Consider the following 227,596-nt stretch of genomic DNA (forward strand, 5'->3'; position numbering starts at 1 on the left):
CCTAACTCTTCTGGGTTTAATTCCGCACGCCGACAACTGTTATCCGTTGTTCGGTTGGCCTCAACCTACAGAGCAGCAATTTCCAACCACTTAAAAAAAGCGATTAACGAAAGGTAAACGACTGTTTGAATTTCGTGTGGTAAACAAAAGAACAAAGTATTGAGCAACTTTTTATCTTTGTCGGGAAAGGCATATATTTCACCGTTTCATAAGTCGACATAATTCGGTGGTGATGTAATTCATTGAGACATTTCGGTGTGCAGTTTTGACGCGATTGCTTGCGGTCGCGACGGCTGGAAAATGCTAATGGTTACTGGATATTTTGCCGATTTCGGCGATTTAACGCTTCGTTCACTAAAAGCGATCATTTTGGGACGATATCAGATGCGTGTCGTGAACAAGGGCTCAAACGCATGTCTTCCCCTACATTGATGAAAATCGCTCTCGGCTTGTCCGTGCTTCTTTCCGGATCGGCGCAGTCGGTTTTTGCCCAGGAAGACATGCTGCGCGTGTCGATGAATCATGCCCGCGTGCTTAGGCTGGATCGCCCGGTCAGCAAGGTGATCGTTGGCAATTCCAAGGTGGCCGACGCAACCGTGGCGGATGCCACCACGATCGTTCTGACAGGCAGAAGCTTCGGTACGACAAATCTTGTGCTTCTCGACGCAGATGGCAATCCTATCGTCGATGAGCGTATCCTCGTCTCCATCGATGAGGGCAATACGGTACGTGTGTTCCGCCAGACGGAACGCACCGTTCTTTCCTGTACGCCGAATTGCGAACAGCACGCGGAAAACAGCGGAACTGACGCTGAACAGCCCTGACTGGCCTGAAATTCGAGTGATTGAGCGGCGCCTTTGCGCGACATGACGCATTGCGTCCGCGTGCGTTCTGGATCGTCGTTTTTTACATGGACTTTTTGAGGCTCAACCACCCTGAAACCGGGTGGCCGAAGCCACCGCGCAGGACACCTCCTATGAGGCGTCCTTCAGGTTTTTCTGCTTTTTGGGAAAGCTAAGTGTTTGATCTGGCTAAGATCAAAAATGGAATGGTGCCCAGAAGAGGACTCGAACCTCCACACCCTTTCGAGTACCAGCACCTGAAGCTGGCGCGTCTACCAATTCCGCCATCTGGGCGACGAGGAGCCATGTACGGGGGCAGCCGCCCGGTGTCAACAGACTTTTTGAACTTTTATGACGATCATTGATTTTAAAGGGAAAAAACTTGCATTCCACTGTTGAAAGGTGAGTCTCAGGTCAGGTGTCGAGTCCTTCGTGCCTGCTTCGGTCTACATGACCAAGGTCACGATCGGGGTCGATGACGTCACGGATTCGCTGTTTAAGCTCCTTGGGGCCTGGAAAGCCGCCGTCTTGCTTGCGTTCCCATATGATATTTCCATCAACGGCGATTTCGAAACGCCCCCCCGTGGAGGGAATCAGGCTGACTTCGCCAACTTCGGAGGAAAACGTCTGGAGAATCTCCTGTGCCATCCATCCGGAGCGTAAGAGCCAGTTGCATTGCGTGCAGTAGGTGATTGTGATGCATGGTTTGCGGTCTTGCATTGCCGTTTCTCCTCAATGTGAAATCACGAAAATATCAACTTTTATGCTCATGTTTTTACCGCGGTGATCTATCTCCCGATACGTCTTTTTTGCAAACAGATAAGTCATCAAAGGCTTAGACATGGAGATCATATGGCCCAGTTCGACCATAGCCGCGGACGTCTGTTCGTTCCCGCGGTTGCACCCGTTTACAACTCAACCCACGACCTTGTGGAGACGATCCTGCGTGTCGCAGCCGGTCTTCTGCTCGTGACCCACGGCTTCGGCAAGATAATGAACCCCTTTGGTGCCGTTGGCATGGTGGAAGGCCTCGGCTTTTATCCCGGCGTATTCTGGTCGCCCCTGCTGGCGGCAACCGAGTTCTTTGGAGGCATTCTGATCGCCATTGGACTGTTTACACGTCCGGCGTCCTTTGCGGCGATGATCGTTCTGCTCGTCACGGTCTACTTCCATGGCATCGTGAAGGCTGAAGGGCTTGGCGGGGCGGAGAAGTCCATCCTGTGGGCTGCCATCTTCCTGTTCTTTGCCGTTCGTGGCGGGAACCGGCATTCCGTCGACGCAAAAATGCGCAAGGAATTCTAGAACATTCCAGATTGATCGAGATGGTGCCTCCCGCCTCTTGAAAATCAGGGTTTCTCGTGATGAAGCTGGCTTTGACGGTACCACCCCGAACAAAGCCGGCTTTATTATTTTTCCGAAGAGACATCATGCGCGTTGCAATCATCGAGAACATGGCGGGAACTCCGCATGGTCAACTGGGCGTAGCCCTTAAAGAGGCGAATGCGGAACTGGACGTCATCCGCGCCTATGCCGGAGATCCGCTTCCCGCAGATGCGGAAAGCCACGATGCGCTTGTGGTTCTGGGTGGGGAGCAGAACGCGCTCGATGACGCTGCTTATCCTTACCTGCCCGATCTTGCCCGGCTGATGAAGACCTTTGGAGATGCCGACAAGGCTGTGATGGGAGTGTGTCTGGGAAGCCAGTTGCTGGCCCGCGCCTATGATGGTCGAAACATCCTGAACGGCACGCTGGAATTCGGTTGGGAGAAAGTCGCCTTGACGGATGAGGGACGGTCCGACCCGGTGATGACGGCGGTGGGCGATACGTTTCCCATTTTTCAATGGCACCGCGATACATACACCTTGCCGGACGGCGCAATTCTTCTGGCAAGCAATCCCGCCACGAAAAATCAGGCGTTTCGCATCGGCAGGGCAGCCTATGGGACGCAGTTCCACTTCGAGGCAGCGACGGGTGTCGTCGACGAGTGGTGCACTGGCTTTTCCAGCTCGATCGAGAAAATGTCGCCCGGTTGGCTCGAGGATTACCGAAGCCACCGTGATGGGAGCGGAGAGGCGGCTGACGCTGCAGGCCTTGCGATAGCGCGGGCCTGGGTTCAGCTCGTGTGATATTGCGATGGTGTCGTGCTAGTGACTGAATATTGAAACGAACCGCAAGGCGTTGCGATGCGGTTCGTTTTCTCGCTCTGGCTTAGCCGATTTTGTTTGTGGAGCCGACGGGAGTCTCTTCCGTTCTTCCAGAGAAGAAGTTTGCAAGCAGCGCGCCCGAAATATTGTGCCACACGCTGAAAATGGCGCTGGGCACGGCCGCAACCGGCGAGAAATAGGTGTTGGCCAAAGCCGCGCCGAGGCCACTATTTTGCATGCCGACCTCGATGGCAATGGCCTTGCGCTTTGCAAGTGAAAGGCCGAATGCCTTGCTGGCAAAGAAACCTAGCGCATATCCCAGACCATTGTGCAGGACGACGATTGCGAAGATCAGCAGACCTGACTGTGCAATGGCACCCTTGCTGGCGCCAACGACTGCGGCAACAATCAGCACGATCCCGGTAACGCTGACCAGCGGCAAGGCCGGAACGGCGTTGTGCACGATCGACGGTGCAAGCTTCTGTAGTGCGAAACCCAGCGCCAGTGGCACCAGTACGACCTTGACGATGCTGACGAACATCGCGGCTGCGTCGACTGGCAGATACTGGCTGGCGAAAAGCCAGACGAGGAACGGAGTAACGATCGGCGCAGCCAGCGTTGTTACACTCGTGCAGGCCACGGAAAGTGCAACATCGCCCTTGCTGAGATAGGTCATGACGTTGGACGATGTACCGCCGGGGCAGCAGCCGACCAGAATGACACCCGCTGCAACTTCTGGAGACATTGGAATGATCTTCGTCAGCGCAACCGCAAGCAGCGGCATGATGAGGAACTGCGATAAAACGCCGATGCCGACATCGAACGGCCGTTTTGCAACCTCGCGGAAATCGTCAACCGATATCGTCAGGCCCATGCCGAACATGATGATAGCAAGCAGGGTAACGATCCATGGCGCGATCTGTTTGAACGTATCCGGGAACACGTAGCCCAGCGCGGCGAATAAAATGACCCATATGGCAAATGTCTTGCCGATAAAGTTTGAAAAAGTTGCGATTGCTTTCAACTATACCTCCCTGTCCTGGCGCAAATCGAATTAGGAAACAGTGTCCGATCTGACGCCACGAAATCCGTGAAATCGGGCAAGTGGCCCGTCAGGCTGTTTTAATGCTGTCCAGCTTGGATCCGCGATTTATCGTTAACACCCTGTCTGTCAAGGTGTAGGCAGGCCCGAATGGTTCCCGGTTTGACGAGGGTTGGCCTGGCGCTATCAGAATTGATGGGTGGGGGCAGGGGGGCTCCGCGTAAAGATAAGATTCAGTCTTTTTTGATAATCTTCCGTTAGCAATTGTATTTTCGAGGTCTCGGGTCGGCGTGAGAGCGCCTCCCCAATGTTTTGCGTAACGGGTCCCCATGCGTTCATCGGCTGTGTCAGCACTTTTCTTCAGTTGCCTTATTCTCGGCGGCTGCACGTCCAGTTCGGGACCGGAAAGCCTGATGGCAGGGATTCCCTCAAAGGAGACGACCAGTTCGGTAACGCCATCATCGCCGGTGCCGCAGGCGAATGTGGGCTCGGAACCGATCAAGGCGCAGCCCCGCCAGGAGGTTCTGGCCTGGGGCGGACCCGTGCCGGACGAGCCGAGAGCCTTTTCTGCCATAACGCCGCAGGCGACCTTGCCACAGGCCGCGCCGGAAATTGCTCATCCAGCCATGCCGGATGTGGGAATGGCGCGCCCGGCGGAGCGTCCGGTTCAGCTCGCTATGGCTGCCTCTCCCGCCGCCGCAGCCGGGGCACAGGCTCGCTCGCGTGTCTTCCGGTCCAGTTTCAGCGACGCAAAGCCGATCAATTTCGGTAAGGTCCAGCCGCGTCATTTCCAGGTGCATGGCGTCGACGTCTCTCGCTGGCAGGGCAATATCGACTGGCCTATGCTGAGAACGCGCGGCGCGAACTTTGCGTTCATCAAGGCGACGGATGGTGGAGATCATCTCGATCCGATGTTCCGCACCAACTGGCAGCGTGCGAAGCAGGCCGGCATACGTCGCGGCGCTTACCATTTCTTCTACTGGTGCCGCCCGGCAAGCCATCAGGCGGAATGGTTCATTCGCAACGTGCCGCGTGATCCCGATGCGCTGCCGCCGGTGATCGACGTGGAATATAACGGCGAGTCGAGCTGCAAGATGCGCCTGCCACGCGCCAAGGTGCTGGAAAAGATGCAGGTCTTCATGGACATGCTGGAACGCCATTACGGCCAGCGTCCCATCATTTATACTGCACCTGACTTCTACAAGGATCACCTGTCCGGCGAGTTCCAGAACTATCCATTCTGGTTGCGCGCCGTGGCCCAGCACCCATCCAAGGTCTATCCGGATCGCAAGTGGCTGTTCTGGCAGTATTCCGGTTCCGGACTTTCACACGGCGTCGAAGGCAAAATCGACCTGAATGTCTTCAACGGCAGCGAGGACGCCTGGCACCGTTGGCTCGGCCGCAGCGCAAGCTAAAGATAAGTTTTCCTGCTCAGCGGGCGAATTTTCTGGCGCCCGCGACACAGGCGACTACCGCGAAGGTAACCGCGATCATGGTGATGCTGACGGTTTCACCAAGCAGGGTGGCCGCCAGCACCAGCCCGAAGAATGGTTGCAGGAGTTGCAGCTGCCCGACTGCGGCAATGCCGCCAAGCGCCAGCCCGCGATACCAGAACACGAAGCCGATGAGCATGCTGAACAGCGAGACATAGGCAAGTCCACCCCAAGCCGATGCCCCGATGCCGTGCAACGAGTACGGCATGGTCAGCATGGAGAGGATCAGCATTACCGGTAGCGAGAGCACCAGCGCCCATGAAATGACCTGCCAACCGCCCAGCGTTCGGGAAAGTACGGCCCCTTCGGCGTAACCAAGCCCGCAGACGAGAATGGCTGCCAGCATCAGAAGATCGCCGTAGAACGACGTCTCAAGCCCGGTTGCGATGGAGTTCGACAGGGAAAATCCTGCAACCAGCAAGCTTCCCAGGCATGAAAATACCCAGAAAGCCGGGCGAGGGCGCTCTCCACCACGCAGCACTGCGAAAATGGCAGTTGCCAGCGGCAGCAGCCCGACGAACACGATGGAATGCGCCGCCGTGACATGGCGGAGCGCAAGTGCGGTGAGGAGAGGAAATCCGACCACGACACCGAGCGAAACGACGGCAAGAGAAATCATGTTGCTGCGCGACGGGCGTTTTTCCCGAAACATCAGAAGTAGAGCCAGAGCCAGAACGCCCGCAATGCTTGCGCGGACAACGGTCAGGAAGACGGGATCGAAATCCATGATCGCCAGTCGTGTGGCGGGTAGGGAACCGCTGAAAATCACCACGCCGATAAAGCCGCTCAACCAACCGCTTGTTATTCTGCTCATAACCCGTCTCCTGTCTCTTTACCTCCTTGCTACGGAACAGGTGGAACAGACAGTGACAGTGGTATACAGTTTGAAGAAACTGTTATGGTGTATTGGGCAATACAGATGGACAAGAGCGTTGAGGGAGCGGCAGTCTCCGGTACGTTGATAGAAACTGTCATGACGAGCATCCATCAACGCATTGCCGCGCGAAGCCTCGTCCCCGGCGCCAGACTGCCCTCCGTCAGGCTGCTGGCGAAATCCATGCGGGTGTCAACCTCGACCGTTGTCGAGGCCTATGATCGCCTTGTCGCAGATGGCACGCTACGTTCGCGGCCGGGATCCGGCTTTTATGTGGCGGGTCCGCTTGCACCGCTGTCGCTTGCCAAGATGGCGCCACGGATGGAGAGAGCAGTGGATCCTTTGTGGGTTTCGCGGCAGGCGCTTGATGATGCTCCCGGTTTTGCCAAGCCTGGTTGTGGCTGGCTGCCGCCGTCCTGGTTGCCGGAGGCGGCGTTGAGGCGTGCCGCAAGGGGCATTGCTCGTGCCGATACCGCCTTGCTGACGGAATATGCAAGCCCGATGGGCCTTCTGCCGTTGCGCCAGCTCCTGTCGCGCAGGCTCGACCATACCGGCATTCAGGCTGGTGCGCATCAGATCGTGCTGACGGAATCCGGGACACAGGCAATCGATCTTCTCTGCCGTTTCCTGCTGCAACCCGGTGATACGGTGATCGTCGACGACCCCTGTTACTTCAACTTTCATGCCTTGCTGAGGGCGCACCGCGTGAATACCGTTGGTGTTCCCTATACGCCGACGGGACCGGATCTGGCGCTTTTCGAGCAGGCATTGCTGGAACACCAGCCACGCCTCTACATCACCAATTCTGCTGTGCATAATCCAACCGGTGCCTCGCTGTCCCCCGTCACCGCTCATCGTGTTCTGCTTCTGGCTGAGCGGGCCGGGCTGACGATCATCGAGGACGACATTTTCGCGGATTTCGAAACGCGGCCATCACCGCGTCTGGCGGCCTTTGATGGGCTGAATCGTGTGGTCCAGATCGGCAGCTTCTCGAAAACTCTTTCTGCATCCGTGCGGTGCGGATTTATCGCCGCGCCGGAGGCCTGGGTGGAGCCGTTGATCGACCTGAAGATAGCCACATCTTTCGGTGGAGGCCATTTTTCCGAGGCCCTGGTTCTGTCCCTCCTGAAGGACGGCAGTTACCGCAAGCATATGGAAGCCCTGAGACATCGGCTGCGTCTTGCCATGGTGGATGTATCGACACGTTTGAAAGCCTTGGGCTGCATGCCATGGATCGAGCCGGACGCAGGAATTTTCTTGTGGTGCCGTCTGCCGGATGGTGCAGATGCGGCGGCGGTTGCGAAACGGGCGCTTGCGCACAATGTCGTGCTGGCTCCCGGCAATGTCTTCAGCCTGTCGCAGGGCGCCGCCCGTTTCATGCGGTTCAACGTTGCCCAGATGTCCGATCCGAGGCTGACGACGGTTTTGCAGCAGTCGCTTCAGGGTTAACCGATTGCGTGGGCCTTTTCCGCTTTTTGTGAGTACGCGGAAACGAAATGGAACAAAATCTTGTGAACGCCGTTTTCCCCTCAGAGTGAAGAGGAGGAAATGCAATGACATTTGATCCCGGCAACCCACGTCCGGAACGAGATCTTCGCCCGGAAGTCAATATTACCAATGAACCGCGTGACCGCATGTCGTGGACGCCATGGCTTGCGGTGATTGTTGTTGTGCTGGTTGGCATCTTCGCCTGGTCGCAGATGAGCGGCCCGACGACCGATCCGGCCACCACGTCTTCAACAACGCCGCCGGCCGTGACCGATCAGGCTCCGGCCCCGGCTCCCATGACGCCGACAGCACCAGCCACGCCGCCGGCCAACGATGCCGCACCAGCCCCTGCAACGCCTGGCACTGGCGGCACCCAGACACAGCCTTAAAGGGCTTCTAAGTATGACCAGAATAACCGCTTGCCTTCGGGCAGGCGGTTATTTTTATGGAGCGCTCCTGTCGTCAGAGAATGAAAGCGCTCAGTGTGAGGTGAGACTGAGCCAGCGCCCCGGTGTTATCCCGAAAGCACCTTTGAAATGGCGGGTAAAATGTGCCTGATCCGCAAAGCCGCAGGCGAATGCGGTTTCGGCCAGACCGGCACCCGTCGCCATGATGGCCTTGCTCTTCTCAAGACGTCGCATGATGAGATAGCGGTGCGGGCTGGTCGAGAGTATCGCGCGGAACTGGCGCGAAAGCGTAAAGCGGTCCAGACCGCTGATCATTTCGAGGTCGTCGGAACTGACGACGCGGTGGCTGTTTTCACACAGATAATCACGGCAGCGTAACACGGCCGCCCGGTCAATCTGTCTGGTTCTCCGAGCCTTTCCGTCCGAATGTTTCCAGAGAAGGTCGGCCAGCCGCGATTGCCAGTCGGCGAGCTGGAGGTCGGTCGGCTTCTGATCCAGATTGCCGAGAGCTTCCACAAGACATCGCCTGAACGCCTCATCTTCTATGACCGGGCTTTTTGCGAAGGGCAGCGCATCGTGATGATCGGCGGCGGCGATCATCCATTCCGGCGGCAGGTATAGCATCCTGTAATGCAGTCCTTCGTCCGTACCTGCACCGCCATCGTGAACCTCGTCTGGATGCAGCACAATGATGTTGCCCGGCGCGCTGTAACGGGATTGTCCGCGGTAGGAAAATGTCTGTATGCCGGAAATCGTCACCCCCAGCGCATAGGTGTCGTGACGATGCGGAGAATAGGCGTTGCCGTGAAACCGGGCATCGATGCGCTCGATCCCTCCGCTCGCTGGCGCACGCACAATGCCCTCAAAGCTGCACGAACGTTCAAGATCGTCGGCGCCGCGCGGGTCTAGGATTGGCTCTTTCATAAACGCAACCGGATTGAGTTCGCATGTTCGATACCAAGATCGCCATTGTCCTTCGGGATGACCTTGCCACATGGCAAAAACTGAATGTTACCGCATTCCTCATGTCCGGAATTGTCGCCCAGACACCTGATGTCATCGGTGAACCATACCGCGATGGCGCGGGTAACGTCTATAACCCTTTGTCCGTCCAGCCGGTTGTGGTGACGGCTGCGGATCAGGAAACCCTGCGGAAAATCCACGGCCGCTCGCTTGAGCGTGACGTCGTGACCTCACTCTACATCGAGGAGATGTTCTCCACCGGCCACGACGCTGCCAACCGGCAGGTGTTTTCAGAGTTTTCGCCTGACAACGCCAGGGTCGTTGGCATCGGCGTCCGCGCCGATAAAAAGATCGTCGACAAGATCACCAAGGGCGCGAAACTGCACGCCTGAGACAAAGCCGGAAACGAAAAGGGGAGGCAAAGCCTCCCCTGTCGATATTCCGATGAAAGTTTTTCTCTCACTCGTCGTTCATCTTCAAAGCGGCGATAAAGGCTTCCTGCGGTATTTCCACCTTGCCGAACTGGCGCATGCGCTTTTTGCCTTCCTTCTGCTTGTCCAGAAGTTTGCGCTTGCGGGTGGCGTCGCCGCCGTAGCACTTGGCTGTCACGTCCTTGCGCAGCGCGCGCACGGTTTCGCGTGCGATCACCTTGCCGCCGATGGCTGCCTGGATCGGGATCTGGAACATGTGCGGCGGAATGAGTTCCTTCAACTTTTCGCACATGCCGCGGCCACGGCGGTCCGCCGCAGAGCGGTGAACCAGCATGGAGAGCGCATCGACCGGATCGCCGTTGACGAGGATCGACATCTTGACCAGATCACCTGCGCGATAGTCGATGATGTTGTAGTCGAAAGAGGCGTAACCCTTGGAGATGGATTTCAGGCGATCGTAGAAGTCGAACACCACTTCGTTGAGCGGCAGTTCGTAGGTGATCATGGCACGGTTGCCGACATAGGTCAGTTCCGTCTGAAGGCCGCGACGGTCCTGACAGAGCTTCAGAATGCCGCCGAGATATTCGTCCGGCGTCATGATCGTCGCCTTGATCCACGGCTCGCGGATTTCCTTGATCTTCACCACGTCCGGCATGTCGGCCGGGTTGTGAAGTTCCTTTTCCGTGCCGTCCGTCAGCGTCATCTCATAGACAACGGAAGGGGCGGTTGCGACCAGATCGAGATTGAACTCGCGCTCGAGGCGTTCCTGAATGATCTCGAGGTGCAGCAGGCCAAGGAAGCCGCAACGGAAACCGAAGCCCAGAGCAGCGGACGATTCCATTTCGTAGGAGAAGGAGGCGTCGTTCAGTCGAAGCTTGCCCACCGCGGCGCGCAAATCTTCGAAGTCCGCAGCATCGACCGGGAAGAGGCCGCAGAACACCACGGGCTGGGCGGGTTTGAAGCCGGGAAGAGCCTGCGCCGTCGGGCGCTTGTCGTCGGTGATCGTATCGCCGACACGCGTATCGGCAACTTCCTTGATCGAGGCGGTGATGAAGCCGATCTCGCCAGGGCCGAGGCTATCGACAGTGACCATCTTCGGCGTCAGTACGCCGACGCGTTCCACACCGTACTTGGCCCCGGTGTCCATCATGCGGATCTGCTGGCCCTTGCTCAGCACGCCGTCGATGACGCGCACGAGAACCATGACACCGAGATAGGTATCGTACCAGCTGTCGACCAGCAGGGCCTTCAACGGCGCGCTCTCGCCACCTTCGCTCTTCGGTGGCGGCAGCTTGTGGACGATGGCTTCGAGAACATCGGGAATGCCAAGACCCGTCTTGGCCGAAATCAACACAGCTTCGGATGCGTCGATGCCGATCACTTCCTCGATCTGTTCCTTGATGCGGTCCGGTTCTGCCGCAGGCAGGTCCACCTTGTTGAGCACGGTGACGAGTTCATGATTGTTGTCGATCGCCTGATAGACGTTCGCAAGCGTCTGAGCTTCCACACCCTGCGATGCGTCGACCACCAGCAGAGAGCCTTCGCAGGCCGAAAGCGAGCGGGACACTTCGTAGGCGAAGTCGACGTGACCGGGCGTGTCGATAAGGTTCAGCACATAGGTTTCGCCGTTGTTCGCCTTGTAATGCAGGCGCACGGTCTGTGCCTTGATGGTGATGCCACGCTCGCGCTCGATATCCATCGAATCGAGAACCTGTTCCGACATGTCGCGTTCGGCAAGGCCGCCCGTCGACTGGATCAACCGGTCGGCCAGCGTCGATTTGCCATGATCGATGTGGGCAACGATCGAGAAGTTGCGGATATGGTCCAGGGGCGTGCGGGTCGAATTTGTGCTCATGTTCCGCGCTATAGCAGGGGCCAATGAAGCCGCAAAGCGGGAATTTGGTTAAAAGCCCTTTAAATTGGGCTTTTCATCCTTCGAACTGCTCCGGCCAGTCGCGGCGGGTGGCGACCTGACCCTCGGTCCTGAGTTTTGCCACGGCGGCAAGATCGATATCGACGATGAGCAATGAACTTTGCGTCACCGCGTCGCTCTCGCTTTCCGCCACGATGCCGGAGGGCGGCATGCCGTAGTCCGAGGGGACATAAAGGGCAGCACGTCCGCGATTTTCATCGACGGCGGGCGACCACGGCGCTTCCCCGGCGGTGGGCGCGGACAAGACGGCATATTGGTTTTCCAGTGCACGCGCCTGTGCGCCGATGCGTACGCGGTAGGCGCCCGCCAGCGTATCGGTGCAGCTTGGCGCCAGAACGAGCTCCACGCCGAGTTCGGCCAGCTTGCGACCGAGCATCGGGAATTCGTTATCATAGCATATCAGGATACCGAGCTTGCCGAGGTCAGTGTCGAAAGCTTTCAGCCCTTCCACGCCGGCATGGATATTCCATTGTTCCCGCTCGAAACGGGTCATGATCTGCTTGTCCTGATAGCCGATCAGTCCATCCGGCCCGAACAGCCAGGCGCGGTTGCGGAATTTTCCATCCGCATCCTTCACCGGCGCGCTGCCGGGCTGGAACAGGATCTGGTGTTGCCGGGCCAGTTCCTCGCAAAGCTCAACCCAGGAGGGGATCAGCGGCTGTATCTCTTCGATGGAGCGGTGCAGATCGGAATGTGCATCGGTGGGCAATTGCCCCGTCAGCGTCATCGCGGAATATTCCGGCAGCAGCAGAAGCTCCGCGCCCTTTTCCTTCGCCTCCCGCACGACCGCCGAAAGATGCGCCGCATAGGCGTCCCACGTCTCGATCAGTTCGATGGCATATTGGCTGGCGGCAAGTCTGGTCATGGAACGACCCTTTTCATCCAGAAGGACAGCGGCTTTGCGCTTTTGGAGTTCTCGTCCAGATCCTGCCACGTAAAGGTCGTGTGCAGTTCGGGGTGATGGCGATAGCCCCGCTTCTCCCAGAAGGCATTCAGCGGCACATAGTCGACCGGGCGTCGCGGATGATCGGCCGGGCGTTCCACCGCGCAGAACGTGCACCATTCCACGCCGCCGAGCCGTTTTGCGTGGGCTTCCCGCTCCTCGAAGAAACGCACGCCGACGCCTCGTCCGCGATAATCGTCCAGAAGCACGCTTTCGCCGAAGTAGAAGATGCGGTCAGGGTCGTATCCGGCCTTCAGGAATGGTGCCTTCACCTCGTCGGTTTCAACCGCCATCGGCATGCCGGTCGACATGCCCACGACCTTGCCTCCGTCCAGCGCCAGCACGAAAACCGCGCCTTCCGCCTTGGCGTAGGTCGCCAGATACTCCCGCTCATGGTCCAGCGTCCCGTCATACAGATACGGGAAGTCTCGGAAAACCGTTATGCGCAGATGCGCGAGGTCATCAAAATACGGAACGGCATCAATGCCGGAAAGGGACTTGATTTCGACGGTCATGGGCATTTTCACTTTCGTTTCCGCTGGTTATACCGTCATGGAAAACCTGCGCAAGCATTGAACGGAGAAGATGATGACAGCTACCGAGACCATTCGCGCCTATTACGATGCCTTCAACCGTCAGGATATGGATGCCTTTCTGGCGCTGCTCAGCGACGACGTGGTGCATGACATCAATCAGGGAGAGCGTCAGGCTGGCAAGGCCGCTTTCGCGTCTTTCATGAATCACATGAACCGCTGCTACAGGGAAACGCTGACGGATATGGTCATCATGGCAAGCGAGGATGGAAAGCGCGCCTCCGCGGAGTTTGTGGTCAACGGCGAATATCTGGCAACAGATGAAGGCTTGCCGGAAGCCAATGGCCAGAAATACGTGCTGCCAGCCGGTGCCTTCTTCGATCTGAAGGATGGCAAGGTTGCCCGTGTGACGAACTATTATAACCTCAACGACTGGATTGCTCAGGTCGGTGCATAAGGCGACCAGCGCATGCATCATCTTTCCATTATGATGGATATTGACTCCAGTATATGAGAGTGCAATTCTCTTATGATGGAAAATGAAGATGCCATTCTTGAACGATCGATCGGTGAGCGCATCAAAACGCTGCGCTCACGCAATGCCCTGACGCTGGATCAGCTTGCGTCCGCCTCCGGCGTCAGCCGTGCCATGATCTCGCGCATCGAGCGCGGCGAGGCCAGCCCTACGGCATCGCTTCTCGCCCGCATCTGTTCGGCTCTGGGTCTCTCCCTTTCGGGTTTCTTCGCGCAAGACGAGGATGTCGTTTCGCCATTGGTGCGTCGGGATCAGCAGCAGCTCTGGAAAGATCCTGACACGGGCTATGTGCGCCGCGCCATTTCCCCGCCGCGTGTCGGTTCCGATGTCGATATCGTTGAAGTCGAGTTTCCGGCAGTTGCGCGCGTCAGCTTTCCCCCGCACGCCGCAAGCAGCGGCATGACGCAATATGTCTGGCTGTTCGAAGGTGCTCTGGAAATGACGACGGGCGGCGAAACGCATCGTCTGGCGCCGGGTGATTGCCTGTTCATGCCGGTGGGAGAGGGACACACCTTTTACAATCCGTCCGATAGGCCAGCACGCTACGCGGTCGTGCTGGATCGCAGATCACGCTGATATTTTGCCAGGAGTTTTTATGACCAGCATTCGTGTGTTGAACCGTCAGGAGACGATCGATGCGTTGCCCGATCTCTGCGAGGTTCTTTCTGACTGTGTGAATGGCGGTGCGTCCGTCGGTTTCATGCTGCCTTTCACGCCTGCCGATGCCGAGCCGTTCTGGCGCTCCGTGGCTGATACGGTAGGTGAAGGCGGCACCATCCATGCCGTGGCGGAAGTGGAAGGCAAAGTGGTTGGAACCGTGCAGATCGGCCTTGCATCGAAGCCGAACCAGCCGCATCGCGGTGATCTGATGAAACTGCTCGTGCATCGCTCCGCACGCGGACTGGGCCTGTCGCGTCTGCTCATGACGGCAGTCGAGGAAGAAGCGGCAAGGCGTGGCCGCACTCTTCTGGTGCTTGATACCGCGACGGGCAGCGATGCCGAAGCGATTTATCCTCGCTTCGGCTGGGAACGTGTTGGCGTCATTCCCGATTATGCGCTGTTTCCGGACGGCAGCTACTGTGGCACCACTCTGTTCTACAAGCGGATCGGCGAGAGCCTGTGAAGCAAAGGTATCTCCGGTTTTCCGTGCAGATATGCGGCAATACGACGGCCCGTCTTACTGGCCGGGTTTCAGCGTGCGGTTGAAGGCAGAAACGATCATCGTTTCCAGTTCTTTGTGAATATCACTGCGCTCGCGGGTTCCTGCAGGTTCGCAGATCGGATCACGCTCACCGACGGATTTGAGGAACGCCGCCGCACCCGGCTTGCAAACCGGCAGGAAGCTGAAGTGATCGGCCTCGTTCACCTGAGCATAGGTTGAATTCTGAACATCCTTTGCCAGCTGGTCCGACAAGACGGAGATCGGAATCTTGCCAACGCTGCCAAGATTGATGAAGGCCAGCGGAATGTCGATTTTCCTCAGACTTTCCGACGTGAACGCCACTTCCAGACCCGGATCGACAAGAACCGCCGAGCGAATGCGCTGATCGCGGTTCGATTGCTCGAAGCGTACCTTGTCGACGGTGCGCAGATCGAATTTCGGAACGCTGACCGCTTCGCCGTTCATGTAGGCTCGGCCTCCCGAAAACCACTCGCAATCCATGGAGCTGGCGTAATCCTCGCAATATTGCACATAGGCGTCCAGATCGGCGCGCGCACCGGAAATTTCCATGGCCGCACTTGCGCCGAGGGAAAAGCCGAGAACGCCGATCTTGTCGGCATCGATTGCATTCGCCCAATCCTTGTTCGATGTCAGGGCGGTCACAAGGGTAGAAAGATCGTCTGTGCGCTCCCAGATTTTCGGGGTGTCGGCGGGCGTGGAATCACCGCTTGTCGTGCCGGGATGGTTGGTACCCGCAACGATGAAACCTTCGCTTGCGAGTTTGGTCGCGATCCATGCCATGCCTTCTGCCCGCGAACCGGAGCCGTGTGAGATCAGGACAAGCGGAAATCGCCCGCGTTTGACCTCGGCATCTTCAAGAGCCGGTGCACCTTCAAAAATCCGGTTGTCACCGGACATGACTGGCGTGCCGTTCTGTCCGGTGGACGGGTACCATATGGTTACGGCCAGATCTTTTGCCCGCGCCTGCGACGACACGGTGGTGGTCTTCAGGCCGACGGCATCGGCTGCGAAAGCAGGGTTGCAGAATAGAGAACCGGCCAAAAGGGCGGCAAGGGTGATGTTCGGTGTCATGAGAGCCTCTCTGTTTGACAAATCGATGGCTCCGTTTTCTCTTATCGGCGGATAAATGCGTCCTTGATCGCGTTACAGGTCGTGCTCGAACGCGATCTGGTTCATGAAGGAAGCCATAGTCTCGTTTGCGGATACCGATGTGCTTTTCATTCCTTTGCCCTTCGTCGTTGCGCTGCTGCTGTGCCTCATGTTCATTGTCTTCGTTCGAAGCCGAAGTGAGCTGCGAGCCAACAGGGCATTTCTTGCGTTGATCGCGCTTTGCGCCGTGCAGTCCATTCTGGTCGGTTTGCGATGGGGGTATGGCGTTGAAACGATGCGGTATGTTCTGCCGGTACTGGCGGCATGCCTGCCGCCGCTGACCTATGCGGCGTTTCACAGCCTGATCGGGATGACTCCCGCCAGCCGAAGGGCAATGCTGGCGGTTTTTGTTTCCTCGCCGCTGATCGTGCTTCTGCTGCTTCTGGTCTTTCCCCTTCTCATCGATCTCGCCCTCATCGTCATCTTTGTCGGCTACGCGGTGGCGTTGCTGCTTCTGGCAAGAAAGGGGCCGGACGGGTTGGATGAGGCGCAGTTTGCCAGTGCCGCTTCCGCACATCGTGCGCTGGTGATTGCAGCGTTTGCCTTGTGTGCTTCAGCTGTGTTCGACCTCCTGGTGTTTCTGGATTTTGAGTGGACACGCGGTGCAAACGCGGCGGCCCTGGTCAGCAATGCCAACCTTCTGGGTCTGCTTCTGATCGGCCTGATGGCGCTGGTGGCTGGCAACAGCAAGCCGTCTCAGCTCGTTGTTGAGTCGATGGCGGAAGCGCCGGTCCACGCAGCACCTTCAGAGGAAGACCGGGAAATCCTCGAAAGGCTGGCGAGCCTGATGGAGGAGCAGAGGTTTTACCGCGACGAAAATCTCAATCTTTCCAGATTATCCCGTCGGCTGGGTTTACCCGTCCGGCAGATTTCGGGGGCGATCAATCGTTCTCTGGGCATCAACGTATCGCAATATGTCAACCAGCTGCGTATCAGGGAAGCATGCCGTCTGCTCGAGGAAACGGATCAGTCCGTGACGGCGATCATGCTGTCTTCCGGGTTTCAGACAAAATCCAACTTCAATCGCGAGTTCCGCCGCATCACGGGCATGAGTCCGGTCGCCTGGCGCGAACGCGAGGTGTGGAAGCTGGTGTCGCCAAACAGAAACGGCCATCCGGCGCAAACCGGATGGCCGTTCTGATGAGGCATGAAATGACCGATTACAGCGTGCCGTTGCGCTGCTGGATCATCATGTAGGTGTCGTAGGTGTATTCAGCGATCTGCGCCCAGAGATAGGCGTCTTTCTTGAAGGCCTGCTGGCTTTCATAGATCTTCTTGAAGCTTTCGTTCTTGGCGGAAATCTCGGCGTAGGTTTCCTGCGCTGCCTTGTGGCACACGTCGAGAATTTCCTGGCTGAACGGACGCAGGATCGCGCCCTGCGCCACCAGTTCCTTCAGAGCCTTCGGGTTGTGTGTGTCATAGCGCTCCAGCATGGAGGCGCTTCCCACTGCGCAGGCATCCTTGAGGATACGCTTGTAGTTTTCCGGCAGCTCGTTGAACTTCTGCAGGTTCACGAAGGCATGCACGGCCGGGCCACCTTCCCACCATGCCGGATAGTAGTAGTACTTTGCGACCTTGTAGAACCCGAGCTTCTGGTCGTCATATGGACCGACGAACTCGGTAGCGTCGATCGTGCCTTTTTCCAGAGCCGCATAAACATCGCCACCGGCAATCTGCTGCGGCGTGACGCCAACCTTCTGCATAACCTGGCCGGTCAGGCCGGCAATGCGCATCTTCAGACCCTTTAGGTCATCGATGGTGTTGATTTCCTTGCGGAACCAGCCGCCCATCTGCGCACCGGTATTTCCAAGCAGGATGGAATAGATGTTGTGCTGCGCGAGGAACTCGTTGAGCAACTCGTTGCCGCCACCCTGATTGAACCAGGCGTTGGTCTGGCGTGCATTGAGGCCGAAAGGAACGGATGTGCCAAGCGCGAAGGTCGGATCCTTGCCGACATAGTAGTAGGCGCAAGTGTGCGCCATTTCGACCGTACCTGCCGTTACCGCATCGGCTGCCTGAAGCGCCGGAACGATTTCGCCGCCGGCGAAATGCTGGATGACGAAGTTGCCGCCGGAGGCTTCCTTGACGTGATCGGCAACGATCTGACCAGCACCGAAAAGAATATCGAGCCCCTTGGTAAAAGAGGATGTCATGCGCCAGGTGATCTTGGGGTTTTCCTGCGCGATGGCCGGAGCGGCGAGGGCGGTTGCGGTCACACCGGCGCCAACGGCGCCTGCCTTGCGGATAAATGATCTGCGATCCATGTCGATAAGCCTTGTACGTCTGCTATTTACAGGCGAACCGCACGGTACGCCTCCCAACGGCTACTAATCATTTATCCTTGCGGCCTTCAAGAGGATATTTTTGGAAAATTGCGCCGAAAGCATGTCGCGGGTGAAGAATGTTGCGGCATCGCTGGCTCAGGGCGCCTTTCCGTTTACGGCGCAGTTTTTTTCAGCGCTGGATCATCCAGTGCGGGATTGTAGAAAAGCGAAAGCGTGAGACTTCTGGCAATCCTCTGCGCGGTTTCCATGAACCACGCATGCGCCTCTGCGCTGGGTGCGATGTCCGTCAGGGTGGCGGAAAACAGATCGAGCCATTGCGGAAAGAGGTCTGCGGCCATGCCGTCGACGCCGACATGGGCCTGAACCGGCTTGCCGGCGTAGCCGCCGTTCTTGAAGGCGACGGCGGACCAGAACCGCTTCATTTTTTCCATATGCTCTGGCCAGCGCCCGGCAAGGCGGGCGTTGAACACGGGGCCGAGCGAAGGATGTTGCAAAACGCGAGCGTAAAAGCTTTCAACGAGCAGATCGATAAAAGCAGCATCGATGCCGATGGCCGCCATGGTTTCTTCGGCCCTGCGTTGCATCTGCGCACTATGCGCCGCTTTTCCATCCAGCTGCTCTTGCATCGCTTTCTCCTTTGCCCGGAATCTTATGATGAACCGCACATCACTACAATGCGACCTTTAGCCATATTAGAATTATTCTAAAGAATCTTGATCATGCGGTTCCGGAGTTGTATTTAGAGTTATTCTAAAAAGGTTGTTCCCATGTTCCGCAGTTTTTTTTCGCTGTCCAAGCGACCGTTCTCTTCTCTGAGCGAACAGGAAATCCTGGCGCTTGCCATATCCTCGGAGGAGGATGATGCCCGGATCTACCGTTCCTACGCAGACCATCTGCGCGGTCAGTATCCGCAATCAGCCAAAGTGTTTGACGATATGGCAGAGGTCGAGCAACGGCATCGCAATGTGCTGATCGACATGCACCGTGAACGTTTCGGGGAGACGATTCCGCTCATCCGGCGGGACCATGTCCGTGGCTTTTACGAGCGAGCACCGGACTGGCTGGTGAAGAACCTTTCACTGGACAAGATTCGCGCGCAGGCGGAGTTGATGGAAGCGCAGGCGATACGTTTCTACGACGAGGCGGTGAAACGGACGACGGATGCTTCAACACGCAAGCTGCTAGGTGATCTCGCCGAAGCGGAACGTGGCCACGAAGATATTGCGCGAATGCTGGAGGACAGACATCTCGGTGAGGGCGAACGCTCCGAAGAAGAGGCAACTGCCAGACGCCAGTTCCTGATGACCTATGTTCAGCCCGGTCTCGCCGGATTGATGGATGGTTCCGTTTCCACGCTGGCGCCGATCTTTGCTGCCGCTTTCGCCACGCAGGATACCTGGCAGACGTTCCTGATCGGCCTGTCGGCCTCTGTCGGCGCCGGTATCTCCATGGGCTTCACCGAAGCGGCGCACGATGACGGCAAGCTGTCCGGGCGGGGTTCTCCGTTGAAGCGCGGTCTTGCCTCCGGCATCATGACGGCCGTCGGAGGTCTGGGGCACGCACTTCCTTATCTCATTCCGCATTTCTGGACGGCTACGGCCATCGCCGCCATCGTCGTTTTCGTGGAGCTTTGGGCGATTGCCTTTATCCAGAACCGTTTCATGGAAACGCCTTTTCTGCGGGCGGTATTCCAGGTGGTGCTGGGTGGGTCACTGGTGCTTGCCGCAGGCATCATCATCGGTCACGGCTGAGATTGCAGGTTGTACAGGGTGAAATAAAAAAGCCCGCAAAGATGCGGGCTTTTTTGGGATTTGAGATTTTTTATCGCAATGCGCCAACCAGAACGTCGCGGCCATCCTCGATGGACACCCAGCGACCGGTGTTGAAAGAAGCCTGGCGCTTCAGATAGGTGTAGTTCGTATCGGTCCAGAGCTTCACGTCGTCCGAGAGGTTGTCCAGAATGAAGTCGCCATCGGTGGTGCGAAGCGTGAGAACGGCATGACCTTCGCCATCCGGCTTGCGAACGACGGTAATCAGCAGGTCGGAAACCGCAAAGCCCTTTTCGATCAGCTTCTTGCGCTTCAGAAGCACAAAATCTTCGCAATCGCCGGCCGTCGTCGGATATTCCCAGACTTCGTCCTTGCCGTAGATTTCCTGATCCGTCATGGCGACGATGGTCGTGTTCACGGTGGCGTTGATATCGCGGATAACGCCCCAGCCGTAATCGGTCACGCGTGGCGGCGGCGTCACCTTGCTGCGAATATTGCATTCGTCGGCGTATTTCTGACAGAACTCGTAATGTCCGATTGGTTGGGAGGTAACGCCCCCCGTCACCATGGAAGGGCTTCCCTTATTTTCCGCAGAAGCGGAGGCAGCAGTCAAAAACCCGGCGGCAACTGCGAACAGCAGCGCACGCGCCAGTCGTGCGTTCATCATGAAACCCGTCCCTAAATTCTTAACGAAAGGTTAAGAGGCTTCAGGGGCGGGAGTCAATCATTAGCGATCATTCAACAACGGGACTCGTCTATTATGGTTAAGATCGTTGCTGAAATGCCTGTCATGCAAGGGCTTTGACGGCGGCTAGCATCCGCTCGATATCTTGCGGACGCGAAAGCCTGTGATCGCCATCACGGATCAGCGTCAGGACGATGTCGTCGGCTGGCAGATGCTCAAGCAGTTTCAGGGCATGGCTGTAGGGCACATCCGGATCCTCCATACCCTGCAGGATATGGACCGGACAGCCGGTGGTGATGATGCCCTTCAGGACGAGGTTTTTCCGCCCGTCTTCGATCAATGCGCGCGTGAAGATATTCGGCTCAGGGCTGTATTCCGAATGTTCCTCGAAATAGCCGCGTTCCGCGAGCGAGGTTTTTTCCGCTTCCGACAGATGCGGTTCCATCAGTTCGGCGGTGAAATCCGGCGCTGGCGCAATAAGAACGATACCCGCAACTGAAGGAGCGCCGTCGACCTTGCGCAGTTCCTCGATCATCCGCAGCGCGATCCAGCCCCCCATCGAGGAGCCGATCAGCACGACACGCTCCGGCGAAAAATGACGAACGACACCAAGAGCTTCTTCCAGCCAACGCGAGATCGTCCCTTTGTTGAAATCGCCGCCGGATGCGCCGTGGCCGGAATAGTCCAGCCGCAGGCAGGCCATGCCGTTTTCAGCCGCGAAGCGGTCAAGCTCGATCGCCTTGGTTCCGGACATGTCGGAACGGTAGCCGCCAAGCCAGACCAGGGTTGGAGCCTGCGGGTTCGATGTCGCAGGACGATGGATGAAAGCGATATTCCGGGCATCCTCGCCGTTACCAATCGTGATGAATTCGGCAGCTTGTTCGGCCATGGAAATGTAATTCTCCTGATTTTGGTGCATCAACGGCGGCAGATTTGCAAAAACCGTAACAACAGGTGATCTTTCCGGGCAGATATGCTATTGACTTCGCCGCGGCAATAACGACATTTCCGCCGCTTGTACCAAACAAGCTGTTTTTTGCCGACGTGATCCAGAAACAGATCAGGAGAATACGACCATTCGCAGACCTTTCAAAGCCGATGCCCCCGTCAAGGAGGGCCCGCGCTCCAACCGGGAAATTCGGGTTCCCAGAGTTCAGCTTATTGATGAAGAGGGCCAGAACCTCGGCGCGATGCCGACGGATCAGGCTTTGAAGTTGGCAGAAGAGGCCGGTTTGGATCTCGTCGAGATTTCGCCGAACGCCGAGCCGCCTGTCGTGAAGATCCTCGATCTCGGCAAGCTTAAATACTCGACCCAGAAAAAGGCCGCTGAAGCGCGCAAAAAGCAGAAGATCGTTGAGGTCAAGGAAATCAAGATGCGCCCCAACATCGACACCCATGACTATGAGGTGAAGATGAAGGCGATGACCCGTTTCTTTGATGATGGCGACAAGGTTAAGGTGACGCTGAAGTTCCGTGGCCGCGAAATGGCGCACCAGGAACTCGGCATGAAGCTTCTCCTTCAGGTGAAGGAAGACACCCAGGCAATCGCCAAGGTGGAAGCCGAGCCGAAACTCGAAGGCCGCCAGATGATGATGGTGCTCGCACCGAAGTGATGCGACACCGTTACGGGGAAGTTTTTATTCCCCGTTGCGCTTTTTCATAACTGCGGTTATAAGCGCGCGTTCCGAACGGTCCGGCAGGGCATGCCGAGGCCGTTCTTAATGCTTGAAATCAGGCCTCGTCTGCCTGGTTCATACAAAAATGGAGTAGCAAAATGCCCAAGATGAAGACGAAGTCCGCTGCGAAGAAGCGGTTCAAGATCACCGCAACCGGCAAGGTTGTTGCAGCCGCCGCCGGCAAGCGCCACGGCATGATCAAGCGTACCAACAAGTTCATTCGCGACGCGCGCGGAACCATGGTTCTCGCCGAAGCTGACGGCAAGAAGGTCGTCAAGAACTACCTGCCGAACGGTCTCTAAGACTTTTCCGCATTTTTGGACACTTTAAGGAGATCATGACATGGCACGCGTAAAACGTGGCGTAACTTCCCGCGCCAAGCACACCAAGACACTCAAGGCAGCCAAGGGCTTCTACGGCCGCCGCAAGAACACCATCCGCGCAGCAAAGGCTGCCGTGGATCGTTCCAAGCAGTACGCTTACCGCGACCGCAAGGTTAACAAGCGCAACTTCCGCGCTCTGTGGATCCAGCGTATCAACGCTGCTGTTCGCGAATTCGGCCTGACCTACGGCCGCTTCATCGACGGCCTGAACAAGGCTGGCATCGAAGTTGACCGCAAGGTTCTGTCCGACATGGCAATCCATGAGCCGGCAGCATTCGGCGCGCTCGTTGAAGCAGCGAAGAAGGCTCTTGAGTACCTCAAGGATGCTGGTACGGCCAACGAGTTTGAATCCGCTGTAAAGTAATTACGGCGCGGACAATCCGTTGTTCATTTGAAACCCGCGCCGGGATACTGGCGCGGGTTTTCTTGTTTTTGGTGTGGGCGGGGCGATTGAAATGTTGGGTGCCGCAAGCGAAACGGAAAAAGCAAAAGGTTTTCACGTCCATCTGGGCGACGCTGACATTGCGGCCCTGATGCAGGTTCTGCTGCAGAGCAAGGGCCGCATCCAGAGGCTTGAGCTGTCGGAAACGACGGTGTGGATCAAACGTCAGGGTACTGAAAAGCCATCCGCGTGGATGAAGCTGCAGGGTATTCTGGCAAAGCTGCTCCCTTATGCCTTCATGCGACCCTCGCCACCGCTCGACGGAGCGGGCCTGATGCGCCGCGAACTCGAAACGCTTTTCGCCTTCAGGGCGAAGGGCTTCCCGGTGCCGCCCGTCATCTATTCATCTAAGACCGCCGTTGTGCTCGGGGATGTGGGGCAGACCGTCATCGAGCGGATGAATACTCTCAAGAGCAGCGATCCGCAGCAGCATGACACGCTTCTGATCAAATCAGCCGCCGCACTGGGAGAGCTTCATGCGGCCGGTCTGTGTCACGGTCGCCCGCATGTCCGCGACTTTTTCCTCCAAGGCAATCGCATCGGTTTCATGGATTTCGAGGAACGTCCGCAGGATGTCATGCCCCTCCAGACCGCCCAAGCCCGTGATGTCTGGCTGCTCTTTCTGCAGGTTGCATCGCGCGCCTGCAACACTTCGGTTACCTGCGATGCGGCCTTTGCCGGTTGGCACAGAAACGCCCCACCCGGCGTCGTTGATGAATTGCGCCGTCTGGTCGGCGTTCTCGGGCGATTTTTACCGCTTGCCCGGTTGATTGGGCGCGTACGGATGGGTAGTGATCTGCGACGCTTTATCATGGCGACCGACTTTCTGATGAATGCTGTGAAACCCGAAGCCGCCGGGAAGATCCCCGGCGAGGCAGGAAAAGATGACTGAACTTGATACCTTGAAATCGCAATTGATGTCGGAGATCGCCGCTGCGGCCGATGAGGCCGCCATCGAGGCCGTACGCGTATCCGCGCTCGGCAAGAAAGGCTCGGTTTCGGAGCTTCTCAAGACCCTTGGCGCGATGACGCCGGAAGAACGCCAGACGCGCGGCGCGGCCATCAACCAGCTCAAGAACGAAATCACCGACCTGATCGGCGAGCGCAAGACTGCGCTGAAGGATGCTGCCATCGAAGCGCGCCTGAAAGCGGAAACGGTTGATGTCAGCCTGCCGGTTCGGCAGTCTCCGGCCGAGCGCGGTCGTATTCATCCGATCAGCCAGATCGTCGATGAGATCACCGCCATTTTCGCCGATATGGGTTTCTCCATTGCCGAAGGTCCGGATATCGAAACGGATTACTACAACTTCACGGCCCTGAACTTCCCGGAAGGGCATCCTGCCCGCGAAATGCACGACACCTTCTTCTTCCAGCCGGATGAAAAAGGTGAGCGCAAGGTGCTGCGTACGCACACCTCGCCCGTGCAGGTGCGCACCATGGAAAGCCAGAAGCCGCCGATCCGTATCGTCATTCCGGGTAAGACCTATCGTCAGGATTCGGATGCCACCCACTCGCCGATGTTCCATCAGGTCGAAGGTCTGGTGATCGACAAGAAGGCGCATGTCGGTAACCTGCGCTGGATTCTGGAAGAATTCTGCAAGACGTTCTTTGAGGTCGACAGCGTTGTCATGCGCTTCCGCCCGTCCTTCTTCCCCTTCACGGAACCGTCCTTCGAGGTCGATATCCAGTGCGACCGTTCGGGGCCCATCGTGAAGTTCGGCGAAGGCAACGACTGGATGGAAATCCTCGGCTGCGGCATGGTCCACCCCAACGTGCTGCGTGCTGGAGGTCTTGATCCGGACGAGTATCAGGGTTTTGCCTGGGGCATGGGCCTCGACCGCATCGCCATGCTGAAATACGGCATGCCGGATCTACGCGATTTCTTCAACGCCGATGTTCGCTGGATGAACCACTACGGTTTCCGCCCGCTCGACATGCCGACCTTGTTCGGCGGTTTGAGCAGTTAAGGAGAAAAGACCATGAAATTCACACTCTCCTGGCTGAAAGAGCATCTGGAAACCGATGCTTCCCTGGAACAGATCTGCGAGCGCCTCACGGCTATCGGTCTTGAGGTTGAGGACGTGGATGACAAGGCGGCGTACAAGCCTTTTGTCATCGCCAAGGTTCTGACCGCCGAAAAGCATCCCGAAGCTGACCGCCTCAAGGTTCTGTCCGTCGATGCCGGTGACGGCAAGCCGGTGCAGATCGTCTGCGGTGCGCCGAATGCACGCGCTGGCCTCGTTGGCGCGCTGGCGCGTCCAGGTACGTATGTTCCGGGTATCGATGTCACGCTGTCGGTCGGCAAGATCCGCGGCGTCGAAAGCCATGGCATGATGTGTTCGGAAAAAGAGCTCAACATTTCCGAGGATCACAACGGCATCATCGATCTTCCGGAAGACGCTCCGGTCGGCACGTCCTTTGCGACCTATGCCGGTCTTGACGATCCTGTCATCGAGATCAACCTGACGCCGAACCGCCCGGATTGCACGTCGATCTACGGCATAGCCCGCGATCTCGCGGCGTCGGGCCTGGGCACGCTGAAGACGAAGCCAGCGCCATCTTTCAAAGTGGAAGGCAATACCCCGGTCGACGTGAAACTCGATCTGGACGATGCCGCCCTTTGCCCCGGCTTTTCGCTGCGTATCGTACGCGGTGTGAAGAATGGCCCGAGCCCCAAGTGGATGCAGCAGCGACTTTCCGCCATCGGCCTGCGCCCGATCAACGCGCTGGTGGACATCACCAACTACATGACCTTCGATCAGGGCCGTCCGATGCACGTCTTCGACGCTGCGAAGGTCAAGGGTGATCTGGTTGTTCGTCGTGCGAAAGAGGGCGAAACCATCCTCGCGCTCGACCAGCGTGAGTACAAGCTCGGTCCTAACAATGTGGTTATCGCCGATGACAACGGCCTTGAGTCCATTGGTGGCGTCATGGGCGGCGAACACTCCGGCTGCGATGAAAACACCGTCGATGTGCTGATCGAATCCGCTCTATGGGATCCCATCAACATCGCCAAGACAGGCCGTTCGCTCGGTATCATCACCGATGCACGGTATCGTTTCGAGCGCGGTGTCGATCCGGAATATATGGTTCCGGGTCTGGAGCGGACGACGGAACTAGTGCTGGAGTTGTGCGGCGGCGTCGCCGGTGAAGCAAAGGTCGTCGGTTATAAGGGCTATCAGCCCAAGGTAGTTGACTTCCCCTTGTCCGAAGTGAAGCGTTTGACGGGTCTTGAAGTGTCGACGCAAGAAAGCCTGACAATTCTCAACGGGCTTGGCTTTGAAATTGAAGGCTCCGGCGAGCGGGTTAAGGTTTCGGTCCCATCCTGGCGTCCGGACGTGGATGGCAAGGCCGATCTGGTGGAAGAGGTTATGCGCATCCATGGCGTCGATAACATCAAGCCGGAGCCGCTTGAAAGCTTTGGCGCCGTCAATGGCCGTATCCTGACAACATTGCAGATCCGCACCCGTACGGCGCGCCGCGCGCTTGCCAGCCGCGGCATGCTGGAAGCCGTGACCTGGTCGTTCATTCCGGAAGCGCAGGCCAAACTGTTCGGTGGCGGTTCGCCCGCGCTGAAGCTTGCCAACCCGATTGCTGCCGACATGTCCGACATGCGGCCTTCGTTGCTGCCCGGTCTGCTGACGGCAGCACAGCGCAATGCCGACAAGGGCTATGGCGACGTGGCGATCTTTGAAGTCTCCGGAACCTACGAAGGCGACACGCCGGAAACCCAGCGCCGTGTGGCCGGTGGTATTCGTCGTGGCACGGCTTCGCTGGCCGGTGCTGGTCGCATGTGGTCAAATGCCGCGAAAGGCGGCGGCAAGCCGGTCGATGTTTACGATGCCAAGGCGGATGCACTGGCGGTGATCGAAGCTTGCGGTCTGCCGATGGCCAACGTGCAGATCGAAGCGGGTGCTCCGGGCTGGTATCATCCGGGCCGTTCCGGCACCATCAAGATGGGGCCGAAGGTTATTCTGGGTTATTTCGGCGAGTTCCATCCGAAGACGCTCGGCGAGCTGGATGTTTCCGGTGTCTATGCCGGTTTCGAGATCTATCTCGATGCCATGGCCGAGCCGAAGAAGAAGGCGACCCGCACCAAGCCGGCACTGGAGCTTTCACCGTTCCAGGCGGTCAAGCGCGACTTTGCTTTCGTCGTCGACAAGTCGGTGGAAGCGGGCGCCATCATCAAGGCTGCTACCAGCGCTGACCGCAAGCTGGTGACCGGCGTGAACGTCTTCGACGTCTTCGAGGGCGCATCGCTGGGCGAAAACAAGAAGTCCATCGCCATCGAGGTGCAGATCCAGCCCGTCGACAAGACCCTGACGGACGAGGACTTCGAAGCTCTCACCGCCAAGATCGTCGGCAATGTCGAAAAGACGACAGGCGGCGTACTGCGCGCCTGAGCTTTTACCGACTACGCATGAAAAAGCCGCGGAACGAGATTTCCGCGGCTTTTGTTTTTACCGGCTTGTCATCCGGGAAAGCTGTTCTGGATAGCGTCCGCCCGCCACTTTTGACGGTGAAAGCAGATCGCCTAGTTTTTGGATCTCGTCTTCACTCAGCGTGATGTTGGCCGCAGCGACGTTGGTTTCCAGATTGGCGATCTTGGTGGTGCCGGGGATGGGGACGATGAAATCGCCTTGCGCCATCACCCATGCCAAGGCCAGTTGCCCTGCGGTGACGCCTTTTTCCGCCGCCATGTCTTCCAGCAGCGAGACGAGCGCCAGGTTGGCCTCAAAGTTCTCTGCCTGAAAACGTGGGAGTGAGCGGCGGAAATCATTGTCGGACAGACCCTCGAGTTTCTTCAATGCCCCAGTCAGAACGCCGCGTCCCAGCGGGCTGAAGGGTACGAAGCCGATGCCGAGCTCGCGGCAGGTATCCAGAACGCCATTTTCTTCCACATCACGGGTCCACAGGGAATATTCGCTCTGGATCGCCGCGATAGGGTGGACGGAGTGCGCCTTGCGAAGGGTCTCGGCGCTTGCTTCCGAAAGGCCGAGATGTTTGACCTTGCCCTCTTTCACCAGATCGGCCATCGCGCCCACCGTATCCTCGATCGGAACGTTGGGATCGACACGGTGCTGGTAGAACAGGTCGATGGCGTCGACGCCGAGCCGTTTGAGTGAGGCTTCCGCCACGGCGCGCACGTTTTCAGGGCGGCTGTCGGTGCCCACCATCATTTGGCCGGCTGGCTTGCTGGTGTCGATCTTGAAACCGAACTTGGTGGCGATGACCACATTGTCGCGATAGGGCTTTAGTCCTTTGCCGACGAGGATTTCGTTGTTGTAGGGACCATAAACCTCCGCCGTATCGAAAAACGTGACGCCGAGTTCGACGGCGCGATGCAGCGTTGCAATCGCGCTGCTCTCATCGCCGGTCGGGCCGTAGGCATGGGTCATTCCCATGCAACCGAGGCCGAGAGCAGAAACCGAGAGGTTGTTTCCGAGGGTTCTTTTTTGCATCTGTTCGTCCTTCCATAAAGGAGAGCCCGTTTAACGGGCGCGAATGGAACATAGCGCCTCAAGCGAACAAAAATAATCGCTGCAAATCCGGGCAGGTTATTCTAAATAATAGAACAATGAACCGCATACAGCTGTCACAACTGGCCGTTCTGGCCGCCGTAGCCGAGGGTCGAAGCTTCCGAAAGGCGGCGCAGGAGCTGGGTATCGCACCGTCTGCCGTCAGTCATGCCGTATCGGCGCTTGAGGAAAGTCTTGGTCTGCGCCTGCTTCATCGTACCACGCGCAGCGTATCTCCCACTGAGGAGGGCAGGCGGCTCCTGGAAACGCTGGCGCCTGCGCTGGCCGATATCGATGCGGTGATCAGCACGCTTGCCGAACATGGTGGACGCCCGGCCGGTCCGTTACGGGTCACGCTGCCACGTCTTGCGGCGGAAGACCTGCTCATGCCGCGCCTTAGCGAATTCCTTTGCCGTTATCCGGATATTTCGATGGAAATATCCACCGATGACCGTTTCGAGGATATCGTCGCCAAAGGCTTCGACGCGGGTTTGCGGCTGGGCGAAAATCTGGAAGCGGATATGATTGCCGTGCGCGCCAGTGGGCCATGGCGAGGTGCGATTGTTGCGTCGCCCGCCTATTTCGAGACACATCCCATACCCCTTCATCCGCGTGATCTGATGCAGCACCATTGCATCCGTCGCCGGTTTTCAAGCGGGCTGATCTATCGCTGGGAATTGGAAAGGGATGGCAGGCCGCTGGTGGTGGACGTGCAGGGACCGCTGATCCTGTCCGACCAGAGCCTCATACGTCGTGCTGCCATCGACGGGGCGGGCCTTGCTTTCGTTTTTGAACAGCGGATCGAGGAAGATATCGTGGCGGGCAGGCTGATCCGCGTGCTGGAAGACTGGTGCGCGCCTTTCGATGGCTTTTATATCTATTACCCCTCGCGCCGGCAGATGCGTCCGGCGCTGAGGGCTTTCGTGGATTTCTTCCGTTACAAAGCGTAGGTCAAAGCTTGATCCTGTACCGGATGTGACCGTCGCTTTCGACATAGCTGTCGTAAAGCTTGCGGGCACGATGGTTATCCTCGTCGGTGTGCCAGTAGAGGCGTGACCAGCCCTTGTCCTCGCAGATGGCAATCAGGTCGTCGATCAGCGCCCGGCCGATGCCCTTGCCGCGGATCGTCTCGTCTATGAACAGATCCTCAAGATAACAATCAGGCGTCTTCACCCAGGTCGAATCATGGAAATGGTGGATCGCGAACCCGACCGGTTTGTCGTCCAGAAGTGCAAGGCGCATGGAAACCCTGGAACCGGGGTCGATGATCCGCTCCCACGTGTGCTCTGTCACGTCGTCCGCTAGCTCCACCCCGTAAAAGGCGAGATAGTCCTGCCACAGCCGCAGCCAATCCGCCCGGTCAGCCGGGCGGGCATCGCGAATGGTCAGGTCCATATTATGCGCCGGCCTTGTCCAGTAGCGTCACCATCTCGTCGGTCAGCTTGAGGTTCACGGCACGCTTGAAGCTCTCGAGCTGCGAAAGGCTGGTGGCGCTGGCAATCGGTGCAGTGACTGCCTTTTTGCGCAGCAGCCAGGCCAGTGCGATATCGGCGAGTTTTGCGCCGGTTTCTGCGGCAATCGTGTCCATGGCGCCAAGGATCGCCAGACCGCGCGCGTTGACGTAATCGCCGACACGATAGGAGCGGGCGACGCCTTCCGTATCGGCCTTGCTGCGATACTTCCCGGTCAGGAAACCTGCTGCAAGGCTGTAATAGTTGATGACGCCGATATCCTCTTTCCCACACAGATCGGCCAGCGGGCCTTCGAATTTTTCGCGGGTGTAGAGATTGTATTCCGGCTGCACCACATCATATCGCCCGAGCCCTGTCTTTGCCGCGACGTCGAGAGAGGCCTGAAGCTGGGCCGCATCGTAATTGGAGCAGCCGATGGCGCGCACCTTCCCCTGTTCCTTCAATTTGGCGAAGGCGGCAAGCGTTTCTTCCAGTGGCACGTCTGCATCGGGTTTGTGTGCCAGGTAAAGATCGATGTAATCCGTCTGCAGGCGACGAAGAGAGTCTTCAACGGCCTGTGCGATCCATTCGGCGCTGAGGCCAGTCTTTCGACCGTTGTTGTCGAAGCCGACCTTGGTGACGATCACGGCATCTTCGCGCTTGACGGAACTCTGTTTCAGCCACTTGCCGATGATCGCTTCCGACTCGCCACCCTCATGGCCGTCGACCCATGCCGAATAGACATCGGCCGTATCGATGGCGTTGAAGCCGGAATCGAAGAAGGCGTCGAGAAGCTGGAAGGACGTCTTTTCGTCTGCCGTCCAGCCGAAGACGTTGCCGCCGAATACGATCGGGGCGATGGAAAGACCAGTACGGCCAAGTGCGCGTTTCTCCACGGTGACTACTCCATTTTTCCTGAATCGCCGCGAAACTAGCAATAGCGGCCGGGGATAACCATTCAATTCCGCTGATGGTTTCCATCAGGCAGCCTGTCGTGGAGTTCAAGATCAGCCGTTAGCGCTGCGAAAATGGCTGGGAGACAGGGCATTGTGCTGTTGCCAGACCCGTCTGAAATGTCGCGCAGAGGAAAAGCCGGTTTTCTCCGCGATCGCCTCCATGCCAAGCCGCGTGTGGCTGAGAATTTCCCGTGCGAGGTTGACCCGCATCAGATTGACGTAATCGATGACGCCCACCCCGGTATGCTCGCGAAACAGGCGGGAAAGATGCCGCTCGCTCAATGCAGCGATGTCGGCCAGCTGCTCCAGCGTCCAGTCGTTCGCCGGTTCGGCCATCACCCGGTCCTGAACCCGGTGGATGGCGGGGTGGATATGATTGCGGCCGGTAAACCACGGCGAAATCTGCGGGTCGTTGCCGCTGCGCCTGAGATAGACCACCATGGTTTTGGCGATGCGTGCCGCGACGGCAGGCGATGTCATTCGCGCAACGATATGAAGCAGCAGGTCGGTGCCTGTCGAAATGCCGGCGCTGGAGAAGCGCTTGCCGTCTTCAACGAACAGCCGGTTTTCGACGACCTGGGAAAGCGGTGCGACCCGCCGCAATTGATCGATGCAATCGGCATGGGTCGTGCAGCTTCGGCGGTCAAAAAGTCCAGCTTCGCCAGCCAGAAGTGCACCTGAACAGATGGAAACGACAGTTGTGTCCTCTCGTGTAACACGCCGAAGCCAATCCGACAGAAGACGGCGCTCCCTCACGGTTGCGGGATCGCCATCGAAGCCGGATCTACCGCCAGAAATCAGCACGAAGGCATCGTCTGGAAGCATGCCCGGTAAGGGTTCCAGCCCGGACAGGCCAAGACCGATGGAGGTGGATTGGGTCGGTTGCGCTGCGACATAGTGGCACTCGAAACGGATGTCGGTCTGCTCTTCGTTGGCGTAGCGGATAACCTCCAGCGGTCCGGCAATATCGAGCAGAAGGGCATGCGGCGGCACGACGGTGTAAAACGGAATGATACGTGTGCCGCCCTGATCCATCAGGCTGCCTTTCGCATGGTTTCCAGGGCGCCTTCGACAGTCGTTATCCTTGCGAAACGTCCGGCCAGAACGAGTTCAGTTCGTGTACGGATATCGGCCGCGCTGAAAAACGCGCCAGACGTATGGGTCATCGGAAAGGTCAGCGTGGCTTCCGTCACATAGTCCACGGTGTAGCCGAGATCGGACCCGTGCCTCGTGGTGGTTTCGCAGCATTGTTCGGTGCGGATGCCGGAGACGATCAGCCTGTTGATGCCGTTCTTCGTCAGCCAGATATCCAGCCCCGTGCCGGCGAAGGCGGAATGGCGGTTCTTGTGAAAGACAACGGCTGGGGTGATGCGTAGACCTTCCAGTGCGCGCACGTACCCGCTTTCCGTCGAGAAGGCCGTGTCGCCATCGACATGGAATATCTGCACCACCGGAATGCCCGCGGCCCGGGCGCCGTCGATCAGTGCCTGCTGTCTCTCAAGGTAAGCGGAAAGTTCGCTGTCATCGAAATACGGTGCGTGCCTAAATGACTCCTGCGCGTCTATGACGAGAAGGGCAGTGTTCGAAGAGGACATTTTATGATCTCCATGGTCTTGATGAATAGCATAATGTTCGATGAAAAACATGCGCGAAAGCATCGAGTCTGCCGAAGATAGGACAAATTCAGACACGCATTCATGACTGCCTGCTTTGCCCAGCCTTGCCAGCCTCATATGGAATGATAAGGTCTACCGCTAGCTTGAATGGGGGAAGCCAATGCTGCGGTTTGGGATAATTTCGACGGCGAAGATCGCACAGGATCACGTTATTCCGGCGATACAGGACGCGCGGGACTGCGTTGTGACAGCAATCTCCAGCCGTGATCTCGCCAAGGCCCGCAGCGTTGCTGATCGCTTTTCGGTGCCGCATGCTTTGGGCTCCTATGAAGAGATGCTGGCATCTGACGTCATTGATGCCGTGTATATTCCGCTTCCCACCTCCCAGCATGTTGAATGGACAATCAAGGCGGCGGATGCAGGCAAGCACGTGCTCTGCGAAAAGCCGATTGCCCTGAAGGCTGCGGAGATAGACAGCCTCATTGCAGCCCGTGACCGAAACGGCGTCGTGATCTCGGAAGCCTTCATGGTGACCTATGCACCGGTCTGGCAGAAGGTGAAGGAGCTGCTGGCGCAAGGTGCCATCGGGACGTTGAAGCACGTCCAGGGGGCTTTCAGCTACTTCAATCGCGATCCCGGCAACATGCGCAATATTCCTGAACTCGGTGGTGGTGCTCTGCCTGATATCGGGGTCTACCCGACGATCGTCACACGGTTTGCAACGGGCGCGGAACCACGGCGCGTCCAGGCGAGCGTGGAACGAGACAAGGAATTCGGAACGGACATCTATTCGAGCGTCAGGGCTGATTTCGGCGGTTTCGAACTGAGTTTCTATCTGGCGACCCAGCTCGCCGCCCGACAGGTCATGGTGTTCCACGGGACGGAGGGTTATATCGAGGTAAAATCCCCGTTCAACGCCAATCGCTGGGGCGCGGAAGAGATCGAACTGACCAATCAGGCCCATAACCAGTCGCAGATCTTCCGTTTTCAGGATAGCCGTCAGTACAAGCTGGAGGCGGAAGCCTTTGCCGCAGCGGTTCGGGGCGACGGCGCTGTCGTCCCACTGGAAAGCTCCAGAAATAACCAGCTTTTCATCGACGCCATCTACAGGGCCGGTGAAAAGGAGGGATGGGAGAACGTCTAGCTGCGGAGGCCGTTTTTTTGCTGAGCCTTACGTAGCCGATAAGGGCCAGAGCCAACGCTGCGGCCGCAGAAAACACCAGCGGGATGATTGGTTGTAGCAGCGGGTTGCGCACCAGAAGAAGCGTAAACAGACCGACGCCCACGATGCGGGATAGTATCGTTATGGCGTTTCTCAGAAAGCGGCTTAATCCAGACGGGGGGAAGCTGACCTGATTGTTGAGGCTGCAACTGACCGCAAGACCTGCAAGCGCACCCGGCAGGCGCGCCATTAATGGGTCATAAGTGGTGGAAAGAAACAACAGGCAGGTGATGATGAGGTCGACGGCAAGCCCGCAGCACTCCGTAAGTGCGAAACGTGAAGACTTCACGAACGCCAGCCCTCACACCGCATTATAGCGTCGGTTCGCTGATACGCGGGCGCTGTAAAACAAGCAGGCTGATGATGACGCTGATAACGCCGAAATTGTAGCCAGCCAGCGCGAGCAGCAGTGATATCACCGGTACGGCTGCTACGGATGTCGCCATCGCGGCAAGATAGGTGCCGACAAGCATCAGGCAGATGAAAACGATGCTGAACACGGAGCGCGACGCAACGGCGGCCACGCCCAGGATTGTGGCAATAAGAAAGATCATGGTGCCGCCTCCTCTCTGGTTGTCGGGCTCAATGAGAAATAACTAGCCCCTCATTCCCTAAAGAACCCTTGTCTTCTCCTCCATCCTTGCTTTGTGAACGTTTTGGTTGAGAATATGGTTTCATCGCCGTTAAAACACGCACCGCATCCGGCGGCATTTCCGAATCGTCCGGTTTTGGTTACAAACGGGCATGAGCGATATCTTCAGCAACGCCTCCCTCAGCAATCTCACCGAGTTCTCGGTTTCGGAATTGTCCGGCTCCATCAAGCGGACGGTCGAAACGGCTTTCGATCAGGTGCGGGTGCGCGGTGAAATCTCCGGTTATCGTGGCCCGCACTCGTCCGGTCATGCCTATTTCTCACTGAAGGATGATCGCGCCCGTATCGATGCGGTTATCTGGAAGGGCACCTTTTCCCGGCTGAAGTTCCGGCCGGAAGAGGGCATGGAGGTGATTGCCACTGGCAAGGTCACGACCTTCCCCGGTTCCTCCAAATATCAGATCGTCATCGAAAGTCTGGAGCCGGCGGGTGCCGGTGCGCTGATGGCGCTGCTTGAGGATCGTCGGCGCAGGCTGGCCGCCGAAGGCCTGTTCGATGCTGCGCGCAAGCGCCGCCTGCCTTTCATGCCGCATGTCATCGGTGTCGTTACCTCGCCGACGGGTGCCGTTATTCGCGATATCCTGCATCGTATTTCGGATCGTTTCCCGGTCCACGTCATCGTCTGGCCGGTCAAGGTACAGGGTGAAGGCTCCGGCGAAGAGGTGGCGAATGCCATTCGCGGCTTCAACGCCCTGGAACCGGGAGGCGATATTCCGCGCCCCGATGTGCTGATCGTGGCGCGTGGTGGCGGCAGTCTTGAAGATCTTTGGAGTTTCAATGACGAGATCGTTGTCAGGGCGGCTGCGGAAAGCGAAATCCCGCTGATCTCCGCTGTCGGCCACGAGACGGATACGACGCTGATCGATTACGCCGCCGACGTTCGCGCGCCGACACCGACAGGTGCGGCGGAAATGGCCGTGCCGGTGCGTGCCGAACTGGAAGCACAGCTTTCCGGCCTTGCGGCACGGCTTTCCGGTTCCGTATCGCGACAGATGGACAACCGCCGTCAGGGCGTGCGTGCACTTGTGCGTGCCCTGCCATCGCTCGATCAGCTGCTTGCCTTGCCGCGCCGTCGTTTCGATGAGGCGGCCAGCGGTCTGGGTCGGGGGCTGGAAATGACCACCCTCAACAAGCGTCGTGCGTTCGAACGTCACGCTTCGGGTCTGCGGCCGGAAACTTTGTTGAATGGCCTCAGACAGCACCGTCAGCGTGTTATGGAGCGTATGCAACGTGCCGAGGGTCTGGTGGAGCGTCGCTTGTTACAGGGACAGGCCCGTATTTCTGCGTCGGACTCATCCTTGCGTTCCTTGCCCGCCCGACTGCTTGGACAACTGGAGCGTCAGAAGGAGCGGATTGCGACCGCGACACGCCGGGCGGATACCGCCATTGTGCATCGTATGGCGCAGAACCGCTCGGGCCTCGCCGCTCATGAGCGCATCCTGCAGTCGCTGTCTTACAAGAATGTTCTGAAACGCGGCTATGCGGTGATCCGTGATGAAGAGAACCGGCCGCTGACCCGTGCCGCCGCTGTTGCATCCGGTGCGATCGTATCGATCCAATTCGCCGATGGCGATGTGTCTGCCATCGCGACCGGCGAGGCTGCGCCGTCTCCAGAGGGAGCAGCGCCCGTCGCGTCCAAAAAGAAGCCGGCGAAACCGGCTCCTTCGGGATCGGGCAACCAGGGCAGTCTATTCTAGGCTGCTTTAGCTTTCAGATCGATGACGCGTCGGAAAAACGGCGGCTGACGGTAAATGCCTTCTCGATATCGGGATGCAGCTCCATGCCAAGGCCAGCGCCCGGTGGCACGGTAATCATGCCGTTCTTCACTTCCGGCAAGGCGGTCACGAGATCGCGGTACCAGGTCTTGTAAAAGGCGCGCACGCTCTCCTGCACCAGCGCGTTCGGCGCATTGAGCGACAGATGGGTGGATGCGCACAGCACGACCGGGCCCGTGCAATCATGCGGTGCCACCGGCAGGTGCCAGGCTTCCGCCATCGAGGCGATCTTGCGTGCCTCGGAAATACCGCCGCACCAGCTGATGTCCAGCATCATCACGCCGGCAGCCCCCGTTTCCAGAAGATCGCGGAAGGCCCAGCGGGATCCCAGCGTTTCCGAGGCTGAGATCGGCGCTGGCGAAGCATCGGCATAGCGCTTGAGGCTGGACAGGCTGTCCATCTTGATCGGGTCTTCGTGCCAGAACGTGTTGTAAGGCTCCAGCGCCTTAGCGATCTGCATGGCGGGCAGAAGCTGCCACATGGAGTGGAACTCCACCATGATGTCCATCTTGTCGCCAACCGCCTTGCGGATTTTCTCGAAAGGCACCAGCGCGCTCTTCAGGTCCGGCATGGAAATGTACTGGCCGCGCGTTTTCTCCGCAGCGGCGTCGAAAGGCCAGATCTTCATGGCGGTGATGCCTTCTTCCAGCAGCGAATGCGCCAGTTCGTCGGCATTGTGCAGGAAGCCGTTCAGATCGTCATATTCCTTGCCGCCGGAAAGACCGTAGTTGCCGGTCTGCTGGCCGGTTGCCTTCTTGATGTATTCGGTCCCCGCACAGGTGTTATAGGTGCGAATTTCCTTGCGGCTGAAGCCGCCCAGAAGCTGGGCGATTGGCTGATTGGTTGCCTTGCCGAAAATGTCCCACAACGCGATATCAAAGGCCGAGTTGCCACGCACTTCGGCACCGGAAGAACGGAAGCCCAGATAACCGACGAGATCCTGTGCCAGAAGGTCGATCTGCAGGGGATCGCGGCCGATCACACGCGGCGCGATGTATTCATGCACATAGGCCTCGACGGTTTCCGCACCGTAGAAGGTTTCGCCGAGACCGGTGATGCCCTCGTCGGTGTGGACCAGAACCCAGAGCAGGTTCGCCCGTTCCGCCACGCGGACGGTCTCTAGTTTGGTGATTTTCATCTCTCTCTCCCGGAGTGTTATGCGATGCCTGCTGCCAGAAGGGCGTGCACGCTTTCGTCGAAATGCCGCGCCATCAGTGTTGCAGCTGTCTGTGGGTCGCCAGCGGCAATTGCCTGACCGATGGCGATGTGAAGCTGTCCCGCCGCATGGCGTTGTGCATCGGAGGTTCGGCTTTTCCAGCCGATAGGCCAGGTCTGCCGCGTCACGTTCTGGAATGCGCCAAGGATCAGTTCGAAGACCGGGTTCTTGGAGGCGCGGGCAATGGCAAGATGAAAGGCAAGGTCATGCTCCATCACCCTGTCGTTGTTGCCGAAGTCGCTTTCCATCGCATTGGCGTGGCCGAGGATGACCAGAGCTTCCTCATCCGTCCGCCGCAGGGCCGCCAGCGTGACAGTCCGGACTTCGATGGTCCGGCGGACATCGTAAATCTGCTGGATATTGATCTGCTCGGTATGGATACCGTGTTCGAACATCAGTGACATCGCGCCGTGATCGAGTGTCGCAACGGTTGCCCGCTTGCCGGGGCTGACATCGATGAGGCGCATCGCGGCCAGCGAGCGGAAGGCTTCACGGACAACGGTGCGCGAAACGCCGAGCTGGTGCGAAAGAGACAGCTCGCTTGGCAGTTTTGCGCCAGGCGCCAGTTCGTTTTCGCGGATGTGGCGTGTGATGGCGCCGATGGCGCTGCTGACCAGACCTGTATCATGCGGGATAGCGTTATACATTTTTCCTCCAACCTGTACGACAGGTTTATGGAAAATTGCGTATAGGATTTTTCGCGCAAGCACAAGCCATCAAAGCCGCAATTTGAGCAGGTGCGACTGCGAGTTTTGGCGGTGTGTGTGGGGGGCGTTACTCGAATTCTCTCAGGAACCGCTTCAGCAGCATGTCGAGAGTGGCCCGTTCTGTTGCATCGAGCGGCGCTATCAGGCGGTGCTGGTTTTCGACATGCGCATTCACCGCTTCTTCAACTGCGGCGAACCCCTTGTCGGTCAGCGATATCAGCACGCTGCGGCGATCCTGTGGGTTGTGGATGCGCTCCACAAGGCCGGCTTTCTCAAGCTGGTCGATCCGGTTCGTCATGGTGCCGGAGCTGACCATCGTCATCGCCAGCAGATCGCCGGGCGATAGCTGGTAGGGTGCTCCGGCACGACGCAGCGTTGCCAGAACGTCGAAGGCGGAGGAGGAGAGCCCATGCTTCAGAAGAACGGCCTCTACCTCGCGGCCAAGGTGAATGCTCAGCCGACGCAGCCGTCCCAGCAGGCCCATCGGGCCAACGTCGAGGTCTGGCCGCTCCTGTTGCCATTGGCGTAAAATCTGGTCGACGTGATCCTGCGGCTCTTCGGTCATGCTCAAGGCATAACGAATGGTGTCTTGACGTCAAGATAAAATCGGCGATACTGATTTTATCTTGATATAGAGAATCTTGAAATGAAGAATAATTCGACGCACATATCCGACATTCTCATCACCGCCGTCGCTCCCGCAGTCTGGGGAAGCACCTATTTCGTAACGACTGAGTTTCTGCCGCACGGATATCCGCTGCATGTGGCGATGCTGCGAGCCTTGCCCGCTGGCCTGCTGTTGCTGCTGCTCGTCAGAACGTTGCCACACGGCGTGTGGTGGGGACGAAGCCTCATCCTCGGCGCGCTGAACTTCTCGTTTTTCTGGGCAATGCTGTTTGTCTCGGCTTATCGCCTGCCGGGTGGCGTTGCAGCCACTGTCGGCGCTGTGCAGCCGTTGATCGTCATCGCGCTTTCCCGCATTTGCCTTGACACGCCGATCAGGAGGATGGCCGTTCTTGCTGGCGTGCTGGGTATTGCAGGCGTCGGTCTACTGGTTCTGACCCCGAACGCGAAGCTGGATACGATCGGTATTCTCGCAGGTCTGGCCGGAGCCGTATCCATGGCCTTTGGAACCGTTCTGACGCGAAAATGGAAGCCGCCGGTCTCGAGCCTTACCTTCACAGCCTGGCAATTGACGGCCGGTGGAATCCTGCTCGTTCCGGTCGCGGTGCTCATGGAGCCTGCCCTGCCGTCGCTGACTGCTGCCAATATCTCGGGCATGGCCTATCTTGGCCTGATCGGCGCCGCGTTGACCTATCTGCTGTGGTTTCGCGGGCTTGCCCGTATCGAGCCGTCTGCTGCGGCATCGCTCGGTTTTCTAAGCCCGCTCGTGGCGATGCTGCTTGGCTGGCTGGCGCTTGACCAAGGCCTCGCGCCAGCACAGTTTGCCGGTTTCCTCATGGTGCTGGTCAGCGTCTGGCTCAGTCAGAGAAGCCAGATGCCAGCCAGGCCCGCGACAGTGGTTACGCCCACTCGCCCTTGCGCATGACAGGAACTTTCGAACCGTCCGGCTTGATACCGTCGATATCCACCTTGTCGGAACCGATCATCCAGTCGATGTGGATGAGGCTGGAATTGCCGCCCTGCGCCTTGATCTGTTCAGGCGTCAGCGATGCACCATCGAGGAAGCACTTGGAATAGCACTGACCGAGCGCGATGTGGCACGAGGCATTCTCGTCAAACAGCGTGTTGTAGAAGAGAATGCCGCTGGCGGAGATCGGCGAGGAGTGCGGCACCAGCGCCACTTCGCCGAGGCGCCGCGCGCCCTCATCCGTGTCCAGAACCTTGTTCAGAACGGCCTCGCCCTTGGAAGCCTTGGCTTCGACGATACGGCCACCCTCGAACTTGACCTGAATGTCGTCAATCAGCGTGCCCTGATGCGACAGCGGCTTGGTGGAGGAAACATGACCATCGACCCGCAACGCGTGCGGCGTGGTAAAGACCTCTTCGGTTGGAATGTTCGGGTTGCAGGTCACGCCGTTCTTGGCGGTGGAAGCGCCGCCATGCCATTCGTGACCATCCGCTAGACCGATCGTGACATCCGTGCCGGGTCCGGTGAAGTGCAGCGATGCGAAACGTTCGCCGTTCAGCCACTTGGAACGCTTGGCAAGGTTGGCATTGTGCTCTGCCCAGGCGGCAACCGGATCGGCGAGATCGACGCGGGACGCCGCAAAGATGGCGTCGGCCAGTTTCCTGACCGCTTCGTCTTCCGGCAGATCAGGAAACACCTGCTTTGCCCATGATGGGTTGGGATAGGAGATGATGTTCCAGTTGATATCGAAGTTGGAGATCTTCTCCAGCGCCGGCTTGTACGCAGTTGAATTGGCCTTGTTGGCACGTGCCACCTTGGCCGGATCTTCATTGGCGAGCAGCATCGGGTTGTCGCCGGCAATGGCCAGACGCGCTGCGCCATTGGCATAGGCCTTGGCCATGCCTTCATAGAGCCAGCCGGACGCCCTGTCGAAATTCGCATCACTTGCATGGCGGTAGCGTGCAAGCGTGGTTTCCTCATCCGAATAGAAGGTGGTGACAAGTCCGCTGCCAGCCAGATAGGCGTGTTTGGTCAACAGACGCACCAGCGGCAAGGCGGCCAGCGGCGCGGTAATCACCAGATCCTGATCCTTTTGCAGTTGCAGTCCAACCTTGACGGCAACTTCGGCCAGTTTTTCCATTTTGACGGGATCGATGGGTGAAAGGGTCATGATCTGCCTTCGCATGTCTGTATGAAGAGGCGCAAAACATAGCCCATTCGGCGCGAAAGCCAAATGCTTTCAGCAGACGCTGTCGCTCAGTCGGCGACCAGAGGCGCGGCAACGGCTTTGAGCACGCCTTGTGCATCCTTGGGCGAAAGCCGCACCTGAAGACCGCGCTGGCCACCATTCATGTAGACGTATTCATGACCCGTGGACTGCGCCTCGATCGCAGTGGGAACGAGTTTCTTCTGACCGAAAGGGCTGATGCCGCCGACATGATAGCCAGTGGCGCGCTCCGCATCGGCAGGTTTCATCATGTTGGCGGATTTGCCGCCGAAGGCTGCGGCCAGTTTTTTCATGCTCACTTCACGATCAGACGGCACGACGACGCAAACCGTCTTGCCATCCACTTCGGCCATCAGTGTTTTCAGGACCAGATGCGGTGGTTCACCAATGGCTTCCGCCGCCTGAAGGCCGATACGGTCGGCGTTGGGATCGTAATCATAGGTGACGGTTGCGAAGGCCACGCCAGCCTTGGCAAGCGTCTGGGTTGCGCGCGTCGTTTTTGACATGCCGGTGCGTCACGCAAAAACGGACTGATAGATTTCCGGTTTGAAGCCGACGGTAATCTTGCCTTTGGCCTCCAGCACGGGGCGCTTGATCATCGATGGCTGTTCCAGCATCAGAGCTATGGCTTTGTCGCGGGTCAGGTCCGCTTTCTGCGTCTCGTCCAGTTTCTTGAAGGTGGTGCCGGCGCGGTTCAGCACGGTTTCCCATCCGGCGGCATCACACCATGCATTCAGGTGCGACACATCAATGCCGGTCGCCTTGTAATCGTGGAAGGCATGGTCGACGCCATTGGCCTCAAGCCAGTTACGAGCCTTCTTCATCGTGTCGCAGTTCTTGATGCCAAATATGGTGACGGTCATGGGATGCCTGTCAGTATGAGTGCCGTTTTGAATGGCATAACAAACTGGTCGCACAATGCAATGCTGCTTGTTTTTGCAAATTTGGCAGGCGCGTTCATCGTCAGCTGCCGCATTTATGCATGGCTCAGCTGTTGGATCATGCATTGTAAGAAAATGCTTTTATACCCATTATCTGGGCATCAAAGATGGAGAGAAAAATGCGTTCCGTTGCAAAGACATCCCGTAAGTTTTTTGGCGAAACCTTCGCCGTGTTCGGTGCTGCAATGGCGGTTTCCGCTGCCGTTCGCGCCCATCGCAAGCCTGCTGGCGCAGACCTCGAAGTTCTTGGCATCGACGCCAAGGCTTTCGACAAGGTTCAGCTCTAAAGCTCGCAGCGGCGAGGCGAATGCCTCGCCTTGGATTTTGAGCGCTTTTTAGGGAGCGCTCGATCAGTCCGGGACTATGACGCCTGTCGAAGGCGTCATTTATTTTTTGGAGTCTCGACGCGTATCCGTTACGCATCGGCATATCGGCACCTCAGTGTGCAAAGGCTAACTGCCGCGCAGGTCGTTCGTAATCGTCGGCTTGTGTAGAGAGCGACCACCGTCCCAGTTCTTCGTGTCGCGTTTGCCCATAATGGCTGAAGACCAGTTCGAAATTGTCCGCAGTCCAGCAGTACGGCTGCGTGATCGGCATCGTGTCGATGTTCCCGCATCCGTATATGGTGGTGATGTGCGGAACAGATGGTCCGATTTGAACGAACGGCAGATTTTTCTTCCGCAGATGGCGTTGAAGAATCCTAGAAAGACCTTCGATTTCCACGGTATCGTAGCTGCTTTTCAGAACGAGGCTGGCGCGATCGCCGAAAATTGCGCTCCTGTCGAGGGCGACAGGAATTGGCCGCGCCCTGATCTCGTCCATCGCTTTTTGTATCCTGCCGAGCAGACCTTCCGGAAGTGTTCGGAAACATCCAACGCAGAAGAGCGTGATGTGGAGCAGATCGGCTGGATAGGCTTCCCGATGTGTCCTGCCTCCCGCGTGGCGACAGGTGTCTGCGAAAATCTGTTCACCAACCGGCTGTGGCGGTTTCAGTAAAAACAACGCTTTGCTCTGAAAACGCTGATTGAAAAGCGCAGTGGTTGCCGTCTGCACCCAATCAAAAGAGAGTTGAGCCGGGTCCTTCCCGTTGATCGATCTGTTAACCATGACGGATACTCCGAGGCTTCATGCCAGGAGCGCCACGATAACATTAGATACGCGAAATAAAAAGAACAAAAAGAGAACAAAGGCGGGGATTACCCCGCCTTGTGATTATTCCCACTCGATGGTGCCGGGTGGCTTGGAAGTGACGTCATAAACGACGCGGTTGATGCCGCGCACCTCGTTGATGATGCGGGTGGCGGCGCGACCGAGGAAGTTCATGTCGTAGGGATAGAAATCCGCCGTCATGCCGTCCACCGATGTCACGGCGCGCAGCGCGCAGACGAAATCATAGGTCCGGTAGTCGCCCATGACGCCGACGGTCTGAACCGGAAGCAGCACGGCGAAAGCCTGCCAGATGGTGTCGTAAAGACCTGCCTTGCGGATTTCATCGAGATAGATGGCGTCCGCCTTGCGCAGGATGTCGAGCTTTTCGCGGGTAATCGCGCCGGGGCAACGGATTGCCAGGCCCGGACCAGGGAACGGGTGGCGACCGATGAACGAGTCCGGCAGACCGAGTTCACGGCCAAGCGCGCGCACTTCATCCTTGAAGAGTTCGCGTAACGGCTCGACGAGCTGCATGTTCATGCGCTCCGGCAGGCCGCCAACATTGTGGTGGCTCTTGATGGTCACGGAAGGACCACCGGAGAACGAGACGCTTTCGATCACGTCCGGGTAAAGTGTACCCTGCGCCAGGAATCTCGGAGCACCCTTGCCATCGGCAGCGATCTTTGCGGCTTCTTCTTCGAATACTTCGATGAACAGGCGGCCGATGGTCTTACGCTTGACTTCCGGATCGGTGACGCCTTCCAGCTGCCCGATGAACAGGTCAGATGCGTCTACTGCCACGAGTGGGATATTGTAGTGATCGCGGAACATGCCGACGACCTGCTCGGTTTCTCCCTGACGCATCAGGCCGTGGTCCACATAGATGCAGGTCAGCTGGTCGCCGATCGCCTCATGGATCAGGATCGCTGCAACCGAGCTGTCGACGCCGCCGGAGAGGCCGCAGATGACGCGCTCATTGCCGACCTGATCCTTGATCTTGCGGATCATCTCGGCGCGGTAGGCAGCCATCGTCCAGTCGGACTTGAGGCCGACGATCTTGTGAACGAAGTTGGAAAGCAGCTTGCCGCCATCGGGCGTGTGCACCACTTCCGGGTGGAACATGGTGGAATAATAGTGGCGGCTCTCATCGGCGGCGATCGCGAACGGTGCGTTCTCGGAGGTCGCGATGACCTCGAAGCCGTCCGGCAGCTGCGTGACGCGGTCGCCGTGGCTCATCCAGACCGGATAGCTCTTGCCCTGTTCCCAGAAACCGTCGAACAGCGGGCTCGCCTTTTTGATGTCGATGTCGGCACGGCCGAATTCCGCCGCATGTCCACCTTCAACGACACCGCCGAGCTGGGTCGCCAGCGTCTGCTGGCCGTAGCAGATGCCGAGGATCGGAACCTTGCTGTCGAAAACGGCCTGCGGTGCGCGGGGCGAGCCTTCCGCCGTGACCGATGCCGGTCCGCCGGAGAAGATTACGCCCTTGGGCTGAAGCTTCTCGAATGCCTCTGCGGCGTTCTGGAACGGATGAATTTCACAATAGACGCCGGCTTCGCGAACGCGGCGCGCAATGAGCTGCGTCACCTGGCTGCCGAAATCGATGATGAGAATGCTGTCGGGATGAGCTGTCTGGGTCATGGCGAGCCTTTAAAGAATTGCTGGGCTTTAGGCAACCCGGCAGTTGCCCTGAAAAGCCAGAAAATATGCGTTTGCGCAAGGCGTCACAGCGTGATCGCACCCTCTTTGATGGCCACGAACAGCTGGTCCACGCTCTCGGCCAGCTTCTCGTCGATGATGTGGAGATACTCGGTCCAGTCGTTTATTTGGTTCACATCCGTCTTGCCATCGGAAATGCCGCGCAACCCGATCAGCGGAACTCCGAAATGCTGGCAGGCGCGCAGGATCGCAAAAGTCTCCATCTCCACCACATCGGCGTCGATGTGGTCGTAGGAAGCACCTGAAACGACATTGGCGCCAGTTGAGAGCCGCGCCTCCGCTATTCCCGGCACCCGCAGCGGAAGGGGAATCTCGGCAGGCAGATCCAGAAGCGGTGTGCAGCCTTTCTCAAAGCCGAAGGCAGACGCATCCATATCGCGGTAGGAGACGGAGACTGCCTGATAGATCTCGGTCTGCTCGAGGCTCCGCGATCCGGCGGAACCGAGTGAGACGACAAGATCCGGCAGGCTGCCCGCCGCTTTGAGGTCACTCAAAGCCGCTGTCAGCGAAACCGCGGCTTCCACCGGGCCGATGCCGGTCATCAACGGTTTGAAGCGGGCTTTCAGATGCGCGCCGTATTCCGGATTTGCAGCCATGACGAACAACAGGCGCTTGTCTGCCACATGGGTTATTTCATAGCTCATTTTCATTGAAACCTTCGCGGCCCTTCATCACCATCATCGTTCCCGTCATCGATGCGATCAGTTTCGCCGGGCCGTCCGAAATCGCATAGGCGCGGCCATCGGCAACGATGAGGTTGCTGCCGGGCTTGATGATTTCGCCACGGAACAGGAAGCGCTCGCCGCGACCCGGCGACATGAGGTTGACCTTGAACTCGATGGTCAGCAACGAGGCGTCGGGCTCGATGATTGTATAGGCGGCATAGGTGCAGGCCGTGTCGAGGCCCGCAGCAATGACCCCCGCATGCAATATGCCATGCTGCTGTGTCAGTTTTTCGTGAAAGGGAAGCTCGATCTCCACGAGACGATGTTCAATGCGGGCTATCGTTGCATCTATCGCCTGAACAACGCCCTGCCGTGCAAAGCTTTTCTCTATCCGCTGACGAAAATCGCCTGGATCGGTGATCCCCATTACCCGCCTGTCCATTCTGCCGTGTTCTCAGCAAGACATGGCGTGCAGTCGCCTGCAAGGCAAGGGGAGACATCGATTTAGTTCAACACGAAGATGCTGAAATTGAGAGCGGTCGCGAAAGCGACCCAGAGTGCGTAAGGCACGAAAAGCCACATCGATATGCGATCGCGGCTGTAATTGAGGAGAATAAAGGCGAGAATGCAGATCAGCATCGGAATGATGATGACGAGCGCAGCTCCCGGGCTTTGCATGCCGAAGAAAACAGGTGACCAGAAGAAGTTCAGCACCATCTGCGTAAACCAGAGCCGCATACGCGCACCCATCGGCTTCAGGATCCACATTCGCGCACCGGCAATGCCGATCAACACGTACAGCGTCGTCCACACAGGGCCGAAAATCCAGTTGGGAGGATTGAACGGCGGTTTCTGCAGCGATTGATACCAATCGCCGGGAACGTTGTTGATGCCGATCAGGGCTCCGATGGCGACAACCGCAACCACGAAAACGATATACACGGACAGGTTTTTCATGACGCATGAAATGCGTTTCGCTGCCTTTGGTTCCCGTGGTTTTTCAGCATTTTAGCGAAAGATGCGGACGATATGCTGATCCCAGGCGACATTGCTGCGCGTGGCGTCGAAAAAGCCGTCATAGGACGAGACGGCAATGCTTCCCGCCGATGCCGCGACGCCTGCGGCTTCCCGGACAGTCTTTTCGGAAATGACGCTACCGGTTTTCGCATCGAGCGTCACGGCCGCATTGCCATTCGGCGAGGTTAACCCGACGATGCCGTTCTGACGATTGACGGCGATCGCGCCGACATAGTTGGCCAGACGAAGCGTCGTCCTCTCCGGCAGATCGATGAAGGCCAGATCCTCGCCTTTCGAGAAATAGCCCACCAGCGGCGGCAGATCGTTTCGTGGCCCTTCATACTGGCATGCGAACCAGATGCGTCCGTCGTTGCCAAGGTCGACGTGCCGGGTGGAAAGCTGACGCAGCTTTTCCGGCATGGTGTGTTTTTGAATGAGATGTCCCGTTGCCGCATCCAGCAGCACCAGCGATGGTTCCATGCGGTCGATGTTGAGCTTCGTGCGGCCGAAATCCGGATGTGTTTCGATACCGCCGTTTGCGATGACGATCTGCGTACCGTCATCGCTCACTGTCATGTCGTGCGTGCCGATGCCATACGCATCATATTCGCCGATGCGCCGGAACCTGTCGCGCGCATCGTAGAGCCCGATCACACCGCGATTGCCGTCGAAATCGTTCTCGCTGGCGTAGAGGATAGAACCATCGGGCGAAAACTGCCCGTGACCGTAGAAGTGGCGGTTTTCAGGCGTGTGCATGACAACGGCTTCACGGCGTCCGGACGGGTCGAAAGCCATGAAAAAGGTGCCGGGCCGGCGCGCAAAGGCCACCACCATGCCGGTGGCCCGGCTGGCAGCCATGCCATGCGCACGGGCGGGCAGCGTTACGCGGTCAATGATCTGGCCTGCCTCGCTCACCGTCGCGATACCATAAGCACCGTCAGGCCCCCGAAATGCAGAAGCGAAAATGGCATCCGCTCGTTCCAGGGCAAACAGCGCGCGCGGCGAAAGGGTTGCCAGAAACGGCAGTCCAGCCGCCTTGATGAAGCTGCGCCGGTCGATCATCATGCCAGCCTTGCCGCGCATCACGCTCAATCTCCATCCGCGAAGGAGAAGCCGGAACTGAGGCCGATTGCGCCGCCATACTGGTCGTTGAGGCGATAGATCAGGTCCTTGCCGTTCAGCAGCAGATAATCCACCTTGGCGCGCTGATCCTTGTCATCCAGCGCCTTTTCCACATCCGGCTCGATGTTTCCTGCAACCCGGATCATCGATTTGGCGAGGAAGTCGATGGAGCTGACGATGGAGCGCTGGTCCGGCGGCAGGAGGTCGGTCATTCCCGCAGTATGCAGCAGGTTCTGAATAGCGGCGATGTTGGCAGAGATGCTTTGCCAGGTGAGGCCAGCCCGGCGGTAGATTGCCGTACGCGGGAAGGTCGCCTTGTCCGGGCCCTTGTAGAACGTTTCGATGCGCTGATCGCGTATCGCCTCGGACCCATGCACGAGAATGCCGAGCAAAGCGACGAGAGCCTCGCGTTCATCACGGAAAACCGGATTGTCTGGCCCCGGCTCCGTCCAGTTTTTCGCCACGCCATCCGGCGCTTTCCATGCATCGGAGAGTTCTGCGGCAACATTGGCGACATTGCCGGCGATTGCGGTGCCGTATCGGCAACGGAATGCGCCTGCTGGCTTGAGCAATTCGTCGGCATTGGTTCCGTAAAGCACGAATTCCAGCGCACCAAGACCCTGTGCCGCAACGCTCTTGCCCTTGAGTCCGTCGGCGGTGGCGACGCTTTCATCCTCGGCTGAAAGATAACCCTGCACCTGCTTCAGCCCCAGGCCTTTCTTGTCGGGGTAATAAAGCACCCGCTCGAAGCGGTTCTGTTCGATGACCGGGCCGATGCGAACGATCTCTATGGTCGACCAGCTTCGCACGGTGTCGACAAAAGCGGCCTTTGCTGCATCCGCCATTGCCGGGGCAGGGGTCGCACAGAAAGCCTCCATTTTGCCCTCCAATGCCTCAGCCGATTGTCGGAAGCGATCATAGCCGGGGCGAATGAAGCCGTTCACCGCCTTCTCCATCACGCCGCGTACCTGAACGGGATCAAGCGGCGGGGGTGGCATCAGCTCCACGTCCTGCGCTTTTATGGGCGTGGCATAAAGCGCCAGCAACAGGGGAACACAGGGGAGTTTTCGCATCGCGTTTTTCATCAGAGTGACTCCAGAAAGGCAAGCAAAGCCTGCCGGTCGGATTTTGGCAAGGTGGCAAAGGCGTTGCGGGCTTTCTCGGCCTCGCCGCCATGCCACAGGATCGCTTCGGTCAAATTGCGGGCGCGTCCGTCATGCAGGTAAAAGCCGTTGCCGTTCACGGCCTGCGTCAGACCGATACCCCAAAGCGGCTGGGTGCGCCATTCCCGTCCGTTTGCCTCGCCGACCTGCTGGCCGTCAGCCAGTCCATCGCCCATATCGTGCAGCAGGAAGTCGGAGTAGGGCCAGATGAGCTGGAAGGAATGCAGCGCATCCGTCGCATCGCGGCGTGTTACGAATTTCGGCCTGTGACAGGCGGCACAGCCAGTCGTGTAGAAAATTTCCTTCCCGCGCAGCACCTTGGTATCGCTGACATTGCGCCGCTGCGGCACGGCAAGGTTTTCGGTATAAAAGGTTACGAGATCGAGCACCGGATCGGGCGCCTCCGAGGTGCCGAGGCGTGGCTGCACACCGGTCGGCATGGCGAGACAGTCCTTCTGTACCCGTGTGCAATCGCCGTAGGCATTGGTCGCATCCGGCGTGGAAATGCCGATATCGTGCAAAAAGGCGCTGGAGCTCTGGTCGCGAACACTGGCGTTTTGCGCCTTCCAGCCAAAACGGCCGAGTTTGACGATGCCGCTCCGATGATCTTTTACCCACGCGGGTTTTCCCGAAATGCGGTCGCCATTCCTGTCGTCCGGATCGGCAAGGGCAAGGATGTCAGCATCGGGGACCGCCTCAATCAACCCAAGACCGAGTGTCGGCATGGCGATACGCGCCGAGAGGGTGGTGTCGTCGCCAAGCGGGCCATATTTCGGGTCTGCCACGCGGTAGAATGGCTTGCGCAGCATCACCGTCTCCCCATCCGCAAGGATCACGGCCTCTTCGCTGTATTCGACCGCGAGTTTGCCCTCGGCTTCAAGACCGGGGATGGCAAGGTTCTGCAACTGTCTGCCATAGGTCGCGTCGGGAAAGTTCACGACGTCGTGCCGGGCAATCTCTGCCCGTTCAGCATCGGTTCGGGCCGGTCGCGCCAGCCTCAGAAACATGGAAACGGCGTCTTCACCCTGGAGTGGCGGACGGCCTCTGCCATCTTTGACATGACAGCTCTGGCAGGAACGGGCGTTGTAGAGCGGTCCCAGACCATCGGAGGCCTGCGTCGAGGATGGCGAAGAAACCCAGAGTTTCTGAAAGAGCGCATTGCCGAGCTTGAATTCCTGCACCTTTTCAAGCGGCATGTTGGCCGAAGGATGCGAAAAGGCGCCGCTGCCGGGTTCGACCTTGCTGGTCGTTGCGCCACCTGACATGGCTTCGAAAGGCTCGGCCTTGGAAAAATCCGAGGTTGGCGCGGTTACGCCAAGAACACGCTTTCGATCCTTTTCCGTCAGATCATCGCGCAACGGCGCGGCAAGCGCGGCCGACACCACAAGGCACGTTGCCGCGGCAAGGAAAATCGGTTTGCGGATCGGTGGCAGCGCAAAGGTCATGAGAGGCATGGGGCCGCGGAAAATCACGGCCCCATTGTTTCTTATTTGAAGACCGCGTTCGGATTGTCGAGGCTCTCAGAACCTTCGAGGTCGATCTTGCCGAGATCGAGCGCCGCGATAACGCGTTCTATGGTCTTCGTCTGGTCCAGCAGCCCGTCGATTGCGGCCTGAACAACGGCGTTGCCTTCCTTGTTGCCCTCACCGATCATCTGGTCGTAAGCCTCGGTGGTCTGGGCGCGCTTCTCCATCGCATGCATGGCATCGAGCGTCTTGTTGAGCTTCGCCGTCATCTCGTCGTTCAGTGCCTTGTCCTTGGCGCCCACCAGTTCAGACAGCGAAGGTCCGGTCATCTTCGTACCGTCAGCACGCGTATATTCGCCCGTATAGGCCGAAGCTATGCCAACCGCGTCGTAGAGGTGCGAATTGTAGGTATTGTCGGAGAAGCAATCATGCTCCTCTTCCGGATCGTGCAGCAGAAGGCCGAGCTTCATGCGTTCGCCTGCAAGTTCGCCGTAGGAAAGTGACCCCATGCCGGTCAGGATGGAGGTCAGGCCAGCCTTCGGATCGGCTGAGACATTTTTCGTCGCTTCACCTTCCGGCGCCCAGGCGTCCACCATGTCCTGCAGATCCTTGACCAGCAGCGTGGAGGCTGATTTCAGATAGTCGGCGCGGCGGTCGCAATTGCCATTCGTGCACTTGGCCTTGTCGTAATCGGTGTAGGGGCGGTTGCCCGCACCAGGTCCGGTGCCATTCAGATCCTGCCCCCACAACAGGAACTCGATTGCGTGGTAACCGGTCGTCACGTTGGCTTCCACATCCCCCGCTTCGCTCAGGCTTTCGATCAGTTCCGGCGTGATCTTAGCGGCATCGACCTCTTCGCCGCCGATCTTGATCGTCTTGTTGGCGATGATGTTGGCGACGTAAAGCTCGTTCTCGTCGCTTTCCGTGCCGTAAGAGCCGTCGACATAATCGATGAGGCCCTCATCCAGCGGCCAAGCGTTCACCTTGCCTTCCCATTCGTCAACGATCGCGTTGCCAAAACGGTAGACTTCCGACTGCTGGTAAGGGACACGCGCCTTGATCCAGGCTGCGCGCGCGGCTTTCAGCGTCTCGTCGCTCGGGGTGGCAATCAGCGCGTCGATCGCCTTGTCCAGCGCCTTGGCGGTGATGAGCGAGTCTTCGTATTTCGCATGCGCCACATCAGCGTAGTGTTTGACAACGGCGGCGGCGTCGGTTGCTGCATGTGCGGGAAGCGCGGTGAAGGCTGCGGATGCGGCCAGAAGCGCGACAGACGCGCCAAGAATGGTTTTGCGGATCATGATCCCTCTCCTTCGCCAGACGTGACGTTGCATCACGCTGCGTTTAGCGAGTTCTGGACCAATCACAAACTTGTGTCAAATATTCTAGTTTAGAACATTTACAACGAAACTGCCGGATTTTGACGATCTGCAAATCCGGGATTTCGCGGCGGTTGTGAACGGGCCTTATCCCTTGCGTCGCATGGCGCAGAAGAAGAAACCATCCGTATCTGTGGTTGCAGGCGTCAGCGTCACCGTCTCATTATCGGAAGAATGCGGTTTTGCCGCTTTCTCCCCGAAAATGCCGCTCCAGCGCGTCAGGGCCGAGCGGATGGAGAATTCGGGATTGTCTGCACAGAAGCGACGGACCTGACGTTCGTTTTCCTCCGGCAGAACGGAACAGGTCACGTAAAGCAGTTCACCGCCGGGACGCACGAACAGTTTCGCCTGATCCAGCGCTTCCGCCTGCTGGCCGACACGTTCTTCGAGATTTCGCTGCGTAAGCCGCCATTTCGTGTCCGGACGACGACGCCATGTGCCGGTGCCGGTGCAGGGCGCATCGACGAGAACGCGGTCGAACTTTTCAGTGAACGGCACAAGGCCGGACGCACGGTCGTGGACTTGCACATTGCGAGTGCCTGCTCGCTTTAGGCGTTCGATGATCGGCGCAAGACGTTTGCGATCCGCATCGAAGGCATGCACCTGGCCCTTGTTGTTCATGCTGGCAGCCATGGCCAGCGTCTTGCCCCCGCCGCCGGCGCAATAGTCGAGAACCTGCTCGCCCTCCTGAGCGCCTGCCAGATCGGCCACGATCTGCGATCCCTCGTCCTGCACTTCGAACCAGCCCTTCTGGAACGAAAGCTCTGCCGTGACATTGGGCAGGCGGGAAGGGCCTTCGCCAGCCGGGATGCGCACACCTTGACGGGCGATGTGCGTCGCTTCCGCGCCATTCTCTTCCAGAGCCTTCAGAACCTTTTCGCGTGTCGCCTTCAGGGTGTTGGCGCGCAGGTCCAGCGTCGGGCGTTCGTTCAGCGCTCTGGCCTCTTCCAGCCACCGTTCACCGAAGGCGGCCTCGAAGGAGGGCTGCACCCATTCGGGAATATCGCCCTGGATGTACAGCGGCGCATCTGTGATCGAGCGTGAGGTGAATGCCTTGATGGTTTCGTCTGACAAGGGGGCGGGGGCGAACTTGTCGCCCTCGAATTCAGCGATCAGCTGCTCGAGGGATTTTCCCCATTGCCGCAGCATCACCGCGTAGCCCAGCGCGTTGGCGCTGTCGTCGTCCATCAGCCATGCGTGGGACAGTTTCATCCGCAGCGCATCGTAAACGATGTTGCCGATGGCGGCGCGGTCGCCGGATCCGGCGAAACGATGTGCAAGGCCCCAATCCTTGAGGGCATCGGCGACAGGACGTCTACGTCCCTCGATATCCGCCAATACCTCGATCGCTCCGGCCAAACGTCCGCCTAAACGCATTGTCTACCTCTTGTTGCTGGTTGCCCGGTTGGTAGACGCGAATGGTGGCGAGGGCAAGCTCAATCGGCGGAAACGATCTCGTAGCAGACCTTGGCCGTGCCGGAGTTGATCATGCCGATGTTCTTGGCTGCGGCCTTGGAAAGATCGAGCACGCGACCCTTGATGAAAGGTCCACGGTCGTTGATGCGCACGATGACGGCCTTGCCGTTACGGGCGTTGGTAACCTTGACCTTGGTGCCAAAACGCAGCGAACGATGTGCTGCGGTAAGGTGAGAGGCGTTCATACGCTCGCCCGAAGCAGTCTTGGAGCTCAACGCATACCACGATGCGCCTCCGCAACCGTTTGCCGCAGACGCCTGGAGAGGCGCCACGATGGAACAGACGGCGATAGTTGCAGCGGTGAAAGTTATACGACGGATGTTCAACAAACTGTGCTTCCCTGATACTCGGCCCCGCGCCGATTGAATTTGCCCTTGCTTGAAAGCCACTGAGTGGCCTGAACGCGTTTGAATGCGTGATTGTAGGGCGAGGGAAAAATGGCGAAAAAAAGCTGATTTCCAATCACGAACTGTTACAGTCTGTAACATTTGTGATCGAGATCTAAAAACGGACGTGAGGAACCGGGTGGTGAGGATTAGGAAAAAGTATCGCGGAATCAACGATAAAGCGAAATAGCGTTGCCGCTCTCGAATTTATGAATCGAGTTCACGAAATGTGAGTGAAATATTTTTCTAATAGTGAGGATTTTAGCGAATCGCAGCTGGTTAATAAAATCATAATAGGCATAAATGAGACGAAATCTATCCTGAAAAGTGGCTTTGGAAGGATTTTTCATCGCTTTCAAAGTCGCAATTTCAGCCTCTCCAAACATCGCTTTTCCAGAGCTGATCAAGCGACATACGGTAATTGGGAAAGCGGAAATCAAAACCCAGGGCACTGAGTTTACCGTTCGAAACGCGCTTGTTTTCGCCATAGAAGGAACGCGCCATCGGCGTGAGTTCTGCCGTTTCGAAGTTCTGCTCCGGCGGTGGTTCGCGCCCCATCAGCGATGCTGCCAAGGTTACCACGTCCTGCGGTGGTGAGGGTTCGTCGTCTGTCACATTGAAGATGCCGTCTTCGTTCCGTTGCACCAGAAAAGCGCTGGCGGCTCCGATATCCTCGACGCGGATTCGGTTGAAGACCTGTCCTTTTTTAACCAGTCGCCGCGCAATACCCTTTTCGAAATTGACGAATGCGTTGCGGCCGGGCCCATAGATGCCGGACAGCCGCAGGATGGCCAGTGGAACATGGGCCTTTTCAGCTGTTGCCAACCAGGCACTCTCGGTAGCGAGCCGCTCCACGGAGCGGGCGGATACCGGCCTGCAAGGGCTATCTTCGTCAACCCATGCGCCATCATGGTCGCCATAAACGCCAACGGTCGAAAGATAGGCCGACCACTGCAATTCGGGAAAGAACCGCCGGAGATCGCCGCCGGTCAGGCGCAATAACGGATCGTCATCATTCTTCGGGGCTATGGACTGGAATAGGTGCGTGGTGCTGCGCATTTCCTCAAGCAGCACGTCGCCGAGTGTATCACCATCAAACAGAAAGGGTGCCACTCCGAGAGCGGCGAGGGTGGCGAATTTTTCTTCGCTGCGAGTAGTACCGCAGAGCCGCTCCGAGTTGCCTTTCAGTGCCTGCGCAATTGCCTTGCCGGAATAACCTGCACCGAAAATCATCACCCGCATCGTTCACACCTCTGCCTGCTGCCATTCATTCATGACGCCCGGGTCGTCATCCGGCACGCATGTTGCAGCGTAAGCGTGGAATTCCCGCCTGTCCATAAGGCGCGACAGCGCCCATACAGCCATGCCGCGTACCTCGGGGGAAGCATCGTTTTCGGCCAACTGTTGGCATTGGGGGATGAACTGTCTTTCGTCGGAGTTGCCAGCGGCAATCAGAACATTGCGTACGAAACGGTTACGCCCGATGCGCTTGACGGGCGAGCCGCTGAAGAAGGTGCGGAAGGTTGGATCGTCCAGCGTCAGAAGAAAGGCAATGGACGGTTCTTTCAGGTCTTCCCGCGCCTGCAGCTTCATTTCGGAAGCGCTGGCTGCAAACTTGTTCCACGGACAGGCCGCGAGACAGTCGTCGCACCCATAGATGCGATTGCCGATCATCGTCCGGAATTCGCGCGGGATCGGCCCCTTGTGCTCTATGGTAAGATAGGAAATGCAGCGTCGGGCATCGAGCTGGTAGGGTGCCGGGAAGGCGTCTGTCGGGCAGGCGTCCAGGCAGGCCCGGCAGGAACCGCAGTGATCCCTTTCGGCTTCGTCAGGACAGAGGTCTGCCGTGGTGAACATGCTGCCGAGAAACAGCCACGAGCCATGCGTGCGACTGACGAGATTGGTGTGTTTGCCCTGCCAGCCCAGCCCGGCCGCCGCAGCCAGCGGCTTCTCCATCACGGGTGCCGTATCCACGAACACCTTGACGTCCTCACCGGCGCGCGCTGCAAATCGGGTGGCGATTTCTTTCAGGCGCCCCTTGATGACATCGTGATAGTCGCGGTTGCGGGCATAAACCGAGATCGCCGCTTTATCCCTTTTTTGAAGCAGGGGACGCGGGTCTTCCTCCGGACCGTAATTCAGACCGAACATCACGATGGAGCGGACGTCGCCCCATAGAGTTTTCGGCATGGCGCGGCGCGCTTCCGTTTCCTCCATCCACGCCATCGTGCCGTGGTACCCGCTCTCAAGGAAGGCGCGTAAACGTTGCGGCGCAAGTGGAATGCTGTCCGGTGTGGTGACGCGGCAAAGATCGAAGCCGAGCGACAGCGCTTCCTGACGAACGAAGTCCGTCAGCTTTTGCGCGCGTATACGCTGCTTATCGTCCGCAATGGCAATGATCGTTTCTCCGGCTGGCCGTTCTGTCTTTATTATAAAGGGTGGCTGACAGTCGACAACCGGACCTGAAACGGAAAGGCCCTTAGAAATCCAGGTCGGCGTAGTGCGAGGATGGCGCAAGCCGCGGAATGCGCTCGCTCAGGAACTGCCGGAAGGACGGCCTGGATTTCACCCGCTGATACCATTCCTTGGCAATGGGCGCTTCCAGCCAGTTGATTTCACCCAGATAGTCGAGAACGGACACGGAGGACGCGGCTGCGAGATCCGCATAGCTCAGCCGGTCACCGGCAAGCCAGGTGCGGGAGCCTGCAAGCCATTCCAGATATTTGATGTGCTGGCGGACATTGTTTCGGGCCGTGCGCAGTAGTTTGGAGTCCGGTGGCCCGCCGCCCTGTGCTGCGGTCATCTGCAGCTTGTAGACGCGTTCCCGCACCAGCGGCCTAGTGACGTCATTTTCCATCTTCTGCAGAAACCATTCCGTCAGGCGGCGAATTTCGGCGCGCTGAAACGGATCTTCCGCCAGCAGACGCCTGTCGCGCTTCAAGACGCCATGCGTTTCGTCAAGAAATTCCGCCAGCACATAGGGTCCGCTCAGCGAACGCATGTTGTCATCGACATAGACTGGGAGCGTTCCTGCGGGATTGAGCGCCAGAAACTCCCGACGCCTCTCCCATGGCTGTTCCTCCACGAGATCGGTCTGGAAGCCGTATTCTGCAAGGATCAGCCGAACAAACCGGGATGCGGTCGACATCGGAGAGTGATAGAGAGTTGGCATTGGTACTCGAATTTGTGATTGGGTTGTGACGTTTGGCAGGCGCCGGAAGACGGATTCAGTTTCGCTTCATCAAGACGCTATAAAAGCGCGGGCACTTTAAAACAAGTTTAACGCAATTCCTTTCAATTCTCATCTCTTCCTGGAATTCAAGGAGATCTCATGGGTGACCAATCGATCATCAGCGCGCTTTTGCTGGGTATCATCGAAGGTCTGACAGAGTTCATTCCCGTTTCCTCGACGGCGCATGTGCTGCTTGCGGGCCACTTTCTCGGCTTCAGATCGCCCGGAAATACCTTTGCCGTCCTGATCCAGCTGGGTGCCATCCTTGCCATTCTTCTGGTGTATTTTCATAAGCTTGTGTCGATTGCCATCGCGCTGCCCACGAACGGCAAAGCACGCCGTTTCGTTCTGGCCGTGCTGCTTGCCTTTCTGCCTGCCGCCATCATCGGCGCTCTCGCACATGACTTCATCAAGACGGTGCTGTTCGAGACGCCGATGCTTATCTGCGTGGTGCTGATCGTGGGCGGCATTATTCTGCTTGCGGTGGATCGTATGCCGATCAAGCCGAAATATACGGACATCATGGATTATCCGCCGTCGCTGGCGTTCAGAATCGGGCTCTTTCAGTGCTTGGCAATGATTCCCGGCACCTCGCGTTCCGGCGCTACCATCGTCGGCTCTCTGTTGATGGGTACGGACAAGCGCTCTGCTGCGGAGTTTTCGTTTTTCCTGGCAATGCCGACGATGCTCGGCGCCTTCGTGCTTGATCTCTACAAGAACCGCGATGCTTTGAGTTTTGACGATGGCGCATTGATTGCGGTCGGTTTCATCGCCGCGTTCGTGTCTGGCCTGTTCGTCGTGCGCTCTCTGCTGGATTTCGTTTCGCGTCGCGGGTTCGCGCCCTTCGCCTGGTGGCGAATCGTCATCGGCTCGCTGGGACTTGTCGCGTTGCTGGTGTTTGGCTGATCCGCTTCGGCACCACAGGCCGAAAAAAAAAGCGCCCCGGATGTCCGGAGCGCTTTTTTGTAACCTTAAATACTGATCGATCAGTTCGTCTTGATCGAGGACGTCGCGCAAGGGTCTACCCCGTATGCCGGCGAGCAACCACTTTTGCCCGCTGCAACCGTACCAGGCGCCATGAAAGAACCCGCCAGAACCACCAAAGCCGCACACGCAAAAAAGAGTGCGATAGATCTGCCCATTTTATTGTTGCCTTTCAGACATTTATTCGCACGGAGCGTGCCGCGTGCAGTGAAGTTGAGGGTTCGGGAATATGCTTTGAATGTGGCCAATATCAATAAACCAGCTTGCTGAATACCGGGTTAATGCGAAGTATTTTCCACAGTTGCGCTTGTGCCACGCTTGTCATGTAGCGGTCAGTTCTCATCTTTCCTCTCCGGCGTGCCGTGCCTTGCCAAACATGACAAAACACCCTTCCCAGTTGAAGGGCAAAACGCGCCAGAGGGGAAATGGTTGCGCCTGAAGTGGTGGTTCAGGCAGCCTTGCCGGCGTTGGAGAACTGTCCGTGCTGACGGTACTGCACCATGTAGTTCGGCAGGACGGAGGCGACGCGAACCGGCGTGATGCCCATGCCTTCCAGCGTCAGACCGTTCTTCTCGGCCTCATCGGAGACCACGTTGTCCTTTTTCAGCAGCGTGACCTGATCCACCGTCAGCGGCGGTGTGACGAGCGGTACGAACGAGGCGATCTTGCCGATCAGCGAAGCGACGCCAAACGGCAGATTGACGAACGGACGCTCGCGATAAGTCGCTGCCAGAACCGCCTCGAGACAGTCGCGGAACGTCATGACATCCTGGCCGCCGAGTTCGTAGATGGCGCCGGGCTTCAGTTTGCCATCGACGCTGCGTGCAACCGCTTCGGCAACGTCTTCTGCGTAGACCGGCTGGAACTTCGTCTTGCCACCACCGATCAGCGGCAGGAACGGCAGAGAGCGTGCCATCTTGGCAAACTTGTTGAAGAAATCGTCTTCGGGTCCGAAAATGATCGATGGCCGCAGGATGACGGCGCCCGGCAGAGCGGAGAGGATCGCAGCCTCCGCGCGGCCTTTCGTGCGGCCATAGCCGGTGGAAGAGTTGGCGTCAGCGCCGATGGCGGAGATATGCGTCAGTGTCGCACCGGCGTCACGCGCAGCCTCGGCGATGGCCTTTGCGCCGAATTCCTGTACGGCGTCGAAGGTGTTACGACCGCTTTCTACCAGAATACCAACGCAGTTGACGACATGATCGGCGTCCTGCACAGCGCTGACGATGGAGTCACGATAGCGAAGGTTGGCCTGCGCGAAAGAGATCTGACCGACATTGCCAAGCGGCTGCAGGAAGCCTGCAAGGTCCGGGCGGCGTACGGCAACGCGGATGCGATATCCGCGTTTCGCAAGCGCTCTCACCACATGGCGGCCGACGAAACCCGAACCGCCGAAAACGGTGACGAGAGGGGGAAGGTTGGCCAGGGTCATGGGAGGCTCCTCAGAAGCTGTCGGTAAAGCGTTTTTTGTCTCTTAGCCCAAAGCTGCGCGCTCGTGAAGACATCTTGTCGCAGGCTTCGTGCTGTCCTGGGGTGTGCATTTTGACAGTCGTCAGATACCTTCGACAACCACGAATTCGGCGTCGGCGATTTCCTGACGGATCTTGGCCGCGGCCTGATATTCCGGAGAGTTGTAGCAATCGATGGCATGCTGCACGGATGGGAATTCGATTACGACATTCCGCGCCCGGGCTTTTCCTTCAAGTTCCGTCGCTTCGCCGCCGCGTGCGAGAAAATTGGCGCCAAAGCGCTCGAAAGCGGGCTTGGCCGTTGAAACGTAGTGCTTGTAGCGATCGGCGTCGCGCACATCCACGCGGGCGATCCAGTATCCCTTGGCCATGATTGTCTCCTCCGCTTGGTGATTTAGCTGTTTGCCGGGAAGCTGGCGCGCAGCATGTCGTCCAGAATGGCGCGTGCCGCTGCCTTAGGATCCTCGGCCCTGACGATGGGACGTGCGACGACCAGATGGCTGGAACCTGCCTTGATGGCGTCATAGGGCGTGACCACGCGCTTCTGATCGCCTGCATCGGCGCCAGCAGGTCGGATGCCGGGTGTGACCACGGCAAGGTCGGGCCCAAGGATTTCACGAACGGCGGTCGATTCTTCTGCCGAGCATACGATACCGCCCATTCCGGCCTCGCGTGCCTGCTCCGCACGGCGAAGCACCAGCGAGCGGGCGTCGCCCTGATATCCGGCCTCGGTCAGGTCTGCATCGTCCATCGAAGTCAGAACCGTCACGCCAAGCAGGCAAAGGCCGGAGCCTTCCGCAGCTTTCACGGCGGCGCGCATCGCTTTGGGATAGGCGTGCAGCGTCAGCATGGACATGCCCATTTTGGCGATGTTCTCCACGCCGGAGGCAACGGTGTTGTCGATGTCGAGCAATTTCATGTCGAGGAAGATTTTCTTGCCGCTCTGAGCAAGCTCACGGGCAAATTCCAATCCGCCTGCGAATACCAGCTGGTAACCGATCTTGTAGAAAAGAACGTCGTCACCGATCTTCGAGACGATGTTTTCTGCCTCTTTTACAGTCGGAACGTCGAGCCCGACGATCAAGCGTTCGCGTGCGGTCATAGTCTTATCCCTGCCATGTTTCCATTGCCGTCCAGTCGCATGTGATGCGCCTGTCCGCAAGGGAAAAACAGAAAAGATTGCCACCGCCGCCGGGCTGGTCCTGACGGCGGCTGATTGGCTGCCGTGCGAGATGGCATTTGAGAAGCGTTCCCACGCCGCCGTGGCCCACGAATACAATGGATTGGTCCGGCGCGTGATCTTCCAGTAACGCCTCGACGGCGGAAACGATGCGGTTCTGTGCGTCCATGGCACGCTCCCATCCATGAAAGCTTTCAGTGGGATGGGTGAAAAACCAGTCTGCAGCGTTTTCGAACTTCGGCGGCGGCAGGAAGCCGGTAGCGGAGCGGTCATTCTCGTGCATGCCGGCAACCGTTTCGACCGAAGCGCCGCAGGCGTCTGCAAGGATCCGGGCAGTCTCGATCGCTTTCTTTTCTTCGCTGGAGACGATGCGGCGAAGCTGCCGCGCCCATGCCAGACGGCTTGCCTTTATGGCGCGTTCTGCACCAAGGTCTGAAAGTCCCCATTCGGGAACGGGGACATTCGGATCGATCTTTACCTGTGGGTGGGTAATGTAGAGCGCGAACATGCGCCCGACGATATGTCAGGTGCGTGTGTAGGTCCACAATTGCGCTGGCGGAATATTGCGGACGATGAAATCGAAATGACGGATGTGATAAAGATGCGGCTGCGCCACGATGGGAGACACCGGGCCGTAGGAAATCTGCACCACTGGACGGCCGCGTGGAATGCGATTGAGAAGTTCGTCCAGAAGCTTGATGCGGGCCGCCATCGGAAAATTGAGCATCGGCACGGCGGAGATCACACAGTCGAACATCTGGTCCTTGCCGGAGCCGAGTGTCGCATCCAGGTCGAAGGCGTCGCCGTTGACGAAGTTCACGCCGGGGTAGCTCTTCAGAAGCTGCTGATAGAAGTCGGTGGAATATTCGATGGCCGTCAGACTTTCAGGCCGGATGCCTCTGGCCAGAATGGCCTTGGTGATGACGCCCGTCCCCGGTCCCAGTTCCAGTACAGGTAGCCCCGAATGCGGATTGATGACGCTTGCCATTTTTTTTGCGGTGATCGACGAAGTAGGAACGATTGCCCCCACCTTTTTGGGCTGGTTGACCATTCCCTTGAAGAAGCGAATCTCCTCCTCGAATTTTCTTTCGAAGCGCTGTTTCAGGTTTAGAGCCATGGTCCCCTCAGATTGATTTGGTCATTGTCAAAAAACTGTTACCGCAATGTTGAATCCATTTGCCGCAAAAACAAGGCAAAATGTCGTAATTAGAAAAACAGGATTGCAAACCTGCCGGGAACTCTGCTCAGAATAAAAAAGCGTCGGAGAGGGGCTCTCCGACGCTTTATGGATTTTGTCTGAAAGTGGCTGTTTTATACGCGCATCGGCATCAGAACGTAGAGCGCGTCATCGCCCGCCGTGTCGCGAACGAGCGTCGGAGAGCCGGCATCCGCCAGAAGGAAGATCGCATCGTCGCCGGACAACTGGGACGTGATGTCCAGCAGATATTTGGCGTTGAAACCGATTTCCATCGAATCGTGCTCGTATCCGACCGCGACTTCTTCCGTCGCGCTGCCCGAATCCGGGTTGTTGACGGTCAGCGTCAACTGGCCGTCCGTCAACGCCAGTTTGACGGCGCGGCCGCGCTCCGACGAAATCGTCGATACGCGATCCACCGCGCGGGCAAAGGTCTGGCAATCGACGCGCATTTCCTTGTCGTTGTTGGTTGGAATGACGCGCTGATAGTCGGGGAATGTGCCGTCGATCAGTTTTGAGGTCATCACGATCGAGCCGATGGTAAGGCGGATTTTCGCATCTGACACTTCGACGGTGACTTCGAGTTCCGGATTATCGACCAGCTTCTGCAATTCGCCGACGGTCTTGCGCGGAATGATGATGCCCGGCATGCCTTCCGAACCAGAAGGCGCATTCACATCAGCGCGCGCCAGACGATGGCCATCCGTGGCCACGGCGCGCAGCTTCAGGTCGCCGCCGCTTTCGATCGTGTGGAAGAAAATGCCGTTGAGGTAATAACGGGTTTCTTCGGTGGAAATCGCAAACTGCGTGCGGTCGATCAGCATTTTCAGATCGCTCGCCTTCAGTTTGAAGGTATGGCTGAAGGTGCCGGCGGTCAGGTCCGGGAAGTCGGCTTCCGGCAGGCACTGCAGGGAGAATTTCGAGCGGCCGGAGGCGACCGTCATGGTCGAGCCGTCCGGGTTGGTCGCCAGAAGAACTTCGGAACCATCCGGCAACTTGCGGACGATTTCATAGAGCAGGTGAGCTGGAACGGTCGTCGCGCCTGCCTGCTCAACCATGGCCGGTGTCGCTTCGGTAATTTCCAGATCGAGGTCCGTCGCCTTCATGTCAAGATTGGCGCCGGAGGCGCGCAGAAGCACGTTGGACAGGATCGGAATCGTATTGCGACGCTCGACGACCCGGTGGACGTGGTTCAGCGATTTCAGAAGGTTGGACCGCTCAAGAGTAATACGCATGGACACTACCGCTTTCAACCGTTGCGACCCGGCCGCCGCCGGATCGGCAAGAATAGTCATGTCCGGCCGGGAAGCCGGATAATGTGGACCGGCAAAATGGCAGAGTTATTGCCGGAAATGCAAGAGGCGAGTGTGTCCTCGGCGTTTCATTTCGGTGCTATACAGCTTGATCCACAGGCTATGGCACATTGCGGGCCTTGTTCGCAGGTTTTTCACCCTCCATAAAGGATTGAAAATACCAAGGATCGGAAGAGCGTGTGACTGAAGAAGTATCCCATAACGATGGTAAGGAAGCGACCAAAGGGTTCAGGATTGGTAGTGCGGCCATTCCCGCACGCCCGCTCGAGCCGGCGCTTTATCTGGTCGCTACGCCCATCGGCAATCTTGGCGATATCACGCTGCGCGCACTGGAAACACTTGCATCTGCCGATGTTCTGGCCTGCGAGGACACCCGTGTCACCCGCATTCTTCTGGAGCGTTACGGCATCCGTACCCGCCCGCTTGCCTATCATGAGCATAATGCGCAGGAGGCCGGGCCGAAACTCATCTCGGCGCTGGAGGCCGGTAAATCCGTGGCGCTCGTATCCGACGCGGGAACGCCTCTTGTCTCCGATCCCGGTTATCGTCTCGGACAACTGGCGCTGGAGGCAGGCCATCGCGTCGTGCCGATACCGGGCGCTTCCGCACCTCTGGCCGCTCTGGTCGGATCAGGCATGCCAAGCGACGCCTTTCTGTTCGCGGGCTTCCTGCCGGTAAAGGATCGCGGCAAACGCGACCGCTTTTCGGAGCTGGCGAAAATCCCTGCGACCCTCATCTTTTTTGAATCTCCACATCGCATTGCCGCCTCGGTCAGGGTTGCGTCGGAGGTGCTCGGGAGAGAGCGTCGCGCTGTGGTATGCCGCGAACTGACAAAGACTTTTGAGGAATTCCGCCGCGGCACGCTGGGAGAGCTTGCCGACTATTACGATGAAGGCCGCTCCGTGAAAGGTGAGATCGTGCTGCTCATAGAGCCGCCGTCTTACGATGAAATCCCCGATATCGAGGATGTCGAAAAGCTGCTGAAGGATCTGGTGTCGACCATGCCTGCCGCAAAGGCGGCAGCAGAGGCGGCAAAACTGACCGGGCTGCCACGCAAGGAACTCTACCAGCGGCTCCTTGATATGAAGGATGCCGATGGAACGTGAGCCGCTTGAGAGAAAAAGACGGCGGGCCGAGCGGCGTGGCCATGCTGCCGAATACTGGGCGGCTCTTTATCTCATGCTCAAGGGGTATCGCATTCTCGCCATCCGGTATCGCACCAGACTGGGCGAAATCGATCTGATCGTCCGCAAGAAGGATGTCGTGGCTATCGTCGAGGTCAAGGCGCGAAGCACTGCCAGCGGCGCCGTGGACGCGGTTGGCTGGCATTCGCAGCAACGGATCCGCGCCGCTGCCGATCTCTGGATGTCCAGGCGCAAGGATTCCGCCAATCTGTCGCTGCGGTTCGATATTGTTGCCGTCATACCGCGGCGCATGCCGCGGCATTTCGTCGATGCATTCTGAGGGGATAGGGCATGCTGAGTGAACGGGAAAAAATGGCGCTCGGCGAATGGTATACATGCCTGGATGATGAGCTGGACGCCCTGCGCAATGCGGCCCGTCGTGCCGTTCATCAGCACAATATCATGCCACCGGATGAGCGTGCGTCGATGGCGCCGCTGCTCCGATCCTTGTTCGCCTTCGTTGCGCCGAGCGCCTTCCTCGAAGCGCCGTTCCATTGCAGTTACGGCTTCAATATCTCTCTCGGCGAAAACGTCTATCTGAATGCGGGGTGTAACATTCTCGATTCAGCACCCGTGAGGATTGGTGATGGTTCCATGCTGGGACCTGGGGTGCAGATTTATTGCGCCGAGCATCACAAGGACACGTCGTTGCGCGCGCGTGGTATCGAGATCGCCAGGCCTGTCACCATCGGTAAAAACGTCTGGATCGGCGGCGGTGCGATTGTTCTCGCCGGTATCGACATTGGCGATGGTGCAATCGTTGGCGCGGGATCGGTCGTGACGAGGGATGTGGCGCCGAGTGCAACCGTAGTTGGCAATCCTGCCCGTGCACTTCGCCCGAAAACAGATTGACGGGCCGCTTTTCAAGCGTCTCGCGCCCGAATACATCACACCATGGTGGTGTGTAACAAATCTGCCATAAAACTGTAAAAGTGCCGTCACGGAACGGGCCTATTCGCATCCTCACCCAACCACGGGCGGTAGAGGATCGAAAAGATGATCAAGAAGTTTTCCATGGCCGTGATGGCCGTCAGTGTCTCCGCAACGTCTTCCATGGCGGCTACCAACATCACCTGGTGGCACGGCATGGGCGGTCGCAACGGCGAAGTCATCAACGAAGTCTCCCAGAAGTTCAATGAAGCTCAGAAAGAGTGCGCCCTGACGCCTGTTTCCAAGGGTTCTTACGAAGAAGCATTGGCAAGCGGCATCGCTGCATTCCGTTCTGGTGAGCAGCCGAATATTCTCCAGGTTTTCGATGCTGGCGCTGCCACCATCATCAATGCCAAGGGTGCTGTCATTCCTGCCGAAGACATCATCACCAAGGCCGGCTACAAGTTTGATCGCGAAGCCTTCATCCCGGGCGTTCGCCACTTCTACGCAGCCGCTGATGGCAAGTTTGTCGGCATGCCGTTCAACTCTTCCGCACCGATCATGTATCTCAACACCGAAGCCCTCAAAAAGGCCGGCGTTGAAGCGCCCAAGACCTGGGAAGAATTCGAAGCTGTCGCTCCGAAGCTCAAGGAAGCCGGCTTCATTCCTCTGGTTCAGACGCAGCTGACCTGGGAGTTCACCGAGAACTTCTTCTCGCGCAACAACCTCCAATTCGCCACCAACAACAACGGCTACGATAGCGTTGTCGACACCAAGCTCAAGGTCACCGACCCGAACCTCGTCATGATGTTCGACAAGTTGAAGGCCTGGAAGGATCAGGGTTACTTCGCTTATTATGGCGCTGGCTGGAACGATAACCAGAAGCCGTTCGAAGAAAACAAGGTTGCGCTGTGGATCGGTTCTTCCGGCTCCTTCGGCGGCCTGCAGAAGACGGCACAGATGCCGTTCTCGGCAACTTTCCTGCCATACTGGGGCTCCATCAAGGGCGCTGGCACCAACTCCTTCATCGGTGGCGCTGCACTCTTTGCAATGTCGGGCAAGTCCGAAGCTGAAAACAAGTGCGTTGCCAGCTTCTTCCAGTTCCTGACATCGCCGGAAATCCAGAAGTTCTACCATCAGGCAACCGGCTACGTCGCCATCACCAAGGCCGCTTACGAGCTGGCCAAGAAGGAAGGCTTCTACGAGAAGCAGCCTGTTGCCGAAGTCGGCATTCAGCAGCTGTCGCTTCCGGGCGGTGAGTGGTCCAAGGGTTACCGCCTCGGCTTCTACCCCCAGATCCGCGCCATCATGGAACGTGAATATGGTCGCATCTTCTCTGGCGAAGTTCAGCCGAAGGAAGCGTTCGAGATCATCGAAAAGGAAGGCAACGAGCTTCTCGCCCGCTTTGCCAAGACTGCTGGCTGACATCTAAGCTCTGAAACCAAACGGACCTTCTCTCTTGATGAGGGGAGGTCCGCAGGCCGTATGCAAGTCATGCCACTCACGCCTCCGTCATCCTCGGGTCAAGCCCGAGGATGACGCCGAAAAGGGTGGAACGTCCTGCCTCAATCCACGGACCACTTCATCACGAAGAAAAGTCCCCAACCCAAAGGTTTGCGCGCGTGGCCTACACCTCGTCACAGCCGGGTCTCGTCGGCCCCACTTCCGACATCGCAGCCAAGGCGAAAAAGCCCGCCGCCATATCGGAGCCAGCCAAGAGAGTGCAGTTTTCGCCCTCGGCGCTGCCTTATCTGCTCATCGCGCCGCAGCTCCTCGTCATTTTCGTGTTTTTCTACTGGCCCTCGGTGCAGGCGGTTCAGTCTTCGTTCTATATCGAAGATCCGTTCGGCTTCGGCTCCACCTTTGTCGGCATGGCTAATTATTCCGACGCACTTTTCAGTAACGAATATCTCAACATCGCCAAATTCACGGTCATCTTCACCGTTCTCGTCACCATCTTTTCACTGGCGCTTGGCCTGCTTCTGGCCGTCAAGGCAGATGCGGTCATTCGCGGCAGTTCCGCCTACAAGACAATGCTGATTTCTGTTTATGCCATCGCCCCGCCGGTCGCTGGTCTCATCGGCATGATGTTTTTCGATCAGCACATCGGCCCCTTTGTGAAGATCGCGTCGTATCTTGGCTGGCACATGCAGGTCGGCATCAATTATTTCGACACCGCCTTTGCCATGATCTTCGTCTCCGTCTGGAAGCAGATCCCTTACAATTTCATCTTCTTCCTGTCGGGCCTGCAAAGCGTGCCGGTATCGGTGCGCGAAGCCGCCTTCATCGATTGCCGCTCCGGTTTTCGCCGTTTCTGGACGGTCATCATGCCGCTTCTGGCGCCCACCGCCTTCTTCCTTCTCATCATCAACATCACCTATGCGCTGTTCGATACATTCGCCGTCATCGACGTCATGGTGAAGGACAAGGCGGCAAACAACCCTATCACGCTTGTCTACAAGGTGTTTCTGGATGGTTTCCGCGGGAACGATATCGGCGGCTCATCGGCGCAGTCGGTCATTCTCATGGTCGTGGTTTTCTTGCTCACCGTGCTGCAATTCCGCTTCCTCGAAAAACGCATCCATTACGGTTGAGGGATATCAGACATGTATAAGACCAAACCCCTCGACCATCTGATCCTCATCATCGGCTCGCTGTTTCTGATGATGCCGGTCATCGTATCGTTCATGACGTCGACACACACGGCGGCAGAAATCCACATGAACGGTCTGGCGCTTCTGCTCGGTGATAATTTCGTCGGCACCTATGAAAAGGTGCTGACCCAGAAGGGCGGCTTTACCGGTCAGGTCACCGGCCTCAATATGGTCATCAATTCGCTGATACTCGGCATCGGCTTTGCCGTCGGCAAGATCGTGCTGTCGATGCTGGCGGCCTACGCCATCGTCTACTTCCGCTTCCGTTTCGCGACCTTCGCCTTCTGGATCATCTTCACCACGCTGCTTTTGCCGCTCGAGGTGCGCATCATGCCGTCTTATGAGGTCATGAGCAAACTCGGACTGCTGAACTCCTACACCGGCCTGATCGTACCTTTGCTGGCCTCGGCAACCGGTACCTTCTATTTCCGCCAGTTCTTCAAGTCCGTGCCGGACGAACTTCTGGAAGCCGCCCGCATCGATGGTGCCGGACCGGTGAAGTTCTTCATCGATATTCTGCTTCCGCTCTCGCGCACCATGATGGCCGCCATCTTCATCATCATGTTCGTCTATGGCTGGAACCAGTATCTCTGGCCCATGCTGATGACCACGGATGAAGGCTTCTTCACCATCATGCGCGGCATCAAGTCGATCCTTCAGGTCTGGGTCGGTTCGCAAATTCCTGATTACAACGAAGCTTTCGCGCTCGCCGTTCTGGCCATGCTGCCGCCCGTGCTGATCGTCGTCATCTTCCAGAGCTGGTTCATCAAGGGCCTCACCGAAAGCGATAAATAAAGGAAACTGCAATGGCTTCCATTGAAATCAGTCAGGTCTGCAAGGACTATGCGGGCGGTGTTCGTGCCGTCCACCATGTCGACATCGATATCGCAGATGGCGAGTTCATCGTTCTCGTTGGCCCGTCCGGCTGCGGCAAGTCCACGCTGCTGCGCATGGTCGCCGGGCTTGAGGATATCTCCGAGGGCACAGTGAAAATCGGCGATCGCGCCGTCAACAAGGTCGACCCCGCAGACCGCGACATCGCGATGGTGTTTCAGAACTACGCGCTCTATCCGCACATGTCGGTGCGCCAGAATCTGGAATATGGTCTGAAAAACCGCAAGACCCCGAGAGCCGAGATCGATGTCCGCGTGGCGGAAGCCGCCCGGATGCTGCAACTCGAGCCCTACCTCGAGCGCAAACCCCGCGCTCTTTCGGGCGGCCAGCGACAGCGCGTCGCCATGGGCCGCGCCATCGTGCGCAAGCCTGCGGCCTTCCTGTTCGACGAACCCCTGTCGAATCTCGACGCCAAGCTGCGTGTTTCCATGCGCGGCGAGATCAAGCGCCTGCAGAAACGTCTCGGCACCACGTCGATCTATGTCACGCACGACCAGCTCGAAGCCATGACGCTTGCCGACCGGCTGGTGGTCCTTAATGCCGGTCACATCGAGCAGATCGGTTCTCCGCTTGAGGTTTATCACACGCCTGCTTCCACCTTTGTCGCAAGCTTCATCGGCTCGCCTGCCATGAACCTGCTGAAAGGCGAATTGCATGGCGATTGCCTCGCGCTCGGGCCTTCGCTTCTTTCGCTCAACGGCTTCGCCCCGGCTTCGGGTCCGGTCACGGTCGGCATGCGCGCCGAAGACCTGCGTGTTGCCGCCGCCGGCGAGCAGGGGCTGTCACTCAGGGTCGACTACATCGAGGAACTGGGTTCGCAGCGGCTGGTACATGGCGTGATTGGCGACCAGGCACTCACGGTGGTTTTCCCGCCGGATATCGACGTTCCTGCCACGCTGTCCCTTTCCATCGCGCCGGAAAAGCTGCACTTCTTCTCGACCGAGACAGGCAAGCGCATCAGCCGGATGCATGAGCAGGCAATCTCTCAGCAGTCGCAGCTGCAGACGGCTTGAGAAACAGGAAAATCGGCGTGATTGTTAAAATTGCGCCGATTGCCAAAACCGCTTTGTTACAGTCCCGCTGATAGAACACCTCCAATATTTTACGGGGGTTTTCTGGTATGTCCTTAAAGATGATGTTTGCCGCTGCCGCGACGATGGCAATTCGTACGGTGCCGATATTGCCTGCTTATCTGCGGCGAGGGAAAGACGAGGCTGTTGTCAGCGCCTCCTGCACCGATCTGCGGCTGCAGCCCGCACCCATCAATCCTGAATGGGTCATCGCCGGCAATCCGCAGGCGCGCGCGGCAGACCATTCCAGAAGCGGGGACCGCGCGTCCAGCACGGCTATGTGGGATTGCACGGCGGGAGAGTTCCGCTGGTTTTTTGGATGGGACGAAACGGTCTATATCCTTGAGGGCGAGGTGCATGTCACCGCCGAGGACGGTACGGTCAGCATTCTGCGTGTGGGGGACGTGGCTTATTTCCGCGCCGGAACGTGGGCGACATGGAGGGTGGACAACTATGTCCGCAAGGTCGCGTTCATGCGTCGCCCTTTTCCGACAGCTCTGGCGCTCGCTTACCGCGTCAAGAACAAGCTGTTTTCCCGCAGCTCCTACAAGCTGGCGGCCTGAGCCTTCGCTCGTGTGAAAGTTCAATAAAACTCACAGAACGGCCGCTGGGCAGCAGTTGCCTTTAAAGGGCTGCTGCCCTAAATCTTTCGGGCTTTCGAATAGGGACTTTTGCATGGCGAAGATCAAGAACGTCGCGATCCAGATGGATCATGTATCCGGCATCAACATTGCCGGTGATTCCACTTTCGCGATGAGCCTTGAGGCCCAGGCGCGCGGATACCGCCTGTTTCATTATACGCCCGATCGTCTCTCCATGCGCGATGGCAAGATCTATGCCACCGTCGAGCAGATGGAACTGCGCGATATCAAGGGCGACCATTTTTCGCTGTCTGACCCTGAGCGGGTGGATCTGTCTACCATGGACGTCATCCACCTGCGACAGGATCCGCCATTCGACATGGCCTACATCACCTCGACGCATCTTCTCGAGCGTATTCACCCCAGGACGCTGGTGGTCAACGACCCGGCCTGGGTTCGCAATTCCCCGGAAAAGATCTTCGTCACCGAGTTCGCCGACCTGATGCCCGCCACTCTGATTACCAAGGATGGCGCTGAGATTGCCCGCTTCCGTCAGGAGATGGGTGATATCATCCTCAAGCCGCTTTACGGCAATGGTGGCGCTGGCGTGTTCCATTCGGCGCGTGACGACCGCAACTTCTCCTCGCTTCTGGAAATGTTCGGCCAGATGTTCCGCGAGCCCTATATCGCCCAGCAGTACCTCCCGGACGTGCGCAAGGGCGACAAACGCATTCTGCTGGTGGATGGCGAGCCTGTCGGAGCGATCAATCGCGTGCCTGCCGAAAACGACGCCCGCTCCAACATGCACGCCGGTGGCCGCCCGGAACCGACCGAACTGACGTCGCGTGAAAAAGAGATTTGTGAGCGGATCGGCCCGGCGTTGCGTGAGCGCGGCTTCCTGTTCGTCGGTATCGATGTCATCGGCGACTACATGACCGAGATCAACGTCACATCGCCCACGGGTATCCGGGAAGTCAGAAAGTTCGGCGGAGCCGATGTCGCAAGCCTTCTGTGGGATGCGATCGAGAAAAAGCGCGAAAAGCAGGATTTCTGAAGTCTTCTGAGCACGATCGCATAGCGGATCGCGACAGCGACATATGCGAAAACAAGAAAATGAAGCGTGCAAGGCGATTTTGAAAGGTCTTAGCGCGCTTCGAGATGTGGCGTCCCCGAAGATCGCGTAATAAAAATCTGTTCCGCTCGTACAACCGCACGCAACCGGAGTGCATCGCATGCGGGAAATTGTTCACTTCATGTTCTTGTTTTATTCTGCGCGCTGTGGCAGGCTGTCTTCGGGTTGGCTGCCAGGCGGGGCATGAGGCACCGATAATGCGGCTGGTTTGCGGGGGCGGACCATGGTTGCAAGGGTTGGTACGGTTTCGTTTCAGGGCATAGACGGAGTGTCCGTCGAAGTGCAGGTCATGGTCGCGCCGGGTCGGGTTGGCATCAACATCGTCGGCTTGCCGGACAAGGCCGTGGCCGAAAGCCGGGAGCGCGTACAGGCAGCACTGCATGCTTCGGGTCTGGCGCTCCCCGCCAAGAAAGTCACCGTCAATCTTGCACCGGCCGATCTGCCGAAGGAAGGGGTGCCAAAGCCACATTAGTTTTTTTGTATGGAGGCGAAGCGCCTGCGACGTAGGGCTATCCACGGATATTCGTCTCCATACAAAATAATGAGACATACGGAGTAACTGCCGAAAGACTCCTGTGAAAGCTGATGCTCTTTCCAGAAACCTGGCAGGCATTTCGGGCATCTGAGGCAACTCGGGGGGCCGGGCCTTCGGCTGCCTAACGAGGACAATAAAGTTGCCTCTGCTGTCGGCCCAGCAAACGTAAAAGTTGGAGCCTCAAGACGGGTTTCACGCCTAGGAATGTGCGCAATCTCCCCACCCGCACCCGACGCCCGACTAGCACAACGCGGAAGATCCTTCTGCGCCATCCGCAAAGACGGCACTGGGTCGCTACCTCTACCTCCAGAGAGATAGCGCGTGGCGACCTTCAAAACCTGGATATAGAAATATCATTGTCTTTTCACGTATATCTGTAATTATGTGATCGCATCAGGGCGATTCGGAGGTATTGTTAAGGCGCTTACCGATGCGATTTGTCGTAATGATGATGAACGTGTTGAATGTGAGGTTGTCGTTGTTTGATTTAATACGTGGAAGGATTCGTTTCTATACATCCAAGGATTCGATTTTTTCTAATGTTGATTCAAGACAGTGAGATTTCAAGGACTCAATCCTTGATTAAATATTGTTAGGAAGGACTCATGGATTCGCCTCCGTGCGTCCGCTGATGGATTTGCCTCCAGTGTGAAAGGATTCAGAGATCAACGTGAGCGAGACGTTCGTCTTTCAGATTCAAGGTCACCCGACCCGGTACCACCTCACGCCCCTTCTTCTGCTCTACGGATCGGATTTTTGTACGAGTTTCGCGAGGGTGTGGCGCACTATCTATGGGTCCTCGGAGTATTCCCCGGCGACCAGTTACGCTTACTTCAAGCGTACGGTTAGGTTTTTTTTCGTCGTCGGAGAAAAAGGAATAGTAAATCCACAAAGTGCTGAAGGAAGGATATACCGTTGCTACAGTTTATTCCGAGGAAAAATTCCAGAGACGAAAGACTTAGAACAGTGTTTGTCAAATACCTTTGACGCGTTGTGCGACAGAAATGACACTTCGTTTGGAGCAATAAGCAGTCCAAGTTCGATAAATTCAGAAATAGATACTATAAAATCTGTTCTGGGTGCTTTTTCCAGAGTTGGCTTCGCTCCAAAGTTTACATTCAGTGCTGGTCTTCCCGAAGACAAGGAGGCGCGGACGCCGACTCTGGCAACTCTCGCTCGAGAAGCAGGGACATTCTCCACGACCCATCTGGGGCGCCTTCAAGCAGCGGAAGCGTTCGTCAAGCATAATGCCGATATGTTGATGGAGCTCCGGCGATGCCTCTGTGAGGAGTTTAGTATTGAGTACGAACGCTTCCTTCGAGGCAAAAGACTTCAGGAAGATCCTCGGCTTCCGGATGAAGCAGCGATCATCTCCCTATTAAACGAGTACAATCAAACCAAGGGAGAGGTCAGAGAGTGGTTCCGGAGTAGACTCCGCATTGACGACGATCAGTACGAAGGCCTCGTGTTTAAGCTAGTTTCGGCCACACTACACCGAGGGCTGGTGGTAAAGACTCGGAAGTTGGCGACCCTGATGAAGAGCGTCGGGGATCCACTGTGGATCCAAGGCCATATCCAGGCGACTGCCGTGGCATTGAATGCAGCGTTCCATATCGTGATCGTCGATTCGGCGTTCAACAGTCAGCCATGCAAGGACCTTAAGATCAACGCTATCTCAGGAAGGGAGAGGCGCGGGCGATTTGAGATCGTCACAGCGACGAGCACCAAAAACAGGAAAAATGGTCCCCCGAACAGCAAACAGAATCAAGTCGACACTCCTCTCGTGGATGAAGGAGGCTGGCTGCCGAAAAAAGTTGGCGAGCAAATCTCCGCAAAGCGAGTTATCGAGCAATGGCTGGAGATGACGAGCATGCTGCGTTCCAGCCCACAGATCAGGAACACTGATAGCGATCGTCTATGGATATTCCAGCGCCCCTTAGAGCCTACGATAAGATCACGCCTGGGATCGATAGACTCTGAATGGTGGCCCGCATTCCTACAGCGTCACGCGAACAACGCCCTGATTGGAGGATTGCGTATAACCAGGATGGTCATCCGGCGGACCGCACTAAACCGAAGTGCCGAAATGGACGATTTCGGGCTGGCGATGAACCAGGAGTTAGGAAATCACTCCGACGGGTTCATGCCGTTCTTCTATCTCGACAAGAACGGAGCCAAGGCAGTCCTAGAGGAAATGATCAGGAAATTTGGGGATAAATGGGAAGCGATTGCACTTTACGGAATCCCTCATGCAGCGCAAGTCCTGGGGATCAGCGAGCAGGAGCTGCATCGGCGAAAGCTACTCGGATTGGAGTCTGGCCTGCAGTTTGCGCAGGTCGACCGCAAGTCGCCGCGGTCGTCTTCGTCCGAAGAGAAGGACACTGAGGAACTGCCGCTCATCGACAAGAACACGAGGGTGCTGCGTATCTCCGATAAATCCATGGCTGAGCTCTACTTGGCGAAGCTGGGACTGGAACGGCGTGCAGAGCGCATGCTGTCGACAAACCCCTCCCGCTTCATACGAGTGTGGCTTCCCTGGACAGCTATTGTCGACGGTTACATCCTCAAGATTCAGGAGAGCAGGTTCTGGAGCGCTTTTGAGCGAATATGCAGAGAGATCGATGCGAAACTCTTAGAAGGCAAGGCGACGGTACCATGTCTTTGGTGATTTGATGTCCAGGCTAGCCACCCTCCGTCACAACGGCCTTCATGCTGGTCAACGGCATTATGAAGCGATCTCAGTTCTTCCACACCGGCGCTGGCTCAAAAGCGGCTCGTTCCTGGACAACAAATGGATTATCGAAACCGAAGATCCCGAGACGAAACGCTTCACGGAAGTAGAGATCGACTTCGATGTTCCCTTATCGGGCTGGCCTGACCAGTTGCTCCTCACGGACCCCGTGCTAGAGCACGATCTGATTACAGCCAAAAGATTTGTGTTCTATGTGCAAGAGCCGAAACCACTAGGTTGGACCCGAGTGGCTGCCTCCGCTGAACGCGAGTACCAACACTTGGTGCAGTTCACCCGCTGGCGACTGGCCCGCGGTATAATGTTCAATGCCGATCTGACAAAGGAATGGCATGCAGAGTACGTGGACTCGTTGAAGGAAGGGGGAAGTGAAGGTCTTTTGCAGATGGAGCCGCAGGCCAGCCGACTGGTTCAGGCTTTTCGGCAGGATGCACTTCAGGTCCCACTCGACGAAAATGGTCGTGTTGATGGCCCCCGTCTTGCCCGCTTGATGGGAGTTTCACACGGTAACTCGATAACCCCGGAGGCCCGCAGCGTTCTGGACGCCTACTTCAACGACGTTGGATTGTTGCGTACAAGGCATGGGCGCCGCGGCCTACAAATGCCGCCGGCTGAGGGAAACGAGAATCCTAACGAGAACACCGTTTACAAGAAGGTAGCTGTTTGGCATCACCTTTGGTATTTCAGGGAAAAGCTAAATCACGATCCCATAGGCTGCAAAATCTATCATAATAAAAAGGAGGTTTCTGCTGCGATAAAGGGATGGACGAGGCGAAGCGAAGTCACCGATGATCCTCCTGCATATCAAACTAGCTGGCTCATCAATGCAGCGCTCACTCTAGTCTTAGATGAGTGCGCTTCAGACATCATCGAAATTGCCAACGCCGGATTGTCTGAGCGTGGAGCTCCGCAAGCCCTTATTGCCGCGAATAGCGTATCCAGTAAGCTTCAGGCTCTTGGTTTTCCGGATCTCAAGCTAGCATTTAAGGAACCCCGCCGCAGCCGAGAAGATGAAGGCATCGATCTTAGGACGCTGACATACGAGATCCTTCCAGCCGCATGTGCGATCATCATAGCCGCCTTTTCCGCGCGCCGGGCAGAAGAAGTGATGTCATTGAAGCTGAAGTGTATCGACACTGATAAAAGCGGCAATGTATGGCTTAAGACCCTGATCGAAAAGGGGAGGGGACAGGTGGACAGGGTCCCGGTTCCACGCTCTGTCAAGGCTGCGGTCGACCTCCTAAGGAAACTGAGAGCGATCCGCCCTTCGCCACCAGGAGATTTTCTTTTCGATTTCCAATGTGGTTTTTCTGGTCGCAATTACAGCTTCGATCTCGCCACTGGATTAAAGAAGTTCAGTGCTTGGGCTCGCGTGCCAGAGGTAGACGGCGAGGGCTTCTGGGCGTTCGCCCCGCACCAACTTCGCAAATTCTTCGGCGTCACATATTTCTGGAGGTATTCATTCCCGTCTCTCATCGCCTTGAGTCTCCAGTACCGTCACTTCAATCCGGAGACGACGATGGGCTACATCACAACCAAGGCGAAAGACATGCTGCGGATATGGGACGAGAGCAATGCCGAAAGTTCACGAAAGAGCCCAGCGGCGAAGGCGGCGATTGATCGCCTTGCTACCATTGAAAGCAGTAGCTTGGCATTCGTGAGAGATATTTTGCGTAGGGTTGCATCTGGAGAGACGATGGCCGGATCTATGGGGAAGCTGATCACCGTGCAGATCAAGGAGTTGCAGAACCAGTTCAACTCATCGCTACAGCTTTCCCAGGCAGAGGGAGGGTCGGAGGGTTTTGAAGCAGCTCTCAACGCCCTCGCGACTTCAGTCCGTCTGAAGGCTCACCCAGAAGGTCACGGTCTATGCGGTTTGGAGGGAAACCTGCAGGATGTTTGCAATGCGAATTGCCTTTTGCTGAAGCAGCGCCTTACAGGAGTCTTACCCCAGGCGGCGACTGGACCAGCATTCGATTATGCGGATGACATCGGTTGCTTGCTGTGTCCGCAGCAAGCTCGACTCCCGGAGTTCCAGAACTATTGGGACGATGCTCTAGGTGAAGTGGACGCGGCGATGGAATTTGCCAGCGCCAGCCAGCAGGAACTATTGCGGGAACGGCAGCGACTCATAGTCACTCACACAGGAAAATACGATGCCTGAAGATCCGCCATCAGCTCGAGCGAAACGCCTGCCGCATGACGAGAAGGGGCCCTTCGTTGAACAAACCTTGGCAGCCAAGATCGCTCGAATGCAGGAGATTCTTGCCACCTGGAAGCGCCTTCGACGGAAGACAGATGATTTCTGGCCTTCGACAAGGGAAGAACTCCGCAATTGGGACGATCCTGCCCGTGGCATTTTCAAGTTTTCAGACCCTTGGAAAACATCCCCCAAAAAAGACGACCCTCTACAAAAGACGCTCGTAGATTTGATGGTACAGTTCGACTCTTTGAAGGATAAACTAAAGAATTTCAAAGATTCCGGCGATCCCGAGCTTATCAAAAAGGCGAACAAAGATCTGAAGCAGTTGAATACTGAACTGATGTCTCAAATATCAAGACTGCAACTTGTGGCAACAGAATTTCGAAAAGAGATAAAGAGAAAAATACCCGACAGCAAGTACCTTCGCCGAGAGTGGGATCTATTCTGAGAATGAATGCGTTTGTGGAAACTAAGGTAGAGTTTCTTGGATCTATATCCAAAGGCTCTTCTTCCGTCAGCAAGCAAGCTATCTGCTATAATCCTCGCGAAGGCTTGATACTTCCGGTGAATGCCTTTCTGTTCGATAGGCGTTTCAACCAAGGTAAATCCTGGCGCACAGTCGAAGCAGACGCGCGGTCGCTGTGTCAGTGGTGGGACTTCCTCTATCTGAAACGGATGGACTATCGAGAAGCCGATGTTGACGACCTGAGAGACTTCATCATCTCAGGAGGAACACGATACGGCAATGTGGTTCGATTTCCTGGCATCGACCCGCAAGCAAATTTCGATGAAACTACCGCTGCCAAGGCGGACACTATTCTATCGTTCTACAAGTTCCTAAAGCACGAATGTGATGTGCGTTTGGATGGCGAGCCGGGAGAAACACTCGGCGACGTTCGTAGGAAGGCTCTGGGCAGAGTTCGGTATCATGAGCAGGTGGGGCAAGACGCAGATCAGCCGACCTTCGCTTATCCACGTTCGGAGAATCCCAGGCTTCGCCATCTCAGACCGACGCCTACTCCGGAAGAGGCGACGGAGATAATCAAAGCCACCGCCAATGCCCATCGCCCCTTTCATGTCCACACGTATTTCCTCATCGCTTCCCTCTTCAGGTTCGGTGGATTGCGGGCTGGAGGGTGTGAGTCGCTCACCCTGAGTGGCTTTTTCGGCGCCATGGCTATGGAAACCGCTTTCATGAAAGCCGGTCTGGCCTCGGCCCTTAGAAAGGGCCAGCGTCTTAATGGTTCTCAATTCGAAATTGTTGAATGCTTAAACAAGATGCTACGAGAGGGGCGAACATACCTATTCGTGCCGGTCATTGAAAAAGGCTCAATACAACGCCTTGCGCCCATTCCCATCAAGATCGCGATCGAGTTGGTGGATTACATCCTCAACGAACGCCGGCGCTTCATCGAGCAAAAAAGGCAGAAATATTCCTACGACCCACCAGACAACGTGTTCCTGTCAAACAAAATAACTGGCTCCGCATTCCTCACTGCCGATGCGATCAGCAACAAGATCGCGCTGATATTCAGGGATTGCAAAATCGCGGGAAGCGGGCACCGTCTTCGAGCAACGTTTTGCGAAAGCGTCGTGCGAGATTTGTATCTCAGAGATAGGGGTGCCAACGGTAGAGCTTGGCAGCCTAATGTTATCATTGCGATTGCCCGCAAGTACCTGGGTCATATGAGTGACGAGGCGATCAATAGCTACCTCAACAACATCGCGTCCAATGAGTATGCCTGGGCGGGGGAGCCCGTCCTCGTTCGTGATTCAGACGATGCGGCCGTCATGAGAGGCCTTTCAGATGCTCTGGAAGGCACCAACGGGAAGGACGTCGCAAGGGAGCTCCGCCAGTGGGTGGATCGAATGTCGATCCCACCCCGAGCGGAACCGAATCTTTTCAACGCCGTCAAAACTTTAGAGAACGGTTAGCGCGGAAAAGCCCGGATGTCGTGCGCCTGGTAATCGCTGTCTAGCCTCCGTTGCCCTGACAATGCAACCGCATCGCGTATCGGAAGGTTTTAAGAATCCCGGATCGAAAGAACCTAGCGGTGGTTGCGAGATCCTGCGTCAGATTCGATCTCCCGTGCGTGGAACCAAGCTAGAGAGACCCAACGCGAGCAACGCTACAGTGACGTGCCTTGCGACTGTATGTCGGTATTGGCTGGGTGACCGGCATCAAGCAGAGCGTGCCTACCGTGGACCGATTCGCCGTCGGCTAGAGCCAAGGAAGGGCCATCGTCAGCTTCGCCTGCCCATTCGGCCTGGTCGCGACACCACCACGGCGGCCTCGACTCCCTTTATTCTCGCGAGGCCGGACTGCAGTTCGTGGTGCTGTTCTGAATGAGCCGAGTCGTCCCACACGAACGCAACGATCTTGTCGAATGCCTTCGTGGTGCTGAGATAGAGAGAGGCGTCGGTGGCGACTTCATCGATGACTTTCGCAAAATCGGATTGCGCGCCTCCACGCATGTACTTCACTTCGATCAGAGTCCTGATCGAAGGAACCGCTAGATCTACCCTGGGCCGCTTATGCCCGACCGAAGGGAGGTTCTCCTCGTCTTCGAGGTCCGGAAAGATCGGTGCGAGAATCGTCCAAAGAAGCGCCTGTACATGGTACTCGTTCTCGACGTGCCAGACGGCGATCTCTGATCGAGGAGTCCGCGGCTTTGTTTCGAATGCCCAGTGTTTCATTGCCCGAGGAACGCCACGAAGAGCCAGCAGCAGATCATCGAACCCGGGGCCGGCAATCCGTACATGAGAGCTTCTTGCAACGATGCCGTCAAACGCTGAGAGACGAACCGAGAGGCTGTCGAGGCCGAGGTTGGGACTTGACGGAAGCTGTGACGCAATCCGCCAGGCTCTCGTCGCCAAACCATCGTTTGCGCTTCCGATTCCACGAAGCGCCAGTGCGAATGCAAGATCGGCCGGGTCCTGCGGCGCCTGTCCGGTTCCAATGAGATACCTTGCCGCCGAGACGAGTCCCAGCGTCCAGGCGTTGTCGCCAACCTCCTTAGCCGAGCGTGACAGCAGGTCGCTCAGCCAGGTCCGATCGGGAAACACCCTGACCACGAGCGCAATGCCCAGCAATGCGATCCCATCGATTTCGACACGCAGCGGCCTGCCTGCGCTGAAGAATTTCCGCCCGGAGAAGTGTTGGATCTCGTTGATGAGGAGGCGATTCTGGGCCTCGGTGAGGAGATTGCAGGCCATGCCGTAGCCAAGGGCAGCCACTTGCTCGGGAAGCATCTTGTTTTCCGAGGCAGCAAGCGCGCGCGAAACCTCCTGTGACAGGCGGTCAACGTCACCGAGAATCCACGCGCTGAATGCCCGCACATGTACCGCCGCGTCGGTGGCGGAGACGGCGCGTACAAGTTCCTGACGTATCGTGCGGAGATCGATCATTGTTAGAGGAACCAAGGCTTATGACCGATCGCTCCGAAGGTCACGGCATCCGGATCCCAGCCTTTCACCGAAGCCAGACCTGCAAGCCGCTCGGCGATGAGATCGGAATAGCGAATTGTTATGGGGAATGGCTCTGGTGAGAGCATTCGCCAGGAGTGGGCGGAGAATGCAAACGCCTGGCGGGAGAGATAGGTCATGTCCTTGAACGTCGACCTTGGATGGAGCTTAACGAGGGCAGGCCGCGGCATCCCGTCAGTCACCTGCTTCAGTTCGGATGCTCCCGCGAACACAACCAGGGACTCGGAGTCACTGAGACGGATATGAAGCTGTCGCGCAGGGCCGAGGACACCCTTCTTCCCGCCTCTCGCCGTGATGCCCTTCTGAGCGTGATCGAACACCAGAAGTGGATGGTCCGGGGCAATATGCAGATATGCCGCCGTGACATCGCCCAGCCCCAGTTCGCCCGTCAGAGCGTCGATCGCCTCCACCTCCGAGTCCTTGAAGGGTTTGAACGAGTGAAAAACGAGTCTGACCTTGTCAGTGCTCCGCCAGTTGTCTTCGGTCCGGACGGCTTCGATCGTCCGCTTCAAGGTCTTGCGCAGTTCCTCGGGATAGCGGTCATAGGGGACCGCGGCGGTCCGGTCGCTGAGCAGATAGCTGCCATCGCTGGAAAACACCGTGGTTATGCCGACATGCCTCATATGGGGGCCAAGTCTGCTTTCAGAACTGGTGCTCGACCCCAAGCCGATGACAAGCTCGTGGGCGACCGTCTGACTGGAAGCAAGCAGCCATGGCGTGCCCCCGAGCTTTGCATATGTCGCCAGGCTCAGATGGTTCATCGGAAATACGAGATCATTGTCCGGGAAGGACATCGTCTCCAGACGAACGCTCTGAACGGGCACGTCACGTCTGAGGAAGATGGACTTGGTGGTGTAGTAGGGGTTCGAACCATCGGCGAGCGACTTGAATTCCTCTTCGATCTGGACGATCGCAAGATCCCACTCGAAGCCTCCGTCGCGAGCCTTGTCCAGCGCCTGGCGACTGGCGACCGCGTAGGCTTCGTCCGACGTGCCGTCGGCGAGGAAATAGTGAACGGTAGGCTTGTTCAGGCGGAAGCGCTTGATGAAGCCGTCTCCATAGCGCGCGAAGTTCCTTCCCTGCTGAAGAACCTTCGGCATTCCATGCAGGAATTTCGCCACGAACTCGTCAACGCGCCCTTCGAGGCGCGCCTGACACACGACCGCGATATTCAGACTCTTTGGACTGAAGACCTGCTCGTCGTACGGGCCATGATCCTTCAAACCCCGTTCCGCCCAGTCGTCCTTCCGGCTGCCGCTCGGATCGAACAGCAGGAAAGGCTTCTCGATGATTTCCCCGGGTGGGAACAGACGTCCCTTGGTATTCAGTGGGGCATCGATGGCAAAATTGGCCCCGGGAACTGCGGCGGGCTTCTTATCCCTCAGGTACTTCACGATGCTGTCGATGTGCTCCAGCTTGCCCGGGCCGGACGCGAGGTGCTGCGAGGCCCGCTGGGATTGCTCAAGCACGCGCTCGGCATCGCGCCCGAGAACCTTGCGCACACATTCCTCGAAGTTTTCCTTACGCGGTTCCAGGAAGGCCAGTTTTGCAGCGACTTTTTCGTAACCCGGCTCGCAATCCTCCAGAAGGAGCTCTTCGCCGTCGATGCTGCGGACCCGGCCGACAAGCTTCCGCTTGGGCATGATCCGGTCATCGATCGGAGGCAGTTCGACCTGGACGTATCGGCCGACGATGTGCACCCCGGCGTGGATGAGCACGTCGCAACTCGCGGAGATGAAGGACTTTGCTCGGACATCGCATACGACGCCATGGATCCTCCTGCGGTCGATGGTGATATGCCGGGTATGGATCTCGGTGACCGATAGCCGCTGGAGCCAGTCCGGCAGATTGGCATGTTGGATCAGCGGAACGCGCGCACCTAGGAACTTCAAGGGATTGTTCGACAGGATAGGCCGCTTGCCCAGAAGCTGGATAAGCGATTCCTGCAAGAGCATCGGCCAGAAGATCTGGTGCTGTCTCAGATCAATCGTTTCTTGGACATGTCCAAGCGGGACTGCGTCCGGCACGATCGGAATGTCGATGATGCTTTCAACTCCGTCGCGCCGGAAGACATGAGTATCCCTGAAGTCGGCGCGCAGCTCAGCAAGGCGTTCCTTGTCGTAGTTCTGACGCCCGACAAGAACGCTGCAATTACCTTCCAAGGTGATCGGTGCGAAATTAATCGTCAAATCCATTGAAGTCGCCAAAAGAATCATATTCGTGTGATTCGAGTCTATAGTGGCGACAAGTCTCCGCAACCGGAAGTGTTGGATTTTAAAGTAAATCGGCGAGTGAAAGGCCTCCATGCACAGCTATTCGGCTGCAGTCGAGGACATCGTCACGATCCAGACGGGTCTCGGAAAATTCTGGAAGAACGCACACGGCTGTTGTAGAGCGCGGACGCAGATCCAGCATTTTCACGCTCGATGCTCCCGGTCGCCATTGCAGACAGGACGCTTGGCCGACAGGCGAACGATGTGGGGCCAGAAGAGCTGGTCTGCGGAGCAAAGCGGCGAAATGGACGTGTCCCTCGACAACTACGGTCGCGACGACTTGAAATGATCGAACGTCGTCTCGAACTTGCCGATGAGCCGTGCCTCGATCCTTGCATTCAGGGGAGTGAGACCCAGCTCGTGGTTCTTCCGATGGGCGGCGAACAAAGTTTTTACGCTCGGGGATTCCGCAGTTCCGACGAAGTAGCGGTCTCCCTTGTAGACATCGTTCAGCAGCCCAAGGAACGAGCGTCCTAAGCCGATCCCGATCCCGGAGTTCAAGTAATACTTGCACTCAACGGCGAGCACGAGCTTGCTGCTCCGAGGTTCGACGTTCGACGCGCGGCAAATGTCGGCCTCGCTCTTGTAGAGCACGGCGACATCGCACTCATGCGCGATCTGGGAGCGACCTGCGACATAGATGCCAACGTGAGCTTCCAATGTGGGCCGCCCGGGAAAGTCGATCTCGGCGTGGCAGTAGTCGTGAGCTGGCGAGAAGATGTTGGAGGGAGACGTTCTGAACCAGAAGCTTGCCGGACGATTACCGTGCCTGTTTCGGAACTTTATCGTTGCGCCCTCATTCCGTGCGGCTCTCAAGACGAGGGCCCAGATGTAGGCCTCATAGAGGTCGTATCCGGCTGACGCGCTATTCAGATTGGCTTTAGGAAGACCCGCAAGCGCGGCGTCGATCTCGGTCAATAAGTTGGGACGTAGTGGCATTAAATTGTGGCCTCGCGTGGTTTGGCCAGCCCTGTTCGGATCTCGTTGATGAGCGACTCCAACGTCGATGCTTCGATCGAGGTCGTGACCAGCTCGGCAGGGGTTACCGTTCGTATCGGAGTGCTTACAACATCATTGCCGAACCGCAGAACGCCATCGAACTCATCGACGTCCAGCCCCTCCAATGACTTGTTGATCTCGGCCGCCATCCGGGCAGGGGCGACGACGGACATCTCGACGCCGCGAAGCAAAATCTCAATCTTCTCTCGGCCGGAGAAATCCTGCCTTTGAATGAATTCCGCACTCGACGAGCTTCCTGTTCGACGGCCAGCAACAGGATCGACGATTTCCCGCTCGCCAGGCACCTTGAGCTTGATTGGAACAGCCTTTCCAGCTTCAATTTCAGCCAATATCGGGGTCAAATAGTCGTCGCGACCCTGAAGCTCATCCACATCTCTTCGCGATGTCAGGATCGCAACCAGATGAGTGTATAGGGCTTCCACTTCGTCTTCATCCATTGTCACACCGTCCGCCCGTGGCGAGTTGCATTATCGTTACCGTTTCTATCTCGACGGGCGAAAACCTCAAGCGGCTTCAACGATCGTTTCCACAGGAGCTGGCGCTTCAAGATTGTCGTTTACCCGGTGTGGATCAGTAGGTCGCCGGTGGATCGCGTGGGTTTTAGAGCAAAGGGCGGGATAGGTTCTGCAGACTGGGCTCGACATCGAGGAATGTGGCTCCGAGCATATGAGTCTACGGCCCAGTCTAACCACCTGCCTGTTTTGCAAACACCGAGGCCACATGCTGCGGCAACTTCTCTAGCTGCCGATCCACGGCTGCACACGCGTCGCAGCAGTATCGGAACCGCTTGGGCGCGGCCTCCCTACTGAACGCCCAACTCAGGATCCTCATCCCGAGGCTTAGGCGAGGTTTCACCTTCGGGCCTTCGAAATATTCGGCAATCCCTTGGCGAAAGCAGTCTCTTGAAGCCAGAAGATCGGTCAGGTCCTCGATCTGCGAGTACCGCTGCTTCAGCATGGCGCGAGCAGTGGCTTCGTCCAAACCGGAGCCGTTGGCGGTTTTCTCGGCCATAAATCGGAGAAGGCCGACATCCCGTCCCGAACGTCCGCCCTCGGTGAACGTCACCGCGACAGACTGCTTGCCATCGCGGCCAGCGCGTCCGAATTCCTGCAAATAGTCCTCGACGGAGGCGGGCTGCTGCCAATGGATCACCAGCCGAACATCTGGCAAGTCGAGCCCCATGCCGAACGCGTTCGTGCAGATGATATGGTTTACCACCGGGCGACTCTCGCCCTGGAACCGTTTGAGGAGCTCCTGACGCTCCCATTCGCTCCCCAACTTGGAATGATAGAACGGGATCTCGAGCCCGTTGTTCTTGAGGTCGGTCTGCAGTTCCTGGCCGATGCGTGCGGTCGGAACGAATACCATGACCTTTCGTCCGGCAAACACAGGGAGCCGCAATAGCGACGCGATTTCGTGATGTCGCGCTGACGGTGCCGCCTGCCATCGGACCATGGCGATGTTCGGTCGATCCACACCGCGAACGAAGACTTCGGCGTCCTCTATCCCAAGCGACGCCAGGATGCGCCGCTGCATCGCCTGACCTGCCGTAGCAGTGAAAGCAAGGATGGGCGGGGAGCCGAGCTTCTCCCGAACCTCCGCAAGGCGACCGTATTCCGGCCGGAAATCTCGGCCCCACGCATCGACGCAGTGGGCTTCGTCCACGACCAGGAATTCGGGTTCGCTTCCCGCAAGCGCCTTCCGCTCGTCCCGGCTTTTCACGAAGAAGCGTTCGGGCGCGAGATACAGGAACTTCACAGCATTCACACCGACCATGTCGTAGCGGATTTCCTTCTCCTCGGCACTGAGAGCGCTGTTGACGAAGGTCGCTGGGATCTTCTTGCGGAGAAGTCCTGAGACCTGGTCCGCCATGAGCGTCTTCAGCGGACTTACCACCAGGGTGCAGCCGTTGCGTAGGAGGGCAGGGATCTGGAAACAGAGTGACTTTCCGGATCCAGTCGGGCTGACCACAAGGACAGACTTCCCGGCGAGCGCGGCTAGTACGATCGGGAGCTGCCCACTCCTGAAATGAGAGACGCCAAACAGGCGCAGGACAGGTCCGAAGTTCATTCCGGCCTCGAGACCACGCGCATCCCGATCAAGCCAGCGGGCCAGCCGCATCGCCCAGCGCTCTATCGCGCGCTTTGCCAGTCCTCCTGCCAGATTGGGATGGTGGGCGGCGTGGCAGCCGTCGCACAGCGTCACCAGGTTCGAGAGTTCGTCGGATCCGCCCATGGATCTCGGAAGGAGGTGATGCACGTCGGCGTCGCGCGACTTCAGTTTCGTCGAGCAAGATACGCATTTGAAACCGTCCCGTGCCAACACCAGTCGGCGGGTATCTTCCCAATTTGCCAATGAACGCGACTCAACCGGTTGTCTAAAGCCGCCATTCTGAAAGAAAGTGCCTGCGAAAGTGTAACCATGAGACTCGCATGAGATCAGTTCTAGGAATTGATGGTCGTTCGGCGGCGTGTTGAACATGCGCTCAGCCTGCCTTACGTTCGGCTTGAAGGCGAGAGCAGGGGTTTTTCTTGAAAGGCATTTTCGATACCAAGCGGGACTCCGGTTATAATGACGAAATCGCGTTCCGGTACCATTTCCCGAAACAATACCGCGGCATCGCCGAGACATTGGTAGGCGATCGGATCGTCTATCGAGAGCCGCAGAGGAATGGCGGTCGCAGGGCATATGTGGCGACGGCTAAGGTCATCGCCATCGAGGACGATCCGATCAAGCCCGGCCACGCCTACGCCGTCATGGCGGAATATCAGGAGTTCGATGAACCCGTGCCCTTCGTCCGCGATGGCCGCTACTGGGAGACGTCGCTGCTGTCAGTAGCAGACCCCACGCGCGTTGGAGCATTCATCCAGGGGAAATCCATTCGCGTCATTACCGAGACCGATTTCGCGGCCATAGTCCGAGCGGGGCTTTCCGAGACCCTCGCGGCCGATAACGCCATCCGGTTGGAACTCGATCCCAAGCACGTCGATGGCCCCACGCAGGAGCTTCTCGATCTCCCGCTCATCGAGCAGGAGCGCCGTATCGAGCAGATCCTGATGAACCGAAAGATCCGGGAAGCCAGCTTCCGGCGCAAGGTCTGCGACGCCTACGACAGCCGTTGCGCGATCACCGGGCTGCGGATAGTCAACGGCGGCGGCAAGTCCGAGGCCCAGGCGGCGCATATATGGTCGGTCTCCGAGGGCGGACCGGATGTCGTGCAGAATGGCATCGCGCTGTCGGCAACCGTGCACTGGCTCTTCGACAGGCATCTGATCTCGTTGACCGACGATTACCGGATCCTTGTTTCACACAACAAGGTGCCATCGGAGTTGCGGACGCTGTTTGCGAAGCAGATGGATCGGATACGTCTGCCTGCGGATGGGCGGCTGTGGCCGCATCCGGCGTACGTAGCGCGGCATAGAGAGAAGTTCAGCGGGATTGTGTAGGGCGCGATTGGACACCCCAACGAGAAGTCGGTTCTGGAAGCGAGCATCCGCTGCTTTCATTTACGATCTAACGCAATCGCATTGCTCGCCTGCTATGCTTCGCGGGCGCCGAAGCGCGGATCCACGGGCTGCAAGCCGCTGTCGCGATTGGCGGCCCTGAACGAAGACTTCGCCAATTTCCGGATAACTGCATTTGATCAGGTCTCCTTCTTCAGCAGCTTTGCGGTCTGTCGTGAGTACATGTCGGATCCAGGCCGCGCCCGTGGCAAATCGCTTACGCGAGAAAGTCGTCAATCCTTGCCTCGGGTCTATGCGCGCTCGGTCAATCTCCCACCAGAGAGGGCGGGGCCGACACCTAAAATGGGTACTATGCTACGGTAAGATTCGGTACGTCAGTTTGCAGCGCCGTTAAGCATCGTTGATCAAAGATCTTTGCGAATCTGCAAATCTGTGTCCGGACAGTACTCCCGGTGCGCTTCTTTCGTGCACAAACACGTATAAATTTAATCCGGTCACTTAAATTGCTATCGCAGAATGCAGTTGGTCTTGATAGTGTGCCGCGAGAATTCTGGGGGAATCATGCAGACTGCTATCGATCTCTATTCCGGCTGCGGTGGCATGTCGGCTGGTGCGGCCATTGCAATCCCCGGTCTGGAAGTGAAATGGGCGCTCGACATCGACAAGCACGCAACCGCGACCTTCAAGAAGGCTCATCCGGAAGCGGTAGTCGATTGCTGCGATGTCTCACTGGTATCGGCGACCGACGTGATAGAGCGCGCGGGAATTGAGAAGATCGACTGGTTTTTCGCGGGTCCTACATGTCAGGCGGTCAGCACGATGGGGGTCTTCCATCTCGATGATCCAAGGAACGCGCTCTTCGTACATTTCATCCGCTTGCTGGACGGTTTCACTGCGGCTGGACGGCGTCCGCAGCGCGTTGTCATGGAGAACGTTCCGGGCGTCGTTTACGGCAAAAACCTCGTCATCGTGAAAGAGCTGTTCACCCTCTTCGAGGACCGCGGTTACCACGTTTTCGCTGATGTCGTGAATATGGCGGATTACGGTCTTCCGCAGCTCCGTAACAGGTTCATCCTTATAGCGTCGGTAGATCCGATTTCTTCCAGCTTTCCCAAGCCGACGCATGCTGTCGATGGCAGTCACAGCAGCCTGCCTGCCTACGTCACGGTTTCTGAAGCTATCGGTGACCTGGTAGCGCCGGCCAGCGGGGACGGGAAGGTTTCCACCAAGCTACCGGCTGCGCCGACTGCGTTTCAACGCTTCGTCGCGGATTTCGATGGTCAGGTCGCGAACCACTGGTGGAATGTTCTCACCGACCTGAACCGAAAACGGATTTCGAAGGTGCCGCAGGGCGGTTCCTGGAAAGACATCCCGCCCGAACTGCTGCCTGATCGTTTTCGCCGCGTGCGCCTGACCGATTACGCGACCCTCTATGGACGGCTGCACGAGGCTTCGCCCGCCTACACCATTTCCGCGGGCTTCGGCAACGTTACCTCTGGCTGCTTCACGCATCCGCTCCACGATAGACCGCTCTCTGTCAGAGAAGGCGCGCGACTTCAGGGCTTCCCGGACAGCTTCGAATTCACCGGGCCACGCGGGAAGCAATACAAGCAGGTTGGCAACGCTGTCCCGCCCTACTTCATGACCAAGCTCATTTCGCACCTGCTTCATGGCGGTGAAGGGGTGAAGGCGAGGATTACTAAAGACGCGCTGGCTCACGGCAAGAAGCTACCTAAGATGGTCAAGCGCTTCATGGGCAAGAAGAACGAGTCTGAGCGTGCCCGAGACGGCTACGGCGCCGGAACGTACTGGCCAGTTGGCTGGGGTGAACCGATTGCGGCCGACGCTGTCGCCGCCAATGGATATCGATTGAGCGAGATGCCTCTGCGGTTTCGTCGCCGCGACGAATGGCGCGCCTCGCGCGACAAGTTCGCCGATCAGGATCTTGTCGCCGTGTACGAGGAGCAGCAGCGCCGCGGCATCGTACCTGCAGGCGTGGTTGCGCTGCCCCTGACTCGGGAAGGCGATGTCGACGCTATCGACCGGGCGATCGTCCAGCTTCTCGCGATCGTGGGATCGAAGCCGGGCCAGATGGAACTCGACATTCCCGTTCGCTATCTCCGGGCACGCCTGAAGCTGCTGCATGATCAGCTCGCAGAACGTCTGGTGTCGAACCTGCCGCCGCTGGCAATTCCTGAGGACGGAGCGGCCGTTCGCCTTGGCGGCGACGAGGGAACGTTCCTTCTTGCCCGGCTGACGTTCGAGGACACCGACATGTCCGCCGACGCGCTGAATGCGCCGCATCTCGTCCTTCATTCCGAGCCACTGCGTCAGCAGGGCAGGGGCAAAGCCGCGGAGGACGACCTGCGTTACCGATAGGAAGGTATGGGGCAGGCTACGGCTCAAGAATGTCTTAAGGGTAGGGAAGACAGATTGAGGAACTTCGAGGCGGAATTCATCGAAAGGTATTTTCTGGCTCCGGGCAGCGCGGGGCCGATCGCGAGCGTCTATGTCGCCGACGAGGATCTCCTCGATATCTTCGGCGTTTCCGATCTGGGAATGGCTCGCCAGCAGCTCATCAAGACCCTGCCGCACATCGATATCCTCAAAGCACGCTTTTCCGGAGACATGGCGCCGCGGAAGGGAAACGCGCCGGACTACGTGAGGATCCTCGTATTCCTCTGCTGGATGCAGACGACGAAGACAAGGCAGGACGAGGATCGGGATTTCCGCGACGACCTTCTCGGGAAGCAGCTCAACGAGTACTTCACCGGGTTCCCGATGAACGGCCTCGATCTTATGTGGGAGCACCTGAGGGATTTCCTCCGGCAGGAGCACCAAATTGATCTTGTGCTGCCTGAGAACATTCCGGCCCACATCCGCCGGATCGGCCGCACGCTGCAGATGGCCTTTCCAACCTGGCGGCACAAGGTCGAACTGCGGAAAGTGAGAGATGTAATTCCTGCGGAGCGACTTCTCGACCCGCTTACCGTCGCCAACAAAATACAGACGTCGAGGATGCGCGGCGAGACGATGCAGTCGTTCGTGTACAACTTCGAAAAGTTCGATGACGCGCGGAAACGCGGCGTGCGCGAATACATGGAGACGCCCTTCTGGCAGGCGTGGTATTCGCTGGTGGCGGAACAGGCTGCACTCGAGGAGGTCGAGGTCGCGGAAGGCAATTTCGGCGAGCACGAGCTGTTTCGGGTTTCCCCACTTGGCGACCGGGTGGCGATTGCGACCCCAGAGGAAGCGCTCAAGTTCATTCCCAAGGCTCTGGGAAAGCTAGTTCGTAACGGGATCGTGTTCCTCGAAAGCCGCGGCTGGGGCAAATACCGGGCAGGAACATCGCCATCCAACATCCTCCTGATGACAAGCGCGAAACTCGCTGCATGCGATGCTGACGCAATACGGTCTGTTGCCGGACTGAACGCAAACTGGGTGGTTGCCCACTTCCGAAACCAGGTCGGAGGCGGCGCCCAGACGGCGAGCGCGCCGAGGGAATTCGGATGGCGGGACGGCATCAGGGTTGGCGGCGCCTACCTTGGCCGCACGCCGCTTGCTCCGATGATTGCAGGTCCGATGCCGGCCGCCATCCGCGTGGAGAGGAATGGCAAGCCGATCGACATGGTTCTCGGCGAAGAGGGTCTCTCGTTCCCAAATGGAATCTATTCGGGAGCGTTCGTCGCCCGCAGCAACCGGGAATCCCGCGAGATCCTGCTTGTCCCGCGGGCGAACGAGGTCGGGGAACTTCGCCGGCTTTCCTTCGACTTCTCAAGGGAGGTCTCGGAGGACGAGTTCCACCACGAGACGGCGCCATCACTTGTCACCACAGTCGAAGAATGGGCCGGAGACCGCATGGCTCCCTGCGATGAGCTGGTGACGATCGGTGAGGCGCTCTACGAACGGACGGCGCGGGGGCTGTCGTTCTCCGAGGCCATCGAGATCATCCAGAGAGGCATGCCCGAGGACGACCGCCCATCCGAATGGGATCTGCTTCGATCCTTCTCCGATGCCGGCTGGCTGGAGATGACGTTGCTGCGCCATTTCCCGGTCCGCCGGATACTTCAGAATCCTCTGATGGCCGAGCGCGTCGGCTCCGATCTCGTCAGGATAAGCGGCCCGACGCCGATTGCGGTGCTCGAACGCCTTCATGCCGCGGCGGGAGCGGCCGGAGCCAGGGTCGAGACATGGAACGGCCTGTCGAAGTGGGCGCTGCCCCGCTACGCCGTCAGGTGTCCGGACGAACGAGTGCGCCGCGACTTCATCGAGAGGATTGCCATCGCTGAGAAGCCCGCGTCGAAGCTGGCGAACGCCGATGTCGGCAGCCCCGACGGCGTGCACGGCTACCAGGTGATCGGCAGGCTCGATAAGGAGCGTGGCTTCTTCGCAGTCCGGTACGACGACAAGATCGCCGACGGTCTCTACAGGCTCGAAAGGAAGGAATCGCGCAACCCCTTCCTCTATCGCTCGGTCGTTGAAGGAAAGCCTGTGAAGACCTTCGTCTCTCCGTCCGTGGCGATCCTCTCCCACAATCTGCGCGCTGGCGGCCCGGTTTTCTTCCAGTCAGGCGGCATCCTCAAGCCACGGCGCGCTCGCGTCCTCCTTCCGTCGAGCTGGGCGAGATGGGCATCCGACAGGGTTCTCTGCAATGCCGCTCCTGGCGTTTCGGAAGACGGGTGGCAGTACCAGTACGCCGTCGGCGCTTCCTCTCTCGCTGCCATCTCCGGCCTCGTGTCTGTCACGGACAAGGACGGGGAGGAAGAAACCGAAGGCACGCGGTGGATATACAGGTTTCTCGCATCGGCCTCCAACCGGGGCCGGGCGATCTATGACAGCAGATCACGGACGACGCGGATCGCCCGCGTCATGGCCGAAAAGAGATAGAAGATGTCAGTATCAGGCAAGACGGTTTACCGGGTTAAGCAGGTGCTCGCGCACGATGTCGCGATCATCGTCGAAGTGAAGAACGGCGAAGCCCAAAGTGGCAGGCTGAAAGAAACCCGCGACAGCAGAATGGCGCTGCGCGGCGCAGGTTCCTTCTGGCTGGTCACGGGCGAAAAGGAACAGAAGCTGGTCGTGCAGAAGGACGAGGTCGCCGTTCCGGCCTTCGCAGGCGGCATATCGACCATGGCATCCAGAATCCGGGGTTCCGTCTTCGAGCTTCCAAAGCTCGGCAATGACAATTCAGGCCCAGGGAAGCTCGATGCCGTGGCGTTCGCGACCGCTACAAAGCTCGAAGTCGGCTACAGCCCGCAGAACGGCAACTTTGGGGAACTGGTTTCCGCTCTCTCGGAAGGTTCGCTTCACGTTCCGCTCGACGCGTCCGTTTCCGCGATCGAGGTGCAGTCCGGCCACTGGCTGACATCGGGATTCGAGGCGACCCCCTCGGGTAACTACAAACTGCGGCAGCATTCCTTGCGGTCGGTTTCCACGTCCGCACTCAAGAACAGTCCCGAAACCATGAAGCTTGGGAATGGCCTTGTCGTGTACGTCTCCCCACCCAAATGGTCCGAGCCTAAGGACACGGACCTGCGGTCTGAGGAGGAGATCCACCAGTCGGTAGAGCAGTGGCTATCCAGATCGAAGGAGGTTCTGAGCCTTCCGGGCGGCGCTCACTCCATGAAGCCTGCAGAACTTCTTCGCCTGCTGGACGCGAGGGCGATCAGCGAGGAGGAGAAGGCTGACCTGGCATCCATCGCGGGGCGGCTGTCGAAGCGCAGCGAGCTTGCCGATATCCTGCCGGAGTTGCTGGGGCGCGATCCGGCGTTCAGGAACAAGCTCGCCGCCTTCGAGGAGATGGAAAAGATACGCCTGCGATCCGAACTGGAAGATCGGCTCATCAGGGATACCGAGGTGGAGAGCGCCCGCCTGGCTGCCCTTCGTGCCGAAGTCGCGGACGCGGAAACGAAGCTGGCGACGTTCTCCCACCGGGAGACGCTCCTGAGAAGCGAGACCGAGAAGCACGAGGATACGCTGCGCAGCAGGATCGCGAGCGCTGCGGAAGGGATGAGGAGCGAATCCTCCCGCGAAACCGCCGCCATCCGCGACGAGGTCGCCCGGCTGCGCGATGACGTGGCCCAGATCGCCTCCTCCGCGCCCGCCGCCCCGGCGCCATCCGTGACGGAAAAGCCCAAGGAGCCGATCCCGGCGCCCACGCTGCAGCCGCCGCTCGCTTCTGACGAGCAGAGGAAGGCGACCCTCTACGATCTGGCTGTCGCGACCGGCCTGACGCTCCCTGACGTCGCAGCCGTCGTCGCGACGTTCACAGACATCGTTCCGGTTCTTCTCGGCCCCGATTCCGCGTCGGGAGCGGTCGACATCGCCACGGCCTTTGCCGGGGACGATGCCGCCATCGTCTTCTGCGATCCCACCAAGATCTCCCTGACCGATCTCCTGAACGACGAGCATTCCGGACTGAGGGCAGCCATCGACAAGGCGAGGCAGCGGCCCGACGTGCTTTTTGCCGCCGCGTTGTGCAGCATCACCAGTGGCCCGTGCGAATACTGGCTTCCCCAGATGATCGAGATGAGGAGGGTCGGTCGTCTCCCGCGCAACCTGGCGCTTGTCGCAAGCGCGGGCGCGGACGGGCTGCGGGTTCCGATCCCGGATTCCACGCTGAGACATCTGTTCCCGCTGAAGCCACAGAAGACGCCCCGTCCCGGATCCGCGAAGTTCGAAGGCTTCTGGCCGATGAACAGCCTCGATCCGGAGAGGGTCCGCGAGGCGGTCGGGGTTCTCGTGGACCATGACCTGGAACGCAATGTCATGCAAACGGTGGCAAGGGCGCTCGCGCGGGTTCCATCGTGGATACAGCTTTCCGACGTCGCTCCTGTCTTCCTGGGTCAGGTAAAGTGGCTTGCGGCGGCATCCGCGGGCAATGAACACGAGTACGACGAATACTTCATAAACATAGAGAGCTGAACATGTTTGATCCGATCGGTGGCTTCAACCGGATGATCGACCAATTCCTTGCATACCTGGACACCGCGTACCGGATCGACGATCCGCACGTGTCAGCGATGCGGAGGGATCTGCTGTCCAAGCCGGGGCAGCTCGCGCTTGATCCGATCTTCGAGGCCGTGGCGCGCTACAAGACCATCGACTACGGTCTGGAGGGGTTGATCGATGATCCTGAAGGCCGCCTCCGTGACTTTTCCCGCGCCGAGCGGCAGGCCTTCATCGAACTCGCGCTGTCCGGACTCTTTGACAGGAAGGCGGGCACCGAGTTCAAGGGAGCCTACGCACCCTATCTCCATCAGGTGCAGATGCTGGAAAGAGGCGCAAGGGACGGAACGCCGGGCATCGTCACATCGGGCACGGGTTCCGGGAAGACTGAATCGTTCATGCTGCCGATCCTCGCCCAGCTCGCCAAGGAAGCGACCAAGTGGCCCGCCCCGCTGCAGCCCCTCGACGACACCTGGCTCGACGAAGGCGAGAAGTTCCGGCTGCATCGCCGCAACGAGCATCCGGACAGGCCGAAGGCTGTAAGGGCGCTCATCCTTTATCCCCTAAACGCGCTCGTTGAGGATCAGATGGTCCGCCTCCGCAAGGCGCTCGATTCCAATGACGCGCAGGATGTCATGGCGCGCCATTTCAACGGAAACCGCATCTTCTTCGGACGCTACACGGGCAAGTCTCCCGCCAAGGGCTTCCTCCAGCATCCGCGAAAGAACAAGGATCCGAAGTGGAAGGCGCGAAACAATCGAGAGCGAAAGGAACTGAGGGCCAGCCTCAGGCGCTATCAGTCGATTCAGAGCCGCCTGACCGCCGAGCGCGATCCGGATCTGCGTTACATCTTCCCGACAACCGACGGTGCCGAGCTGATCTCCCGCTGGGACATGCAGGACACCCCGCCGGACATCCTCGTGACCAACCAGTCGATCCTCAATGCAATGCTGGTCCGCGAGTTTGATGATCCCATCCTGAAGGAAACGCGCGCATGGTTGATGGAAAACAATGACGCGCGCTTCTACCTCGTGCTCGATGAGCTGCACCTCATCCGCGGCTCCGCCGGCGCTGAAATGGCCGGGCTTCTCAAGATCCTCCTCGAAAGGCTCGGCCTGACGGATCCAGCCCATGCTCACAAGCTTCGCGTCCTCGCTTCGTCAGCGTCGCTGCCGATGGACAAGAAGAACGCTGCGGCGAGCATCGCCTATCTCAAGAACATGTTCGGCGACGCTGGGACTGCGGGTTCGGCAGATCTCGACGCTGCATGGGAAAAAAGCATCGTCACGGGCGATCCGATCGAGGTCAAGCGTCCGGAAAACATGCCTGCCCGCGAAAGCCTCTCCGCTCTCGCCCGTGCTCTGGACGGTGTCGACTACCGCCGCAATCCCAGCGATCTCATCGATCAATTCCTCGCCGCTGCCGCAAGCATTCCAGGATCGGCCGGAAAGACCCCAGCGGCAATGCTGGAAGCGGCAACAAGGTGCGCGGCGGCGATGCTGGACTATGCCCTTCAGGATCCCGACAAACTCGGCTCCAAGCGTCCGCGCTCCGTCGAAGACATCGGTAACGTTCTCTTTGGGACTGCAGACAGGGAGGCGGTTCGCGGGCTGCTCGCGCTCAGGGCGATCCCGGACCTCCCCGGTCCCGACCATGCAACTCCCGTCCTGCCAGCCGAGCTTGTGCCGAACCCTGCGGCCGTCGCGTCGCTGCCGGGCTTCAGGATGCACTGCTTCGTCCGCAACATCGAAGGGCTGTTTGCCTCAATCCATCGGGAAGATGACGGCGCCGTCGTTTGGGGAACCCCGAGCATCGAACGCGGTCAGACCTACGACGGCGACAGCGACCAGGAGGGGCGCAAGCGCCTCTTCGAGCTGCTCTACTGCGAAGCATGCGGCGACCTCTATCTCGGCGGGAAGCGCGGGCAGATCACGGCTGGCTCTTCACGCTGGGTCTCCTTGCTCCCAGCCCCGCAGGAACTTGAGAAGCTGCCTGAGAGCGCTTCATCCATCCGCTTCGAGGACGCAAGTTTCCGAGAATTCGCCCTCTTCTGGCCGAACCTGGGCCAGCCCGAGACGGAAATCCGCACGGGGAAAACGCCCTACGGATGGGCGAAGGGCTACATCAACCCCTATACAGGAGTTGTGAGCGACGCAGAGGAACCCGGCGGCGTGCCCGGATATCTGATGCAGTGGTCAGGCACCGACGGCTTCCATCAGCGCACCATGGAGGACGATGGCACAGCCGTCCCGTTCTGCTGCGCCAAGTGCGGCACGGACTATTCGGGCCGATACCGGCAGGCGAACTCCAAGAAGCGCGAAGGCCGCCTGTCGCCGATCCGAAGCTTCAGGACAGGTTTCGGGAAGACCTCACAGCTCCTTGCCACCGAACTCGTCGCTTCCCTGAAGGCTCAGGGCGGCGACGGCAAGCTGGTCGCCTTCTCGGACAGCCGCGAAGATGCGGCGAACCTCGCGCTCGAGGTCGAAGTCCAGCATCAGCGCGATCTGCGGCGCGAGATCCTCATCGCCGCCGCAACGCGCATCGCCGCCGACCATGCCTTCACTCCAGATGACGAAGCCGAGTACAAGCGGCTCAAGCAGGAAATCATCGAGCTGACGATGGCCGACAAGGAGACCGAGCACCTCCAGCAGCGGTACAAGGCTCTCCAGAAAAGGCAGGCCTCGGCCGGACAGCCGCCAAGCGTCCCGCTGACGGAACTCTTCGAGTTCGAGCGCTCCAAGTCCGGGAACCTCACGCGACCGATCCTGACGGAGCTCATGAAGCTCGGATCCACCCCCGTCGAGGGAGCGGACACGAAGCTCTCGCGCATCAACAAGCGCCACGCGTGGTACGAGTTCTTCGAAAGGGATGGGAGCGATCAGATATCGTGGAAGCACGATGTCCCGGAAGAACAGCTCAAGGTCATCCGCAAGGCGCGCGACAAGGTTCAGGACGAGCAGCCGCCGGACGCCACCGACCTGCTCTTCAGCAAGACATACTTCGCCCTCGAGGAGACGGGACTCGGGTGGCCGAGCTTCTACGGCCCAGAGGAATACACGCCTGAGAAGTCGCGCGACGACGCGATGCTCCGCATCTTCGCCGACGCCTACCGGATCACGCCGAACAGGTTTCAGGAGGATCCGCGCAATGCGTGGAGGAACGCCTTCGACATGCTCGGCCGCGGAGACAACAAACTCCGACGGCTGATGTCCAAACTCCTGCAGCATCCTGAAAAGGAATGCGACGACTTCCTCGAGAAGCTCAGGACGACCTTGCGCCAGCCCCGCGGCGATGGCTCGATCGACATCAGCATGCTCCATTTCCGCGCCGCAGATCCTTCCGCCGCGGCGTGGCGGTGTGTCCTCTGCGGGCGCGTCCATCTTCATGCAGGGTTCGGCCGCTGCACGCGGTGCGGAACCATTCTGACCCGGCCAGAAGATCTGACCGCAGGCAAGATCGCCGGGGAGAACTTCCTCGGCCGCCGGGTACAGCGTGCGATCACCAACGGCGAGCCTCACTTCAGGCTCAAGTGCGAGGAGCTTACAGGCCAGACAAGCGATCCCGCCGAGCGGCTGCAGCAGTTCAAGGGCGTGTTCGTCAAGGAGGACGACGAGAGCGACGAGGACTTCCGCTGGCGCAAGCTGTTCGACACGTCAGACCTGCTTTCCGTCACGACAACCATGGAAGTGGGCGTGGACATCGGCTCCCTGCAGGCGGTCTATCAGGGCAACATGCCGCCGCAGCGCTTCAACTACCAGCAGCGCGTGGGCCGTGCCGGCCGGCGCGGGCAGGCGTTCTCGACCGTCCTGACCGTCTGCCGCAGCAAGAGCCACGACATCCACTACTTTCACAATCCGATCGAGATCACCGGATCGGCTCCGCCGCCGCCATTCATCACGACGGAGCTGAAGGACATTCCGTCGCGGCTTCTCCGCAAGTTCTGGCTTGTCGAGGCCTTCCGCTTGCTCTGCAAGGAGGCTGGCAACACATGGGCTGGCGACGACATGGTCCCCGGCGACATCCACGGCGAGTTCCTCTATTGCCGCGAATATTTCCGCGACGACATGGACTGGCGTGACCGGTTGGCTGACGCGCTCGGGCGCACCGAGGACCGGCGAAACCGCCTGGCGGAGATCCTTGCGAAGGTCTCCAACTGCGACATGGAGGAGATTAGGGAGGTGGTGTCCGTGGACACCGTCCTCGAGGACATCGAGGGACTCAGGGAGGAATACGGCCTGCAGGCGGTGGGCATCGCGGCGGCGCTCGCCGAGCGCGGGCTGGTTCCGCTCTACGGCATGCCGACGCGGTCGCGAAATCTCTATGTGGAGCTGAAAAAGGCAGGGAAGGGGAACTACGAGGCCGAGTGGGACACCATCGACCGCGACCAGGACATGGCGATCTTCGACTTCGCCCCGGGAAGCGTTCGTACTCGAGAGAAGCTGCGCCACCGCTGTATCGGGTTCACCGGGGTGCTGCTTCCGCCAGACCAGTTCGCCACGGATCTCGCAGGCCCGATAAGGCCGCTCTCCCCCTGGCGGAAGGACGACTTCCACCTCAGGTTCTGCGGCAAATGCGGAGCGTGGAGCAGGGGAACAGAACAAACCGCCGCGTGCCCGGCCTGCGACGAGCCTCTGGCCGACACAGGCATCCATTGCGTCACGCCAGCGGCGTATCGGACAACGCTCGAACCCTCGGCCGACAGTCTGATGTCCAAGGTTGGCCAGCGCATCACTCTCGCCAGCCTGGGCAAGCCCGACACGCAGAAGACCGATGCGAACCTCAGTGTCAACTTCGCGGAACAGTCGGAGATCTTCCTCGTGAACCCCGGCTTCCGGGACGATGCGGATTTCACCGGGTTCGAAGTCCAGGAAGCGATCGACAACGACGCGCAGCGCATATGGTGGTGGAAGGACAAGCCGCTTCTGAAGCTGTCGGGACAGGCTATCGCCACGGATGCCCTGGTAGACGACCAGAACGGCCGCTACAGGACAGTTGAGGAGCCCGTCAGCGCATGGCTTGCATCGACCAAGGTCACCAACTCGCTCCAGATCGGACCCGTGAAGCTCAACCCGAACCTGCGCCTGCTAGACATGGACATCGGCCTTTCCAGGGGCAACAAGCGGGAACCCAGTCGCACGAGCGTCCGCGCTGCGGCGATCTCCGCCACCGAGATCCTCGTCCAGCGGGCTGCTCTCGACCTCGACATCGCTCCGGAGGAGTTCGACGCGCTCGCCCCAAACATCATGGTCTCGCCGAGCGGGGAACGGCTGCCATATCTCCAGATATCGGATGCACTGCCGAACGGCTCCGGCTTCTGCCGACATCTGCTGGGTGGCAGCACAATTCCCGTCTCCGACCTGATCCACAGCATCCTCGATGAGGATGGAGCGTGGCCGAGGACCGACGTCGCCGACGCCGATCACATGAAGCGGTGTGGATCTTCCTGCTACAGGTGCCTGCAGAGGTACAACAACAGGAACCTGCACGGTCTCCTCGACTGGCGGCTGGGGCTTTCCTATCTGCGTGCGATGGTCGATCCCTGCTACGAGTGCGGCATGGACGGCGACTACGACCACTTCGAACTCAGCGACTGGTCGAAGGCAGCGGGGGAACTCGCAGTCCAGACGAAGACGTTCATTCCCGGCAACACAGTGTCGAGCGTCAAGGGGAGGCCGGACATTCCGGTCTTCTCCCTCGATGACAGCAGCAGCCGCTGGGGCGTTGTCGTCCATCCCCTGTGGAACCGGGAGCGGCTATTCGACACGCTGGGCCTAGACCGGAGTCACGTCGCCGTAGACAGCTTCGAACTGTCGCGGCGGCCGCTGCTCGTCCTAGAGCGCGCTCGCTCCTCGGCGTGGTGACAGTTTCGTTGTTTATACTCTTCGATGGTCGAAACGATCTTCCTCACTATCGCTTCGACCGCCTCATGCTCCCAGAATCGAAGAATTGTCCAGCCGATCTCGGCAAGGTGCTCGCGCACCCGCCTGTCACGCGCGCGGTTGCGTTCGATCTTCTCCATCCAGAAGGCGGTGTTCTTCTTCACCGATGGCGGATGGATATCGCACCCGTGCCAGAAGCAGCCATCGAGAAAGACGGCGATTCTTAGTTTAGGCAGGGCGATATCGCATGTGATGCGCTTCATTCCGGGAACGGGATAATGAGCCCGGTAACGAAACCCTTTCGCGTAAAGCTGCGATCTGATCGAAATCTCGAATAGATTGTCGCGCCCTCGCGTGCGCTGCATGCGTCGACGGACAGATGGCGTTGCTTCGAGATCCATGCGTTATCCATAGCCAATCTCGGTGGCGGGATGATGGCGAGGCGCGTTTGTGGAACGCCGGCCACGTTGGACGCCGTCGTATGTCCGTGGTGCATTGCGGGCGCCTTCGGCAAGCGGACGAGAGCGGCGATTTGGGTGCCAACGCTGGCGTACGCGAATAGAATTCCCGAAATCGCGCGAGTGATCGCGCGTGGAGTCCATTGTGGTGGTTGCGCCACCCGAATCTTCGGACATGCTCCCCTAGAGTGCAGTGTGCGCCAGTCCCATCGGAGCAAGTATCCTGCTCCTCCCCGCTCGGCTGAGGACACTTACCTTTGCACGCATTGTCGCGCGCACAGGGATAGCGACACTACTCTCGGAAACACCCTCCGAAGCGCTACTTGTCCTCGTTGTCCAAAACCCGCTTTTTCAGCGTCTCCCTGCGTTTTCCCTGGGACACGACCTTGCGCCCGACCTGAGCCGGCTCGAAGCCAGCCCGTGAGAGCGCCTCGCCAAACGTTTCGTTGTCGTCGACCGTATCTCTCAACCTCCCAAGGTCGCGGGGTTTGGCCGTCTCGTCCTTACCACCGCGTGGCATGTCCGCCCCCTCTCAAACAGTAGCTAACGAGTGAACGATCTTTCGCCTAGAGCTGGCGGTGCGGCGGGCGAGCGGCTGGGGGCGCGTAGCCCGGGATGAGCAGGCGGTCGCCTCCAGCAAGAGATGCGTGTAACCTCACACGGCGTTCGGGAAGTTCATTGTCGCCGCCTCGTACGTTCGCGCGCCTCCCGCAATCCTTCAACGAGACGTTCCAGCCTCCGGATCGAACCACCCGTCCAAAAGCTCGCCAAGGCGTCCAACTCGAATCCTTCAAGGGGAGTCGCCCAGCGCGGATCGTGACCCGTCTCGATGTACAGCCGCTGCAGGATTCGCGGAGCGATCAGTGGTAAATGATCGGTTCCTGGAATGGGAAAACTAAGGATTCGGCACCTGTCCCGCAAAGCCGCCGGAATCGGCTCCAGCGAGTTCGCCGTCATCAGCCAAGACACGTGCGACAGATCGCAGTGGGCCTGAAGGTAGGGATCATGCCAGCGGCGCGATGTCTCAGGTTCGAACAGTCCGATCAGCACGTCGTGCACGTTCCCATTGCGCCGGCCTGTACCGATCTTCTCAATCTCATCGAGAATGACGACTGTTCCGGCGCATTCGTGTCGACACACGGCCATGACCGCAAGGCTAGGTTCGCCCGACGACCATCTCCGGGCCGTTCCGCCGATGGCGCTATCGCTCAAGCCTCCACAAGAAATAAGTTCATAGGGCGCGCCGAGTTCCTCCGTCAATCTCCTTGCGAAACGTGTCTTGCCACTTCCGGGTGCTCCGAGCAGGATGATCGGCCTCAGGTGCACATTTGGCCGACCACTGAGGCCCTCAAGCACAGCGTCAACAACCGTCACCGCATAGGGGAATTCTGCGATCAGTCGCCCACGAACAAGGGGGAGCTCGGGCATACGGCGCAGTGGCAACGGGCGTTGTTTGAACTTCGCAAATTCCTTCGCCACTCTCTTTCCATCGACCGTCGTGTCATTACCGATGCCGCGGATAATGACCACCCCATCAGTCGCTCGCGTTTCGTGCCCTGGTGGCTCTTCCTCCCACGTTTCTACCGCAAGGCCTATCGGTGACGAATCCTTAACTTCCGCTTCATCGACCATTGATGACGTGATCAAATTTTTAAAGTGCAGTTCGTAGGCCTGAACTTCCGGCTCGAACCACTTCGCTGACCTCTGAACAGAGAGGCCTGCTCGTCGGCGCCAGTCGAGTACATGGGATTGTGCCGCCCAACCAAGCGAACGCCAAAGCAGGTCTCGGCTCTCCGCAAGAGATCGATCCCCAGAAGCGAGATGCGCGATCTCACCGGAAATTAGAGCTGTTGCTTGGCCGTCCCCAAAGAAGGCCCTATAGAACCGGCATCGCAGGCGGCACTCTTCGACGGGTAAACCTTGGGTATCTTCGATGAGATCGAGAGCAGCCTCCACGGCAAGCACGCTGTCCTCGCTCGGCTCTACGGCTAACTCATCCAGGCTGGTGGCGAGCAGTGCAAGCCCAGTCCGCTTGCGCTTTTTAACTCGACCTGCCAGTCGGCCGGAATATTCGCGGATGTCTTCAGCCAAGTCCTCGCGGAAGAACGCCATCCCTCGGAGCAGTTCCTCGGCGGTCGGCAAATGCAACCCGGCAATTGCCGCCTTTTGCCGGCGTTGAAAATGGCGGTCTAGTGATGGCGGTTTATCTGTCACGGGACACCCTCTCGAACCCGGTCGAGCACTGCGAAGCAGTTGCTGTTCTGCATGGAAGTGTCGTGCGGTGTAACGTCCGATCGCGAGAAGGTTCCTTGCGGGTAATCTCTCCCGGATCGACGTCGCCGGTGTTGGAAATGATCGAAAACTGAGGGCTGTCGGTTGTCCCGTTCATACTCGTCCAGTTCCGGCCGGATGCCCAAGGCGATACCAACGGTTGACCGTACGCGCGATGCCGGCCTCTGTGTCCATATACATAAGCTGACTCGTCATGATTTCACGACCGTCGCCCAGAGAAGGATGGCCGAAGACGTACCCGGAGAGGCAGGCGGTCCTGCGCGAATACATTTGGTGAGCTTCGAGGATGGGAGCGATGTGAAGGGCGAGTGTCCCGACCGATCCAGCTTCAACCGCACGTAGATCAGCGGAAAGCCTCTGCGCATCTTCCGCGCTTAAGTACGTGAACTTCATCGGAACCACCTCTTCCTGCGATTCGTGGCCTTAACAGGCCGTGAGTGACTATCGATTCCATCGCTATTATTAGCGATATAATCGCGTTTTTTTGCGATTCGCTCGCTATTGTCAACATTTATTTGCGAAGCGAAGCTTTTGGTGACACCAAGGCGGTATGAGGCCGCCGTCACGAATCCTTGCTGTCGCACGACTTATGCTTGGGCAAACCCAGTCCGAGGTGGCGGAGCATTCCGGTATAAGTCCTCGCACGATCTATATGATCGAAAAGGGTTCCGCCGGCATCGCGAGCGTCGAAAAGCTAGTTCGCCACTACGGGAAATGCGGCGTCGCGTTTCTTCAGCCGACTGGGGCAGAAGGATGGGGTATCCGAGCAAGCTTTGTGGTCGGATCTTATGATGATGAGCGGCCTGAGTAACTGACACTGCTGAGACCTCGAGTCTCAAAGCCCCTTCCTCCGGTCGGGGTCCAGAGCGGCTTCGCCGGAAATGACGGCCTGTCGGCCGACTTCTTTAGTCAATTTGACGACAAGACCTCGTCCGCTGCGAAGTAGGCTCCGCTCCTCGGCCTTGTCTTCTAAGCGGAATGCGTGCTGTTCGATCGCCTATGGGCGATCGGCACGCATACTTCATTTAAATGGGGAGTTGACCGTCGGCCTCTTCCTATCCTTTGACCGAATTCGCCCGCACTCCTGCATACAAAATCACAAACGTGGCATTTGCTCGCATTTCGATCTGCCCATCGCGTTGGGGCTGATGGCGGCCCTCGGGGCAATTCCGGCGGAGGCGCTGAATGCCTATGTGGTGCTGGGCGAACTCAACCTCGATGGTACCATTGGTGCGGTGGCTGGTGCCTTGCCTGCGGCAATCGCTGCAAATGCTTTAGGCAAGGGGCTGATATGCCCGGCGGAAAGCGGCCCCGAAGCCGCGTGGGCCGGTACGGGTATCGACATTCTCGCGCCGCGAAGCCTTATCGCACTCGCCAATCATTTTCGCGGAACGCAGCTCCTTTCAAGGCCGCACCCCGCCATTCGGGCAAATCCCGCCAACCTGCCGGATCTCGCCGATATCAAGGGGCAGGAAAGCGCCAAGCGGGCGCTGGAAGTCGCGGCGGCCGGAGGCCATAATCTTCTGATGGTCGGTCCTCCAGGATCGGGAAAATCCATGTTGGCCGCCCGGCTTCCGTCCATTTTGCCACCGCTTGAGGCTGCCGAACTGCTTGAAGTCTCCATGGTGCATTCCATCGCCGGGCAGCTGTCCGGCGGCAAGCTGTCGGATCGGCGGCCGTTCCGCACACCACATCATTCCGCCACTATGGCCGCTCTCGTTGGGGGGGGATTGAAGGCGAGGCCGGGGGAAGCGTCGCTTGCCCACCGTGGTGTTTTGTTTCTCGATGAGTTTCCGGAATTTTCCCCTCAGGCGCTGGACGCGTTGCGCCAGCCGCTTGAGACGGGCGAATGCATCATCGCCCGCGCCAATCACCGGGTCAGCTATCCGGCGCAGATACAGCTCGTAGCGGCCATGAACCCCTGCAAATGCGGCATGTCGGGCGAACCGGGTTTCACCTGCGCCAGAGGTCCAAGGTGCGTGAGCGACTATCAGGCTCGGATTTCGGGACCGTTGATGGACCGTATAGATATTCGCATCGACGTACCGGCTGTTTCGGCGGCCGACCTGATACGACCGGCGGCAGCGGAATCGAGCGCTGACGTTGCCGCGCGCGTTGCCCGTGCCCGGATGGCGCAACAGGAGCGTTATGCATCGGCGGGTGCCAGTGAAATCCGCACCAATGCCCGTTGTTCGACGTCGCTCATCGAAAAATTCGCCGAGCCGGATGCCTCCGGCCTGCAATTGTTACGAGATGCAGCGGAGCGGCTGAAATTTTCGGCGCGCGGATATCACCGTATTCTCAAGGTCGCCCGCACGCTCGCCGATCTTGATGGTAAGGAAACCGTTGGTCGCATCCATGTCGCGGAAGCCGTTTCCTATCGCATCGCCGGGGAAAGATTGACCGCTGCCGCATGATACCCGACCGTGTGGTCCGGTACGAGCGCTCGTCTTGCGGGATCAGTGGCGGCAGGATCGTATCTGCCTGCAATTTTCCCTCGGGCGAATGGGACGCCCCGTCGCGCAGGTGCAGGACGGGGCGTTGTAACGGTGGCTAGAGGCCAAGCCCTTCGAACAGGGCCGTCGAGAGGTAACGTTCCGCAAAGGAAGGAATGATGACGACGATGTTCTTGCCGGCATTTTCCTCGCGCGAACCGACCTTTATGGCTGCAGCCAGTGCCGCACCGGACGAGATGCCGACCGGGACGCCTTCGATGCGCGCCACCAGGCGCGCTGTAGCGAACGCCTCGTCATTGGTGACGGTGACGATTTCGTCGTAGATCTTGGTGTCGAGAATGGCAGGCGCGAAACCGGCGCCGATGCCCTGAATCTTGTGAGGACCGGGGTTGCCGCCGGAGAGAACCGGGCTGTCCGCTGGTTCTACCGCAATGACTTTCACGTCCGGCTTGCGCGCTTTCAGAACTTGACCTGTGCCAGTGATCGTGCCGCCGGTGCCGACGCCGGATATGAGGACGTCGACTTCACCGTTGGTGTCGTTCCAGATTTCCTCTGCGGTCGTCTTGCGGTGGATTTCAGGATTGGCAGGATTCTCGAACTGCTGGGGAATCAGCGCATCCGGCAGCGTTTCGGCCAGTTCCTGCGCCTTGGCGATAGCGCCCTTCATCCCCTTTGGGCCTTCGGTCAGAACCAGTTCCGCGCCGAGCAACGCCAGCATCTTGCGGCGCTCCACGGACATGGTTTCCGGCATGGTCAGGATCAGCTTGTAACCTTTCGCGGCAGCGGCGAAAGCCAGCGCGATACCCGTATTACCGGAGGTTGGCTCCACCAGCGTCGTCTTGCCTGGTGTGATCTTGCCCTGTGCTTCCAGCGACTCGATCATGGCAACGCCGATGCGGTCCTTGACCGAGGCGATCGGATTAAAAAATTCTAGTTTTGCCAGTAGGTTAGCCTTGACGCCCTTTTCTTTCGCCAGCTTGTCGAGGCGCACGATCGGGGTGTCGCCAATGGTTTCCGTGATGGAGGAATAGACGCGTCCGCGTCCCGGCTTCTTGGTTTCCGACATGGGTGTCTTCCTGTGCTTTTTACTGGCAGAAATTTCGCGCAGGATAGGGCGAATGCAGGAAGGATACCAGAGAACCGGCGTGCTTATATGTCCATTTTTATAGGATCAAATGCTTCCTGGCGTGGAAATACTGGAATAAAATCTCAAGCGGTTCTGGTAGCGATCATCGCCGCCGTTCCGGCCAGAATACCCGCGGCACAGCGGTTGAGGATCGTCAGAGCGCTCGGCCGCCTCAGAAGCATACGGGCTTTCGATGCCAGCAGGATATAGGGCAGCAGCACCGCCATCAGCACGGCGAAGGTCACGGCGAGCAGCGTGACATATTCGGAGCCGCCGATCGTGCGAAGGTCGATCAGCGTCGGCACCAGCGCCACGTAGAAAAGCATTGTCTTCGGGTTGCCGAGCGTGATGAGCAGGCCCGACAGAAAGGACATGCCGATGCTTGTGCTCTTTTTGGCCTGCAGGTCCTGCGGCAGAAGACCTGCGGTCCAAAGCTTCCATGCGATGTAGAGCAGATAGGCGGCGCCTGCGAATTTCAGTACCATGAAGGCTTCCTGAAAAGTCTGAGCAACGAAGGCAAGGCCAAGAACGACGGCAGTGAGGTACACCATGTCACCGAGCACCAGACCCAGGCCCATGAAGAAGGTTTCGCGAAAGCCCGATCCAAGCGCTCGTGCCACGATTGCCGTCATGCCGGGGCCTGGAATGGCAGCGGCGACGAATAGCGCGGTGGCGTAGGCGAGAATGGTCGTGATTGTCATGGAAATCCCCTCGGAATTGCGCCGCTTTTAGCTCAAATCCGATGGTTTCACAACTGTGTGAACCCGATGGCGCGGCTCATACGCCCGTGGAGCCGAAGCCGCCAGCCCCGCGCTCTGTCGAGGAGGTTTCCGTCACCTCTGCCACCGTCACCTGCGTGACCGGTGCGATCACCATCTGAGCAATGCGCATACCACGCTCGATGATGAAATCGGCGTCGCCCAGATTGGCAAGAATGACCTTCACTTCGCCGCGATAATCGCTGTCCACAGTACCGGGAGAGTTCAGACAGGTGATGCCGTTCTTGAACGCAAGGCCCGAGCGCGGGCGGATCTGCGCTTCATAGCCGACCGGAACCTCGAAGACGAAGCCGGTTGGCACGAGGGCTCGGGCGCCGGGCTTGAGCACCATCGGCTCGTCCTGAGAGACGGCGGCGCGCAGGTCCATGCCGGCAGCGCCACTGGTTTCATAGGATGGCAGTTCGATACCCGTTCCGTGGTCGAGGCGGACGAGTTTCAGGGAGGGGGAGGCGGTGTTTTGCATGGTCATGCGGCATTAGTTTTCCCTCAAGAGGCCAAGGTCAATTGCAAAAGCGGGCCTGAAACGCTAGATAGCCCGCAATTCCACAGGATTTGTCTAATGGCCGAAACACTTGCCGAGGCGGTCTCCCGCCGCCGCACCTTTGCTATTATCGCGCACCCGGATGCGGGTAAGACGACGCTGACCGAAAAGCTGCTGCTATTCGGCGGAGCGATCCAGCTCGCCGGTGAAGTGAAGGCGAAGAAGGATCGCATCCAGACCCGCTCGGACTGGATGAAGATCGAGCGCGAACGCGGCATCTCCGTCGTCACCTCGGTCATGACCTTCGAATATAACGACCGGGTTTTCAATATTCTCGATACGCCCGGCCACGAAGACTTCGCCGACGATACATACCGCACGCTGACGGCCGTGGATGCGGCGATCATGGTCATCGATGCCGCCAAGGGTATCGAGCCGCGTACGCTGAAGCTGTTCGAAGTCTGCCGCATGCGCGACATTCCGATCATCACCTTCATCAACAAGATGGACCGTGAGAGCCGCGATCCCTTCGAGATTCTCGATGAAGTCGAGGAAAAGCTTGCGCTCGATACCGCGCCGATCACCTGGCCTGTCGGTCGTGCCAAAACCTTCTCCGGCGCTTATAATCTGGCGGAAAACACTTTCCGCGGCAACGACACGCAGGTCGAAGGTCTGCCCGTGAACGGCCCTCGGGCCGTGGCCGACCGCTTGCCGGAAAACGAACGTCATGCCTTCGTCGAGGAAACGGAACTGGCGCTGGAAGCCTGCCGTCCCTTTGACCGTCAGGCCTTCCTTGAAGGTCACATGACGCCGGTATTCTTCGGTTCCGCGTTGAGGAATTTCGGTGTGCGCGACCTTATAAACGCGCTTGGTGATTTTGCCCCGCCGCCACGCGATCAGGTGGCAGATACCCGTACTGTCCATGCCGCTGAAGAAAAGATGACGGCTTTCGTCTTCAAGATTCAGGCGAACATGGATCCCAATCACCGCGACCGTATCGCCTTTGCCCGCATCTGCTCCGGTAAGCTGGAACGCGGCATGAAGGCGCGCCTTGCCCGCACCGGCAAGCAGATGGGCCTGACAGCGCCGCAGTTCTTCTTTGCCTCGCAGCGTCAGCTGGCGGATACGGCATATGCAGGCGATGTGGTGGGCATTCCCAACCACGGCACGTTGCGCATCGGTGATACGCTGACCGAGGGTGAAAACCTCGTGTTTCAGGGCGTCCCGAACTTCTCGCCGGAAATCCTGCGCCGCGTGCGTCTGGAAGATGCAATGAAGGCGAAGAAGCTGAAGGAAGCCCTGCAGCAGATGGCGGAAGAGGGCGTCGTGCAGCTCTTTTCGCCGGAAGACGGATCGCCTGCCATCGTCGGCGTGGTCGGCGCGCTGCAGCTCGATGTGCTGAAAGAACGCCTGATGGGCGAATACGGCCTGCCGGTGTCCTTCGAAATGTCACGCTTCTCCGTCTGCCGCTGGATTTCCTCGGATCAGCCGGCGGAGATGGACAAGTTCCTGAACGTCAAGCGGGGCGATATCGCCCGCGATCTGGATGGCGATCCGGTGTTTCTCGCACAGGACGCTTTCTCTCTTCGCTATGAAGCGGAACGCTTTCCGGCCATCAAAATGGTTGCCATCAAGGAATATCACGTCGCCAAGGCGGCGTGACATTCGCTGGATTGCACTTTGAATGCCAAGGGCTTAGGGTCCGTTTATCAATAACGGATTCCTTTGCGCATGGTACTTTCAGGCAAGCATATCCTTCTCATCATTTCCGGCGGCATCGCGGCCTATAAGAGCCTCGATCTTATCCGCCGTCTGAAAGAGCGCGGCGCGAAGGTCACGCCGGTTATGACGAAGGGCGCGCAGGAATTCGTCACGCCGCTTGCTGTCGGCGCGCTGTCGGCAACCCATGTCTTCACCGAGCTTTTCTCCAGGCAGGATGAGCAGGATGTCGGCCATATTCGGCTGGCGCGAGATTGCGATCTGGTGCTGGTGGCGCCCGCGACCGCCGATCTGATGGCGAAAATGGCGAACGGCCTTGCCGACGACCTTGCTTCCACCGTGCTTCTGGCGACGGATCGTGATGTGCTGGTCGCGCCTGCCATGAACCCGAAAATGTGGTCGGCCAAAGCGACACGGCGAAACATTGAAACGCTGAAGGCGGACGGCATTCGGTTCATCGGACCGATGGCTGGTGAGATGGCGGAAAAAGGCGAGGCGGGCCTGGGCCGTATGGCTGAGCCGCTGCAGATCGTCGAGGCTGTCGAAAAACTGCTGGATCATGCCCCGAAGCCGTTGAAGGGCAAAAAGGCCATCGTGACATCCGGCCCGACACATGAGCCGATTGATCCGGTGCGCTATATCGCCAACCGTTCGTCCGGCAAGCAGGGCCATGCCATTGCGTCCGCCCTCGCCGAACTGGGGGCGGATGTAACGCTGGTATCCGGTCCGGTAACGATCCCCGATCCCGCGGGCGTGACGACAATCCACGTGGAGCGCGCCGAGGAAATGCGCGATGTCGTGCTGTCCCATCTGCCGGCCGATATCGCCGTGATGGTCGCAGCCGTTGCCGACTGGCGCGTGCTGACCTCAGCAGAGCAGAAAATCAAGAAGCAGCCAGGTGAGCAGCCACCCGCTCTGCAATTGGCCGAGAACCCCGATATCCTGAAAACCGTGGGGCATCATGAAAAGCGTCCCGGCATCGTCGTCGGTTTTGCCGCCGAAACGCAGGATGTGGAAACGAATGGTCGCGCCAAGCTGGAGCGCAAGGGCGCGGATGTCATCGTGGCCAACGATGTCTCGGCCGAAACCGGCATCATGGGCGGCGACCGCAACAGCGTGAAGATCATTTCGAAAGACGGTATCGACGTTTGGCCAGATCTCGACAAGGCCGAAGTTGCAAAACGCCTTGCCGCCCTGATTGCGGAGAAGTTCGCGTGAGCCTGTTCGAGCAGAAAACCTTCGACGCCACCCTGAAGACATGGCCGGGTGTCCGTTTTGTCGATCAGTGGGATTCCCACGTCGCAAAGGTCGGAGACAAGGTTTTTGCCGTTCTGGGCGAGCGGGAAAACTTTCGCCTCGTCATCAAGTGCTCCGAGGAGAGCTTTGAAATCCTCACTTCGCTGGAAGGCATCGATCAGGCGCCATATTTCGCCAAGCGAAAATGGATATCGATTTCGGATCACGCGCCGCTCGAAGCCGAAGAACTGGAGCATTATGTTCGCCGGTCCTATGAGCTTGTCGCCACAGGACTGACGAAGAAATTGCGTTCCGAACTCGGAATTTTCTTCAGCTGATCCGGATGGCGATGTAGACGAGCGTCGCCGCAATGACCCAGAGTGCCAGTCTGCCCCAACGGGTGTGGTGGGCTTCGGCCTTGCCGATTGCTTCCGCTGTCTGGGCGTCGAAGCGAAGTCCGTTTTCGCTCATCGCCATCAGGTCGGCATGGAATTTTTCCGTCTTTGCGGCAATTTCCGGCGCGGCTTCGGCAAGTTTGACCGCAGCCTTCAGGCCGTCCTTTAGATCGGTGACGATTCGTTTCGGTCCAAGATTGTCGCGGATCCATCCCGCAACGACCGGATCGGCAGCCTTCCACATGTTGAAACGGGGGTTGAGAATGCGCGACACGCCCTCCACCACCACCATGGTCTTCTGCAGCATCACCAGTTCAGGCCGGGTTTCCATGTCGAAAAGCTCGGTGACCTCGAAAAGCAGCGTCAGCAGCTTGCCCATGGAAATCGTCTCGGCCGGCTGGCCGTGGATCGGTTCGCCAATGGCGCGGATCGCCTGCGCGAAGCTGGCAATATCGTGGTGGCTGGGAACGTAACCTGCCTCGAAGTGAACTTCCGCCACGCGCATGTAGTCGCGGGTGATGAAGCCATAAAGGATTTCCGCGAGGAAACGGCGTTCCTTTTTGCCAAGACGACCGGCAATGCCCATGTCCACGGCAACGATCATGCCCTGCGGATCGACGAAAAGATTGCCGGGATGCATGTCCGCATGGAAGAAGCCGTCGCGCAACGTATGCCGCAGGAACGACTGTATCAGCGTATCGGCCAGCGTGTTGAGGTCGTGGCCGGCAGCTTTCAGCCCCTCGACATCGGACATCTTCACGCCGTCGATCCATTCCATGGTCACGACGTCGCGGCCGGTACGCTCCCAATCGACTTCCGGTACGCGGAAGCCGGGATCGTTTTTGGTGTTTTCGGCAAGTTCGGAAAGGGCGGCGGCTTCAAGCCGCAGGTCCATCTCGATCTTTGTTGTCTGCTCCAGCGTGCGCGTTACCTCGACGGGGCGCAGACGGCGGGCAGACCGTACGAAACGCTGCTGCAGGTCGGCGATCAGATACATCGCCTCCAGATCGTTCTGAAAACGCTGACGAACGCCGGGGCGGATGACCTTCACCGCCACCTTGCGGGGGCCGCTCGGCGTACTGATCGTCGCGGGGTGAACCTGCGCGATCGAAGCTGCAGCGATCGGATCGCCAAAATCCCGGTACAGTTCGGAAACGGGGCGCCCGAGCGAGCCCTCTATGTTGGCTTTGGCCGCCTCGATCGGGAAGAATGCCATCCGATCCTGAAGGCTGGCAAGATCGTCGGCGAACTCTGCGCCGACCACATCCGGCCGCGTCGCAAGAAACTGCCCCATCTTGACGTAGGACGGTCCCAGCCGTTCCACTGCCGTTGCCAGCCGGTCGCTGCGCTGGGCGCGTTTTGCCCTGCTGCGGGCAAACGGCTTCAGCAGTGCCTTGAGCACATGCGCGGCTGGCGGCAGATCGTCGGATGGCAAAGCCAGCACTACGCCTTCGCGCACGAGAACCCAGCCGACCCTTGCGAGACGGAAATATGCGCCGAGAGTGCTCATGCCGATGCTTGTCTCCTGCCTTTTCCAGCCATGTGTATCAGAGCTTCCAGCCGGAATGCAGGGCGGCAATGCCGCCGGTATAATTGGTGTAGGTGACGCGGGAGAAGCCGGCGGTACGGATCATCGTCGCGAAATCTTCTTGATTGGGGAACTTGCGGATCGATTCCACCAGATACTGGTAGGGCTCCGCGTCGCCGGTAATCATCTTGCCGAACTGCGGTATGGCATTGAACGACCATGCGTCGTAAACGCGGTCGAGAAGCGGCATTTCGACTTCGGAAAATTCGAGCACAAGCAGGCGTCCGCCACGCTTCAGCACGCGGTGGGCTTCCTTCAGCGCGACATCGATGCGCGGCACGTTGCGGATGCCGAAGGCGACCGTATAGGCGTCGAAGCTGTTCGCCTCGAAGGGAAGCTCCTCGGCGTTGGCCTCCACGAAAGTCAGGTTGTCGGAGAGCTTCTTTTTGGCGGCGCGTTCTTCCCCGACGGCCAGCATTGAGCCGTTGATGTCGAGGACCGTGGAATGGGCCAGCCGGTTGGAGGCTTCGATGATGCGGAATGCGATGTCGCCCGTGCCGCCCGCGACGTCGAGCGTTCTGTAGGACGCATCCTTGCGCGGGTTGAGTGCCGCGATCATGGCGTCTTTCCAGAGCCGGTGCATGCCCGCCGACATAACGTCGTTCATGATGTCGTAGCGCTTGGCGACCTTATGGAAAACCTCGTTGACCAGTCCCTGCTTCGTGCCTTCGTCCACCTTGTGGAAGCCATAGGAAGTTTCCATGCCGCCTTCGGCAGTTGTGCGGGCGTCGGTCATCGTCGGTCTCCGTATTTATTGCGCTGCGGACCATAGCGGAAACGCCATGGCAGCGCTATCTGTTGCGGCATCAATTGACCGCGACGTTTTGCACGCGATCTATAGACCACTTGGTCCTAACGATAAACACCCGGATACGCCAGATGCCAGAATTGCCTGAAGTCGAAACGGTCAGACGTGGCCTGATCTCTGCCATGGAAGGCGCAACGATCCGCAAGGTCCATCTCGGCCGGCCGGACTTGCGTTTTCCTTTTCCGGAAGACTTCGTTTCCCTGATCGAAGGCAAGGCGATCGTGTCCTTGGGACGCAGGGCGAAATACCTGCTGATCGAACTTGAGGACGGGCTGACGATCATCTGCCATCTCGGCATGTCGGGATCGTTCCGCGTGGAGACGGATCAGCAGGATGGTACAAAGACGCCAGGCGACTTCCATCATGCCCGCTCCAAGGATGGCAAGCACGATCACGTCATCTTCTATATTGAGGGCGCGCAAGGCCGCGTCTCGGTCATCTATAATGATCCGCGCCGGTTCGGCTTCATGCATCTGGTCGAGCGCAGCAGGATGGACCTCTATCCGGCTTTTGCGGGGCTTGGCCCGGAGCCGACCGGCAATGCGCTGGGCGCGGATTATCTGGCTTCGAGATTTGCGGGGAAAAGCCAGCCGTTGAAGACCACTCTGCTCGACCAGAAGGTCATTGCGGGTCTGGGCAATATCTATGTCTGCGAGGCATTGTGGCGTGCAAATCTGTCGCCGTTGCGTGCTTCGGGAACGCTGGTGACCAAAACCGGCAAGCCGAACGCGCAGCTTGTCGGGCTGACGGAAAAGATCCGCGACGTGATCGCCGATGCCATCGCCGCTGGTGGCTCGTCGCTGAAAGATCATATCCAGACGGACGGCACGCTCGGTTATTTCCAGCATTCCTTTTCCGTCTACGACAGGCAGGGCCAGCCTTGCCGCACTCCGGACTGTGGGGGTACGGTTGAACGGATCGTGCAGGCGGGGCGTTCGACCTTTTATTGTGCTGCCTGCCAGAAGTAGCTGTGCAACATGTAACGGAGAAGGGAAAGCCGTCGTGGACTACGAAACGATACAGGTTGAAAAACGTGACGAGGTTGGCGTCATCACGCTCAATCGTCCAAAGGCGCTGAATGCTCTCAATTCCGTTTTGCTGAAGGAACTGCGGCACATACTGGCGTCCTTTTCTGCTGATGATTCCATTGGTGCCATCGTCATCACCGGCTCTGAAAAGGCTTTCGCCGCCGGGGCCGACATCAAGGAGATGCAGTCGCTGGATTTCGTGGATGCCTATGTCGGCGATTTTCTCGGTGGCTGGGACGATGTGGCGGCAACCCGCAAGCCGGTGATCGCCGCCGTTTCCGGTTTCGCACTCGGCGGCGGATGTGAGCTGGCGATGATGTGCGATTTCATCATTGCCTCTGAGACGGCGAAGTTCGGCCAGCCGGAAATCACGCTGGGCATCATTCCTGGCATGGGCGGCTCTCAGAGGCTCACCAGAGCGGTTGGTAAGGCCAAGGCGATGGATCTGGTCCTGACTGGCCGCATGATGGACGCCGCAGAGGCTGAGCGCGCGGGGCTGGTGGCGCGGATCGTGCCGGTAGCCAGTCTCCTGGAAGAGGCGATCGAGGCCGCGGCACGCATTGCGTCACTGTCGCGTGCTTCGGTCATCATGGCCAAGGAAAGCGTCAATCGTTCCTTCGAGATGCCGCTTGCGGAAGGGCTCAGATTCGAGCGTCGCCTGTTCCAGTCCCTGTTCGCCACGCAGGACCAGAAGGAGGGCATGGCGGCCTTCGTGGAAAAGCGCAAACCCGCGTTCCGGAATCGCTAAGGATTCGGAATAACGGCGTTTTTGCTGAAAATGCGCGTTGACGGGCGTCTGCTTTAACGGTATATGCCCGCCCACGGTTACGGAAAGCCATCCGGCTTGTCCGAAATTACTCCCGCATTCTTGGGTTACGTGAGGTCGTGGAACGACCCGATCCTGTGGTTGCGGAATTTGGTTCGAATTCGAAGAGAGGCATACATGGCCAATACAACTTCGGCGAAAAAGGCGACCCGCAAGATCGCTCGCCGTACCGCAGTCAACAAGGCTCGCCGTTCGCGCGTTCGCGGCTTCATCCGCAAGGTTGAAGAAGCCATCGCAACTGGCGATCTGGCAGTAGCCACCGAAGCTCTGAAGGCTGCACAGCCGGAAATCCAGCGTGCCGCTACCAAGGGCGTTCTGCACGGCAACACGGCTTCCCGCAAGGTGTCTCGCCTGGCGCAGCGTGTTAAGGCACTTTCCGCCTAATCCGGCTAATCACAATTTACTATAAAAAAAGCCTGGCCTTTGGCCGGGCTTTTTGTGATTCTAACCGTACGTTAATCTTTTCTACGGTAGCGTGACAATAGCATGTCAGGCGGACGACACAAAAAATTATTTAAAATCAATGGCTTGCTGGAGGTTACTTTTAAAGTGGGAGGCTTTCTTTACGGAAGTCGCGACAAGTTTCGAGTCAAGATAATTTTTATTTTTCTGCCAAAATCGTCTCGCGGAAAACGTGAAATTTGAATCTCATTGATTCATAAGAGATTCTGCTTCGGGCCCTTCCCGTGATGCAAAACGGCATTCCTGAGTCAATGGCCGTTGTTCGTTTTTGCAGAAAAAACGCCATTGATCTCTGCTATCGATCCTGCCTAAATGCATTTCAACAAGGGGTGCGGATCTCAGTCCACAGATTATCTCGATGATCGTATCGGCGATATTCACCTTGTTGCGGGCGGATCTTTCGGGATCCGTTTTCTCAGTTCATGGAGCTATTTGCGCCGTTCCGGTCTCGGAGCGGACGGATAGTCTTTGTCTGAAGAAATGCATGCTCAGGTTGCAACGGAAGGAGTGTTGTAGCGTATCGCAGGCCTCTCCATGATGAAGAGGGAAATGGGATAACCGGCTCGCGAACGAGTGGAGCCTTGGACAGTTCTTGCGAGGGGAATGTCAAAGGCGAGAATAGAACGAGGGGGATCCCTGACGATGATTTTTATCGTCAGGCTATGATTGGCAATTTGAAAGGCGGCAATATGCAATTGAATTTGGCGATGGGTGCGGTGACGGACGGGGACCGTGCACCAAAGGCATCCGATGCAGCTTGCTCTGACGCGGCAGGGGACAAATCGACAATGAAGCACGATGCGCTGTTTGAACGTTTTAGCGCGCGGCTCAAGGCACAGGTCGGTCCCGAGGTCTACGCAAGCTGGTTTGCAAGACTTAAACTCCATTCCGTTTCCAAAAGCGTCGTCCGCTTTACCGTTCCAACGACCTTTCTGAAGTCGTGGATCAACAACCGTTATATGGACCTCATCACCAACCTCGTGCAGAGCGAGGATCCGGACGTTCTCAAGGTGGAAATCCTGGTTCGTTCGGCCAGCCGTCCGGTGCGTCCCGCGCAAGTGGAAGAGCGTATCCAGCCGATACAGGACATGGGTGTGGTTCAGCGCAACAAGCCGGCCATGCCGCAGCAGCCCGCAGTCACGCCGTCTCTTCAGTCGGCCACCGCGCAGCCTGCCGTACGTCAGGGAGCTTCCGGCCCGTTGTTTGGCTCTCCGCTCGACACGCGCTTCACCTTTGACACCTTTGTTGAAGGCTCTTCAAACCGTGTTGCCTTGGCGGCGGCCAAGACGATCGCGGAAGCCGGTGCCGGTGCAGTGCGCTTCAACCCGCTGTTCATTCATGCGGGCGTCGGCCTCGGCAAGACGCACCTCTTGCAGGCGATCGCCAATGCGGCGATAGACAGCCCGCGCAATCCGCGCGTCGTTTATCTCACGGCCGAATATTTCATGTGGCGTTTCGCAACCGCGATCCGCGACAATGATGCATTGACGCTCAAGGATACGCTGCGCAACATCGATCTGCTGGTCATCGACGACATGCAGTTCCTGCAGGGCAAGATGATCCAGCATGAATTCTGCCATCTGCTGAACATGCTGCTGGATAGTGCCAAACAGGTCGTCGTTGCTGCCGACCGCGCTCCATGGGAGCTGGAATCGCTTGATCCGCGTGTGCGTTCGCGTCTTCAGGGTGGCATGGCCATCGAAATCGAAGGCCCGGATTACGATATGCGCTACGAAATGCTGAACCGTCGTGTCGGTTCGGCACGGCAGGATGACCCGTCCTTCGATATTTCGGACGATATTCTGACGCATGTTGCCAAGAGCGTGACGGCGAGCGGCCGTGAGCTGGAAGGTGCTTTCAACCAGTTGATGTTCCGTCGCTCTTTCGAGCCGAACCTCTCGGTTGATCGTGTCGATGAACTGCTTTCGCATCTCGTTGGAACGGGCGAGGCAAAGCGTGTCCGTATCGAAGACATCCAGCGTATCGTCGCCAAGCATTATAACGTGTCGCGTCAGGAGCTTGTCTCCAACCGTCGCACCCGCGTCATCGTCAAGCCGCGCCAGATCGCCATGTATCTGGCGAAAATGCTGACGCCGCGCTCTTTCCCGGAGATCGGCCGCCGGTTCGGCGGGCGTGACCACACGACGGTTCTGCACGCCGTCCGCAAGATCGAGGAGCTGATTTCGGGCGACACCAAACTCGGTCATGAGGTCGAGTTGCTGAAACGTTTGATCAACGAAAACAACGCATGAAAAAAGCGGCCTTCGGGCCGCTTTTTTTGTTTTCTGCCTGAGAATTCAAAGGCTGTTCAGTGCGCTCGCCGAAAAGCGGGTCTACGTGCTGAACAGAAATGGACAGGGTCTGACAAGTTTGGAGCGTTTCTGATGCGTCCGATGAGGATGCACAGAACGTTAGCAGGCGAGATCGGCGACCACTGCGTCGAGAATGAGCATGCCTGCCGGCGTGCAGCGCAGCCGCGAATTTCCGAGCCGCTCGACAAAGCCGTGTTTCAGAAGGAAGTCTTCCTTTTCAGGATCGAGATCGCGCCCGGAAAGCATGCTCCACCGCGCCAGATCGACGCCTTCCCGCAAACGCAGACCCATCAGCAGCAGTTCGTCGGACTGCTCGTCCACGCCCAGAAGCTCCTGATCGATCATGCCGTGGCCGTCTCGCTCGACGGCTTCAAGCCAGGTTTCCGGGTGACGTTCGGTTGCCGTGGCGAGCTTGGATGCCCCCTTGGTCAGACGGCCGTGCGCGCCTGGCCCGATACCGGCATAATCGCCGTAACGCCAGTAGGTAAGGTTATGGCGGCTTTCCGCACCCGGACGGGCGTGGTTCGATACCTCGTAGGCCGGCATGCCATAACGTTCGGTGATTTCCTGCGTTGCCTCATAGAGAACGGCGGAATGCTCCCCGTCTGGGACAATGAGTTTGCCCGCCTTGTGCAGTCCGTAGAAAGGCGTGCCTTCCTCAATCGTCAGCTGGTAGAGCGACAGATGATCGACGGCATAGGACACAGCTTCCTTGAGTTCCGCGTCCCATTCCTCGACCGTCTGGTTCGGGCGGGCATAGATGAGGTCGAAGGACATACGTGGAAAAATCTCGCGCGCAAGCCGGATTGCTTTCAGCGCATCGGCGACATCGTGCAGTCGGCCGAGGAATTTCAGGTCACGATCGTTGAGAGCCTGAACCCCGAGCGACACCCGGTTCACTCCCGCCGCCCGGTAACCGCGAAAACGTTCCGCCTCGACACTGGAAGGGTTGGCTTCCATGGTGATCTCGATACCGTCAGGCACATGCCAGAATTTCGCGATGCCATCGAGAAGGGCGCCAACCGTCTGCGGATTCATCAACGATGGCGTACCGCCACCCATGAAGACGCTGGTAACGACGCGCGGGCCACTGATGGCACGCATGCGCTCCATTTCTTTCAGAAAAGCGGCAGTGAAGCGGTCCTGATCCACCGGCTTGTGGCGGACGTGGCTGTTGAAGTCGCAATAAGGACACTTGGCCGCACAGAACGGCCAATGCAGGTAGATACCGAAACCTGGATCGCCCGTATCCGGCAGAAGCGACGCGCCGGGGGCAGAAATCTGATGCTCCCCGATCATCGGGTTCACGCCTCCAGGCACGTTTCAACGAATTTCTTGAAGGCGCGGGCGCGGTGGGAGAGGGCGAAGTCGTCGCCCGGCTTCCAGCCATGTTTTTCGTCCGCCGTCATTTCACCGAATGTAGCCTCATAGCCCTGCGGCTGGAAGATCGGGTCGTAACCGAAACCGCTCGTTCCTCGCGGTGGCCAGGCGACAGTGCCTTCCACTTCGCCGCGGAAATATTCAAGATGACCATCCGGCCAGGCAAGGCAAAGCACGCTGACGAAGCGGCAGGTGCGATCCGCCGGATCAGCCGCCTGGCGTTCGGCAAGCGCGTCTTCGACCTTCTGCATCGCCATATGAAAATCGCGGCTGCCGTCAGCTGTTTCTGCCCAGTTGGCGGTATAGACACCCGGTGCGCCATCAAGCGCGTCGATCACCAGGCCGGAATCGTCGGAAAGCGCAGGCAGACCCGACGCCTTGGCCGAGGCAAGCGCCTTTATGGCTGCATTTTCCTCGAAGGTCGTACCCGTCTCGTCCGGCTCGGCGAAATTCAGTTCAGCCGCAGACTTTGCCGAAAAGCCGAAAGGTCCGATGAGATCGGCGATTTCCGCAATCTTGCCTTTGTTGTGGCTGGCGACGACGATCGTACGGGTGTCGAGCTTTCGCATGGTGTATCCCTATCGGCTTAGAGCGTCGTGCGTCTTTTGTGACGCACATAGACGCTCCAATTTCTTCAATTACGCATCGTGTTGCCCGAAAATCCTATTCGATTTTCGGGTCGATGCGCTAGGCAATTGCCTGCTTCTGCAAGGCGACGAGTTCGGCGCATCCGGTCTTGGCAAGGCCGAGAAGCGTCAGGAATTCTTCTTCGCTGAAAGGTGTGCCTTCCGCTGTCCCCTGAATTTCCACGATGCCGCCCGCACCGGTGATCACGAAGTTGGCGTCCGTTTCCGCAGACGAGTCCTCGAGATAGTCGAGATCGATGACCGGTTGGTTGGCGAAGATGCCGCATGAGATCGCTGCGACGTGATCCTTCAGCACCTTGTCGGCCTTGATCATGTTGCGGCTTTCCATCCACTTCAGGCAGTCATGGAGAGCAATCCATGCGCCGGTGATCGAGGCCGTGCGTGTGCCGCCGTCCGCCTGGATGACATCGCAGTCGATGCTGATCTGGCGCTCGCCGAGAGCCTGAAGGTCGACCACGGCGCGGAGCGAACGCCCGATCAGGCGCTGGATCTCCTGGGTGCGGCCACCCTGTTTGCCGCTCGCCGCTTCACGTTTCATACGGTCATGCGTGGAGCGCGGCAGCATGCCATATTCGGCCGTAACCCAGCCCTTGCCGCTGTTGCGCAGCCACGGCGGCGTCTTTTCTTCAAGGCTCGCCGTTACCAACACATGCGTATCACCGAATTTGACAAGACAGGAGCCTTCCGCATGTTTCGAGAAGTTACGCTCGAAGGAAACCTTGCGCATCTGGTCGGTTTTTCTGCCTGAGGGCCGCATCTCGTCACTCTCCATGTTCGTTTCAGCCTTCTAAGGCGCGGCCAAGCCTTTTGCAAAGCCAATTTCCGTTTTGCCGCGGCGGTGCAACGCATTATATTGTGGTCAGATAGGTCAAGACGACAAAGAACGGGCAAAATGGGTTTATCAGCGCCGCTTTCCAGAGATCAGGCATCTTTGCTGGACGAACGCTCGCGGGAGATATTCCGGCGGATCGTGGAAGGTTATCTCGATACGGGTGAGCCTTTGGGGTCACGCAGCCTTTCCCGGTTGTTGCCGATGTCCCTGTCGCCGGCTTCCGTGCGGAATGTGATGAGCGATCTCGAGGAGCTCGGCCTCATCTATTCCCCGCATATCAGTGCCGGACGTCTGCCGACGCAGACGGGCCTGCGCTTCTTTGTCGATGCCTTCATGCAGGTTGGCGACCTTCCGGAAGATCAGCGCGCCAGCATCGACCGGCAGATCGGTCCGCTTTCAGGGCAGGAGCAGCCGCTGGACGGATTGCTGACGGAAGCGAGCCGGATGCTGTCCGGCATGTCACGCGGAGCCGGACTTGTGCTGACAGCCAAGAATGACGTCGTCCTCAAGCATGTCGAGTTCATCCGGCTTGAGCCGACCAAGGCGCTCGCCGTTCTGGTTGGCGATCACAATCAGGTCGAAAATCGCATCATCGAGCTGCCTGCGGGGATTTCTTCTTCGCAGCTGACGGAAGCCGCGAATTTCATCAATGCTCATCTCGGTGGGCAGACATTGCAGGAACTGCGAAACCAGTTCCAGACATACAGGGCGGAGCTGCAGTCGGAACTCGGCGTGCTGGCTCAGGATCTTGTCGAGCGGGGGCTGGCGATCTGGGCTGGAGACAACGAGGACGGCAAGCTTGGTCGCCTGATCGTGCGTGGTCGCTCGAACCTCCTGGAGGGAGTGGCTGGCGAAGAAGACATCGATCGCGTTCGCATGCTGTTCGATGATCTGGAGCGCAAGGAAAATCTCATCGAGATTCTCAATCTTGCCGAGAGCGGTTCTGGCGTGCGGATTTTCATCGGATCGGAAAACAAGCTGTTTTCACTCTCCGGTTCCTCGCTGATCGTTGCGCCTTATCGTGACGAGGAAAACCGCGTCGTAGGTGCGGTTGGGGTGATCGGGCCGACGAGGCTCAATTATGCCCGTATCGTTCCAATGGTGGACTACACGGCGCAGATCATGGCGCGCCTCTCCCGAAAAAGCAGATAGCGAACTCCAGAAGAACCCACAATTGCTTCAGGCTTTTTGCCGCAAGCCTTGATTTTTGCCGCCCGAAGCTCGATATCGGGCGCAAACAACCACAGTTAATCTTCCAATCTGGAGAACGTCATGACCGACGATACAAAAAAGCCCGGACCTGACGCGGACGTCGCCGAAGAAGTGATCGACAGTGCGCTGGCGGGCGAAGAAGCAATCGATGAGGCTGCGACGAAGGCCGAGCCCGATCCGGTTGCGCTTCTGAAGGCTGAAAACGCTGATCTGCGCGACAAATTCCTGCGTCTTGCGGCAGAGATGGACAATCTTCGCCGTCGTACCGAGCGTGACGTCAAGGATGCGAAGCTTTATTCCGTTGCAGGTTTCGCACGTGACATGCTGGCTGTTTCCGACAATCTGCGCCGCGCGCTGGAAGCTATTCCCGATCATCTCAAGAACAATGCGGAAGCTGGTATCAACGGCCTGATTGAAGGCGTGGATATGACCGAGCGCTCGATGCTGTCGGCGCTGGAGCGTCACGGTGTGAAGAAGATCGAAGCTGAGGGCGAGAAATTCGATCCGAACTTCCATCAGGCGATGTTCGAAATTCCGAACACGACGGTTCCGAACAACACCGTGCTTCAGGTTGTTCAGGCCGGCTTTACGATCGGTGACCGCGTGCTGCGCCCGGCTATGGTTGGTGTTGCAAAAGGGGGGCCGAAGCCGGAAGCAGCTGCAGCAGCCGAGCCCGGCACTGGATCGCTGAACGAAAAAGATGCCTGAGACAATCGGGATGTTCTGAAAAATAAAACGCGCCGTTAAGGCGCGTTTTTTGTTTGGGGATTTCCTGGCTGCATGCATTCGGGAGCAATTGCAGCAAGATCAATCAGGCGGCGGTTGCCTGTTCCTGGTTGAGGAATGTGTAGATCGCCGTATCGGAATCGGTGGCGCGCAGCTTGGCCACAAGCTCGGGATCGCGCAAGGCACGGGCAATTCTCGACAGTGCCTTCAGGTGGTCAGCGCCGGCGCCTTCAGGAGCAAGCAGAAGAAACACCAGATCGACGGGCTGATCGTCCAGCGCCTCGAAATCGACAGGAGTCTCAAGGCGTGCGAAAACGCCGGTGATCGTGTTGATGCTGTTGAGTTTTCCATGCGGAATGGCAATGCCGTGTCCAACACCGGTAGAACCAAGTCGCTCACGCTGGAGGATGACGTCGAAAACTTCCCGTTCCGAAACTCCGGTAATTCTGGACGCTTTGGCGGCCAGTTCCTGGAGTAATTGTTTTTTGGAATTTACCTTGAGGGCGGGAATAATCGCATCTTGTTGCAGCAAATCTGCCAACGCCATTCTCTTTTTCCTTCATGCCATCGAGACGATGCGGGAGGCGAATTCGCGGTTGCGAACGGCCTCCCACGTCTTGTCAGACTGTTCAGCTCTTGATCGTCGCTGCGTCGATCCAGCCTATATTGCCGTCGGTCCGCCGATAGACGATATTGAGATATTCCTTACCGGGACTACGAAACAGAAGAACCGGCTCATCCGTCATGTCGAGAGCCATGACGGCGCTGGCGACGGACATCGTTTTTATCTGTTTCGAGCTCTCGGCGACGATGGTTGGTGCGTAATCTTCGGGAACCTCCTCGTCCACGTCCGATATCGCATCCATTACAGTATAAGCGATTTCCTGCGTAGCGCCGTTGGAAGCAGAACCATTGTGATGATCCTTCAGCTTCCGCTTGTAGCGACGCAGGCGCTTTTCGATCCGTTCCGCAGCGGCGTCGAAGCTCGCCTGCGGGTCGTTCGCCTGACCAGCTGCATGCAGAACAACACCCGTGTCGAGGTGAATTTTGCAATCTGCAGCAAAGCGTGGCCCGGATTTTTCAACGGTCACCTGCCCTGAATACCCTCCATCGAAGTATTTGGTAACCGCCAGACCTATATTGTCCTCGATCCGCTGACGGAAAGATTCGCCGATCTCCATATGTTTACCAGATACACGCACACTCATGGAATTTTTCCTTTTTGTAGTGATTTGCGAGTACCAGCTTACGTCAAGCCGCGCGCGCATCCAAGCGTTTCGAAGGCCTCAACGAGCCCTCATTCGAATTTTACGCCCATGGACGGTGGAGATGAATCCGTTACAAACGACCTTGATACTGTGTGCGGCGGGCTTCTAGCCGTTGCGCTGGCAAGAGTCAATGGTGCGGTGGGGCGCCGAAAAAAACGTGATCTGCGCTGAGATCAGCCAACGGAGAATTTGGCCAGCGCCTTTTTCTCGCGGCGCCTTTGAACGGAAGAGGGTATATTCATCGCTTCGCGGTATTTTGCAACTGTACGGCGTGCCAGATCGATACCGTTGTTTTTCAGATTTTCGACGATATCGTCATCGGAAAGGACGGCATCAGCTGCCTCCTGGGAGATCATTGCCTTGATGCGATGGCGAACCGCTTCGGCAGAATGACTGTCGCCACCCTCGACGGAACTGATCGACACGCTGAAGAAATATTTCAGCTCGAAAACCCCTCGGGGCGTCAGCATGTATTTTTTGGACGTGACGCGGCTGACGGTGGATTCGTGCATCTTGATCGCGTCCGCGACCGTCTTGAGGTTCAGCGGTCGCAGATGACCGACGCCGTTGATGAGGAAGGCATCCTGCTGGCGCACGATTTCCGTGGCGACCTTCATGATGGTCTTGGCGCGCTGGTCGAGACTTCGGGTCAGCCAGTGCGCCGTCTGCATGCAATCGGACAGAAAATCCTGATCTTCGCCCTGACGCGTCTTGTGTTTTGAGACTTCGGCGAAATAGGTCTGGTTGATGAGCACGCGTGGCAGGGTGTCGGGATTGATTTCCACGAGCCAGCCACCTTCTGACGATGGACGTACGATGATATCGGGTACGATCGTCTCCGAAACGGTCGACTCGAAGCCTGCACCCGGGCGCGGGTTGAGCATCCTGATTTCCGAAAGCATGTCGAGGAGGTCTTCCTCGTCAACGCCACAGAGTTTCTTCAGCGTGGCGAAGTCGCGTTTCGCCAGCAATTCCAGATTATCGATGAAAGCCCGCATGGCCGGATCGAGTCGGTCTTTCTGGGAAAGCTGGATCGCCAGGCATTCGCTCAGGGACCGCGCAAAAACGCCGGGCGGATCGAAGCCCTGCAAGAGCTTCAGAACGCTTTCCGTGACTGCTGTTGTCGTTCCCAGTCGGTCGGCGACATCCTGCACCGCATCAGCCGCGATATATCCGGTTTCATCCAGCTGCCCGATCAGGGCATCCGCGATCACCCGGTCTTCGGTCGATGTTATGGCGAATGGCAGTTGCTGGTTCAGATGGTCGTGAAGACTCGGTTTTGCGGCGACGAAATCATCGAGATCGTAGCTTTCTCCTGCTTCCTGCCCAGGCATCGAGCGCCACTGGCTCAGCAGCTCCGGGGCATCTGCCTTTCGGGGCTCGGCATCGTCTGGAAAGACATTTTCGAAACTGGTATCGAGTTGCTCGCCAAGATTGGCGGCGGGATCGCCGTACCAGTCCTCGCTATCAGCGGTGACGGTTGCAGCCGGTTTTCCCGCGAGGTCGTCACTGGCGTCGCTGAAATTATCGGCATTTTCGGGCGTGTTGCCGCCCAAATCGCTGTCGTTTGCTACAATTTCCAGCAGCGGATTCCGCTCAACTTCCTGTGCGATAAACTGAGTCAGCTCAAAATGAGTCATTTGAAGCAGCTGTATCGACTGCATCAACTGCGGTGTCATCACGAGAGACTGGTTTTGACGCAGCAAAAGGTTGGCAGATAATGCCATGGCGGACGCGAAACTCCCCTTACAGCTTTCCCGCTGCTTCATTTTCCGAAAAATTTACGGAGACAATGAAACTTGGCCCAAAAATTGCTTTTTTATTCTATTTGGTCAAGCGTCAGAGTGGGGGGAGATGAAGAATCTTTCGCGTCCGGACGTCAGAGGCTAAAATTATTACCCAGATAGAGACGGCGTACGTCGGGATTGTTGACGATGTCGTCGGCACGGCCATGGGTCAGGACTTCGCCAGCATGAATAATGTAGGCGCGGTCGATAAGGCCAAGCGTCTCTCTGACGTTATGATCGGTAATCAGAACGCCAATACCGCGTGCAGTCAAGTGCCGCACGAGATTCTGGATGTCGCTGACGGAAATCGGATCGACGCCGGCGAACGGTTCGTCCAGCAGCATGAAGGTCGGGTCCGTCGCGAGGGCGCGTGCGATTTCAAGGCGTCGCCGCTCACCGCCTGAGAGCGCAACCGCCGGTGATTTGCGTAGCTGGGCGATGTGAAACTCTTCCAGCAGCTCATCAAGCTTGTGGTTGCGCTTCACGCTGTCCGGCTCATGAACTTCCAGAACGGCCTTGATATTGTCTTCCACCGTCAGACCACGGAAAATCGAAGCTTCCTGCGGTAGATAACCGACGCCGAGACGCGAGCGACGGTACATCGGCATGGTCGTGACATCGTTGCCGTTGATGGCGATCTTGCCCGTGTCGACCGGTACAAGTCCGGTAATCATATAGAAACAGGTCGTTTTGCCAGCGCCGTTCGGGCCAAGCAGGCCAACGGCTTCGCCGCGGCGGACGACCAGCGACACGCCATTGACCACGCGTCGCGTGTTGTAGGTCTTTGTCAGGCCATGCGCGATCAGCGTGCCTTCATAGCGCGCCTTGTCTGCCGACGAAGCCATTTCATCGGAGCGGCTCGGCGCTGCGCCGAACATTTTTGAGAACGAGGGTATCTTCACGAGGAAAGGCTACTGTTTTTTCTGCTGCGACTTCGGATCGAGCATGATCCGGACAGGGCCGCCGCAGCTTTCAAGCTTGGCCTGTCCCGTGTTCATCAGAACGGTCAGCTTGCAGCCGGTGAAGACGTTGGTGCCTTCGGACAGAACAACCTGCTTGCCGGTGAGAATGAAGGTCTGCGCCGCCATGTCGAACTCGCCATGGTCGGCGGTCGCCTTCTGGGTGCCGGATGTCAGGAAGACATTGTTGTCGACGAAGATCTTTTCGATATTCGCATCGCCGCTTGTGAGCGACGAACCTTCGCCCTTGTAGTTGACGGTCATCTTGCCGGACTGAAGCGTGGTCGTTCCCTGAACGACCTTCACGTTGCCGGTGAAATAGGCTTTGCGCTCCTGATCCCGGATCTCAAGCTGATCGCTCTCGATCGCAATGGGCTGGTCGCCGGAAAGTTTGACGCCCTGCATGTTGCTGGTCGTGCTCTGTGCCAGCGCGGTGGAGGCGAAACAGACGGCGGCAATCGCGAGATAGGCCGGCTTGCCGAAGAAAACGGGACGGGAAATGTGCATCATCTGGACCGGGCTCTCAGTTGCCTTCATTCTTGATATTGGATGCAGCGATACGCGCGCGTACCTGCCCCGAAAAAGTGATAGTTTTGCCATTATCTGCGATCTGAATGGATTGCGCAACAATGGACCCGTCCTTTGTTTTGATGGACACGGGATCTTCGCTGCTCATCTTTCCAGCCTTCAGGTCAACATCTGCCGACTGGAACTTCGCTTGTATTCCATTGCTGAGATTGATGTCAAAAGGTGCCGTCATCTTCAACGCGTTTGTCGAGCGGTCGAAAATGCCTTCCTTCGCAACCACTTCGGCAATGATGTCGTTCACCGGCACCGCTGCCAGAACCTTCTCGAGCGTCATGAGATTGGGGTTTGCGATGTCCTGAAGGGCGCGGTCGGCGTTCATCGAATAATCGATACCCTGTTCGTTACGACCGGCAACCGCTGGCTTTTCCATGACGATCTTGCCGTCTTCGATGCGCGCGCTTTCAAGCGATACTTCGTCCGGAACCCAGGTTCTCAGCAGTGAAACACCGATAAAGGCCAGCGAAACCACAAGCGCGCTGACAGGCAGGATGATCTTCAGGCGCTTGACCAGCACGGAATGTTTCAGCGCGCGCTCGTAGGCCACGGCCTGACCGTTCGGCAATGAAAATGCGGGCGCTGGTTCGCGAAGTCTTTCAAGCATGTGAGTGGGTCCGGTCACTTCGTACGCGCCATATGTGGTCCGCAGCGGAAGTTTTTTGTTTATCCTAATGTGTTTGGCACGAGTGCCTTGTCCTGCCAATATGGTTTTTGTCTGAACGGGTACAAGAGAAGCGCTAATTTTATCATAATTCGGTTTACGCATTGCTTCCTTACAGCTTCGCGCTAGAACCACAACATTGCGTGCCGCGTGCGGCATTGCCTTGGAACACCGCGAGGGCAGAGGTTTTTATGGATCAGATGGCGATAGCGGATCGCAGGCAGCTGCGTCGAAAGCTGACATTCTGGCGGATCGCCGCCGTTTTCCTGTTGGTTGCCGGTCTTTTCGGAATCTATCGTTTCTTCTGGACAGAGCCTGGCCAGAACGCCCGCCCGCATATCGCCCGCGTCGAGATTTCCGGCCTGATACAGGACAATACGGAGCTTTTGGAGCGTCTCGCCAAGATCGAGAAAAATGACAACGTGAAGGGGCTGATCGTTTCGATTTCCTCGCCCGGCGGTACGACCTACGGCGGTGAGCGCATCTTCAAGGCGCTTCGCGCCGTTGCGGAAAAGAAGCCGGTCGTTTCGGATATCCGCACACTGGCTGCGTCTGCGGGTTACATGATCGCCGCAGCAGGTGATGCGATCGTCGCAGGCGAGACATCCATCACCGGCTCGATTGGCGTCATCTTCCAGTATCCTCAGCTCGGGCCGCTGATGGAAAAGCTTGGTGTGTCGCTACAGGAAATCAAATCATCGCCGCTGAAGGCCGAACCCTCGCCCTTCCACGACGCGCCTGAAGAGGCGAAGGTGATGATAAGGGCGATGGTGACGGACAGCTACAACTGGTTTGTCGACCTTGTGGCGGATCGTCGCAAGCTTCCCAAAGACGATGTGCTGAAACTGGCTGACGGGTCGATCTACACCGGTCGGCAGGCGCTGGCCAACAGGCTGGTGGACAAGCTAGGCGGCGAAAAGGAAATCCGCGAGTACTTTGAGACGCGTGGTGTGGCAAAGGATCTGCCGATCGTTGAGTGGCGTGCGCCGTCTTCAAAATCACCGCTTTCGATCTTCAGCCTCGCCGGGATTGCAAGAATGTTGGGATATGACGATTTTATCCCGTTTGCAGGGGCTGGTCAGATTGGTGCGGACAAGTTGTTTCTTGACGGTCTCGTTTCGGTTTGGCAGGTTGAGCAAAATTAAAAACCCAATTTTTTCAGGGGGCAACCGTGATAAAGTCTGAACTGGTGCAGATTGTTGCTGCGCGTAACCCGCACCTTTATCACCGCGACGTCGAAAATATCGTCAACGCGGTGCTGGATGAAATCACCGATGCTCTTGCGGCAGGAAATCGCGTAGAGCTTCGCGGCTTCGGTGCATTCTCCGTCAAGAACCGTCCGTCGCGATCTGGCCGGAACCCACGCACGGGTGAGTCGGTTTTCGTCGAGGAAAAATGGGTGCCTTTCTTCAAGACAGGCAAGGAACTGCGTGAGCGGCTGAACCCTGGCATGGGTGACGAAGAGGACGATTGATCCTGTCGGCTTTCCAGGCCGGACCCTGGCTCGCCCGCCAAGATGGAGTATTGCGGATGTCGAAAAAACTCATCAACCTCATCATCTTGGTGCCGCTGGCGGTTGTACTGATCATTCTGTGCGTCGCTAACCGTCAGTCCGCGACGCTCGCGCTCAACCCTTTCAGGCCCGAAGACGGCGTTCTGTCCTTTACGGCGCCTTTCTTTGTCTTCCTGTTTCTCGCCGTGATTTTCGGCGTGCTGCTGGGCTCTGCGGCAACATGGATTTCGCAGGGCAAACATCGCAAGCGGGCGCGCGCCGAAGCCAGGGAAGCTATGCGCTGGCATGACGAGGCAAACCGGCAGAAAGCCGCCGTTGCCACGCAGATTTCGCATCTCCCGGCAAAGTGATGTCGCAGACATTCCGGCAGTCTCTATGCGAGCGCTGCGCGGAATGGTATCTGCTGCCTGATAAAGAGTTGGGCAGAAGCGGAAAGATCTCCATTGAAGAAGAAAGACAGCCGGCCGGGCAACAGGACGCGTGCCGGGAGCGATAAGAAACAGACCTTTGCGGCAAAGCCGTCGCGGCATTCGGAAAATGCGCCGAAGAAGCGCGAGCCCGACGCCATACGCAGTGCGCCCAAACCTGCTGCCAAGGAAAAAGTTGTCGCTCCGCAGCCTGCTGAGCAGGTGCCTTCCCGTGCTCTCAAGACCCGTACCGGCGATGTGCCTGCTGAACAGGTGCCCGTCATTCTGGAATCCAGCGGTGCCGGTGATTTTCATCTGATTGACAGCGGCAACGGGCTGAAGCTCGAGCAATATGGCGACTACCGGATCGTCAGGCCGGAAGCGCAGGCACTTTGGCGCCCGACGCTGCCGGAGCGTGTCTGGCAGAACGTCGATGCCGTGTTCACTGGCGATACGGACGAGGACGGCATGGGCCGTTGGCGTTTCCCGAAAGCGGCGCTTGGCGAAACATGGCCGTTATCACTGCTCGGCGTTGATTTTCTGGGCCGCTTCACGGCGTTTCGCCATGTTGGTGTTTTTCCGGAGCAGATCGTACATTGGCAATGGCTGAAGACTACCGTCGAAACGGCGGACAGGCCGCTGAAGGTGCTCAATCTGTTTGGTTATACCGGCGTTGCGTCTTTGGTCGCGGCAGCCGCTGGCGCCGAGGTGACCCACGTCGATGCGTCCAAGAAGGCGATCGGCTGGGCCAAAGAGAACCAGGCGCTTGCCGGGCTGGAGAATGCGCCGATCCGCTGGATCTGCGAGGATGCGATGAAGTTCATCCTGCGCGAGGAACGGCGCGGCAACACCTATGACATCATTCTCACGGACCCACCGAAATTCGGACGCGGCACTCATGGCGAAGTCTGGGAGCTGTTCGACCATCTGCCGCTGATGCTGGACGTTTGCCGCGATATCCTCTCCCCGAATGCGCTTGGATTTGTGCTGACGGCTTACTCCATCCGCGCCAGCTTTTATTCCATGCACGAACTGATGCGCGAGACGATGCGCGGCGCCGGTGGCGTCGTCGCGTCCGGCGAACTTGTCATTCGCGAGGCCGGTCTTGATGGCAAGACGCCGGGCCGTGCGCTGTCCACATCACTCTTCAGCCGCTGGGTGCCCAAATGACGAACGATATGCGCGAAAGCGGTGCGCGCCGCGTGGGCCAGGTCAAGGAAGTAACCAGCCTCGCCAACCCCATCATCAAGGATATCAAGAACCTCACCCAGAAAAAGGGCCGCGAGGAGACTGGTACCTTCATGGCTGAGGGGCTGAAACTGGTCATCGACGCCCTCGAACTGGGCTGGACGATCAGGACGCTGGTCTATGCCAAGGCGGCGAAAGGCAAGCCGCTGGTGGAGCAGGTAGCGGCAAAGACAGTCGCCTCTGGCGGTCTGGTGCTGGAAGTCAGCGAAAAGGTAATTTCCTCCATCACCCGGCGCGACAATCCACAGATGGTCGTCGGCATTTTCGAACAGAAGTGGAAGCCGCTGAGGGAAATCCGCCCGCTCAAGGGCGAGACATACATGGCGCTCGACCGTGTGCGCGATCCAGGCAACCTTGGCACCATCATCCGCACTGCCGATGCCGCAGGCGCATCTGGCGTCATTCTGGTCGGCGATTGCACCGATCCTTTTTCGCTGGAAACGGTGCGCGCCACCATGGGCTCTGTTTTCGCAACGCCCGTTGCCCGTGCCACGGTCGAAGAGTTTCTGGCCTGGAAGAAAACGGCTGATGTCAGCGTCGTTGCCACCCATCTTGCCGGCTCGGTCGATTATCGCACCATCGATTACGCGAAAAAGCCGGTTGTTCTGCTTATGGGCAACGAGCAGTCCGGCCTGCCGCCTGAACTTGCCAGCAAGGCGGACCAGCTCGCGCGCATTCCCCAGCAGGGCCGCGCTGACAGTCTCAACCTGGCCATCGCAAGCGCCGTCATGCTTTTCGAGGCGCGTCGTCACCTCCTGGAACTGGCTCCGGTGAAATAATGCAGAACAAAGCTTTGTTTGCGAGAACCATTCCAGCCGTCGTCCTGATCGTGGCGGCGCTTGTTCTCGATCAGGTCATCAAGCTTCTGGTCGAAGCCCGCCTGCCGTTGCAGGAAATGGTACCGGTCATGCCGTTTCTTGCGCTCTACCGAACCTACAATCTGGGTGTGGCCTTTTCGATGCTCGCCGACATGGAGGGCTGGTTCATTGTTGCCATGCGCCTCGTCATCGTCGGCTTCGTCATCTGGCTATGGCGCAAGACGGAGCCGAACAGAACATTCGCGCATCTTGGATTTGCGCTCATCATCGCGGGTGCGGCTGGCAACATCTTTGACCGTTTCCTGTATGGGCATGTGATCGACTACATCCTGTTCCATACGCAGACCTGGTCGTTTGCGGTTTTCAACTTGGCCGACACGTTCATAACGATCGGTGCGGGCTGCGTCATTCTGGACGAAATTCTTCACGCCCGGGCAACCAAAAAGTAAAATTTTAGAGTTTCGTCGAAAGATATCAAAACCGTTGTCGTGTTAGCGGTTTTGTATGAGCGAACTTGCGAAACTTCGGGAAAAGATTTCGGACGGTTTTGATCCGCCGGTTGCTTTGGAAAGGCAGCCTTGGGCTGATGACGAAGCTGCGCTGCAATCCTCATCGACAAGCCCTTATTCGCAGTCCAGAAGTGGCCTTGGTCTCCTCCTGTCTGCATCCTTCCTTGCGGGCGTTGCGCTGGCACTGCTATCAGCGCTCGGCCTGCCTTCCGTCGTTGTTGTCGTTGCGGCTTTACTGTGCGCGGCAATCTCTGCCGGACTTTTTTTCCTCGGACGGTTTCATGTTTTGAGCGACGCGGCCCTTCACGAGGGGGCTGACATCTCCGCCCGACATGTGGGTAACCGTTCGATCATTGCCGATATCCATGACGTGATGGGCGATATCGTCGTGATCCGGGATATGGACAGGCGAATCGTTGAAGCCAATGCGATTTTTCGTGACATGACCGGATGTGTCGTTCCTGAGGGGAGGACATGCGAGGAGATCGGTATTGCGTTCCGTCCGGGTGACAGGGTGCACGCATATGACGTCGAGATCGCCACGCCTTACGGACAGCGTGTTTTCGTCTGGCAGGATGCCGTCACACAAGACCTCAACAGCAGCCGCCTTCTCATCAGCAGCATCGCAAGGGATGTGACGGAGGAGCGCCTTGCCGTTGCTGCACGCGAGGAAGCGCGGCTGCGTGCGGAAAAAACCGATGCCGACAAGGCGAGACTGCTGGCAACCGTCAGCCATGAAATACGCCTGCCCCTTTCCGGCATTCTCGGCATGAATCATCTTCTCTCCCAGACAAGGCTGACCGAGGAGCAGCGCAATTACCTCGATGGCATGCGGCAGTCTGGCCAGTCTCTTGTTCAGCTTGTCGAGGATCTGCTCGATTATTCGACCATGGAAGCAGGGCGCTTCAGGCTCAATCCGCGCGCCGAGAACCTGCGGCAGCTTATCGAGAGCGTGGTGGAAATGCTGGCCCATCGCGCTCATGAGAAGGGCATAGAAGTCGCCTCATTCGTTGCCGTCGATGTGCCCGACTACCTGGATTTCGATACGGCGCGGTTGCGACAGGTCTTGTTCAACCTGATCGGAAACGCCGTAAAATTCACGAAAGAGGGCGGTGTTGCCGTGCACGCCGATCTGTCGGATGGGGAATTGCGCATCGCTGTCGAGGACAGTGGCCCCGGCATGACCAATCAGGAGCAGGAGCGTATTTTCGGCGAGTTCGAGCAGGCTGGACCGCTTTCACAACGCAGCGCCGGCACGGGTCTTGGTCTGGCGATTTCCGCCCGCATCATGCGTGAATTCGGCGGTACCCTGACCGTTTCGAGCCGCAAGGGCAAAGGCAGCATATTTACGCTGGCATTTCGCCCCGGCGTGGTTGCGGTCGAAAAAAGATCCCCGGATCGCCAGAACTGTCTTGAGCATACGAATGTCTTGCTGATCGCGCCGCAGGGGGTGGCCTCCCGCCTGATGAAGGACGCGATTGCTGCGTTTGCCGGCAGATGCATGCATATGCACACGCCGGCTGCTCTTTGCGCATTCCTGGAGGATCCTGCGCGTGGGTTCCTCAGCGTCACGGATGTCATCGTCGACCGGCGTGTCGCTGACGACTTCAAGGATGTGTTGAAAAACGCCCCCCACCTGAGCGAGAAAGCGGTACGCCGAACCCTGCTGGTCAGCCCGGAAGAGCGTCCCTCGCAGATGCACGGTGATTTCGATGCATGGCTCATTCGCCCGTTGCGCGAAAAGTCACTGATCGATGTTTTGTGCGGACGACTGCGTGGGATCGAACGGCGCGATGCCATCAATGACAACCACCCCGATGTCGGCCTGTCGCCGCGCATGGCCAGTGGTTCCTACGGCATTGATATCCTTGTGGCGGAAGATGATGCTGTCAATGCGCGCATCATCGAGGCGGTTCTGCGCAAAAGCGGCTACTCGCCCCGGCTGGTCAGGGACTTCGATGCCCTGCGGCAGGCGCTCGCGCCGGGCGTGGATGTCTTGCCGGATCTGGTGATTTCCGATCTCAATATGCCGGGTGGTGAAGGTCTCGATGTGCTGCCTCCGCTCTGCCGGTCCTTCGAGGGAGAGAGGCGAATTCCGGTGATTGTTCTGACGGGAGAAGCGGATCGCACAACCGCCGATACCCTGCTGCAGGCGGGGGCTGGTGCGGTTTTGACAAAGCCCGTCGATCCCAAGCGGCTGATTGAGGAAATTCGCCGTCTGCTCGAGGGAAAACGTCTGTTTTTGTCGTAGCCGGGCGAATTTGTCATCGCGATCCATTGTCACTATTCTGTCGTCAATTGGTGATTTATGACAGGGAGATCCTTTGGCGGTGGAGCGATTCCCCATGGTTGCGGAAATCATGAATCACGACGTCTGTGAAAACGATATTGCCGTCAAACCCCTCCCGGGAACGAGGCAGAGCAATGAGGGCGTTTTCGGCCGGATCGGCACCCTCGAAACGAGACTTGCCAGAACGGATCGCGAAATCGACGCTGCCCAGTCCGTTCGCTACCGCGTTTTCGTCGAGGAGATGAAGGCACGGCTTCCCGCCGACGCGATGCGACGTAAACGCGACATCGATGCATGGGACAGCGTTTGCGATCATCTGCTCGTTCTGGACAACGCCATCGAGGGCGATACCGAAGATCAGATCGTTGGCACCTATCGCTTGTTGCGGCAGGAAACGGCAGTTGCCAATAATGGATTTTATTCAGCGAGCGAGTTCGATATCGGTGGGCTGATCGCCCGCCATCCTGGCAAGCGTTTCATGGAGCTTGGCCGCTCCTGCGTGCTGCCGGAATATCGCACCAAACGCACTGTTGAATTGCTGTGGCAGGGCAACTGGGCCTATGCCGTCAAGCATCGCATGGACGCGATGATCGGTTGTGCCTCGTTCCCGGGTGTCCAGCCGGAATTCCACGCGCTGGCGCTCTCGTTCCTGCACCACAATTGCGTTGCCAAGGGAGAATGGACCGCCTCGGCTCTTCCCGAGCTTTATCGCGAGATGGATCTCATGCCCGCCGAGGCGATCAATGCCCGCAAGGCGTTGAACGCCATGCCGCCGCTCATCAAGGGCTACATGAGGCTCGGCGCGATGTTCGGTTCCGGTGCGGTGGTGGATCACGCTTTCAACACCACGGATGTGCTGGTGGTCCTTCCGGTGACATCGATTGCGGGCCGATACATCAGCTATTATGGCGGCGATGCCGAGCGCTTCAACGGCTGAAGGCGGAAATCGTCGAAGCTTCCTGTGGGCAGGCAGTTCGCGCGTGTTGTTCTTGTGTGATGGGGCCGCTAGTCTCAGCGCTCTTTTCCCGTAACACGAAACCGATACGATCAGGCCATTGACGGACGTTCATTCCACAGCCTCTCTCATCTCGGAGGAGAGCCGCGCTTCGGCTACTCCGATGATGGAACAGTATATCGAGATCAAGTCGAACAATCCCGGTTCGCTGCTGTTCTACCGCATGGGCGATTTTTACGAGTTGTTCTTCGAAGATGCGGTCGAGGCATCGCGTGCGCTTGGCATAACGCTGACGAAACGCGGCCAGCACATGGGGCAGGACATTGCCATGTGCGGCGTACCGGTTCACGCTGCCGATGACTATCTCCAGAAACTTATCCTGCGCGGGTATCGCGTCGCCGTCTGTGAGCAGGTGGAAGATCCTGCCGAAGCCAAGAAGCGCGGCTCAAAATCCGTGGTCAAGCGTGATGTCGTGCGTCTCGTCACACCCGGAACGCTGACCGAAGAAAAGCTGCTGTCTCCGACGGAATCCAACTATCTGATGGCGCTTGCCCGTATTCGCGGCAGTGCAGAGGCGCAGTTCGCACTCGCCTGGATCGATATTTCCACCGGTGTTTTCCGTCTGGCGGAAACGACGCTGACGCGGCTTCTCGCCGATATCTGGCGCATCGATCCACGTGAACTGATCGTTGCCGACAGCCTGTTCCACGACGAAGAGCTGAAGCCGGTCTTTGACGTGCTTGGCCGTATCGCCGTGCCGCAGCCTGCCATCCTTTTCGATAGCGCCACGGCCGAAGGGCGTATCGCACGCTATTTCAATGTGTCCACATTGGATGGTTTCGGCACGTTTTCGCGGGTGGAGATGGCCGCTGCCGCTGCTGCCGTCGCTTATGTCGAGAAGACCCAGATTGCCGAACGCCCGCCGCTCGGAAGTCCTGAGCGGGAAAGTGCTACCACCACGCTGTTCATCGACCCGGCGACCCGTGCCAATCTTGAGCTGGTGAAAACGCTATCGGGCGATCGCGATGGTTCTCTGCTGCATTCCATAAACCGGACCGTGACGGGCGGTGGAGCGCGCCTTCTGGCGGAACGGCTGATGTCGCCGCTGACCGATCCGGAAAGGATCAATACGCGGCTCGATGCGGTCGCCTACCTCATTGACGATGTGTCCCTCTGTGACAGTCTGCGCGATGCCTTGAAGCAGGTTGCCGACATGCCGCGCGCGCTGTCGCGCCTTGCGCTGGAGCGTGGTGGCCCTCGTGATCTGGGCGCGATCCGGCAGGGCCTTTCGGCCGCGGCGCAAGTGGCGGCGATACTCGATCAGGGGCTTTTGCCAGACGAGCTTGCGAACGCGCTTGCCGATCTGAAGGCGCTCCCGGGCGGTCTGGAGGCGATGCTTGGAGCGATGCTCGCCGATGATCTTCCCCTGTTGAAACGCGATGGCGGTTTCGTGCGGGAAGGTTCCAACTCCGATCTGGACGAAGTGCGTGCGCTGCGTGACCAGTCGCGGCGGGTGATCGCCGGTTTGCAGCTGAAATATGCCGACGAGACGGGCATCAAGTCCCTCAAGATCAAGCACAACAACGTGCTCGGTTATTTCATCGAGGTGACGGCGGGCAACGCCGATGTGATGACCTCCACGGACGAGGCGAAGGGCCGTTTCATTCACCGCCAGACCATGGCGGGCGCCATGCGATTCACGACGACCGAGCTTGCCGATCTCGAAAGCCGCATCGCCAACGCCGCCGCTCAGGCGCTCACGATGGAGCTGGACGCCTTTGAGCAGATGGTGCAGGCGGTGGTTCAGCAGGCAGAGCCGATCAAGGCGGGCGCGCTTGCGCTCGCCGTAATCGATGTGGCGGGAAGCCTCGCCCATCTTGCCGCCGAACAGGGTTACTGCCGCCCGATTGTCGACGCCTCCATGACCTTTGCCATCAAGGGCGGGCGTCATCCGGTGGTCGAACAGGCTTTGCGGCGCCAGTCTGCTGGCCCTTTCATTGCCAACGACTGCGACCTTTCCGCTGTCAACGGCGGCAAGAACGGTGCGATCTGGCTGCTGACCGGTCCCAACATGGGTGGTAAATCGACCTTCCTGCGCCAGAACGCCCTGATCGCCATTCTCGCGCAGATCGGTGCATTCGTTCCGGCGCAATCTGCCCATATCGGCGTTGTCGACCGTCTGTTTTCCCGTGTCGGTGCGTCGGACGATCTGGCGCGTGGCCGTTCTACCTTCATGGTTGAAATGGTCGAGACGGCGGCTATTCTCAATCAGGCAACCGAACGTTCGCTTGTCATTCTGGACGAGATCGGCCGCGGCACGGCAACCTTCGATGGCCTGTCGATCGCCTGGGCGGCGGTGGAGCATCTGCACGAGGCCAACCGTTGCCGCGGGCTTTTCGCCACCCATTTTCATGAGCTGACGGTGTTGTCCGAAAAGCTCGGCCGCCTTTCCAATGCCACGATGCGGGTTAAGGAGTGGGAAGGTGATGTCATCTTTCTGCACGAGGTCGGGCCGGGCGCTGCGGATCGCTCCTACGGCATTCAGGTGGCGAAGCTCGCAGGACTTCCGGCTTCCGTGGTGGAACGCGCCCGCGATGTGCTGACCAAGCTGGAGGATGCCGATCGCAAGAACCCGGCGAGCCAGCTCATCGACGATCTGCCGCTGTTTCAGGTTGCCGTTCGCCGTGAGGACGGTCGCAAGAGCGGCTCTTCCAAGGTGGAGGACAGCTTGAAGGCGATGAATCCGGATGAGATGACGCCGCGTGAGGCACTGGACGCGCTCTATGCGTTGAAGAAAGAACTTGGCAAGGCTTCATGAATAGAGTGCCTGTCCATTGCCTTCGAAACTCGATATAGGACGGTGCCGATAAAGTAGCGCATTGCCCGCAAGACATGGATACCGGCATAGATGGCCATCAGTGACCTCGATTTTTCTGCAATTCTCGATGTTCCGGCGCTGAAGCGGGAATGCGATCTGATCTTCAAGGAAGATGGCAAGCGCATTTCCGATGTGCGTTCTGAACTGCTGCCGATTTTCCGCAAGGCAAATACGGCAGGTCGCCAGAAGGCGCGGGATCTGCTGAACGCCGATGGCAGCGGTATCGATTGTGCCCGGCGCATTTCGTGGTTGCAGGATCGCCTGATCGAGGTGCTCTACGATCTGACCTGCCAATATGTGTATCCCAAAGATGCTCCGCAGATCGCCGTTACCGCCGTTGGCGGCTACGGGCGCGGCACACTGGCACCTGGATCGGATATCGACCTCCTGTTCCTGATGCCGGCGAAGAATACGCCCGACATGCATAAGGCGGTCGAGTTCGTTCTGTATCTCCTGTGGGATCTCGGCTTCAAGGTCGGCCACGCGACCCGCACCGTGGATGAATGTATCCGTCTGTCCAAGTCGGACATGACCATCCGTACTGCCATTCTTGAAGTGCGCTCGATCTGCGGCAGGCAGGCTTTGGCCGATGATCTGGAAAAGCGTTTCGAGGCGGAAGTCGCCACTGGGACTGGGCCTGAATTCATTGCCGCAAAGCTCGGCGAGCGCGATCAGCGGCACCGCAAGGCTGGCGACACGCGTTATCTGGTCGAGCCGAACGTCAAGGAAGGCAAGGGCGGCCTGCGCGACCTGCACACGCTGTTCTGGATCGCCAAATATTATTATCATGTTCGCGATGCGGCCGATCTCGTCAAGCTCGGCGTTCTGTCGAAGCGCGAACTGAAGTTGTTCGAAAAGGCCGACGATTTTCTCTGGGCCGTACGCTGCCAGATGCATTTTATCACCGGCAAGGCCGAAGAGCGCCTTTCCTTCGATATCCAGCGAGAGATTGCCGATGCTCTGGGCTATCAGCCGCGACCCGGTCTTTCCGCGGTCGAGCGCTTCATGAAGCATTACTTCCTCGTGGCGAAGGACGTCGGCGATCTGACACGCATCGTCTGCGCGGCACTTGAAGACCAGCAGGCTAAGGATGTGCCCGGCCTGACCGGTGTTCTGAGCCGCTTTGCCCGCCGCCTGCGCAAGATTCCCGGCTCCGTCGAGTTTGTGGAGGATCGGGGGCGGATCGCACTCGCCAAGCCGGACGTCTTCAGGAACGACCCGGTGAACCTCATCCGGCTGTTCCATATCGCCGACATCAACAATCTCGAACTGCATCCCGATGCGCTGCGCGTCGTGACACGCTCGCTGTCGCTCATCAACAACGATCTGCGCGAGAATGAGGAAGCAAACCGCCTGTTCCTGTCGATCCTCACGTCGCGGCGCGATCCCGCGCTGACTCTGAGGCGCATGAACGAGGCTGGCGTGCTGGGCAAATTCATTCCCGAATTCGGCAAGATCGTTTCGATGATGCAGTTCAACATGTATCATCACTATACGGTGGACGAACATCTGATCCGCTCCGTCGGCATTCTCTCCGAAGTTGACAAGGGCGTTGCGGTTGACGCGCACCCGCTTGCCAACCAGCTGATGCCGAGCCTCGAGGACCGCGACGCGCTCTATGTCGCCGTGCTGCTGCACGATGTCGCCAAGGGGCGGCAGGAAGACCACTCGATTGCCGGTGCACGTGTTGCCCGCAAGCTGTGCCAGCGGTTCCGGCTGACGGGCAAGCAGACCGAGACAGTTGTCTGGCTGATCGAGCAGCACCTGTTGATGTCCATGGTCGCCCAGACCCGCGATCTGCATGACCGCAAGACGATCACCGATTTTGCCGACAAGGTTCAGTCTATGGACCGGCTGAAAATGCTGCTGATCCTGACGGTCTGCGATATCCGCGCTGTTGGTCCCGGTGTCTGGAACGGCTGGAAAGGCCAGCTGCTCCGCTCACTTTATTATGAAACGGAACTGCTTCTGTCCGGTGGCTTCTCCGAAGTCTCCCGCAAGGAACGGGCCAAGATCGCCCGTCAGGCGCTTGAAGATGCATTGGATGACTGGGGCCAGAAGGCACGCCGCAGATACACCAAGCTGCATTACGAGCCTTATCTGCTGACAGTGGCACTGGAAGATCAGGTGCGGCATACGCGTTTCATCCGCGAGGCCGACAAGCAGGAAAAGGCGCTCTCGACCATGGTCAGGACGCATTCGTTCCACGCCATTACCGAAATCACGGTACTGGCACCGGACCATCCGCGTCTTCTGTCGATCATCACCGGTGCCTGCGCAGCGGCTGGCGCCAACATTGCCGACGCACAGATCTTCACGACGTCCGATGGGCGGGCGCTGGATACGATCCTCATCAACCGGGAATTCCCCATTGACGAGGACGAGATGCGCCGCGGCAACAATGTCGGCAAGCTGATCGAGGAAGTGCTCTCCGGAAAGCAACGCCTTCCGGAAATGATCGCGACCCGGACCAAGAGCCGCAGGAAAAAAAGTGCCTTCACGATTCCTCCGTCGGTCACCATTTCGAATGGCCTTTCGAACAAGTTTACGGTCATCGAAGTGGAATGCCTTGACCGTCCCGGCCTGTTGGCGGACATGACGGCGGTGCTGGCCGATCTTTCGCTCGACATTCACTCTGCCCGCATCACCACGTTCGGTGAGAAGGTCATAGATACCTTCTACGTGACGGACCTGTTCGGGCAAAAGATCACGACAGATAATCGCCAGGCAAACATTGCCGTCCGGCTGAAGGCCGTGATGAGCGAGCAGGAAGACGAACTGCGTGACCGGATGCCGAATGGTATCATCGCCCACCCTGACGTAGCGGCGCTGCCGGCTGCCGGTACGGCAAAGGTGTGATGCGATGAGCCTGATCGGCAAGTTCGCCACGGTTGGTACGGCAACGCTCGGCAGCCGCATTTTCGGGTTTCTGCGTGAAACCCTTATGGCCGCCGCCGTCGGTACCGGCCCGGTGGCCGACGCCTTCAATGCGGCCTTCCGCTTTCCGAACACCTTCCGGCGGCTTTTTGCCGAAGGGGCGTTCAACTCCGCATTCGTGCCTCTTTTCGCCAAGGAAATCGAGGCGAATGGCATGGAAGGTGCGAGGCGGTTTTCCGAAGAGGTTTTCGGGGTTCTTTTCACCGTACTTCTGGCGCTGACGATCCTCATGGAACTGTCGATGCCGTTTATCGTGCGGACTGTGATCGCGCCGGGTTTCGTCGAGGATACGGTCAAGTTCGAAAATACCGTGCATCTCGCAACGATCATGTTCCCCTATCTCGCCTGCATGTCGCTGGCGGCGATGATGGGCGGCATGTTGAACTCGCTGCATCGCTATTTTGCCGCCGCGATCGCTCCGGTGTTTTTGAACATTATCCTCATTGGCGTGCTGGCACTGGCCTGGTGGAAGAATTACGATCCTTTGCAGGTGGGTTATGCCTTGTCCTGGGGCGTTATGGCCGCAGGCCTCGTGCAGCTCGCGATCGTCTGGATCGCCGTGCGCAACGCGGGCATGAAAATCGGCTTCCGCCGTCCGCGTCTGACGAAGAATGTGCAGCGTCTTCTTGTTCTGGCGCTTCCAGCCGCGATCACCGGTGGCATCACTCAGATCAACCTGCTCATCAACACCAACATCGCGTCTGGCGGTGAAGGGGTCATCTCATCTCTGGCCTACGCAGACCGCATCTATCAGCTGCCGCTTGGCGTTGTCGGCATCGCCGTCGCCACGGTGCTGTTGCCGGAACTCTCACGGGCTTTGCGAGGCGGCCACATGGTGGAGGCGGGCAGCCTTCAGAACCGTTCGGTGGAATTCGTTCTCTTCCTGACGCTGCCTGCAGCCGCAGCGCTTCTCGTCATGGCCGAACCCATCGTGCGCTTTCTCTACGAGCGCGGAAACTTTGCGCCCCCGGCCACCGTTACCGTGTCGCAGATTCTGGGCATCTATGGTCTCGGCCTGCCGGCTTTCGTCTTGATAAAGGCGTTCATTCCCGGATTTTTTGCGCGTGAGGATACCCGCACGCCCATGATCTTTGCAGCGATCTCCGTCGTTGTGAATATCTCGCTGGCGCTCACCCTGTTCCCGCGCCTCGGCGGGCCGGGCATTGCCATTGCGGAAATCGCTGCCGGTTGGGTGAATGCAGTCCTGCTGTTCGGCATGCTCCTGTGGCGTGGCCACTGGCAGATCGATATCCCGCTTTTGACCCGAATTCCAAGGCTGATATTTGCCGCTGCCATCATGGCCGGCCTGATCCATTATGCTCTTGCCTATCTCAGTTTCGAGCTATCCTCGGCATCGTCCATTCTGGTGCGGGCGGGGACGATCATGGCGCTCGTTCTGGTGGCGATGATGGTCTATTTCGCACTCGCCTTTGCCTCCGGTGGTGCCGATATCGGCATGGTGAAAAGAGCAGTCCGCAAACGCGGAAAAAAGAACCCTCAGCCGGAGAAGAGTTGATGTCGTTTGCCGCGAACCGCCGTATCGCTCTCGTGACCATCGTCGTGGACGACTATGATCGCGCCAAGGCGTTTTATTGCGGCGTTCTCGGCTTCGATTGCGTGGCTGATCAGTCGCTTGGCGATGGCAAGCGCTGGCTTGTCGTCAAACCGAAGGGCGAGGCCGGCTGCGGCCTTTTGCTGGCTGAAGCGGATGACGAGGCGCAATGCAACGCCATCGGCAGCCAGACGGGCGGGCGCGTCGGCTTCTTCCTGCATACCGATGATTTCGTCCGCGACCACACGGCGTTGATCTCTCGCGGCGTGCGCTTTCTGGAGGAGCCGCGCCATGAGGTCTATGGCTCCGTTGCCGTGTTCGAGGATCTTTATGGAAACCGCTGGGATCTTCTTGAACCGAGAGGTTGATATCCCCTGAAACCGCTTGATTGCAGGGGCTTGGCGGTGCATAAGCCCGCCTGCAATTCCAATCATGGGGCGGGGCCCTCCACAAGCCTTTTCGAGGACGACAATGAACGCATTCAAGCCGCTGGTTTTTTCGGGTGTTCAGCCGACCGGCAATCTGCATCTCGGCAATTATCTTGGTGCGATCCGCAAGTTCGTGGCGTTGCAGGAAGACAACGACTGCATCTACTGCGTCGTTGACATGCATGCGATCACCGCGCAGCTCGTCCATTCCGATCTGAAGGCGCAGACACGCTCCATCGCGGCAGCCTTCATTGCCTCGGGCATTGATCCCGTCAAGCACATTGTCTTCAATCAGTCCGCCGTCCCGCAGCATGCGGAACTGGCATGGGTGTTCAACTGCGTGGCGCGCATCGGCTGGATGGAGCGCATGACCCAGTTCAAGGACAAGTCTGGCAAGAATGCCGAGCAGGTGTCTCTGGGCCTGCTTGCCTATCCGAGCCTGATGGCGGCCGATATTCTGGTCTATCGCGCCACTCATGTTCCGGTCGGCGACGACCAGAAGCAGCACCTCGAGCTGGCCCGTGATATTGCCCAGAAATTCAACATCGATTTCAGCGATCACATCCGCAAGGCCGGTCTCGGTGTCGACATCACCGTGGGCGAAGAGCCGGTGCATGCTTATTTCCCGATGGTCGAGCCGCTGATCGGCGGTCCGGCACCGCGCGTCATGTCGTTGAAAGACGGCACCAAGAAGATGTCGAAGTCCGATCCGTCCGACCTGTCGCGCATCAACCTGATGGACGACGTGGACGCCATCTCCAGGAAGATCAAGAAGGCAAAAACGGACCCGGACGCGTTGCCGGGCGAAGTCGAGGGACTGAAGGGGCGCCCTGAAGCTGAAAACCTCGTGGGTATCTACGCGGCACTCTCCGACAAGACGAAGGCGGAAGTGCTGCAGGAGTTCGGCGGACAGCAGTTCTCGGCATTCAAGCCTGCCCTGATCGATCTCGCCGTCAACGTCCTGGCGCCGGTCAACAATGAGATGCGCCGCCTTCTCGATGATCCGAGCCACATCGACGCCATCCTCAAGCAGGGTGGCGAACGCGCTGGTGCCATCGCCGAAAAGACGATGAACGAAGTGCGCGATATCATCGGTTTCCTGCGGTGACGATATAAAACAAGGACTTAAAGCGTACGGAGCGAAACTGTGAGATCGCGACACGCTTTAAGTGCCGGGCGGTTTGCGCCCGCCGTGATTTGATATAATCTCCGCCCGAACCGTCGGGCGGCTTTTTCGTTTCATGGCGGAGACAGGGAGTTCGGAATGGTTTCAAAACGGCTGTCGCGTCTGGAGGGGCATCGGCGCAAGTTTCTTGCAGTCATCGATGGAACACCGGAATGCGAAAGGGCCGTGCACTATGCCGGTCGCCGCGCCAAGAACTCGAATGGCGGGTTGGTCCTGCTTTACGTGATACCCGAAGGCGATTTCCAGCAATGGCTGGGTGTCGAGCAGATCATGCGTGCGGAAGCGCGTGAGGAGGCGGAGGCCACACTCGCCAAGATCGCCCAGAAAGTGCGTGAAACCATCGGCATCGAGCCGGAATCGGTGATCCGCGAGGGCAGTGCCACGGAAAATATCCATGGCCTTGTCGAAGAAGACCGGGATATCGCGATTCTGGTTCTAGCGGCGGGATCGACAAAAGAAGGGCCGGGGCCGTTGGTATCTTCGATTGCCGGACGGGGTGCCGCCTTTCCGGTCCCGGTTACGGTTCTGCCGGACACGCTGACGGACGAGGAAATCGACGCGCTCTGCTGATCCGTCACGGGGTAAGATTTTGGGCAGTGGTGATTTCTTGAATGTAATTATCATGTCAGGGCTTGAAGTAAGGCTTCGCCGGGCGTATTTTTGGAAGAATTCTAAATTGCGGGGCGTGAACGGCGACCTCGAAGGAGACACGGAATGTTCATTCAGACGGAAGCCACGCCAAATCCGGCCACGCTCAAGTTTCTTCCTGGCAAGGTTGTTCTGGAAAGCGGCACCGCCGAATTCCTCAACCCGTCGCAGGCGCAGGCGTCTCCGCTGGCTGCGACCCTGTTTGAAATTCCGGGCGTCACCGGCGTTTATTTCGGCTTCGACTTCATCACCGTCACCAAGGACGGCGCTGAATGGCAGCATCTGAAGCCTGCTATTCTCGGCTCGATCATGGAACACTTCATGTCCGGCCGTCCGATCATGGGAACAGCGGTTGCTGCCGAGTTCACAGATGAGGAAGACGAGTTCTTCGAGGCTGGCGATGAAACCATCGTTGCCACGATCAAGGAGCTTCTGGAAACCCGCGTTCGCCCGGCCGTTGCGCAGGATGGTGGCGATATAACGTTCCGCGGTTTCCGCGATGGCACCGTGTTCCTCAACATGAAGGGCGCATGCTCCGGTTGCCCGTCTTCCACGGCCACGCTGAAGCATGGCGTTCAGAACCTGCTGCGCCACTTCGTGCCGGAAGTGCGCGAAGTCGAAGCCGTCTGATCCCCAACTGGTTACAGCATGATCGTTCTTGCCCTCGACACCTCCGGCGTTGATTGCTCTGCCTGCGTTTATGACAGCGCAGCGGATATCGTGCTGGGCGAGGTTACGGAAAATATCGGCAAGGGCCATGGGGAACTGCTGATGGGCATTATAGACGGAGCCCTTCAGCAGGCGTCCAGGACGCTTCAGGATATTGACCGTATCGCCGTGACCATTGGGCCTGGTTCCTTTACCGGGATAAGGGTGGGTGTCGCGGCGGCACGCGGGTTTGCCCTGTCGCTCCACAAGGACGCGGTGGGTGTGACCACGCTTGAAACGCTGGCTCTGCATCACCTGCTGGAAAACCCTGGACAGCGTGTTGCGGTCGGGCTGGATGCCAAGCGTGAGGAAGCTTATCTCCAGATGTTTGAGGCTGATGGTTCGCCGCTCAGCGACGCGGCCTTGCTGTCTCTGGACGATGCGAAGGCGGCACTTGCCGGGTTTGATGGTGTGGTCGTCGGCTCTGCCGCTCAGCTGTTTGCCGGGCAGGAAACAGGATCGGGACCGGATCACTTCCCGATTGCGACTGTTGCTCGCGCAGCTGCGCGCAAGCCGGAAGGCATGCCGAGACCCGCGCCGCTTTACCTGCGTGGTCCCGACGCCCGGCCGCAGACGGGTTTTGCGCTGGAACGCCTCTCGGTTGCCTGATAGGTGGCGTCCGTAAGCGATGACGGATGATTCCCTGCAATGTTTGACGATTACCTGAGCTGGAAACCCTATTTCGAAATTGTACCGATGCAGCATGAGGATTGCGCGGCGGTGGCGGATATGCACGCCCTGCGTTTTCCGCGAGCATGGAACGATGGCGAATTTTCCAGCCTGTTGACGCAGGCCTCCGTTTTCGGCGCGGTGGCACGGCAGACGAATGCTTTTTTCAGCAAGCCGCTTGGCGGGTTCGTGCTGGCTCGTGAAGTCGCAGGGGAGGCGGAAATCCTCACGATAGCCGTCGGTGAGAAATTTGCGCGTGCCGGGCTTGGCTGGCGGTTGATGCAGTCCGCGACCCGCGAGGCGATGATGCGCGGCGCTGAAACCATGTTCCTCGAGGTGGATAATGCCAATGCCTCCGCGGTGGGACTTTACAGGAAGCTCGGCTTCAAGACGGTGGCAGAACGCAAGGCTTATTACACGGCTCAGGATGGATCGAAGTCGACGGCGCTTGTCATGCGCCGCGATCTTCGCTAGTTCCGAATTTTATAATATGTTCGGCGCGTGCCGCGCCATTCCAACGGAAGAATCTGAAGGCCAGAAGACGTGATAGACCTTTCGAAAACGCTGGAAGAACTTTGTGCCGAACGCGGCATGCGGATGACGGATCAACGCCGCGTCATCGCCCGAGTGCTTCAGGAATCGGACGATCATCCCGATGTCGAAGAGCTGTATCGCCGCTCCTTTGCCGTCGATCCGCGCATTTCCATCTCCACGGTCTACAGGACCGTGAAGCTATTCGAGGATGCCGGTATCATCGAACGGCACGATTTCCGTGACGGCCGTTCGCGTTATGAAACGGTTCCGGAAGAGCATCATGATCATCTGATCGATCTGAAACATGGTGTGGTGATCGAATTCCACTCCCCGGAAATCGAGGCGCTCCAGGAAAAGATTGCGCGTGAACATGGCTTCAAGCTCGTTGACCACCGGCTGGAACTCTACGGCGTTCCCTTGAAGCCGGACGAGCGCTGAAACGCCGGTGAGTAAGCAGGCGGTACGATCGTGATGTGGCTCCGGGCAACCTATATTGCGATCGTTCTCCTGATCGTCACGCTTGTTTTGCTGCCACTCCAACTGCTGGGTCTTGCCTTCGACTGGCGCCTACGCCGGCGAATCCCGCGTCTCTGGCACCGCATTGCCTGCCGTGTCCTCGGCATCCGCGTGCATGTCCACGGAGAGATCGAGCGCGCGAAACCCTTGATGCTTGCCGTCAATCACGCCTCTTGGAAGGACATTCTCGTTCTCGGCAGCATTGCCGACGTGGTGTTCATCGCCAAGACGGAAGTGCGGGACTGGCCGGTGTTCGGCTGGCTCGCACGCTTGCAGAAAAGCATCTTCGTGCAGCGCGAGCAGAAACGCAGCACCGGCGCGCAGGTCGGCGAAATTGCCACCCGTATGGCGGATGGCGAGATCGTCGTTCTTTTCCCGGAGGGAACGACATCAGACGGAAACCGTCTGTTGCCGATCAAATCGTCGCTTTTCGGCGCAGCCTCCACTGCGGCGGAGCAGGTGCCGGGCAAACTCGTCTATGTGCAGCCGGTATCCATTGCCTATACGCGGGTGCAGGGCATGGCGATGGGGCGTTATCACCGTATCATCGCCGCCTGGCCGGGCAGCATAACTCTGGTGCCGCATCTGCTCGGCGTCATCCGGGCCGGTGCCATCGATGTCGATGTGACGTTCGGGCAAAGTGTTCCCTTCCACAGCACCGACAATCGCAAGCGGCTGGCGACCGATATCGCTGGCGCGATTCGTTCCATGCTGGCATTCAGCCTGCGCGGCGGGTGGCGGAAATAGCCGTACTGTAGCGTTTCCGGCATTTTTCTGTTTAATCTGGCGCTGAAAAACACTAGATAGCCGCCATGACCCAGAACACTCTTGGCCTAGACGCCTCCGAAACAATCGCCCATGAGGGTTCCAGCAGCCGTAAAGTCTTTATCAAGACCTACGGCTGTCAGATGAACGTCTATGATTCCGTCCGCATGAGCGATGCGTTGGCGAAGGACGGTTATGTCCAGACGGAAGACATGGGCGAGGCCGATCTGGTTCTTCTGAATACCTGTCATATCCGGGAGAAGGCGGCCGAGAAGGTCTATTCGGCACTTGGTCGTCTGCGCGACATGAAGAAGTCCCGTGAGGAGCAGGGCCGCGAATTCATGATCGGTGTTGCCGGTTGCGTGGCGCAGGCTGAGGGTGAGGAAATCCTTCGCCGTGCACCTGCGGTCGATGTCGTGATTGGTCCACAGACCTATCATCGTCTGCCGGACGCGCTGAAACGTGTCCGCGGAGGTGAGCGCGTCATCGAGACGGAATACGCCGTCGAAGACAAGTTCGAGCATCTGCCTGTCGCTGAAAAAGCCAAGCTCCGCTCGCGCGGCGTCACGGCGTTTCTCACGGTGCAGGAGGGCTGCGACAAGTTCTGTACCTTCTGCGTGGTGCCTTATACGCGTGGATCGGAAGTATCTCGTCCCGTCCGCCAGATCGTCGATGAGGCGATGAAGCTGGTCGATGCAGGTGTGCGTGAGATCACGCTGCTTGGCCAGAACGTCAACGCCTGGCAGGGCGAGGGACCGAAGGGCGAGCAATGGGGTCTTGCCGAACTGCTTTACCGGCTGGCGGAAATTCCGGGGCTGGCGCGGCTTCGCTATACGACCAGCCATCCCCGCGACATGGACGAGCGGCTGATTGGCGCGCATCGTGATCTGCGTATCCTCATGCCTTACCTGCATCTGCCGGTGCAGGCGGGCTCTGATCGTATTCTCAAGGCGATGAACCGACGCCATACGGGCGAGGAATATATCCGTCTTATCGAGAAAATTCGTGCTGCCCGCCCTGATATCGCCATGTCGGGGGACTTTATTGTTGGCTTCCCCGGAGAGACGGATCGCGATTTCGAAGACACGATGGCGATGGTCGAGGAAGTGAAATACGCGCAGGCATTTTCTTTCAAGTATTCCACCCGTCCCGGAACGCCTGGAGCCGATCTGACGGATCAGGTTGAGGAAGAGGTAAAGGCCGAGCGGCTGGAAAGATTGCAGGCTCTGCTTCTGAAGCAGCAGCAGGAGTTCGCGCAGTCGCTGGTTGGAAAGACCATGGATGTGTTGCTGGAAAAGCCCGGCCGCATGCCGGAGCAGTTGATAGGCCGTTCGCCGTGGCTGCAATCCGTGAATCTTGATGCAAAGACTTTCAAAATCGGTGACATTGTTAGTGTACGAATCACCGCAACGGGTCCAAACAGCTTGTTTGCCGAGGTGGCAGAGAGTTAGAGTGAGGGCCGACACTGATTGGGACAGGAGCCTGACCGCTTGAACGCACACGAATTGGTATCACCTTCATCGCGCCAGCCACGCTCAGCCGCGACCGACGCCAATCACTTCGTCCTCACGTTCGAGAATAACAGGGTAGCTGGAGAGCTATTCGGTCAGTTCGATCAAAACCTGAAGCTGCTGGAGCAGCGTCTCAACATCGACGCCCGCCCCCGCGGAAATTCCGTTGCGATCACCGGAGACGTGGTGTCCACCAATCAGGCGCGCCGGGCGCTCGATTTCCTGTATGAACGCCTCCTCAAGGGCGGCACTGTGGAACTCTCCGACGTCGAGGGTGCCATCCGTATGGCGATGGCGGCGGACGACCAGTTGACCTTGCCGACAATGGAGCGCAAGGCCAAGATTTCCATGGCGCAGATCTCCACGCGCAAAAAGACCATCGCTGCCCGCACGCCGACACAAGATGTCTACATGCGCGCGCTGGAGCGCTCCGAACTGGTTTTCGGCGTTGGTCCGGCTGGTACGGGCAAAACCTATCTGGCAGTGGCGCATGCCGCGCAGCTGCTGGAACGAGGCGCTGTTGACCGTATCATCCTGTCTCGTCCTGCTGTCGAGGCGGGTGAGCGCCTCGGCTTCCTGCCGGGTGACATGAAGGAAAAGGTCGATCCATATTTGCGCCCTCTTTATGATGCTCTCTATGACATGATGCCGGGTGACAAGGTGGAGCGTGCCATCCAGGCAGGTGTCATCGAAATTGCACCGCTGGCCTTCATGCGTGGACGCACGCTTGGCAATGCTGCGGTCATTCTGGACGAAGCCCAGAACACCACGACCATGCAGATGAAGATGTTCCTGACGCGTCTCGGTGAAAATGGCCGCATGATCGTGACCGGTGACCCGAGCCAGGTGGACCTTCCGCGGGGCGTGAAGTCCGGTCTTGTCGAGGCGTTGCAGATCCTCGGCGACGTGGAAGGCGTGTCCGTGGTGCGCTTCAAGGATGTCGACGTCGTGCGTCATCCGATGGTGGCCCGTATCGTGCGTGCCTATGAGGCGCATACGGCGGTCCCGGACGAGAGTCTCGTGAAGGGCGAATGACGCGAAAGCAATGACGGAACTGGATATTCAGATCAGCATCGAGGCCCAGGGATGGGCCTCGGAAGAAGCGCTTTTTGCCTTTGCCGAGAAGGTATTGAAGGTGGCGACCGAGTTTCTGCGCCGCGAGGAGGAACAGCCTTTCCCCAAAATTCCGGTGGAGCTGTCGCTGGTTTTTACCGATGATGCGCAGATACGGGAAATCAACGCCGAATGGCGTGACAAGGACAAGGCCACGAATGTCCTGTCATTTCCGGCCTTTCCGCTGGAGCCCGGTGGTATGCCAGGCCCTATGCTGGGCGATATCGTCATCGCTCGTGAAACCGTGGTGCGCGAGGCTCTTGAACTTGACAAGAGTTTCGAGGATCATCTGACACATCTTCTGGTCCATGGATTTCTTCACCTCTTCGGGTATGATCACATGGACGAAGAAGAAGCGGAAGAAATGGAGTCGCTTGAGACTCGCATTCTTGCGGTGCTTGGCCTATCTGATCCGTACGCGGGACAGGACCCGCTTTAATTATAGTATGGACCTATGAACGAACATTCTGCACGACCTGCCAATGAGGGCAGAGAAAACGGCGAGCAGTCCTCCTCGGAGGAAGGCAGTAGTCAGTTACGTTACGAAGTAAATGCGAAGCCGAGATCGACGATCTGGTCGCGCATAGCACGGCTCCTGAAGCCGTCGCAGGGCGAGCGCCTGCGCGAGGATATCACCGACGCGCTGATGGCCGACACTGAGATCGGTGCCGCCTTTTCGCCCGAAGAGCGGGCAATGCTCAACAATATCCTTCGTTTCCGCGAAGTCCGCGTCGAGGACATCATGATCCCGCGCGTAGACATCGACGGCATAGATCAGAACATGACGATCGGTGACGCGCTGATCCTGTTCGAGGAAACGGGCCGTTCCCGTATGCCGGTCTACGATGAGACACTGGATGATCCCAAGGGGATGATCCACATTCGCGATCTTCTCTCCTATGTCGGTAAGCAGGCGCGTAACAAGCGCCGGGTGGGAACGAAGGCACCGGCAGATGCTGGCGGCAAAGTATTGCGCGGTCCGAAATCCAATTTTGATCTGGCGCGGGTCGATCTGGAAAAGTCGGTCGCCAACGCCGGACTGGTCCGCAAGATCCTGTTCGCCCCGCCCTCGATGCTGGCGTCAGATCTCTTGAAGACCATGCAGGCGCAGAGAACGCAGCTTGCTCTCGTGATCGACGAATATGGTGGCACGGACGGACTGGTGAGCCACGAGGATATCGTGGAAATGGTCGTCGGTGATATCGATGATGAGCACGACAAGGACGAGGCAATGTTCTCGCGTCTTTCCGCCGACGTTCTGGTGGCGGATGCTCGTGCTGAGCTGGTTGAACTTGCCGAAGCGCTCGGCCCGGAGTTCGATGTCCGCGAACATGTCGAGGAAATCGATACGCTGGGCGGACTCATCTTTTTCGCGCTGGGGCGTATCCCGGCGAAAGGCGAGATCGTCCGGGCCGTTCCAGGTTTTGAGTTCCAGATCCTCGATGCCGACACGCGTCGCATCAAGGGTGTGCGTATCGTGCGGGATCACCGTTCTGAAGGGCAGGATGATCGCGCTCCGGATGATGCTGATACCAATGAGGTTATTGCGTTGCCCGCTCCGGAAACGCACCTCATCACTCATCAGCCGAACGCGGACTGAGTTAGGCCGGCAGAGAAATCTGCCGGTTTTTCATTTCAACAACCATGCGTTTCGCGTCTGCGCCATTCATATTGTGGACGGCGAATCTTTTTTCCACTACGTCGGATATTTGTAGAAACCATGGCGTCCGGGGTCATGGCATGCGTGGTCTTGTTGGCTGAACGGAAACGGGGATCGTATGGAGCGTCTCGCAGGCAGGGTGATGCTGGGTAGTAGCGTCGGCCGCGCAATCACGGCGATCGCAGCAGGAGCATTCGGAGCGCTGGCTCTGCCGCCTTTCGGCTTCTTCGCTTCCCTGTTTATCTCTTTCACCCTGTTGGTCTGGCTGGTTGACGGTTGTATCGGCAAGCCGGGGAGTGGGGCGTTCGGGCGCCTGTGGCCGGCTTTTCGGATCGGCTGGTGCTTTGGTTTCGGATATTTCGTTGCGGGCCTCTGGTGGCTCGGCAATGCGCTGCTGCTGGAAGCGGACGAATTTGCCTGGGCGCTACCGCTGGCCATTCTCGGTCTGCCGGCCGTTCTGGCGCTGTTTTACGGCTTTGCCGTCGCGCTCGCAAATATCCTCTGGTCAGATGGTCTCGGCCGCATCGCTGCCCTTGCCGCAGCCTTCGGGCTTTCGGAATGGCTGCGCAGCTTCGTGGCGACCGGCTTTCCATGGAATGTTATCGGATACGGCATCATGCCCATTCCGGTCATGATGCAGTCGGCACATCTGATCGGCCTGTTCGGGGTGACGATCCTTGCGGTCTTCATTTTTGCGATGCCCGCGTTGGTTGGAACAAAAAAAGGTATGTGGCCGGGGCTTGCGCTGGCGGCGTTGCTTCTTGCGGGCCATTTCGGTTACGGTTTCTATCGCCTTCGTATCCCTGTGGAGGCGCCGTCGGACGCGCTCACAGTGAGAATTGTGCAGCCCTCGATCGATCAGTCGCGCAAGATGCTGAATGCCGACCGCGCAGATATCTTCAATGAACACCTGCGGTTGACGGCACTTCCGCCCTCAGAAGGAAAGAAGCGGCCTGATATCGTCGTCTGGCCGGAAACCTCGGTGCCATTCATCCTGACGCAGAACCCGGACGCGCTGGCTGAGATCGCGCGGACTCTTGAGGATGGGCAGGTGCTGTTCACAGGCGCGGTCCGGATGGAAGATGCCGGTGCCGGTCGGCCGCCGCGCTATTACAATTCGGTCTATGCGATCGACAGTCAGGGTGAAATCATCGGCGCCAGCGACAAGGTGCACCTAACGCCATTCGGGGAATACTTGCCATTGGAAGACGTGCTGCGCAGATTTGGCTTCGATAACGTCGTCAGTCTTCCGGGTGGGTTTTCAGCCGCCGCATCGCGCAATGTCCTCACGCTCCCATCCGGAAAAACCTTCTATCCATTGATCTGCTACGAGATCATTTTCCCGGGTGAGATGACGCCTTCTCCTGCAGGGGCAACCGCGATCCTGAACGTGACCAACGATGGCTGGTTTGGGGATACGCCGGGGCCGTATCAGCACTTTCTGCAGGCAAGGGTACGGGCGGTTGAAACGGGTTTGCCGGTGATTCGCGGTGCCAATACGGGCATTTCAGCGGTGATTGACCCTTATGGGCGCATTATTGACGGACTTGACTACGGTCAAATTGGAATTGTTGACTCTACCCTGAGTGGTGCGGTGAAGGACGCATTTACCTACGACATACATCGGACGTATTTCTGGTTGATTTTCTTGGTGATGATGATTGCAGCGGTGGTATCTCGCCTGAGTTTCATGCGACGGATGAATTGACCAAAAACCCCTAGAATTGCATAGTGAATAGGTCAGTCGTAAAACGAGTTTGAGTGCCACCCCGTAATGCCGGTTCATTTTCATGGGTGAATAATGAATCGAGATATCAACCCCTTCCGAGTGTCAGGACCGCATGATGACCGAAAATAAAAAGAAGCCTAACCCCATCGACATTCATGTCGGAAGCCGAATTCGCCTTCGCCGGACCATGCTTGGCATGAGCCAGGAGAAGCTGGGTGAAAGCCTCGGAATCACGTTTCAGCAGATCCAGAAATACGAGAAGGGCACGAACCGCGTCGGCGCCAGCCGCCTGCAGAACATCTCCGGCATTCTGAACGTCCCGGTTTCCTTTTTCTTCGAAGACGCACCGGGTGAGCAGGTTGGTGGCGCGACCGGCATGGCCGAGGCTTCCAGCTCCAACTACGTCGTGGATTTTCTGTCGTCGGCGGAAGGACTGCAGCTCAACCGCGCTTTCGTAAAGATCGCGGATCCGAAGGTTCGTCGGCGGATCGTTGATCTGGTCAAGGCCCTGGCTGCAGAGGGTGATGCCGAGTAAGGCATCTGTAATTTTCACACACACCGGGTTATCCGGCGGTGAATATTCAACGGCCCGAAAGGGCCGTTTTTTTTGCCATTTTGGAAAGGAATTCTCACATAAAGATATATTTATGTGATTGTGTCCTTGTTTTTCGCGGTCGAAATGACTAACAAACACGAAGACCGTTCTTTGAGGGGAATCCCGCATGCGTGCCAATTACCTGTTCACCAGCGAGTCCGTGGCCGAGGGCCATCCGGACAAGGTTTGTGATCGTATTTCCGATGAAATTGTGGATCTGATTTATCGCGAAGCGGCCAAGACCGGCGTCGATCCATGGACCGTTCGCATCGCGTGTGAAACGCTTGCAACGACCAACCGTGTCGTCATCGCTGGCGAAGTCCGCGTGCCTGACACCCTTTTGAAAAAGGACAAGGAAGGAAACGTCCTCAAGGACGCAGCCGGCCATCCGGTCATCAATCCTTCCAAGTTCAAGTCCGCAGCTCGCAAGGCGATCCGTGACATCGGTTACGAGCAGGAGGGTTTCCACTGGAAGACCGCCAAGATCGACGTTCTTCTGCATCCGCAGTCGGCAGATATCGCACAGGGCGTTGATAACGCGTCCGACAAGCAGGGTGACGAAGGCGCAGGCGACCAGGGCATCATGTTCGGTTACGCGTGCAAGGAAACGCCCGACCTCATGCCCGCGCCGATCTATTATTCGCACCGCATTCTCCAGCTTCTCGCCACGGCTCGCAAGAGCGGTGAGGGCGAAGCTGCCAAGCTCGGTCCCGATGCCAAGAGCCAGGTGACGGTGCGTTACGTGGACGGCAAGGCGGCGGAAGCAGTTTCGATCGTTCTTTCCACGCAGCATCTGGATGCAAGCTGGGATTCCAAGAAGGTTCGCGCCGTCGTTGAACCCTATATCCGCGAAGCTCTGGGTGATCTGAAGATTGCCGACGATTGCCAGTGGTACATCAACCCGACCGGCAAGTTCGTTATCGGCGGTCCGGACGGTGATGCGGGCCTGACCGGCCGCAAGATCATTGTCGACACCTACGGCGGTGCGGCTCCGCACGGTGGTGGTGCGTTCTCCGGCAAGGACACGACCAAGGTTGACCGTTCGGCTGCCTACGCGGCACGTTACCTCGCCAAGAACGTCGTTGCCGCCGGTCTTGCAGACCGCTGCACGATCCAGATTTCCTATGCCATCGGTATTGCCCAGCCGCTGTCGATCTATGTCGACCTGCATGGTACCGGCAAGGTCAGCGAAGATCAGGTTGAAGCTGCGATCCGCAAGGTCATGGACCTTTCGCCATCGGGCATTCGCCGCCATCTTGACCTGAACAAGCCGATCTACGCGAAGACGTCCTCCTACGGTCACTTCGGCCGCAAGGCTGGCCGCGATGGCTCCTTCTCCTGGGAGAAGCTCGATCTCGTAAAGCCGCTCAAGGAAGCTTTGGCGGCCTAAGCCTTGCCATTCGGCGGCGATTGAGAGATACCGGTTGAAATTTCATAACCCGTATAGCGTCATTCAAACGACGTTGTACGGGTTAAGTGTATTTGGTCTTGAGAGTGTGACATGACGGAAGAGCGGCGTTCGCGCGCAACGGAAGCGTTTTTTGGCAGACGCAAAGGCAAACCCTTGCGCAACCAGCAGGTCGATACTATCGAGAACCTGTTGCCGTTGCTGAAGATCGACCTTGGGGGTCAGCCACCAAAAAATCTGGCTGCCCTTTTTCCAGCCGATGTGAAGTCGATCCGTCTTGAGATCGGCTTCGGCGGTGGCGAGCATCTGGTACACCGGGCCGTCGAAAACCCTGAAACCGGCTTTATCGGCGTCGAGCCCTTCGTCAATTCCATGGCCAAGCTTCTGGCGAGCGTCAAGGAGCGGGAATTGATGAACATCCGCCTTTACGACGACGATGCGACGCAGCTGCTCGACTGGCTGCCGGAAGCGTCGATCGACCACATCGATCTGCTCTATCCCGATCCATGGCCGAAGAAGAAGCACTGGAAGCGCCGCTTTGTCTCGGACGTCAATCTGGCCCGCTTCCATCGGGTGCTGAAGCCGGGCGGCAAGTTTTGCTTTGCCTCGGACATCGACACTTACATCAACTGGACGCTCCAGCATTGCGCCCGCCATGGCGGTTTCGAATGGACAGCAACTAGCGCTGATGACTGGCGCACCCCCTATGCCAACTGGCCGGGTACGCGTTACGAAAACAAGGCGAAAAGAGAAGGCCGCACCTCGGCCTATCTCACCTTCATTCGGACCTGATCATCAGACCATTCAGATGCGGGCGTCCACGTCCGCGGCGACGGGAATGGACGGCTGGGCACCTGCGCGTGTGCAGGCCAGCGAACCGGCGACGGCTGCCCGCTTGAGCGCCGTTTCGAAGTCCAGTCCCTGATCCAGACCGGCCGCGAGATAGCCGCAGAACGTGTCTCCAGCACCGACCGTATCGACCGGTTCGATCTTCAGTCCGGAGGCGGTGAAACGTTTGCCGTTGCGCATGGCGATCACGCCATCTGCGCCGAGCGTGACGATCAGCGTCTGGCCCGTTTCGGAATGAAGAGCCTTCAGTTCTGCTTCCCGCTCGGTGGCGGAAAGGCCGCTCTTGCCAATCAGCAGCTCGAACTCCGTTTCATTGGCAATCACGATGTCGGTCAGATGGGCGATACGTGCCGCATCCGGCGTCAGCGGTGCCGTGTTAATCACGGTGGTGATGCGCTTTGCCTTGGCTGCCTTGATGGCGGCTTCGATTGCCGGAGCAGGGATTTCGAACTGAAGCATCAGAATGTCGCCCGAAGACATTTCAGAAACAACCCGTGTGGCGTCGGCCTCTGAAACCTCGCCATTGGCGGCCGGAATGACTGAAATCATATTCTCACCACCTTCGCCGATCAGGATGACGGCGGTTCCCGTGGGGGTGGCCACTGTCTTCACCAGCGACAGATCGGCGCCGGCATCGTGCAGCAGCGCCAGTGCGGGGGCGGCGAATGTGTCGTCACCCGTTGCACCCGCCATCTTCACGGTCGCACCTGCGCGCCGGGCCGCCAGCGCCTGATTGGCGCCCTTGCCACCGGCGGCTGTCGAAAAGCTTTCGCCCGTTACGGTTTCGCCCGGTTTGGGCAGGCGTTTGGCGGTGGCGACGAGGTCCATGTTGATGGAGCCGAAAACAGTAATCATCGGGGCATGTCCGTGTGAAAATCAGATGAGGCGGCGACTTTGCCCGAGGCGGTCACTCGTCGTCAACTACCCTGAGCTTGGCCGTCCCTGATCGGTTTTCCGCAAAACGTCGTTGTTCGGTTTCTGTGTGCGGGATCTCCTTCTCCGTCGGGGAGAAATCCAGCCCTTCTATCTTCTGTCCGCGTGCCAGCACCTTGTCGGAGGAGATCAGCATCATGTCGATGTCTTTCTGTGCCAGCCCGAAATGAGCCTGCAGCTTGCGTGTGCGATCATCCAGACGCCGCACGTCATCCATCAGGAGCGCGACTTCGCCTTGGATCAGGTGCGCCTGTTCCCGCATGCGCTGGTCTTTCAGCACCGACTGGATGACCTGAACTGACAGCATCAGCAGCGACGGAGACACGATGACGACGCGTGAACGATGGGCGCGTTGCACGAGATATTCGAAATGCTGGTGGATGTCCGCGAAGATCGATTCCGACGGCACGAAGATGAACGCCGTGTCCTGTGTCTCGCCGCGGATGAGATATTTCTCCGCCACGTCGCGGATATGCACTTCCATGTCACGGCGAAACTGCTGGGTCGCCGCGCGCTTGGCGTCCGGCGATTCATCTGCCTTGATAGCGTTCCACGCCTCCAGCGGAAACTTGGCGTCGATGACCAGAGGCGGCGCATTGTTCGGCATCTTTATGGTGCAGTCCGGCCGGTAACCGTTCGAAAGGGTGGGCTGCAGTTGGTAGGAGCTGTCTGGAAGCGCATCGGCGATCAGGGCTTCCATGCGCGCCTGTCCGAACGCGCCACGCGTCTGCTTGTTGGACAGGATCGCCTGAAGGCCGATCACGTCTTTCGCCAGATCCTGGATATTGCCCTGCGCGGCATCGATGACCGCCAGCCGCTCCTGCAGGCGGCTGAGGTTTTCGTGCGTGGATTTGGTCTGCTCGGTCAACGTTTCGCCAAGCCGCTGCGACATGCCGTCCAGTCGCTGGTTCAGCGTCTGGCTCATTTCGTTCTGTCGTGCACCCAGTGTCTCGCCCATGGCTGCGATACGGCCATGCAGCTCCGCCTGCGTTTTCAGAAGATCGGTGATCTCCTCATTCTGCGGCGTGCCTTTGCGACGATCCGTGGCCAGCAGCCAGAACGCGGCAAGCCCGAAAAGCAGGGCGGCCAGAAGTGCGCCGAAACTGATATCGACGGAACCGGCACGCAGGGCTGGGGCAAGGAGAGCGGAAAGATCGAGGTTCATAACCAAATCTAGCAGGTTTCTTGTGATTCGTAAGATCAAAACAAGAACATCCCTGCGGCGAAAATGAGTCGGGCCGTGAGGGCGTGAAGGCCTGCAACCGTGTGTTTTTTATTTCCTCCACGCACGAGATACGTTATGGGAAGCCATGAGCATCAAACCACTTATCATTTTGCCGGATCCCCTGTTGCGCCAGCAGTCCAAGCCCATCGAGCAGGTGGACAACGAGGTGTTGCGCCTTGCCGACGACATGCTGGAAACCATGTATGACGCGCCGGGCATCGGCCTTGCAGCCATTCAGGTCGGCGTGCCGCGCCGCATGCTGGTGATCGACGTGTCGCGTGAGGACGAAGAGAAGAAGCCGATCGTCTTCATCAACCCGGAAATTCTCAAGACCTCCGATGGTATCTCGACATACGAGGAAGGCTGCCTGTCGATCCCGGACTATTACGCCGAGGTCGAGCGCCCCGCTGCGCTGACGGTGCAATATGTCGACCGCGACGGCAAGCAGCAGACGGTCGAGGCCGATGGCCTCCTTGCAACCTGCCTGCAGCACGAGATCGACCACCTGAACGGTGTCCTGTTCATCGACCATATTTCGCGCCTGAAGCGCGACATGGTTATCAAGAAATTCACGAAACTGGCCCGCGCCAAGGTTTGATTTCCGGAACTTTGCCGGAAATTGCAGCACGATTGCGGGCAGGGGGCGGTCATGGCTCTTCGCATCATCTTCATGGGTACGCCGGAGTTCTCAGTACCAACCTTGCGGTCGCTGGTCGATGCCGGTCATCAGATCGTCGCCGTCTATACGCAACCGCCGCGTCCCGGTGGCCGTCGTGGCCTCGATCTGCAGAAGTCGCCTGTCCATCAGGCCGCGGAACTTCTGGGATTGCCCGTATTCACGCCGTTGAACTTCAAGGCTGAAGAAGACCGGCAGCAGTTTCGTTCCTTTGAAGCCGATGTCGCCGTCGTCGTCGCCTACGGGCTTCTGTTGCCGGAAGCGATCCTGACCGGCACCCGGCTTGGCTGCTATAACGGTCATGCCTCCCTGCTGCCGCGCTGGCGCGGTGCGGCCCCCATACAGCGTGCGATCATGGCTGGTGATGCCGAAACCGGCATGATGGTCATGCAGATGGAAAAGGGGCTGGATACCGGCCCGGTTGCCCTGACGGCCAAGGTCGCCATCGGTGAAAAAACAACGGCGGGCGAATTGCACGACAGCCTGATGCTGGCGGGTGCGAGGCTGATGGTTCAGGCAATGGAAAAGCTGGATGCCGGCGACCTGCCTTTGACGCCACAGGCGGCAGAGGGCGTTCTCTACGCATCCAAGATCGACAAGTCGGAAACCCGCATCGATTTCTCACGGCCTGCCCAGGACGTTCACAACCACATTCGCGGCCTTTCGCCGTTTCCCGGTGCGTGGTTCGAAATGCAGATCGGCGGCAAGGCGGAACGGGTCAAGGTTCTTGGCAGCGAGCAGGCCTCCGGCATGGGGGAAGCGGGATCGGCTCTAGACGATACCCTGACCATTGCATGTGGCAGCGGTGCTGTCCGTCTGGTGCGTTTGCAGAAGGCGGGGGGTAAGCCGATGCTGGCCTCCGATTTCCTGCGCGGCACGCCTGTTCCTGTCGGCACGAGGCTCGGCTGATGCCACGTTTCCGGATGACCGTCGAATATGACGGCACGCCCTATGTGGGCTGGCAGCGACAGGACAACGGTCAATCGGTACAAGGCGCCCTCGAAAAGGCGATCCTCTCATTGACCGGTGAGACCGTTTCCGTTCGGGGCGCGGGACGCACGGATTCCGGTGTCCATGCCAGAGGGCAGGTCATCCATGTCGATCTGTCGCGTGACTGGCAGCCCTACAAGCTACGCAACGCGGTAAACGCTCATCTGGCAATGGGTAACGAAGCGGTAGCGGTGCTGGATGTGGCGGCTGTGACCGAGGATTTCGACGCACGGTTTTCGGCTCTTCGCCGTCATTATCTCTATCGTATCGTCTCGCGAAAGGCGCGTTTGGCGCTGGAGCACAAACGCGCGTGGTGGGTGTCGAAAGATCTGGATCACGAACGCATGCATGCGGCGGCCCAGACGCTTGTCGGCAGGCATGACTTTACCACGTTTCGCTCCACCCACTGTCAGGCCAACAGCCCGGTCAGAACGCTCGACCGGCTGGATGTTACGCGCAACGGCGATCTCATCGAAATACGCGCGACGGCGCAGAGTTTCCTGCACAACCAGATCAGGTCTTTTGCTGGAACGCTGAAACTGGCCGGTGAGGGCACGATGACGCCGGATGATGTACGTGCGGCTCTGGAAGCACGGGACCGCAAGGCCTGTGGTCCGGTCGCGCCGCCGGATGGACTGTATTTCATGCAGGTGGATTACCCGGTTGTCATTCCGCCGCGCCAGCGTTCTACCTTCGAGACGGTTGACGACGGAGAGTGAACCTCAGCCGGGGTAGACGCCTAGAAAGCGCTGCAACGCCTCTGAGAGCAGCATGCCGGGCACCAGCAGTGTCATCACGATGGCTGAGACGAGCAGCGACTGGTCGCGGATGAAGAACTTCACGATACGCGAAAATGCGAAGACCAGAGACAAGAGAAGCGCCAGCCATAGAACCGCGATCAGCCCCTGTAGCGGCGGTATGAAGAAGGCAATCAGGATCAGTACTGCATAAGCGTAGGAAAAGGGTACGGACAGCCAGTTGACCGTCACCACCAGCGGCGGAAATTTTTCGCGTGCGCCAAAGGCCAGCAGCAAGGCGCCGATCAGGATGAGTGGCACGATCCAGCAGATGGCTTCCACCATGGCGAGGCGCACGAAGAACAGGGCTCCCGTTCCGGTGCCAGGCGGATAACCGGCTAGAAAGGCGGCGCGCAGCCACAGCCATGAAACGAGCATGGCTGGCAGACACCACAGCACGGAGTAGAACGACCGGACCATTCCCCGCTCCGTCAGGTCGAGATAGCGCGCGCCTGCATGGTTGCCGAGCAGCAGCAACCATAGTCCCTTGATGTAGAGGGTTATTTCACTTGCCGTCGGCATGGGCGAACCAGCGCTCGATGAAGGTTTCGTAAATGCGGGTCAATGTTTCCAGGTCGGCAACGGCGACGCGTTCATCCACCATATGCATGGTCTGCCCGACAAGGCCGAACTCGACGACGGGGCAATAATCCTTGATGAAACGGGCGTCCGAGGTTCCGCCAGTGGTGGAAAGCTTCGGCTCGTTGCCCGTAACCTCCGCGACCGCACCGGAGAGTGACGAGATCAGCGCGTTGTTGCGGGTGAGGAAAACATGGCTCGGACGATCCGCCCAGGCGATGTCGTATTTCACCGGCGCACGGTCCGGGCGAAGCTCGCCTTCCGCCGCCGCCGCGTCCAGACGGCGTATGATTTCTGCGCGAAGCGTCTCGGCGGTCCAGGTATCGTTGAAGCGGATATTGAAGGCTGCCGTTGCCTTCGCAGGAATGACGTTTGTCGCCGCATTGCCGGTGTCGATGGTCGTCACTTCCAGATTGGAGGGCTGGAAGTTGTCCGTGCCGTGGTCGAAAGGCGGATACATCAGCGCGTGTGTCAGCTGCAACAGCCCACGGATCGGATTGTCGGCCAGATGCGGATAGGCGGCATGGCCCTGCACGCCGTGCACGGTGATGCGGCCCGAGAGCGAACCGCGCCTCCCGATCTTGATCATGTCGCCAAGCCGGTCGGGATTGGTTGGCTCACCAACCACGCAGGCGTCCCAGCGCTCACCCCTGGCCGCGGCCCACTCCAGAAGCTTCGAGGTGCCGTTGATGGACGGTCCTTCCTCGTCACCGGTAATGAGGAAGGAGACGGAACCCTTCGGCACACCACGCTTTTCGATATGGCGGGCGATTGCCGCAACGAAGCACGCGATGCCGCCCTTCATATCCACCGCACCACGGCCGAACATTTCGCCGCCTGCAATGTCCGCTGCAAAGGGAGGATGGCTCCATGCTGCCTCGTCGCCTACGGGAACCACATCGGTATGACCCGCAAACATCAGGTGCGGGCCGTCCGCGCCAAGCCGGGCGTAGAGATTTTCAACGTCCGGCGTTCCGTCCTCCGTTGCCATGACACGATCCACCTTGAAGCCGAGTGGCGAGAGCAGCGTGTCGAGCAAGGTCAGCGCCCCGCCTTCGGCGGGCGTTACCGACGGGCAACGGATGAGGGCGGCAAGATTGGCGACGGGATCGGTGGCGGTCATTTCGGCTCTACTTCGTATCAGTCGCGCAGCAGTTCGTTGATGCCCGTCTTGGAGCGGGTCTTTTCGTCGACGGTCTTGACGATGACGGCGCAATAGAGGCTCGGGCCCGGCTCACCGTTCGGAAAAGGCTTGCCCGGCATGGTGCCAGCGACAACCACGGAGTAGGGCGGCACTTCGCCATAGGTGATTTCGCCGGTGGCGCGGTTTACGATCTTGGTGGACTTGCCGATGAACACGCCCATGCCGAGAACGGCGCCCTCGCGCACGATGCAGCCTTCGACCACTTCCGAACGGGCGCCGATGAAGCAGTTGTCCTCGATGATGGTCGGGCCAGCCTGAAGCGGCTCCAGAACGCCGCCGATGCCGACACCGCCCGAAAGGTGGACGTTCTTGCCGATCTGCGCGCAGGAACCGACCGTGGCCCAGGTATCGACCATCGAGCCTTCATCGACATAGGCGCCGAGGTTGACGAAGGACGGCATCAGAACGACGTTCTTGGCAACGTAGGCCGAACGGCGAACCACGGCGTTCGGTACGGCGCGGAAGCCTGCGGCACGGAACTGGTTTTCGCCCCAGTTTTCGAACTTGGACGGAACCTTGTCCCACCATGTGGATTCCCCCGGGCCGCCGGTGACGATTTCCATGTCGTTCAGGCGGAAGGAAAGCAGTACCGCCTTCTTCAGCCACTGGTTTACTTTCCAGTTTCCGTCGGCCTGCTTTTCGGCGACGCGTGCCTTGCCACCGTCCAGAAGCAGAAGCGAGGTTTCAACCGCGTCACGGATTTCGCCCTTGGTCGATACGTTCACACTGTCGCGGTTTTCGAATGCGGTTTCGATGATGGTCTCGAGAGAGCTGAGATCGGCAAGGCTCATGGAAATTCCTTAAGGTCGCTTGTGGTTCGGCAGTCACGGATGAGGCCCGCACCGCTGGAAGGCTATGGTCATTTGCTCTAAGGGAGTGTGTTAAGGGCGTCAACGTGATTTGGCGCGTGAGACGAAAGGCATCGAAATGGCAAAACTGAAAAACGGCAAATTGCGGCGCAAGGACGGGGCATGGGATCCCCTGAAACGCAGCGATGCGGACAAGCAGCAGGCCGAGGTGATACCCAGAACACCGCAGTCGGATTCGCCTTCCTATCGTCTTGCCTATGTCGATACCGACTTTCTTTGCCGGGAAGAACTGAGGCCCATCAGGCTCCAGCTGGAGCTTCTCAAAACGGAAATGGCTCTGACCGAACGCGGCATCACCTCCACGGTGGTGATGTTCGGTGGCGCGCGTATTCCCGCACCCGGCAAGGATGCGTGGGCGGCCCGCAACGAGATACAGAAGCGCAATCTTGAGGAAGCATCCGTTTATTACGATGAGGCGCGCAAGTTCGCCCGCATCTGCACCAGCTACGGTGAGAAATCCGGTCATCGCGAGTACGTCGTGGTGACTGGTGGTGGTCCTGGCGTGATGGAAGCTGGCAATCGGGGTGCTGCCGATGCTGGCGGTCCCTCCATCGGCCTCAACATCGTCCTGCCGCACGAGCAGGCACCGAATGCCTATGTGACGCCGGATCTCAGTTTCAATTTCCACTATTTCGCAATCCGCAAGATGCACTTCCTGATGCGGGCGAAGGCCGTGGTCATCTTTCCGGGCGGTTTCGGCACACTCGATGAGCTTTTCGAGACGCTGACCCTGATCCAGACGAAACGTATGGCCCCCATTCCTCTGATACTGTTTGGCGAGAAATTCTGGCGCTCGCTCATCAACTTCGAGTTCCTGTCGGATTTCGGAACGATCGCCCCGGAAGATATGGAACTGTTGCATTTTGCCGAGACGGCGGACGAGGCCTGGAAAATCGTCGCGGAACATTACGAGCATTGACAGGCGTTTAACGCGGCGCGGCAATTTTTAGCGGTTCATTAGCAAAGGCCGACTAGACTTGCCCCGTCGCGTTGCAGCGCACTGTCCGTTCGGACGGGCCTCCATGACGGAGAAAAGCAATCCGTTGGCGCCTGCCTTTTCTGGCTGGCGATTTGATCGAGGCCAAAATGTTTAATTTCAAGGTGAGGTCGCTTGCGACCAAGCTGATCCTCGTGACTGGCTGTGCAATAACCGCTGTTCTGGTCGCATCCAATTCCTTCCTCATCTCTCAGACCAGTAACCGGGTCCATTCGCTGACGATGGATCAGGCCAATACCGAGGCGCGGGCAATCGCCAGCGTCATCGCTGCCGATGTCGGCGAACTGGCAAGCGCCGCACGCTCGATGGCAGGCGTTATCGGCCGTGCTCACGAAGCAAGTTCGATGGATCGTCCGGGCATCGTCAATGTTCTCAAGGCCAATGTCGAGCAGAACGTCTTTGCGTTCGGAAGCTGGTTCTGTGAGCAGATCGGCCTTTTTGACGGCCAGACGACCGAGATCGCCAACAGGCCGGAACTCGGCACCAACGAAACCGGCGCTTTCGCGCCATACTGGTCGAAAACCCAGAAGGGCGAGATTCAGTTCTCCACTTTCAAGAACGACTACACGGCTGAATGGTACGCGCTTGTTGCAAAGACCGGAAAAGGCGCGATTACGCAGCCTTATCTGGCCGAAGGTACGGATGTTCCCACGACGATGACATCGCTCGCCTACCCGGTCATGTCCGGTGGCAAGATGATTGGCGTTGCCGGTGTCGATATCTCGCTTTCGTCCCTTTCGCAAAAGCTTCAGGCATTGCGGCCGTTCGAGACCGGGCGCGTGACCCTCATTTCGCAAGGCGGGCAGTGGCTCGTGCCTCCGACGCCGGATCAGAACATGAAGGCGTATGATGGCGAAGGGCAAAACATCGTTCAGGCCGCCATTACCTCCGGCAAGCAGGGGCTGATTGAAAATCTGGGCCTCGACACCGATACACCCTACAACCGCCTTGTCTATCCGTTCGCCGTGCCGGGCCTCAACGCCACCTGGGTGGTTCTGGTGGACATTCCCCATCAGGCGCTCAATACGCCGGTGCAGGAACAGACCTATCTGATGATCGTGGGCGCTATCGTCATCCTCGCCGCCGTCATCTTGGCGCTCTATTTCGCCGTCCGCCATTTCGTTCGCAAGCCTCTGGCGGCACTTGTATCCGACGTCAGGACGCTGAGTGAAGGCCGCTACGATGTTCCGGTATCCGGGCAGGAGCGAACCGATGAAACGGGGGCCGTTGCATCCGCGCTGGAGGGGTTCCGGGCGAAACTTGCCGGCATCCGTGAGGTGGAAGCCGAAGCGGCAACACAGCGCGGCAATGCGGAAGCTGAACGTCAGCGGTCCGAAATGGAACGGAATGAAAATAGCCGCATGCAGCAGCACATCGTCGCCATTCTTGGTAATGGGCTTACCGAACTCTCGAATGGCAATCTGACCCACCGCATCACCGAGGAATTTCCCGGGGAATATGCAAAACTGCGCAGTGACTTCAACGCAGCGCTCGCGAGCCTCGAGGAGACGGTTTCGACCGTTAACGCCACGGTCGTCAGTATCGGTAACGGTACGGGGGAGATCACCCGCGCGGCAAGCGACCTGTCGCACCGCACCGAGCAGCAGGCGGCAAGTCTCGAGGAGACCGCAGCAGCACTCAACCAACTGACGGCGCAGGTCAATTCCAGTGCCGAGAACGCCGCGCAGGCTGCCGGAGCGGTCAATACGACCTGCGAGGATGCCGGAAAGTCCGGCGAGGTCGTACAGAGAGCCGTCAATTCGATGGAGGGCATTGCCCAGTCGTCGCAGGAAATCTCCCGCATAATCGGTGTCATCGACGAAATTGCTTTCCAGACCAATCTTCTGGCATTGAACGCGGGTGTGGAAGCGGCACGGGCCGGGGAGGCCGGAAAGGGCTTCGCCGTCGTGGCTCAGGAAGTACGTGAACTCGCCCAACGTTCGGCGACCGCTGCCAAGGAAATCAAGGCGCTCATCAACACCTCTGCAACCCAGGTTGGCGAAGGCGTGGAGCTTGTCGGCCAGGCTGGCGAAACCATGAAGAAGATCGCCGATCAGGTCATGCATATCAACCATCTGATCCGGCAGATTTCCGCATCGGCCAGCGAACAGGCTGTCGGTCTCAAGGAAATCAACGCCGCCGTTACACAGATGGATCAGGTTACGCAGCAGAACGCGGCCATGGTGGAGGAAACCACGGCGGCCAGCGTCACCTTGAATGGCGAGGCGGGAACGCTGAAGTCGTTGGTTGCAGGGTTTACCGTTTCCGGTAGCCGGCAGACCCAACAGTTGCGTGACGTCGCGGCAACGATGCGGGCGCCTGTTGCCCCGCAGCCTGCGCAAGGCCGGGTCGCCCCACCGCGTGCACGACCGCAGACACATGGCGCAAACGCGCTGGCGCAGGATGACTGGACGGAATTCTGAAGCGTTCGTCACACCAACAAAAAAGGCCGCCGGGAGAGCCGGCGGCCTTTTTCATGATCTCAATTTTTCATCAAAGACGGGCGAAACGCTCGGTCAGCAGCTGGAAAAAGCCGTCGGAATCGACATTGCGGATCACGCGGGCATTGCGCGCGCGGTCTGTCACTCCCCACCAGTCCACCACCGTCATGCCCATGGTCAGTTCCGAGTTGACCTCGATCTCGACATTGCAATCCCGTCCTTCGAACAGGTCTGGCTTGAGAAGGTAGGCGATGACGCTCGGATCGTGCAGCGGACCGCCATCGGACCCATATTTCTCGACATCGAAACGCTCGAAGAATTCCAGCATTTCCGCCATGGCGATTGCCGGTCGCGTGCCGATATCGCGAATGCGGGCGACACGCTCTTTCGTCGTCAGCAGCTTATGCGTAACGTCGAGAGGCATCATGACGATCGGAATGCCGGAGCGGAATACGATATCGGCGGCCTGCGGGTCGACATAGATGTTGAACTCTGCAGCTGGGGTGATGTTGCCACCCTCGAAGAAACCGCCGCCCATCATCACCAGTTCCTTGACGCGGCCCGCGATTTCCGGTGCCTTCTGAAGCGCCAGCGCCACGTTCGTCAAAGCGCCGAGCGTGCAGAGTGTCACAGTGCCGGCAGGTTCGTTGAGTAGCGTCTCGATGATGAAGTCGACCGCGTGCTGTTTCTGGGCCGCCATCGTCGGCTCGGGAAGAACGGGGCCGTCGAGGCCCGTACTGCCGTGAACATGTTCGGCGGTGATCGGCTTGCGCACCAGCGGCTTTTCCGCACCCTCATAGACGGGAACGTCGGTGCGGTTGGACAGTTCGCAGATGATGCGAATGTTGCGGCTCGTCAGTTTCAGCGGAACATTGCCCGCGACGGCACAGAGGCCGAGGATTTCGAGTTCTTCCGGGCTTGCAAAGGCCAGCATGATTGCCGCCGCATCGTCCTGCCCGGGATCTGTATCTATGATGATTTTTCTGCGATCTGCCATTTTTTCCGCCTTTGAAGGTAAGGCGCTTTTTTCGAGCGGCAAACGAGCATTTGTCAAGTCTCATTGCTTGAGGCGACCTGTCTTGCGTTTGGCGTTTCGCATTCCCATATTGCTTGTGCCGATCCATCCAATCGGCAAGGTTGCCGGAATCGGGGCCGAAAACGTCGCTTGGTTGCAAGGACAGATCGAAAATGAGTCGTATGACGCCATTCACCCACCCGCTTTTGCTGGGTTTCGATGCCATGGAAAAAACGCTTGAGCGCATGGCAAAAGCCAATGATGGTTATCCACCCTATAATGTCGAGCGGTTGCCCGGCTCCGAAGAAGCACCGGAACGGCTGCGCATCACCATTGCAGTCGCCGGTTTTTCCGAAGACGATCTTGATGTCACCATTGCTGACAACCAGTTGGTCATCCGCGGTCGCCAGCAGGATCAGGACAGGGAGAAGCGGGATTTTCTTTATCGTGGCATCGCTGCCCGCCAGTTCCAGCGCGTGTTCGTGCTTGCCGATGGCATGCAGGTGAAGGACGCCAGTTTGCGTAATGGCCTGCTATTCATCGATCTCGTCCGCCCCGAAATCTCCAATGTGGTGAAGAAAATTAATATTTCCGTCTCAAAGTAGAACGTGAACGCCAGAATCGGATGCTCGGTCGGTGTGTAGAAGGAGGCTGAAATATGCTGTTGAGAGAAGCGCATGCGCGCCTTACCCAGTCTCAACTCGCCCATATCGGCGAAGGTGAAGTGGGATATATACGCAAAATCCGGGCTGAAGATGTCAGCCGCTGCTTTCCCGAAGCGCCGGATCTCGATCCTCAGCTCGACCTGTGGGCGCTGTTCGCGGCGGATGGTACGCCAATCCTCCTGACCGACAACCGCTCCAGCACCTTTTTCAAGGCCGCTGAAGACGAACTGACGACGGTCAGTCTGCATTAAGCCATAACGCGGTAAGGTTTCGGGCGATCTGCCGAAATGGAAAGCCCGCCGTTTGAGCGGGCTTTGTTGTCTTCAGGTGTATTACAGGAAAGGCCGGTCCGGCATATCGTCGATCGAAACCACGCCGTCCTTGTTGCGGTCGAGCCGCTCGAACATCTTTTCACCGGCAGAGGTGAACTCGGCTTTGCTGACCTGACCGTTTTCATCGCTATCCGCCATGCGGATCAACGCCAGGCCCGCCCGTTTGCCGCCATGTTTACCCCAGCCCGGGTGACCGAATCGGCCGTCCTGTTCGCGTTCCGCATGTCTTTCAGCCCGCTTGGCGTCAGCCTTGGCATCCTCCCGCTCTGGACGCGGATGCGCGGCGCGGAATTCTTCCATCTTCGCCTGACGGTATTCCCGCATTTCCTTCGGCGTGATGCTGCCGTCCTTGTCCTTGTCGATCTCGGTAAAGAGCGTGTCCTGACGGGCTACCAGTTCTTCCTTGGAGATCTTGCCGTCCTTGTTGGTGTCGGCAACCTTCAGCAGGTGAACGAAGGCGGCCTCCTGACGGACCGGCATGCGGTCTCCATGGCCCCTGCCGGGGGGAGGCGGAGCGGCGAAGCTTGTTGTCACGGCGGTGCCGAGAATGAGGGCCGCGCCGAGAGCAGAGAGGGTGATGTTTCGCTTTGATGTCGTCATAACCTTGTCTTCCTTTGGTGTCCCTGAAGAAAAGGTAGTGCCGGGCTGGCCAGCCCGCCACTTAAACATCCGTAAGGTGGATGAAGAAGTCGTAATGTTTTCTGCGACTTCTACTTGTCCGATGTCGGCTTTGCCGTCGTCAGCCCGCTGAGGAAGCCGGTCAGGTCATCTGTGACGTAGTCGATATGCTCATCCGTTTCGGCGGGAATTTCCCAGCGCTCCATGATGACGCCTTCGAGGTTCGAGGGAACGAGCAGAACAGTTTTCATTCCAAGCGTCTTGGGCGCGGCAAGATTGCGCGGCAGGTCTTCGAACATCGCTGCACGCTTTGTATCCAGCTTGGCGAGGTTCGCAAATTTCTCATATGTGGCGCTTGCCGGTTTCGGTAGATAACCCGCCGCGACGATATCGAATATGTCCTCGAAATTATCGAGGATACCCAGCGCGCCTGCCGCTGCCTGAGCGTGCTTGACGCTGCCATTGGTCAGGATGAACTTGCGGCCGGGCAGAGCCTTGATCGCTTCGCCAAGCTCCGGGTGCGGCTTGAGCGCGGAATAGTCGATGGCGTGTGCCCGTTCCAGAAACTCGTCTGGGCTGATGCCGTAGTGGATCATCAAGCCCTGTAGCGTCGTGCCATGCTCGTGATAATAGCGTTTCTGCAATGCCCGCGCCTCGTCGGTGTCGAGTTGCAGCAACTCGGCGACATAGGCGGTCATGTTGCGATCAATCTGCGAGAACAGATTGACGTGATGTGGGTAGAGTGTGTTGTCGAGATCGAAGACCCATTCCGTGACATGGGAGAAATCGGCAATATCGGGCAGGTTTTTCGGCTTCTTGTCCATGGGCTGCTTTATGCCTCGTTCGCATGCCGAAGAAAATCGAAAAGACGACAGAACGCAAGAAAACTGCCCTTGGCGACGAGAGGCAGTGCATGATACCGCCACGCCATGGAACTCTGGATCGGCATTACTTTCGCAAGCGCCTTCTTGCAAAATCTGCGCTCCACGCTGCAGAAGCATTTGAAGGGCAGCATGGGTACAACAGGCGCGACTTTCGTGCGCTTCGTTTTCGGCATGCCTTTCGCGCTTGCCTATCTGGCTTTTTTGCATGTCGGGCTTGGCCGCCCATTCCCGGTTGCGAACCTGGACTTCGCGATTTGGGCCATCATCGGCGCAACGGCCCAGATCATTGCGACCTTTCTGCTGGTGCATCTTTTCTCGTTTCGGAATTTCGCGGTCGGCACTGCCTATTCCCGCACCGAACCTGCGCAAGCGGCCCTCTTCGCGCTTGTCTTCGTTGGCGAAAGCGTCACGCCGGGAACCGTGCTTGCCATCGCGATTTCAGTCGCGGGCGTCATGCTGATCTCGGTCGCACGAACTGAAATTACCCCTGCGTCCATCGTCACATCCATTTTCAGCCGGACAGCGGGTGTAGGCCTTGCATCGGGCGCCTTCTTTGGTCTTTCTTCCGTGGCTTACAGGTCGGCATCTCTGGCGCTGGGGCCGAGCCTGCCGCAACCCGATGCCATGATGCAGGCTGGCTTCACGCTTGTCGTCGTGATCGTGATGCAGACGGTTTCGATGTTCCTGTGGATCGTCTGGCGCGAGCGCGAGGAGCTGCCGCGTATCGCAAAGGTCTGGAAGCCATCGCTTGCTGTCGGCTTTGTTGGGGCAACGGCATCATTCGGCTGGTTTACCGCCATGACATTGCAGCAGGCGGCGGTGGTCAAGGCGCTGGCACAGGTCGAAATGCTGTTTGCCTTCGCCTCGACGGTCCTGTTTTTCAAGGAAAAGATCAACCGGCTCGAAATTTCGGGCTGCCTGTTGATCGTCTTCGGTGTTCTGTCGCTTCTGGCCTTCGGCTGAGAAAGCGGGCGTGATGGGCAGGCTTTCCGCCCATCACAGAAACTCGATCAGGGTACGATCAGCGTACCGGCACCCTCGGTGAATATTTCCAGAAGAACGGAATGCGGGGTCTTTCCATTGAGGATGACCACACCCTGTACGCCCGCCTTGATGGCTTCGATGCAGGTTTCGACCTTGGGGATCATGCCACCGGAAATCGTGCCATCCTTGATAAGCGCGCGGGCCTGCGACACCGTGAGCTCCTTGATGAGTTCCTTGTTCTTGTCGAGGACACCGGGAACATCGGTCAGGAACAGCAGGCGGCTTGCATTGAGCGCACCGGCAATGGCGCCCGCAAACGTATCCGCATTGATGTTGTAGGTCGCACCGTCGCGGCCTGGAGCAACCGGAGCGATAACGGGGATCATTTCAGACTTTGCCAGAAGGTCGAGCAGGGTACGGTCGACCTCGACAACCTCGCCGACAAAACCGAGGTCGAGAACACGCTCGATGTTACTGTCGGGGTCGATGACGGTCTTTTTCGCCTTTTCGGCGAAGACCATGTTGCCGTCCTTGCCGCAAAGGCCGATTGCCCATTCGCCTGTCTGGTTGATGAGGGCGACGATTTCCTTGTTGATGGAGCCTGCGAGAACCATCTCGACAATCTCGACGGTCTTGGCGTCGGTGACGCGCAAGCCACCTTCGAACTTCGACTCGATGCCCATCTTTGCAAGCATTGCCCCGATCTGCGGTCCTCCGCCGTGCACTACGATGGGGTTGATGCCTGACTGCTTGAGAAGTGCGATGTCTTCCGCGAAAGCCTTGCCGAGTGTCGTGTCTCCCATGGCGTGCCCGCCATATTTCACGACAATGGTCTTGTTTTCATATTTCTGCATGAAGGGCAGAGCCTGCGCGAGCAGCCGTGCCTGTGTTTCGCTTTCGGAAGCAGTCATGGAAAAACCCCGGTCTATGATTTCGGCCTTCAAATCGTTATCGCGACCTAAAGCCTTTCAACGCTCTAAAGCAAGTTTTTGACGGATGAAATAACGGCCGGGCCTTATTGTGGCGTACGGACATAAAATTCTGCCGGAGCCGACGGATCCTTGCGTAATATGATTGACATATAACGCCAATCGGACCAGCCTTGTGACTGGAAGGGGAGGGGTTATTCAGCGGGGCGATATGATAACGCTACCCGCCGCGAGTGTGCGGCGGCCTGAAGACCGAGGAGTTCTAGAGCACATGACGGTTCCGGATCGAGACAAGCGTAGCGGCCTGCGAGACGAAGTCCTTGCCGGCGAATTCGTTTTGGGTGTCTTGCCGCCGGAAGATATGGCCGAGCTTTCCAGACGTGTTGGAAACGATCACCAGTTTGCGGCCATGGTCAAGCGCTGGCAGGAGAATCTGGCCGAAACGGAATATCGCGAAAAGGCCGCGATTGCAGTTCTCTTGAAAGAAGATCCCACACGCCGAAGACTTGTTTCCCGGGGACTGCCGAACGGAAAGCGCGCCATGCTGGCCTTGGTTTTTGCCGAAATCTGGAATTCGGTTCGTTTCTGGCGCCTCTTGGCGCTGACGGCGATGCTCTGGACCGCCGTCCTGCTTTTCACGATCGCCTGACCGCAGCCGTTCGCCTCAGAGGGTGATGGTGCGGATGATCTCGGCGCGCAGCGCATCCAGTCCGAAAGTTTTCTCAGACGACGTTGCCAGCACTTCCGGATAGGCGGCTGGGCGCTTGCGGATTTTTTCCAACGTCTCGTTGACGAGGCGCGGAACACCCGCTTCCTTGATCTTGTCGGTCTTGGTCAGAACGATCTGATAGGAAACGGCGGCCTTGTCGAGAAGGGTCAGCACTTCCTCGTCGTTCTTTTTGACGCCATGGCGCGAATCGATCAGCACGTAGACGCGTTTCAGCGTCGCGCGGCCGCGCAGATAGTCGAAGACCAGCTTCGTCCACGCGTCCACCTGATCCTTGGGTGCCTGCGCGTAGCCATAGCCGGGCATGTCGACAAGCGCCATAGGCGGCAGATCACCCGCCTCGCCGGAATAACCGTCGGGAACGAAGTAGTTCAGTTCCTGCGTGCGGCCCGGTGTGTTCGATGTGCGTGCCAGACCCTTGTGGCCGACCAGCGCATTGATGAGCGAGGATTTGCCGACATTGGAGCGGCCGGCAAACGCGATTTCCGGCGGCCCCTCGGGCGGCAGGAATTTCATCGCAGGCACGCCGCGAATGAAAATCCATGGACGCCCGAACAGGGGCTTTTCGTTGGCTACGCCGGTCTGCGTCATTTCGATTGCACCGGCTTTCGTTTGAACAATCCCTTGAGATTGTCAAACAGCTCGATCTTGGCACCATGGCGCTTCATGATGAGGGCCTGCTGCGTGACGGACAGGGTGTTGTTCCATGCCCAGTAGATGACCAGACCAGCAGGGAAGGACGCCAGCATGAAGGTGAAGACCAGCGGCATCCAGGTGAAGATCATGGCCTGCGTCGGATCGGGCGGCGTCGGGTTCATGCGCATCTGGATGAACATCGTGATGCCCATGATAATCGGCCAGACGCCGATCATCAGGAAATGCGGAACGTCGTACGGCAGCAGCCCGAACAGGTTGAAGAGCGAGGTCGGATCGGGCGCGGAAAGGTCATGGATCCAGCCGAAGAACGGCGCATGCCGCATTTCGATGGTGACGTAGATGACCTTGTAGAGCGCGAAGAAGACCGGGATCTGCAGCAGCATCGGCCAGCAGCCGGCAACCGGGTTGATCTTCTCTTCCTTGTAGAGCTGCATCATCGCCTGCTGCATGGCCATGCGGTCATCGCCATGCTTGGCCTTCAACTCTTCCATCTTCGGCTGAACGCGCTTCATGTTGGCCATGGAGGCGTACTGCTTGCTGGCAAGCGGGAAGAACAGGAGCTTCACGACAATGGTGGTCAGCAGGATCGCAACGCCGAAGTTGCCAAAATAACGGAAGAAGAAATCCATCAGTTTGAACATCGGCTTGGTGATGAAGTAGAACCAGCCCCAGTCGATCAGCAGATCGAACTTCGGAATGGCGTACTGGGACTCATAACGGTCAACCAGCGGCACTTCCTTCGCGCCAGCGAACACAAGGCTCTTCAGGTCGATCGACTGGCCGGGTTCAACGGTGATCGAGTCGCCCTTGAAGTCGGCCTGATAGCGCGGCTGACCGTCGGTGAAGTGCGAGTAACGTGTTTCGAACGGCGTCGTCTGCGGCGGAACGATCGCTGCCGCCCAGTACTTGTCGGTAATGCCGAGCCAGCCACCGGTCGCCTTGGGAACCGTAACAGGGGCTTCCTCGACATCCTTGTAGTTTTCTTCCGTCAGACTGCCATCAGTGCCCGAGACGCCGAGGAAGCCTTCGTGAATCACGAAGACGGAGGGCGTTGCAGGCTTGTTGTTGCGGGTAACGCGCCCGTAGGTGGCGAAGGAAACCGCTTCCTGACCGGGGTTCTGGACCTTGTCGGCGATCGAGATCATGTAGTGTTCATCGATCGACACGGTTCGCGAGAAAACGACGCCCTTGTCGTTGGTGTAGGTCAGCGTGACCGGGGTCGTTTCCGTCAGCTTGTCACCGCTCGAAAGCGCCCAGACGGTCGCCGGACCTGGAACCGAGCCGATGGCGTTTCCTGCGATGTAGCCAAGTTCGGCGAAGTATCCGTCCTTGGAGTCGGACGGCGAAAACAGCGTGATGATCGGGCTCGAGTCATCAACGGTCTCATGGTACTCCTTGAGCCGGATGTCATCGAAGCGTGCGCCCGTCAGGTTGATAGATCCCTGAATGGCATTGGTGTCGATTGCAACGCGCTGGTTCTTGGCGAGCGATTCTTCGCGGGTCGCGGTTGCTGCGGGCTGCGCGGCAGAGCCGGGCAGGGAGCCCTGTACGGCGCCACCCTGGGCGGCCGGGGTTCCGGCCTGCTGCTGCGTCGTCTGCTGCTGCGCCTGGCGAGCCTCTTCGGCGCGGCGCTGCTCCTCGATGCGCGGGTTCATGTAAAGGAATTGCCAGGCAAGGACGATGACAACCGAAAGGGCTATCGCGATGAAGTAATTACGGTTCTTTTCCATCATTCTTTCCTGGAGCGGGTCTCCTGGGACCGTTTCGGTTTCGCCGTTCCTTCAATGCGCTCGATCAGGAGCGACTGGAGTTTCGGGAAGGTTACATCAAGAACATCCCGGCGGGCGACAATCACATAGTCATGGCCGGGCTTCATTGCGAATCCGGCAGAAAGCCTGACGGCTTCTTTCAGGCGGCGGCGCATGCGATTTCGCTCGACCGCGTTTCCCTGCCTTTTCGTCACGGTAAAGCCGACGCGTGGGTCGGTCTCCGGGGATCGGCGATCGAGCACTTCCATGAGGAACGTGCTGCCACGCCGTTTTTCTCCCGCCTGCACGGCAAGGAAATCCGACCGGTTTTTCAACCGGTCGGGTCTCTTTTTATTCTGCGTCATGTGCCCGCGACTTTCATCGGGCCACACAGGCGGCGATTAAGCCGACAGACGCGCGCGGCCACGCGCACGGCGGGCTGCGAGAACTTTACGGCCGCCGGCAGTTGCCATGCGGGCGCGGAAGCCGTGACGGCGCTTGCGGACAAGCTTGGATGGCTGGTAGGTACGCTTCGACATTTATTTAATACCGCGGTGTGCGGCCCTTCTTGAATTTGCACTATTTGCAAGAGCGTTTCGTTTTTTGCACGGCTGATCCCGCCTGGGCGAGCTTTCATAGGCCGAGCGTGCGCGGCTTATAAGGGCATAGGGCCAGCAAAGTCAATCACCGAAGGGGTTTTGGTGGATCACCTCTTAGGGAAAGCGAAATTTTTTCCAGCAATCGAGGAGAGGCATGCGCTCCTCGATTTGCGAGGCTCCGGATTGTTAAAATTCGAAATTCTTTCTTAACGCTGCATTGATAGATCTCGCAGTGAGAAAGGTTATGTCAGCTTCCTTTTTTCGTCTGGCATCCTGGTTGAGGGGGAATTGCATTGAGAATTCGTGGTCGTATCAATCTTCTTGTTGGGCTCATGAGCCTCGTCGCCTGCACGATTGGCGGGCTATCCATCTATGCGGTCAGCGAATTCCGGGTAAGGACGGCTGAATTCGAAAGCGCTTCGGAGCGCGCCTACAAGGGTGAAGCGCTCAACCGTCTCGTCACCGCGGTGGTGATGGAGGCGCGCGGCATCTATGCCGCCCCCGACGTAGCGACAGCTTCGCCCTTTGCCGATGGCATCGTCAAGAACCTCGATGCAATGGAAACCCTCATCGCTTCGTGGACGCCGCTCGTTCCGTCGCAGCAAAAGGCAGCGTTCGATAATCTTGTCGGCCGCTTCAAGGAATTTAAGGCCTTTCGTCTGGAAACCGCACGTCTCGGCAAGGACGTCAGCCCCCAGGCAGCAAACCAGCAGGGCAACAACGAAGCAAACCGCGCAAATCGCAAGGCGTATCAGGCCGAAATTGATGCCGTCGTAAAAAGCGATATCGTCGAACTCGTTGCGATCGAAAAGGCAATGGGCAACTTCGGCGTGACGATGTTCTGGGTGGTTGCGATTGTCACGGTCATCGGCATCCTGATCGGCGCTGCCTTTGGTCTCTACATCGGCACGCGGCAGCTCAGCCAGCCGATCCGCAGGGTTTCGGACGTGATGAATTCGGTAGCGGATGGCAATCTCGAAACGGATGTGCCTTATCTGGATCGCAAGGATGAAATCGGAGAGATGGCCGCTGCTGTCGAAGTCTTCAAGCGCAACGGTCTTGAAGTCCGCCGGATGAATGCGCAGGAAGCGGCCATGCGTGCCAAGAGCGATGACCTTCAGGCCGGAATGGCCGTTGTCGTGGATGCCGCCGCTCAGGGTGATTTCCGTCGCCGGATCGAAAAGGACTACGGCGATGAAAACCTCAATCGCTTCGCCCAGAACATCAACGCCCTGCTTGTTGGCGTGGACAACGGAGTGTCCGAAACCAACCGCGTTATCGAAAGCCTTGCGCATGGCGATCTGACTCGCTCCATGGATGGCGAATTCCGCGGCGTCTTTGCCGAGCTTCAGGCAAACGTCAACCAGACACTTTCGAAGCTGCGCGAAACCATGGGTGAGGTCCGCACCAGCACGGAAGGCATCAGCGGCAACGCCAATGAATTGCGGTCTGCGGCTGATGATCTTTCAAAGAGAACCGAGCAGCAGGCGGCCGCGCTTGAGGAAACGTCCGCGGCGCTTGACGAGATCACTGCTGTCGTCCGCAACTCGACCGACCGTGCGCAGGAAGCCAGTCAGATGGTCTCCGAGGCAAAGCAGAAGACCGAAGAATCGTCCCGGGTCGTCAGCGATGCTGTTTCCGCCATGGATCGCATTGAGCAGGCTTCCCGCGAAATCAGCCAGATCATCAATGTCATCGATGAAATTGCATTCCAGACGAACCTGCTGGCATTGAATGCCGGTGTGGAAGCGGCGCGTGCCGGTGAGGCGGGCAAGGGCTTTGCCGTTGTTGCGCAGGAAGTTCGTGAACTGGCCCAGCGTTCCGCGACTGCCGCAAAGGACATCAAGGCGCTGATCACCAAATCCGGAGAGGAAGTCGGCCGTGGTGTCTCTCTGGTCCAGAAGACCGGTAATGCGCTCGGCGAAATCGAAACGCGCGTGCTCGCCATCAACGAACACATCCACTCGATTGCGACGGCGGCGAGAGAGCAGTCCACTGGCCTGCAGGAAGTCAGCACGGCCATCAACCAGATGGATCAGGTCACGCAGCGCAATGCGGCGATGGTGGAGGAGACATCGGCGGCCACCCATAAGCTGAGCAGTGAGGCAAGCCATCTCGTTACGCTTGTTGCCCGCTTTAAAACTGGCGCCAATGAGACGCATGGGCAGGTTCGTATAAAGCCGCAGACGCGTCCTGTTGCGATATCGGAAAAGGTGGCACCCGTCCCGTCGCCTGCCCGCAGGTTGGTCAACAGCGTCGGCCGCGCATTCAATGGTCAGGCTGCTGCCAAGGTGGAGGCCGACTGGCAGGAGTTTTAAGCAGCAGTTCCATTTTTATCTTCGGGCGCCGCCTTTCCGGGCGGCGCCTTTTTTATGTCGAAAGCACAGCCCGTCGGTACATTGGAAAAATGTTCGTTTGCTCCTATGATTGTGTTCGCATGGGATCGAGCCGTTCCCAGGAAGTTGACGGTGAATACAGGGCTGGCCCGGTTTGTTTTCAAAAGGCGTAAACAGTTTGAAAGATTCGGAGGGCAAGCCCACCCGGTATTTGACAGGACTGACGGCCGGTCTTTCCGGCCGCCTTCTGCTTTTGACCGTGATCTTCGTGATGATTGCGGAAGTGCTGATCTTCGTGCCTTCGGTCGCGAATATGCGCCTGTCATGGCTGCGCGACCGTCTGAATACGGCAGCGGCTGCCGGTGCGGTTATTGACGGTTTGCAGGCCGAGCTTCCGCAAAGTGTCCAGAACGATACCCTGATGGCGACGGGCGCGAAACTCATAGCGCTTCGCAAGGACGGCACGTCTCGCCTGCTGGCTGCAGCAGAGACGCCTCCGGGAGTCGATGAGCAGTACGATCTGTCCGACGTATCGCAGCTGACCGCGGTAAGGGACGCGTTCTCCACACTGCTGTTTGGCGGCAACCGCGTGATCCGCGTTTTTGACGTCGTTGGTGACAGTGATACCATCATCGAACTGGTGATCGGAGAGAGCAAGCTCCGCGCGGCGATGCTGGCTTATGCGCGCAATGTTTTCCTGATTTCCATCGTCCTGTCTCTGATAACCGCGGTGCTGATTTTCGTATCGATCAACCGCATCATGATACGTCCTATCCGTCGTCTGACGATCGGCATGCAGCGGTTCTCGGACGATCCGGAAAACCCGGCAGGGATATTCGTGCCTGAAGACGGCAATGACGAGTTGTCAGTGGCAGGCCGCCATCTGGCGGATATGCAGACGCAACTGCACAAAACCCTACGGCAGCAGAAAAACCTTGCCGATCTCGGGCTGGCCGTTTCGAAAATCAATCACGACATGCGCAACATCCTCTCCTCGGCCCAGCTGATGTCGGACCGGCTTGTGGATGCCAAGGATCCGATCGTCAGAAGTTTCGCACCGAAGCTGCTGCGCACCATAGACCGCGCCGTTGCCTATACCGGTGAGGTTCTGGCCTACGGTCAGGCAACGGAAGCTGCCCCGCGTCGCAGGATGAACAACCTCAGCCTGCTGGTGCAGGATGTGCGCGATATCCTCGCGATCGATCCCGACGTCGGCATCGAGTTCGAGAATGACGTTCCCGCCGATCTCATGGTCGATGCCGATGCTGAACAGCTGTTCCGCGTCGTTCACAACCTCTGTCGAAATGCGGTGCAGGCGCTGCAGTCGGAGCCGTCTGCCGCGATGCGACGGCTCTCCGTGTCGGCCAGAAAAAATGGCGGTGTCGTCAGTATTGTCATTGACGACAATGGTCCCGGAATGCCGCCTAAGGCCAAGGAGAACCTGTTTTCAGCGTTCAGGGGATCGGCGCGTTCCGGTGGGACCGGGCTTGGACTCGTCATTGCACGCGAACTGGTCCTCGCTCATGGCGGAACGATTGCACTTGTTGAAAAGCCCGGCTCAGGAACCCAGTTCCGCATCGAGATTGCCGACCGTCCCGCGTCGGTACAGGCAGCAAAAAGCGCCTGAAAACGCTGGGTTTTGCCTACCTCTAAGCGGCCTTTTTTCGGCCCCCGAAATAGCGCTGTGAAGCGGGTATAAATTTCCGGAAAAGAAAAATCGTTTAAAATCAAATAGATAAAATTATTGATACAGGAAAATGACAATTTCTCACCAAAATCGCTTGCATTCGGAATGAGGACGTTTTAGAGGATCGCCACGCCGCCGGAAACGACCGGAACGGCACGCACCCGTAGCTCAGCTGGATAGAGCACCAGACTACGAATCTGGGGGTCAGGAGTTCGAATCTCTTCGGGTGCGCCATTTATCTCCTTCTTGAAAATCAGTTATTTCGCCTGATGACACGCAGTCTGAAGATGGCGTTTGACGTTTCGAGAATTGTTCTCCTGAAAATGACGCAGCGTTTTGCAAAAATGCCTCCGGCGTTGTTTTGTGCCGGTTGTTCCGGTCCGGGTTCTTCGTTCTTCCTGATGCACTGTCACGACGAAATGCTTCGGTGAATTTGTCGCATTCATGCGCCTGTCGTCACGTGGGAATATGCCGTGCAATATTCTTCGTGCGCGGTTTGATCTATGTCAGTTTCCGCGTCCTTAGACCGCGTGACACTGATCGCATACCGGAAAGCCGCCACCGTGACCGCATATCAGGGAGAAGAACATGCTTGAGGAGCGCATCCGCAACGCGTCATTGTTGGAAAGAATTGTCAGCGCGGATGAGGCCGCAAGCCTTATCAAGGATGGCATGACCGTAGGGATGAGTGGATTCACCCGTGCGGGCGAGGCGAAGGCTGTGCCACTTGCGCTTGCAGAGCGCGCCAAGCAGCATCCGATGCAGATTACCCTGATGACCGGTGCTTCGCTTGGAAACGATCTCGACAGGACCATGGTGGAAGCCGGCATGCTGGCGCGCCGCATGCCGTTCCAGTCTGATCCGGCTCTGCGCAAGGCCATAAACGACGGCAAGGTGATGTTCATCGATCAGCACCTGTCTGAAACCGTCGAGCAGCTTCGTGGCGGCCAGATCCACGGGGTCGATATCGCCATCGTCGAGGCGGTGGCGATCACCTCCGATGGCGGGATCGTGCCGACGACTTCGGTCGGCAACTCGGCAAGCTTCGCCATCCTTGCAGACAAGGTGATCGTGGAGATCAATCTGTCGCAACCGGCTGTTCTCGAAGGACTGCACGACATTTTCATTCCGGCCAAACGTCCGACCCGCATGCCGATCCCGGTCGTCGCGCCGGATAGCCGTGTCGGCCTGCCGTTCATTCCCGTGCCGCCGGAAAAGATCGCGGCGATCGTTCTGAGCGATAAGTCGGACAGTTTTTCAACCGTTTTGCCGCCGGATGCCGAAACGAAGGCGATTGCCGGGCACCTGAGCGACTTTCTGCTGAACGAGGTGAAACAGGGGCGCATGGGCTACGAACTCCAGCCATTGCAGGCGGGTATCGGCACCATCGCCAATGCCGTGCTGCATGGGTTCATCGATACGCCGTTTCACGATCTCAAGATGTATTCGGAAGTGCTCCAGGATTCGACCTTCGAGCTTTTCGATGCCGGTAAACTGGTTTTCGCCTCCGGCTCGTCGATGACGCTCTCTTCCGAGATGAACGAACGTGTCATGCCGCGTCTGGCAGACTACAAGAACAAGTTGATCCTGCGCCCCCAGGAGGTCAGCAACCACCCGGAGGTGATCCGGCGCCTCGGTATCATCGGCATCAACACCGCGCTGGAATTCGATATCTACGGCAACGTCAATTCCACCCATGTCGGTGGAACGCATATGATGAACGGTATTGGTGGTTCGGGTGATTTTGCACGCAACGCCTACATGTCGATCTTCGTCACCAAATCCATCGCCAAGGGCGGGGCGATTTCCAGTGTCGTGCCGATGGTCAGCCATGTGGATCACACCGAGCACGATGTCGATATTCTGGTGACGGAAACCGGGCTTGCGGATCTTCGCGGGCTGGCGCCGCGCGAACGCGCTCCGGTCATCATCGCAAACTGCGTGCATGCTGATTATCGCGACGCCCTCATGGATTATTTCGAGCGGGCGTCGGCAAGAGGCGGGCACACCCCGCACCTCCTTGAAGAGGCGTTTTCCTGGCACGTCGCCTTGCGGGAGAAGGGAACGATGCTGCCCCAGTGCTAGGATTGTTGCGTCCGTTGGGACACACCGGGCGGGAAAGTCATCGGTACATCACGCCCGGTTGCTGGCTTAATCAACCAGCTTTGGGTAGAAATCTCCAACATCTCGCAGTCTTCAGGCTGCTTTCTGGTCGTGGGAGAATGACCTGATGCCGTTTCGCTTCGTGGCCATGATCGCCATCGTTGCCTTGCTCGCCGGATGTGGCGGGCGTCCCATCGGGGTAATGACGCCAACCGGAACGACAGTGGCGGGCACGACGCCGGTTAATCTTCTTGTGGCGACGACACGTGCGCCGTCGGAAAATCCGGCCGTGTTGTTTGGCGGCGAACGTGGTACCGGCCTGAAGGTCGATGCAGTGACGGTTTCCATCCCGCCGGACGCCAATCGCGAGGTGGGGCAGGTGCAATGGCCGAAAAAGCTGCCGCCTGATCCGCTGAAGGATTTCACGACGGTGGCTATCAAGCCCATCACATCGGAGGCGGAAACCAGAAGCTGGATCGGGCAGCATATCCAGAAGGACCGGCGGGTTCTGGTTTTCGTCCACGGCTTCAACAACCGCTACGAGGAATCCGTCTACCGTTTTGCGCAGATCGTGCATGATTCCCGCACGGATGTCGTGCCAGTGGTCTTCACCTGGCCGTCACGCGCAAGCATCTTCGACTACAACTACGACAAGGAAAGCACCAACTACTCGCGCGATGCGCTCGAAGAAATGCTGACCCGTCTGGCCAGAGACAAATCCATCGGTGAAATCACCGTCATGGCACATTCCATGGGTACCTGGCTTGCCGTTGAAGCGCTGCGTCAGATGGCGATCCGCAACGGCCGGGTCAATCCCAAGATCGGCAATGTCATCCTTGCTGCTCCCGACCTTGATGTGGACGTGTTCAGCCGTCAGTTTGTCAGCCTTGGCAAGACGCCGCCGCAGTTCACGCTTTTCGTGTCCCAGGATGACAGGGCGCTCAGCCTGTCGCGCCGGATTTCCGGTAATGTCGACCGTCTGGGGCAGATCGATCCTTCGGTTGAGCCTTATCGCAGCCAACTCGAAAAGGCGGGCATCACCGTTCTGGATCTCACCAAGCTGCAATCAGGTGATCGCCTTAACCACGGCAAATTTGCCGAAAGCCCTGAAGTCGTACGGCTGATTGGCGACCGGCTTATTGCGGGCCAGACGGTGACGGATTCGGATGTCGGTCTTGGTGAGGCTCTTGGCGCCGTCAGCATTGGTGCAGCGCAGACAGTCGGGACCGCAGCCAGCGTCGTTGTCAGTGCGCCGATTGCTGTGTTTGATCCGCGCACCCGTGACAACTACGGGCGTCAGGTGGAGCGATTGGGACGTTCCGTTGAGAACACGATCGGCTCGGTCGGCGATACGGCCGGTGCCGTGGTGGACGAGGATGCGCTTCGTTCGTCCAGGATCAACTGCAATGCTGCTGCCAACCGTAACAGGGCCGAATGCGGCAATCGCTGATATCTTTGTGTACAGTTTGTATTTTTGTGGATATGGTCCGGTCCAGACGTAAACTTCCGGAGTAAGTCCCATGCGTTGGAAACGCACCCTCCAGCTTCTCGATGTACATTGCGAAGGCGAAATCGGCCGTGTCGTAACTGGTGGCGCCCCGAAAATTCCGGGCAACACGGTTGCCGAGCAGCTTGACTGGATGAACAGTGATCCGAAGGGACACGCGCTGCGCCGGTTCCTGACGCTGGAGCCGCGTGGGACGCCAATGGGCTCCGTGAACCTGCTGCTGCCCCCGAAGCATCCGGATGCGCATGCCGCCTTTGTCATTCTCCAGCCTGATCAGGCCCATGCCAGCTCCGGTTCCAATTCTATCTGCGCCACGACGGCGCTGCTGGAAAGTGGAATGGTGGAAATGCAGGAGCCGGAAACGGTGGTCATGCTGGAGACGGCGGCCGGTCTGGTGAAGGCGACGGCCACCTGCCGAGACGGACGGTGCGAGAAGGTTAAGCTCACCATGGTTCCGTCATTTGTGCACGAACTCGACGTCAGTATCGAAACGCCCGAATGGGGCAAGGTGACGATGGATATCGCTTATGGCGGTATCTTCTACGCGCTGGTCGACGTGCGCCAGATCGGTCTGACGATCGACAAGGCCAATGCCGCAAAGCTGGTGGCTGCCGGCATGACGCTGAAGGATATCGTCAATCGCGAAATTCAGGTTGTTCATCCGGAAATTCCGGCGATCTCCGGTGTGGCCTACGTCATGTTCCGCGACGTGGACGCTGACGGATCGATCCGTACCTGCACGACCATGTGGCCGGGAAGGGCGGACCGTTCGCCCTGTGGAACCGGTAACTCCGCCAATCTCGCCACGCTTTATGCGCGCGGCAAGGTGAAGGTCGGCGATGAATACAAATCGCGCTCCATCATCGGTTCCGAATTCGACGTCGGGCTGTCTGCCGTCACCGAAGTCGCGGGCCGCGCCGCCGTCATCCCCACCATTGCCGGTCGCGGTTTCACTTTCGGGCTGCATCAGGTCGGCCTCGACCCGTTCGATCCGTTGGCCGATGGCTTTGCCATGACGGATGTGTGGGGACCGCAGGCAGGCGGCATCTGAAGCCATTCGAAAAAAATGCCATGAACAGCCGCCGATTTCCTTCTGCGGCTGTTTTCTTCTGATGAAAGATGCTAAGCGGGCCGGACTCCAGAAAGCTGTCGGTCTTGTATTACGCATGTCGTGATCGCAAAACCGCAGCAAATTTTGCGCGACATGCTTTAGAGGTTCTCACGATGAAGTCGATCACCCTTCGCCGCCCTGATGACTGGCACCTGCACCTGCGCGATGGCGCCGTGCTGGAGGGTGTGATTGGCGACACCAGCCGCCATTTCGCGCGCGCCATCATCATGCCGAACCTTGTGCCGCCGGTGGTCACGACTGCGGATGCCCGCGCCTACCGTGAGCGTATCGTCAAGGCCATTCCGGCTGGCGACCGTTTCGAGCCGCTGATGACGCTGTATCTGACCGAAGATACCAGTGCCGATGATGTGGAAGAGGGCAAGAAAAGCGGCCTGATCCATGCCGTCAAACTCTATCCGGCCGGTGCTACCACGAATTCGCACGGCGGCGTCAGGGATTTGAGCAAGGTTACCTCGGTTCTGGAGCGCATGGCGAAAATCGGCTTGCCGCTGTGCGTGCATGGCGAGGTCACGACACCGGAAGTCGATATTTTTGACCGCGAGAAGGCTTTCATCGACACGGTTCTGGAGCCGCTGCGCCAGCGACTGCCGGAACTGAAAGTGACGATGGAACACGTGACGACCAAGGATGGCGTGGACTACATCAAGTCCTCCAAGGCCAACCTTGCCGGTTCCATCACGACCCATCACCTTATCATCAACCGCAATGCTATTCTGGTTGGCGGTATCAAGCCGCACTATTATTGTCTGCCCGTTGCCAAGCGCGAGGAACACCGTCTGGCCCTGCGTGAAGCAGCGACCTCCGGCGATGCCCGTTTCTTCCTTGGCACGGATTCGGCTCCGCATGTCGATCCGCTCAAGGAATGTGCCTGTGGTTGCGCCGGCATCTACACCTCGATCAACACCATGAGCTGCCTCGCGCATGTGTTCGAGCAGGACAGCGCTCTCGACAAACTGGAAGCCTTCGCCTCGCTGAACGGGCCTGCATGGTATGGCCTCGCCCCGAACGAAGACACGATCACGCTGGTCAAGCGCGACGAGCAGGTCAACTTCCCCACCAAGATCGAAACCGGCGCCGGGCTTGTGACGGTGTTCGATCCTATGTTCCCGCTTTACTGGGACGTTCAATAAACCATTCAATTGCTGCCGGATTCTCCGGCAGTTTTTCTATGCACTTGCTGATCAAAAGAGGAAAACGCCGATGTCCCAATTTACATTCACTGATCGTGCCGTGGTGGCTGAGCTGGTTGCGAAGATGTTGTGGGAAATCAAGGCGGTCCACTTTAATTCCGAAAGCCCCTACACCTTCGCGTCGGGCATGAAGAGCCCGGTCTACATCGACATGCGCAAGCTCATCTCCTACCCGCGCATCCGGTCTGCCGTGATGGATTTTGCAGCGGCGAAGATCGTGGCCGATGCGGGCTTCGAGAAGTTCGATTGCGTGGCGGGTGGTGAGACGGCAGGCATTCCCTTTGCTGCTTTCCTGGCGGAGCGCCTTGGCCTGCCGATGATCTACTGCCGCAAGAAGCCGAAGGGCCATGGCCGCAACGCGCAGATTGAAGGTCACATGCCGGAAGGCGCACGGGTTCTCGTCATTGAGGATCTGACGACGGCTGGCGGTTCCATGTTCACCTTCATCGATGCCATCCGTGCGGCCGGTGGAATTGTCGATCATGGCATCGCGCTCTTCTACTACGGTATCTTCCAGGAAGCCGAAGCGCGCTTCGCGAACGGCAACGTCCAGCTGCATTACCTCAGCACATGGCGCAACGTTCTCGCCGTCGCCCGTGCCGAAAAACTGTTTGACGATAAAACCCTGTCGGAAGTTGAAGCCTTCCTCGACAATCCCCTGCCGTGGTCGGCGAAACACGGTGGCGTCAGCGAATTGCCGCAATCGTAATTTGGGGTAGTGACAGGCTGGCCTTTTGGCCTGTCGTCGTTTAAATCGATTTAAGTTTGGTTGATTTACTGGTTTGAGGAGGACCGTTATGATCCTGTGTTGTGGTGAAGCCCTGATCGACATGCTGCCAAGGCAGACAACGTTGGGAGAGGCTGGTTTTGCCCCTTACGCAGGTGGAGCGGTCTTCAATACGGCGATTGCGCTCGGGCGTCTCGGCGTACCGGCTGCGTTTTTCTCCGGTATCGCCGATGACATGATGGGCGAAATCCTGAAGGATACGCTGAAGGCCAGCAAGGTTGACTACAGCCTCTGCGCCTTCTCCAACCGCCCTTCCACGATTGCTTTCGTCAAGCTGGTGGATGGCCACGCGACTTACGCGTTCTACGATGAAGGCACGGCCGGTCGTATGCTCTCCGAGGCGGATCTTCCAAACCTCGGTCCCGACTGCGAGGCCATGCATTTCGGCGCTATCAGCCTTATTCCCGAGCCTTGCGGCAGTACCTATGAAGCCTTGCTGGTGCGGGAACATGGCAAGCGGGTCATCTCGCTCGATCCAAACATCCGCCCCGGCTTCATCAAGGACAAGCAGAAACATCTCGACCGCATCAACCGAATGGCGGCACTGTCCGATATCGTGAAGTTTTCCGATGAGGATCTTGCCTGGTTCGGTCTGGACGGCGACGAGGACACGCTTGCCCGCCACTGGCTGCACCACGGTGCGAAACTGGTGGTCGTGACCCGTGGCGCCAAAGGTGCGGTCGGTTACACCGCCAACCTTAAAGTCGAGGTCGCCTCGGAACGCGTCGAGGTCGTCGATACGGTTGGTGCTGGCGATACGTTCGATGCGGGCATTCTCGCCTCGCTGAAGATACAGGGACTGCTGACCAAGGCGCAGGTTGCCGCATTGACCGAAGACCAGATCCGGAAGGCTTTGGCGCTTGGAGCGAAGGCCGCAGCTGTCACCGTATCCCGCGCAGGCGCTAATCCGCCCTGGGCGCATGAGATCGGGCTCTAAATCAGCCTATCAGACCGATCCAGCCGATACCTTGAATGAGAAAAGCCGGAAGTTTCCTTCCGGCTTTTGTATGTGATCGTGTAAGTGGATTTTACTTCGCCAGTCCGGCCAGTTCCTTCACCAGCCCCTGTGTGGAGCTGTCGTGACCGGCCGCACTCTCTTTACCTTCCACGACGGGCAGCAGGCCGGTTGCCAGTTCTTTGCCAAGCTCCACGCCCCACTGGTCGAAGGAGTTGATGCGGAAGAGCACGCCTTCCACGAAGACGCGGTGCTCATAGAGCGCAATCAGGCGGCCGAGCGCGAACGGCGTCAGCTTGTCGTAGACGAAAGTGATCGACGGGCGGTTGCCGGTAAAGACGCGATGCGGCGCGATGAAGTCGGCTTGGCTGTCTTCCATGCCCTTGGAGGTGAGCTGCGCTTTTGCCTCCGCCAGCGTGCGCCCCTTCATCAGTGCCTCGGACTGCGCCAGGCAATTGGCTATGAGGAGCTGGTGCTGGTGGCGTAGCTCCGGCTCGAAGCCGTTTGCCGCGATCATGAATTCCGCCGGGATGACGCTCGTTCCCTGGTGTATCAGCTGGTAGAAGGCGTGCTGGCCGTTGGTTCCGGGCTCACCCCAGACGACCGGCCCGGACTGGCCTTCGACCGGCGTACCGTCGATGGTCACGCCCTTGCCGTTCGATTCCATGTCGAGCTGTTGCAGATAGGCCGGGAAACGCGACAGACGCTGATCGTAAGGCAGGATCGCCCGTGTCGGATAATCGAGAACGTTGCGGTGGTAGAAGCCTATCAGGCCAAGAAGCATCGGCAGGTTCTGGCGGACGGGTGCCTCGCGGAAATGTTTGTCCATGGCATGTGCGCCATCCAGGAACTTGCCGAAGTTGTCCGGACCGATGGCGATCATAAGCGGCAGGCCGATGGCAGACCATATGGAATAACGGCCGCCGACCCAATCCCAGAAACCGAAGATGCGGTCGCTATCGATGCCAAAGGCAGCGACTTTTTCAAGCGCGGTGGAAACCGCGCAGAAATGATGCTTCACGGCATCTTCGCCGAGCTTGTCTGCGATGAACTTGCGGGCCGTTGCCGCGTTTGTCATCGTCTCGATTGTCGTAAAGGTCTTTGAGGCAACGATGAAGAGCGAGGTTTCCGGGTCGATCAGCTTGAGCGTATCGGCAATATGCGCGCCATCGATGTTGGAAACGAAATGCGCACGCGGACCGTCATGGAAAGGCGCCAGCGCGAGCGTCGCCATGACCGGGCCAAGATCCGAGCCGCCGATGCCGATATTGACGACATCGGTGATTTTCTTGCCGGTCGAACCCTTGAGCGCGCCAGAGCGGATCGCATCGGCAAACTTGCCCATCGACGCCAGAACGCCATTGACATCAGGCATGACGTCCTTGCCGTCGACCAAAACGGGCGTGTTCGAGCGATTGCGCAAAGCCGTATGGAGGACGGCGCGGTCTTCGGTGAAGTTGATGGCCTTGCCGGTAAACATCTCTTCGCGCTTGGCTTCGACGCCGCCCTCGACCGCCAGCTTCTCAAGCAGCGCGATGATGTCGTCATTCACGGCGCATTTCGAATAGTCCATCAGCAAGTCATCGAATTTCGCGCTGAAACGGCTGAAACGCTTGTCGTCGGCCGCGAAGGCGGCACGAAGATCGGTTGCGGCAGTGCTGCTCGCCGTTGCTTTCAGTTTGTCGATGATGGCCTGCATTTGATGCTCCTCGGCTCCGTGGAAGGATGAGGAAACTATTCTCTTTCAGGCGGCCAAATCAAGGCGACTTTGATAAAAGAAAAGAGCCGGTTGCCCGGCTCTCTTTTTCGTCTTAGTTCAGGTTACGAAGCTCCCGCCGGAGAATTTTCCCGACGTTCGATTTCGGCAGTTCCGTGCGGAACTCGATGATCTTGGGCCGCTTGTAATTGGTCAGGCTTTGGGCGCAGAACGCTTTCAGTTCCGCCTCGGTCAGCGCCTGATCTTTCTTGACCACGAACAGTTTCACGATTTCCCCCGAATGCTCGTCGGGAATGCCGATTGCAGCGCATTCCATCACGCCGGGATGGGCGGCTGCCACTTCTTCGACCTCGTTCGGATAGACGTTGAAGCCGGAAACGAGGATCATGTCCTTCTTGCGGTCGACGATTTTCGTATAGCCGCGCTCGTCCATGAAGCCCATGTCGCCGGAGCGGAAAAAGCCGTCCGCAGTCATGACCTTGGCCGTTTCGTCCGGCCTTTGCCAGTATCCGGCCATGACCTGCGGGCCGCGAATGCAGATCTCGCCGATTTCTCCGGACGGCAGGCTGTTGCCGTCCTCGTCGCGGATGTCGATTTCCGTGGAGGAGATAGGCAGGCCTATGGTGCCGCTGAACTCCGCTGCGTCCAGCCGGTTGACGGTGGCGACGGGAGAGGTTTCCGAAAGGCCATAGCCCTCGGCGATCGGGCAGCCGGTCATTGACAGCCAGCGCTCCGCAACCGGCCTTTGCACCGCCATGCCGCCGCCAAGCACGAGGATCAAAGAAGACAGGTCGAGCTTGCGGAAATCCTCGTTGTTCATCATCGCATTGAAGAGCGTGTTGATGCCCGGGAAAACATGCGGCCGGTAGGTCGAAAGCTCCTTGACGAAGCCGGGTATGTCGCGGGGATTGGCGATCAGCAGATTGTGGCCACCAAGCGCGATGCCCATCAGCGAATTCACCGTCAGGGCGAAGATATGGCAGAGCGGAAGGGCGCAGACGAAGTTGAGGACTTCAGGACGCTGCTTGCTGGCAAATGCTGCATCGAGCCAGAGGCTGATCTGGACCTTGTTGGCCAGCAGGTTTGCGTGAGTGAGCACGGCACCCTTGGAGATGCCTGTCGTGCCGCCGGTATATTGCAGGAAGGCGATATCCTGCGGTGCCAACGACGGGGCTTTCAGCTTCAGGTTTTCGCCTTCACGAAGCGCGGCCTTGAAACTGATCGAACCGGGGATTGTGTAAGATGGCACAAGTTTCTTGACCTTGCGGACCACGAGATTGACGAGATGGCCCTTCAGGCCAAGCAGATCTCCCATCGAGGCAACCACGACATGCCGCACCGCGGCTCTGGGTACGGCCTGCTGTGCAACGTGAGCAAAGTTCTCCAGAACGAAAAGCGCCCTGGCACCGGAGTCCTTCAACTGGTGCTCGAGTTCCCGGGGCGTATAAAGCGGGTTGACGTTCACCACGATCATGCCTGCGCGGAGAATACCATACACAGCGACCGGGTTCTGCAGGATATTGGGCATCATCACCGCCACGCGGTCGCCCTTTTCGAGCCCGCGTGATTGCAGCCAGGCCGCAACCGAGCGTGTCATCTGCTCCAGATCCCGATAGGTGATTGACTTGCCCATGCTGGAGAAGGCTTTTCTATCCGAGAACTGCGCACAGCTCTTTTCCAGAAGATCGACAAGAGAAGCATGGCTTGGTGCCGGAATCTCTCGCGGTACGCCCGGCGGATACGATGCCAGCCAACGCTTCTTGGCGTCAGCACTTTCCTGGTGCCCCAGGGTCAACTCACTCATGCTTCTCCTCCCAGAAATTTCGGTGCGCCGCGCGTTCGAGTGATCGCGCAAAGGACGCTTCAGATTGTGCCATCCATATGCCGACATCGAAATCGATTGCCAGCGCCTGGATATGGTGCCACCGGGTTGCCTGCTCCTCCTGCCTCCGGTGACGAATGATAAACGCGTTGCGACGCATCGTCCATCTGCAAGGAACCGTATTTAACTCTAACGTAAACGTCAATATTGTTGCCGAGGATGTTCCACGCTTGTGATAACGGGTCCGCTGCGGCCGAAAATTTTGACTTTAATCCTGATTTGAGCGATCAACATAATGGACAACGGGAAGGCAGGACTGGAATGGCAGGCAGTGCGGCGCTTGAACTGAAAGCGGTTGGAAAAAGCTACGGCGGAACGGCTGTCCTGTCCGATGTCGAGCTGACTGTTGAGCGTGGCGAAATAATATGCCTCGTGGGCCGATCCGGCTGTGGAAAGTCCACGCTGCTGCGCATCGTTGCGGGCGTGGAAACACCCGAGCAGGGCAGTGTGGTGCTGAATGGGACCGAGGTTGCTGGCACCTACGCCTTCGTGGAACCCGAAAAGCGCAACATCGGCTTCGTGTTTCAGGACTACGCTCTCTTCCCGCATCTGACTGTCGAGCAGAATGTGATGTTTGGCCTCAAATCTTTGCCCAAGGCACAGGCGCGCCAGCGAGCGGAGGAGATGATAGCGCACGTCAGCCTTCAGGAGCTGGCCAAGCGTTATCCGCATACGCTTTCTGGTGGAGAGCAGCAGCGCGTCGCCCTTGCACGCGCCCTTGCGCCTCAACCTGGGCTTCTGTTGATGGACGAGCCTTTTTCCAATCTGGATCGCGGCCTGCGAGACAGCGTGCGTGAAGAAACACTAGGGCTTCTTCGCAAGCTGGGCACCACCGCAATCATGGTGACGCATGATCCGGAAGAGGCGTTGTCTGCTGGAGATCGTGTCGTTCTGATGCAGCGGGGGCGCATCGTTCAGACCGGAACCGGATATGAAATACACGATAACCCCAGAACCCGTTATGCGGCCGACTTTTTCTGCGCCTTCAACAAGATCGACGGCACGGTCAGCCAGGGGCGGGTGACGACGCCTCTGGGTCTTCTTGGTGATGCGTCCGGCTTTGCCGAGGGCCAGTCAGCGGTCGTTTATGTCCGTCCGAATGCCATTTCCATTCTGGATGATAATGAAACGAGAGACGGTATATCGGGACAGATATCGAGCCGAGTCTTCCTGGGTGAGATTGAGCAGTTGGGAATTTCCGTTCCGGGCCTCGCCCATGATCTGCGTGTGAGAACGATGCAGCGCATGCCGGCCAAAACAACTGCGGTGCGTGTTGATATCGATCCGCGTGGGGTACTGGTGTTTACTCAGGGTTGAGGTCGTGAATTGCTCCACAGAGTTATGATCGATTTTCAACTTTTGGTGATCGAAACCGGCTCTGACGGGCGAGATAAATCTTGATTTGATGCGTCAAGTATGGTGTCTGCTGCCTCCATCTTGTGTGACGTTTAAGAGGGAGTGAACGATACCATGAAGAAGCTTTCCAACATCCTATTGCTTGCAAGCACCGTTGCTTTTGCCGCGGGCACGGCTGGGGCTGCTGAGCTCAACATCTACACGACCCGCGAACCCGGCCTTGTCCAGCCGTTGCTGGACGCGTTCACTAAAGAAAGCGGCGTCAAGGTCAACACGGTATTTCTCAAGGATGGTCTGGCCGAACGCGTTCTGAGCGAGGGTGCCAGCTCGCCTGCCGACATCCTGATGGCCGTCGATGCTGGTAATCTGGTTGATCTCGCCGAAAAGGGTGTAACCCAGCCGGTGGAATCCGAAGTTCTGACCAAGGCGATCCCGGCGGAACTGCGCGATGGCAAGGGCAACTGGTTTGCCCTGTCGATGCGTGCCCGCGTTCTTTATGCCGCCAAGGACGTAGACCTGGCCTCGTTCAACTATGAGGATCTGGCGGATTCAAAGTGGAAGGGCAAGGTCTGCATCCGCTCGGGCCAGCATCCTTACAACACCGCGCTCTTCGCCGACTACATTGCCCACTATGGCGCAGCCGATACTGAAAAGTGGCTCGCAGGCGTCAAGGACAATCTGGCACGCAAGGCAGGCGGCGGCGACCGCGACGTTGCCAAGGATATCCTTGGCGGCATTTGCGATATCGGCATCGCCAACTCCTACTATGTCGGCCTGATGCGCTCAGGCAAGGGCGGCGAGGAACAGGTCAAGTGGGGCGATGCCATCAAGGTCGTTCTGCCGACGTTCAAGAACGGTGGTACGCAGGTCAACATCAGCGGCGCGGCTGTGGCCAAGAACGCTCCGAACAAGGCTGAAGCTGTCAAGCTTCTCGAATACCTCGTTTCGGACGAAGCCCAGAAGATCTATGCCGAGGCCAACTACGAATATCCCGTCAAGCAGGGCGCTGCCCTGAACGAGATCATTGCATCCTTTGGTACCCTCAAGATCGATAACAAGCCGCTGACGGAAATCGTTTCGCATCGCAAGCAGGCGAGCGAACTGGTCGACAAGTTAGGCTTCGACAACTAAAGGTCGGGCTTGTTACCAAAGAAGAGGCGCTCGCCCTGGCGGGCGCCTTTGGCTGTCTGTAGAAGAGCGCATGAATACACAATCCATTCAGCGTCCAGCAGCGGACACCGGAACAAGGCTTCGATCTTCGTTCTGGTGGCTTGGCCTGTCGCTGCTTGCCGCGCTGGGGTCCATGGTCCCCGTTCTGGCGCTTTTCTCGCAGGCCGTGCAAGGGTCTGAAGGCCTTTGGGCGCATCTGCGGTCCACCGTTCTGATGACGGCCCTGCCGGAGACTGTCGTGCTGATGGCAGGCGTCGGTCTGCTGGCCGGTATTATCGGAACGTGTTGCGCCTGGCTTGTGACCGCCTATGATTTTCCCGGCCGCAAGATGCTGGAGTGGGCATTGCTTCTGCCACTCGCAATGCCGACTTACATCGTCGCTTACGCCTATCTCGACATCCTCCATCCGATTGGTCCGGTACAGGGTGCCATCCGTTGGCTGCTCGGATACTCCAGTCCGCGTGAGTTCCGTTTCCCTGATATCCGCTCCATGACGGGCTGCATCGTTCTTCTGGGTTTCGTCCTGTTCCCTTACATCTATATCCCGGTGCGGGCGATGTTCCTGACGCAGGCGGGCAATCTGATCGAAGCGGCACGAATGCTTGGGGTTTCCCGGTGTGCTGCGTTTCTGAAAGTTGCGGTGCCTCTGGCGCGGCCAGCGATCGCTGTGGGTGTCAGCCTGGCCTTGATGGAAGCGCTGAACGACATTGGCGCTTCGGAATTCCTCGGTGTCCGGACATTGACGGTTTCCGTCTATACCACATGGATCACCAAGTCGGATCTGCCGGGTGCGGCGCAGATCGCGCTTTCGATGCTGTTCATTGTTGTCGCGCTCGTTGCGCTGGAGCGGTGGGCGCGGCGAAAGCAGCGATATGCCGCTTCGGCACAGAAGAGCCGGGAGCTTGAGCCCATAAGGCTTTTCGGCCTGAAGGCTTTTTTTGCATTTTGCCTCGGCATCCTGCCCGTCATCATCGGTTTTGCCGCACCGGCCACCTACCTCGTCATCGAGGCCTGGAAGCGTTTTCAGTTCAGCGGTCTTTCGTCCCGTTTCGCCGCTGAAGCCATGAATACGATAACGTTTGCGGGGCTTGCGACCTTGCTCACTGTCTTCTTCGGTCTTGCCGTAGCCTATGCGATGCGGTTGGCACCGGGACAGCTGTCTGTCTGGTCGTTTCGTCTGTCCACCATTGGATATGCCGCACCCGGAACGGTCGTTGCCATCGGCGTGCTGATCGCGTTGGGCGGTTTCGACCGTTTCCTCGACGCAACGATGCGCGAGTTTTTCGGTGTTTCCACGGGCCTTCTGTTGATCGGGAGCGGTGCTGCGCTGGTTTATGCCTACACGGCGCGCTTCCTGACGATTGCTGCCGGTGGGGTCGACGCCGGATTGAGCCGTATTCCGATGTCTTTCGATCATGCATCACGAACCCTTGGCCGTTCGGCCACGCAGACGTTCCGTCAGATCCATCTTCCCCTGTCGAAAGCGTCGTTGGCCGCAGCCGGCCTGCTGGTCTTCGTGGACTGTGTGAAGGAATTGCCCGCGACGCTGCTGCTGCGGCCGCTGAATTTCGAAACCTTTGCCACGCATCTTTACGGTGAGGCCGCGCGCGGCACTTACGAAGAAGCGTCGATTGCGGCACTGGCGATTGTCGTCATCGGTATCCTGCCAGTCATGCTGCTTGCACGGGTCGGACGTCGTAAAACCTGACGCCGAGGAACTGCAAGAAGCCAAGAAGCTTCAAATCCTACCCGAAACGAACAAGCATTTCGCCTTAATCTTGATGTAGACACTCATCTTATTGAGGTGTTGCGGCCCGTTGCCACGACGCTGGTCGCCGATATGTTGTGGGGCATGTCTTGAAAAATTTGAATGTGACGTTTCTGAGCCGCCTGACCGCTGGCACGGCTATCGCGATCTGCATGCTACCACTGTCGGTGAGTGCGCAGGACACAACCGTGTTGCAGGAGATTACCGTGGAAGGGCAGGGCACGCAGAGCGCCACAGGTCCGGTCCGAGGCTACGTCGCAAAGAAAAGCGCGACCGGTTCGAAAACCGATACGGACACCAGGGACATTCCACAATCTGTCTCCGTTGTCGGGCGCGAAGAGATGGATAACCGCGGCGCCGTTACCAAGATCGACGAGGTGCTGCGTTACACGCCTGGCGTCACCACGGAACCTTTCGGTACCGATGCGGATACCGACTGGTTCTACATTCGCGGGTTTCAGGCGACCCAGACCGGCGTGTTTCTCGATGACCTGAACCTGTTCAGTTACGGTTTTGGCGGCTTCCAGATGGACGCCTACGGGCTGGAGCGGGTTGAGGTTCTCAAGGGACCGGCCTCCGTTCTCTATGGCGGCGCCAATCCGGGCGGCATCGTGCAGATGGTCAGTAAACGTCCTCAGGATGAACCCGTGCGCGAGACCGAGATCGGTATCAACAACTTCGGCAACGCCTTCTTCGGTTTCGATGTCGGTGACAAGGTCGATGAACAGGGCGTGTGGAAGTACCGCGTCACCGGCAAGGTGTCGGGTGGCGATACCTACACAAACTATTCCGAAGACCTCCGCGGTTTCATCATGCCGCAGGTGACCTTCGAGCCGGACGCGCAGACCAGTGCGACGGTCTACGGATATTTCTCTGCGCTTGACCAGGTGCATGTCGGCAACGGTTTTCTGCCCTACGTCGGGACAGTCGTGGATGCCCCCTTCGGCAAGCTGAGCCGGGAGGCGTTCTATGGCGAACCGGATATCGACAACGGCCGCGTTTATCAGTCGATGATCGGTTACGAGGTCAGCCACGAATTCGACAATGGCTGGAAGCTCAGCCAGAACGCCCGTTATGGCCACCTCTACAAACATGAAAGCGGCCCCTACACCGGTGGATGGGCAAATGCGGACGCAAGCGGTCAGCCGATCCTTGATCCCACCACCAATGATTACATGCTGACGCGGTATGGTTATGAGGGTGTCTCCAAGGTCGACAGTTTCGGTATCGATAACCGGGCCGAGCGCGAGTTCGAAACCGGCGCAATCAGCCACTCCCTGCTGCTCGGTCTGGACTACAAATATTACAAGGTCGACGAAGTCCAGAAATGCTGCGGTTCCAATCCGATCGGTGCTCTCAATCCGATCTATGGTTCCACACAGGGAACCAACTTCATCTATGCCGACGATATCGTGACACAGCAGCAGGTTGGCATCTATGCGCAGGATCAGTTGCGGTTTGGTGGCGGCTGGCTGGTAACGCTGAACGGCCGGTATGACTATGTGGATACGGAGCTGAACAACCGCAGGCCGGCTGGTGTTTCCCGGCGCTCCAACGACGATGCTCTGAGCGGCCGGGCTGGCCTCGCTTACGAATTCGACAACGGACTGACGCCGTATGTTTCCGCAGCCACATTCTTCAACCCGTTGATCGATACGCTGGCCAATGGCAGCCCCGCGGCGCCGGAGGAGGGCCATCAGTTCGAGGCCGGGGTGAAATACGAGCCGACCTTCTTCGATGGCAGCATCACCGCTTCTGTCTTCAGGCTCGTCAAGCAGAACGCCGTTGTCTCCTATACGTCCGGCGGCATCACCACCAGCGGGCAGTTCGGGGAAGTGGAATCCACCGGCTTCGAGCTGGAGGCGAAGGCGAACCTGAACGAGAACTGGAAGGCTATCGCCTCCTATTCCTATACCGATCTTGACATCACCAAGGACGCTAATCCCAATCTGATCGGAAAGTCGCCTTGGATCGTCCCGAACCAGACGGCGTCCCTGTGGCTTGACTATGCTTTCACGAATGATGCCCTGGAAGGACTGAGTATCGGTGGTGGATTGCGTTATCAGGGCAAATCCTGGGCGGATGCGGCCAATACGCTGCGCGTTCCCGATGCGGCTGTTTTCGATGCGGCGATCCGTTACCAAAAGAACGACTGGATGGCATCCGTCAATGTCGCGAACCTCTTTGACAAGGAATATGTGAAGGGTTGCGGCGGTGCCTCCGTCTGCGGTTGGGGTGATAGTCGCACGATTACCTTCAAGCTTTCGAAAAAGTGGTAATCTCGGGCTGAACGAGGCATGGATTACCAACTGTTCATTTGTCTTTGCGGCCTGCCATAACTAAAAGATGACTTTAAAAGTCGTGTTGAAAAAATCCGGGAAGGAAACAGGTATGCTGGAAGCCAGAGCCGAACTGAAAACCGAAAGCGGTAGCAAATATCTCGTGCAGCTTTTCAAGCACTTCGCCCACAAGATAGAGGTGGACTATAACGAGGCGCATGGTGAGTGCCAGTTCGACTTCGGGGCAGCCAAGCTGGATGCGGAACCGGAAACCCTGAAGATCTTCGTTTCCGCGCCCGATGCGGAGAAGCTGGACCGTGCGAAATCCGTCGTGGAAAGCCATCTGCTGCGTTTCGCCTTCCGCGAAAAGGTTGAAAGCCTGAGCTGGCACTAAAATTGACCGTCAATCCGGCCGCTGTTGCGGCCGCTATGTTTGCGCGCTATAAACATGATTGGAATATTCATGTTTATAGCGCGCAATCGCGCCTTTCAGGATCGAGACGCGATGGCTTTCCGCGTTCGCATGGAAAATGAAATCGAGGGCTTTGCCGTCGTCGGCGGGCCAAGGTCACGCGTCTGGAACGGTATGGTTGCCGACCTTTGGGACGTGCGCTGCGCGCCGCAGGCGGGCGGTCGTTATGTCGGGAAAGATCCACGCTTCGTCTTTTTGCTGGACATGGACGGTCGGGACGAGAGCCGGTTCATGATGAACCGTTCCCGGCGCGACAGTGCCGCGACGATGGAGGCGAACAGGATTTCCTACGTACCGGCTGACGTGGATGTGTACGCGGAACTGAAGGACGTGTCCTTCGTGCGGCATCTTGACCTGCATTTTGATGCGGGGTTGCTGGGTTCTCGATTGTTGCAGGGCTTCGACCCGCGCCTGCTTCTTGATCCCCATCTCATGTTCGAGAACGAGCGTCTTCTGGCGCTTGCGCGGCTGATTGCAGCCGAATGCGACAATCCGGATCCATTGCACGATCTTTACGGTGAAAGTCTCGTGTTGGCATTGCTGACTGACTTTCTTAATGTGAAACGCGAGCCATCAAGGAAACGCAGCAAGCTTGCCTCATGGCAGTTGAGAGCGGCGACGGACTATATTCGCGAGCATTGCCTGCGCTCCATCCGTCTTGAAGAACTGGCGGAGCTGACGAACCTGTCGCAATCCCACTTCAGCCATGCTTTCAAGGCGTCCACCGGTCTGCCACCGCACCAATGGCAGATGCAGGCACGTATCGACCGGGTGAAGGAGCTGATGGCACGGGCCGACATGGCGCTGACGGACATCGCCGTCGCTGCGGGTTTTGCGGATCAGGCCCATTTTTCACGCGTGTTCCGCAAGATGGTTGGTGTTTCTCCGTCGGTCTGGCAACGCAGCCGCCAATAAACGCGTGTAAAAAAGCCGGAACGATTTTCGGCGGGGCGGGTTTACCAGACGTGACACAGCGAGGATAAATCGGAAGGAGTTACGTCATGTTGCATAATGAAACCCGTGCCGGACAGGATCCCTACGTCAAGGATACACCGAGCCTGATTGCCAGCGACAAGGTGGAAGGCACCCGCGTTTACGGCGCAGATGGAAAGCATATCGGCTCCATCCAGCGCGTCATTCTCGGAAAGCAGGATGGTCGCGTGGCATACGCGGTTCTGAGTTTCGGTGGTTTCCTCGGCATCGGCGATGACTATTATCCGCTGCCGTGGGAAAAGCTTCACTACGACGAAGAGCTCGATGGTTATCGTATCGACCTGACCAAGCAACAGATCGAAAATGCGCCGCACTTCGCGGCCCTTGACGATGCGTCTTTGCTGAGCTCCAGGGACCGCAAGGTCTATGACTATTACGGTGTTGCACCGTACTGGATGTAAGCGACGCCCCTGATGGCAAACGCAAAGAAAACGGCCCTTCCGGGCCGTTTTTTATATGTCGTTTTTGTCAGTGGGTATTTTTCTGAACCTCGGACACTGCATCTGTGAAACATCTGCGCGCCTCTTCCGGAGATTTACGCCCGTCGAGCGCTGCGCGACACGCGCTACGTGCCTTGACGAAGCTTAGCCCGCGCATGGTCGGCCAGCGATCGGTCAGCAGTGCCAGTGCTTCGAGCGGGCCGGCGACGGAATTCTTGCCGCAGGCCTCGAGGTTGACTTCAACGGGTTCCATCCATCTTTCGTTTTTCATCGTGCACCTCCCAGAGCAACGCGATACCGAAATTTTCCCACAGCAACCAATGTGAACACGCCACTTTGCCAGCGAGTTCTTGCCGTTAGAATATTCGCAACTGCCTTGATTGACAACGACGACTATCGAAATCCGAAAAATGACAGGATCGCCAGCACGATAACGACAAGACCGACGATGTAGATGATCTGGTTCATAGTAAATCTCCTTTTCTGCCAAACGATAACGTTCAGTATCGGGGGATGTTCCCGGCCGCATCATCTACCGTCGGGTAGGGGCTGGCCGGAAACGATAATTCGCCCGGCGCTTGCGGTCACTTCCGCAGGATCACCCAGATCGCGTGAATGATGCCCGGAATGTATCCGCATATCGTCAGCAGGATGTTGAGCCAGAAATGCAGACCAAGACCGACCTGGAGAAAGACACCAACAGGAGGCAGGAGAATGGCGACGAGAATACGAACAACGTCCACGATAGACCTTCCATTTGAGAGCTTACGGCAATCAACGCACGGAGGTCTGTTGTGGTTTCAAATGTCAGCCGCCGGATATAGACGGGCGGGTGAAATAACTCGACTGGAAGGATTGAGAAGAGTGGTGCCGCTTACGTGACTCGAACACGTGACCCCGTCATTACGAATGACGTGCTCTACCAACTGAGCTAAAGCGGCCCGACTTGCGATCCGAAAGTGTGTCGGATCAGCGTCATGGCGGGCTGATACAGGCAATGCTCACGGATTTCAAGCCTTGAATGCACGAGTTTTGAAAATTCCACAAAAGCCTTGCCTGCGCCACTGTTTATAAGCCGTATTTCAGGATGCCGAGCAGATGCGGCGGCGGGCGGCTTCGTATTCTTCGGCCAGTCTGTCAACAAGGCCGGCCACCGGTTCGATAGTCTTGACCGCGCCAATGCCTTGCCCGGCGCCCCAGATATCCTTCCAGGCCTTGGCGCCACCTGTTGCCGTTTCGAAATCCATCTTCGACGGATCGGCCTCGGGAAGATTGTCCGGGTCCATGCCCGCCGCAACAATTGATTTTTTCAGGTAGTTGCCGTGCACGCCGGTGAAATAGTTGGAGTAGACGATGTCGGTGGCCTGTGCGTCGACGATCGCCTGCTTGTACGCATCGGAAGCGCGGGCCTCCTGCGTGGCGATGAAGGGAGAACCGATATAGGCCATATCCGCCCCCATGGCCTGTGCGGCGAGAATGGAGCTGCCGTTGGCAATCGCACCGGCAAGCAGCAGCGGGCCGTCGAACCATGTTCGGATTTCCTGAACGAGTGCGAAGGGTGAAAGCGTGCCCGCGTGGCCACCCGCACCAGCCGCAACCGCGATCAACCCGTCTGCGCCCTTGCGGATGGCGGAACGGGCATGGCGGTCATTGATGACATCATGCAGGACGATGCCGCCATAGGAATGGACGGCGGCATTGACTTCAGGCACGGCGCCAAGCGAAGAGATGACAACCGGTACCTTATATTTGACGCAGAGGCCGAGATCATGCTCCAGCCGCCGGTTCGACATGTGGACGATCTGGTTGACGGCAAAGGGGGCGGCCGGACGTCCCGGATTGGCCTGATTGTAGGCGGAGAGCTCCTCGGTAATCATCGCCAGCCATTCATCCAGCAGGCTCTCCGGTCGCGCATTGAGGGCTGGAAATGCACCGATTACGCCCGCCTTGCACTGCGCCAATGTCAGTTGTGGATGTGAGATGATGAAAAGCGGTGAGGCAATGACCGGAAGACGAAGATTGTCTTTCAGCACGGACGGTAACATATTTCCTCCCATAAATTACGTTTACGCGCACGTAAGAATTAGCGTGTTCGGATGCGGAATGAAAGCGAAAATGGAGATGGCATGGCAATCGATGCCTGCATCTGCGGTCGCAGGGCCACAATGAACGGCTTTTCCCCAAAACTGTCCGGCCTTTATCGCAAACGATGCTTGCGGATGTGCCGCTTAGCCGTTACCGAATCGTGGATACAATGGCGCAATGCCGCATAATTTTCGCAGGGCAGCAGAACAAGGATCGGGCGTGAGCGGACTGGAAACGGCAATCAGAAATGCTCTGGAGAAATCGGACAGATCGAACGCCGAGGTTCGTGCGCGGATTTATCAGTCGTCAAGGCAGGCACTTGAGGCGGGCTTGCGCAAGCAGGGCATCGATGATCCGCAGGTCGTAGCTCAGCAGCGGCAGCGCCTGGAAACGCTGATCCATGTGATCGAGAGTGAAGAGCGCAATCGGCTCCTCGATGTCGTTGAGCGGCAACTGAAGCCGCAGCCGCGCGAAAACGAAGCGCAGAAACAGCCGGTTAACGAGCCGCCGCACGGTGATATCGCTGTCGAGCCAGAACTGCGCGGCGAAACGCGGGATGCAGGGTTTGACGCTCCGCATGTGGAGGCATTGCGCGGCGAGCCGCGCACCGCCCCTGCCGGTGACGGCAACAGGCGTGCAGGTGACAGTTCACTGGCCTTCAGGCCGGAAGGTGCGGTTGCGCGCAAGAAACGCCGGGGTATCGTCACACGCCTTTTCATGATGGTCACGCTTCTTGCTTTTGTCGGCGTTGGCGCGTGGTGGGTTTATTCCTCCGGCCTGCTCATGTCGCCTCAGCAGCGCGATACCAGTGTGCCAAACCCGCCAGCGGAAGTTCAGGCGGAAGATTTTACGGGTACGGAGCCGGCCCCCAGCCTTTCCGCAGGCCGGGGCTTCTCTGATGACTGGGTTGAAGTCTTCAACGCGGAACGCGGTGCCGCCGGAATTCAGGCTGGCAGCAGGGCCGGTATCGAAAACATCGCCACGCCCGCGGGCAAGGCCGTGCGCGTCACATCCAGAAGCACATCACAGGACGGCAGCGTGAGCGTGGAGGTGCCTGTCGAGGTGCTGAGGGATATGGCTGGCAAGTCGTCGACAATATCGATCACGCTCCAATCATCGACCGACCGCCAGACGCAGGTTTCCGTCGTTTGCGATTTCGCCACGCTTGGCGATTGTTCGCGTCACCGCTTCACGGCAACACCGGAACGGGCAGATATGCTGTTGAATGCGACCTTCGAGCGGTCGCTCGCGCCGAACGCGCCGGGCCGGATTTTCATCAACAGCGATATCGACGGTAACGGCCGCTCCGTCAATCTCTACTCCGTCCGCATTCTGCCGGGTCAGTAAGGCCAAAAGCGCCGTTCTGAACGGCGCTCTTCATCGTCGCACTTGTATTGCCTTACTTGAGGAAAGCTGGTCCGGATCCGATGATCTTGCCGTCAATTTCGCCGATGGCCTTTTTGTCTTTCCCCTCATAATCCAGCGAATTGAGAATATGACGGATGAGGTTCACACGGGCGCGGCGTTTGTCGTTGGCGCGAATGACGGTCCATGGCGCTGCATCCGTATGGGTCTTTTCCAGCATCTCGTCGCGTTTCGCCGTGTAGTCGTCCCATTTCGTCAGCGCGGCGATATCCATGTCCGAAAGTTTCCAGCATTTAAGCGGGCTGTGACGCCGATCGTGAAAACGCTCGAGCTGTGTTTCCCGGCCTATATCGAGCCAGAACTTGAACAGATGGATGCCTTCGTGGACGAGCATTTTTTCCATGCGCGGCGTTTCCTTCAGGAACCGCTTGTACTCGTCAGGTGTGCAGAACCCCATGACAGGTTCCACGCCGGCCCGGTTGTACCAGGATCGATCGAAGAGCACGAGTTCGCCGGCCGTTGGAAAATGTGAGATGTACCGCTGGAAATACCATTGCCCACGTTCAGTTTCCGTAGGTTTGGGAAGCGCCACGACCCGCGCATAGCGTGGATTGAGATAAGAGCGGATGGCGAAGATTGCGCCACCTTTTCCCGCGGCGTCACGTCCCTCGAAAACGCATAGGACGCGCTTACCGGTTGCCTGAAGCCAGAACTGGACTTTCACCAGTTCGATCTGAAGGGCTTCCAGCGTCGCGTCATAGTCATCCTGCTTCATTTTCTTGTCGTAAGGATAGCCGCCGGATGAGAGCTTGTTTTCCTCAATCCAGTCCGGAAGAACGGGATTGTCGATATCGAAGACGCGCAATTTTCCTCCAATAGTCAGTTCTACAGATCGGTCTTTTGCCTCTGTCTCCATGCTCTCTCCCTTTCTTCATTGCATAAACAACCGTACTGCCAATGAGTTCATATCCTCAGGCGGAATTCAAGCGTGGGTGCAGGATCCGTTGCCGGCTTAATTTCGTGAATATAAGCTATAAAAAAGTCTCGTGATGAATATCTGTCATAAAGCTGGCATATGAGATTCCGATTGCGTCATTGGGCGAGAATCGGGAAGCGGACGAACATGACATCTATGGAAGGTGAGGAGAGGAGCGGGCATTTGTGGTGGAAGTTACGCCATAGCTGGATGCCGATTCTGATCGTCACGATGCTTGCCGTCGTCACTGTTTTTGAGCTTCATTCGCCATATCTGCCCGCCGCATTGTGGCTTGGTGCCGTCCTTACCATCGTGCTTGTCGTAAAAGGCAGGGATCGGAAAGCGGCGGCCAACGGTGCACCTCAAATCGTCGAGGAGCGGCGCGAAACCGGTGAGAATGTCATCGCCGGTGTCAGAGCCGGCCTAGCCGTCCTCGATACGCCCGTGTTTATACTCGACCAGAATGCGGCGATCCTGTTTCAGAACGGCGCGGCGGAACGCGCCTTCGGTGCTTCGCCTGCCGGGGCCCATATCTCCGCAAGATTGCGCTCGCCGGGACTGCTCGACGCCATTAGAGAGACCGTTTCGACCGGCCAGCCGAACCAGATCGAGCATTTCGAGCGGCTGCCATCCGAGCGGGTGTTCATCGCTCGGATCGCGGTGGCGGACACCAAGAGGGACGCTGGGCCCGCATTCTATATCCTCTCGTTCCGCGATGTCTCGGAGCTGCGCCGCATCGACCGCATGCGGAGTGATTTCGTTGCGAACGCAAGCCATGAACTGCGTACGCCTCTGGCGTCCCTTCGGGGGTTCATCGAGACAATGCAGGGGCCGGCACGCAATGACCCCAAGGCGCAGGAGCGTTTCCTCGCGATCATGCTGGATCAGGCCACTCGGATGAGCAGGCTGGTTGACGATCTGATGTCGCTGTCGAGGCTCGAGCTGCGTGCCAACATCGCGCCCGACCAGAAGGTCGATCTTGTTTCCGTCATTGGCCACGTCCACGATGCGCTCCTGCCGCTGGCGACGGACCTGGATATGACGATCAATCTTCATCTGCCAGATCATCCGGTAGAGGTCGATGGCGACCGTGATGAATTGGTGCAAGTTTTTCAGAACCTCGTTGAAAATGCTTGTAAATATGGACAGGAAGGCAAGATTGTCGATGTCTGGCTGCGTGCCGAGCCAGGTAACCCCGTTGAGGTCAGTGTCATCGACAGGGGGCCGGGTATTCCCGCCGAGCACGTGCCGCGCCTGACCGAGCGTTTCTATCGTGTCAGCGTTGCCGATAGCAGATCCAAGAAGGGTACCGGGCTTGGGCTTGCCATCGTCAAGCATATCCTCACCCGCCACCGCGCTCGCCTCATTATCAAGTCGGAATTGGATGTAGGTACGGACTTTACCGTGAGATTTTGACATAAAAGACGTCGTTGGCGCAGATGTACGGAAAATAATAAAATAAAATCATATACATAGTCCGTCATAAATCTTTCGTCAAAGTGACATAAAAGGGTGTGGCTACGGTGGTTAAGAAGAGGTCGCCGAGCGCAAGCTACGAGCGAATGCGGCTATCGGCTGCGTCCACAAACAAGCCCACGATGGGAGAGACATAATGAATATCGTTAAATTTTCCGCAGCAGCTCTGGTGGCTTCTGTCGCCTTCGCTGGCGCCGCCGCTGCTCGCGACCAGATTCAGGTTGCCGGTTCTTCCACGGTTCTTCCCTACGCCAAGATCGTTTCTGAAACTTTTGCCGAAACCTTCCCGAACTTCAAGGCTCCGGTTGTTGAGTCCGGCGGTACGGGCGGTGGTCTGAAGGCGTTCTGCTCGGGCGTCGGCGAAGGCACGATCGACATTGCCAATGCTTCGCGCCAGATCAAGGCTGACGAACTGGCAGCCTGCAAGGCAGCTGGCGTCAACGATGTTCAGGAAGTGAAGATCGGTTACGACGGTATCGTCTTCGCCATGGACAAGTCCAACCCGGACGTGAAGCTTGAGCCGAAGGATCTCTACCTCGGTCTCGCTGCTGAAGTTGTCAAGGACGGCAAGCTTGTTGCCAACCCTTACAAGAAGTGGTCTGAAATCAACAAGGAACTGCCGGACGTAGCGATCGCCGCTTACATCCCTGGATCCAAGCACGGCACGCGGGAAGTCTTCGAAGAGAAGATCATGGCTGACGGCTGCAAGGAAGCCGGTGCCACCGACGTGATCAAGGGTCTGGTTTCGGACGCCAAGCAGGCTGCTGCAAAGTGCGTTGCTGTCCGTAAGGACGGTGCTGCTGTCGACATCGACGGCGACTACACCGAAACCCTCGCACGCATCGACGCCAACAAGACCGGCCTCGGCGTTTTCGGCCTCGCTTTCTATGAAAATAACGCTGACCGTCTGAAGGTTGCAACCGTAAGCGGCGTCGTACCGACGACCGAATCCGTTGCAAGCGGCAAGTATCCGGTTTCGCGCCCGCTGTTCTTCTACGTGAAGAAGGCTCACCTCGGCGTTATCCCTGGCCTCAAGGAATATGTTGAGTTCTTCGTTTCCGACGAGATGATCGGCCCGGACTCTCCGCTCGCCAACTACGGTCTGGTTGCAGCCCCGGATGCAGAGCGTGAAGAAATCCGCTCCGCTTTCGAAGCCGGCACCACGATGTAATCAATGATGAAGGGCGCGGCTTGCCGCGCCCTTCATTTTGTCCGCGCTTGGTTGACAGTTCCTATTCATCATCATGTGCATATTTCAGATGGATAGGACGTATCAACCTTGACGTCTGTCCGGCTTTCGTGGAGTCAGGCGGCAGGCTTTCAAAGGATGATCCAGCAATCTCCTTTTTGATGACTTTAAATTTGCCCGATATCGCACCGTGTCCTTGAGACACGCCGAGGGAACTCTAATGAACACATCCATTCTTTTGCTGATACTGGCGCTGATCGGCATCGGCAGCTACCTGCTTGCCAGCCGCCGGGCCGTTGCGGTTGCTGGTGGGCGTCCCTCCAGCATGCATTCCCGTGCTGGCTATCACGGCTCTTACGCCGTCATCTGGGCTGTTTTGCCGTCAGCGCTCATTCTGGCGGCCTGGCTCGTGATCAGCCCGCTGATCGTGACGTCGGCCGTACGCGGTAATTTTCCCGAAGACGTGCGCGCGCAGTCTGAAGCGCAGCAGAGCCTGACCTATGGCATGGTGACGTCGATTGCCCGTGGTCTGCAGAGATTGAACACGGAAGAGCTGGCGCAGGTCGAAACCGATACAGGTGCCGTTCGCCCGCTGCTGGCCGCGAAAGGCGTCGCAATTGCCGGTGACCCCGAGCGGTACATGGTTGATGCCGCCCACACGCTCAACAGCATGACATCGACCAGCCGGCTTGCAATGATCGTGGTGGTTCTGTTGGCGGCTCTGGCGGGCGGTGCTTATGCGCTTCGCGCCATCGCGCCGCGTTTCAGGGCACGCAACCAGGTCGAGAAGGTCATTCTCGTCGCTTTGCTGGTTGCGTCCTCGATCGCCATTCTGACAACCATCGGCATCGTGCTGTCGATGCTGACGGAGGCCATCCAGTTCTTCACGATGGTTCCTGCTCACGAGTTCTTCTTCGGAACGGTGTGGGATCCGCGTTTTGCAGCGGCCGGCGCCACGGACAGCTCGGGTCAATTCGGTCTGATCCCGCTGCTCGCAGGCACGCTCTACATCGGTTTCGTCGCGATGCTCGTCGCGGTTCCGGTTGGTCTGTTCTCGGCAATCTACATGTCGGAATATGCCGGTCCGAAGCTTCGCTCGGTCGCAAAGCCCCTGCTTGAAGTTCTCGCCGGCATTCCGACGATCGTTTACGGCTTCTTTGCTCTGACAACCGTTGGCCCGTTCCTGCGTGATATTTCCGCGCAGATCAACGGTCTTGCCACTGGAAACTACGCCAACTTCATTCAGGCGCAGAGCGTTCTGACGGCCGGTTTCGTGATGGGCATCATGCTGATCCCTTACGTCTCGTCGCTGTCGGACGACATCATCACAGCTGTGCCGCGTGCACTGCGCGATGGTTCGCTGGGCCTCGGTGCGACCCGCTCGGAAACGGTCAAGCGGGTCATTCTGCCAGCAGCGCTTCCTGGCATCGTCGGCGCGTTGCTGATGACGGCCTCCCGAGCCATCGGCGAAACGATGATCGTGGTTCTCGCCGCCGGTGTTGCTGCCCGTCTGCAGATCAATCCGCTCGAGCCGATGACGACCGTTACGGTGAAGATCGTCAGCCAGCTGACGGGTGACCTTGAGTTCACCTCACCGCAGACACTGGTTGCCTTCGCGCTCGGCATCACGCTTTTTGCCATCACGCTATGCCTCAATATCTATGCGCTTTACATCGTGCGCAAATACCGGGAGCAGTATGAATGACCGACATCGTTTCTCCCGCAACCGGCGCCGCTTCCCGCGCGCCGGCCCGACGTGATATCGGCATCAAGCGCCGTTATGCTGCGGAACGTCGTTTCCGTGCTTACGGAATGGCCGCGATTTCTTTCGGCCTGGTCTTCCTGTTCCTCCTTCTGTGGTCGGTGGTCGGGAAGGGCTACACCGCCTTCCAGCAGACGATGATTACCGTTCCGGTGGAATTCTCCGAACAGATCATCGATCCGAAGAATGAACGTGCGACCAATCCCGCAAAGCTGATGACGGCCAATTATCCCGTTATTGCTCGTGATGCCGTTGCAAAGGTTCTCGGCGTGGCGCCGACGGACCGCGCAGGTCTGCGTGCGGTCAACGCCATGATCTCGGACAGCGTCCGAACCCAGCTGCGTGACATCGTGACCGCCGATCCTGCGGTGATCGGTACCACCCGTAACGTTACGCTTCTGGCCTCCGGCGATGTCGACAGCGCCTTCAAGGGCCAAGTCGATCTGACCGTGGACGAGGCGAACCGTCGCATTTCAAACCAGCAGCTTGGCTGGATGAATCAGCTTGCCGAAGGCGGCCAGCTCGGCAAGCATTTCAATACGGGCATCTTCGTCAACGGCAACTCCAGCCGTCCGGAAGCCGCCGGTGTTGGCGTGGCGCTGATCGGTTCCTTCTACATGATGGCGATTGTTCTGGTGCTGTCGCTGCCCATCGGTGTTGCAGCCTCGATCTATCTGGAAGAGTTTGCCCCGAAGAACCGTCTGACGGACCTCATCGAGGTGAACATCAACAACCTGGCTGCCGTACCGTCCATCGTTTACGGTCTGCTGGGTCTGTCCGTCTTCATCAACTTCATGGGCTTCCCGCGTTCGGCATCGCTCGTCGGCGGCTTTGTTCTGACCCTGATGACACTACCGACGATCATCATCGCCACCCGCGCGGCGTTGAAGGCCGTGCCGCCTTCCATCCGTGCCGCCGCACTCGGTCTGGGTGCATCGAAGATGCAGACCATCTTCCACCATGTGCTGCCGCTTGCCATGCCGGGTATTCTGACCGGCACGATCATCGGCCTCGCGCATGCGCTTGGCGAAACGGCTCCGCTGCTTCTGATCGGCATGGTGGCTTTCGTCGCGAACTACCCGACAACGCCGCTCGATCCTTCGACGGCGCTGCCGGTGCAGATTTACATGTGGGCGAATGAGGCAGAGCGCGCCTTTGTCGAAAGAACATCCGGCGCTATCATCATCCTGCTCTTGTTCCTCATCGTCATGAATGTTGGCGCAATCCTGTTGCGTCGCCGCTTCGAACGGCGCTGGTAAAGGGAGCTAGAAAGCTATGAACATGTTGTCGGAAGCAGCAGTTGAAAAGGCGCTGGACAAGAAAATGAATGAAGTTTCGTACAAGATGATTGGTAAGGACGTTTCGGTTTATTACGGCGAAAAGCGCGCGCTTTACGACGTGAACCTCAACGTCCGCGAAAATACGGTGACCGCACTCATCGGTCCGTCGGGCTGCGGAAAGTCCACGTTCCTGCGCACCCTGAACCGCATGAACGACACGATCGACGGCTGCAAGGTCACCGGCAAGATCACACTCGACACGGATGATATCTACGATCCGGCCATCGATGTCGTGGAACTGCGCGCCCGCGTCGGCATGGTGTTCCAGAAGCCGAACCCCTTCCCGAAGTCGATCTACGAAAACATCGCCTACGGCCCACGCATCCATGGTCTTGCCCGTAACAAGGCGGACATGGACCAGATCATCGAACAGAGCCTGCAGAAGGCCGGTCTGTGGAACGAAGTGAAAGACCGTCTGCATGAATCCGGCACGGGCCTTTCCGGCGGTCAGCAGCAGCGCCTTTGCATTGCACGCGCCGTTGCCGTTTCCCCGGAAGTGATCCTGATGGATGAGCCGTGCTCGGCGCTTGACCCGATCGCGACTGCCAAGGTCGAGGAACTGATCCACGAGCTGCGCACGAACTTCACCATCGTCATCGTGACCCACTCCATGCAGCAGGCGGCCCGTGTGTCGCAGCGCACCGCCATGTTCCACCTTGGCCATCTGGTTGAAGAAAACGAGACGGACAAGATGTTCACCAACCCGGATGACCAGCGCACCCAGGATTACATCATGGGTCGCTTCGGCTGATTTTTCGATCAGCGCCTGAGAGAAACCGAGCAAGACTGGCGCCTCTGTTTACCCACCTGCCATCGGGCAGGTGGACGAAGCAGGGCAGACCCCGAGGACGAGATCATGAATCAGACAACGACCCATTCGCATATTTTGTCCGCCTATGACGAAGAACTGAAATTCCTCAGCCGCCGCATTGCTGAAATGGGCGGCCTGGCGGAACAGATGTGCGCCGACGCTGTTCGCGCACTGGTCAATTCCGACGCGGCACTAGCGCAGAAGGTCATTTCCGACGACGCCATCCTGGACCACGCTGAACGAGAAATCGGCGACAAGGCCATTGTCACCATCGCCAAGCGCCAGCCAATGGCGGCTGACCTTCGCGAAATCATCGGCACGCTGCGCATCGCGGCGGATCTGGAACGCGTTGGCGATCTTGGCAAGAACACCGCCAAGCGCGTGATCGCGGTTGCCGGAACCGGCGTTCCCCGCAAGCTGGCCCGCGGCCTTGAGCACCTGTCCGAGCTTGCCCTTGTACAGCTCAAGGAAGTGCTCGACGTCTACTCCACGCGCTCCGCCGAAAAGGCGCAGGCCATCCGCGCGCGCGACGAGGAAATCGATGCCATGTACACCTCGCTCTTCCGCGAGCTTTTGACCTACATGATGGAAGATCCGCGCAACATCACCACCTGCACGCACCTTCTGTTCTGCGCAAAGAACATCGAGCGTATCGGCGACCATGCGACCAACATCGCCGAGACGATCTATTACATGACCACTGGGAGCCAGCCGGAGGGCGAGCGTCCGAAGGACGACAGTTCCAACACGCTCGGTTCCGTAACCGAGTAACAGCCAGGCCGATTTACGGAGTTCAGTATGGTACCGAAGATTGCAGTTGTTGAGGACGAAGAGGCGCTGAGCGTTCTGCTTCGTTACAATCTTGAGGCTGAGGGGTACGATGTCGACACGATACCGCGTGGCGATGAAGCGGAAATCAGGTTGCAGGAGCGGGTTCCCGATCTTCTGATCCTCGATTGGATGCTGCCCGGCGTCTCCGGTATCGAACTGTGCCGACGCTTGAGAATGCGCCCCGAAACCGAACGTCTGCCCATCATCATGCTGACGGCCCGTGGCGAGGAAAGCGAACGTGTTCGCGGCCTCGCCACCGGCGCAGATGACTACGTGGTCAAGCCGTTCTCGACGCCCGAGCTGATGGCGCGCGTAAAGGCCATGTTGCGTCGCGCCCGTCCGGAAGTTCTGTCTTCGGTTTTGAAGTGCGGCGACATCGAGTTGGATCGCGAAACGCACCGCGTTCATCGCAAGACGCGTGAAGTTCGCCTAGGACCGACGGAGTTCCGTCTTCTTGAGTTCCTAATGACGTCGCCGGGTCGGGTTTTCTCGCGCTCGCAATTGCTGGATGGTGTCTGGGGCCACGATATCTACGTGGATGAGCGGACCGTTGACGTTCATGTGGGACGTCTGCGCAAGGCGCTCAACTTTTCCAACATGCAGGATGTCATTCGCACCGTTCGGGGTGCTGGTTACTCCATGGAAGCCGCGTAGGTTCTGATCTTGTATTCACAGCGTTTCCCTTCGTAGAGGAGGCGTTCTGAAACAAAAAAACGGGCCGAAAGGCCCGTTTTTTTGTTGTCCGGATTGCCCGCTTACGCCTTGCGACGCTCGCTCACCGGCTGATAGGCGAGCTTTGCGTGGAACTTGCAGTAGGGTGAAGATTCCGAGGCTTCGCAACCACAGAAGTGGAAGTCGTCCTTCAGCGGGTCTCCGACCGGCCACTTGCAGGTGCGCTCTGTCAGTTCCGTCAGCGTAAGACGACGGGACTCCGGCGTCATGATGTTTCTCGACGGAACGTAGTCGAGAACCTGTGCCGTCTGGATATCCATTTCTTCGTGCAGCGCAGTCGCTACGCTTGTGCGTGCTACCGTACGGACCGGCGCGGTGTTGAGGCGTGCCGTGTAGGTTGCCGGGCGCGGGGCCGCTGCCGCTGTTCGCTTCGGCGCAGTCCGCGCCGATGTCACGGTTCCGCCAGCCTTGGCACGCCCGGGAAGGTTCAGGCGATGAACCTTGCCAATAACCGCGTTACGGCTTACACCGCCCAGTTGTGCTGCGATCTGGCTGGCGCTGAGCCCCTCGGACCACAGTTTCTTGAGTTTTTCGACTCGTTCATCCGTCCAGTTCATGCCGCTTCTCCGCTCGTCGCGTCTATTTCGGCAGAATCCTTCTCCAGCTCGCGAGCGTGCTCCCGAGTGTCAATTCCGCCGGATTTTTGGTGACTAGTTCCGCCGCAATGCAGTCTAGTAATTGACGATTAACCTAGTGTGAGGCTGACTCCGTGGCAAGAGTCGCGGGAATCATCTCGAATCGATTTTCCGGTTTTCCCCAACTTGCTGTTCAGGAGAGTCCGAAAAGCAACACCTTGTGCTCTCTGTGCGGCTTCCCACAAGCACTTGAGAACGCCGGAAAATGAGGACTTTTGTTGACATCGGCAATTGAAGTGACAATAGTGCCCCTGCCGCCGCGAGGCGGCATTTTTGATTTTCAGGCAAGGGATAACCCTGACCGCCTATTGACAACGACTGAAAGCGCATTTTGCGCGAGGAGTGATGCAGCCATGGCCGAAACCGGCGCGCCATTGTTCGATACGTTTTCCAGAGCACCCCTGCGTTTCGAACGAGGAGAGGGCGTATGGCTTGTGACGGAAAGCGGCGAGCGATATCTGGATTTTGGCGCGGGCGTTGCCGTCACATCCGTGGGCCACAGCCATCCGCATCTGGTGGAGGCCCTGAAAGGCCAGGCGGAGAAGGTCTGGCACCTGTCCAACCTCTATGAGATACCGGGACAGGAAGTGCTGGCCAAGCGCCTGACGGATGCCACCTTTGCGGACAAGGCTTTCTTCACCAACTCCGGTGCGGAAGCGCTCGAATGCGCGATCAAGACGGCGCGGCGTTATCAGTACACTCACGGCCATCCGGAAAAATTCCGTATCGTCACCTTCGAAGGCGCCTTCCATGGCCGCACGCTGGCAACCATCGCTGCCGGTGGTCAGGCGAAGTACCTTGAAGGTTTCGGACCCAAGGTCGAGGGCTTCGATCAGGTTCCATTCGGTGATGTCGCGGCCTTGAAGGCTGCCATCACCCCCGAGACTGCAGCCCTGCTGATCGAGCCGATCCAGGGGGAGGGCGGTATCCGGGCGCCCAGCAAGGAATTCCTTCAGACGCTGCGCGATCTGTGCGACGAACACGGCCTGCTGCTGATCTTTGATGAGGTGCAGACGGGCGTTGGCCGCACGGGCAAATTCTTTGCCTATGAATGGTCTGGTGTCACGCCGGATATCATGGCGGTTGCCAAAGGCATCGGTGGCGGCTTCCCGTTCGGCGCCTGCCTTGCGACGGCCGAGGCCGCGTCCGGCATGACGGCTGGTACCCATGGCACGACCTACGGCGGCAACCCGCTGGCCATGGCCGTTGGCAATGCGGTGCTGGATATCGTCCTGGCTGATGGCTTCTTCGACCACGTGCGCGACGTTTCGCTGGTTTTCCGTCAGGGTCTTGCGTCGCTGAAGGATCGTTTCCCGGACGTTATCGAAGAAATCCGTGGTGAAGGCCTGCTGCTTGGCATCAAGGCGAAAGTGCCGGCTGCCGATCTCTTGCAGGCCATGCGCGCCGAGCATCTGCTGGGTGTTCCGGCAGGCGATAACGTCATCCGCCTGCTGCCGCCTCTGGTCGTGACGGCGGAGGAGGCACGCGAAGGGCTGGCCCGCGTTGAAAAGGCTGCGGAAGCACTCACCACGAAACTGGCTAAGAGCGCCTGAGGGGCGTTCTCCGGGCCGGCGCGAAGCGCGGCCCGTTTCGATAGGACAGCATAAATGGCATCAGCAAAACACTTTCTGGACCTCTCGGCCGTTGGCTCGGAGGATCTGCGGACAATTCTCGACGACGCGCGGGTGCGCAAGATCGCCACGAAAAACGGTACGGCTGAAAAGCCGCTCGCGGGCAAGATGCTGGCGATGATTTTCGAAAAGCCGTCGACCCGGACCCGCGTTTCCTTTGATGTCGGCATGCGCCAGCTCGGCGGCGAGACGTTGTTCCTTTCCGGTACGGAAATGCAGCTCGGCCGAGCCGAAACCATCGGCGATACGGCGAAGGTTCTGTCGCGCTATGTCGATGCGATCATGATCCGCACCACCGATCACTCGCGCCTGCTGGAGCTTGCGGAACACGCGACCGTGCCGGTCATCAACGGCCTGACGGACGACACGCATCCCTGCCAGATCATGGCCGATATTCTGACCTTCGAGGAACATCGCGGCCCGATCAAGGGCAAGACGATTGCCTGGACGGGCGACGGTAACAACGTGCTGCATTCCTTTGTCGAAGGTTCCGCCCGTTTCGGCTACCGCATGAACATGGCGGTGCCGATGGGTTCGGAGCCGCACGACAAGTTCCTGAACTGGGCGCGCAACAATGGTGGCGACATCATGCTCTGCCATGACGCGGACAGGGCCGTGGCGGGTGCGGACTGCGTGGTCACCGATACCTGGGTATCCATGAACCAGGAGCACAAGGCGCGCGGACACAACATCTTCCAGCCCTATCAGGTCAATGAAGCCCTGATGGCGAAGGCGGACAAGGATGCGGTGTTCATGCACTGCCTGCCCGCACACCGCGGCGAGGAAGTGACGGACGCTGTCATAGACGGTGCGCAGTCGGTCGTTTTCGATGAGGCGGAAAATCGCCTTCACGCACAGAAGTCGATCATTGCATGGTGCATGGGCGTCATCTGATGCCTTTCGCCCGGCGTGATCTCGTCATGACGTCGGGTTCTTGAACTTTCCCGCACCTGTAACCATCTGTGGAACTTCAAAAGGCTCGCCGGGTATTCGCTGGCGGGCCATCATCACGTTTTGCACGATTTTGTCCGGTACCGGTTCCTCTATCCGGCGACGTGTGCGACAAGCGGAAAAACGACATTCGAAAAACCGGGCTGTGCCCGGTAGCGGCGCATTGCTTTGCGCCAGGGAGTATGGACATGGCAGATGCAACAGTTGAGCTGGACGCTCTCGATTTTGCTGGCGACGATAAGGTTGTGCCGTTTCAGGTCGACGGTCTGGACGTTCGCGGTCGCGCCGTACAGGTAGGACCGCTGCTGAACGCCATTCTCGAGCGCCACAACTACCCCGCGCCGGTTGCCCGCTTGTTGGCAGAGGCCACGGTCCTGACGGCATTGATTGGCACTTCGCTGAAATTTTCCGGCAAGCTGACCGTTCAGACGAAGGGAGATGGCCCGGTCGATCTTCTCGTGGCTGATTTTTCGGCACCTGAGAATATGCGTGCCTATGCCCGGTTTGACGAGGAGCGGCTTGCGGAAGCGACCGCTGCCGGTGCGACGTCGCCGGAGCAGCTCCTTGGCACGGGTATTCTTGCCTTTACCATCGACCAAGGTGTGGGCATGCAACCCTATCAAGGCATCGTGCCTTTGGACGGCTCTTCGCTTGAAGAAATTGCCGGCGTCTATTTCCGCCAGTCGGAACAGCTTCCCACAAGGGTCAGGCTCGGCGTTGCCGAATTCTTCGACCGCGACGCCGATGGCAAGCCGCGCCATGGCTGGCGGGCTGGGGGTGTGATTGCCCAGTTCCTGCCACAGGCACCGGAGCGGTTGCGTTCGCCTGATCTTCATGGCGGTGACGGTGACGAGGGTGGCCACGCGCATATCGAGGATGATGCGTGGACCGAAGCCGTGACGTTGCTGGATACCGTGGATACCGACGAACTCACCGATCCGCAGGTGCCGGTCGAACGCCTGCTGTACCGTCTTTTCCATGAACGCGGCGTGCGTATTTACGAACCGCAGACAGTCGTTGATCGCTGCAATTGCTCACGGGAAAAGATCAAGGGCGTGCTGACGGGCTTCTCTGCGGAGGAGATCGCGGAAAGTCAGGAGGATGGCGCCATCGCCGTCACCTGTGAGTTCTGCTCGACCACCTATCGATACGACGTCAGCGAACTCGAAAACGTCTGATGAAAAAAGGAAAGCCGCATCCCTCATCCGGTGCGGCTTTTAAAATACCAGGACCTGTCAGTTCAGGACGCGCAGGAGGCCGGGCGAATCCAGCGAAAATGCGGGGATCGTGACCGTGAAGACTTCGCCGCTGTCCGCTTCCATCTCATAGTGGCCGAACATCAGACCGGAAGGTGTGTCCAACGGGCAACCGGAGGAATATTCGTATGTGTCGCCCGGTTTCAGGTGGGGTTTCTCTCCGACGACGCCGGGTCCATACACCTCGTCCACCTGCCCGTTCTGGTCCGTGATATGCCAGTATCGGTTGACGAGCGTTACCGACATGTCGGAATTGTTCGAGATCACGACTTTATAGCCCCAGACGTACCGGTCGTCATCCGGGTCGGATTGCTCTTCGAGATAATACGGATCAACCGTAACCTCGATATCCCTTGTCAGAGCACGATACATACGCGCCACCTCGAATATTATGCCTTATGCCCGCATCCTACACTACAGGAGCTGCTTATCGTCAAGAAAATGAACGACTTGATGGAGCATTGCCGCTCCAGACGGTCGGGTTTCGTCCGTTAGGGATAACGATAAAGGTAAATTTCGGTTGCGGACAAGAAGAGTCAAACCGCAAAAAAACCGGATGCGCTAAAGAGGCTGATATGGGGTCGTGGCCCGACATCGCTGTCAGGCCACGGTGATTTTCTTAAGCGGAAACCGCTTCCAGAGCCTTAGCGAAGTCCTCCAGCAGATCGTCGGTATCCTCGATACCTGCCGAGAAGCGCACGGTACCGGGCGAAATGCCGAGTTCGGCGCGGGCTTCGTCGGTGAGGTTCTTGTGCGTCGTGGTTGCCGGATGGGTAATCAGGCTGCGCGTGTCACCGAGGTTGTTGGAAATGGTGACCACTTCCAGTGCGTTCTGCAGCTTGAAGGCTGCTTCCTTGCCACCCTTCAGTTCGAAGCAGATCAGCGTCGAACCGCCGGTCATCTGCTTGGCGATGATATCGGCCTGGGGGTGATCCTTGCGGCCCGGATAGACGACCCTGGCAACCTGTTTCTGCTCGGCCAGGAAGTCGGCGATCTTCGAAGCATTGTTGGTCTGCTGCTTGACGCGGATCGGCAGGGTTTCCAGCCCCTTGATCAGCGTCCAGGCGGTGAACGGTGACATGGCCGGGCCGGTGTGGCGATAATAGTCCTGCAGGTGCTCGGTCACCCATTCCCTGTCGGAAAGGATCACGCCCGCAAGGCTGCGACCCTGACCATCGATATGTTTGGTGGCCGAATAGACGACGATATGCGCGCCGAGTTCCAGCGGCTTCTGGAAAAGCGGTGTGGCGAACACATTGTCAACCACGACCTTCGCGCCGATCTGGTTGGCAAGCTTTGCAACGCCGGCGATGTCGATGATCTCCAGCGTCGGGTTGGTGGGGCTTTCAAGGAAGAAGACCTTGGTGTTCTTCTGGATGGCGTTTTCCCAGTTGGCGAGATCACGACCATCAACCAGCGTGCATTCGATACCGTAACGCGGCGCAAGCGTCTCGACCACCCAGCGGCAGGAGCCGAACAGCGCGCGGGCTGCAACGATGTGATCGCCGGCTTTCAGCTGGCAGAGAAGGGCGGCGGAGACGGCGGCCATGCCGGATGCCGTGGCGCGGGCTTCTTCGGCGCCTTCCAGTGCACACATGCGCTTTTCGAACATGTCGTTGGTCGGGCTACCGTAGCGAGCGTAGATATAACCCTCGTTCTCACCCTTGAAGCGCGCCTCGGCAGCTTCGGACGTGTCGTAGGCAAAGCCCTGCGTCAGGTAGATCGCTTCCGACATCTCGCCATATTGCGAGCGCAGCGTACCACCATGAACGAGTGTAGTTGCCGGGCGCCATTTGTTGCTCATGTGATCACCTTCAAAACAAAAAAACCGGCCGCAAAAGCAGACCGGTTACAAGCACCCGGTCTTTTTAGCCACTTGTTTAACGTGGCTGCAAGCCGACCGGCCAAATCACCACGGGATAAAATTGGCTTACTGCCGTTCCCGGCTTGCGTCAATGCTTTCCTTTTGGTTTGGTCGCCTTGAAAAGGGATGACGAAAATGACGAGAACGACAGGCATATTGGCGGATGGCGCGATCAGGGCACTGTTTGCCAGCGGAAAGCTGAAAAGCGAAGCTGCCCTCGATGCCGATCAGGTGCAACCTGCCAGCCTCGACCTGCGGTTGGGTTCGAAAGCCTATCGCGTCCGCGCCAGCTTCATGCCCGGCCCCGGCACGCCGGTACTCGACAAGCTCAATCGCCTCAGCCTGCACGAGGTCGACCTCAGCGAAGGCGCGGTTCTGGAAACAGGATGCGTCTACATCGTCCCGTTGATGGAGAGTCTTGCACTGCCGGCAGACATGTCCGCATCGGCCAACCCGAAAAGCTCGACCGGCCGTCTCGATATTTTCACCCGCGTCATCACCGACAGCGCGCAGGAATTCGACAAGATACCTGCGGGATATAATGGTCCGCTCTATCTCGAAATCAGCCCGCGTACCTTCCCGATCGTTGTGCGCCGCGGTTCGCGCCTGTCGCAGATCCGCTTCCGCATCGGCCAATCTTTGCTGAACGAAAGCGAACTTCAGAAGCTTCATGACGATCAGACGCTGGTTGCCAGTGAAACGCCGAATGTCACGGGCGGCGGTATCGCGCTTTCCATCGACCTGAAAGGCTTTGGCGATGACGGCCTGATCGGTTATCGCGGCAAGCACCACACCGCCGTTGTGGATGTCGACAAGAAGGCCCAGCACGACGTTCTGGATTTCTGGGAGCCGCTTTACGCCCGTGGTCGCGCTGAACTGATCCTCGATCCCGACGAATTCTACATCCTCGTCTCGCGTGAAGCCGTGCATGTGCCGCCGCTCTACGCAGCCGAAATGACGCCGTTCGACCCGCTGGTGGGTGAGTTCCGCGTGCATTATGCGGGTTTCTTCGATCCCGGTTTCGGCCATGCGCAGGCAGGTGGTACCGGCAGCCGCGCCGTACTCGAAGTTCGCAGCCATGAAGTGCCATTCATTCTGGAGCATGGCCAGATCGTTGGCCGTCTGGTCTACGAACATATGCTGGAGAAGCCGGAAGGTCTCTACGGCACGGGCCTTGGCTCAAATTATCAGGCGCAGGGTCTGAAACTCTCCAAGCATTTCCGCTCGGCCTGATTCCTTTCAGCACGGCTTGACAGTCTCTTCGAACTGTCGGAATTGTTGTGCCGCGTGCGGGTGTAGCTCAATGGTAGAGCAGCAGCTTCCCAAGCTGAATACGAGGGTTCGATTCCCTTCACCCGCTCCAGCGACCTTTCCAGCAAGAATAACGATGTTCCCGTAGCACTTCAGGTATCGCTTCATTGCGAGCGTGGGCAGTGCCTTGTGTCGCCAAAGCTCGTGCAGGGCGGAATGGGGCTGCTGCCGCCCTTATGATTTCTTTATTTGTTATGCCCTGAAAGCCAATCGAAATCCTATGCCGGTCGGAGCTAGGGTGGAGCGTGTTCAGATGAAGCAGCTCCGATGCAACAAGATTGTCTAGATACCGCTAACCTTCAAAACCGCATCCTGAATGGTTCGAAAGTCCGCGAGGAACACGTCTGGTGTTTCACGAAACAGGTACTGCCCGAACTTTGCTCTGCGGATAATGTCGCCGGGAAACGTTTTCGGGCGTTGCTTCAGGCAAACGCAATTCTTGATGCGCTTCTCCTTACGACATCCGCTCATAACCCGCCCGTCAGTCTCGAGGCGCTGCGCCGTACGAGCCGTGGCTGGTCCTGTTCGACTTCGGTCATGCGAGGCGGGTCGCTGAAGAAGGCGACGGCCCTCCATGACGATCTGGAAGGCGCGTTATTTCTGGCGCTTCTCAGCCTTTCGAAGTGGCCGCTGCGCTCGCAAATTCCACAAGAAAGCAAGGGTCATTGACATGACAGCGAAAAGGCTTCTCTGGGGCGGAGTGATGACGCCTCTCGTAACGCCGTTCTTAAAGGGGCAGGTGGATTACGCAGCTTTCGATCACCTCGTGGAATGGCAGATCGAAGCAGGCATCGAAGGGCTGGTTGTCAATTCTCTGATGGGTGAAGGGCCGACGTTGTCCGCCGTTGAACGGCGAAGCCTGATCAGCCGTGCCGTGCATATTTCCAGACGGCGCATTCCAATCATTGCTGCCACGGGGACGTACAGTACGGAGACGACATGTCAGAGAACTCTGGAGGCAGAGCAGCTCGGCGCAGATGCCGCACTGATTGTGCAGCCTTACTACAATCGCCCGGGCCAGAAGGGGATTGTCCAGCATTTCGAGAAAGTCGCGGCGGCAACCGACATACCGATTGTCATCCATAACGACCCTCGCCATGCCGGTGTCGAACTCAAATCTGAGACACTTCTTCGCCTTCTGCGCATACCTGCGGTGATCGGTGTTGTGGGCGATCTTCCGGATACGTCAGGTGAAGGGATAGTCAGGGATCGGAACGCCGGAAACGTCATCCACTTTACGGAAGACGAAAGCCTGTCTTTCGAAAGCTTCGTACGCTGCAACGGGTCGGTCCTGGCCGTGGCGAACATATGCCCGTCAGCCGTCGTCGCCATGTACGGCGCGATCAGGCGTGGTGATCTGGCGCAGGCGCGTGAGCTGCACGGGAACCTGCAATCGGTCATGAAATCGTCTGCGGAGGAGGGGCAACCCGCTCTCCTGAAGTCGGTCTTGGCCTGCTTGCGAGGTATCAGCGAGGAGGTCCGGCTTCCCTTGACCCCCGTGGCGAGTGAGGCTGCAGACAGCATTCTGCTTGCGCTCAGATCAATGCGTGGAAGCGCGACCAGCGTCAATCAACGCCGGCTGATTTCTGAAGCAAAGGTCGCGCGGATCGATGGATGGGCAGCGAGCAACTCCAACGAGGAATGCGCCTCCTTTCCCGCCAATCACTGATTTCCTTTCACAATCTTCCAGTGGCTTTTTGGAGTTTCACAAATGAACCAACCGTTAGGTCGTTATTATCGCTTGCAGTCCGAACTCCGCAAGAGGGTGGCAGCCGACAAGGCCCGTCTGCAGGGGCCGCCAGTCAATCGAAAATCGGGCTCCGACGCCTCCATGTTCATTCGGTTGTTCGCGGTTGTCGGCGGGCTGCTGCTGGCAGTGTCTGTGATCATGCAATCCGTTCAGTAACAGGCCGCGAAACTCTATCGGCCGCCGTTCAAGACCATTCATGAAGAGGACTCGGATCATGTACCGAAAACTGAAATCACCTCAATCGGAGCAGCAACGTGGCTTTCGATTTACTGTAGGTCAAAATCGGACAGGGTGCTGGCTGGTGTCCGACAGGCTCGGGCTCGTGGGAGGGCTTTTCGTCGACAAGGAAGCTGCACTGCGTTTTGCAAGGACGGAAGGTGATGTCGGGGAGGATGAGATCCGGTCGTTGAGCGACGAACAGCGCCTTGAGGTGTCAGATGTCTTCAGCCGTGGAAAAACGACGCACTGATCGAGGAAACCCGGAAATGCGCTTGGCTTTACCATCCGGCCTGCTGACGAAGGGTCATTTATGAGAACCGGCCTCTTTGCCTACCGCATCGATACACTTGACGTTCAGTGGGATACGCTGACGCTATGTGACGATCACAGAATGAAACTGGCGACTGCGTTCTGCGCAGAGCAGGAACGCTCGCTTCGACATTCCTGTCTTGTGGACCTTCAAGGGTTCGAGGATTTTTACTGGGCGGCGCTCGATGCCGGGCGCCGGGCGGGTTCGGAGGGGGGCTTTCTCATCGAACCCCATGTCGGCTTTCTGCCAACGGCGCTCTCCATGTCTGCCTATCTCGTATGGAAGGATGACGTCCACGGCATCACCTTCTGCGTGTCCCCGGTGGAATTGCCGTGGTTGCATGGCGCCAGCTGTAATGGAGCATGAATGCGTCGTGCTGCTCGCTTAAACCTTCGTCTTCAATTCGGGTTGGTGACCATCGGCGTGTGCGGTGTCTTGTTCCACACGAAGGGCTTGGTTCTCAGTTCGATCAACGCCCGCCAGGCGGCGATTGAAAGCAGTATCCAGTAGACGGGAACGATCAGCCATCGGTTTCCGAGATGCTCCCGCTCGAACAGGGTCATCGTCTTTCGCCCCAGAAGGATAAACACGGTGTAACTGCCGATGATGTTCACCATGTCGATACAAAACAGACCGCCCTGCCAGGTGAACAGAACGCTGCCGCTCGTTTCCAGCATCGCCAGCGTCATGGCGATGAAGGAGAGGAGCAGCAACGGATGCGCCAGCGATGACAGAAGCATTCCGCCGATCAACAGCTGGAATATGAGATAGGCAAGCCAGCCCATCTTGCCTGCAGTTTGAACAGGGGCACGCGTCAGCACAAGCCAGCTTTGCAGCCAGCCCTTGTACCAGCGGGTGCGTTGGTTCAGCCAGACGGAAACACTGGTCGGCGCGTCTTCCAGTGTCTGTCGGCATATGATGCCGGATCGATACCCGAGCCTGTGGAGCCGTAGCCCGATATCGGCATCCTCCGTGACGTTGTAGGGATCCCAGGCACCGGCCTGCCGCAGCAGCGCAGTGCGGAAATGGTTCGATGTACCGCCGAGTGGTAGCGGCAGCTTGTATCGGGCGAGAACCGGCAGCATACACCGGAAAAGCCCGGAATATTCCAGTGCGAAACAGGTGCTGAGCCAGGACGCTCTGGCATTGCTGATGATGAGCGGCGCCTGAAGGCAGGCGACATTGTCCGGCTGACTTTGGAAGGTGGCGTAAGCTTCTCTGAGCTGCTCCACCTGCGGTCGGTCCTCCGCATCATAAATGGCCACGAACTCTCCGCGAGCACCGGCGAGCGCGTAGGTCAGCGCTTTCGGTTTGGTCTGCGGGAGGGAGAACGGTACTCGCACGATCTCCATGTGTGGACCGGGATTTGCCTTTTGGATGGCGCGTATGGTGGCCTCGTCGTCTTCCTCACAGATCAGCTTTATGTCGAGCCGCGATTTCGGCCAGTCCAGCCGGTCCAGCATGGCGATGAGCTGTGCCGCCACGGCTTCTTCGCGATACAGCGCAACGAGCACGGTATAGATCGGCATCTCTCTTTCCTTCGGGTGGGAGAGGGCGATGCGCGACGGCAATCCACGCCAGCAATGAGCGAGTGCAAAACAGCGGAAGAGAAACGTCGAGAGGTAAAACAGCGTCAGAGTGGCGTGCAAGGCAAGCAGTGTGGACGGTGTGTCTGCCAGCAGTGCCAGAGCGATCAGGGTAACGAGGACGCCACTACAAAACCCTTGCCCTGCCTGAACCGTAATTCGCGCGGAATGCGTTGGCTCCTTTTCAAAAAGCGCCTGCCGTGCTTCCCGGTTTCGCCTGTCTTTTCCCGCGATCCAGACGGCATCCCGCATCGTCTTGGGAGTCGCAACGGCTATCTCGCTGAGAAGGTGAGGGGTGTGGCTCAACATATCTTTCAGCGCTTCGATCGTTCGCAGCTCCGGCACGATGACGAGGATTGGTTTGCTGTCCTCGGGTGCGAGTTTCAGAAATCTCGTTTCGAGGAGCTGCGTATCGAGATGGGGTACATCGGCCAGATGGGCCGGATTAATTTCGGCGAGAAAAGGCAAGCGCAGATACCTCGCGAATGCCCCGAAATAGGCGTCCGCCGTGACCATGCCGCTCGCGAGAAGCTCGTCTTCCAGTGTGGAGCCATTTTCGGCTGCCTTGCGCTGGAATGCATCGATATAAGGTTTGCCAAAACCAAGCGTCTTCAGGAAGCGGGCTTCATCGCTTCCGTCCTGATCACTTGATGCGGAGAATGGATCATCCCACTCTCCTGATGTCGCAATTTCCCCTTTCACGAGGATCGTCTGAAACGATTCTCGTGTATAGTCATCGAAATGATCCATACATCCTGCCGCCACCATCATGGTGGCGCCCCTTTGCCCCAAGCGGATGATAGAGATGAGAATGCCGGTTATTAAATCAAATACAAGATTATTTTGCGTGGCAGCAATTTTTGCTGCGCTCGTTGGCGGTTCTGGTGGCTCTAAGGCGGAAACTCTTGCGACCGGCAGCAGGATGCCGGTGCTGTTCGACGCTCAGGAGAGGTTCCCCGGTGGCGATCTCTCTTCTGTACCGCGCATCCGCTTTCTGATGTCGGTTGATTTTCCGCCGTTCAATTTCACCGATCAGGAAGGGCGGCTTGCCGGTTTCCACGTCGATCTGGTGCGCGAAATCTGCGCGCAGTTGAAAGTCGAAGGAAAATGCCAGGTTCAGGCGCTTCCGTTTGATGAACTGGAAGCTGCGTTGGAAATGGGCGAAGGCGAAGCGGTTATTTCCGGTATCGCCTCATCGTCTGATCTGCGGAAGAGCTTTACGTTCTCGCGTCCCTATCTCCTGCTGCCTGCGCGTTTTGCGGTCAGCAAGGCGCTCAAGCTTGAAGGGGCTGCGGTGGATGCCTTGTCGGGAAAGAAGGTCGGCGTGGTCACGGGGTCGCGCCACGAACAGATGCTCAAGGCGTTTTTTCCAAAAGTGGCGGTCAATGGTTTCGATGGATATGATGCCATGTATGACGCCCTGAAAACGGGCAAGCTGGACGCTGTTTTCGCTGATGGGCTGCGCCTGCCGTTCTGGGTGTCGGGCAGTGCCTCGGAAGGCTGCTGCGCGCTGTTCGGTGGCCCCTACGTATCGGATCGTTTCCTGGGGGAGGGCCTGGCGATCATGGCAGTTGATCCGGACAATGTGCTGGTCCCCGCTTTTGATCAGGCGCTGGCGGCGCTTTCGCGCAACGGGCGGCTTGAGGAAATCTACCGCCGTTATTTCCCGTATGGGCTTTATTGATCCGGTTTACTGGCTGGCCCAGATGATGCGGGCAATCCACTCCACGTCGGCCATGTCGAAGCTGCGGTTTGGGTGTTCCGGATTGAGCGAGAGAAGCTCTATGTTCTTGGGGCTCTGCCGGGCCAGCACCTTTGCCATGACCTCGCCGTCGCGGCTTTTCACCACCACGCGGTCGCCGCGACGCACTTGCGCGCCGGGTTCGACGATCAGGATATCGCCGTCCCGATAGAGCGGCATCATGCTCTCGCCCTGGACCTCCAGTGCATAGACGCCCTGCTGGCGATCGGGAGAAGACGGGAACTCGACAACATCCCAACCCTGACCGGCCGGAAAGCCGCCATCGTCGAAAAATCCGCCAGAACCTGCCTGCGCAAAACCGAGCAGGGGAATGGCATTGTTGTCGCCTAAAGGCTGCATCGCCTGCGCAGCCTTTCCCAGTGCATAGCCAAAAAACTGGTCGACGCTGGCCCCGGTTGCCTCCAGCACCTTTGAAACGGATTCCGTCGAAGGCCAGCGTTTGCGTCCATCCGGGCCGAACCGCTTCGATTTGTTGAACGAGGTCGGGTCCAGGCCTGCCCGCTTCGCCAGCGCCGAAGGGGTCAGCTGGTTACGCTCGGCAAGCGTATCGATCGCGCTCCAGATCGTTTCGTGTGAAAGCATGGTTCAAAACCCGCAGGTGGAGCTGATGGCGAAAAAGCTCCTGTCAGTACTGACGGAAATCTAGACTATATTCCGATGTAAGTAAAGAAACAGAGGAATAAAATCCTCTATTTCAGGCTACCATAGCGGGAGTATTGATCTTGGAAAGCTGGATG

General features: G+C 58.3%; 211 protein-coding genes, 4 tRNA genes, 4 pseudogenes and 1 riboswitch (1 of these 220 cut by a window edge). Of the genes and pseudogenes, 125 read left to right on the forward strand and 94 right to left on the reverse strand.

The window, feature by feature from the left end; genetic code table 11:
- Positions 1-431 precede the first annotated feature (431 nt).
- Positions 432-824, forward strand: a complete 393-nt coding sequence (locus N7578_RS10270; protein WP_422646722.1) for a pilus assembly protein N-terminal domain-containing protein — start codon at positions 432-434, stop codon at positions 822-824.
- Between the two features lie 225 nt (positions 825-1,049).
- Here the strand turns inward: N7578_RS10270 and N7578_RS10275 are convergent.
- Both N7578_RS10275 and N7578_RS10280 read right to left on the reverse strand, forming a co-directional pair.
- Positions 1,050-1,136: transfer RNA gene (locus N7578_RS10275), tRNA-Leu, on the reverse strand.
- Between the two features lie 120 nt (positions 1,137-1,256).
- Positions 1,257-1,562 carry a SelT/SelW/SelH family protein gene (locus N7578_RS10280; RefSeq protein ID WP_311110251.1) on the reverse strand — a complete coding sequence of 102 codons (306 nt, stop codon included), beginning with the start codon at positions 1,560-1,562 and terminating at the stop codon, positions 1,257-1,259.
- A gap of 132 nt (positions 1,563-1,694) precedes the next feature.
- Between N7578_RS10280 and N7578_RS10285 the strand changes: the two genes are divergently transcribed.
- Positions 1,695-2,144 carry a DoxX family protein gene (locus tag N7578_RS10285; protein WP_311110252.1) on the forward strand — a complete coding sequence of 150 codons (450 nt, stop codon included), beginning with the start codon at positions 1,695-1,697 and terminating at the stop codon, positions 2,142-2,144.
- Positions 2,145-2,269: 125 nt separating this feature from the next.
- Positions 2,270-2,968, forward strand: a complete 699-nt coding sequence (locus N7578_RS10290; RefSeq protein WP_311110253.1) for a type 1 glutamine amidotransferase — start codon at positions 2,270-2,272, stop codon at positions 2,966-2,968.
- An 82-nt stretch (positions 2,969-3,050) separates the two neighbouring features.
- Here the strand turns inward: N7578_RS10290 and N7578_RS10295 are convergent, their stop codons facing one another.
- Positions 3,051-4,010, reverse strand: coding sequence for a bile acid:sodium symporter family protein (locus tag N7578_RS10295; protein WP_311110254.1), 960 nt, complete (start codon positions 4,008-4,010; stop codon positions 3,051-3,053).
- A gap of 347 nt (positions 4,011-4,357) precedes the next feature.
- On the opposite strand from N7578_RS10295, the gene N7578_RS10300 reads away from it, so the two are divergent.
- Positions 4,358-5,443, forward strand: coding sequence for a GH25 family lysozyme (locus tag N7578_RS10300; protein ID WP_311110255.1), 1,086 nt, complete (start codon positions 4,358-4,360; stop codon positions 5,441-5,443).
- A gap of 16 nt (positions 5,444-5,459) precedes the next feature.
- On the opposite strand, the gene N7578_RS10305 is transcribed toward N7578_RS10300, so the two are convergent.
- Positions 5,460-6,335: a DMT family transporter gene (locus N7578_RS10305; protein ID WP_311110256.1), complete on the reverse strand. Its 876-nt coding sequence runs from the start codon at positions 6,333-6,335 to the stop codon at positions 5,460-5,462.
- A gap of 105 nt (positions 6,336-6,440) precedes the next feature.
- Between N7578_RS10305 and N7578_RS10310 the strand changes: the two genes are divergently transcribed.
- Together N7578_RS10310 and N7578_RS10315 are read left to right on the forward strand one after the other, a co-directional pair.
- Positions 6,441-7,844, forward strand: coding sequence for a PLP-dependent aminotransferase family protein (locus tag N7578_RS10310; protein WP_311110257.1), 1,404 nt, complete (start codon positions 6,441-6,443; stop codon positions 7,842-7,844).
- A 104-nt stretch (positions 7,845-7,948) separates the two neighbouring features.
- On the forward strand, positions 7,949-8,272 hold the full coding sequence (locus N7578_RS10315; protein ID WP_311110258.1) for a hypothetical protein: 324 nt from the start codon (positions 7,949-7,951) through the stop codon (positions 8,270-8,272).
- A gap of 90 nt (positions 8,273-8,362) precedes the next feature.
- On the opposite strand, the gene N7578_RS10320 is transcribed toward N7578_RS10315, so the two are convergent.
- Entirely contained in the window at positions 8,363-9,145 is a 783-nt protein-coding gene (locus N7578_RS10320) for an AraC family transcriptional regulator (RefSeq protein WP_311112463.1), read from the reverse strand.
- A gap of 92 nt (positions 9,146-9,237) precedes the next feature.
- On the opposite strand from N7578_RS10320, the gene N7578_RS10325 reads away from it, so the two are divergent.
- Positions 9,238-9,645 (forward strand): DUF2000 family protein, encoded by a 408-nt coding sequence (locus N7578_RS10325; protein ID WP_311110259.1) that lies wholly within the window; start codon positions 9,238-9,240, stop codon positions 9,643-9,645.
- Between the two features lie 67 nt (positions 9,646-9,712).
- Here N7578_RS10325 and lepA read toward each other — a convergent pair whose 3' ends face one another.
- The 3 genes from lepA to N7578_RS10340 all read right to left on the reverse strand — a co-directional run bounded on the left by lepA (position 9,713) and on the right by N7578_RS10340 (position 13,075).
- Positions 9,713-11,539: a translation elongation factor 4 gene (lepA, locus tag N7578_RS10330; RefSeq protein WP_422646699.1), complete on the reverse strand. Its 1,827-nt coding sequence runs from the start codon at positions 11,537-11,539 to the stop codon at positions 9,713-9,715.
- Positions 11,540-11,612: 73 nt separating this feature from the next.
- Positions 11,613-12,482 (reverse strand): carbon-nitrogen hydrolase family protein, encoded by an 870-nt coding sequence (locus N7578_RS10335; RefSeq protein ID WP_311110260.1) that lies wholly within the window; start codon positions 12,480-12,482, stop codon positions 11,613-11,615.
- A complete protein-coding gene (locus N7578_RS10340; protein ID WP_311110261.1) occupies positions 12,479-13,075 on the reverse strand; it encodes a GNAT family N-acetyltransferase in 597 nt (198 codons plus the stop codon). The genes N7578_RS10335 and N7578_RS10340 overlap by 4 nt, the downstream gene beginning before the upstream one ends.
- 73 nt (positions 13,076-13,148) lie before the next feature.
- On the opposite strand from N7578_RS10340, the gene N7578_RS10345 reads away from it, so the two are divergent.
- The 3 genes from N7578_RS10345 (at position 13,149) to N7578_RS10355 (ending at position 14,751) form a co-directional block, all read left to right on the forward strand.
- Positions 13,149-13,550: a ketosteroid isomerase-related protein gene (locus N7578_RS10345; RefSeq protein WP_311110262.1), complete on the forward strand. Its 402-nt coding sequence runs from the start codon at positions 13,149-13,151 to the stop codon at positions 13,548-13,550.
- 72 nt (positions 13,551-13,622) lie between these two features.
- Positions 13,623-14,204, forward strand: coding sequence for a helix-turn-helix domain-containing protein (locus N7578_RS10350; protein ID WP_311110263.1), 582 nt, complete (start codon positions 13,623-13,625; stop codon positions 14,202-14,204).
- 19 nt (positions 14,205-14,223) lie between these two features.
- The gene (locus N7578_RS10355) at positions 14,224-14,751 is read left to right on the forward strand and encodes a GNAT family N-acetyltransferase (protein WP_311110264.1); all 528 of its coding nucleotides are present in this window, start codon (positions 14,224-14,226) and stop codon (positions 14,749-14,751) included.
- 54 nt (positions 14,752-14,805) lie between these two features.
- Here the strand turns inward: N7578_RS10355 and N7578_RS10360 are convergent, their stop codons facing one another.
- Positions 14,806-15,882: a serine aminopeptidase domain-containing protein gene (locus tag N7578_RS10360; RefSeq protein WP_311110265.1), complete on the reverse strand. Its 1,077-nt coding sequence runs from the start codon at positions 15,880-15,882 to the stop codon at positions 14,806-14,808.
- A 139-nt stretch (positions 15,883-16,021) separates the two neighbouring features.
- Between N7578_RS10360 and N7578_RS10365 the strand changes: the two are divergent.
- Positions 16,022-17,111, forward strand: a pseudogene (locus N7578_RS10365) (helix-turn-helix domain-containing protein).
- A 9-nt stretch (positions 17,112-17,120) separates the two neighbouring features.
- On the opposite strand, the gene N7578_RS10370 reads toward N7578_RS10365, so the two are convergent.
- Together N7578_RS10370 and N7578_RS10375 are read right to left on the reverse strand one after the other, a co-directional pair.
- Positions 17,121-18,224: a TRAP transporter substrate-binding protein gene (locus N7578_RS10370; protein WP_311110266.1), complete on the reverse strand. Its 1,104-nt coding sequence runs from the start codon at positions 18,222-18,224 to the stop codon at positions 17,121-17,123.
- A 173-nt stretch (positions 18,225-18,397) separates the two neighbouring features.
- Positions 18,398-18,871 carry a truncated hemoglobin gene (locus N7578_RS10375; RefSeq protein ID WP_311110267.1) on the reverse strand — a complete coding sequence of 158 codons (474 nt, stop codon included), beginning with the start codon at positions 18,869-18,871 and terminating at the stop codon, positions 18,398-18,400.
- Between the two features lie 141 nt (positions 18,872-19,012).
- Between N7578_RS10375 and mbfA the strand changes: the two genes are divergently transcribed.
- On the forward strand, positions 19,013-19,996 hold the full coding sequence (gene mbfA, locus N7578_RS10380; RefSeq protein WP_311110268.1) for an iron exporter MbfA: 984 nt from the start codon (positions 19,013-19,015) through the stop codon (positions 19,994-19,996).
- A 70-nt stretch (positions 19,997-20,066) separates the two neighbouring features.
- Here the strand turns inward: mbfA and N7578_RS10385 are convergent, their stop codons facing one another.
- Both N7578_RS10385 and N7578_RS10390 read right to left on the reverse strand, forming a co-directional pair.
- On the reverse strand, positions 20,067-20,681 hold the full coding sequence (locus tag N7578_RS10385; protein WP_311110269.1) for a transglutaminase-like cysteine peptidase: 615 nt from the start codon (positions 20,679-20,681) through the stop codon (positions 20,067-20,069).
- Between the two features lie 121 nt (positions 20,682-20,802).
- Positions 20,803-21,588, reverse strand: a complete 786-nt coding sequence (locus N7578_RS10390) for an alpha/beta hydrolase (RefSeq protein ID WP_311110270.1) — start codon at positions 21,586-21,588, stop codon at positions 20,803-20,805.
- Between the two features lie 187 nt (positions 21,589-21,775).
- On the opposite strand from N7578_RS10390, the gene infC reads away from it, so the two are divergent.
- The 6 genes from infC to pheT all read left to right on the forward strand — a co-directional run bounded on the left by infC (position 21,776) and on the right by pheT (position 27,603).
- The gene (gene infC, locus N7578_RS10395) at positions 21,776-22,312 is read left to right on the forward strand and encodes a translation initiation factor IF-3 (RefSeq protein WP_311112465.1); all 537 of its coding nucleotides are present in this window, start codon (positions 21,776-21,778) and stop codon (positions 22,310-22,312) included.
- A gap of 161 nt (positions 22,313-22,473) precedes the next feature.
- Positions 22,474-22,677, forward strand: coding sequence for a 50S ribosomal protein L35 (rpmI, locus tag N7578_RS10400; RefSeq protein ID WP_003493355.1), 204 nt, complete (start codon positions 22,474-22,476; stop codon positions 22,675-22,677).
- Between the two features lie 40 nt (positions 22,678-22,717).
- The gene (rplT, locus tag N7578_RS10405; protein ID WP_311110271.1) at positions 22,718-23,122 is read left to right on the forward strand and encodes a 50S ribosomal protein L20; all 405 of its coding nucleotides are present in this window, start codon (positions 22,718-22,720) and stop codon (positions 23,120-23,122) included.
- Between the two features lie 91 nt (positions 23,123-23,213).
- Positions 23,214-24,092 carry a lipopolysaccharide kinase InaA family protein gene (locus tag N7578_RS10410; RefSeq protein WP_311110272.1) on the forward strand — a complete coding sequence of 293 codons (879 nt, stop codon included), beginning with the start codon at positions 23,214-23,216 and terminating at the stop codon, positions 24,090-24,092.
- Positions 24,085-25,167, forward strand: a complete 1,083-nt coding sequence (pheS, locus tag N7578_RS10415) for a phenylalanine--tRNA ligase subunit alpha (RefSeq protein WP_311110273.1) — start codon at positions 24,085-24,087, stop codon at positions 25,165-25,167. The genes N7578_RS10410 and pheS overlap by 8 nt, the downstream gene beginning before the upstream one ends.
- 12 nt (positions 25,168-25,179) lie before the next feature.
- Positions 25,180-27,603, forward strand: coding sequence for a phenylalanine--tRNA ligase subunit beta (gene pheT / locus N7578_RS10420; protein WP_311110274.1), 2,424 nt, complete (start codon positions 25,180-25,182; stop codon positions 27,601-27,603).
- Positions 27,604-27,660: 57 nt separating this feature from the next.
- Here pheT and N7578_RS10425 read toward each other — a convergent pair whose 3' ends face one another.
- Positions 27,661-28,662, reverse strand: coding sequence for an aldo/keto reductase (locus N7578_RS10425; RefSeq protein ID WP_311110275.1), 1,002 nt, complete (start codon positions 28,660-28,662; stop codon positions 27,661-27,663).
- A 116-nt stretch (positions 28,663-28,778) separates the two neighbouring features.
- Between N7578_RS10425 and N7578_RS10430 the strand changes: the two genes are divergently transcribed.
- The gene (locus tag N7578_RS10430; RefSeq protein ID WP_311110276.1) at positions 28,779-29,669 is read left to right on the forward strand and encodes a LysR family transcriptional regulator; all 891 of its coding nucleotides are present in this window, start codon (positions 28,779-28,781) and stop codon (positions 29,667-29,669) included.
- A 1-nt stretch (position 29,670) separates the two neighbouring features.
- Here N7578_RS10430 and N7578_RS10435 read toward each other — a convergent pair whose 3' ends face one another.
- The 4 genes from N7578_RS10435 to N7578_RS10450 form a co-directional block, all read right to left on the reverse strand.
- Positions 29,671-30,114: a GNAT family N-acetyltransferase gene (locus N7578_RS10435; protein WP_311110277.1), complete on the reverse strand. Its 444-nt coding sequence runs from the start codon at positions 30,112-30,114 to the stop codon at positions 29,671-29,673.
- Between the two features lies 1 nt (position 30,115).
- Positions 30,116-31,066 (reverse strand): aldo/keto reductase, encoded by a 951-nt coding sequence (locus N7578_RS10440; RefSeq protein WP_311110278.1) that lies wholly within the window; start codon positions 31,064-31,066, stop codon positions 30,116-30,118.
- Between the two features lie 111 nt (positions 31,067-31,177).
- The gene (locus N7578_RS10445; RefSeq protein ID WP_311110279.1) at positions 31,178-32,161 is read right to left on the reverse strand and encodes a GlxA family transcriptional regulator; all 984 of its coding nucleotides are present in this window, start codon (positions 32,159-32,161) and stop codon (positions 31,178-31,180) included.
- Entirely contained in the window at positions 32,161-32,721 is a 561-nt protein-coding gene (locus N7578_RS10450; RefSeq protein ID WP_311110280.1) for an isochorismatase family protein, read from the reverse strand. The genes N7578_RS10445 and N7578_RS10450 overlap by 1 nt, the downstream gene beginning before the upstream one ends.
- Before the next feature lie 181 nt (positions 32,722-32,902).
- On the opposite strand from N7578_RS10450, the gene N7578_RS10455 reads away from it, so the two are divergent.
- Positions 32,903-33,886 carry a Gfo/Idh/MocA family oxidoreductase gene (locus tag N7578_RS10455; protein ID WP_311110281.1) on the forward strand — a complete coding sequence of 328 codons (984 nt, stop codon included), beginning with the start codon at positions 32,903-32,905 and terminating at the stop codon, positions 33,884-33,886.
- Positions 33,887-34,275: 389 nt separating this feature from the next.
- Here the strand turns inward: N7578_RS10455 and N7578_RS10460 are convergent, their stop codons facing one another.
- Complete coding sequence (locus tag N7578_RS10460; protein ID WP_311110282.1) at positions 34,276-34,518, reverse strand: hypothetical protein; 243 nt, start codon at positions 34,516-34,518, stop codon at positions 34,276-34,278.
- Between the two features lie 190 nt (positions 34,519-34,708).
- Between N7578_RS10460 and xseA the strand changes: the two genes are divergently transcribed.
- Positions 34,709-36,313, forward strand: coding sequence for an exodeoxyribonuclease VII large subunit (gene xseA, locus N7578_RS10465; RefSeq protein ID WP_311110283.1), 1,605 nt, complete (start codon positions 34,709-34,711; stop codon positions 36,311-36,313).
- Positions 36,314-36,326: 13 nt separating this feature from the next.
- Here the strand turns inward: xseA and N7578_RS10470 are convergent, their stop codons facing one another.
- The 3 genes from N7578_RS10470 to N7578_RS10480 form a co-directional block, all read right to left on the reverse strand.
- Positions 36,327-37,529 carry a mandelate racemase/muconate lactonizing enzyme family protein gene (locus N7578_RS10470; RefSeq protein WP_311110284.1) on the reverse strand — a complete coding sequence of 401 codons (1,203 nt, stop codon included), beginning with the start codon at positions 37,527-37,529 and terminating at the stop codon, positions 36,327-36,329.
- A gap of 17 nt (positions 37,530-37,546) precedes the next feature.
- Positions 37,547-38,254, reverse strand: a complete 708-nt coding sequence (locus N7578_RS10475) for a FadR/GntR family transcriptional regulator (RefSeq protein WP_311110285.1) — start codon at positions 38,252-38,254, stop codon at positions 37,547-37,549.
- A gap of 127 nt (positions 38,255-38,381) precedes the next feature.
- Entirely contained in the window at positions 38,382-38,879 is a 498-nt protein-coding gene (locus tag N7578_RS10480) for a MarR family transcriptional regulator (RefSeq protein ID WP_311112466.1), read from the reverse strand.
- 81 nt (positions 38,880-38,960) lie between these two features.
- Between N7578_RS10480 and N7578_RS10485 the strand changes: the two genes are divergently transcribed.
- A complete protein-coding gene (locus N7578_RS10485) occupies positions 38,961-39,863 on the forward strand; it encodes an EamA family transporter (RefSeq protein ID WP_311110286.1) in 903 nt (300 codons plus the stop codon).
- On the opposite strand, the gene N7578_RS10490 is transcribed toward N7578_RS10485, so the two are convergent.
- The 3 genes from N7578_RS10490 to N7578_RS10500 all read right to left on the reverse strand — a co-directional run bounded on the left by N7578_RS10490 (position 39,838) and on the right by N7578_RS10500 (position 41,996).
- The gene (locus N7578_RS10490) at positions 39,838-41,076 is read right to left on the reverse strand and encodes an aminopeptidase (RefSeq protein WP_311110287.1); all 1,239 of its coding nucleotides are present in this window, start codon (positions 41,074-41,076) and stop codon (positions 39,838-39,840) included. The genes N7578_RS10485 and N7578_RS10490 overlap by 26 nt on opposite strands.
- 86 nt (positions 41,077-41,162) lie before the next feature.
- Positions 41,163-41,639: a Cys-tRNA(Pro) deacylase gene (gene ybaK, locus N7578_RS10495; protein WP_311110288.1), complete on the reverse strand. Its 477-nt coding sequence runs from the start codon at positions 41,637-41,639 to the stop codon at positions 41,163-41,165.
- 9 nt (positions 41,640-41,648) lie between these two features.
- Positions 41,649-41,996, reverse strand: coding sequence for an ArsC family reductase (locus N7578_RS10500; RefSeq protein ID WP_311110289.1), 348 nt, complete (start codon positions 41,994-41,996; stop codon positions 41,649-41,651).
- Between the two features lie 197 nt (positions 41,997-42,193).
- Here N7578_RS10500 and N7578_RS10505 point away from each other — a divergent pair, with 197 nt between their 5' ends.
- The gene (locus N7578_RS10505) at positions 42,194-42,361 is read left to right on the forward strand and encodes a hypothetical protein (protein ID WP_311110290.1); all 168 of its coding nucleotides are present in this window, start codon (positions 42,194-42,196) and stop codon (positions 42,359-42,361) included.
- A 151-nt stretch (positions 42,362-42,512) separates the two neighbouring features.
- Here N7578_RS10505 and N7578_RS10510 read toward each other — a convergent pair whose 3' ends face one another.
- From N7578_RS10510 to N7578_RS10575, 14 genes are all read right to left on the reverse strand, one after another.
- Positions 42,513-43,181, reverse strand: a complete 669-nt coding sequence (locus N7578_RS10510; RefSeq protein ID WP_311110291.1) for a 2'-5' RNA ligase — start codon at positions 43,179-43,181, stop codon at positions 42,513-42,515.
- 105 nt (positions 43,182-43,286) lie between these two features.
- Positions 43,287-44,864, reverse strand: a complete 1,578-nt coding sequence (guaA, locus tag N7578_RS10515) for a glutamine-hydrolyzing GMP synthase (protein ID WP_311110292.1) — start codon at positions 44,862-44,864, stop codon at positions 43,287-43,289.
- 83 nt (positions 44,865-44,947) lie between these two features.
- A complete protein-coding gene (locus tag N7578_RS10520) occupies positions 44,948-45,586 on the reverse strand; it encodes a 5'-methylthioadenosine/S-adenosylhomocysteine nucleosidase (protein WP_311112467.1) in 639 nt (212 codons plus the stop codon).
- The gene (locus N7578_RS10525) at positions 45,576-46,034 is read right to left on the reverse strand and encodes a PaaI family thioesterase (protein WP_311112468.1); all 459 of its coding nucleotides are present in this window, start codon (positions 46,032-46,034) and stop codon (positions 45,576-45,578) included. The genes N7578_RS10520 and N7578_RS10525 overlap by 11 nt, the downstream gene beginning before the upstream one ends.
- Positions 46,035-46,111: 77 nt before the next feature.
- Positions 46,112-46,564, reverse strand: a complete 453-nt coding sequence (locus N7578_RS10530) for a TspO/MBR family protein (RefSeq protein ID WP_311110293.1) — start codon at positions 46,562-46,564, stop codon at positions 46,112-46,114.
- A 51-nt stretch (positions 46,565-46,615) separates the two neighbouring features.
- Entirely contained in the window at positions 46,616-47,707 is a 1,092-nt protein-coding gene (locus tag N7578_RS10535; RefSeq protein WP_311110294.1) for a DUF1513 domain-containing protein, read from the reverse strand.
- Positions 47,708-47,712: 5 nt separating this feature from the next.
- Complete coding sequence (locus tag N7578_RS10540) at positions 47,713-48,831, reverse strand: imelysin family protein (RefSeq protein ID WP_311110295.1); 1,119 nt, start codon at positions 48,829-48,831, stop codon at positions 47,713-47,715.
- Entirely contained in the window at positions 48,831-50,354 is a 1,524-nt protein-coding gene (locus N7578_RS10545) for a di-heme oxidoredictase family protein (protein ID WP_311112469.1), read from the reverse strand. The genes N7578_RS10540 and N7578_RS10545 overlap by 1 nt, the downstream gene beginning before the upstream one ends.
- A gap of 41 nt (positions 50,355-50,395) precedes the next feature.
- Positions 50,396-51,673, reverse strand: coding sequence for an imelysin family protein (locus N7578_RS10550; RefSeq protein WP_311110296.1), 1,278 nt, complete (start codon positions 51,671-51,673; stop codon positions 50,396-50,398).
- A 165-nt stretch (positions 51,674-51,838) separates the two neighbouring features.
- Positions 51,839-53,128, reverse strand: coding sequence for an RsmB/NOP family class I SAM-dependent RNA methyltransferase (locus N7578_RS10555; RefSeq protein ID WP_311110297.1), 1,290 nt, complete (start codon positions 53,126-53,128; stop codon positions 51,839-51,841).
- A gap of 59 nt (positions 53,129-53,187) precedes the next feature.
- Entirely contained in the window at positions 53,188-53,556 is a 369-nt protein-coding gene (locus tag N7578_RS10560; protein ID WP_311110298.1) for a septal ring lytic transglycosylase RlpA family protein, read from the reverse strand.
- 426 nt (positions 53,557-53,982) lie between these two features.
- Positions 53,983-54,855 (reverse strand): SDR family oxidoreductase, encoded by an 873-nt coding sequence (locus N7578_RS10565; protein WP_311110299.1) that lies wholly within the window; start codon positions 54,853-54,855, stop codon positions 53,983-53,985.
- A gap of 3 nt (positions 54,856-54,858) precedes the next feature.
- Positions 54,859-56,010, reverse strand: a complete 1,152-nt coding sequence (gene queG / locus N7578_RS10570) for a tRNA epoxyqueuosine(34) reductase QueG (protein ID WP_311112470.1) — start codon at positions 56,008-56,010, stop codon at positions 54,859-54,861.
- An 82-nt stretch (positions 56,011-56,092) separates the two neighbouring features.
- On the reverse strand, positions 56,093-56,785 hold the full coding sequence (locus N7578_RS10575; protein WP_311110300.1) for a glutathione S-transferase family protein: 693 nt from the start codon (positions 56,783-56,785) through the stop codon (positions 56,093-56,095).
- Between the two features lie 159 nt (positions 56,786-56,944).
- On the opposite strand from N7578_RS10575, the gene N7578_RS10580 reads away from it, so the two are divergent.
- On the forward strand, positions 56,945-57,751 hold the full coding sequence (locus tag N7578_RS10580) for an undecaprenyl-diphosphate phosphatase (RefSeq protein ID WP_311110301.1): 807 nt from the start codon (positions 56,945-56,947) through the stop codon (positions 57,749-57,751).
- A 526-nt stretch (positions 57,752-58,277) separates the two neighbouring features.
- Here N7578_RS10580 and N7578_RS10585 read toward each other — a convergent pair.
- The 6 genes from N7578_RS10585 to dnaN all read right to left on the reverse strand — a co-directional run bounded on the left by N7578_RS10585 (position 58,278) and on the right by dnaN (position 62,905).
- Positions 58,278-59,258, reverse strand: coding sequence for a complex I NDUFA9 subunit family protein (locus N7578_RS10585; protein WP_311110302.1), 981 nt, complete (start codon positions 59,256-59,258; stop codon positions 58,278-58,280).
- Between the two features lie 120 nt (positions 59,259-59,378).
- A complete protein-coding gene (locus N7578_RS10590) occupies positions 59,379-59,666 on the reverse strand; it encodes a DUF1330 domain-containing protein (RefSeq protein ID WP_311110303.1) in 288 nt (95 codons plus the stop codon).
- Between the two features lie 23 nt (positions 59,667-59,689).
- Positions 59,690-60,397, reverse strand: coding sequence for an orotidine-5'-phosphate decarboxylase (pyrF, locus tag N7578_RS10595; protein WP_311110304.1), 708 nt, complete (start codon positions 60,395-60,397; stop codon positions 59,690-59,692).
- Between the two features lie 4 nt (positions 60,398-60,401).
- Positions 60,402-60,983, reverse strand: a complete 582-nt coding sequence (locus N7578_RS10600) for a histidine phosphatase family protein (RefSeq protein ID WP_311110305.1) — start codon at positions 60,981-60,983, stop codon at positions 60,402-60,404.
- Positions 60,984-60,998: 15 nt separating this feature from the next.
- Positions 60,999-61,592, reverse strand: a complete 594-nt coding sequence (gene pmtA / locus N7578_RS10605; protein ID WP_311110306.1) for a phospholipid N-methyltransferase PmtA — start codon at positions 61,590-61,592, stop codon at positions 60,999-61,001.
- A gap of 194 nt (positions 61,593-61,786) precedes the next feature.
- Positions 61,787-62,905 (reverse strand): DNA polymerase III subunit beta, encoded by a 1,119-nt coding sequence (dnaN, locus tag N7578_RS10610; protein WP_311110307.1) that lies wholly within the window; start codon positions 62,903-62,905, stop codon positions 61,787-61,789.
- Between the two features lie 257 nt (positions 62,906-63,162).
- On the opposite strand from dnaN, the gene rsmI reads away from it, so the two are divergent.
- From rsmI to N7578_RS10680, 14 genes and pseudogenes are all read left to right on the forward strand, one after another.
- Entirely contained in the window at positions 63,163-64,089 is a 927-nt protein-coding gene (rsmI, locus tag N7578_RS10615; protein ID WP_311110308.1) for a 16S rRNA (cytidine(1402)-2'-O)-methyltransferase, read from the forward strand.
- On the forward strand, positions 64,079-64,447 hold the full coding sequence (locus N7578_RS10620; protein WP_311110309.1) for a YraN family protein: 369 nt from the start codon (positions 64,079-64,081) through the stop codon (positions 64,445-64,447). Before rsmI ends, N7578_RS10620 begins: the two co-directional genes overlap by 11 nt.
- 11 nt (positions 64,448-64,458) lie before the next feature.
- Positions 64,459-65,019, forward strand: coding sequence for a sugar O-acetyltransferase (locus N7578_RS10625; protein ID WP_311110310.1), 561 nt, complete (start codon positions 64,459-64,461; stop codon positions 65,017-65,019).
- A 144-nt stretch (positions 65,020-65,163) separates the two neighbouring features.
- A complete protein-coding gene (locus N7578_RS10630) occupies positions 65,164-66,462 on the forward strand; it encodes an extracellular solute-binding protein (RefSeq protein ID WP_311110311.1) in 1,299 nt (432 codons plus the stop codon).
- A 197-nt stretch (positions 66,463-66,659) separates the two neighbouring features.
- A complete protein-coding gene (locus N7578_RS10635) occupies positions 66,660-67,631 on the forward strand; it encodes an ABC transporter permease subunit (RefSeq protein ID WP_311110312.1) in 972 nt (323 codons plus the stop codon).
- Positions 67,632-67,643: 12 nt separating this feature from the next.
- Entirely contained in the window at positions 67,644-68,486 is an 843-nt protein-coding gene (locus N7578_RS10640; RefSeq protein ID WP_311110313.1) for an ABC transporter permease subunit, read from the forward strand.
- Between the two features lie 11 nt (positions 68,487-68,497).
- Entirely contained in the window at positions 68,498-69,598 is a 1,101-nt protein-coding gene (locus N7578_RS10645) for a sn-glycerol-3-phosphate import ATP-binding protein UgpC (protein WP_311110314.1), read from the forward strand.
- Positions 69,599-69,705: 107 nt separating this feature from the next.
- Complete coding sequence (locus N7578_RS10650; RefSeq protein WP_311110315.1) at positions 69,706-70,218, forward strand: cupin domain-containing protein; 513 nt, start codon at positions 69,706-69,708, stop codon at positions 70,216-70,218.
- Between the two features lie 112 nt (positions 70,219-70,330).
- Positions 70,331-71,290 (forward strand): glutathione synthase, encoded by a 960-nt coding sequence (gshB, locus tag N7578_RS10655; protein ID WP_311110316.1) that lies wholly within the window; start codon positions 70,331-70,333, stop codon positions 71,288-71,290.
- Between the two features lie 301 nt (positions 71,291-71,591).
- Positions 71,592-71,822 (forward strand): annotated as a pseudogene (locus N7578_RS10660) (magnesium chelatase domain-containing protein); the annotation flags it as partial.
- Between the two features lie 751 nt (positions 71,823-72,573).
- Positions 72,574-74,571 (forward strand): hypothetical protein, encoded by a 1,998-nt coding sequence (locus N7578_RS10665; protein WP_311110317.1) that lies wholly within the window; start codon positions 72,574-72,576, stop codon positions 74,569-74,571.
- 4 nt (positions 74,572-74,575) lie between these two features.
- Positions 74,576-76,816 (forward strand): hypothetical protein, encoded by a 2,241-nt coding sequence (locus N7578_RS10670; RefSeq protein ID WP_311110318.1) that lies wholly within the window; start codon positions 74,576-74,578, stop codon positions 76,814-76,816.
- Positions 76,809-77,303: a hypothetical protein gene (locus tag N7578_RS10675; protein ID WP_311110319.1), complete on the forward strand. Its 495-nt coding sequence runs from the start codon at positions 76,809-76,811 to the stop codon at positions 77,301-77,303. Before N7578_RS10670 ends, N7578_RS10675 begins: the two co-directional genes overlap by 8 nt.
- Positions 77,304-77,305: 2 nt before the next feature.
- Positions 77,306-78,790, forward strand: coding sequence for a hypothetical protein (locus N7578_RS10680; protein WP_311110320.1), 1,485 nt, complete (start codon positions 77,306-77,308; stop codon positions 78,788-78,790).
- Between the two features lie 309 nt (positions 78,791-79,099).
- Here the strand turns inward: N7578_RS10680 and N7578_RS10685 are convergent, their stop codons facing one another.
- The 5 genes from N7578_RS10685 to N7578_RS10705 form a co-directional block, all read right to left on the reverse strand.
- Entirely contained in the window at positions 79,100-80,263 is a 1,164-nt protein-coding gene (locus N7578_RS10685) for a hypothetical protein (protein ID WP_311110321.1), read from the reverse strand.
- A gap of 2 nt (positions 80,264-80,265) precedes the next feature.
- Positions 80,266-82,536, reverse strand: coding sequence for a hypothetical protein (locus N7578_RS10690; RefSeq protein WP_311110322.1), 2,271 nt, complete (start codon positions 82,534-82,536; stop codon positions 80,266-80,268).
- Positions 82,537-82,878: 342 nt separating this feature from the next.
- Positions 82,879-83,553 carry a hypothetical protein gene (locus tag N7578_RS10695; RefSeq protein ID WP_311110323.1) on the reverse strand — a complete coding sequence of 225 codons (675 nt, stop codon included), beginning with the start codon at positions 83,551-83,553 and terminating at the stop codon, positions 82,879-82,881.
- Positions 83,553-84,071 (reverse strand): hypothetical protein, encoded by a 519-nt coding sequence (locus N7578_RS10700; RefSeq protein ID WP_311110324.1) that lies wholly within the window; start codon positions 84,069-84,071, stop codon positions 83,553-83,555. Before N7578_RS10700 ends, N7578_RS10695 begins: the two co-directional genes overlap by 1 nt.
- A gap of 247 nt (positions 84,072-84,318) precedes the next feature.
- On the reverse strand, positions 84,319-86,115 hold the full coding sequence (locus N7578_RS10705; protein ID WP_311110325.1) for a RecQ family ATP-dependent DNA helicase: 1,797 nt from the start codon (positions 86,113-86,115) through the stop codon (positions 84,319-84,321).
- 50 nt (positions 86,116-86,165) lie between these two features.
- Here N7578_RS10705 and N7578_RS10710 point away from each other — a divergent pair, with 50 nt between their 5' ends.
- From N7578_RS10710 to N7578_RS10730, 5 genes are all read left to right on the forward strand, one after another.
- Positions 86,166-87,080 (forward strand): HNH endonuclease, encoded by a 915-nt coding sequence (locus N7578_RS10710; RefSeq protein WP_311110326.1) that lies wholly within the window; start codon positions 86,166-86,168, stop codon positions 87,078-87,080.
- Between the two features lie 579 nt (positions 87,081-87,659).
- The gene (locus tag N7578_RS10715; RefSeq protein WP_311110327.1) at positions 87,660-89,477 is read left to right on the forward strand and encodes a DNA cytosine methyltransferase; all 1,818 of its coding nucleotides are present in this window, start codon (positions 87,660-87,662) and stop codon (positions 89,475-89,477) included.
- Positions 89,478-89,531: 54 nt separating this feature from the next.
- Entirely contained in the window at positions 89,532-91,985 is a 2,454-nt protein-coding gene (locus N7578_RS10720; RefSeq protein ID WP_311110328.1) for a hypothetical protein, read from the forward strand.
- Positions 91,986-91,988: 3 nt separating this feature from the next.
- Complete coding sequence (locus N7578_RS10725; protein WP_311110329.1) at positions 91,989-94,022, forward strand: hypothetical protein; 2,034 nt, start codon at positions 91,989-91,991, stop codon at positions 94,020-94,022.
- 2 nt (positions 94,023-94,024) lie between these two features.
- The gene (locus tag N7578_RS10730) at positions 94,025-99,907 is read left to right on the forward strand and encodes a DEAD/DEAH box helicase (protein ID WP_311110330.1); all 5,883 of its coding nucleotides are present in this window, start codon (positions 94,025-94,027) and stop codon (positions 99,905-99,907) included.
- On the opposite strand, the gene vsr is transcribed toward N7578_RS10730, so the two are convergent.
- The 4 genes from vsr to N7578_RS10750 form a co-directional block, all read right to left on the reverse strand.
- Entirely contained in the window at positions 99,829-100,326 is a 498-nt protein-coding gene (vsr, locus tag N7578_RS10735; RefSeq protein ID WP_311110331.1) for a DNA mismatch endonuclease Vsr, read from the reverse strand. The genes N7578_RS10730 and vsr overlap by 79 nt on opposite strands.
- Positions 100,327-100,702: 376 nt before the next feature.
- On the reverse strand, positions 100,703-100,903 hold the full coding sequence (locus N7578_RS10740) for a hypothetical protein (RefSeq protein WP_065689214.1): 201 nt from the start codon (positions 100,901-100,903) through the stop codon (positions 100,703-100,705).
- Between the two features lie 155 nt (positions 100,904-101,058).
- On the reverse strand, positions 101,059-102,597 hold the full coding sequence (locus N7578_RS10745; RefSeq protein ID WP_311110332.1) for an AAA family ATPase: 1,539 nt from the start codon (positions 102,595-102,597) through the stop codon (positions 101,059-101,061).
- Positions 102,598-102,768: 171 nt separating this feature from the next.
- Complete coding sequence (locus N7578_RS10750; RefSeq protein WP_311110333.1) at positions 102,769-103,068, reverse strand: DUF6634 family protein; 300 nt, start codon at positions 103,066-103,068, stop codon at positions 102,769-102,771.
- A 196-nt stretch (positions 103,069-103,264) separates the two neighbouring features.
- Here N7578_RS10750 and N7578_RS23770 point away from each other — a divergent pair, with 196 nt between their 5' ends.
- Together N7578_RS23770 and N7578_RS10755 are read left to right on the forward strand one after the other, a co-directional pair.
- Positions 103,265-103,486, forward strand: a complete 222-nt coding sequence (locus N7578_RS23770; protein ID WP_162750774.1) for a helix-turn-helix domain-containing protein — start codon at positions 103,265-103,267, stop codon at positions 103,484-103,486.
- Positions 103,487-103,790: 304 nt separating this feature from the next.
- A pseudogene (locus N7578_RS10755) lies at positions 103,791-105,092 on the forward strand (YifB family Mg chelatase-like AAA ATPase); the annotation flags it as partial.
- Between the two features lie 136 nt (positions 105,093-105,228).
- Here N7578_RS10755 and cysK read toward each other — a convergent pair.
- The 3 genes from cysK to dut form a co-directional block, all read right to left on the reverse strand.
- Positions 105,229-106,197, reverse strand: a complete 969-nt coding sequence (gene cysK, locus N7578_RS10760) for a cysteine synthase A (RefSeq protein WP_311110334.1) — start codon at positions 106,195-106,197, stop codon at positions 105,229-105,231.
- Between the two features lie 143 nt (positions 106,198-106,340).
- Complete coding sequence (locus N7578_RS10765; protein ID WP_311110335.1) at positions 106,341-106,958, reverse strand: LysE family translocator; 618 nt, start codon at positions 106,956-106,958, stop codon at positions 106,341-106,343.
- A 76-nt stretch (positions 106,959-107,034) separates the two neighbouring features.
- Entirely contained in the window at positions 107,035-107,505 is a 471-nt protein-coding gene (dut, locus tag N7578_RS10770; RefSeq protein ID WP_311110336.1) for a dUTP diphosphatase, read from the reverse strand.
- Between the two features lie 90 nt (positions 107,506-107,595).
- Between dut and N7578_RS10775 the strand changes: the two genes are divergently transcribed.
- The 3 genes from N7578_RS10775 to N7578_RS10785 all read left to right on the forward strand — a co-directional run bounded on the left by N7578_RS10775 (position 107,596) and on the right by N7578_RS10785 (position 110,810).
- Positions 107,596-109,179: a peptide chain release factor 3 gene (locus tag N7578_RS10775; RefSeq protein ID WP_311110337.1), complete on the forward strand. Its 1,584-nt coding sequence runs from the start codon at positions 107,596-107,598 to the stop codon at positions 109,177-109,179.
- A 69-nt stretch (positions 109,180-109,248) separates the two neighbouring features.
- Positions 109,249-110,454, forward strand: a complete 1,206-nt coding sequence (gene coaBC, locus N7578_RS10780; protein WP_311110338.1) for a bifunctional phosphopantothenoylcysteine decarboxylase/phosphopantothenate--cysteine ligase CoaBC — start codon at positions 109,249-109,251, stop codon at positions 110,452-110,454.
- Positions 110,451-110,810 carry an MmcQ/YjbR family DNA-binding protein gene (locus N7578_RS10785; RefSeq protein WP_311110339.1) on the forward strand — a complete coding sequence of 120 codons (360 nt, stop codon included), beginning with the start codon at positions 110,451-110,453 and terminating at the stop codon, positions 110,808-110,810. The genes coaBC and N7578_RS10785 overlap by 4 nt, the downstream gene beginning before the upstream one ends.
- Here the strand turns inward: N7578_RS10785 and ubiB are convergent.
- Both ubiB and ubiE read right to left on the reverse strand, forming a co-directional pair.
- On the reverse strand, positions 110,803-112,377 hold the full coding sequence (ubiB, locus tag N7578_RS10790) for a 2-polyprenylphenol 6-hydroxylase (RefSeq protein ID WP_311110340.1): 1,575 nt from the start codon (positions 112,375-112,377) through the stop codon (positions 110,803-110,805). The two genes, N7578_RS10785 and ubiB, sit on opposite strands and share 8 nt — an antisense overlap.
- A gap of 37 nt (positions 112,378-112,414) precedes the next feature.
- Complete coding sequence (gene ubiE, locus N7578_RS10795) at positions 112,415-113,191, reverse strand: bifunctional demethylmenaquinone methyltransferase/2-methoxy-6-polyprenyl-1,4-benzoquinol methylase UbiE (protein WP_311110341.1); 777 nt, start codon at positions 113,189-113,191, stop codon at positions 112,415-112,417.
- Between the two features lie 143 nt (positions 113,192-113,334).
- Between ubiE and mutM the strand changes: the two genes are divergently transcribed.
- The 4 genes from mutM to dnaA all read left to right on the forward strand — a co-directional run bounded on the left by mutM (position 113,335) and on the right by dnaA (position 117,831).
- Positions 113,335-114,231 carry a bifunctional DNA-formamidopyrimidine glycosylase/DNA-(apurinic or apyrimidinic site) lyase gene (mutM, locus tag N7578_RS10800; protein WP_311110342.1) on the forward strand — a complete coding sequence of 299 codons (897 nt, stop codon included), beginning with the start codon at positions 113,335-113,337 and terminating at the stop codon, positions 114,229-114,231.
- A gap of 34 nt (positions 114,232-114,265) precedes the next feature.
- A complete protein-coding gene (locus N7578_RS10805) occupies positions 114,266-115,039 on the forward strand; it encodes an enoyl-CoA hydratase (protein WP_311110343.1) in 774 nt (257 codons plus the stop codon).
- Between the two features lie 195 nt (positions 115,040-115,234).
- Entirely contained in the window at positions 115,235-115,501 is a 267-nt protein-coding gene (rpsT, locus tag N7578_RS10810) for a 30S ribosomal protein S20 (protein ID WP_004439523.1), read from the forward strand.
- Positions 115,502-116,367: 866 nt separating this feature from the next.
- Positions 116,368-117,831, forward strand: coding sequence for a chromosomal replication initiator protein DnaA (gene dnaA, locus N7578_RS10815; protein WP_311110344.1), 1,464 nt, complete (start codon positions 116,368-116,370; stop codon positions 117,829-117,831).
- Between the two features lie 159 nt (positions 117,832-117,990).
- On the opposite strand, the gene hemW is transcribed toward dnaA, so the two are convergent.
- The 3 genes from hemW to rph form a co-directional block, all read right to left on the reverse strand.
- Complete coding sequence (hemW, locus tag N7578_RS10820) at positions 117,991-119,190, reverse strand: radical SAM family heme chaperone HemW (protein WP_311110345.1); 1,200 nt, start codon at positions 119,188-119,190, stop codon at positions 117,991-117,993.
- A 5-nt stretch (positions 119,191-119,195) separates the two neighbouring features.
- Complete coding sequence (gene rdgB / locus N7578_RS10825) at positions 119,196-119,840, reverse strand: RdgB/HAM1 family non-canonical purine NTP pyrophosphatase (RefSeq protein ID WP_311110346.1); 645 nt, start codon at positions 119,838-119,840, stop codon at positions 119,196-119,198.
- A gap of 118 nt (positions 119,841-119,958) precedes the next feature.
- Positions 119,959-120,675 (reverse strand): ribonuclease PH, encoded by a 717-nt coding sequence (gene rph, locus N7578_RS10830; RefSeq protein ID WP_311110347.1) that lies wholly within the window; start codon positions 120,673-120,675, stop codon positions 119,959-119,961.
- 135 nt (positions 120,676-120,810) lie between these two features.
- On the opposite strand from rph, the gene hrcA reads away from it, so the two are divergent.
- Positions 120,811-121,902 carry a heat-inducible transcriptional repressor HrcA gene (gene hrcA / locus N7578_RS10835; RefSeq protein ID WP_311110348.1) on the forward strand — a complete coding sequence of 364 codons (1,092 nt, stop codon included), beginning with the start codon at positions 120,811-120,813 and terminating at the stop codon, positions 121,900-121,902.
- Between the two features lie 120 nt (positions 121,903-122,022).
- A complete protein-coding gene (grpE, locus tag N7578_RS10840; RefSeq protein ID WP_311110349.1) occupies positions 122,023-122,670 on the forward strand; it encodes a nucleotide exchange factor GrpE in 648 nt (215 codons plus the stop codon).
- Between the two features lie 103 nt (positions 122,671-122,773).
- Here grpE and ptsN read toward each other — a convergent pair whose 3' ends face one another.
- From ptsN to lptC, 6 genes are all read right to left on the reverse strand, one after another.
- Positions 122,774-123,235: a PTS IIA-like nitrogen regulatory protein PtsN gene (gene ptsN, locus N7578_RS10845; protein WP_311110350.1), complete on the reverse strand. Its 462-nt coding sequence runs from the start codon at positions 123,233-123,235 to the stop codon at positions 122,774-122,776.
- 82 nt (positions 123,236-123,317) lie between these two features.
- Positions 123,318-123,896, reverse strand: a complete 579-nt coding sequence (gene hpf / locus N7578_RS10850) for a ribosome hibernation-promoting factor, HPF/YfiA family (protein WP_311110351.1) — start codon at positions 123,894-123,896, stop codon at positions 123,318-123,320.
- A 233-nt stretch (positions 123,897-124,129) separates the two neighbouring features.
- Complete coding sequence (gene rpoN, locus N7578_RS10855) at positions 124,130-125,683, reverse strand: RNA polymerase factor sigma-54 (RefSeq protein ID WP_311110352.1); 1,554 nt, start codon at positions 125,681-125,683, stop codon at positions 124,130-124,132.
- 152 nt (positions 125,684-125,835) lie between these two features.
- The gene (lptB, locus tag N7578_RS10860) at positions 125,836-126,621 is read right to left on the reverse strand and encodes an LPS export ABC transporter ATP-binding protein (protein WP_422646700.1); all 786 of its coding nucleotides are present in this window, start codon (positions 126,619-126,621) and stop codon (positions 125,836-125,838) included.
- A gap of 33 nt (positions 126,622-126,654) precedes the next feature.
- The gene (locus N7578_RS10865) at positions 126,655-127,212 is read right to left on the reverse strand and encodes an LptA/OstA family protein (RefSeq protein WP_311110353.1); all 558 of its coding nucleotides are present in this window, start codon (positions 127,210-127,212) and stop codon (positions 126,655-126,657) included.
- Positions 127,213-127,225: 13 nt separating this feature from the next.
- Positions 127,226-127,891 carry an LPS export ABC transporter periplasmic protein LptC gene (lptC, locus tag N7578_RS10870; RefSeq protein ID WP_311110354.1) on the reverse strand — a complete coding sequence of 222 codons (666 nt, stop codon included), beginning with the start codon at positions 127,889-127,891 and terminating at the stop codon, positions 127,226-127,228.
- A 248-nt stretch (positions 127,892-128,139) separates the two neighbouring features.
- Here lptC and sppA point away from each other — a divergent pair, with 248 nt between their 5' ends.
- The 27 genes and pseudogenes from sppA to trmB all read left to right on the forward strand — a co-directional run bounded on the left by sppA (position 128,140) and on the right by trmB (position 157,317).
- Positions 128,140-129,093 (forward strand): signal peptide peptidase SppA, encoded by a 954-nt coding sequence (gene sppA, locus N7578_RS10875; RefSeq protein ID WP_311110355.1) that lies wholly within the window; start codon positions 128,140-128,142, stop codon positions 129,091-129,093.
- Positions 129,094-129,107: 14 nt separating this feature from the next.
- Positions 129,108-129,422, forward strand: a pseudogene (locus N7578_RS10880) (integration host factor subunit beta); the annotation flags it as partial.
- Between the two features lie 56 nt (positions 129,423-129,478).
- On the forward strand, positions 129,479-129,811 hold the full coding sequence (locus N7578_RS10885; RefSeq protein WP_311110356.1) for a LapA family protein: 333 nt from the start codon (positions 129,479-129,481) through the stop codon (positions 129,809-129,811).
- 93 nt (positions 129,812-129,904) lie between these two features.
- Entirely contained in the window at positions 129,905-131,038 is a 1,134-nt protein-coding gene (locus N7578_RS10890) for a class I SAM-dependent methyltransferase (RefSeq protein ID WP_311110357.1), read from the forward strand.
- Positions 131,035-131,895: an RNA methyltransferase gene (locus N7578_RS10895; RefSeq protein WP_311110358.1), complete on the forward strand. Its 861-nt coding sequence runs from the start codon at positions 131,035-131,037 to the stop codon at positions 131,893-131,895. The genes N7578_RS10890 and N7578_RS10895 overlap by 4 nt, the downstream gene beginning before the upstream one ends.
- On the forward strand, positions 131,895-132,383 hold the full coding sequence (lspA, locus tag N7578_RS10900; protein WP_311110359.1) for a signal peptidase II: 489 nt from the start codon (positions 131,895-131,897) through the stop codon (positions 132,381-132,383). The genes N7578_RS10895 and lspA overlap by 1 nt, the downstream gene beginning before the upstream one ends.
- Positions 132,384-132,438: 55 nt before the next feature.
- On the forward strand, positions 132,439-134,694 hold the full coding sequence (locus tag N7578_RS10905) for an ATP-binding protein (protein WP_311110360.1): 2,256 nt from the start codon (positions 132,439-132,441) through the stop codon (positions 134,692-134,694).
- 94 nt (positions 134,695-134,788) lie between these two features.
- Positions 134,789-135,670 carry a GNAT family N-acetyltransferase gene (locus tag N7578_RS10910; protein WP_311110361.1) on the forward strand — a complete coding sequence of 294 codons (882 nt, stop codon included), beginning with the start codon at positions 134,789-134,791 and terminating at the stop codon, positions 135,668-135,670.
- 181 nt (positions 135,671-135,851) lie between these two features.
- A complete protein-coding gene (mutS, locus tag N7578_RS10915; protein WP_422646701.1) occupies positions 135,852-138,506 on the forward strand; it encodes a DNA mismatch repair protein MutS in 2,655 nt (884 codons plus the stop codon).
- A gap of 90 nt (positions 138,507-138,596) precedes the next feature.
- The gene (locus N7578_RS10920; RefSeq protein WP_311110363.1) at positions 138,597-141,425 is read left to right on the forward strand and encodes a [protein-PII] uridylyltransferase; all 2,829 of its coding nucleotides are present in this window, start codon (positions 138,597-138,599) and stop codon (positions 141,423-141,425) included.
- Between the two features lie 4 nt (positions 141,426-141,429).
- On the forward strand, positions 141,430-143,019 hold the full coding sequence (gene murJ, locus N7578_RS10925) for a murein biosynthesis integral membrane protein MurJ (RefSeq protein WP_311110364.1): 1,590 nt from the start codon (positions 141,430-141,432) through the stop codon (positions 143,017-143,019).
- A complete protein-coding gene (locus N7578_RS10930) occupies positions 143,019-143,423 on the forward strand; it encodes a VOC family protein (protein WP_311110365.1) in 405 nt (134 codons plus the stop codon). Before murJ ends, N7578_RS10930 begins: the two co-directional genes overlap by 1 nt.
- A 103-nt stretch (positions 143,424-143,526) precedes the next feature.
- Positions 143,527-144,591, forward strand: a complete 1,065-nt coding sequence (gene trpS, locus N7578_RS10935; protein WP_311110366.1) for a tryptophan--tRNA ligase — start codon at positions 143,527-143,529, stop codon at positions 144,589-144,591.
- Between the two features lie 156 nt (positions 144,592-144,747).
- A complete protein-coding gene (locus N7578_RS10940; protein WP_311110367.1) occupies positions 144,748-145,239 on the forward strand; it encodes a universal stress protein in 492 nt (163 codons plus the stop codon).
- A 144-nt stretch (positions 145,240-145,383) separates the two neighbouring features.
- Complete coding sequence (locus tag N7578_RS10945) at positions 145,384-145,947, forward strand: NifU family protein (protein ID WP_311110368.1); 564 nt, start codon at positions 145,384-145,386, stop codon at positions 145,945-145,947.
- A gap of 18 nt (positions 145,948-145,965) precedes the next feature.
- Complete coding sequence (gene tsaB / locus N7578_RS10950) at positions 145,966-146,634, forward strand: tRNA (adenosine(37)-N6)-threonylcarbamoyltransferase complex dimerization subunit type 1 TsaB (RefSeq protein WP_311110369.1); 669 nt, start codon at positions 145,966-145,968, stop codon at positions 146,632-146,634.
- 39 nt (positions 146,635-146,673) lie between these two features.
- Positions 146,674-147,168: an N-acetyltransferase gene (locus N7578_RS10955; protein WP_311110370.1), complete on the forward strand. Its 495-nt coding sequence runs from the start codon at positions 146,674-146,676 to the stop codon at positions 147,166-147,168.
- Between the two features lie 69 nt (positions 147,169-147,237).
- Positions 147,238-147,666, forward strand: coding sequence for a Fur family transcriptional regulator (locus N7578_RS10960; RefSeq protein ID WP_138794386.1), 429 nt, complete (start codon positions 147,238-147,240; stop codon positions 147,664-147,666).
- Between the two features lie 30 nt (positions 147,667-147,696).
- Positions 147,697-148,491 (forward strand): lysophospholipid acyltransferase family protein, encoded by a 795-nt coding sequence (locus tag N7578_RS10965; protein WP_311110371.1) that lies wholly within the window; start codon positions 147,697-147,699, stop codon positions 148,489-148,491.
- A 65-nt stretch (positions 148,492-148,556) separates the two neighbouring features.
- Positions 148,557-149,960 carry a tRNA (N6-isopentenyl adenosine(37)-C2)-methylthiotransferase MiaB gene (gene miaB / locus N7578_RS10970; protein ID WP_311110372.1) on the forward strand — a complete coding sequence of 468 codons (1,404 nt, stop codon included), beginning with the start codon at positions 148,557-148,559 and terminating at the stop codon, positions 149,958-149,960.
- A gap of 39 nt (positions 149,961-149,999) precedes the next feature.
- On the forward strand, positions 150,000-151,055 hold the full coding sequence (locus N7578_RS10975) for a PhoH family protein (protein ID WP_311110373.1): 1,056 nt from the start codon (positions 150,000-150,002) through the stop codon (positions 151,053-151,055).
- Between the two features lie 10 nt (positions 151,056-151,065).
- Entirely contained in the window at positions 151,066-151,572 is a 507-nt protein-coding gene (gene ybeY / locus N7578_RS10980; protein ID WP_311110374.1) for an rRNA maturation RNase YbeY, read from the forward strand.
- Positions 151,573-151,587: 15 nt separating this feature from the next.
- A complete protein-coding gene (locus tag N7578_RS10985) occupies positions 151,588-152,733 on the forward strand; it encodes a hemolysin family protein (protein ID WP_311110375.1) in 1,146 nt (381 codons plus the stop codon).
- A gap of 178 nt (positions 152,734-152,911) precedes the next feature.
- Positions 152,912-154,501, forward strand: coding sequence for an apolipoprotein N-acyltransferase (gene lnt, locus N7578_RS10990; RefSeq protein ID WP_311110376.1), 1,590 nt, complete (start codon positions 152,912-152,914; stop codon positions 154,499-154,501).
- Positions 154,502-154,637: 136 nt separating this feature from the next.
- Positions 154,638-155,057 carry a helix-turn-helix domain-containing protein gene (locus tag N7578_RS10995; protein WP_311110377.1) on the forward strand — a complete coding sequence of 140 codons (420 nt, stop codon included), beginning with the start codon at positions 154,638-154,640 and terminating at the stop codon, positions 155,055-155,057.
- A 187-nt stretch (positions 155,058-155,244) separates the two neighbouring features.
- The gene (gene metK / locus N7578_RS11000; RefSeq protein ID WP_311110378.1) at positions 155,245-156,507 is read left to right on the forward strand and encodes a methionine adenosyltransferase; all 1,263 of its coding nucleotides are present in this window, start codon (positions 155,245-155,247) and stop codon (positions 156,505-156,507) included.
- Positions 156,508-156,618: 111 nt separating this feature from the next.
- On the forward strand, positions 156,619-157,317 hold the full coding sequence (gene trmB, locus N7578_RS11005; protein ID WP_311110379.1) for a tRNA (guanosine(46)-N7)-methyltransferase TrmB: 699 nt from the start codon (positions 156,619-156,621) through the stop codon (positions 157,315-157,317).
- 12 nt (positions 157,318-157,329) lie between these two features.
- On the opposite strand, the gene N7578_RS11010 is transcribed toward trmB, so the two are convergent.
- The gene (locus tag N7578_RS11010) at positions 157,330-158,229 is read right to left on the reverse strand and encodes a ribokinase (RefSeq protein ID WP_311110380.1); all 900 of its coding nucleotides are present in this window, start codon (positions 158,227-158,229) and stop codon (positions 157,330-157,332) included.
- A 52-nt stretch (positions 158,230-158,281) separates the two neighbouring features.
- Entirely contained in the window at positions 158,282-159,472 is a 1,191-nt protein-coding gene (locus N7578_RS11015) for a DNA recombination protein RmuC (protein WP_311110381.1), read from the reverse strand.
- Between the two features lie 145 nt (positions 159,473-159,617).
- Between N7578_RS11015 and def the strand changes: the two genes are divergently transcribed.
- The 3 genes from def to truA are packed head-to-tail and all read left to right on the forward strand — an operon-like array spanning position 159,618 to position 161,917.
- A complete protein-coding gene (def, locus tag N7578_RS11020; protein WP_311110382.1) occupies positions 159,618-160,130 on the forward strand; it encodes a peptide deformylase in 513 nt (170 codons plus the stop codon).
- A 51-nt stretch (positions 160,131-160,181) separates the two neighbouring features.
- Positions 160,182-161,117, forward strand: a complete 936-nt coding sequence (gene fmt, locus N7578_RS11025) for a methionyl-tRNA formyltransferase (RefSeq protein WP_311110383.1) — start codon at positions 160,182-160,184, stop codon at positions 161,115-161,117.
- Positions 161,117-161,917, forward strand: coding sequence for a tRNA pseudouridine(38-40) synthase TruA (gene truA / locus N7578_RS11030; protein ID WP_311110384.1), 801 nt, complete (start codon positions 161,117-161,119; stop codon positions 161,915-161,917). The genes fmt and truA overlap by 1 nt, the downstream gene beginning before the upstream one ends.
- Positions 161,918-161,920: 3 nt before the next feature.
- On the opposite strand, the gene N7578_RS11035 is transcribed toward truA, so the two are convergent.
- Genes N7578_RS11035 through dapD form a run of 3 tightly spaced genes read right to left on the reverse strand, consistent with a single transcriptional unit; the run spans position 161,921 to position 164,569 of the window.
- Complete coding sequence (locus N7578_RS11035) at positions 161,921-162,517, reverse strand: hypothetical protein (protein ID WP_311110385.1); 597 nt, start codon at positions 162,515-162,517, stop codon at positions 161,921-161,923.
- Complete coding sequence (gene dapE, locus N7578_RS11040; RefSeq protein WP_311110386.1) at positions 162,501-163,697, reverse strand: succinyl-diaminopimelate desuccinylase; 1,197 nt, start codon at positions 163,695-163,697, stop codon at positions 162,501-162,503. Before dapE ends, N7578_RS11035 begins: the two co-directional genes overlap by 17 nt.
- A 17-nt stretch (positions 163,698-163,714) precedes the next feature.
- Positions 163,715-164,569: a 2,3,4,5-tetrahydropyridine-2,6-dicarboxylate N-succinyltransferase gene (gene dapD, locus N7578_RS11045; protein ID WP_311110387.1), complete on the reverse strand. Its 855-nt coding sequence runs from the start codon at positions 164,567-164,569 to the stop codon at positions 163,715-163,717.
- Positions 164,570-164,705: 136 nt separating this feature from the next.
- Between dapD and N7578_RS11050 the strand changes: the two genes are divergently transcribed.
- Both N7578_RS11050 and N7578_RS11055 read left to right on the forward strand, forming a co-directional pair.
- Positions 164,706-165,566, forward strand: coding sequence for an LOG family protein (locus tag N7578_RS11050; protein WP_311110388.1), 861 nt, complete (start codon positions 164,706-164,708; stop codon positions 165,564-165,566).
- 167 nt (positions 165,567-165,733) lie between these two features.
- Complete coding sequence (locus N7578_RS11055; protein WP_311110389.1) at positions 165,734-168,067, forward strand: methyl-accepting chemotaxis protein; 2,334 nt, start codon at positions 165,734-165,736, stop codon at positions 168,065-168,067.
- A gap of 70 nt (positions 168,068-168,137) precedes the next feature.
- On the opposite strand, the gene N7578_RS11060 is transcribed toward N7578_RS11055, so the two are convergent.
- Entirely contained in the window at positions 168,138-169,082 is a 945-nt protein-coding gene (locus N7578_RS11060) for a nucleoside hydrolase (RefSeq protein ID WP_311110390.1), read from the reverse strand.
- Between the two features lie 191 nt (positions 169,083-169,273).
- On the opposite strand from N7578_RS11060, the gene N7578_RS11065 reads away from it, so the two are divergent.
- Both N7578_RS11065 and N7578_RS11070 read left to right on the forward strand, forming a co-directional pair.
- Positions 169,274-169,705 (forward strand): Hsp20 family protein, encoded by a 432-nt coding sequence (locus N7578_RS11065; RefSeq protein ID WP_311110391.1) that lies wholly within the window; start codon positions 169,274-169,276, stop codon positions 169,703-169,705.
- A gap of 53 nt (positions 169,706-169,758) precedes the next feature.
- A complete protein-coding gene (locus N7578_RS11070; RefSeq protein WP_311110392.1) occupies positions 169,759-170,016 on the forward strand; it encodes a DUF1150 family protein in 258 nt (85 codons plus the stop codon).
- An 81-nt stretch (positions 170,017-170,097) separates the two neighbouring features.
- Here N7578_RS11070 and N7578_RS11075 read toward each other — a convergent pair whose 3' ends face one another.
- On the reverse strand, positions 170,098-170,697 hold the full coding sequence (locus N7578_RS11075; protein ID WP_311110393.1) for an EF-hand domain-containing protein: 600 nt from the start codon (positions 170,695-170,697) through the stop codon (positions 170,098-170,100).
- A gap of 110 nt (positions 170,698-170,807) precedes the next feature.
- Positions 170,808-171,539, reverse strand: a complete 732-nt coding sequence (locus N7578_RS11080) for a pyrimidine 5'-nucleotidase (RefSeq protein ID WP_311110394.1) — start codon at positions 171,537-171,539, stop codon at positions 170,808-170,810.
- Positions 171,540-171,644: 105 nt separating this feature from the next.
- Between N7578_RS11080 and N7578_RS11085 the strand changes: the two genes are divergently transcribed.
- Complete coding sequence (locus N7578_RS11085; RefSeq protein WP_422646702.1) at positions 171,645-172,562, forward strand: DMT family transporter; 918 nt, start codon at positions 171,645-171,647, stop codon at positions 172,560-172,562.
- 47 nt (positions 172,563-172,609) lie between these two features.
- Here the strand turns inward: N7578_RS11085 and argB are convergent, their stop codons facing one another.
- Entirely contained in the window at positions 172,610-173,494 is an 885-nt protein-coding gene (gene argB / locus N7578_RS11090) for an acetylglutamate kinase (protein WP_311110396.1), read from the reverse strand.
- A 289-nt stretch (positions 173,495-173,783) separates the two neighbouring features.
- On the opposite strand from argB, the gene N7578_RS11095 reads away from it, so the two are divergent.
- Positions 173,784-174,161: a hypothetical protein gene (locus N7578_RS11095; RefSeq protein WP_311110397.1), complete on the forward strand. Its 378-nt coding sequence runs from the start codon at positions 173,784-173,786 to the stop codon at positions 174,159-174,161.
- 15 nt (positions 174,162-174,176) lie between these two features.
- Here the strand turns inward: N7578_RS11095 and yihA are convergent, their stop codons facing one another.
- From yihA to rpmH, 4 genes are read right to left on the reverse strand one after another with little or no spacing between them, the layout of a single operon-like run.
- The gene (gene yihA, locus N7578_RS11100; protein ID WP_311110398.1) at positions 174,177-174,830 is read right to left on the reverse strand and encodes a ribosome biogenesis GTP-binding protein YihA/YsxC; all 654 of its coding nucleotides are present in this window, start codon (positions 174,828-174,830) and stop codon (positions 174,177-174,179) included.
- A complete protein-coding gene (gene yidC, locus N7578_RS11105) occupies positions 174,827-176,626 on the reverse strand; it encodes a membrane protein insertase YidC (RefSeq protein WP_311110399.1) in 1,800 nt (599 codons plus the stop codon). Before yidC ends, yihA begins: the two co-directional genes overlap by 4 nt.
- Entirely contained in the window at positions 176,626-177,009 is a 384-nt protein-coding gene (rnpA, locus tag N7578_RS11110) for a ribonuclease P protein component (RefSeq protein WP_311110400.1), read from the reverse strand. Before rnpA ends, yidC begins: the two co-directional genes overlap by 1 nt.
- Positions 177,010-177,045: 36 nt before the next feature.
- Positions 177,046-177,183, reverse strand: a complete 138-nt coding sequence (gene rpmH, locus N7578_RS11115; protein ID WP_003493611.1) for a 50S ribosomal protein L34 — start codon at positions 177,181-177,183, stop codon at positions 177,046-177,048.
- 353 nt (positions 177,184-177,536) lie between these two features.
- On the opposite strand from rpmH, the gene N7578_RS11120 reads away from it, so the two are divergent.
- The 9 genes from N7578_RS11120 (at position 177,537) to N7578_RS11160 (ending at position 188,922) form a co-directional block, all read left to right on the forward strand.
- The gene (locus N7578_RS11120; RefSeq protein ID WP_311110401.1) at positions 177,537-179,561 is read left to right on the forward strand and encodes a methyl-accepting chemotaxis protein; all 2,025 of its coding nucleotides are present in this window, start codon (positions 177,537-177,539) and stop codon (positions 179,559-179,561) included.
- Positions 179,562-179,850: 289 nt separating this feature from the next.
- Positions 179,851-181,206, forward strand: a complete 1,356-nt coding sequence (locus N7578_RS11125; protein ID WP_311112471.1) for a HAMP domain-containing sensor histidine kinase — start codon at positions 179,851-179,853, stop codon at positions 181,204-181,206.
- Between the two features lie 217 nt (positions 181,207-181,423).
- Positions 181,424-181,500: transfer RNA gene (locus N7578_RS11130), tRNA-Arg, on the forward strand.
- Between the two features lie 354 nt (positions 181,501-181,854).
- Positions 181,855-183,351, forward strand: a complete 1,497-nt coding sequence (locus N7578_RS11135) for an acetyl-CoA hydrolase/transferase family protein (protein WP_311110402.1) — start codon at positions 181,855-181,857, stop codon at positions 183,349-183,351.
- A 145-nt stretch (positions 183,352-183,496) separates the two neighbouring features.
- Positions 183,497-184,819, forward strand: coding sequence for an alpha/beta hydrolase (locus N7578_RS11140; RefSeq protein WP_311110403.1), 1,323 nt, complete (start codon positions 183,497-183,499; stop codon positions 184,817-184,819).
- 70 nt (positions 184,820-184,889) lie between these two features.
- Complete coding sequence (locus N7578_RS11145; RefSeq protein WP_311110404.1) at positions 184,890-185,927, forward strand: 4-hydroxyproline epimerase; 1,038 nt, start codon at positions 184,890-184,892, stop codon at positions 185,925-185,927.
- Positions 185,928-186,100: 173 nt separating this feature from the next.
- A complete protein-coding gene (pyrC, locus tag N7578_RS11150; RefSeq protein WP_311110405.1) occupies positions 186,101-187,138 on the forward strand; it encodes a dihydroorotase in 1,038 nt (345 codons plus the stop codon).
- Positions 187,139-187,208: 70 nt separating this feature from the next.
- A complete protein-coding gene (locus N7578_RS11155) occupies positions 187,209-187,907 on the forward strand; it encodes an orotate phosphoribosyltransferase (protein WP_311110406.1) in 699 nt (232 codons plus the stop codon).
- An 88-nt stretch (positions 187,908-187,995) separates the two neighbouring features.
- A complete protein-coding gene (locus N7578_RS11160; protein WP_311110407.1) occupies positions 187,996-188,922 on the forward strand; it encodes a carbohydrate kinase in 927 nt (308 codons plus the stop codon).
- Between the two features lie 91 nt (positions 188,923-189,013).
- On the opposite strand, the gene pgi is transcribed toward N7578_RS11160, so the two are convergent.
- Both pgi and N7578_RS11170 read right to left on the reverse strand, forming a co-directional pair.
- Entirely contained in the window at positions 189,014-190,639 is a 1,626-nt protein-coding gene (gene pgi / locus N7578_RS11165; RefSeq protein WP_311110408.1) for a glucose-6-phosphate isomerase, read from the reverse strand.
- Between the two features lie 112 nt (positions 190,640-190,751).
- Positions 190,752-192,461, reverse strand: a complete 1,710-nt coding sequence (locus N7578_RS11170; protein ID WP_311110409.1) for a long-chain fatty acid--CoA ligase — start codon at positions 192,459-192,461, stop codon at positions 190,752-190,754.
- Positions 192,462-192,800: 339 nt separating this feature from the next.
- Between N7578_RS11170 and N7578_RS11175 the strand changes: the two genes are divergently transcribed.
- The 7 genes from N7578_RS11175 to N7578_RS11205 all read left to right on the forward strand — a co-directional run bounded on the left by N7578_RS11175 (position 192,801) and on the right by N7578_RS11205 (position 200,978).
- On the forward strand, positions 192,801-193,856 hold the full coding sequence (locus tag N7578_RS11175) for an ABC transporter ATP-binding protein (RefSeq protein WP_311110410.1): 1,056 nt from the start codon (positions 192,801-192,803) through the stop codon (positions 193,854-193,856).
- Between the two features lie 153 nt (positions 193,857-194,009).
- Positions 194,010-195,026, forward strand: a complete 1,017-nt coding sequence (locus N7578_RS11180) for an extracellular solute-binding protein (RefSeq protein WP_311110411.1) — start codon at positions 194,010-194,012, stop codon at positions 195,024-195,026.
- A 70-nt stretch (positions 195,027-195,096) separates the two neighbouring features.
- Positions 195,097-196,773 carry an ABC transporter permease gene (locus N7578_RS11185; protein WP_422646703.1) on the forward strand — a complete coding sequence of 559 codons (1,677 nt, stop codon included), beginning with the start codon at positions 195,097-195,099 and terminating at the stop codon, positions 196,771-196,773.
- A gap of 212 nt (positions 196,774-196,985) precedes the next feature.
- Positions 196,986-199,112, forward strand: a complete 2,127-nt coding sequence (locus N7578_RS11190; protein ID WP_311112473.1) for a TonB-dependent siderophore receptor — start codon at positions 196,986-196,988, stop codon at positions 199,110-199,112.
- Positions 199,113-199,224: 112 nt separating this feature from the next.
- Positions 199,225-199,506 carry a DUF2218 domain-containing protein gene (locus tag N7578_RS11195; RefSeq protein WP_311110412.1) on the forward strand — a complete coding sequence of 94 codons (282 nt, stop codon included), beginning with the start codon at positions 199,225-199,227 and terminating at the stop codon, positions 199,504-199,506.
- 111 nt (positions 199,507-199,617) lie between these two features.
- Positions 199,618-200,499: an AraC family transcriptional regulator gene (locus tag N7578_RS11200; protein WP_311112474.1), complete on the forward strand. Its 882-nt coding sequence runs from the start codon at positions 199,618-199,620 to the stop codon at positions 200,497-200,499.
- An 86-nt stretch (positions 200,500-200,585) separates the two neighbouring features.
- Complete coding sequence (locus N7578_RS11205) at positions 200,586-200,978, forward strand: PRC-barrel domain-containing protein (RefSeq protein ID WP_311110413.1); 393 nt, start codon at positions 200,586-200,588, stop codon at positions 200,976-200,978.
- A 67-nt stretch (positions 200,979-201,045) separates the two neighbouring features.
- Here the strand turns inward: N7578_RS11205 and N7578_RS11210 are convergent, their stop codons facing one another.
- The 4 genes from N7578_RS11210 to N7578_RS11225 form a co-directional block, all read right to left on the reverse strand.
- Positions 201,046-201,288 carry a DUF982 domain-containing protein gene (locus tag N7578_RS11210; RefSeq protein WP_311110414.1) on the reverse strand — a complete coding sequence of 81 codons (243 nt, stop codon included), beginning with the start codon at positions 201,286-201,288 and terminating at the stop codon, positions 201,046-201,048.
- Positions 201,289-201,601: 313 nt separating this feature from the next.
- Positions 201,602-201,760 carry a YqaE/Pmp3 family membrane protein gene (locus N7578_RS11215; RefSeq protein ID WP_311110415.1) on the reverse strand — a complete coding sequence of 53 codons (159 nt, stop codon included), beginning with the start codon at positions 201,758-201,760 and terminating at the stop codon, positions 201,602-201,604.
- Positions 201,761-201,882: 122 nt separating this feature from the next.
- Positions 201,883-201,958, reverse strand: a tRNA-Thr gene (locus N7578_RS11220).
- A 141-nt stretch (positions 201,959-202,099) separates the two neighbouring features.
- Positions 202,100-203,062, reverse strand: coding sequence for a nitronate monooxygenase family protein (locus tag N7578_RS11225; protein ID WP_311110416.1), 963 nt, complete (start codon positions 203,060-203,062; stop codon positions 202,100-202,102).
- Between the two features lie 259 nt (positions 203,063-203,321).
- Here N7578_RS11225 and N7578_RS11230 point away from each other — a divergent pair, with 259 nt between their 5' ends.
- On the forward strand, positions 203,322-204,449 hold the full coding sequence (locus tag N7578_RS11230; RefSeq protein ID WP_311110417.1) for a hypothetical protein: 1,128 nt from the start codon (positions 203,322-203,324) through the stop codon (positions 204,447-204,449).
- Between the two features lie 52 nt (positions 204,450-204,501).
- Here N7578_RS11230 and ppk2 read toward each other — a convergent pair whose 3' ends face one another.
- Positions 204,502-205,383: a polyphosphate kinase 2 gene (gene ppk2 / locus N7578_RS11235; protein WP_311110418.1), complete on the reverse strand. Its 882-nt coding sequence runs from the start codon at positions 205,381-205,383 to the stop codon at positions 204,502-204,504.
- A gap of 216 nt (positions 205,384-205,599) precedes the next feature.
- Between ppk2 and phoR the strand changes: the two genes are divergently transcribed.
- The 7 genes from phoR (at position 205,600) to phoB (ending at position 213,506) form a co-directional block, all read left to right on the forward strand.
- Positions 205,600-206,859: a phosphate regulon sensor histidine kinase PhoR gene (gene phoR / locus N7578_RS11240; RefSeq protein ID WP_311112475.1), complete on the forward strand. Its 1,260-nt coding sequence runs from the start codon at positions 205,600-205,602 to the stop codon at positions 206,857-206,859.
- Positions 206,860-207,055: 196 nt separating this feature from the next.
- Positions 207,056-208,090: a substrate-binding domain-containing protein gene (locus N7578_RS11245; protein WP_311110419.1), complete on the forward strand. Its 1,035-nt coding sequence runs from the start codon at positions 207,056-207,058 to the stop codon at positions 208,088-208,090.
- A gap of 238 nt (positions 208,091-208,328) precedes the next feature.
- Positions 208,329-209,813 carry a phosphate ABC transporter permease subunit PstC gene (gene pstC, locus N7578_RS11250; protein WP_311110420.1) on the forward strand — a complete coding sequence of 495 codons (1,485 nt, stop codon included), beginning with the start codon at positions 208,329-208,331 and terminating at the stop codon, positions 209,811-209,813.
- A complete protein-coding gene (pstA, locus tag N7578_RS11255) occupies positions 209,810-211,129 on the forward strand; it encodes a phosphate ABC transporter permease PstA (RefSeq protein ID WP_311110421.1) in 1,320 nt (439 codons plus the stop codon). The genes pstC and pstA overlap by 4 nt, the downstream gene beginning before the upstream one ends.
- Positions 211,130-211,145: 16 nt before the next feature.
- Positions 211,146-211,961 carry a phosphate ABC transporter ATP-binding protein PstB gene (gene pstB / locus N7578_RS11260; protein WP_311110422.1) on the forward strand — a complete coding sequence of 272 codons (816 nt, stop codon included), beginning with the start codon at positions 211,146-211,148 and terminating at the stop codon, positions 211,959-211,961.
- Between the two features lie 105 nt (positions 211,962-212,066).
- The gene (gene phoU / locus N7578_RS11265; RefSeq protein WP_311110423.1) at positions 212,067-212,792 is read left to right on the forward strand and encodes a phosphate signaling complex protein PhoU; all 726 of its coding nucleotides are present in this window, start codon (positions 212,067-212,069) and stop codon (positions 212,790-212,792) included.
- Positions 212,793-212,819: 27 nt separating this feature from the next.
- Positions 212,820-213,506 (forward strand): phosphate regulon transcriptional regulator PhoB, encoded by a 687-nt coding sequence (gene phoB, locus N7578_RS11270; protein ID WP_311110424.1) that lies wholly within the window; start codon positions 212,820-212,822, stop codon positions 213,504-213,506.
- A 101-nt stretch (positions 213,507-213,607) separates the two neighbouring features.
- Here phoB and N7578_RS11275 read toward each other — a convergent pair whose 3' ends face one another.
- The gene (locus N7578_RS11275; protein ID WP_311110425.1) at positions 213,608-214,141 is read right to left on the reverse strand and encodes a GcrA family cell cycle regulator; all 534 of its coding nucleotides are present in this window, start codon (positions 214,139-214,141) and stop codon (positions 213,608-213,610) included.
- Positions 214,142-214,572: 431 nt separating this feature from the next.
- Here N7578_RS11275 and N7578_RS11280 point away from each other — a divergent pair, with 431 nt between their 5' ends.
- The 3 genes from N7578_RS11280 (at position 214,573) to N7578_RS11290 (ending at position 217,979) form a co-directional block, all read left to right on the forward strand.
- The gene (locus tag N7578_RS11280) at positions 214,573-215,772 is read left to right on the forward strand and encodes an aspartate aminotransferase family protein (RefSeq protein WP_311110426.1); all 1,200 of its coding nucleotides are present in this window, start codon (positions 214,573-214,575) and stop codon (positions 215,770-215,772) included.
- A gap of 54 nt (positions 215,773-215,826) precedes the next feature.
- Positions 215,827-216,744, forward strand: a complete 918-nt coding sequence (gene argF / locus N7578_RS11285) for an ornithine carbamoyltransferase (protein WP_311110427.1) — start codon at positions 215,827-215,829, stop codon at positions 216,742-216,744.
- Between the two features lie 245 nt (positions 216,745-216,989).
- Positions 216,990-217,979, forward strand: coding sequence for an Hsp33 family molecular chaperone (locus tag N7578_RS11290; protein WP_311110428.1), 990 nt, complete (start codon positions 216,990-216,992; stop codon positions 217,977-217,979).
- Positions 217,980-218,036: 57 nt separating this feature from the next.
- On the opposite strand, the gene apaG is transcribed toward N7578_RS11290, so the two are convergent.
- Together apaG and N7578_RS11300 are read right to left on the reverse strand one after the other, a co-directional pair.
- Entirely contained in the window at positions 218,037-218,429 is a 393-nt protein-coding gene (gene apaG / locus N7578_RS11295) for a Co2+/Mg2+ efflux protein ApaG (RefSeq protein ID WP_311110429.1), read from the reverse strand.
- 247 nt (positions 218,430-218,676) lie between these two features.
- Positions 218,677-219,861, reverse strand: coding sequence for an O-succinylhomoserine sulfhydrylase (locus N7578_RS11300; RefSeq protein WP_311110430.1), 1,185 nt, complete (start codon positions 219,859-219,861; stop codon positions 218,677-218,679).
- Positions 219,862-219,904: 43 nt separating this feature from the next.
- Positions 219,905-219,983: riboswitch (SAM riboswitch) on the reverse strand.
- A gap of 73 nt (positions 219,984-220,056) precedes the next feature.
- Between N7578_RS11300 and N7578_RS11305 the strand changes: the two genes are divergently transcribed.
- The 7 genes from N7578_RS11305 to N7578_RS11335 all read left to right on the forward strand — a co-directional run bounded on the left by N7578_RS11305 (position 220,057) and on the right by N7578_RS11335 (position 223,877).
- Positions 220,057-221,154: a 2'-deoxycytidine 5'-triphosphate deaminase gene (locus tag N7578_RS11305; RefSeq protein ID WP_311110431.1), complete on the forward strand. Its 1,098-nt coding sequence runs from the start codon at positions 220,057-220,059 to the stop codon at positions 221,152-221,154.
- A gap of 56 nt (positions 221,155-221,210) precedes the next feature.
- A tRNA-Gly gene (locus N7578_RS11310) sits at positions 221,211-221,284 on the forward strand.
- 365 nt (positions 221,285-221,649) lie between these two features.
- Positions 221,650-221,901, forward strand: coding sequence for a hypothetical protein (locus N7578_RS11315; RefSeq protein ID WP_311110432.1), 252 nt, complete (start codon positions 221,650-221,652; stop codon positions 221,899-221,901).
- Position 221,902: 1 nt separating this feature from the next.
- Positions 221,903-222,901 (forward strand): dihydrodipicolinate synthase family protein, encoded by a 999-nt coding sequence (locus N7578_RS11320; protein ID WP_311110433.1) that lies wholly within the window; start codon positions 221,903-221,905, stop codon positions 222,899-222,901.
- A gap of 42 nt (positions 222,902-222,943) precedes the next feature.
- Positions 222,944-223,138, forward strand: coding sequence for a hypothetical protein (locus N7578_RS11325; protein ID WP_311110434.1), 195 nt, complete (start codon positions 222,944-222,946; stop codon positions 223,136-223,138).
- A gap of 145 nt (positions 223,139-223,283) precedes the next feature.
- Complete coding sequence (locus N7578_RS11330; protein ID WP_311112591.1) at positions 223,284-223,451, forward strand: hypothetical protein; 168 nt, start codon at positions 223,284-223,286, stop codon at positions 223,449-223,451.
- A gap of 60 nt (positions 223,452-223,511) precedes the next feature.
- Positions 223,512-223,877, forward strand: a complete 366-nt coding sequence (locus tag N7578_RS11335; RefSeq protein WP_311110435.1) for a hypothetical protein — start codon at positions 223,512-223,514, stop codon at positions 223,875-223,877.
- Between the two features lie 32 nt (positions 223,878-223,909).
- Here N7578_RS11335 and N7578_RS11340 read toward each other — a convergent pair whose 3' ends face one another.
- Entirely contained in the window at positions 223,910-225,847 is a 1,938-nt protein-coding gene (locus N7578_RS11340) for a glycosyltransferase family 2 protein (RefSeq protein ID WP_311110436.1), read from the reverse strand.
- A 172-nt stretch (positions 225,848-226,019) separates the two neighbouring features.
- Here N7578_RS11340 and N7578_RS11345 point away from each other — a divergent pair, with 172 nt between their 5' ends.
- Complete coding sequence (locus tag N7578_RS11345; protein WP_311112476.1) at positions 226,020-226,781, forward strand: transporter substrate-binding domain-containing protein; 762 nt, start codon at positions 226,020-226,022, stop codon at positions 226,779-226,781.
- 6 nt (positions 226,782-226,787) lie between these two features.
- Here N7578_RS11345 and N7578_RS11350 read toward each other — a convergent pair whose 3' ends face one another.
- The gene (locus N7578_RS11350; RefSeq protein ID WP_311110437.1) at positions 226,788-227,441 is read right to left on the reverse strand and encodes a helix-turn-helix transcriptional regulator; all 654 of its coding nucleotides are present in this window, start codon (positions 227,439-227,441) and stop codon (positions 226,788-226,790) included.
- 112 nt (positions 227,442-227,553) lie between these two features.
- Positions 227,554-227,596, reverse strand: partial view of a response regulator transcription factor gene (locus N7578_RS11355; protein ID WP_311110438.1) — the 3' end only. It continues 608 nt past the right edge of the window; only the last 43 of its 651 coding nucleotides appear in the window; its start codon lies off the right edge, out of view — the gene reads right to left on this strand; the stop codon is at positions 227,554-227,556.

It is taken from the genome of Agrobacterium tumefaciens (genome assembly GCF_031801495.1).
In the GTDB taxonomy this organism is placed as follows: domain Bacteria; phylum Pseudomonadota; class Alphaproteobacteria; order Rhizobiales; family Rhizobiaceae; genus Agrobacterium; species Agrobacterium tumefaciens_K.

Bases quoted from the DNA above. Each gene is read 5' to 3' on its own strand.
- N7578_RS10270 (WP_422646722.1), top strand. From the start codon at position 432: ATGAAAATCGCTCTCGGCTTGTCCGTGCTTCTTTCCGGATCGGCGCAG.
- N7578_RS10280 (WP_311110251.1), bottom strand. From the start codon at position 1,562: ATGCAAGACCGCAAACCATGCATCACAATCACCTACTGCACGCAATGC.
- N7578_RS10285 (WP_311110252.1), top strand. From the start codon at position 1,695: ATGGCCCAGTTCGACCATAGCCGCGGACGTCTGTTCGTTCCCGCGGTT.
- N7578_RS10290 (WP_311110253.1), top strand. From the start codon at position 2,270: ATGCGCGTTGCAATCATCGAGAACATGGCGGGAACTCCGCATGGTCAA.
- N7578_RS10300 (WP_311110255.1), top strand. From the start codon at position 4,358: ATGCGTTCATCGGCTGTGTCAGCACTTTTCTTCAGTTGCCTTATTCTC.
- N7578_RS10305 (WP_311110256.1), bottom strand. From the start codon at position 6,335: ATGAGCAGAATAACAAGCGGTTGGTTGAGCGGCTTTATCGGCGTGGTG.
- N7578_RS10310 (WP_311110257.1), top strand. From the start codon at position 6,441: ATGGACAAGAGCGTTGAGGGAGCGGCAGTCTCCGGTACGTTGATAGAA.
- N7578_RS10315 (WP_311110258.1), top strand. From the start codon at position 7,949: ATGACATTTGATCCCGGCAACCCACGTCCGGAACGAGATCTTCGCCCG.
- N7578_RS10325 (WP_311110259.1), top strand. From the start codon at position 9,238: ATGTTCGATACCAAGATCGCCATTGTCCTTCGGGATGACCTTGCCACA.
- lepA (WP_422646699.1), bottom strand. From the start codon at position 11,539: ATGAGCACAAATTCGACCCGCACGCCCCTGGACCATATCCGCAACTTC.
- N7578_RS10335 (WP_311110260.1), bottom strand. From the start codon at position 12,482: ATGACCAGACTTGCCGCCAGCCAATATGCCATCGAACTGATCGAGACG.
- N7578_RS10340 (WP_311110261.1), bottom strand. From the start codon at position 13,075: ATGACCGTCGAAATCAAGTCCCTTTCCGGCATTGATGCCGTTCCGTAT.
- N7578_RS10345 (WP_311110262.1), top strand. From the start codon at position 13,149: ATGACAGCTACCGAGACCATTCGCGCCTATTACGATGCCTTCAACCGT.
- N7578_RS10350 (WP_311110263.1), top strand. From the start codon at position 13,623: ATGATGGAAAATGAAGATGCCATTCTTGAACGATCGATCGGTGAGCGC.
- N7578_RS10355 (WP_311110264.1), top strand. From the start codon at position 14,224: ATGACCAGCATTCGTGTGTTGAACCGTCAGGAGACGATCGATGCGTTG.
- N7578_RS10360 (WP_311110265.1), bottom strand. From the start codon at position 15,882: ATGACACCGAACATCACCCTTGCCGCCCTTTTGGCCGGTTCTCTATTC.
- N7578_RS10370 (WP_311110266.1), bottom strand. From the start codon at position 18,224: ATGGATCGCAGATCATTTATCCGCAAGGCAGGCGCCGTTGGCGCCGGT.
- N7578_RS10375 (WP_311110267.1), bottom strand. From the start codon at position 18,871: ATGCAAGAGCAGCTGGATGGAAAAGCGGCGCATAGTGCGCAGATGCAA.
- mbfA (WP_311110268.1), top strand. From the start codon at position 19,013: ATGTTCCGCAGTTTTTTTTCGCTGTCCAAGCGACCGTTCTCTTCTCTG.
- N7578_RS10385 (WP_311110269.1), bottom strand. From the start codon at position 20,681: ATGATGAACGCACGACTGGCGCGTGCGCTGCTGTTCGCAGTTGCCGCC.
- N7578_RS10390 (WP_311110270.1), bottom strand. From the start codon at position 21,588: ATGGCCGAACAAGCTGCCGAATTCATCACGATTGGTAACGGCGAGGAT.
- rpmI (WP_003493355.1), top strand. From the start codon at position 22,474: ATGCCCAAGATGAAGACGAAGTCCGCTGCGAAGAAGCGGTTCAAGATC.
- rplT (WP_311110271.1), top strand. From the start codon at position 22,718: ATGGCACGCGTAAAACGTGGCGTAACTTCCCGCGCCAAGCACACCAAG.
- N7578_RS10410 (WP_311110272.1), top strand. From the start codon at position 23,214: ATGTTGGGTGCCGCAAGCGAAACGGAAAAAGCAAAAGGTTTTCACGTC.
- pheS (WP_311110273.1), top strand. From the start codon at position 24,085: ATGACTGAACTTGATACCTTGAAATCGCAATTGATGTCGGAGATCGCC.
- pheT (WP_311110274.1), top strand. From the start codon at position 25,180: ATGAAATTCACACTCTCCTGGCTGAAAGAGCATCTGGAAACCGATGCT.
- N7578_RS10425 (WP_311110275.1), bottom strand. From the start codon at position 28,662: ATGCAAAAAAGAACCCTCGGAAACAACCTCTCGGTTTCTGCTCTCGGC.
- N7578_RS10430 (WP_311110276.1), top strand. From the start codon at position 28,779: ATGAACCGCATACAGCTGTCACAACTGGCCGTTCTGGCCGCCGTAGCC.
- N7578_RS10435 (WP_311110277.1), bottom strand. From the start codon at position 30,114: ATGGACCTGACCATTCGCGATGCCCGCCCGGCTGACCGGGCGGATTGG.
- N7578_RS10445 (WP_311110279.1), bottom strand. From the start codon at position 32,161: ATGGATCAGGGCGGCACACGTATCATTCCGTTTTACACCGTCGTGCCG.
- N7578_RS10450 (WP_311110280.1), bottom strand. From the start codon at position 32,721: ATGTCCTCTTCGAACACTGCCCTTCTCGTCATAGACGCGCAGGAGTCA.
- N7578_RS10455 (WP_311110281.1), top strand. From the start codon at position 32,903: ATGCTGCGGTTTGGGATAATTTCGACGGCGAAGATCGCACAGGATCAC.
- N7578_RS10460 (WP_311110282.1), bottom strand. From the start codon at position 34,518: ATGATCTTTCTTATTGCCACAATCCTGGGCGTGGCCGCCGTTGCGTCG.
- xseA (WP_311110283.1), top strand. From the start codon at position 34,709: ATGAGCGATATCTTCAGCAACGCCTCCCTCAGCAATCTCACCGAGTTC.
- N7578_RS10470 (WP_311110284.1), bottom strand. From the start codon at position 37,529: ATGAAAATCACCAAACTAGAGACCGTCCGCGTGGCGGAACGGGCGAAC.
- N7578_RS10475 (WP_311110285.1), bottom strand. From the start codon at position 38,254: ATGTATAACGCTATCCCGCATGATACAGGTCTGGTCAGCAGCGCCATC.
- N7578_RS10480 (WP_311112466.1), bottom strand. From the start codon at position 38,879: ATGACCGAAGAGCCGCAGGATCACGTCGACCAGATTTTACGCCAATGG.
- N7578_RS10485 (WP_311110286.1), top strand. From the start codon at position 38,961: ATGAAGAATAATTCGACGCACATATCCGACATTCTCATCACCGCCGTC.
- N7578_RS10490 (WP_311110287.1), bottom strand. From the start codon at position 41,076: ATGACCCTTTCACCCATCGATCCCGTCAAAATGGAAAAACTGGCCGAA.
- ybaK (WP_311110288.1), bottom strand. From the start codon at position 41,639: ATGTCAAAAACGACGCGCGCAACCCAGACGCTTGCCAAGGCTGGCGTG.
- N7578_RS10500 (WP_311110289.1), bottom strand. From the start codon at position 41,996: ATGACCGTCACCATATTTGGCATCAAGAACTGCGACACGATGAAGAAG.
- N7578_RS10505 (WP_311110290.1), top strand. From the start codon at position 42,194: ATGCGTTCCGTTGCAAAGACATCCCGTAAGTTTTTTGGCGAAACCTTC.
- N7578_RS10510 (WP_311110291.1), bottom strand. From the start codon at position 43,181: ATGGTTAACAGATCGATCAACGGGAAGGACCCGGCTCAACTCTCTTTT.
- guaA (WP_311110292.1), bottom strand. From the start codon at position 44,864: ATGACCCAGACAGCTCATCCCGACAGCATTCTCATCATCGATTTCGGC.
- N7578_RS10520 (WP_311112467.1), bottom strand. From the start codon at position 45,586: ATGAGCTATGAAATAACCCATGTGGCAGACAAGCGCCTGTTGTTCGTC.
- N7578_RS10525 (WP_311112468.1), bottom strand. From the start codon at position 46,034: ATGGGGATCACCGATCCAGGCGATTTTCGTCAGCGGATAGAGAAAAGC.
- N7578_RS10530 (WP_311110293.1), bottom strand. From the start codon at position 46,564: ATGAAAAACCTGTCCGTGTATATCGTTTTCGTGGTTGCGGTTGTCGCC.
- N7578_RS10535 (WP_311110294.1), bottom strand. From the start codon at position 47,707: ATGCGCGGCAAGGCTGGCATGATGATCGACCGGCGCAGCTTCATCAAG.
- N7578_RS10540 (WP_311110295.1), bottom strand. From the start codon at position 48,831: ATGAAAAACGCGATGCGAAAACTCCCCTGTGTTCCCCTGTTGCTGGCG.
- N7578_RS10545 (WP_311112469.1), bottom strand. From the start codon at position 50,354: ATGACCTTTGCGCTGCCACCGATCCGCAAACCGATTTTCCTTGCCGCG.
- N7578_RS10550 (WP_311110296.1), bottom strand. From the start codon at position 51,673: ATGATCCGCAAAACCATTCTTGGCGCGTCTGTCGCGCTTCTGGCCGCA.
- N7578_RS10555 (WP_311110297.1), bottom strand. From the start codon at position 53,128: ATGCGTTTAGGCGGACGTTTGGCCGGAGCGATCGAGGTATTGGCGGAT.
- N7578_RS10565 (WP_311110299.1), bottom strand. From the start codon at position 54,855: ATGCGGGTGATGATTTTCGGTGCAGGTTATTCCGGCAAGGCAATTGCG.
- N7578_RS10575 (WP_311110300.1), bottom strand. From the start codon at position 56,785: ATGCCAACTCTCTATCACTCTCCGATGTCGACCGCATCCCGGTTTGTT.
- N7578_RS10580 (WP_311110301.1), top strand. From the start codon at position 56,945: ATGGGTGACCAATCGATCATCAGCGCGCTTTTGCTGGGTATCATCGAA.
- N7578_RS10585 (WP_311110302.1), bottom strand. From the start codon at position 59,258: ATGACCCTGGCCAACCTTCCCCCTCTCGTCACCGTTTTCGGCGGTTCG.
- N7578_RS10590 (WP_311110303.1), bottom strand. From the start codon at position 59,666: ATGGCCAAGGGATACTGGATCGCCCGCGTGGATGTGCGCGACGCCGAT.
- pyrF (WP_311110304.1), bottom strand. From the start codon at position 60,397: ATGACCGCACGCGAACGCTTGATCGTCGGGCTCGACGTTCCGACTGTA.
- N7578_RS10600 (WP_311110305.1), bottom strand. From the start codon at position 60,983: ATGTTCGCGCTCTACATTACCCACCCACAGGTAAAGATCGATCCGAAT.
- pmtA (WP_311110306.1), bottom strand. From the start codon at position 61,592: ATGGCTCTAAACCTGAAACAGCGCTTCGAAAGAAAATTCGAGGAGGAG.
- dnaN (WP_311110307.1), bottom strand. From the start codon at position 62,905: ATGCGTATTACTCTTGAGCGGTCCAACCTTCTGAAATCGCTGAACCAC.
- N7578_RS10620 (WP_311110309.1), top strand. From the start codon at position 64,079: ATGGAACGTGAGCCGCTTGAGAGAAAAAGACGGCGGGCCGAGCGGCGT.
- N7578_RS10625 (WP_311110310.1), top strand. From the start codon at position 64,459: ATGCTGAGTGAACGGGAAAAAATGGCGCTCGGCGAATGGTATACATGC.
- N7578_RS10630 (WP_311110311.1), top strand. From the start codon at position 65,164: ATGATCAAGAAGTTTTCCATGGCCGTGATGGCCGTCAGTGTCTCCGCA.
- N7578_RS10640 (WP_311110313.1), top strand. From the start codon at position 67,644: ATGTATAAGACCAAACCCCTCGACCATCTGATCCTCATCATCGGCTCG.
- N7578_RS10645 (WP_311110314.1), top strand. From the start codon at position 68,498: ATGGCTTCCATTGAAATCAGTCAGGTCTGCAAGGACTATGCGGGCGGT.
- N7578_RS10650 (WP_311110315.1), top strand. From the start codon at position 69,706: ATGTCCTTAAAGATGATGTTTGCCGCTGCCGCGACGATGGCAATTCGT.
- gshB (WP_311110316.1), top strand. From the start codon at position 70,331: ATGGCGAAGATCAAGAACGTCGCGATCCAGATGGATCATGTATCCGGC.
- N7578_RS10670 (WP_311110318.1), top strand. From the start codon at position 74,576: ATGTCCAGGCTAGCCACCCTCCGTCACAACGGCCTTCATGCTGGTCAA.
- N7578_RS10675 (WP_311110319.1), top strand. From the start codon at position 76,809: ATGCCTGAAGATCCGCCATCAGCTCGAGCGAAACGCCTGCCGCATGAC.
- N7578_RS10680 (WP_311110320.1), top strand. From the start codon at position 77,306: ATGAATGCGTTTGTGGAAACTAAGGTAGAGTTTCTTGGATCTATATCC.
- N7578_RS10685 (WP_311110321.1), bottom strand. From the start codon at position 80,263: ATGATCGATCTCCGCACGATACGTCAGGAACTTGTACGCGCCGTCTCC.
- N7578_RS10690 (WP_311110322.1), bottom strand. From the start codon at position 82,536: ATGGATTTGACGATTAATTTCGCACCGATCACCTTGGAAGGTAATTGC.
- N7578_RS10695 (WP_311110323.1), bottom strand. From the start codon at position 83,553: ATGCCACTACGTCCCAACTTATTGACCGAGATCGACGCCGCGCTTGCG.
- N7578_RS10700 (WP_311110324.1), bottom strand. From the start codon at position 84,071: ATGGATGAAGACGAAGTGGAAGCCCTATACACTCATCTGGTTGCGATC.
- N7578_RS10705 (WP_311110325.1), bottom strand. From the start codon at position 86,115: ATGTTCAACACGCCGCCGAACGACCATCAATTCCTAGAACTGATCTCA.
- N7578_RS10715 (WP_311110327.1), top strand. From the start codon at position 87,660: ATGCAGACTGCTATCGATCTCTATTCCGGCTGCGGTGGCATGTCGGCT.
- N7578_RS10725 (WP_311110329.1), top strand. From the start codon at position 91,989: ATGTCAGTATCAGGCAAGACGGTTTACCGGGTTAAGCAGGTGCTCGCG.
- N7578_RS10730 (WP_311110330.1), top strand. From the start codon at position 94,025: ATGTTTGATCCGATCGGTGGCTTCAACCGGATGATCGACCAATTCCTT.
- vsr (WP_311110331.1), bottom strand. From the start codon at position 100,326: ATGGATCTCGAAGCAACGCCATCTGTCCGTCGACGCATGCAGCGCACG.
- N7578_RS10740 (WP_065689214.1), bottom strand. From the start codon at position 100,903: ATGCCACGCGGTGGTAAGGACGAGACGGCCAAACCCCGCGACCTTGGG.
- N7578_RS10750 (WP_311110333.1), bottom strand. From the start codon at position 103,068: ATGAAGTTCACGTACTTAAGCGCGGAAGATGCGCAGAGGCTTTCCGCT.
- N7578_RS23770 (WP_162750774.1), top strand. From the start codon at position 103,265: ATGCTTGGGCAAACCCAGTCCGAGGTGGCGGAGCATTCCGGTATAAGT.
- cysK (WP_311110334.1), bottom strand. From the start codon at position 106,197: ATGTCGGAAACCAAGAAGCCGGGACGCGGACGCGTCTATTCCTCCATC.
- N7578_RS10765 (WP_311110335.1), bottom strand. From the start codon at position 106,958: ATGACAATCACGACCATTCTCGCCTACGCCACCGCGCTATTCGTCGCC.
- dut (WP_311110336.1), bottom strand. From the start codon at position 107,505: ATGACCATGCAAAACACCGCCTCCCCCTCCCTGAAACTCGTCCGCCTC.
- N7578_RS10775 (WP_311110337.1), top strand. From the start codon at position 107,596: ATGGCCGAAACACTTGCCGAGGCGGTCTCCCGCCGCCGCACCTTTGCT.
- coaBC (WP_311110338.1), top strand. From the start codon at position 109,249: ATGGTACTTTCAGGCAAGCATATCCTTCTCATCATTTCCGGCGGCATC.
- ubiB (WP_311110340.1), bottom strand. From the start codon at position 112,377: ATGAGCACTCTCGGCGCATATTTCCGTCTCGCAAGGGTCGGCTGGGTT.
- ubiE (WP_311110341.1), bottom strand. From the start codon at position 113,191: ATGACCGACGCCCGCACAACTGCCGAAGGCGGCATGGAAACTTCCTAT.
- mutM (WP_311110342.1), top strand. From the start codon at position 113,335: ATGCCAGAATTGCCTGAAGTCGAAACGGTCAGACGTGGCCTGATCTCT.
- rpsT (WP_004439523.1), top strand. From the start codon at position 115,235: ATGGCCAATACAACTTCGGCGAAAAAGGCGACCCGCAAGATCGCTCGC.
- dnaA (WP_311110344.1), top strand. From the start codon at position 116,368: ATGAAGCACGATGCGCTGTTTGAACGTTTTAGCGCGCGGCTCAAGGCA.
- hemW (WP_311110345.1), bottom strand. From the start codon at position 119,190: ATGATCGGGGAGCATCAGATTTCTGCCCCCGGCGCGTCGCTTCTGCCG.
- rdgB (WP_311110346.1), bottom strand. From the start codon at position 119,840: ATGCGAAAGCTCGACACCCGTACGATCGTCGTCGCCAGCCACAACAAA.
- rph (WP_311110347.1), bottom strand. From the start codon at position 120,675: ATGCGGCCCTCAGGCAGAAAAACCGACCAGATGCGCAAGGTTTCCTTC.
- hrcA (WP_311110348.1), top strand. From the start codon at position 120,811: ATGGGTTTATCAGCGCCGCTTTCCAGAGATCAGGCATCTTTGCTGGAC.
- grpE (WP_311110349.1), top strand. From the start codon at position 122,023: ATGACCGACGATACAAAAAAGCCCGGACCTGACGCGGACGTCGCCGAA.
- ptsN (WP_311110350.1), bottom strand. From the start codon at position 123,235: ATGGCGTTGGCAGATTTGCTGCAACAAGATGCGATTATTCCCGCCCTC.
- hpf (WP_311110351.1), bottom strand. From the start codon at position 123,896: ATGAGTGTGCGTGTATCTGGTAAACATATGGAGATCGGCGAATCTTTC.
- rpoN (WP_311110352.1), bottom strand. From the start codon at position 125,683: ATGGCATTATCTGCCAACCTTTTGCTGCGTCAAAACCAGTCTCTCGTG.
- lptB (WP_422646700.1), bottom strand. From the start codon at position 126,621: ATGTTCGGCGCAGCGCCGAGCCGCTCCGATGAAATGGCTTCGTCGGCA.
- N7578_RS10865 (WP_311110353.1), bottom strand. From the start codon at position 127,212: ATGATGCACATTTCCCGTCCCGTTTTCTTCGGCAAGCCGGCCTATCTC.
- lptC (WP_311110354.1), bottom strand. From the start codon at position 127,891: ATGCTTGAAAGACTTCGCGAACCAGCGCCCGCATTTTCATTGCCGAAC.
- sppA (WP_311110355.1), top strand. From the start codon at position 128,140: ATGGATCAGATGGCGATAGCGGATCGCAGGCAGCTGCGTCGAAAGCTG.
- N7578_RS10885 (WP_311110356.1), top strand. From the start codon at position 129,479: ATGTCGAAAAAACTCATCAACCTCATCATCTTGGTGCCGCTGGCGGTT.
- N7578_RS10895 (WP_311110358.1), top strand. From the start codon at position 131,035: ATGACGAACGATATGCGCGAAAGCGGTGCGCGCCGCGTGGGCCAGGTC.
- lspA (WP_311110359.1), top strand. From the start codon at position 131,895: ATGCAGAACAAAGCTTTGTTTGCGAGAACCATTCCAGCCGTCGTCCTG.
- N7578_RS10905 (WP_311110360.1), top strand. From the start codon at position 132,439: ATGAGCGAACTTGCGAAACTTCGGGAAAAGATTTCGGACGGTTTTGAT.
- N7578_RS10910 (WP_311110361.1), top strand. From the start codon at position 134,789: ATGGTTGCGGAAATCATGAATCACGACGTCTGTGAAAACGATATTGCC.
- mutS (WP_422646701.1), top strand. From the start codon at position 135,852: ATGATGGAACAGTATATCGAGATCAAGTCGAACAATCCCGGTTCGCTG.
- N7578_RS10920 (WP_311110363.1), top strand. From the start codon at position 138,597: ATGGCCATCAGTGACCTCGATTTTTCTGCAATTCTCGATGTTCCGGCG.
- murJ (WP_311110364.1), top strand. From the start codon at position 141,430: ATGAGCCTGATCGGCAAGTTCGCCACGGTTGGTACGGCAACGCTCGGC.
- N7578_RS10930 (WP_311110365.1), top strand. From the start codon at position 143,019: ATGTCGTTTGCCGCGAACCGCCGTATCGCTCTCGTGACCATCGTCGTG.
- trpS (WP_311110366.1), top strand. From the start codon at position 143,527: ATGAACGCATTCAAGCCGCTGGTTTTTTCGGGTGTTCAGCCGACCGGC.
- N7578_RS10940 (WP_311110367.1), top strand. From the start codon at position 144,748: ATGGTTTCAAAACGGCTGTCGCGTCTGGAGGGGCATCGGCGCAAGTTT.
- N7578_RS10945 (WP_311110368.1), top strand. From the start codon at position 145,384: ATGTTCATTCAGACGGAAGCCACGCCAAATCCGGCCACGCTCAAGTTT.
- tsaB (WP_311110369.1), top strand. From the start codon at position 145,966: ATGATCGTTCTTGCCCTCGACACCTCCGGCGTTGATTGCTCTGCCTGC.
- N7578_RS10955 (WP_311110370.1), top strand. From the start codon at position 146,674: ATGTTTGACGATTACCTGAGCTGGAAACCCTATTTCGAAATTGTACCG.
- miaB (WP_311110372.1), top strand. From the start codon at position 148,557: ATGACCCAGAACACTCTTGGCCTAGACGCCTCCGAAACAATCGCCCAT.
- ybeY (WP_311110374.1), top strand. From the start codon at position 151,066: ATGACGGAACTGGATATTCAGATCAGCATCGAGGCCCAGGGATGGGCC.
- N7578_RS10985 (WP_311110375.1), top strand. From the start codon at position 151,588: ATGAACGAACATTCTGCACGACCTGCCAATGAGGGCAGAGAAAACGGC.
- lnt (WP_311110376.1), top strand. From the start codon at position 152,912: ATGGAGCGTCTCGCAGGCAGGGTGATGCTGGGTAGTAGCGTCGGCCGC.
- N7578_RS10995 (WP_311110377.1), top strand. From the start codon at position 154,638: ATGACCGAAAATAAAAAGAAGCCTAACCCCATCGACATTCATGTCGGA.
- metK (WP_311110378.1), top strand. From the start codon at position 155,245: ATGCGTGCCAATTACCTGTTCACCAGCGAGTCCGTGGCCGAGGGCCAT.
- trmB (WP_311110379.1), top strand. From the start codon at position 156,619: ATGACGGAAGAGCGGCGTTCGCGCGCAACGGAAGCGTTTTTTGGCAGA.
- N7578_RS11010 (WP_311110380.1), bottom strand. From the start codon at position 158,229: ATGATTACTGTTTTCGGCTCCATCAACATGGACCTCGTCGCCACCGCC.
- N7578_RS11015 (WP_311110381.1), bottom strand. From the start codon at position 159,472: ATGAACCTCGATCTTTCCGCTCTCCTTGCCCCAGCCCTGCGTGCCGGT.
- def (WP_311110382.1), top strand. From the start codon at position 159,618: ATGAGCATCAAACCACTTATCATTTTGCCGGATCCCCTGTTGCGCCAG.
- fmt (WP_311110383.1), top strand. From the start codon at position 160,182: ATGGCTCTTCGCATCATCTTCATGGGTACGCCGGAGTTCTCAGTACCA.
- truA (WP_311110384.1), top strand. From the start codon at position 161,117: ATGCCACGTTTCCGGATGACCGTCGAATATGACGGCACGCCCTATGTG.
- N7578_RS11035 (WP_311110385.1), bottom strand. From the start codon at position 162,517: ATGCCGACGGCAAGTGAAATAACCCTCTACATCAAGGGACTATGGTTG.
- dapE (WP_311110386.1), bottom strand. From the start codon at position 163,697: ATGACCGCCACCGATCCCGTCGCCAATCTTGCCGCCCTCATCCGTTGC.
- dapD (WP_311110387.1), bottom strand. From the start codon at position 164,569: ATGAGCCTTGCCGATCTCAGCTCTCTCGAGACCATCATCGAAACCGCA.
- N7578_RS11050 (WP_311110388.1), top strand. From the start codon at position 164,706: ATGGCAAAACTGAAAAACGGCAAATTGCGGCGCAAGGACGGGGCATGG.
- N7578_RS11055 (WP_311110389.1), top strand. From the start codon at position 165,734: ATGTTTAATTTCAAGGTGAGGTCGCTTGCGACCAAGCTGATCCTCGTG.
- N7578_RS11060 (WP_311110390.1), bottom strand. From the start codon at position 169,082: ATGGCAGATCGCAGAAAAATCATCATAGATACAGATCCCGGGCAGGAC.
- N7578_RS11065 (WP_311110391.1), top strand. From the start codon at position 169,274: ATGAGTCGTATGACGCCATTCACCCACCCGCTTTTGCTGGGTTTCGAT.
- N7578_RS11070 (WP_311110392.1), top strand. From the start codon at position 169,759: ATGCTGTTGAGAGAAGCGCATGCGCGCCTTACCCAGTCTCAACTCGCC.
- N7578_RS11075 (WP_311110393.1), bottom strand. From the start codon at position 170,697: ATGACGACATCAAAGCGAAACATCACCCTCTCTGCTCTCGGCGCGGCC.
- N7578_RS11080 (WP_311110394.1), bottom strand. From the start codon at position 171,539: ATGGACAAGAAGCCGAAAAACCTGCCCGATATTGCCGATTTCTCCCAT.
- N7578_RS11085 (WP_422646702.1), top strand. From the start codon at position 171,645: ATGGAACTCTGGATCGGCATTACTTTCGCAAGCGCCTTCTTGCAAAAT.
- argB (WP_311110396.1), bottom strand. From the start codon at position 173,494: ATGACTGCTTCCGAAAGCGAAACACAGGCACGGCTGCTCGCGCAGGCT.
- N7578_RS11095 (WP_311110397.1), top strand. From the start codon at position 173,784: ATGACGGTTCCGGATCGAGACAAGCGTAGCGGCCTGCGAGACGAAGTC.
- yihA (WP_311110398.1), bottom strand. From the start codon at position 174,830: ATGACGCAGACCGGCGTAGCCAACGAAAAGCCCCTGTTCGGGCGTCCA.
- yidC (WP_311110399.1), bottom strand. From the start codon at position 176,626: ATGGAAAAGAACCGTAATTACTTCATCGCGATAGCCCTTTCGGTTGTC.
- rnpA (WP_311110400.1), bottom strand. From the start codon at position 177,009: ATGACGCAGAATAAAAAGAGACCCGACCGGTTGAAAAACCGGTCGGAT.
- rpmH (WP_003493611.1), bottom strand. From the start codon at position 177,183: ATGTCGAAGCGTACCTACCAGCCATCCAAGCTTGTCCGCAAGCGCCGT.
- N7578_RS11125 (WP_311112471.1), top strand. From the start codon at position 179,851: ATGATTGCGGAAGTGCTGATCTTCGTGCCTTCGGTCGCGAATATGCGC.
- N7578_RS11135 (WP_311110402.1), top strand. From the start codon at position 181,855: ATGCTTGAGGAGCGCATCCGCAACGCGTCATTGTTGGAAAGAATTGTC.
- N7578_RS11140 (WP_311110403.1), top strand. From the start codon at position 183,497: ATGCCGTTTCGCTTCGTGGCCATGATCGCCATCGTTGCCTTGCTCGCC.
- N7578_RS11145 (WP_311110404.1), top strand. From the start codon at position 184,890: ATGCGTTGGAAACGCACCCTCCAGCTTCTCGATGTACATTGCGAAGGC.
- pyrC (WP_311110405.1), top strand. From the start codon at position 186,101: ATGAAGTCGATCACCCTTCGCCGCCCTGATGACTGGCACCTGCACCTG.
- N7578_RS11155 (WP_311110406.1), top strand. From the start codon at position 187,209: ATGTCCCAATTTACATTCACTGATCGTGCCGTGGTGGCTGAGCTGGTT.
- N7578_RS11160 (WP_311110407.1), top strand. From the start codon at position 187,996: ATGATCCTGTGTTGTGGTGAAGCCCTGATCGACATGCTGCCAAGGCAG.
- pgi (WP_311110408.1), bottom strand. From the start codon at position 190,639: ATGCAGGCCATCATCGACAAACTGAAAGCAACGGCGAGCAGCACTGCC.
- N7578_RS11170 (WP_311110409.1), bottom strand. From the start codon at position 192,461: ATGAGTGAGTTGACCCTGGGGCACCAGGAAAGTGCTGACGCCAAGAAG.
- N7578_RS11175 (WP_311110410.1), top strand. From the start codon at position 192,801: ATGGCAGGCAGTGCGGCGCTTGAACTGAAAGCGGTTGGAAAAAGCTAC.
- N7578_RS11180 (WP_311110411.1), top strand. From the start codon at position 194,010: ATGAAGAAGCTTTCCAACATCCTATTGCTTGCAAGCACCGTTGCTTTT.
- N7578_RS11185 (WP_422646703.1), top strand. From the start codon at position 195,097: ATGAATACACAATCCATTCAGCGTCCAGCAGCGGACACCGGAACAAGG.
- N7578_RS11190 (WP_311112473.1), top strand. From the start codon at position 196,986: ATGCTACCACTGTCGGTGAGTGCGCAGGACACAACCGTGTTGCAGGAG.
- N7578_RS11195 (WP_311110412.1), top strand. From the start codon at position 199,225: ATGCTGGAAGCCAGAGCCGAACTGAAAACCGAAAGCGGTAGCAAATAT.
- N7578_RS11200 (WP_311112474.1), top strand. From the start codon at position 199,618: ATGGCTTTCCGCGTTCGCATGGAAAATGAAATCGAGGGCTTTGCCGTC.
- N7578_RS11205 (WP_311110413.1), top strand. From the start codon at position 200,586: ATGTTGCATAATGAAACCCGTGCCGGACAGGATCCCTACGTCAAGGAT.
- N7578_RS11210 (WP_311110414.1), bottom strand. From the start codon at position 201,288: ATGAAAAACGAAAGATGGATGGAACCCGTTGAAGTCAACCTCGAGGCC.
- N7578_RS11225 (WP_311110416.1), bottom strand. From the start codon at position 203,062: ATGTTACCGTCCGTGCTGAAAGACAATCTTCGTCTTCCGGTCATTGCC.
- ppk2 (WP_311110418.1), bottom strand. From the start codon at position 205,383: ATGGAGACAGAGGCAAAAGACCGATCTGTAGAACTGACTATTGGAGGA.
- phoR (WP_311112475.1), top strand. From the start codon at position 205,600: ATGGAAGGTGAGGAGAGGAGCGGGCATTTGTGGTGGAAGTTACGCCAT.
- N7578_RS11245 (WP_311110419.1), top strand. From the start codon at position 207,056: ATGAATATCGTTAAATTTTCCGCAGCAGCTCTGGTGGCTTCTGTCGCC.
- pstC (WP_311110420.1), top strand. From the start codon at position 208,329: ATGAACACATCCATTCTTTTGCTGATACTGGCGCTGATCGGCATCGGC.
- pstA (WP_311110421.1), top strand. From the start codon at position 209,810: ATGACCGACATCGTTTCTCCCGCAACCGGCGCCGCTTCCCGCGCGCCG.
- pstB (WP_311110422.1), top strand. From the start codon at position 211,146: ATGAACATGTTGTCGGAAGCAGCAGTTGAAAAGGCGCTGGACAAGAAA.
- phoU (WP_311110423.1), top strand. From the start codon at position 212,067: ATGAATCAGACAACGACCCATTCGCATATTTTGTCCGCCTATGACGAA.
- phoB (WP_311110424.1), top strand. From the start codon at position 212,820: ATGGTACCGAAGATTGCAGTTGTTGAGGACGAAGAGGCGCTGAGCGTT.
- N7578_RS11275 (WP_311110425.1), bottom strand. From the start codon at position 214,141: ATGAACTGGACGGATGAACGAGTCGAAAAACTCAAGAAACTGTGGTCC.
- N7578_RS11280 (WP_311110426.1), top strand. From the start codon at position 214,573: ATGGCCGAAACCGGCGCGCCATTGTTCGATACGTTTTCCAGAGCACCC.
- argF (WP_311110427.1), top strand. From the start codon at position 215,827: ATGGCATCAGCAAAACACTTTCTGGACCTCTCGGCCGTTGGCTCGGAG.
- N7578_RS11290 (WP_311110428.1), top strand. From the start codon at position 216,990: ATGGCAGATGCAACAGTTGAGCTGGACGCTCTCGATTTTGCTGGCGAC.
- apaG (WP_311110429.1), bottom strand. From the start codon at position 218,429: ATGTATCGTGCTCTGACAAGGGATATCGAGGTTACGGTTGATCCGTAT.
- N7578_RS11300 (WP_311110430.1), bottom strand. From the start codon at position 219,861: ATGAGCAACAAATGGCGCCCGGCAACTACACTCGTTCATGGTGGTACG.
- N7578_RS11305 (WP_311110431.1), top strand. From the start codon at position 220,057: ATGACGAGAACGACAGGCATATTGGCGGATGGCGCGATCAGGGCACTG.
- N7578_RS11320 (WP_311110433.1), top strand. From the start codon at position 221,903: ATGACAGCGAAAAGGCTTCTCTGGGGCGGAGTGATGACGCCTCTCGTA.
- N7578_RS11325 (WP_311110434.1), top strand. From the start codon at position 222,944: ATGAACCAACCGTTAGGTCGTTATTATCGCTTGCAGTCCGAACTCCGC.
- N7578_RS11335 (WP_311110435.1), top strand. From the start codon at position 223,512: ATGAGAACCGGCCTCTTTGCCTACCGCATCGATACACTTGACGTTCAG.
- N7578_RS11340 (WP_311110436.1), bottom strand. From the start codon at position 225,847: ATGGATCATTTCGATGACTATACACGAGAATCGTTTCAGACGATCCTC.
- N7578_RS11345 (WP_311112476.1), top strand. From the start codon at position 226,020: ATGCCGGTGCTGTTCGACGCTCAGGAGAGGTTCCCCGGTGGCGATCTC.
- N7578_RS11350 (WP_311110437.1), bottom strand. From the start codon at position 227,441: ATGCTTTCACACGAAACGATCTGGAGCGCGATCGATACGCTTGCCGAG.